General features: G+C 66.0%; 156 protein-coding genes, 2 tRNA genes and 1 pseudogene. 95 read left to right on the forward strand and 64 right to left on the reverse strand.

The window, feature by feature from the left end:
* The 7 genes from AC6H42_RS28045 to AC6H42_RS28075 all read left to right on the forward strand — a co-directional run.
* A partial coding sequence (locus AC6H42_RS28045; RefSeq protein ID WP_497549459.1) for a thiamine phosphate synthase occupies window positions 1-333 on the forward strand: 333 nt, incomplete at its 5' end.
* A 45-nt stretch (window positions 334-378) separates the two neighbouring features.
* Entirely contained in the window at window positions 379-1,008 is a 630-nt protein-coding gene (locus tag AC6H42_RS28050) for an ANTAR domain-containing response regulator (RefSeq protein WP_057154435.1), read from the forward strand.
* Window positions 1,009-1,194: 186 nt separating this feature from the next.
* Window positions 1,195-1,629, forward strand: a complete 435-nt coding sequence (locus tag AC6H42_RS28055; protein ID WP_057154436.1) for a response regulator — start codon at window positions 1,195-1,197, stop codon at window positions 1,627-1,629.
* A complete protein-coding gene (locus AC6H42_RS28060; RefSeq protein ID WP_057154437.1) occupies window positions 1,626-2,039 on the forward strand; it encodes a response regulator in 414 nt (137 codons plus the stop codon). The genes AC6H42_RS28055 and AC6H42_RS28060 overlap by 4 nt, the downstream gene beginning before the upstream one ends.
* A gap of 58 nt (window positions 2,040-2,097) precedes the next feature.
* The gene (locus AC6H42_RS28065; RefSeq protein ID WP_497549460.1) at window positions 2,098-3,204 is read left to right on the forward strand and encodes an S-(hydroxymethyl)glutathione dehydrogenase/class III alcohol dehydrogenase; all 1,107 of its coding nucleotides are present in this window, start codon (window positions 2,098-2,100) and stop codon (window positions 3,202-3,204) included.
* A gap of 195 nt (window positions 3,205-3,399) precedes the next feature.
* Complete coding sequence (locus AC6H42_RS28070; protein WP_497549461.1) at window positions 3,400-5,574, forward strand: M56 family metallopeptidase; 2,175 nt, start codon at window positions 3,400-3,402, stop codon at window positions 5,572-5,574.
* Between the two features lie 54 nt (window positions 5,575-5,628).
* Entirely contained in the window at window positions 5,629-7,938 is a 2,310-nt protein-coding gene (locus AC6H42_RS28075) for a UvrD-helicase domain-containing protein (protein WP_057154440.1), read from the forward strand.
* A 19-nt stretch (window positions 7,939-7,957) separates the two neighbouring features.
* Here AC6H42_RS28075 and AC6H42_RS28080 read toward each other — a convergent pair whose 3' ends face one another.
* The 4 genes from AC6H42_RS28080 to AC6H42_RS28095 form a co-directional block, all read right to left on the reverse strand.
* Window positions 7,958-8,815, reverse strand: a complete 858-nt coding sequence (locus AC6H42_RS28080; RefSeq protein ID WP_497549462.1) for a CPBP family intramembrane glutamic endopeptidase — start codon at window positions 8,813-8,815, stop codon at window positions 7,958-7,960.
* Window positions 8,812-9,294, reverse strand: coding sequence for a MarR family winged helix-turn-helix transcriptional regulator (locus AC6H42_RS28085; RefSeq protein WP_497549463.1), 483 nt, complete (start codon window positions 9,292-9,294; stop codon window positions 8,812-8,814). The genes AC6H42_RS28080 and AC6H42_RS28085 overlap by 4 nt, the downstream gene beginning before the upstream one ends.
* A 101-nt stretch (window positions 9,295-9,395) precedes the next feature.
* Window positions 9,396-9,983, reverse strand: a complete 588-nt coding sequence (locus tag AC6H42_RS28090) for a response regulator transcription factor (protein WP_057154443.1) — start codon at window positions 9,981-9,983, stop codon at window positions 9,396-9,398.
* Between the two features lie 19 nt (window positions 9,984-10,002).
* Window positions 10,003-12,012, reverse strand: coding sequence for a sensor histidine kinase (locus AC6H42_RS28095; protein WP_057154444.1), 2,010 nt, complete (start codon window positions 12,010-12,012; stop codon window positions 10,003-10,005).
* A 117-nt stretch (window positions 12,013-12,129) separates the two neighbouring features.
* On the opposite strand from AC6H42_RS28095, the gene AC6H42_RS28100 reads away from it, so the two are divergent.
* The 7 genes from AC6H42_RS28100 to AC6H42_RS28130 all read left to right on the forward strand — a co-directional run bounded on the left by AC6H42_RS28100 (window position 12,130) and on the right by AC6H42_RS28130 (window position 17,805).
* A complete protein-coding gene (locus AC6H42_RS28100; protein WP_057154445.1) occupies window positions 12,130-13,116 on the forward strand; it encodes a TRAP transporter substrate-binding protein in 987 nt (328 codons plus the stop codon).
* An 82-nt stretch (window positions 13,117-13,198) separates the two neighbouring features.
* Complete coding sequence (locus AC6H42_RS28105; protein ID WP_057154446.1) at window positions 13,199-13,771, forward strand: TRAP transporter small permease; 573 nt, start codon at window positions 13,199-13,201, stop codon at window positions 13,769-13,771.
* Window positions 13,768-15,048 carry a TRAP transporter large permease gene (locus AC6H42_RS28110; RefSeq protein WP_057154447.1) on the forward strand — a complete coding sequence of 427 codons (1,281 nt, stop codon included), beginning with the start codon at window positions 13,768-13,770 and terminating at the stop codon, window positions 15,046-15,048. Before AC6H42_RS28105 ends, AC6H42_RS28110 begins: the two co-directional genes overlap by 4 nt.
* A gap of 360 nt (window positions 15,049-15,408) precedes the next feature.
* Complete coding sequence (locus AC6H42_RS28115) at window positions 15,409-15,930, forward strand: methylated-DNA--[protein]-cysteine S-methyltransferase (protein ID WP_497549464.1); 522 nt, start codon at window positions 15,409-15,411, stop codon at window positions 15,928-15,930.
* Complete coding sequence (gene xerD / locus AC6H42_RS28120; protein WP_057154449.1) at window positions 15,906-16,808, forward strand: site-specific tyrosine recombinase XerD; 903 nt, start codon at window positions 15,906-15,908, stop codon at window positions 16,806-16,808. Before AC6H42_RS28115 ends, xerD begins: the two co-directional genes overlap by 25 nt.
* 73 nt (window positions 16,809-16,881) lie before the next feature.
* Window positions 16,882-17,067 (forward strand): hypothetical protein, encoded by a 186-nt coding sequence (locus tag AC6H42_RS28125; protein ID WP_057154450.1) that lies wholly within the window; start codon window positions 16,882-16,884, stop codon window positions 17,065-17,067.
* Between the two features lie 117 nt (window positions 17,068-17,184).
* Complete coding sequence (locus tag AC6H42_RS28130) at window positions 17,185-17,805, forward strand: immunoglobulin domain-containing protein (protein ID WP_057154451.1); 621 nt, start codon at window positions 17,185-17,187, stop codon at window positions 17,803-17,805.
* 15 nt (window positions 17,806-17,820) lie between these two features.
* Here the strand turns inward: AC6H42_RS28130 and AC6H42_RS28135 are convergent, their stop codons facing one another.
* The 3 genes from AC6H42_RS28135 to AC6H42_RS28145 are packed head-to-tail and all read right to left on the reverse strand — an operon-like array spanning window position 17,821 to window position 23,068.
* A complete protein-coding gene (locus AC6H42_RS28135) occupies window positions 17,821-18,645 on the reverse strand; it encodes a hypothetical protein (protein WP_497549465.1) in 825 nt (274 codons plus the stop codon).
* Window positions 18,646-18,658: 13 nt separating this feature from the next.
* On the reverse strand, window positions 18,659-21,787 hold the full coding sequence (locus AC6H42_RS28140) for an efflux RND transporter permease subunit (protein WP_497549466.1): 3,129 nt from the start codon (window positions 21,785-21,787) through the stop codon (window positions 18,659-18,661).
* A 3-nt stretch (window positions 21,788-21,790) separates the two neighbouring features.
* Window positions 21,791-23,068 carry an efflux RND transporter periplasmic adaptor subunit gene (locus AC6H42_RS28145; protein ID WP_497549467.1) on the reverse strand — a complete coding sequence of 426 codons (1,278 nt, stop codon included), beginning with the start codon at window positions 23,066-23,068 and terminating at the stop codon, window positions 21,791-21,793.
* Between the two features lie 153 nt (window positions 23,069-23,221).
* Between AC6H42_RS28145 and AC6H42_RS28150 the strand changes: the two genes are divergently transcribed.
* Complete coding sequence (locus AC6H42_RS28150) at window positions 23,222-25,900, forward strand: sensor domain-containing protein (RefSeq protein ID WP_497549468.1); 2,679 nt, start codon at window positions 23,222-23,224, stop codon at window positions 25,898-25,900.
* Here AC6H42_RS28150 and AC6H42_RS28155 read toward each other — a convergent pair.
* On the reverse strand, window positions 25,887-26,846 hold the full coding sequence (locus AC6H42_RS28155) for an endonuclease/exonuclease/phosphatase family protein (protein WP_497549469.1): 960 nt from the start codon (window positions 26,844-26,846) through the stop codon (window positions 25,887-25,889). The genes AC6H42_RS28150 and AC6H42_RS28155 overlap by 14 nt on opposite strands.
* A 36-nt stretch (window positions 26,847-26,882) precedes the next feature.
* Here AC6H42_RS28155 and ybaK point away from each other — a divergent pair, with 36 nt between their 5' ends.
* The 8 genes from ybaK (at window position 26,883) to AC6H42_RS28195 (ending at window position 33,419) form a co-directional block, all read left to right on the forward strand.
* Window positions 26,883-27,374 carry a Cys-tRNA(Pro) deacylase gene (ybaK, locus tag AC6H42_RS28160; protein ID WP_497549470.1) on the forward strand — a complete coding sequence of 164 codons (492 nt, stop codon included), beginning with the start codon at window positions 26,883-26,885 and terminating at the stop codon, window positions 27,372-27,374.
* 68 nt (window positions 27,375-27,442) lie between these two features.
* On the forward strand, window positions 27,443-28,087 hold the full coding sequence (plsY, locus tag AC6H42_RS28165) for a glycerol-3-phosphate 1-O-acyltransferase PlsY (protein WP_497549471.1): 645 nt from the start codon (window positions 27,443-27,445) through the stop codon (window positions 28,085-28,087).
* Window positions 28,088-28,144: 57 nt separating this feature from the next.
* Complete coding sequence (locus tag AC6H42_RS28170) at window positions 28,145-28,798, forward strand: DsbA family oxidoreductase (protein WP_057154459.1); 654 nt, start codon at window positions 28,145-28,147, stop codon at window positions 28,796-28,798.
* A gap of 103 nt (window positions 28,799-28,901) precedes the next feature.
* A complete protein-coding gene (locus AC6H42_RS28175) occupies window positions 28,902-29,960 on the forward strand; it encodes a diguanylate cyclase (RefSeq protein WP_057154460.1) in 1,059 nt (352 codons plus the stop codon).
* 21 nt (window positions 29,961-29,981) lie between these two features.
* A complete protein-coding gene (locus tag AC6H42_RS28180) occupies window positions 29,982-30,272 on the forward strand; it encodes a DUF427 domain-containing protein (protein ID WP_057154461.1) in 291 nt (96 codons plus the stop codon).
* The gene (locus AC6H42_RS28185; RefSeq protein WP_082551686.1) at window positions 30,272-31,012 is read left to right on the forward strand and encodes an AAA family ATPase; all 741 of its coding nucleotides are present in this window, start codon (window positions 30,272-30,274) and stop codon (window positions 31,010-31,012) included. The genes AC6H42_RS28180 and AC6H42_RS28185 overlap by 1 nt, the downstream gene beginning before the upstream one ends.
* Window positions 31,012-32,238, forward strand: coding sequence for a metal-dependent hydrolase (locus tag AC6H42_RS28190; RefSeq protein WP_157200867.1), 1,227 nt, complete (start codon window positions 31,012-31,014; stop codon window positions 32,236-32,238). Before AC6H42_RS28185 ends, AC6H42_RS28190 begins: the two co-directional genes overlap by 1 nt.
* Before the next feature lie 242 nt (window positions 32,239-32,480).
* Entirely contained in the window at window positions 32,481-33,419 is a 939-nt protein-coding gene (locus tag AC6H42_RS28195) for an ion transporter (protein WP_082551705.1), read from the forward strand.
* Here the strand turns inward: AC6H42_RS28195 and AC6H42_RS28200 are convergent.
* Window positions 33,416-34,267, reverse strand: a complete 852-nt coding sequence (locus AC6H42_RS28200) for an oxidoreductase (protein WP_057154463.1) — start codon at window positions 34,265-34,267, stop codon at window positions 33,416-33,418. The genes AC6H42_RS28195 and AC6H42_RS28200 overlap by 4 nt on opposite strands.
* 129 nt (window positions 34,268-34,396) lie before the next feature.
* Between AC6H42_RS28200 and AC6H42_RS28205 the strand changes: the two genes are divergently transcribed.
* The 5 genes from AC6H42_RS28205 (at window position 34,397) to AC6H42_RS28225 (ending at window position 39,413) form a co-directional block, all read left to right on the forward strand.
* Window positions 34,397-35,317 (forward strand): LysR family transcriptional regulator, encoded by a 921-nt coding sequence (locus AC6H42_RS28205; protein ID WP_057154464.1) that lies wholly within the window; start codon window positions 34,397-34,399, stop codon window positions 35,315-35,317.
* 1 nt (window position 35,318) lies between these two features.
* Window positions 35,319-36,227, forward strand: a complete 909-nt coding sequence (locus tag AC6H42_RS28210; RefSeq protein ID WP_057154465.1) for a LysR family transcriptional regulator — start codon at window positions 35,319-35,321, stop codon at window positions 36,225-36,227.
* 200 nt (window positions 36,228-36,427) lie between these two features.
* A complete protein-coding gene (locus AC6H42_RS28215) occupies window positions 36,428-37,660 on the forward strand; it encodes a CmpA/NrtA family ABC transporter substrate-binding protein (RefSeq protein ID WP_057154466.1) in 1,233 nt (410 codons plus the stop codon).
* Between the two features lie 9 nt (window positions 37,661-37,669).
* A complete protein-coding gene (gene ntrB, locus AC6H42_RS28220) occupies window positions 37,670-38,605 on the forward strand; it encodes a nitrate ABC transporter permease (protein ID WP_057154467.1) in 936 nt (311 codons plus the stop codon).
* Window position 38,606: 1 nt separating this feature from the next.
* Window positions 38,607-39,413: an ABC transporter ATP-binding protein gene (locus tag AC6H42_RS28225; protein ID WP_497549472.1), complete on the forward strand. Its 807-nt coding sequence runs from the start codon at window positions 38,607-38,609 to the stop codon at window positions 39,411-39,413.
* 67 nt (window positions 39,414-39,480) lie between these two features.
* Here AC6H42_RS28225 and tsaD read toward each other — a convergent pair whose 3' ends face one another.
* Entirely contained in the window at window positions 39,481-40,521 is a 1,041-nt protein-coding gene (gene tsaD / locus AC6H42_RS28230; RefSeq protein ID WP_057154470.1) for a tRNA (adenosine(37)-N6)-threonylcarbamoyltransferase complex transferase subunit TsaD, read from the reverse strand.
* Between the two features lie 229 nt (window positions 40,522-40,750).
* On the opposite strand from tsaD, the gene AC6H42_RS28235 reads away from it, so the two are divergent.
* Window positions 40,751-41,047, forward strand: a complete 297-nt coding sequence (locus AC6H42_RS28235; RefSeq protein ID WP_057154472.1) for a Rieske (2Fe-2S) protein — start codon at window positions 40,751-40,753, stop codon at window positions 41,045-41,047.
* A 47-nt stretch (window positions 41,048-41,094) separates the two neighbouring features.
* Here AC6H42_RS28235 and AC6H42_RS28240 read toward each other — a convergent pair whose 3' ends face one another.
* Window positions 41,095-42,153, reverse strand: a complete 1,059-nt coding sequence (locus AC6H42_RS28240) for a 3-deoxy-7-phosphoheptulonate synthase (protein WP_107876522.1) — start codon at window positions 42,151-42,153, stop codon at window positions 41,095-41,097.
* A 128-nt stretch (window positions 42,154-42,281) separates the two neighbouring features.
* On the opposite strand from AC6H42_RS28240, the gene ybiB reads away from it, so the two are divergent.
* The 7 genes from ybiB to AC6H42_RS28275 all read left to right on the forward strand — a co-directional run bounded on the left by ybiB (window position 42,282) and on the right by AC6H42_RS28275 (window position 50,203).
* Window positions 42,282-43,235 (forward strand): DNA-binding protein YbiB, encoded by a 954-nt coding sequence (ybiB, locus tag AC6H42_RS28245; RefSeq protein WP_057154476.1) that lies wholly within the window; start codon window positions 42,282-42,284, stop codon window positions 43,233-43,235.
* 72 nt (window positions 43,236-43,307) lie between these two features.
* Window positions 43,308-44,516, forward strand: coding sequence for a BaiN/RdsA family NAD(P)/FAD-dependent oxidoreductase (locus AC6H42_RS28250; protein WP_057154478.1), 1,209 nt, complete (start codon window positions 43,308-43,310; stop codon window positions 44,514-44,516).
* A gap of 192 nt (window positions 44,517-44,708) precedes the next feature.
* The gene (gene rpsU / locus AC6H42_RS28255) at window positions 44,709-44,921 is read left to right on the forward strand and encodes a 30S ribosomal protein S21 (RefSeq protein ID WP_008451879.1); all 213 of its coding nucleotides are present in this window, start codon (window positions 44,709-44,711) and stop codon (window positions 44,919-44,921) included.
* Window positions 44,922-45,054: 133 nt separating this feature from the next.
* Entirely contained in the window at window positions 45,055-45,504 is a 450-nt protein-coding gene (locus AC6H42_RS28260; protein ID WP_057154480.1) for a GatB/YqeY domain-containing protein, read from the forward strand.
* Window positions 45,505-45,593: 89 nt separating this feature from the next.
* Window positions 45,594-47,390 (forward strand): DNA primase, encoded by a 1,797-nt coding sequence (gene dnaG / locus AC6H42_RS28265; RefSeq protein ID WP_057154482.1) that lies wholly within the window; start codon window positions 45,594-45,596, stop codon window positions 47,388-47,390.
* A gap of 483 nt (window positions 47,391-47,873) precedes the next feature.
* Window positions 47,874-50,066, forward strand: a complete 2,193-nt coding sequence (rpoD, locus tag AC6H42_RS28270) for an RNA polymerase sigma factor RpoD (protein WP_229418119.1) — start codon at window positions 47,874-47,876, stop codon at window positions 50,064-50,066.
* A 58-nt stretch (window positions 50,067-50,124) separates the two neighbouring features.
* Window positions 50,125-50,203, forward strand: a tRNA-Ile gene (locus AC6H42_RS28275).
* 134 nt (window positions 50,204-50,337) lie between these two features.
* On the opposite strand, the gene AC6H42_RS28280 is transcribed toward AC6H42_RS28275, so the two are convergent.
* A complete protein-coding gene (locus tag AC6H42_RS28280) occupies window positions 50,338-50,508 on the reverse strand; it encodes a cold shock domain-containing protein (protein ID WP_497549515.1) in 171 nt (56 codons plus the stop codon).
* 153 nt (window positions 50,509-50,661) lie between these two features.
* On the opposite strand from AC6H42_RS28280, the gene AC6H42_RS28285 reads away from it, so the two are divergent.
* Complete coding sequence (locus AC6H42_RS28285) at window positions 50,662-50,934, forward strand: DUF4242 domain-containing protein (RefSeq protein ID WP_057154486.1); 273 nt, start codon at window positions 50,662-50,664, stop codon at window positions 50,932-50,934.
* Here the strand turns inward: AC6H42_RS28285 and AC6H42_RS28290 are convergent.
* Window positions 50,909-51,889 (reverse strand): alpha/beta fold hydrolase, encoded by a 981-nt coding sequence (locus AC6H42_RS28290; protein ID WP_497549473.1) that lies wholly within the window; start codon window positions 51,887-51,889, stop codon window positions 50,909-50,911. The genes AC6H42_RS28285 and AC6H42_RS28290 overlap by 26 nt on opposite strands.
* Before the next feature lie 207 nt (window positions 51,890-52,096).
* Here AC6H42_RS28290 and AC6H42_RS28295 point away from each other — a divergent pair, with 207 nt between their 5' ends.
* Window positions 52,097-53,098 (forward strand): alpha/beta fold hydrolase, encoded by a 1,002-nt coding sequence (locus AC6H42_RS28295; RefSeq protein ID WP_497549474.1) that lies wholly within the window; start codon window positions 52,097-52,099, stop codon window positions 53,096-53,098.
* Window positions 53,099-53,146: 48 nt separating this feature from the next.
* On the opposite strand, the gene AC6H42_RS28300 is transcribed toward AC6H42_RS28295, so the two are convergent.
* A complete protein-coding gene (locus AC6H42_RS28300) occupies window positions 53,147-53,626 on the reverse strand; it encodes a MarR family winged helix-turn-helix transcriptional regulator (RefSeq protein ID WP_057154491.1) in 480 nt (159 codons plus the stop codon).
* A gap of 26 nt (window positions 53,627-53,652) precedes the next feature.
* On the opposite strand from AC6H42_RS28300, the gene AC6H42_RS28305 reads away from it, so the two are divergent.
* Window positions 53,653-54,387, forward strand: coding sequence for a siderophore-interacting protein (locus tag AC6H42_RS28305; RefSeq protein WP_497549475.1), 735 nt, complete (start codon window positions 53,653-53,655; stop codon window positions 54,385-54,387).
* Here the strand turns inward: AC6H42_RS28305 and AC6H42_RS28310 are convergent.
* Window positions 54,369-55,610 carry an MFS transporter gene (locus AC6H42_RS28310; RefSeq protein WP_057154493.1) on the reverse strand — a complete coding sequence of 414 codons (1,242 nt, stop codon included), beginning with the start codon at window positions 55,608-55,610 and terminating at the stop codon, window positions 54,369-54,371. The genes AC6H42_RS28305 and AC6H42_RS28310 overlap by 19 nt on opposite strands.
* A 103-nt stretch (window positions 55,611-55,713) precedes the next feature.
* On the opposite strand from AC6H42_RS28310, the gene AC6H42_RS28315 reads away from it, so the two are divergent.
* From AC6H42_RS28315 to AC6H42_RS28325, 3 genes are all read left to right on the forward strand, one after another.
* Window positions 55,714-56,175 carry a winged helix-turn-helix transcriptional regulator gene (locus AC6H42_RS28315; RefSeq protein WP_057154495.1) on the forward strand — a complete coding sequence of 154 codons (462 nt, stop codon included), beginning with the start codon at window positions 55,714-55,716 and terminating at the stop codon, window positions 56,173-56,175.
* Entirely contained in the window at window positions 56,172-57,083 is a 912-nt protein-coding gene (locus AC6H42_RS28320; RefSeq protein WP_497549476.1) for a beta propeller repeat protein, read from the forward strand. The genes AC6H42_RS28315 and AC6H42_RS28320 overlap by 4 nt, the downstream gene beginning before the upstream one ends.
* A gap of 64 nt (window positions 57,084-57,147) precedes the next feature.
* Window positions 57,148-57,978, forward strand: a complete 831-nt coding sequence (locus AC6H42_RS28325) for a hypothetical protein (protein ID WP_057154498.1) — start codon at window positions 57,148-57,150, stop codon at window positions 57,976-57,978.
* A gap of 15 nt (window positions 57,979-57,993) precedes the next feature.
* On the opposite strand, the gene AC6H42_RS28330 is transcribed toward AC6H42_RS28325, so the two are convergent.
* Window positions 57,994-58,623, reverse strand: coding sequence for a hypothetical protein (locus AC6H42_RS28330; protein WP_057154500.1), 630 nt, complete (start codon window positions 58,621-58,623; stop codon window positions 57,994-57,996).
* A 107-nt stretch (window positions 58,624-58,730) separates the two neighbouring features.
* Here AC6H42_RS28330 and AC6H42_RS28335 point away from each other — a divergent pair, with 107 nt between their 5' ends.
* On the forward strand, window positions 58,731-59,657 hold the full coding sequence (locus AC6H42_RS28335) for a hypothetical protein (protein ID WP_497549477.1): 927 nt from the start codon (window positions 58,731-58,733) through the stop codon (window positions 59,655-59,657).
* Between the two features lie 12 nt (window positions 59,658-59,669).
* Here the strand turns inward: AC6H42_RS28335 and AC6H42_RS28340 are convergent, their stop codons facing one another.
* The gene (locus AC6H42_RS28340) at window positions 59,670-59,984 is read right to left on the reverse strand and encodes a hypothetical protein (RefSeq protein ID WP_057154504.1); all 315 of its coding nucleotides are present in this window, start codon (window positions 59,982-59,984) and stop codon (window positions 59,670-59,672) included.
* Window positions 59,985-60,078: 94 nt separating this feature from the next.
* Here AC6H42_RS28340 and lpxO point away from each other — a divergent pair, with 94 nt between their 5' ends.
* A complete protein-coding gene (gene lpxO, locus AC6H42_RS28345; protein WP_057154505.1) occupies window positions 60,079-60,978 on the forward strand; it encodes a lipid A hydroxylase LpxO in 900 nt (299 codons plus the stop codon).
* A gap of 8 nt (window positions 60,979-60,986) precedes the next feature.
* Here the strand turns inward: lpxO and AC6H42_RS28350 are convergent, their stop codons facing one another.
* Window positions 60,987-61,316 (reverse strand): hypothetical protein, encoded by a 330-nt coding sequence (locus AC6H42_RS28350; protein WP_497549478.1) that lies wholly within the window; start codon window positions 61,314-61,316, stop codon window positions 60,987-60,989.
* Window positions 61,317-61,452: 136 nt separating this feature from the next.
* Between AC6H42_RS28350 and AC6H42_RS28355 the strand changes: the two genes are divergently transcribed.
* Window positions 61,453-63,171, forward strand: coding sequence for a methyl-accepting chemotaxis protein (locus tag AC6H42_RS28355; protein ID WP_497549479.1), 1,719 nt, complete (start codon window positions 61,453-61,455; stop codon window positions 63,169-63,171).
* A 13-nt stretch (window positions 63,172-63,184) separates the two neighbouring features.
* On the opposite strand, the gene AC6H42_RS28360 is transcribed toward AC6H42_RS28355, so the two are convergent.
* Together AC6H42_RS28360 and AC6H42_RS28365 are read right to left on the reverse strand one after the other, a co-directional pair.
* On the reverse strand, window positions 63,185-63,385 hold the full coding sequence (locus AC6H42_RS28360; RefSeq protein ID WP_057154508.1) for an oxidoreductase-like domain-containing protein: 201 nt from the start codon (window positions 63,383-63,385) through the stop codon (window positions 63,185-63,187).
* Window positions 63,386-63,389: 4 nt separating this feature from the next.
* Complete coding sequence (locus tag AC6H42_RS28365; protein ID WP_497549480.1) at window positions 63,390-66,542, reverse strand: ligand-binding sensor domain-containing diguanylate cyclase; 3,153 nt, start codon at window positions 66,540-66,542, stop codon at window positions 63,390-63,392.
* A 199-nt stretch (window positions 66,543-66,741) separates the two neighbouring features.
* On the opposite strand from AC6H42_RS28365, the gene AC6H42_RS28370 reads away from it, so the two are divergent.
* Genes AC6H42_RS28370 through AC6H42_RS28385 form a run of 4 tightly spaced genes read left to right on the forward strand, consistent with a single transcriptional unit; the run spans window position 66,742 to window position 71,406 of the window.
* Window positions 66,742-68,304 carry a DEAD/DEAH box helicase gene (locus AC6H42_RS28370; RefSeq protein WP_057154509.1) on the forward strand — a complete coding sequence of 521 codons (1,563 nt, stop codon included), beginning with the start codon at window positions 66,742-66,744 and terminating at the stop codon, window positions 68,302-68,304.
* The gene (locus AC6H42_RS28375; RefSeq protein ID WP_057154510.1) at window positions 68,301-69,305 is read left to right on the forward strand and encodes a glycosyltransferase family 2 protein; all 1,005 of its coding nucleotides are present in this window, start codon (window positions 68,301-68,303) and stop codon (window positions 69,303-69,305) included. Before AC6H42_RS28370 ends, AC6H42_RS28375 begins: the two co-directional genes overlap by 4 nt.
* Window positions 69,302-71,011, forward strand: coding sequence for a glycosyltransferase 87 family protein (locus AC6H42_RS28380; RefSeq protein ID WP_057154511.1), 1,710 nt, complete (start codon window positions 69,302-69,304; stop codon window positions 71,009-71,011). The genes AC6H42_RS28375 and AC6H42_RS28380 overlap by 4 nt, the downstream gene beginning before the upstream one ends.
* Window positions 71,008-71,406, forward strand: coding sequence for a GtrA family protein (locus tag AC6H42_RS28385; protein ID WP_057154512.1), 399 nt, complete (start codon window positions 71,008-71,010; stop codon window positions 71,404-71,406). The genes AC6H42_RS28380 and AC6H42_RS28385 overlap by 4 nt, the downstream gene beginning before the upstream one ends.
* Here AC6H42_RS28385 and AC6H42_RS28390 read toward each other — a convergent pair.
* The 13 genes from AC6H42_RS28390 to AC6H42_RS28450 all read right to left on the reverse strand — a co-directional run bounded on the left by AC6H42_RS28390 (window position 71,403) and on the right by AC6H42_RS28450 (window position 89,107).
* Window positions 71,403-72,344 carry a glycosyltransferase family 2 protein gene (locus AC6H42_RS28390; protein ID WP_057154513.1) on the reverse strand — a complete coding sequence of 314 codons (942 nt, stop codon included), beginning with the start codon at window positions 72,342-72,344 and terminating at the stop codon, window positions 71,403-71,405. The two genes, AC6H42_RS28385 and AC6H42_RS28390, sit on opposite strands and share 4 nt — an antisense overlap.
* 2 nt (window positions 72,345-72,346) lie before the next feature.
* Window positions 72,347-74,080, reverse strand: a complete 1,734-nt coding sequence (locus AC6H42_RS28395; RefSeq protein WP_497549481.1) for a DUF6311 domain-containing protein — start codon at window positions 74,078-74,080, stop codon at window positions 72,347-72,349.
* Complete coding sequence (rffA, locus tag AC6H42_RS28400) at window positions 74,077-75,225, reverse strand: dTDP-4-amino-4,6-dideoxygalactose transaminase (protein ID WP_057154515.1); 1,149 nt, start codon at window positions 75,223-75,225, stop codon at window positions 74,077-74,079. The genes AC6H42_RS28395 and rffA overlap by 4 nt, the downstream gene beginning before the upstream one ends.
* Before the next feature lie 10 nt (window positions 75,226-75,235).
* A complete protein-coding gene (locus AC6H42_RS28405) occupies window positions 75,236-75,610 on the reverse strand; it encodes a DMT family transporter (protein ID WP_057154516.1) in 375 nt (124 codons plus the stop codon).
* Window positions 75,607-76,287, reverse strand: coding sequence for a GNAT family N-acetyltransferase (locus tag AC6H42_RS28410; RefSeq protein WP_057154517.1), 681 nt, complete (start codon window positions 76,285-76,287; stop codon window positions 75,607-75,609). Before AC6H42_RS28410 ends, AC6H42_RS28405 begins: the two co-directional genes overlap by 4 nt.
* Entirely contained in the window at window positions 76,280-77,233 is a 954-nt protein-coding gene (locus AC6H42_RS28415; protein WP_082551690.1) for a glycosyltransferase family 2 protein, read from the reverse strand. The genes AC6H42_RS28410 and AC6H42_RS28415 overlap by 8 nt, the downstream gene beginning before the upstream one ends.
* 32 nt (window positions 77,234-77,265) lie before the next feature.
* Window positions 77,266-79,362, reverse strand: a complete 2,097-nt coding sequence (locus tag AC6H42_RS28420; RefSeq protein WP_497549482.1) for a hypothetical protein — start codon at window positions 79,360-79,362, stop codon at window positions 77,266-77,268.
* A gap of 8 nt (window positions 79,363-79,370) precedes the next feature.
* A complete protein-coding gene (locus tag AC6H42_RS28425) occupies window positions 79,371-83,219 on the reverse strand; it encodes a glycosyltransferase (RefSeq protein ID WP_497549483.1) in 3,849 nt (1,282 codons plus the stop codon).
* Complete coding sequence (locus tag AC6H42_RS28430; protein ID WP_082551691.1) at window positions 83,219-84,598, reverse strand: class I SAM-dependent methyltransferase; 1,380 nt, start codon at window positions 84,596-84,598, stop codon at window positions 83,219-83,221. The genes AC6H42_RS28425 and AC6H42_RS28430 overlap by 1 nt, the downstream gene beginning before the upstream one ends.
* On the reverse strand, window positions 84,595-85,815 hold the full coding sequence (locus AC6H42_RS28435; protein ID WP_057154520.1) for an ABC transporter ATP-binding protein: 1,221 nt from the start codon (window positions 85,813-85,815) through the stop codon (window positions 84,595-84,597). Before AC6H42_RS28435 ends, AC6H42_RS28430 begins: the two co-directional genes overlap by 4 nt.
* Window positions 85,815-86,615: an ABC transporter permease gene (locus AC6H42_RS28440; RefSeq protein ID WP_057154521.1), complete on the reverse strand. Its 801-nt coding sequence runs from the start codon at window positions 86,613-86,615 to the stop codon at window positions 85,815-85,817. Before AC6H42_RS28440 ends, AC6H42_RS28435 begins: the two co-directional genes overlap by 1 nt.
* A gap of 201 nt (window positions 86,616-86,816) precedes the next feature.
* Window positions 86,817-87,725, reverse strand: a complete 909-nt coding sequence (locus tag AC6H42_RS28445; RefSeq protein WP_057154522.1) for a YncE family protein — start codon at window positions 87,723-87,725, stop codon at window positions 86,817-86,819.
* On the reverse strand, window positions 87,725-89,107 hold the full coding sequence (locus AC6H42_RS28450; RefSeq protein ID WP_082551692.1) for an ABC transporter ATP-binding protein: 1,383 nt from the start codon (window positions 89,105-89,107) through the stop codon (window positions 87,725-87,727). Before AC6H42_RS28450 ends, AC6H42_RS28445 begins: the two co-directional genes overlap by 1 nt.
* 174 nt (window positions 89,108-89,281) lie before the next feature.
* On the opposite strand from AC6H42_RS28450, the gene AC6H42_RS28455 reads away from it, so the two are divergent.
* Both AC6H42_RS28455 and cysC read left to right on the forward strand, forming a co-directional pair.
* Window positions 89,282-89,548, forward strand: a complete 267-nt coding sequence (locus tag AC6H42_RS28455; RefSeq protein WP_057154523.1) for a hypothetical protein — start codon at window positions 89,282-89,284, stop codon at window positions 89,546-89,548.
* 22 nt (window positions 89,549-89,570) lie between these two features.
* A pseudogene (gene cysC, locus AC6H42_RS28460) lies at window positions 89,571-90,161 on the forward strand (adenylyl-sulfate kinase); the annotation flags it as partial.
* 22 nt (window positions 90,162-90,183) lie between these two features.
* Here the strand turns inward: cysC and AC6H42_RS28465 are convergent.
* The 4 genes from AC6H42_RS28465 to AC6H42_RS28480 are packed head-to-tail and all read right to left on the reverse strand — an operon-like array spanning window position 90,184 to window position 94,453.
* Window positions 90,184-90,963, reverse strand: a complete 780-nt coding sequence (locus tag AC6H42_RS28465) for a Crp/Fnr family transcriptional regulator (protein ID WP_057154525.1) — start codon at window positions 90,961-90,963, stop codon at window positions 90,184-90,186.
* Window positions 90,964-90,981: 18 nt separating this feature from the next.
* Window positions 90,982-91,308 carry a VanZ family protein gene (locus AC6H42_RS28470; protein ID WP_057154526.1) on the reverse strand — a complete coding sequence of 109 codons (327 nt, stop codon included), beginning with the start codon at window positions 91,306-91,308 and terminating at the stop codon, window positions 90,982-90,984.
* A gap of 59 nt (window positions 91,309-91,367) precedes the next feature.
* Window positions 91,368-92,681, reverse strand: coding sequence for a tetratricopeptide repeat protein (locus AC6H42_RS28475; protein ID WP_057154527.1), 1,314 nt, complete (start codon window positions 92,679-92,681; stop codon window positions 91,368-91,370).
* Window positions 92,678-94,453, reverse strand: coding sequence for a CHASE2 domain-containing protein (locus AC6H42_RS28480; protein WP_229418121.1), 1,776 nt, complete (start codon window positions 94,451-94,453; stop codon window positions 92,678-92,680). The genes AC6H42_RS28475 and AC6H42_RS28480 overlap by 4 nt, the downstream gene beginning before the upstream one ends.
* Before the next feature lie 329 nt (window positions 94,454-94,782).
* Between AC6H42_RS28480 and AC6H42_RS28485 the strand changes: the two genes are divergently transcribed.
* From AC6H42_RS28485 to AC6H42_RS28510, 6 genes are all read left to right on the forward strand, one after another.
* On the forward strand, window positions 94,783-96,126 hold the full coding sequence (locus AC6H42_RS28485; RefSeq protein ID WP_057154528.1) for a FecR family protein: 1,344 nt from the start codon (window positions 94,783-94,785) through the stop codon (window positions 96,124-96,126).
* 400 nt (window positions 96,127-96,526) lie between these two features.
* The gene (locus AC6H42_RS28490) at window positions 96,527-100,786 is read left to right on the forward strand and encodes a DUF4214 domain-containing protein (RefSeq protein ID WP_497549484.1); all 4,260 of its coding nucleotides are present in this window, start codon (window positions 96,527-96,529) and stop codon (window positions 100,784-100,786) included.
* 183 nt (window positions 100,787-100,969) lie between these two features.
* Window positions 100,970-102,484 (forward strand): class I SAM-dependent methyltransferase, encoded by a 1,515-nt coding sequence (locus tag AC6H42_RS28495; protein WP_057154530.1) that lies wholly within the window; start codon window positions 100,970-100,972, stop codon window positions 102,482-102,484.
* 270 nt (window positions 102,485-102,754) lie between these two features.
* Entirely contained in the window at window positions 102,755-104,587 is a 1,833-nt protein-coding gene (locus AC6H42_RS28500) for a type I secretion system permease/ATPase (RefSeq protein WP_497549485.1), read from the forward strand.
* A gap of 3 nt (window positions 104,588-104,590) precedes the next feature.
* Window positions 104,591-105,949, forward strand: coding sequence for an HlyD family type I secretion periplasmic adaptor subunit (locus AC6H42_RS28505; protein ID WP_057154532.1), 1,359 nt, complete (start codon window positions 104,591-104,593; stop codon window positions 105,947-105,949).
* A gap of 24 nt (window positions 105,950-105,973) precedes the next feature.
* Window positions 105,974-107,308, forward strand: coding sequence for a TolC family outer membrane protein (locus AC6H42_RS28510; RefSeq protein ID WP_057154533.1), 1,335 nt, complete (start codon window positions 105,974-105,976; stop codon window positions 107,306-107,308).
* 72 nt (window positions 107,309-107,380) lie between these two features.
* Here AC6H42_RS28510 and AC6H42_RS28515 read toward each other — a convergent pair whose 3' ends face one another.
* Entirely contained in the window at window positions 107,381-108,274 is an 894-nt protein-coding gene (locus tag AC6H42_RS28515) for a sulfurtransferase (RefSeq protein WP_057154534.1), read from the reverse strand.
* 139 nt (window positions 108,275-108,413) lie between these two features.
* On the opposite strand from AC6H42_RS28515, the gene AC6H42_RS28520 reads away from it, so the two are divergent.
* From AC6H42_RS28520 to AC6H42_RS28535, 4 genes are all read left to right on the forward strand, one after another.
* Entirely contained in the window at window positions 108,414-108,506 is a 93-nt protein-coding gene (locus AC6H42_RS28520) for a TA system antitoxin ParD family protein (RefSeq protein ID WP_229418122.1), read from the forward strand.
* A 29-nt stretch (window positions 108,507-108,535) separates the two neighbouring features.
* Window positions 108,536-108,685: a type II toxin-antitoxin system RelE/ParE family toxin gene (locus AC6H42_RS28525; protein WP_497549486.1), complete on the forward strand. Its 150-nt coding sequence runs from the start codon at window positions 108,536-108,538 to the stop codon at window positions 108,683-108,685.
* Window positions 108,686-108,726: 41 nt separating this feature from the next.
* A complete protein-coding gene (gene dnaE / locus AC6H42_RS28530) occupies window positions 108,727-112,272 on the forward strand; it encodes a DNA polymerase III subunit alpha (RefSeq protein ID WP_497549516.1) in 3,546 nt (1,181 codons plus the stop codon).
* A 113-nt stretch (window positions 112,273-112,385) separates the two neighbouring features.
* Entirely contained in the window at window positions 112,386-113,726 is a 1,341-nt protein-coding gene (locus AC6H42_RS28535) for a DUF4214 domain-containing protein (protein WP_157200869.1), read from the forward strand.
* A 14-nt stretch (window positions 113,727-113,740) separates the two neighbouring features.
* Here AC6H42_RS28535 and AC6H42_RS28540 read toward each other — a convergent pair whose 3' ends face one another.
* Entirely contained in the window at window positions 113,741-113,986 is a 246-nt protein-coding gene (locus AC6H42_RS28540; RefSeq protein ID WP_057154536.1) for a DUF6139 family protein, read from the reverse strand.
* Window positions 113,952-114,944: a DUF535 family protein gene (locus AC6H42_RS28545; protein WP_057154537.1), complete on the reverse strand. Its 993-nt coding sequence runs from the start codon at window positions 114,942-114,944 to the stop codon at window positions 113,952-113,954. The genes AC6H42_RS28540 and AC6H42_RS28545 overlap by 35 nt, the downstream gene beginning before the upstream one ends.
* A 195-nt stretch (window positions 114,945-115,139) precedes the next feature.
* Here AC6H42_RS28545 and AC6H42_RS28550 point away from each other — a divergent pair, with 195 nt between their 5' ends.
* Both AC6H42_RS28550 and AC6H42_RS28555 read left to right on the forward strand, forming a co-directional pair.
* Entirely contained in the window at window positions 115,140-116,726 is a 1,587-nt protein-coding gene (locus tag AC6H42_RS28550) for a sensor histidine kinase (protein WP_057154538.1), read from the forward strand.
* 4 nt (window positions 116,727-116,730) lie between these two features.
* Window positions 116,731-117,333 carry a response regulator transcription factor gene (locus AC6H42_RS28555; protein WP_497549487.1) on the forward strand — a complete coding sequence of 201 codons (603 nt, stop codon included), beginning with the start codon at window positions 116,731-116,733 and terminating at the stop codon, window positions 117,331-117,333.
* A gap of 56 nt (window positions 117,334-117,389) precedes the next feature.
* Here the strand turns inward: AC6H42_RS28555 and AC6H42_RS28560 are convergent, their stop codons facing one another.
* Window positions 117,390-118,343, reverse strand: a complete 954-nt coding sequence (locus tag AC6H42_RS28560; protein ID WP_082551699.1) for a glycosyltransferase family 2 protein — start codon at window positions 118,341-118,343, stop codon at window positions 117,390-117,392.
* A gap of 310 nt (window positions 118,344-118,653) precedes the next feature.
* On the opposite strand from AC6H42_RS28560, the gene AC6H42_RS28565 reads away from it, so the two are divergent.
* From AC6H42_RS28565 to AC6H42_RS28575, 3 genes are all read left to right on the forward strand, one after another.
* Window positions 118,654-119,658 carry an O-antigen ligase family protein gene (locus tag AC6H42_RS28565; RefSeq protein WP_497549488.1) on the forward strand — a complete coding sequence of 335 codons (1,005 nt, stop codon included), beginning with the start codon at window positions 118,654-118,656 and terminating at the stop codon, window positions 119,656-119,658.
* An 11-nt stretch (window positions 119,659-119,669) separates the two neighbouring features.
* Window positions 119,670-120,719, forward strand: coding sequence for a lipopolysaccharide heptosyltransferase II (gene waaF / locus AC6H42_RS28570; RefSeq protein ID WP_057154571.1), 1,050 nt, complete (start codon window positions 119,670-119,672; stop codon window positions 120,717-120,719).
* A 62-nt stretch (window positions 120,720-120,781) separates the two neighbouring features.
* Entirely contained in the window at window positions 120,782-122,314 is a 1,533-nt protein-coding gene (locus AC6H42_RS28575) for a GGDEF domain-containing protein (RefSeq protein ID WP_497549489.1), read from the forward strand.
* Window positions 122,315-122,443: 129 nt separating this feature from the next.
* Here the strand turns inward: AC6H42_RS28575 and rng are convergent, their stop codons facing one another.
* The 8 genes from rng to AC6H42_RS28615 all read right to left on the reverse strand — a co-directional run bounded on the left by rng (window position 122,444) and on the right by AC6H42_RS28615 (window position 129,550).
* Entirely contained in the window at window positions 122,444-123,907 is a 1,464-nt protein-coding gene (gene rng, locus AC6H42_RS28580; protein ID WP_057154542.1) for a ribonuclease G, read from the reverse strand.
* A gap of 43 nt (window positions 123,908-123,950) precedes the next feature.
* Entirely contained in the window at window positions 123,951-124,571 is a 621-nt protein-coding gene (locus AC6H42_RS28585) for a Maf family protein (protein ID WP_057154543.1), read from the reverse strand.
* Between the two features lie 19 nt (window positions 124,572-124,590).
* Window positions 124,591-125,061, reverse strand: a complete 471-nt coding sequence (gene rlmH / locus AC6H42_RS28590; RefSeq protein ID WP_057154544.1) for a 23S rRNA (pseudouridine(1915)-N(3))-methyltransferase RlmH — start codon at window positions 125,059-125,061, stop codon at window positions 124,591-124,593.
* A gap of 9 nt (window positions 125,062-125,070) precedes the next feature.
* On the reverse strand, window positions 125,071-125,805 hold the full coding sequence (rsfS, locus tag AC6H42_RS28595; RefSeq protein WP_057154545.1) for a ribosome silencing factor: 735 nt from the start codon (window positions 125,803-125,805) through the stop codon (window positions 125,071-125,073).
* The gene (locus tag AC6H42_RS28600; RefSeq protein WP_497549517.1) at window positions 125,805-126,467 is read right to left on the reverse strand and encodes a nicotinate-nucleotide adenylyltransferase; all 663 of its coding nucleotides are present in this window, start codon (window positions 126,465-126,467) and stop codon (window positions 125,805-125,807) included. Before AC6H42_RS28600 ends, rsfS begins: the two co-directional genes overlap by 1 nt.
* A 23-nt stretch (window positions 126,468-126,490) precedes the next feature.
* A complete protein-coding gene (hemF, locus tag AC6H42_RS28605; protein ID WP_497549490.1) occupies window positions 126,491-127,402 on the reverse strand; it encodes an oxygen-dependent coproporphyrinogen oxidase in 912 nt (303 codons plus the stop codon).
* A gap of 86 nt (window positions 127,403-127,488) precedes the next feature.
* Window positions 127,489-128,757, reverse strand: coding sequence for a phosphoribosylamine--glycine ligase (gene purD / locus AC6H42_RS28610; RefSeq protein ID WP_057154547.1), 1,269 nt, complete (start codon window positions 128,755-128,757; stop codon window positions 127,489-127,491).
* 67 nt (window positions 128,758-128,824) lie between these two features.
* On the reverse strand, window positions 128,825-129,550 hold the full coding sequence (locus AC6H42_RS28615; protein ID WP_497549491.1) for a YebC/PmpR family DNA-binding transcriptional regulator: 726 nt from the start codon (window positions 129,548-129,550) through the stop codon (window positions 128,825-128,827).
* Between the two features lie 185 nt (window positions 129,551-129,735).
* Between AC6H42_RS28615 and AC6H42_RS28620 the strand changes: the two genes are divergently transcribed.
* The 5 genes from AC6H42_RS28620 to AC6H42_RS28640 all read left to right on the forward strand — a co-directional run bounded on the left by AC6H42_RS28620 (window position 129,736) and on the right by AC6H42_RS28640 (window position 134,970).
* On the forward strand, window positions 129,736-132,240 hold the full coding sequence (locus tag AC6H42_RS28620; RefSeq protein ID WP_497549492.1) for an alkaline phosphatase D family protein: 2,505 nt from the start codon (window positions 129,736-129,738) through the stop codon (window positions 132,238-132,240).
* Window positions 132,241-132,530: 290 nt separating this feature from the next.
* Window positions 132,531-133,448: a DMT family transporter gene (locus AC6H42_RS28625; RefSeq protein WP_497549493.1), complete on the forward strand. Its 918-nt coding sequence runs from the start codon at window positions 132,531-132,533 to the stop codon at window positions 133,446-133,448.
* Window positions 133,449-133,475: 27 nt separating this feature from the next.
* Window positions 133,476-133,865, forward strand: a complete 390-nt coding sequence (locus tag AC6H42_RS28630; protein WP_057154551.1) for a methylglyoxal synthase — start codon at window positions 133,476-133,478, stop codon at window positions 133,863-133,865.
* Window positions 133,862-134,836 carry a quinone oxidoreductase family protein gene (locus AC6H42_RS28635; RefSeq protein ID WP_497549494.1) on the forward strand — a complete coding sequence of 325 codons (975 nt, stop codon included), beginning with the start codon at window positions 133,862-133,864 and terminating at the stop codon, window positions 134,834-134,836. The genes AC6H42_RS28630 and AC6H42_RS28635 overlap by 4 nt, the downstream gene beginning before the upstream one ends.
* 5 nt (window positions 134,837-134,841) lie before the next feature.
* The gene (locus AC6H42_RS28640; RefSeq protein ID WP_267877825.1) at window positions 134,842-134,970 is read left to right on the forward strand and encodes a hypothetical protein; all 129 of its coding nucleotides are present in this window, start codon (window positions 134,842-134,844) and stop codon (window positions 134,968-134,970) included.
* Between the two features lie 2 nt (window positions 134,971-134,972).
* Here the strand turns inward: AC6H42_RS28640 and AC6H42_RS28645 are convergent, their stop codons facing one another.
* Together AC6H42_RS28645 and AC6H42_RS28650 are read right to left on the reverse strand one after the other, a co-directional pair.
* Window positions 134,973-137,747 carry a M16 family metallopeptidase gene (locus AC6H42_RS28645; protein WP_497549495.1) on the reverse strand — a complete coding sequence of 925 codons (2,775 nt, stop codon included), beginning with the start codon at window positions 137,745-137,747 and terminating at the stop codon, window positions 134,973-134,975.
* 128 nt (window positions 137,748-137,875) lie between these two features.
* A complete protein-coding gene (locus tag AC6H42_RS28650) occupies window positions 137,876-138,520 on the reverse strand; it encodes a DUF4136 domain-containing protein (RefSeq protein ID WP_057154573.1) in 645 nt (214 codons plus the stop codon).
* Window positions 138,521-138,727: 207 nt separating this feature from the next.
* Here AC6H42_RS28650 and pepN point away from each other — a divergent pair, with 207 nt between their 5' ends.
* From pepN to AC6H42_RS28670, 4 genes are all read left to right on the forward strand, one after another.
* Window positions 138,728-141,385 carry an aminopeptidase N gene (pepN, locus tag AC6H42_RS28655; RefSeq protein WP_497549496.1) on the forward strand — a complete coding sequence of 886 codons (2,658 nt, stop codon included), beginning with the start codon at window positions 138,728-138,730 and terminating at the stop codon, window positions 141,383-141,385.
* Window positions 141,386-141,417: 32 nt separating this feature from the next.
* Window positions 141,418-142,419 carry a class 1 fructose-bisphosphatase gene (locus AC6H42_RS28660; RefSeq protein WP_057154555.1) on the forward strand — a complete coding sequence of 334 codons (1,002 nt, stop codon included), beginning with the start codon at window positions 141,418-141,420 and terminating at the stop codon, window positions 142,417-142,419.
* Between the two features lie 111 nt (window positions 142,420-142,530).
* A tRNA-Thr gene (locus AC6H42_RS28665) sits at window positions 142,531-142,606 on the forward strand.
* Between the two features lie 177 nt (window positions 142,607-142,783).
* Window positions 142,784-144,001 (forward strand): tyrosine-type recombinase/integrase, encoded by a 1,218-nt coding sequence (locus AC6H42_RS28670; protein WP_497549497.1) that lies wholly within the window; start codon window positions 142,784-142,786, stop codon window positions 143,999-144,001.
* A gap of 95 nt (window positions 144,002-144,096) precedes the next feature.
* On the opposite strand, the gene AC6H42_RS28675 is transcribed toward AC6H42_RS28670, so the two are convergent.
* A complete protein-coding gene (locus tag AC6H42_RS28675) occupies window positions 144,097-144,297 on the reverse strand; it encodes a helix-turn-helix transcriptional regulator (protein WP_497549498.1) in 201 nt (66 codons plus the stop codon).
* Window positions 144,298-144,928: 631 nt separating this feature from the next.
* Here AC6H42_RS28675 and AC6H42_RS28680 point away from each other — a divergent pair.
* The 8 genes from AC6H42_RS28680 (at window position 144,929) to AC6H42_RS28715 (ending at window position 149,510) form a co-directional block, all read left to right on the forward strand.
* A complete protein-coding gene (locus tag AC6H42_RS28680) occupies window positions 144,929-145,429 on the forward strand; it encodes a DMP19 family protein (protein WP_497549499.1) in 501 nt (166 codons plus the stop codon).
* Window positions 145,430-145,585: 156 nt separating this feature from the next.
* Complete coding sequence (locus AC6H42_RS28685) at window positions 145,586-145,969, forward strand: hypothetical protein (RefSeq protein WP_082551702.1); 384 nt, start codon at window positions 145,586-145,588, stop codon at window positions 145,967-145,969.
* 42 nt (window positions 145,970-146,011) lie between these two features.
* The gene (locus AC6H42_RS28690) at window positions 146,012-146,455 is read left to right on the forward strand and encodes a hypothetical protein (RefSeq protein WP_057154558.1); all 444 of its coding nucleotides are present in this window, start codon (window positions 146,012-146,014) and stop codon (window positions 146,453-146,455) included.
* Window positions 146,456-146,552: 97 nt separating this feature from the next.
* Window positions 146,553-146,759: a CPCC family cysteine-rich protein gene (locus AC6H42_RS28695; protein ID WP_082551703.1), complete on the forward strand. Its 207-nt coding sequence runs from the start codon at window positions 146,553-146,555 to the stop codon at window positions 146,757-146,759.
* Between the two features lie 124 nt (window positions 146,760-146,883).
* A complete protein-coding gene (locus tag AC6H42_RS28700; RefSeq protein ID WP_157200870.1) occupies window positions 146,884-147,153 on the forward strand; it encodes a hypothetical protein in 270 nt (89 codons plus the stop codon).
* Window positions 147,154-147,323: 170 nt separating this feature from the next.
* Window positions 147,324-147,686: a hypothetical protein gene (locus tag AC6H42_RS28705; protein ID WP_157200871.1), complete on the forward strand. Its 363-nt coding sequence runs from the start codon at window positions 147,324-147,326 to the stop codon at window positions 147,684-147,686.
* 7 nt (window positions 147,687-147,693) lie between these two features.
* The gene (locus tag AC6H42_RS28710; RefSeq protein ID WP_497549500.1) at window positions 147,694-148,023 is read left to right on the forward strand and encodes a hypothetical protein; all 330 of its coding nucleotides are present in this window, start codon (window positions 147,694-147,696) and stop codon (window positions 148,021-148,023) included.
* A 74-nt stretch (window positions 148,024-148,097) separates the two neighbouring features.
* The gene (locus AC6H42_RS28715; RefSeq protein ID WP_157200873.1) at window positions 148,098-149,510 is read left to right on the forward strand and encodes a hypothetical protein; all 1,413 of its coding nucleotides are present in this window, start codon (window positions 148,098-148,100) and stop codon (window positions 149,508-149,510) included.
* Between the two features lie 208 nt (window positions 149,511-149,718).
* Here AC6H42_RS28715 and AC6H42_RS28720 read toward each other — a convergent pair whose 3' ends face one another.
* The gene (locus AC6H42_RS28720; RefSeq protein ID WP_497549501.1) at window positions 149,719-150,585 is read right to left on the reverse strand and encodes a phage integrase N-terminal domain-containing protein; all 867 of its coding nucleotides are present in this window, start codon (window positions 150,583-150,585) and stop codon (window positions 149,719-149,721) included.
* Between the two features lie 1,273 nt (window positions 150,586-151,858).
* Window positions 151,859-152,638 carry a transporter substrate-binding domain-containing protein gene (locus tag AC6H42_RS28725; protein WP_057154934.1) on the reverse strand — a complete coding sequence of 260 codons (780 nt, stop codon included), beginning with the start codon at window positions 152,636-152,638 and terminating at the stop codon, window positions 151,859-151,861.
* A 253-nt stretch (window positions 152,639-152,891) separates the two neighbouring features.
* Between AC6H42_RS28725 and AC6H42_RS28730 the strand changes: the two genes are divergently transcribed.
* From AC6H42_RS28730 to AC6H42_RS28740, 3 genes are read left to right on the forward strand one after another with little or no spacing between them, the layout of a single operon-like run.
* Window positions 152,892-157,424 carry a CHASE domain-containing protein gene (locus tag AC6H42_RS28730; RefSeq protein ID WP_497549502.1) on the forward strand — a complete coding sequence of 1,511 codons (4,533 nt, stop codon included), beginning with the start codon at window positions 152,892-152,894 and terminating at the stop codon, window positions 157,422-157,424.
* 2 nt (window positions 157,425-157,426) lie between these two features.
* The gene (locus AC6H42_RS28735; protein WP_497549503.1) at window positions 157,427-157,861 is read left to right on the forward strand and encodes a response regulator; all 435 of its coding nucleotides are present in this window, start codon (window positions 157,427-157,429) and stop codon (window positions 157,859-157,861) included.
* A complete protein-coding gene (locus tag AC6H42_RS28740; protein WP_497549504.1) occupies window positions 157,854-158,771 on the forward strand; it encodes a diguanylate cyclase in 918 nt (305 codons plus the stop codon). The genes AC6H42_RS28735 and AC6H42_RS28740 overlap by 8 nt, the downstream gene beginning before the upstream one ends.
* Here AC6H42_RS28740 and AC6H42_RS28745 read toward each other — a convergent pair.
* Both AC6H42_RS28745 and AC6H42_RS28750 read right to left on the reverse strand, forming a co-directional pair.
* Window positions 158,768-159,523, reverse strand: coding sequence for a transporter substrate-binding domain-containing protein (locus tag AC6H42_RS28745; protein ID WP_497549505.1), 756 nt, complete (start codon window positions 159,521-159,523; stop codon window positions 158,768-158,770). The genes AC6H42_RS28740 and AC6H42_RS28745 overlap by 4 nt on opposite strands.
* Window positions 159,524-159,589: 66 nt before the next feature.
* Complete coding sequence (locus AC6H42_RS28750) at window positions 159,590-160,774, reverse strand: diguanylate cyclase domain-containing protein (protein ID WP_497549506.1); 1,185 nt, start codon at window positions 160,772-160,774, stop codon at window positions 159,590-159,592.
* Between the two features lie 88 nt (window positions 160,775-160,862).
* Between AC6H42_RS28750 and AC6H42_RS28755 the strand changes: the two genes are divergently transcribed.
* The 6 genes from AC6H42_RS28755 to AC6H42_RS28780 all read left to right on the forward strand — a co-directional run bounded on the left by AC6H42_RS28755 (window position 160,863) and on the right by AC6H42_RS28780 (window position 167,898).
* Window positions 160,863-161,195, forward strand: coding sequence for an ArsR/SmtB family transcription factor (locus AC6H42_RS28755; protein ID WP_057154939.1), 333 nt, complete (start codon window positions 160,863-160,865; stop codon window positions 161,193-161,195).
* Between the two features lie 8 nt (window positions 161,196-161,203).
* Window positions 161,204-161,461 carry a hypothetical protein gene (locus tag AC6H42_RS28760; RefSeq protein WP_157200900.1) on the forward strand — a complete coding sequence of 86 codons (258 nt, stop codon included), beginning with the start codon at window positions 161,204-161,206 and terminating at the stop codon, window positions 161,459-161,461.
* A 26-nt stretch (window positions 161,462-161,487) separates the two neighbouring features.
* Entirely contained in the window at window positions 161,488-162,234 is a 747-nt protein-coding gene (locus AC6H42_RS28765; protein ID WP_057154941.1) for a DUF4386 domain-containing protein, read from the forward strand.
* Between the two features lie 253 nt (window positions 162,235-162,487).
* Entirely contained in the window at window positions 162,488-165,070 is a 2,583-nt protein-coding gene (locus tag AC6H42_RS28770) for an MXAN_6230/SCO0854 family RING domain-containing protein (RefSeq protein ID WP_497549507.1), read from the forward strand.
* Window positions 165,071-165,190: 120 nt separating this feature from the next.
* A complete protein-coding gene (locus tag AC6H42_RS28775) occupies window positions 165,191-166,918 on the forward strand; it encodes an esterase/lipase family protein (RefSeq protein WP_057154943.1) in 1,728 nt (575 codons plus the stop codon).
* A gap of 113 nt (window positions 166,919-167,031) precedes the next feature.
* Entirely contained in the window at window positions 167,032-167,898 is an 867-nt protein-coding gene (locus AC6H42_RS28780; RefSeq protein WP_057154944.1) for a T6SS immunity protein Tli4 family protein, read from the forward strand.
* Here the strand turns inward: AC6H42_RS28780 and AC6H42_RS28785 are convergent.
* From AC6H42_RS28785 to AC6H42_RS28810, 6 genes are read right to left on the reverse strand one after another with little or no spacing between them, the layout of a single operon-like run.
* On the reverse strand, window positions 167,895-169,817 hold the full coding sequence (locus AC6H42_RS28785; protein WP_497549508.1) for an MFS transporter: 1,923 nt from the start codon (window positions 169,815-169,817) through the stop codon (window positions 167,895-167,897). The genes AC6H42_RS28780 and AC6H42_RS28785 overlap by 4 nt on opposite strands.
* 13 nt (window positions 169,818-169,830) lie before the next feature.
* Window positions 169,831-170,928, reverse strand: coding sequence for an N-acetylglucosamine-6-phosphate deacetylase (locus AC6H42_RS28790; RefSeq protein ID WP_497549509.1), 1,098 nt, complete (start codon window positions 170,926-170,928; stop codon window positions 169,831-169,833).
* A 3-nt stretch (window positions 170,929-170,931) separates the two neighbouring features.
* The gene (locus AC6H42_RS28795; RefSeq protein WP_057154946.1) at window positions 170,932-171,699 is read right to left on the reverse strand and encodes a DeoR family transcriptional regulator; all 768 of its coding nucleotides are present in this window, start codon (window positions 171,697-171,699) and stop codon (window positions 170,932-170,934) included.
* 35 nt (window positions 171,700-171,734) lie between these two features.
* Complete coding sequence (locus AC6H42_RS28800; RefSeq protein ID WP_497549510.1) at window positions 171,735-173,156, reverse strand: D-tagatose-bisphosphate aldolase, class II, non-catalytic subunit; 1,422 nt, start codon at window positions 173,154-173,156, stop codon at window positions 171,735-171,737.
* Complete coding sequence (locus tag AC6H42_RS28805) at window positions 173,153-174,112, reverse strand: ROK family protein (protein ID WP_057154948.1); 960 nt, start codon at window positions 174,110-174,112, stop codon at window positions 173,153-173,155. The genes AC6H42_RS28800 and AC6H42_RS28805 overlap by 4 nt, the downstream gene beginning before the upstream one ends.
* Window positions 174,099-175,235: an AgaS family sugar isomerase gene (locus AC6H42_RS28810; protein WP_497549511.1), complete on the reverse strand. Its 1,137-nt coding sequence runs from the start codon at window positions 175,233-175,235 to the stop codon at window positions 174,099-174,101. The genes AC6H42_RS28805 and AC6H42_RS28810 overlap by 14 nt, the downstream gene beginning before the upstream one ends.
* A 293-nt stretch (window positions 175,236-175,528) precedes the next feature.
* Here AC6H42_RS28810 and AC6H42_RS28815 point away from each other — a divergent pair, with 293 nt between their 5' ends.
* The 3 genes from AC6H42_RS28815 to AC6H42_RS28825 all read left to right on the forward strand — a co-directional run bounded on the left by AC6H42_RS28815 (window position 175,529) and on the right by AC6H42_RS28825 (window position 183,359).
* Entirely contained in the window at window positions 175,529-178,888 is a 3,360-nt protein-coding gene (locus tag AC6H42_RS28815; RefSeq protein WP_057154950.1) for a TIM-barrel domain-containing protein, read from the forward strand.
* A gap of 98 nt (window positions 178,889-178,986) precedes the next feature.
* On the forward strand, window positions 178,987-181,956 hold the full coding sequence (locus AC6H42_RS28820) for a TonB-dependent receptor plug domain-containing protein (protein WP_200953957.1): 2,970 nt from the start codon (window positions 178,987-178,989) through the stop codon (window positions 181,954-181,956).
* 38 nt (window positions 181,957-181,994) lie between these two features.
* Window positions 181,995-183,359, forward strand: coding sequence for a Gfo/Idh/MocA family protein (locus AC6H42_RS28825; protein WP_497549512.1), 1,365 nt, complete (start codon window positions 181,995-181,997; stop codon window positions 183,357-183,359).
* 5 nt (window positions 183,360-183,364) lie between these two features.
* On the opposite strand, the gene AC6H42_RS28830 is transcribed toward AC6H42_RS28825, so the two are convergent.
* Window positions 183,365-183,643: an outer membrane protein gene (locus tag AC6H42_RS28830; protein ID WP_497549513.1), complete on the reverse strand. Its 279-nt coding sequence runs from the start codon at window positions 183,641-183,643 to the stop codon at window positions 183,365-183,367.
* An 84-nt stretch (window positions 183,644-183,727) separates the two neighbouring features.
* Window positions 183,728-183,964: hypothetical protein (locus tag AC6H42_RS28835; RefSeq protein ID WP_497549514.1), on the reverse strand; the 237-nt coding region annotated here is incomplete at its 5' end.

Consider the following 183,964-nt stretch of genomic DNA (forward strand, 5'->3'; position numbering starts at 1 on the left):
TACGGCGACATGCAGCTGGCGCTGGACGCGCAGGACGCCGGCGCCAGCTACGCCGCCTTCGGCGGCTTCTACCCGTCGCGCGTGAAGCAGTACGCCGTCACCACCCAGCCGGCCATCCTGGACGAAGCGCGCCGGCGCATCGGGCTGCCGCGCGTGGTCATCGGCGGCATGACGCCGCACAACGCCGCGCCGCTGGTGGCGCGCGGAGTGCAGATGGTGGCCTGCGTCAGCGGCGTCTACATGGCGCCGGACCCGGCCCGGGCCGTGCGCGATTTCAACGCCTTGTTCACCGCCCAGGCCGGGCACGAAGAAATTCGCTCCAGCGCGGCGTGATCGTTTTATAATCGGTCGCATTATCTTCCGCTCAAGGTTGCGACCATGAATGCACCCACCCCGGCGAAGCGCCTGATACTCATCGTCGACGACGACCAGTTGCTGGCCGCCTTCCTCAGCGAAGTGCTGGGCCATGCCGGCTACGACACGGTGCTGGCCTATTCGGCAGACCAGGCGCTGGCCCAGGTGGCCGAGCGCGAGCCGGACATGGCCCTGCTCGACATCCACATGCCCGGCATGTCCGGCCTGGAACTGGCCAAGCAGCTCAACCGCAACACGTCGGTGCCGTTCATGTTCCTGTCCGGCCGCGGCGACAGCGACGCCGCCAAGCAGGCCGCCGCCTACGGCGCGGTGGGCTTCGTGGTCAAGCCGGTGGACGAGCAGCACCTGATGCCGGCATTCGAAGCCGGCCTGGCGCGGGCCGACGAGATCCGCCAGCTGCGGCGCACCGAACTGAATCTGAACGCCGCGCTGGCCGCCGGGCGCGAAACCAGCCTGGCCGTGGGCCTGCTGATGTGCAAATTCCAGACCGACCGCAACACCGCCTTCGAAGTGCTGCGCGACCATGCCCGTTCCAGCCGCCGCAAGATCAATGAAATCGCCGACCAGTTGCTGACCGCCGAGGAAACATTGAATGGCTTGCATGCTGCTTTTAATACACGGCTGAAAAAATAAGATCTGCTTCTTTTCGGAAATACGCTAAACTACCGCCATAGCCCGGGGTCCTGAACCGCCCCCGCTCGCTTTCCCCATTCAGCGCGCCCTTTCCCTGCCGCTGTATCTGAATTTCGGCCCAGCTCCGCCGACCTTGCATCCTGAATTCAAGCAAACTGCAGCCCATGGCTGCGGGCGGAGAACACCATGAAAGACGATTTGAACACCCTGGACGGCGTCCTGGAAGAGCTGGCGGCCGAGTACCAGGAAGTGCCGCGCGTGCTGCACGTCGACGGCGACGGCGATTCGGCGCTGGTGCTGGCCACGCTGCTGGTGCCGGAAACCGAAGTGCACCACGCGGCCACGCTGGCCGACGCGGTGCGCGCCGTGGAGCAGGCCAGCTTCGCGCTGGTGGTGCTGGACCCCGACTTGCCGGACGGCGACGGCACCGAGCTGCTGCAGCGCCTGCGGCAGCAGCAGGAGAGCACCCCGGTGCTGCTGTACTCGGCGCGCCATCCCGGCCTGCGCACGCAGGCGCACGCCTTCCTGCCCAAGCCCTGGACCTCCCCGCGCCAGCTGTGGCGCACCGTGTCCCACATGCTGGGCATCGAGCCGGTGGCCATGCAGGAGGAGACAACATGAGCGGCGAGCTTAGCAGCATCCTCTACGTGGAGGACGACCCGCACGTGCGCGGGGTGGCCAAGATGGCGCTCGAAGTGATCGGCCATTTCCAGGTGCGCGACTGCGGCTCCGGCAGCAACGCGCTGCTGGTGGCGGCCGATTTCCAGCCCGACCTGATCCTGCTGGACGTGCAGGCGCCGGGCAGCGACGGCGTGGCCACGCTGGCGCAGCTGCGCCGCATGCCGCACCTGTGCTACACCCCGGCCATGTTCGTCACCGGCCTGGTGTCGGCCGCCGACGTGGCGCGCTACGTGGCGGCCGGCGCGGCCGGCATCATTGCCAAGCCGCTCGAGCCGCTGCGGCTGGCCGGCCAGTTGCGCCGCCTGTGGAACGAACGGCGGACGGCGGGGGCGGGCTTGTTGCCGGTGTAATCTTGCATTCCTTGTTATCATGCGGGTTATCCCGTTTAATGAGACACAGGAAACAAGCATGAAAACCAAAGCAGCCGTGGCATGGCAATCCGGCGCTCCGCTGACCATCGAGGAAGTGGAACTGGGCGGCCCGCGCGAGGGTGAAGTGCTGGTGGAGATCAAGGCCACCGGCATTTGCCACACCGATTACTACACCCTGTCCGGCGCCGACCCGGAAGGCATTTTCCCCGCCATTCTCGGCCATGAGGGCGCCGGCGTGGTGGTGGACGTCGGCCCCGGCGTGAAAACGCTGAAGAAGGACGACCACGTCATTCCGCTGTACACGCCGGAATGCCGCCAGTGCAAATTCTGCCTGTCGCAAAAAACCAACCTGTGCCAGTCGATCCGCTCGACCCAGGGGCGCGGCCTGATGCCCGACGCCACCAGCCGTTTCTCCATCGACGGCAAGCCCATTTTCCACTACATGGGCACCTCCACCTTCTCCAACTACATCGTGGTGCCGGAAATCGCGCTGGCCAAGATCCGTTCTGACGCGCCGTTCGACAAGGTCTGCTATATCGGCTGCGGCGTCACCACCGGCGTGGGCGCGGTGCTGTTTACCGCCAAGGTGGAGGCGGGCGCCAATGTGGTGGTGTTCGGCCTGGGCGGCATCGGCCTGAACGTGATCCAGGCTGCCAAGATGGTCGGCGCCGACAAGATCATCGGTGTCGACATCAACCCGGCGCGCGAAGAGATGGCGCGCAAGTTCGGCATGACGCATTTCGTCAACCCGACCAAGGTGGACAACGTGGTGGACGCCATCGTCCAGCTCACCGACGGCGGCGCCGACTACAGCTTCGAATGCATCGGCAACACCACCACCATGCGCCAGGCGCTGGAGTGCTGCCACAAGGGCTGGGGCCAGTCCATCATCATCGGCGTGGCGGCGGCCGGGCAGGAGATTTCCACCCGTCCGTTCCAGCTGGTCACCGGCCGGGTGTGGAAGGGTTCCGCCTTCGGCGGCGCGCGCGGCCGCACCGATGTGCCGAAGATTGTCGACTGGTACATGGAAGGCAAGCTCAACATCGATGACCTGATCACCCACAAGCTCAAGCTGGAAGACATCAACCAGGGCTTCGACCTGATGAAGTCCGGCGAATCGATCCGTTCCGTGGTCGAATTCTAAGCGCCGCAGTTTCCCCGCCATTCCGCCGCCTGCACCGCGCAGGCGGCATTCTGTCGCAAATCCCCCGCACCGCCGCGCACTACGCGCTACCTTGATGCTCCGCCCCGCCACCTGCGCGGCTGGAAGTAGAAAAAAAATTCTAGACAGTGCGTTCTAGATCATTTAATCTACATTGCATATTTCAAGGAGTCTTTCATGGCCGAGTTGCTGTCCCTGCTGATGCCCGCCATAGGCTGGTCGCTGCTTCATTTCGTCTGGCAGGGCCTGCTGATCGGCTGGGCGGCGTCGCTGGCCCTGCAACTGTTGCGCAACGCCCGCCCGCAGGCGCGCTACGCGGTAGCGTGCGCCGCCTTGCTGCTGTGCGCCGCGCTGCCACTGGCCGGCATCGTCTGGCGCGTGCTGGACGCGGCCGGCGCCGCGCCCGCCGCAGACCCTGCCGTGCTGCTGATGGCCGGCTCCGGCGCGTTGGGCGGCGCCGCCGTGGCGATGCCAGTGCTGATGGAGGACGGCTGGCTGATCTCCTGGCAATACATGCTGCAGCGGCAGCTGCCCTGGCTGGTGCTGCTGTGGGCCAGCGGCGCCGCGTTCATGACCTTGCGCTTGTCGCTCGGCCTGATGTGGGTGCGCGAGCGCACCCTGGAAGCGCGGCAGGCGCCCAACCTCCAATGGCAGCAGCGCCTGGACCGCCTGGCGCTGCGCCTCGGCCTGAACCGCCCGGTGCGCCTGGCGGTGGCCGAACACCTGGACTCGCCCATGACGGCCGGCTGCTGGAAGCCGGTGGTGCTGGTGCCGGCGTCCTTGCTCACCGGCATGCCGGCCGGCCTGCTGGAAGCGCTGCTGGCGCACGAACTGGCCCACATCAAGCGCCACGACTACTTGGTCAACCTGGTCCAGAGCGCCATCGAGATTTTGTTGTTTTACCACCCGAGCGTGTGGATGCTGTCCCGGCACATCCGCGACGAGCGGGAGCAGATTGCAGATGATTTAGCCGCAAGCACGCTCGGCGAACCGCGGCGCCTGGCCCTTGCACTGTCCGAACTGGACCGCTTCCAGTTCGCCACCCCCCAGCCTGCGCTGGGGGCTCAAGGAGGAAACCTCATGTCCCGTATTAAACGCCTGGTCCGCCCAGACAGCCAGCCGCTGAGCTGGAAGATTGCCGCGCCCCTGTTCGGCCTGTGCACCGCCTGCGCCGTGCTGTACGCCCACGCCGCGCCGCAGCCGCCGGCCGTGCCGCCGGCGCCGGCCCTCGATGCGCCGGCCGTCCCGGCCGTGCCCGCCGTCCCGGCCAGGATGGTGCCTGTTCCGCCGCCCGTCCTGGCCATGCTGGACCCGCCGGCCGCCGCCAAGCCGCAGGTGCCGGCCGCGCCCGAAGCGCGTCCGGCGCCTGCGCCTGCACCTGCACCTGCACCTGCGCCGGCTCCCGCGCCTGCAGCCCGTCCGGCGCCGGCTCCTGCGCCTGCCCCGGCGCCAGCGCCTGCCCCGGCCGCCGTAGCCGCCCCCGCTGCGCCGGCCGCCCCCGCAGCCGCAGCGGCGCCGCCAGCGCCCATGCTGTCCGGCGAGCCTTCGGCGCGTGCGCCGGGACGCGTCCGCATGAACTTCGGACGCCTGACCATGAACGACAAGGCCAAGGATGCCTACGGCATCAAGCGTGGCGACGGCTATACCGCGATCTACTCCGGCCGTGGCGACATGGCGGAATTGAGCCGGCTGGAGGACGCCGTGAAGGGTGACTTCATCTGGTACCGCGACGGCAACCAGGCCTGGCTGATCAAGGATCCCGCCTTGCTGGCCAAGGCCAGCGCCGCCTGGGCGCCGGCCGATGCGCTGAACCTGCAAATGAAGGAGCACAACAAAGCCATGGAGCAGCACAACAAAGCCATGGAAGCGCTGAGCGAGAAGATGCGCGCCGCGTCCGAGCAGTCCGAGCGCGCCGGGCGCGGCGTGCAGCACGACAAGATCGAGCAGGTCGCGCGGCAGCAGGAAGCCGTGGCACGCAAGATGGAAGCCGTGGCGCGCAGAATGGAGCGCAGCCGCGACGCCGGTGCTGCCGGCGCCGATCGTGAAACGCTGCAGCGTGAAATGGACGCGCTGACAACGCAAATGGAGCCGTTCAAGCAGCAAATGAAGGAACTCACCGCCGAATTTGCGAAAGCGCACGCCGAGATGGCCGCCAGAAAAGCGCCCATGCAAGCACTGAGCGCGCAAATGCGCGAAGCCAGCAAGCCGATGCGGGAGCTGGGCCAGAAGATGGGGGAGCTGGGCCGCGAGCAGGGCCGCCTGAGCCGCGAGGCCGACGAGGCCGTCCGCGCCATGATCCAGGAAGCCGTGCGCAGCGGCCGTGCCGAGGCCGTGCCGGCGCCCAAGGGCTGATTGGATATCCAGTGTTTTATACCGGGGCGCAGCCTGCCCCGGTATAATCACGGGATGCAAAATCTCCTCCACAACCTCAATCCCGAGCAACTTGCCGCCGTCACGCTGCCGGCCCAGAGCGCGCTGATCCTGGCCGGCGCCGGCTCCGGCAAGACCCGCGTCCTGACCACCCGCATCGCCTGGCTGATCCAGACCGGCCAGGTCTCGCCGGCCGGCATCCTGGCGGTAACGTTCACCAACAAGGCCGCGAAGGAGATGCTGACGCGTCTGTCGGCAATGTTGCCGATCAATACACGCGGCATGTGGATCGGCACTTTCCACGGCCTGTGCAACCGCCTGCTGCGCACGCACTACCGCGACGCGGCGCTGCCGCAGACCTTCCAGATCCTCGATTCGCAGGACCAGCTGTCGGCCATCAAGCGCCTGCTGAAAGCCTTCAACATCGACGACGAGAAATTCCCCGCCAAGTCGGTGATGTACTTCATCAACAGCGCCAAGGACGCCGGCCTGCGCGCCGCCGACGTGGAAGCCTACGACGCCAACGAACGCAAGATGGTGGAGCTGTACGGCCTGTACGACGACCAGTGCCAGCGCGAAGGGGTGGTGGATTTTGCCGAACTGCTGCTGCGCAGCTACGAGCTGCTGAGCCGCAACCAGCCGCTGCGCGAGCATTACCAGCAGCGTTTCAAGCACATCCTGGTTGACGAATTCCAGGATACCAACGACCTGCAGTACAAATGGCTGAAGCTGTTGTCCGGCCAGGGGCAGAGCCAGGGCAGCAGCGCGCTGTTCGCGGTGGGCGACGACGACCAGAGCATCTACGCCTTCCGCGGCGCCAACGTGGGCAATATGCGCGCCTTCGAGCAGGAGTTCAACGTCAAGAACCTGATCAAGCTGGAGCAGAACTACCGCTCGCACGGCCACATCCTGGATGCGGCCAATATGCTGATCGCCAACAACAGCAAGCGCCTGGGCAAGAACCTGCGCACCGACGCCGGGCACGGCGAACCGGTGCGCGTATACGAAGCCAGTTCGGACCTGCAGGAAGCGCAGTGGATCATCGAGGAGACCAAGAGCCTGATCGGCGAAGGCGCCTCGCGCAGCGAGATCGCGGTGCTGTACCGCTCCAACGCGCAGTCGCGCGTGATCGAGCACGCGCTGTTCTCTGCCGGCATTCCGTACCACGTGTACGGCGGCCTGCGCTACTTCCAGCGCGCCGAGGTCAAGCACGCCATCGCCTACCTGCAGCTGATGGACAATCCGCACAACGACTCGGCCTTCCTGCGCGTGGTGAACTTCCCCACGCGCGGCATCGGCGTGCGCACCATCGAGAACCTGCAGGGCGCGGCGCAGCAGTACGGCATCTCGCTGTACGCGGCGGTGCCCTATATGACGGGCAAGGCCGGCACTTCGCTGGCCGGCTTCGTCAAGATGATCGAAGGCATGCGCTTTGAAACGCAGCAGATGGCGCTGCCCGAACTGGTGCGCGTGGTATTGGAGGGCAGTACCCTGCTGACCCACTACGCCACCGAGAAAGAGGGCGCGGACCGCATCGAGAACTTGGAGCAGATGGTCAGCGCGGCCACGCAGTTTGTGTCAGAAGAAGGCTACGGCCAGGGTGCGCCCGCACACCTGGGCCCGCGCGCGGACGCGCAGGCCGGCGCACCCATCGTCAATGAAGACGGTATCGAGATCCTGGACGCGGACGCGCCGCTGGCCACCGTCATGTCGCCGCTGTCGGCCTTCCTGTCGCACGCTTCGCTGGAGGCGGGCGACAACCAGGCGCAAGCCGGGCAGGATGCGCTGCAGATGATGACGGTGCACTCGGCCAAGGGGCTGGAATTCGACAACGTCTTCATCACGGGCCTGGAAGAGGGCCTGTTCCCGCACGAAAGCAGCTCGAAGGAGGACGGCGGCGTGGAAGAGGAACGGCGCCTGATGTACGTGGCCATCACGCGCGCGCGCAAGCGCCTGTACATGTGCTTCTCGCAGACCCGCATGCTGCACGGCCAGACCCGCTACAACATGAAGTCGCGCTTCTTCGACGAGCTGCCGGAAGAGTCCCTGAAATGGCTGTCGCCGAAGGTGCAGTCGCACTGGTTCGCCAACAAGAAATCCGCGTGGGACGAGGCGCCGCTGAACCTGGGCAGCGACAACGCGCTGGCCCAGCGCATGGCGCAGAAGTCGGGCGGCGGCAGCGGCTGGCGCATCGGCGAATCCGTCTCGCACGGCAAGTTCGGCGAAGGCGTGATCGTCAACATCGAAGGCAGCGGCGCCAATTGCCGCGCGCAGATCAATTTCGGCAGCTTCGGCATGAAGGTGCTCGACCTGAGCGTGGCCAAGCTGGAGCGGCTGGGCCGGTAGGCCGCCGCAAGCTTGCGGATCAGGCCACCGTGCCGGCGGCCGGCTGGCGCGCCAGCAGTACGGTAACGGCAACGACGGCCAGCAGCGTGACGGCCGACGCCTCCAGGCCGTAGCTGCCGCCGCTGAGCCATTCCGGCCCGTTCAGGCGGCCGATGATCCAGCCTTTGGCTGCGCCGCCGGACACCGGCAGCGAGAACACGGTGCCGGTGATGAAGTTCCAGGCGAAGTGCAGGCCGGCGGCCAGCCACAGGCGGCCCGTCTTCAGGTAGGCGGCGCCGAACATCACGCCGGCGGCCACGGTGATCACCAGGCCGAGCGCGCTGACGCCGTCGTTCGGGAAATGCGCCAGCGCGAAGACGAACGACGACATTGCCAGTGCCCAGCGCGTGCCCAGGGCGTTTTGCAGGATGCGCAGCAGCATGGCGCGGAACAGCAGTTCTTCAAACACGGCCACCAGCACCAGTTCGGCCACCGGCTTGAAGAGGGCGGGCCAGCCATTGTTGCCCACCACCTGGAAGGCGCCGGCCGCCGCCAGCGCGCCTATCACCCCCAGCGACAGGGCCGTCCCCCAGGCGATGCCGGTGGCGGTCTCGCGCGCGGCGCCGGCCAGGGCCAGTTCGTCCGGCACGCGCTTTTCGATTTTCGCCACGTAGAGGCGGTAGCCCAGCACGCACAGCGCGGCGGCCAGCAACTGCGGCCACGCCACGCGCATGGATTTTTCCAGCGCCACATGCGCAAACACCAGCACCGCCGCCACCGGCAGCACCATGGCCAGCGTGGCCAGCAGGATGCGGGTCAGCGGCCAGCGCGCGACGCGCGCGCCAAGGCCGGCGGACGGTGCGGGGGAAGTTGGAACAGCGTGCTGCGTAGCGTTCATGATGCCTCCTGGTGGCCGGCTTGTTTTTCGGGGCCGCTTTCGGTGTCCGCGTTGCGGGCGGCGCGGATGCGCGCGCCGAACGGTTGCCGCTCCAGCGCAGCGATGGCGTGGGCCAGCGTTTCCGACAGCGGGTAGGGCAGGTCGGCGTCCAGGCTGCGCGCCGCCGCCGCCGTGGCTTGCCAGCACTGCTGCAGCTGCGGCAGCAGCGCCTGGCCTTGCGCGCTCAGGCTGATCATCTTCTGGCGGCCGTCGAGCGCACCGGGCTCGGATGCGATCAGCCCGGCCTTGAGCATCAGCGCGATGGTCTGGGTGGCGGCCGGCTGCGTGATGCCGGCCGCTTCCGCGATCTGGCCGATGGTGCGCGGCTCGCCCTGCATCAGCGCGCGCATCACCGGCGTGTAGCGCGGCCGGTAAGCCAGCCCCGCTTCCTCGTAGGCGGCGCCTACCGCCCCGTCCAGCAGGTCGATCAGATGGCGCAATTGGGTTCCAAGTCCAGGTTTCATGGGGAAATAATATCAGCAGTTATATAAGTGGTAAAGTAATTTTTCGGCAAGGCAGGCGGGCGCCGCTGCGGCGCGAATTATTTCAGCAGGCCGGCCAGTTCGACAGCGGTCTTGACCTGCATCTTGTCGAAGATGTGGGCGCGGTGGACTTCCACCGTGCGCATGCTGATGCCGAGCTGATCGGCCACTACCTTGTTCATCTTGCCGGCCAGGATCAGGTCCAGCACTTCGCGCTCGCGCGTGGACAGCGTGGCCAGGCGCGCGTGCACGGCGGCCGAGGCGCTTGCCTGGCGCGAGTTGGCCAGGCCTTCCTGCACCCGGTCCATCAGCTGGTTGTCGTTGAAGGGCTTTTCGAAAAAGTCGAAGGCGCCGCGCTTGAGGGTGTCGACCGCCATCGGCACGTCGCCGTGGCCGGTCAGGAAGATCACCGGCAGGCGCTGCGTCAGGCCGCGCGCGGCCAGCTGGTCGAACACGGCCACGCCGCTGATGTCGGGCATGCGCACGTCCAGCAGCACGCAGTCGCCCTGCGGGTCGAAGGCGGCGCGCTCGGTCCACTCCAGGAAGTCGGCCGCGCTGGCGTAAGCGGTGGCGGCGATGGCGCGCGACGAGGCCAGCCAGGAAAGCGAGTCGCGCACTACGGCTTCGTCGTCCACGATATGCAGCATAGTTAAGTCCCCTGTTGTTTTAATGCGCGCCGGCGGCCGGCAGCGTGAATGCGAAAATGGTGCCACCGGCCGGGTTGGCCTTGTGCACCAGCGTGCCGCCATGGAATTCTATCGCGGTGCGGCAAATGCTCAAACCCATGCCCATGCCTTCGGCCTTGGTGGAGAAGAAGGGCGCAAACAGGCGCTCGGCCACGTCGTCCGGGATGCCGTGGCCCTGGTCGATCACTTCCACCATCACCTGCGCGGCCGCCGCGTCGTGGCTGGCGCGCACGCGCAGCAGGCGGCGCTCGGGCGGCACCTGGGCCATGGCTTCGATGCCGTTGCGGGTCAGGTTCAGCAGCACCTGTTCTATCATGACGCGGTCGGCCAGCACCAGCGGCAGCGCGGCCGGGATATCGGCCTGCAGCGCGACATAGCTCTGCCGCGCCTGTAGTTCGATCAGCGCTTCGATGCCGTCCAGCAGTGACTGGACCGCCACTTCGCGCCGCTCCGGCGCGCGCTTCTTCACGAACTGGTGCACGCTGCGGATGATCTGGCCGGCACGCTGGGCCTGCGCACCGGCCTGCTGCAAGGCCGGCCGCAGCAGGCCGCCGTCGAGCGGCTGGCCGGTGTCCTCGGCGCGCTGCATCACGTTCAGGGCGCCGGTGGTGTAGCTGGAAATGGCCGCCAGCGGCTGGTTCAGCTCGTGCGCCAGCATCGAGGCCAGCTCGCCCATGGTGGCCAGGCGCGCGCTGGTCTGCAGCTTCTGTTCCTGCTGCCGGTTCAGCTCTTCAATGCGCTTGCGGTCCGAAATGTCCAGGATGGAGCCCATCCAGCCGGTCTGCTTGCCGTTGTTGTCGACCAGCGGCGCCTCGAAAATCAGCACCGGCACCCGCTCGCCTGTGGCGCGCTGGAAAATGGTTTCGAACTGCGGCGTGACGTTGCCGGCCAGTACTTCGGCGAAGCGGTGCTGGTATTCGCTCATCACTTCCGGCGCCCAGTAGGGCATAGGCGGCAGCTTGCCGATCAGCTCTTCCGGCGGGTAGCCGACGATCTGGCAGAACGCCGGGTTGACGTAGGTGACGCGGCCTTCCAGGTCGCGCGCGCGCAAGCCGGTCACCAGCGAATTTTCCATCGCGGTGCGGAAGGTCATCTGCTGGCGCAGCGCGCCCTCGGCGGCCAGGCGGCGCGAGATGTGGCCCCACAGCGCGAGCAGGCTCCACAGCAAGGCCAGCGACAGCACGATCACCGAGCCGACCAGCAGGTTGGGCAGCAGGCGCGGCTCGCTCTTGACGCTGTCGGTCAGCAGCGTCACCGAGGTGCCGGGCAGGTCCAGCGCGCGCTTGTGGGTGTAGACGCCGTGGCCGGCGCCGGCGGCCGAGCGGCGCGCCAGCACCTTGTCGTCGCGGTCGAGCAGGGTGATCTGGTTGTCCTGGGCGAACCACCACGGCACCAGCTCGTCGAGCACGGTGGCCAGCGAATAGTGCGCCACCAGCGTGCCGAGGTAGCGCTCGCCACTGTATACAGGGTAGTGGTAGTCCAGGCCGGGCTTGCTGGCGCCGGGCAGGAGCTCGGGCTGGCTGTAGATGGGCTTGCGGGCCAGGCGCGCGTGCTCGGCGGCGGCGCGCGAGTGCGGACCGAGGCCGGACTGGGCCGAGGGCGCCGTGGCCGGATCGCTGGTGGCGGCCACCGAGCCGTCCGGCAGCACCCACATCACGCGGCGGATTTCGTGTCCTGTTTGCAACAGTTGTACCAATCGCGCATGCAATTGTTTCGGGCTCAGATGGCCGGCGGCGATCTCGCCGCTCAGCGTGCGCATGGCCTCTTCGTGGCGTCCCAGCTGGAAGCGGATGGTCTGCTCCACCCACAAGGTGTCGGCAATCAGCTGTTCCTGGCGCTCGCTGCTTTCCATCTGGCGCGCCTGCCACGGCAGCCAGATCAGCACGGCCAGGAAGAACAGCACCAGCACCACCGGCAGCAGCCAGCGCACCGGGTTGGTGAAGTGCGGACGCGGCGGGCGGTCGGTGGCGGAGGTCATGGGGCGGAGCATCAGACTTTCATGTGTCGCCAGCTATTGTGGTTTTCCACAGTTGCCGTGTATCGTACGAATGTTACAAACTGATATGGCACCCATAATAATGTACTTTAACCCCTCGGGAGACCCCACATGAAACTGAAAGCCACCCTGGCCGCGCTATGCGCCGTCGCCAGCTTCAGCGCCTTCGCGCAAGCCCCTATCGTCATCAAGTTCAGCCACGTGGTGGCCACCGACACGCCGAAGGGCCAGGCCGCCGAGCGCTTCAAGCAACTGGCGGAAAAAGCCACCAATGGCCGTGTGAAGGTCGAGCTGTACCCGAACAGCCAGCTGTACAAGGACAAGGAAGAACTGGAAGCGCTGCAGCTGGGCGCGGTGCAGATGCTGGCGCCGTCGCTGGCCAAGTTCGGCCCGCTGGGCGTGAAGGAATTCGAAGCGTTCGACCTGCCGTACATCTTCCCCACCAAGACCGCGCTGTACAACGTGACCGAAGGCCCGATCGGCAAGGGCTTGCTGAAGAAACTGGAAAGCAAGGGCATCACCGGCCTGGCGTACTGGGACAACGGCTTCAAGGTGATGTCGGCCAACAAGCCGCTGCGCACCCCGGCCGACTTCAAGGGCCTGAAAATGCGCATTCAGTCGTCCAAGGTGCTGGACGCGCAGATGCGCACGCTGGGCGCCAACCCGCAGGTGCTGGCCTTCTCCGAGGTCTACCAGGCGCTGCAGACCGGCGTGGTGGACGGCACCGAGAATCCGCCGTCGAATATGTACACCCAGAAGATGCATGAAGTGCAGAAGCACGTGACCGTGTCCAACCATGGCTACCTGGGCTATGCCGTGATCGTCAACAAGAAGTTCTGGGACGGCCTGCCGGCCGACATCCGCACCTCGCTGGAAACCGCGATGCGCGACGCCACCACCTTCGAGAAAGCCATCGCCCAGCGCGATAACGACCTGGCCATGGAAGCGATCAAGAAGGCCGGCAAGACGGAAATCTACACCCTGAGCGCCAAGGAACAAGCTGAATGGCGCAAGGTGCTGCTGCCGGTCCAGAAGGACATGGAAGGCCGCATCGGCAAGGATCTGATCCAGGCCATCAACAAAGAAGCTGCCAAGTAACAGCACCCAGCGGCTCTGAGCGGGGCGGCGTTCTGCCGCCGCCGCTTTCCCCTATCTCGCTTTCTCTGGAAAGATCTCGACCATGAAATTCCTGGACCACCTGGAAGAATGGCTGATCGCGACCCTGATGGGTCTGGCCACTTTCATCATTTTCGTGGCGGTGGTGCACCGCTACCTGTCAGGGCTGCCGATTCCCGGCCTGCAAGACGCCCTGATTCAAATCAACACCAGCTGGGCGCAAGAGCTGTGCATCTACATGTTCGTGTGGATGGCCAAGTTCGGCGCCGCCTACGGCGTGCGGACCGGCATCCACGTCGGCGTGGACGTCATCATCAACCGCATGAGCACGCCGTGGCGCAACAAGTTCGTCATCTTCGGCCTGCTGGCCGGCGCGCTGTTTACCGGCATCGTCGGCACCCTGGGCGCCACCTTCGTGTGGGAAATCGGCCACACCGAACAGACCTCGGCCGACCTGGAAGTGCCGATGTGGCTGGTCTACCTGGCCGTGCCGCTGGGTTCCTACCTGATGTGCTTCCGCTTCCTGCAGGTGATGGTGGCCTTCGTGCGCACCGGCGAACTGCCGAAACACGACCACTCGCACGTCGAGGGCCTGGAAGACGAATTGAAGGCTGAAGAAAAAGGAGCCAAAGCATGAACGCCATGATTATCTTCGTGCTGCTGCTGGCGCTGATGCTGACCGGCATGCCGATCTCCATCTCGCTCGGCCTGACAGTACTGACCTTCCTGTTCACCATGACCGAGGTGCCGATCGAATCGGTGGCGCTCAAGCTGTTTACCGGCATCGAGAAGTTCGAGATCATGGCCATCCCGTTCTTCATCCTGGCGGGCAATTTCCTCACCCACGGGGGCGTGGCGCGGCGCATGATCAACTTCGCCACTTCCATGGTGGGCCACTGGCACGGCGGCCTGGCGCTGGCCGGCGTGCTGGCCTGCGCGCTGTTCGCGGCCGTGTCCGGCTCTTCGCCAGCCACCGTGGTGGCGATCGGCTCCATCATCCTGCCGGCCATGGTGCGCCAGGGTTACCCGAAGGGCTTCGGCGCCGGCGTCATCACCACCTCGGGCGCGCTGGGCATCCTGATCCCGCCGTCGATCGTGATGGTGATGTACTCGGTCACCACCAATACCTCGGTGGGCAAGCTGTTCATGGCCGGCGTGGTGCCGGGCATCATGCTGGCCTTCCTGCTGGGCGTGACCACCTGGTTCCTGGCCCGCAAGCACAACTACCCGCGCATGCCGAAAGCCGGCTGGGGCGAACGCTGGGCCACCTTCCGCAAGAGCGCCTGGGGCTTGCTGCTGATCGTCATCGTGATGGGCGGCATCTACAGCGGCGCGTTCACGCCGACCGAGGCGGCCGCCATGGCAGCCGTGTACGCCTTCTTCATTGCCGTGTTCGTCTACAAGGACTTGAAGCTCAAGCAAGTGGGCAAGGTGCTGCTGGATTCGGCGGCGATGTCGGCCATGCTGCTCTACATCATCACCAACGCCGTGCTGTTCTCCTTCCTGATGACCAGCGAAAACATTCCGCAGCAAATGGCGGAGTGGATCACCGGCCAGGGCCTGGGCGTGATCAGCTTCCTGCTGGTGGTCAACATCCTGCTGCTGCTGGCCGGTAACGTGATGGAACCGTCGTCGATCGTGCTGATCATGGCGCCCATCCTGTTCCCGGTGGCCATGAAGCTGGGCATCGATCCTGTGCACTTCGGCATCCTGATCGTTGTCAACATGGAAGTGGGCATGTGCCACCCGCCGGTCGGCCTGAACCTGTATGTGGCGTCGGGAATCACCAAAATGGGGATTACCGAACTGACCGTGGCGGTGTGGCCGTGGCTGCTCACCATGCTCGGTTTCCTGGTGGTGGTAACCTACGTACCACAAATTTCGCTGTGGTTGCCTAACTTGATTTACTCCTAAACTAAAAATTTTCTTGGCTCAAAAAAATGAGCAAAAAGCGAAGTGGATCAGTTATGATTGCTTCGCTCCAGAGGCAAACAAAACAAATAACGATATCTGCCCTGGTAGCAAGAACATGAGGTTTAGTGGGGAGAGTAAGTAAAATAACGGCCTTGAATGCCGCATATACATTGAGGAGACACACGGTTCACAGTATGTCGTTGGAAGATCGCCGAAGGCCGCCACAAGTGTGCTACGTCGACGCCAAACGGCCGGTTCCGTGCAAGCAGGATTGAAAGCGCACTGTTGCAGTGCGCTTTTTTTTTGCCTGCCCCATTTTGGTGGTGTAGTATTGATGCAACATTGTGCCCGACAACTGTGATGAATAAACAACAGAGTAGCCATCTTTTCAATGCCATCGTCGCCACCCCGTTCGGCGCGATGGGCATCCGCACCGGCGGCGCGCTGGTGACCGAACTGGTCTACCTGCCGCCGGACTACGCCGAGAAGGAGGCGCAGGACGCGGTGGCCGCGCTGGCGGCCGAGCAGATCCTGCGCTACTGCGCCGACGCCGACTTCCAGTTCACCTTGCCGCTGGCCAAGGTCGGCAGCGAGTTCCAGCGCCGCGTGTGGGCCGCCATCGGCAGCATTCCGCGCGGCCAGGTGCGCACTTACGGCGAACTGGCCAAATTCCTGGAATCGGCACCGCGCGCCATCGGCCAGGCTTGCGGCCAGAACTGGTTCCCGCTGGCCGTGCCGTGCCACCGCGTGACCGGCGCCAACGGCCTGGGCGGCTTCGCCCACCACGACGACGCCAACGGCTTCCACCTGAACGTCAAGCGCTGGCTGCTGGCGCACGAAGGACACAGCGAGTACGCATGGCAGCAGACAACCTTGCTTTGATCGACGATTTCTGCGACGCGCTGTGGCTGGAGGACGGCCTGGCGAAGAATTCGCTGGACGCCTACCGGCGCGACCTGAAGGCGTTCGCGCACTGGCTGGCGGTGGCGCGCCCGGCCGTGGCCGGCCTGCACGGGGTGGCCACGCACGACATCGACGCCTATTTCAGCGCGCGCCACGAGGACACCAAGGCCAGCACATCCAACCGCCGCCTGTCGGTGCTGAAACGCTATTACCAGTATGCGCTGCGGCAGAAACTGGTGGCGGCCGATCCGTGCCTGAAGCTGGCCTCCGCCAAGCAGGCGCAGCGCTTCGTGCACACGCTCAGCGAGGCGCAGGTGGAAGCGCTGCTGGCCGCGCCCGACGTGCGCACGCCGCTGGGACTGCGCGAGCGCACCATGCTGGAGCTGATGTATGCCAGCGGCCTGCGGGTGTCCGAACTGGTGGCGCTGAAGACGTTCGAGCTAAGCCTGAACGACGGCGTGCTGCGCATCACCGGCAAGGGCGCCAAGACGCGCCTGGTGCCGTTTGGCGGCCAGGCGCGCCAGTGGATAGAGCGCTACATGCACGAGGCGCGCTGGGCCATCCTGGACGGCCAGCAGGACGATGCGCTGTTCGTGACCGCGCGCGGCGGGCCGATGACGCGCCAGATGTTCTGGGTCATCATCAAGAAGCATGCGCAAAAGGCCGGCATCACCTCGCCGCTGTCGCCGCACACCCTGCGCCACGCTTTCGCCACCCACCTGCTGAACCACGGCGCGGACCTGCGCGTGGTGCAGCTGCTGCTGGGCCACTCGGACATCTCCACCACGCAGATTTACACCCATGTGGCGCGCGAGCGCCTGAAGCATTTGCATGCGCAACATCATCCCCGAGGCTGAAAAATTTGCGTCGGCCGCAACTGCGTCATAATGTAGCTGGACGAACACCGTTCGCAACATAGAGAGGTGGCAAATGGCTAAGACAAATTTCCAGTATGAAAAGCGCCAACGAGAGCTGGAGAAGAAGAAAAAGGCCGAGGAGAAGGCGAGGCGCAAGCTGGAAGCAAAGAGCAGGCCTGACGGTGAGCAGGGTAGCGAACAGGATGGCGACGACAGCGCCGGCGACAGCTCCGGGGAAGCGCCCCCCGCACAGGAATGAAGCGGCCGCGCCGTTACGTTTGGTAACAACTTATTGCATAATTTTACACAAGACCGTGTCTGCCCGGCATGGTTGCGGTCCTATACTCTCGCTGACTTTACTCTGCGGGAACTGTATATGAAGAAGAATCTGCTGCAACTGACGGCCTGTGCAATGGCCGCTGCCTTGACCATGTCCCTGGGCGCCTGTGGCGGCGGTGGCGGCGACGGCGAACCCGCGGTGACGGACACGCAGATCGCCATCACCACCCAGCCGGTCGCCGTGACCGTCGTGGCCGGCCAGGAAGCGAGCTTCAGCGTGGTGGCAACGGGCGGCAAGCTGAGCTACCAGTGGCGCAAGGACGGCGTGGCCGTGCCCGGCGTCACCGCCAGCAAATTTACCTTCAGCCCTGCCTATGCCACCCATGCGGGCAGCTACGACGTGGTGGTGACCAACAGCCTCGGCAGCGTGACCAGCACTGCAGCCGTGCTGACAGTGGGCCTGTTGCCGGCCATTACCACCCAGCCGGTGGCGCTGACCGTGGCGGCCGGAAAACCGGCCACCTTCACCGTGGCCGCCTCCGGCACGCCGACGCTGACTTACCAGTGGCGCAAGGCCGGCACCAACATCACGGGCGCCACCGCGGCCAGCTACACCATCGCCAGTGTGGCCAGCGCCGACGCTGCCAGCTACGACGTGGTGATCACCAATACCTACGGCAGCGCCACCAGCGCGGCCGCCGTGCTGACCGTCAACTGACGCCGGCGAGGCGGCTCAGGCCGCCGGCTCATCGGCGTACTGGATGTCGATCAGGGCGTCGTGCGGGTAGGCTTTGTTGCCCAGCGGCGGCGTATAGCTGTTGCCGTCGCTGCTCACCTTCAACGGCACGCGCTGGTCGCCGTAGGTCAGCGTGGCGCTGGCAATGCGGCGCGCTGCCGCCGTGGACAGCTGTATCTTTTCGTGGCTGCACCAGTCGGTGGTCAGCAGCAGCGTGTTGATCACGCCGGTAAAGAAGAATCCAATCTCCTCCTTGGCCGTAGCCACCAGCACCTTGCATTCCAGCCGCAGGTCGCCCAGCCGGCGCATGCCTTCCGGCACGCCCACGCTGTGGATGTCCGGCCGCCAGCGGTAGCTGCCTTTGGGCTTGTTCAGCAACAGATCCGCGTTTTCCTTCCTGGCTTCGTCGCTGCGCGGCAGCGAGAAAGTATGATCGGCCGCGACCGCCAGCGGAATCGAGATGGTGTCGCCGGCAATGCGCATGGCGAGATTTTCCATGTCGGCGGCCTGCGCCGCACTGCGCGGGCGCAGCTTGAAGCGCACTTCCGGCGCGGTGGGCGCCAGTTCGTGGTAGTCGTCGAAGGCGTCCAGCCCGGCGGCCATCACGCGGTAGGTCTTCAGCTCCGGGTTGCGGATGCCGTTGACCACCACGGCGTTCTTGTCCCTGGCCGGTTCGGCCGCAGGCTCGGCGGCGGGTTCGGCAGCAGTCACGGCCACCGCTGCGGCCACCGGTTCCGACGCCGGCGCCGGCTGCGCCAGCAGCGGCAGCGGGGCGGCCAGGGCGGCCAGGGCGGCCAGGGTCACGGATCTTCTTCCAGTCATATCGCTCCAGGGGTCAGGCGGCATCCGCCGTTTTGGTTTGTTCAGCCACGGCTGCCACCGTGGCCGCTTCCTTGCGGCCGCCCAGCCAGCGCGCGCAGCGCTTGCCCAGCGTGTCCAGGTAGGTGTAGGCCACCGGCACCACCACCAGCGTCAGCAGGGTGGAGGTGATGACGCCGCCGATCACGGCGCGGCCCATGGGCGCCTGCGTTTCGCCGCCGTCGCCCAGGCCTATGGCCATCGGCAACATGCCGAAGATCATCGCCAGGGTGGTCATCATGATGGGGCGCAGGCGCACCTGGCCGGCTTGCATGATGGCTGCGCGCTGGCCCAGGCCTTCCTGCTGGCCGTGGTTGGTAAAGTCCACCAGCAAAATCGCGTTCTTGGTCACCAGGCCCATCAGCATGATGAAACCGATCACCGAGAAGATGTTCAAGGTGCTGCCGGTAATGAGCAGCGCCAGCAGCACGCCGATCAGCGACAGCGGCAGCGACGTCATGATGGCCACCGGCTGCAGGAAGCTGCCGAACTGCGAAGCCAGCACCAGGTAGATGAAGATCACCGCCACGCCCAGCGCCGTCATGGCGCCGCTCATGGTTTCGGCCATCTCCTGCGCGTTGCCGGCCACGTCGAAGCGTACCCCGGCCGGCAGCACGATGGTCTTCATGGCCTTTTGCACGTCGGCGTCCACGTCGCCGCCGGGACGGCCTTCCACGCCGGCGTACACCGCCACCCGGCGCTGCAGTGCCTGGCGCTTCAGTACCTGCGGGCTGGACGAGGGGATGAATTCCACCACCTGGCGCAGCGGCACCATGCGCGGCGTGCCGTCGGCGTTGGTTTTGCTGGACGCGATCGACAGGTCGGCCAGGTCCATCACGCGCTGGCGGCCCGACTTCGGCAGCTGCACGTTGACTTCGTAGTTCTGGCCGTCCGAGGCCAGCCAGTGGCTGACCTTCTCGCCGGCCACGAAGGGCCGCAAGGCGGCGCCGATCTGCTGCACCGACAGGCCCAGGTCGCTGGCCAGTTCCTGGTTGATCTTGATCATGGTGGACGGGTTGGCGCCCTCCTGGCTGTATTCCAGGTCGGCCACGCCCTTGATCTTGCGCATCTTGTCCATCAGCTCGCGCGCCACGGCGTCCAGCTTGGCCTCGTCGGTGCCCAGGATGGCGATGAAGATCGGCTTCTGGCCCACCGACAGCTGGATGCCGGCAATCGGCGCCAGCCGTTCGCGGATGGCTTTTTCCAGCGCCTTCTGCGAGCGGCGGTGGGTCTTCTTCACGTCCGTCAGCTTCAGGTTCACCTCGGCCGAGTTGCGGCCGTCGCGCGTGCCCACGTTGGACAGGATGCTGTCGATTTCCTTGAACGGCGCCAGCGCCGCTTCCACCTGCTTGACCTTGTCGTTGGTGTATTCCAGGCTGGAGCCGACCGGGGTCTTGAAGCGCATGTTGACCCAGCCCTCATCGGTTTCCGGGAACATCTCGCCGCCTATCATCGGCACCAGCAGCAGGCTGCCAGCGAAGATGGCGGCGGTCACCGCCAGCGTGGTCTTGCGCCAGTCCAGCGCCACCGCCAGCACCTTGCCGTACACCACGTGCAGGCTGTCCACGCCGCGCTCGACGAAGTCCATGAAGCGGCCCAGCCACGGCAGGTACTTGAAGCGGTCCTGCTCCGGATCCGGCCATACCGACGACAGCATCGGGTCCAGCGTGAAGGAGACGAACAGCGACACCAGCACGGCCACCGCCACGGTGATGCCGAACTGCAGGAAGAAGCGGCCGATGATGCCGTCCATGAAGGCCACCGGGATGAACACGGCCACGATGGCGAAGGTGGTGGCCATGACGGCCAGGCCGATCTCGTTGGTGCCGTCCTCGGCCGCCTGGTGGTGGTCCTTGCCCATGCCGAAGTGGCGCACGATGTTTTCGCGCACCACGATGGCGTCGTCGATCAGCAGGCCGATGCACAGCGACAGCGCCATCAAGGTCAGGAAGTTCAAGGTGAAGCCGAAGGCCTGCATGGCGATGAAGCTGGCCATGACGGAGATGGGCAGGGTCAGGCCGGTGATGATGGTCGAGCGCCAGGACTTCAGGAAGAAGAACACGATCACCATGGTCAGCACGGCGCCTTCGATGATGGTGCGCTTCACGTTGTCGAGCTGGCTTTGCACGCGCTCGGACTGCGAATCGAGGATGTGCAGCCGGATCCCGGCCGGCAGCGTCTGCTGCAGCGCCTCGGCGGCCTTGCGCACGCCTTCGCCCACCACCACCACATTGGCGTCCTGCACCTTGGTCACTTCCAGCGAGATGCCGGGCTTGCCGTCGATGCGCGAATACGATTGCGCCTCTTCCTCGCCGTCGACCACGCTGGCCACCTGGTCCAGGTAGACCGGGCCGTTGGCGCGGCGCGCCACGATGATCTTGTTGAACTCGCGCGCGTCCTTGATCTTGCCTTCCACCCGCACCAGCTGTTCGGTGACGGACTGGCTGATGTTGCCGGCAGGCAGATTGGCGTTGGTGGTCTGGATCGCGCGGATCACCTCGTCCACGCCGATGCCCTGCGCCGTCATCTCGTTGGGCTTCAGGCTGATCAGCACCTGGCGCTTGGTGGTGCCCAGCACGCGCACCTGGCCCACGCCGGCCACGTTCTGGAAGCGCTTGGTGATGATCTGGTCGGTCATGGTGGACAGCTCGCGCAGGCTGTGCTTGTCCGAGCTGAGCGACAGCGTCACCACCGGGCGCTCATTGTCGCCTTCCTCGCGCGCGATGAAGGGGTCCTTGGCTTCCTTGGGGAAGCGCGGACGCACCAGCGCCACCTTGTCGCGCAGTTCCTGCATCGCGCGGTCCATATTGGTGGACAGCTGGAATTCCAGGTAGATGCCGGCCCGGCCTTCCCACGAGTTGGCGCGGATGGTCTTCACGCCGCTGACGGTGTTGACGATGTCTTCCACCGGCCGCGTGATGTCGTTCTCCACCGCTTCCGGCGAAGCGCCCGGGTATTCGATCTCGATGGCGGCGAACGGCAGCTGCACATTGGGCATGGATTCCACGCCCAGGCGCTGGTAGGCGAACAGGCCCAGCACCATCAGCGCCACCATGACCATGGTGGCGAACACCGGATTTTTAATGCTGACTTTGGTGATCCACATGGCTCAGCTCCGCTGGCCCGGCACGCTGGCCTTGGCCGTGGCGGACGCCGCCGGGGCGGCGGCCGGCGCGGCCAGCTTGACCCGGGCGCCCGGTTTCACCGCGTCCAGCTTGGCCACGATCACCTGCGCCCCCGGCTGCAGGCCCGCGGTCACTTCGGCGTAGCCGGTGTCCTCGTTGCGCAGGCCCAGCGTCACCGGCTGCGCCACCACCTTGCCCTGGTCCACCTTGTACACCACCTGGCGGCCGCCGTCGCTGCGCAGCGCGTCCACCGGCACCAGCGGCATGACGGCCGAGCGCTCGGTGACGATATTGCCCTTGGCGAACATGCCGCCCAGCAGGGCGCCGTCCTTGTTCGGCACCGAAATGTAGACCAGCATGGCGCGCGAGCCCGGCTCGGCGGTCGGATTGATGCGCGCCACCTTGCCGTGGAATTCGCGCGGCTGGCCATTGACTGTGAAGCCATCGACCCGGAAGGCCACTTCCTGGCCCGCTTTCACGCGCGGGATCTCCGAGGTCGGCACTTGCGCCTCCAGGGTCAGCTCGTCCAGGTTGACGATGGTGTAGACGGGCATGTCAGGCGCGACTTTCTCGCCCGCCTGCACATGGCGTTTGGAAACGACCCCACTCATCGGCGCGCGGATCACGCTGTCGTTCAGCGCAATGCGGGCCATGTCCACCATGGCGCTGGCCGATTTCACGTTGGCCCGCGCCAGTTCCACGCCGTTGGCGGTGGTGTCGTAGGAAGTCGAGGAAATGTAGTTTTGCTTGAGCAGGGCCTGGCTGTTGGCGTGGTTGCGGCTGGCCAGGGCCAGCTTGGCCTGCGCCTCGTCCAGCACGGCTTGCTGCTGCGTCAGGCGGGCCTGCAGGTCGGCCTGGTCCAGCCGCGCCAGCAGCTGGCCCCGGGTCACCGCCATGCCTTCGCGCACCGTGGTTTCCCGCACTTCGCCCGAGACCTTGGCCTTGATGGTGGCCTGGCTGATGGGGGCCAGCGATCCGGACAGTGGCAGGCTGAGCGACAGCGCGCGCGCATCGATGGCGGCCACGTCGGCGGCGGCCAGCTCGTACACGTCCGGGCCCTTGGGTTTCTTGTCGGCGGCGCTGTCGGCCGCTGCCGTTGCCGCCGGCGCCTGGCTGCGCGATTGCATGACGCTCCAGCCGCCGCCGGCCACGGCCAGCACGATCAGGGCCACCGCCGGCGCGCGCCAGCGTTTGCCCGCCTGCTGGGCGGGTTTGGCGGCGTGGTCTGGCTGGGAGGGCAGGGGCAAGGTCTCTATTTTCATGTTGTTTCTCTGGGAGGCCATTTTTGGATGTTGCCACTGTAGGGAATTTCAAGAGGCCGCACCACGCCGGTGCGACAAAGCGGTGAAAAGAGCGGCTGAACTGCAAAAAGGCGGGATGGAAGGTGCCGCACGGTATCGTCGCAGGGCGCACCTTTGACGCAGCGCAATGCCTGCGTCACGGACCGGGTGAAGATGGATGGAACGCCCCCAGCGGGCACAACCCGCAGCGAGGCCAATGTGGAGCCGCAAGCACCGAACAACGCGCCGGCCCCGGCCGTGCCTGAGCCGGCCAGGCCCGGTCCGCCCTCCAGTCCGCCCTCCAGTCCGCCCTCCAGTCCCCCGGCCGGGGCTCCTGCCGGTGGCGCGGCCGCCGGTCCGGCCCATCCCGCGGCCGCGGCCGCCGGCGCGGTCCCGGTGCCGGACGCGCTGGAACTGATTTCCCGCCTGATCGACACCGTGGAGCCGTCCCAGCTGGTGGCCGTGCATTGCATCGACGATGCGGGCAATGTGGTGTTCTGGAACAACAGCTGCGCCGAGTTGTACGGCATTCCGGCCGAGGGCGCGCTGGGCCGGCCGCTGGCCAGGCTGCTCAGCTACGAGCGCGCGGACCAGCGCGCGCAGGCGCTGGCGGACGCCTGGCGCAGCGGACGCACCAAGCCGGCGCGGGACTGGCAGGTCAGCACGGCCGGCGGACGCCGGCTGTGGGTCAGTTCCACCCTGTTTCCGGTGGCGCAGGACGGCGTGGTGCGGCAATTGTTCTGCGTGGACGCCGACATCACCGCGCGCCGCCTGGAGGACGAGGCGCTGCGCGCGGCCGGTGTCAATTTCCTGCAGATGTACATGCGTTCGAGCGACGCCATCCTGATGCTGCAGGGCGAGCGCATCACCGACCTGAACCCGGCCGCGCTGGCGCTGTTCAAGTGCCGCAACCGGGAGGACATCGTGGGCCGGCGCCTGCGCGACTTTTCCAAGCAGCAGCCGTCGCCGGCCGGCACGCCGCCGCTGCCCGGCATGGAGGACTACGGCCACAGCGACGGCAGCCTGCGCTACGACTGGCGCTTCGTCAACTGCAGCGGCGAGGCGTTCTGGGCCGAAGTGCTGATGACCTCGATTTCCCTGGACCACGGCTACCTGTTCTACGTGGTGGTGCGCGACATCGGCGCCCGCAAGCAGGCCGAGCGCACGCTGCACCTGGCGGCCCAGGTGTTCGAGAACTGCCGCGACGCCATCGTGCTGACCGACCGCCACCGCGCCATCATCGCCATCAACCGCTCGTTTACGCTGATTACCGGTTATGCGGCCGAGGACATGCTGGGGCGGCCGCTGCGCTTTCACCACGGCGGCGTGGCGCCGGACGACTTCCAGCGCCAGGTGTGGCAGGAAATGGACGCCACCGGCCACTGGCAGGGCGAAGTGAGCTGCCGCCGCAAGAGCGGCGAACTGTTCCCCGGCTGGCTGTCGCTGACCACCATCCGCGACAGCGCCGACCAGGTCAGCAACTACATGGGCATGCTGTCCGATATCACCGACCGCAAGCGCAGCGAAGACCACACGCGCCACCTGGCCGAGCACGATTACCTGACCGACCTGCCGAACCGGGTGCTGCTGCTGGACCGGCTCAGCCTGGCGCTGGCGTCGGCGCGCCGCAACCACACCATGCTGGCCATCCTGTTCATCGACCTGGACCGCTTCAAGGACGTCAACGATACGCTGGGCCACCAGGTGGGCGACGAGCTGCTCAAGGAGATCGCCGCGCGGCTGGTGAAGTGCGTGCGCGGCGCCGACACCGTGAGCCGCCAGGGAGGCGACGAATTTCTCATCATCCTGGCCGACATCGGCGGCGTGGACCAGGCCGCGCACGTGGCCGGCAGCGTACTGAGCGCCATCGGCCAGCCCTTCCAGCTGGGGCCGCACGCGCTGCACGTGTCCGGCTCGATCGGCATCAGCCTCTACCCCAACGACGGCGACGGCATCGAGCAATTGATCAACAACGCGGACGTGGCCATGTACCACGCCAAGGAGAGCGGGCGCAACGGCTTCCAGTTCTTCAACGCCGAGATGCACGCCCAGATCGCCGAGCGCGTGCAGATGGAAAACGGCTTGCGCCAGGCGCTGCGCACGCAGCAGTTCGAACTGGCCTTCCACGCCGAGCTGGACATCGCCAGCGGGGCGCCGGTGGGGGTCGAAGCGCTGCTGCGCTGGCGCCACCCCGAGCTGGGCCTGCTGCGCCCGGAGCGCTTCATGTCGGCCGCGGAGGACGCCGGCTTGATGATCCCCATCGGCAACTGGGTGCTGCAGCAGGCTTGCCGCAGCGCGCAGCGCTGGCGCCAGGCGGGGTTCAGCCTGGTGGTGGCGGTCAACCTGTCGGCGGCGCAGTTCGCGCAGAAGGGCCTGCTGGCCAGCGTGCGCGACGCGCTGGCGGCGTCCGGCCTGGACCCGTCCTGCCTGGAACTGGAGCTGACCGAGGCCATCATCATGAAGGGCGGCAACGCCGCGCAGGACACGCTGCAGGCGCTGCACGGCCTGGGCGTGCGCTTGACGATAGACGACTTCGGCACCGGCTATTCGCGGCTGGGCTATCTGAAGGACTATCCGGTGGACAAGCTGAAGATCGACCGGTCCTTCGTCCATACGCTGGACGGCAACACGGCAGTCATCACCGCCATCGTGGCCATGGCGCGCAGCCTGGACATGGTGGCCATCGCGGAAGGGGTGGAAACGCGCGAGCAGCTCAACTTCCTGCGCAGCGTGGGCTGCCACCAGTACCAGGGCTACCTGGCCGACGCGCAAGTGCGGGCCAGCGCGCTGGGGCCGCTGCTTACTTCAGCCTGAGCCGCACCAGCACCTGGCCGTGGTCCGAGGTCTCGGGCCGCTGCTGGCTCAGGTGGTCGTTCATGTACGCCACGTCGTACACCGCGCCGATGGCGCGCGGCGAATCCGGGTGGAATTCCTCCGACACCAGCACATGGTCGATGGTGCTGTAATGCCCCTCGTGCACGGTGGTGTAGCCCACTTGCCGCAAATGGTCCTGGCGCAGCTGGATCTGGGCGCAGTCGAACATGCGCCCGCGCAGCGCTTCGCCCGGTTCGCAGGACGGGTTAGCGCCCAGCACGATGGTGGTGGTGACGGCGTCGGCCGTGTCGTTGAAGTCGCCCATGACGATGCACGGGCGCTTGCCGTCCTTCATCACCTTGCTCAGCAGCACACGCAGCGCCACCGCCTCGGTGCCGCGCCACACCAGCGAGCGCAGGTTGGCCAGTGCGAAGTGCAGCGGGTCCTCGCCGCAGTCGTCGCGCCGGTAGTCGGGGCGGCGCGACTTCAGGTGCACCACCACCACGTCCACCACGGTCTCGTTGCTCAGCACCACCTGCGCGTGCAGCGGCGCGCGCGCGAAGCGGTCGGCATCGGGATTGCCGGAGTCGGACACCACGCCTTGCGGAAACTCGGCGTACACCGCGGGCGGCCCCGCCAGCGGCAGGCGCGACACCAGCGCCACGTTGGGCGTCAGGCGGGTGGCGTGCGGGTCCGGGTCGAAGCCGGCGTGGATGGCGTCCTGGTACTTGCGGGTGCGCGACAGCACGTCGCGCAGCGCGGCCTGCGAAAAGATCTCCTGGAAAGCGACCACGTCGGCGTCGAGCTGGTCCAGCTGCTGCGCGGTCCACGCCGCCTTGGCCTCGTATTCCTGTTCAGAAAGCGGCGGCAGGTTATCGTACAATTGAGCGCCCGGCGGGGCGAGATTGCAGACATTAAACGTCGCGAAGCGAATTTCTTCCCGCATAACGAAACTCCTATTGAACGGTTAGCGTATCACGGCATGGCCAAAAAAGAGCATATTTCGGAAACCCCGGCGACCCAGATGCTGCGCAAGCACAAGGTGGCGTTCTCCGAACACCCTTATGACTACCAGGAACACGGCGGCACCACGGTGTCGGCGCGCGAGCTTGGCGTGGACGAGCACGCCGTCGTCAAGACGCTGGTGATGCAGGACGAAGCGGCCAGGCCCCTGATCGTGCTGATGCATGGCGACTGCAAGGTGTCGACCAAGAACCTGGCGCGCGGCATCGGCTGCAAGTCGGTCGAGCCGTGCAAGCCGGAGGTGGCGCAGCGCCATTCCGGCTACCTGGTGGGCGGCACCTCGCCGTTCGGCACCAAGAAAGCCTTGCCGGTCTATGTGGAGGAATCCATCCTGGCGCTGGAGACGATTTACATCAATGGCGGACGGCGCGGCTACCTGGTCGGCATCCGGCCGCAGGTGCTGCTGGACTTGATCGCGGCCAGACCCGTGCATTGCGCACTGGCTGACTGACGGCCGCTTGTTGTATAGTCGTCAGCCGCGCCGCAGTGGCCGGCGAAAATAGAACAAGAAGGATAGCTATGAATACAGCACTGATGACAGTGGCGATGGCCGTGGGCGCCTACCTGCTGGGCTCGATCTCGTTTGCCGTGGTGGCGAGCAGACTGTTCGGCATTGCCGATCCGCGCACCTACGGTTCCAAGAACCCGGGGGCGACCAACGTGTTGCGCAGCGGTAACAAAAAAGCCGCCATTGCCACCCTGATCGGCGACGCCGCCAAGGGCTGGCTGGCGGTATGGCTGGCGGTGCGCTACCAGGAACAGCTGGGCGTGGGCGACGTCGCCATCGCGCTGGTGGCCATTGCCGTGTTCCTGGGCCACTTGTGGCCGGTCTTCTTCCGCTTCGTGGGCGGCAAGGGCGTGGCGACCGCCGCCGGCGTGCTGCTGGGCCTGAATGTCTGGCTGGGCCTGGCGACCCTGGCCACCTGGCTGGTGGTCGCTTATGCCTTCCGCTACTCGTCGCTGGCCGCGCTGGCCGCCGCCGTGTTCGCGCCGTTCTACTATGGCTTGCTGTTCGGCATCGACGCCATTTTGCTGGCGGTCGCGGCCATGAGCATGCTGCTGCTGTTCCGCCACAGCGCCAACATCTCCAACCTGATGGCCGGCAAGGAAAGCCGCATCGGCAGCAAGAGCGCCGGCGCGGCCAAGGCGGCGAAAAAGAAGTAAGCGTTGAAATAGGCCGTGGCGGCCCCATCTTGCAGGGATTCACTCTGCGAGGCCGCCATGACCACCCCCATCAAAATCGATTTCGTTTCCGACGTTTCCTGCCCCTGGTGCGCCGTGGGCCTGAACGCGCTGGAAACCGCGCTGAAGAACATCGGCGCCGAGGCGGCCCCCGCGCTGCACTTCCAGCCCTTCGAACTGAACCCCAACATGGGGCCGCAAGGGCAGGACATCACCGAACACATCACCCAGAAATACGGCGCCACGCCGGAGCAGCAGGAACAGTCGCGCGCCATGATACGCCAGCGCGGCGCCGAGGTCGGCTTCGACTTTGCGATGGGCAAGCGCAGCCGCATCTATAACACCTTCGACGCGCACCGCCTGCTGCACTGGGCCGGCGAGCAGGGCGGGGGCAAGCAGCGCGCGCTGAAGCACGCCCTGTTTACCGCCTACTTCACCGAAGGCGAAGACCCGAGCGCGCACGCGGTGCTGCAGGCGGCCGCCGTCAAGGCCGGGCTGGATGCGCAAGGCGCGGCGGCCGTGCTGGCCTCGGACCGCTACGCTGCGGACGTGCGCGCCGCCGAGCAGTTCTACCAGGGCCAGGGCATCAGCTCGGTGCCGGCCGTCATCATCAACGACCGCCACCTGATCTCGGGCGGCCAGCCGGCCGAGCTGTTCGAGCGCGCGCTGCGCCAGATCATGGCCGGCGGCTGAGCCCTGCCGATTTGCTGCCGGCGCGGGCTTGCGCTAAACTTGTCTATGTAGCACCGAAGCTTATACACTAGACAAGCGCAACGACGCTACGAAGGGAAGGTTCATGCTGGCTGCAGAGAATATACATCCGTTGGGCGCCCATCCGTTCAGCTGCGCAATCCCGCCGGACGACAGCCGCCGCGTGGCGGCGCTGCAGCGCTACCACGCGCTGCACATGCCGGGCTGCGAAGAACTCGCCTTCCTCGCCGAGCTTGCCGCGCAGCTGTGCGGCGTGCCTTACGCCCAGGTCACCCTGGTGGACGCCGAGCATGCCTGGATCCTGGCCGCCAGCGGCATGCCCACCGATACGCTGCCGCGCGGGCAAAGCTATTGCTCGCTGGCCGTGCTGGGGCAGCAGGCCACTGAAATCGAAGACCTGAGCGCCGACCCGCGCACTGCCCGCATGCCGCTGACGCAGGCAGCGCCCCGTCTGCGCATGTACAGCAGCGCCGCGCTCATCACGCCGGACGGCTACGCCATCGGCGCCCTGAGCGTGATGGACGTCAAGCCGGGCCGGCTGGACCACGCCCAGGCGCGCAGCCTGCGCCGCCTGGCCGCCCAGGCCATGGCGCTGCTGGAGGCGCGCGCCGCCCGCTGCGCGCTGCAGGCGGCCCAGGCCCAGCTGGCAGAGCTGGCCACCACCGATGAACTGACCGGCCTGCACAACCGGCGCGCGCTGCTGGGCAAGCTGAGTTTCGAAGTGGCGCGCACGCGCCGCTTCCGCACCCCGCTGTCGGCGCTGCTGATCGACCTGGATGGCTTCAAGGCCGTCAATGAACGCCATGGGCACGAGGCGGGCGACCTGGTGTTGGCCAATGTTGGCCGCCTGGTGCGCGAAAACGTGCGCGTCATCGACCTGGCCGGGCGCTACGGCGGCCAGGAAATCTGCGTGCTGCTGCCGAACACGCCGAAGGAGGGCGCGCTCAAGCTCGCCGACAACCTGCGCGGCAAGATCGCCGCGCAGATCCACCGCGAAGCCGGGCGCCTGCTGCCGGTCACGGCCAGTATCGGCGTCGGCTCGTTCAACCACATGGACATCAACGACGGCGACAGCCTGCTGCGCGCGGCCGAACAGGCGCTGGCACGCGCCAAGGCCAACGGGCGCGACCGGGTGGAAAGCTGATTCAGTTCACAGGAGGCAGCCATGCCTAAAGCAATCTGGAACGGCGAAGTGATCGCCGAAGCGAACGACGACGAAGTGCAGATCGTCGAGAACAACGTCTATTTCCCGATCGGGAAAGTGAACGAAGAGTACCTGCAGGACAGCGTGCACACCACCACCTGCCCGTGGAAAGGCACGGCCAACTACTACCACCTGGTGGTGGACGGCAAGGTCAACGAGGACGCCGCCTGGTTCTACCGCCACCCGTCCGACAAGGCGCAGCACATCAAGGACCACATCGCCTTCTGGCACGGCGTCGAGGTGCAGCGCTAGTGCGCGGACTGCAAGCCAAGCCCTACCTGCAAAGCGTCAGCGCCGCGTACGGGCCCGGCGTCGACCTGGCGCTGTTCCCCTACTGCGTGCCGGCCGTGCGCGAGCTGCGCGAACTGGCATTCCACGCCGACGTCACCTTCTTCGTCGGCGAGAACGGCAGCGGCAAATCGACACTGCTGGAAGCGCTGGCGCTGGCGCTGGGCTTCGGCATCGAAGGCGGCACCATCCACAACACCCTGCTCAACACCGCGCGCGCCGGCTCCACGCTGCAGGACCAGCTCAGGCTCTCGCGCAGTTTCCGCCGCCCGCGCGACGGCTACTTCCTGCGCGCCGAGAGCTTCTACAACGTCGCCACCTACATCGACGACATGCCCGGTGCCACCGGCTACGGTAACCGCAAACTGCACTCGCGCTCGCACGGCGAAGCGTTCATGACCGTCTTGCTGGAAAAATTCCGGGGACAGGGGCTGTACCTGCTGGACGAGCCGGAAGCGGCGCTGTCGCCCAATCGCCAGCTGGCCGCGCTGTCGGCCATCCACCAGCTGGTGCAGCAAGCGTCGCAGTTCATCATCGTCACCCACTCGCCTATCCTGCTGGCCTACCCGAACGCGAAGATCTACTGCTTCGACGCCAGCGGCATCACCGAGATGGCGTACGAGGACACCGAACACTACGCCGTCACGCGCGATTTCCTCAACCACTACCCGCGCCGCCTCGAGCAGCTTTTCGCAGAAGATTAATGGACAACATCACCCACACCGTCGTCGGCCTGGGCGTCGGCGAACTGGTGCAGCGCAGCCTGCCCGCCGAGCCGGACGAGGCGGGCCAGCGCACCCGCCACCGCCTCTTGCTCACCGCGTGCGCCGCGGCCAGCAATTTTCCCGATCTGGACCTGTTGCTGACCAAGCTGCTGCCCGATCCGCTCGGCTACCTGCTGCACCATCGCGGCCACACCCACACCCTGCTGTACGAAGTGCCGCAGGCGCTGCTGCTGGTGGCGCTGCTGTGGCTGCTTTGGCCGAACGCGCGCGCGCTGCTGCGGCGCAGCCATCAGGCCCGCGCCGGGCTGGCGGCGGCGGTGGTGCTCGGCTTCCTGCTGCACATCGGCATGGACTTCCTCAACTCCTACGGCGTGCACCCGTTTTACCCGTTCGACGGGCGCTGGTTCTACGGCGACATGATCTTCATAGTCGAACCCGTGTTCTGGGTCGCGTTCGGCGTGCCGCTGATCATGGCGGTGGGCTGGCCGTGGCTGCGCTGGCTGCTGCTGGCGGGGCTGGCTGGCGTGCTGTGCTATTTCACTGCGCGCGGCTTCCTGGGCGCGGTCTCGCTGGCCGGCCTGCTGGCGCTGGGCGCCGGGCTGGCCGTGCTGAAGGCCGCGCGGCGCCGCAGCCGGCGCGCCATGGCGCTGGCGCTGCTGCTGTGCGCCGGCTTTGTCGCCGCGCAAGGCGTGGCCAGCACGGTCGGGCGCCAGCGGGTGCTGGCAGCGCTGCAGGCAGCCGATCCGCAATCGCGCATTCACGACGTGGCCATGACCGCCTTCCCGGCGCAGCCGCTGTGCTGGGTCTTCGTATCGATCGAAGCCGACGCAGCGGCCGACCGCTACCGCCTGCGGCGCGGGCTGATCAGCCTGGCGCCGGACTGGCTGCCGCCGCAGCAATGCCCGTCCGGCCTGCTCGACCCGCCGCCGCACAGCGCCGCCGTGCCCGGCATCGACCTGTACGGCCAGGTAAGCGGCAGCCTGGCCGGCCTGCGCGCCCAGAACGGCGGCAACTGCTGGCTGGCGGCCTGGCTGCGCTTCGCGCGCATGCCCGCCATCGTGGACGGCGTCGCCACCGACATGCGCTTCGCCACCACCCCGCGCGGCAACTTCACCGCGCTCGACCTGGCCGCCACTGCCGGCCGCGCCTGTCCCGCCGACATCCCCGCCTGGACCCCGCCCCGCGCCGGCCTGCTCGCCCCCTGACCCATCACCCGCCCGGCAGCCTGAGCCGCATTTTGCCAAAACCAGGGGTCTGACCCCGATTTTAGGCAAAATGCGGCTCAGCTTGCTTTAGCTATGTGGGGCGGTGAAATGACGGGGAAATTGATGGCGCAAAACGGTGGGGGTTCGTCATTTTAGGCAAGCGGCGGCTCTCGCGGCTGTGGTGTGCTTCCAGATGAGTGGGGGCGCGGTATCATGGCCGGATTCCATGCCTGTACTTGACCATGACCCCGACTGAATCGCCGCCCCATGCCGCGCCGGCGCCCGTGAGCGCATCCACCGATCCCCTGCAGCACTACGGCAAGCCGGCCGGCGGCTGGCGCGCGCGCCTGTACGCGGTGATCTTCGAGTCGGATACCTACGCCGGACGCCTGTTCGACCTGGCGCTGATCGGCGCCATCGTGCTGAGCGTGGCGGTAGTGGTGCTGTCGAGCATGGCGCCGGTGGCGCGGAAGCACGGCACGCTGCTGACATGGGCGGAGTGGTTCTTCACGGCGCTGTTTACCGTGGAATACATCGGCCGCCTGCTGTGCGTGCAGCGCCCGCTGCGCTATGCGCGCAGCTTCTTCGGCGTTATCGACCTGCTGGCCGTGCTGCCCAGCTATGCGTCGCTGCTGGTGCCGGGCGCGCATGTGCTGCTCGATATCCGCATCCTGCGCCTGCTGCGCATGTTCCGCATCTTCAAGCTCACCCTGTACATCCAGGAGTACGGCATGCTGGGCCGCGCGCTGATGGCGAGCCGGCGCAAGATCCTGGTGTTCCTGTCGGTGGTGATGATGGTGGTGCTGCTGCTGGGCACGGTGATGTTCCTGGTGGAGGGGCCGCGGCACGGCTATACCAGCATTCCCACCGCTGTCTATTGGGCCATCAGCACCGTCACCACGGTCGGCTTCGGCGACCTGGTGCCGAAGACCGACCTGGGCCGCGCGGTGGCGTCGCTGATGATGCTGCTGGGCTGGGGCATCCTGGCGGTGCCGACCGGCATCATCAGCTCGGAGATCGCCTACCAGCGCAGTACCGGCTACGCGCCGCTGCGGCGCTGCCCGGCTTGCCGCGCCGAAGGCCACGAGGTGCTGGCGCGCTTCTGCAAGGATTGCGGCAGCGCGCTGCCCGTCACGCCGGTCGCCCCGGTCCCGCCACCCCAGCCGGCCCCGCCGCCTTAGGCGGCTTGCTGCTGCACGTCGTCGTGGTCGGTCGACAGCGACAGGCCGATCCATGCGCCCAGCTCCTGCTCGACGAAACGGTTCTTCTCGCGCACCATGCGCACCGTGTCGCTGCCCAGCAGCAGGCGCACCGGCGGCTGCGCCGTGTCGGCCAGCTGCAGCACGGCCAGCGACAGCTTGCGCGGGTCGCCCGGCTGCTTCAGGCTGATGCTGGCGGCCAGCGTGCGCATGGCGCCCACGGTGGCGGCATAGTCGCCCAGCTGCGCGCCGGTGGATACCAGCGAGTTCCCCTCCAGGAACCCGGTGCGGAAGTAGCCCGGCTCGACCACGGTGACGTGGATGCCCAGCGGCCGTACTTCCTCGGCCAGCGCTTCGCTGATGCCTTCCACCGCGAACTTGGTGGAGCCGTACACGCCCCAGCCCGCCGCCGCCGTGTAGCCGCCCACGGACGACATATTGATCACATGGCCGCTGCCTTGCCTGCGCATCTGCGGCAGCACGGCGCGGGTGACGTTGAGCAGGCCGAACACGTTGGTGTCGTACAGCGCGCGCACTTCCTCGGCGCTGGCTTCCTCGACCGCGCCCAGCAGGCCGTAGCCGGCGTTGTTGACCAGCACGTCGATGCGGCCGAAACGCTCCACGGCGGCGCGCGCGGCCAGCACGGCGGCCGCTTCCTGCGTCACGTCCAGGCGCACGGCCAGCAGATTGGGCTGTTCGCCCAGCGCGTCGATGACGGATTGCGGATTGCGGGCGGTGGCGACCACGCTGTCGCCGCGCGCCAGCGCGTCTTTGGCCATCAGGACGCCGAAGCCGCGGGATGCACCGGTAATGAACCATACTTTGGACATGCTGTTCTCCTTGAGAGGGGTGGGGTGTTAATGCAAGCCAGTTTATGCGGGCAGCTCTGCTACACTAGATAGCGTAAAGGCGTTTGATTTTCACGCTTTGGTTGTAAATAAAATGGAACACAGGAGCGCATGGATAAATCCCGCGTCATCACCCTTTTCATCGGCGTTGTCCGCGCAGGCAGCTTCAGCCAGGCGGCGGCCGAGGTGGGGCTGTCGCCGCAGGCGGTCAGCAAGGCGGTGCGGCAGCTGGAGGACAACCTGGGCGTGCGCCTGTTCCACCGCACCACGCGCAGCCTGAGTTTGACGGAGGAGGGCCAGCGCCTGTTCGAGCTGGCCAATCCCGGCCTGCGCCTGCTGGACGAGGCGCTGGAGCAGGTGCGCAACAGCCGGCAGGACATGGACGGCATGATCCGCGTGGCCGCGCCCACGTCCTTCGGCAGCCACCTGCTGATCCCGCTGGTGCGCGACTTCCAGGCGCTGCACCCCGGCGTGCGCTTCGACTTGCTGCTGGAAGACCATTTCACCGACCTGATCGAAGCCAAGATCGACGTCGGCTTCCGGGGCGGCAACCCGCCCGAGCGCAACCTGATCTCGCGCCGCATCGGCGAGCTGGCGCTGCTGGTGTGCGCGGCGCCGGCCTACATTGCCCGCTACGGCGCGCCGCAGAGCGTGGACGACCTGCTGGCGCACCGCTGCACCGGCTTCCGCCAGCCCAACACGGGCCGGCTGATGCCGTGGGAACTGCACGGCGAGGGCGGCACGATCTACAAGGACATCCCCGCCGTGACCAGCTTCAACACCGCCGAAGCCGAAGCCGAAGCGGTGCTGGCCGGCATGGCGATCGGCCAGCTGGCCGGTTACATGGCCGCGCAGCACCTGGCCGCTGGCACGCTGGTGCACCTGCTGCCGTCCACCACGGTGACCAGCGGCGCTATCTATATGTATTACCAGCAGCGCACCCAGATGCCGCAGCGCGTGCGGCTGTTCATCGATTTCGCTTCGGAACGGGCCCCCGGCCTGTTCCCGAAGATCAAACTGCTAAAGAGCTGATATGGACCGTTTGCATGTGATGGGGGTGTTCGTCGCCGTCGGCGAGGAGCAGAGCTTTGCCGGCGGGGCGCGCCGGCTGGGGATGTCGCCGCCGGCTGTCACGCGCGCCATCGCCACGCTGGAGGAGCGCCTCGGCGTGCGCCTGCTGGACCGCAGCACGCGCCATGTGCGCGTCACCGAGGCCGGCCAGCGCTACCTGGACGACGCGCGCCGCATCATCGCCGAGGTGGACGAGGCCGACGAGGCGGCCGCCGGCAGCAACGCCGCGCCGCGCGGCCACTTGTCGGTGACGGCGCCGGTGCTGTTCGGCCGCCAGTACATCACGCCCGGCATCGTCGAGTACCTGCGCCGCTATCCGGGCATGGAGGTCAGCGCCATGTTCGTCGACCGCGTCACCAATATGATGGAGGAGGGTATCGACGTGGCGGTGCGCATCGGCGAGCTGCCCGACTCCAGCTTGCGCGCCGTCACCGTGGGCCAGGTGCGGCGCGTGATCTGCGCCTCGCCCGCCTACCTGGCCGAACACGGCACGCCGTCCAGCCCCGAGGCGCTGGCGCAACACGTCATCGTGATGTCGTCCGGTTCCAGCACACCGCCGGACTGGCGCTTCGCCAACGCCGGCCGCAGCCAGTCGCTGCGCTTCAAGCCGCGCCTGGTGGTCAACAGCAACGACGCGGCCATCGAGGCGGTGCGGCGCGGCTTCGGCATTACCCGCCTGCTGTCCTACCAGGCCGAGGCGCTGCTGGCGTCCGGCGAGCTGACTTTGTTGCTGGAACAGTATGCCACGCCCGGCGTGCCGGTAAGCATCGTGCACCGCGACAGCCGCCAGGGCTCGGCCCGCATCCGCAGTTTTGTCGACCTGATGGCCGGGCGCCTGCGCGCCGAACCCATTTTGGTGCCCTCCGCCTAGCGCTCCGCCGCGCGTGCCGTGTTGCGGTGCGCCTGCTTTTGGTGCGCCGCACAATGTCGGTGCCGAAAATACATTTCTTTCCCCGCCAAGCGGCATAAAGCCCCGTATTTGCGCGTTCCGTGGCCTGGCACAGCTATTGCAAAGCTAGTTGCAGGGCAGGCGTCCGCCTGCCGCAGTTCACAAACTAGCATGGGGATAAGATGGACAGCAAAATCAGCTTGACTCGCCGCAGCCTGTTGAAAGCCGGCGCCGCCACCGCACTCTCCGGCCTTGCCACGCAAGGCGTCTGGGCCGCCGGCTCGGACAAGCCTGAAAAGGAAGAGGTCAAAGTCGGTTTCATCCCGCTCACCGACTGCGCGTCGGTGGTGATGGCGTCCGTGCTGGGCTTCGACAAGAAGTACGGCATCAAGATCGTGCCGAGCAAGGAATCGTCCTGGCCCGGCGTGCGTGACAAGCTGGTCAACGGCGAGCTGGATGCGGCGCACGTGCTGTACGGCCTGGTCTACGGCGTGCACCTGGGCGCGGGCGGCCCCAAAAAAGACATGGCCGTGCTGATGAACCTGAACCACAACGGCCAGGCCATCACGCTGTCCAAAAAGGTGGCCGACAAGGGCGGCGTGGACGGTCCCTCGCTGGCCGCGCTGATGAAGAAAGACCCGCGCGAGTACTCCTTCGCGCAGACCTTCCCCACCGGTACCCACGCCATGTGGCTGTACTACTGGCTGGCCAGCTACGGCATCAATCCGATGAAGGACGCCAAGGTGATCACGGTGCCGCCGCCGCAGATGGTGGCCAATATGCGCATCGGGAACATGGACGGCTTCTGCGTGGGCGAGCCTTGGAACCACCGCGCCATCGTGGACGGCATCGGCATCACCGCCACCACCACCCAGGAGATCTGGCGCGACCACCCGGAAAAGGTGCTGGGCACCAGCGCCGAGTGGGTGAAGAAGTATCCCAATACCGCGCGCGCACTGACCGCCGCCATCCTCGACGCCAGCCGCTGGATCGACGCGTCGCTGTCGAACAAGATGAAGATGGCTGAAACCATCGCCGACAAGTCCTATGTGAACACCTCGGTGGACGTGATCAACCAGCGCATCCTGGGACGCTACCAGAATGGCCTGGGCAAGACCTGGGACGACCCGAACTCGATGAAGTTCTACAACGACGGCTCGGTGAACTTCCCCTACCTGTCGGACGGCATGTGGTTCCTTACGCAGCAAAAGCGCTGGGGCCTGCTCAAGGCCGAGCCGGACTACCTGGCCGTGGCCACGCAGATCAACCAGATCGACGTGTACAAGGACGCTGCCGCCATGGCCAAAGTGGCGGTGCCGAAAGCGCCGCTGCGCAGCGTCAAGCTGATCGACGGCACCACCTGGGACGGCAAGAATCCGAAGGCCTACGCCGATTCATTCAAGATCAAAGCATAAGGAGCAGCCATGAGCGCAGTCCTGCACAATATCGCCGCCGCACCAGCCACAGCCGCCGCAGTGCCTGCGGCCATAGCCGCAGCAGCCAATGACGAGGCGCCGCCCAAGCCGGCGCGCAGCGAGCGCATCGCCGCCAAGGGCATCAAGCTGGAATCGGGCAGCGCGCGCCTGCGGCCCTTCGTGATGAAGTATCTGCCGCCCGTGATCGGCCTGGCGCTGCTGGTGCTGGCGTGGCAGATCCTGGCCGCCAAGAACAGCAGCTTCCCCACGCCCTGGGCCACCTGGGAGGAGGCGGTCAAGCTGTTCTCGGACCCGTTCTACCGCAAGGGGCCGAACGACCAGGGCATAGGCTGGAACGTGCTCGCGTCGCTGCAGCGGGTGGGCATCGGCTTCGGCCTGGCCGCGCTGGTGGGCATCCCGCTTGGCTTCATCATCGGCCGCTTCAAGTTCATGTACGGCATGTTCAGCCCCATCATCAGCTTGCTGAAACCGGTGTCGCCGCTGGCCTGGCTGCCGATCGGCCTGCTGGTTTTCAAGGCCGCCGATCCGGCCGCCATCTGGTCGATCTTTATTTGCTCGATCTGGCCGATGATCATCAACACCGCCGTCGGCGTGCAGCGCGTGCCGCAGGACTACATGAACGTGGCGCGGGTGCTGAGCCTGTCGGAATGGAAGATCGTCACCAAGATCCTGCTGCCGTCCGTCCTGCCCTACATGCTGACCGGCGTGCGGCTGGCCATCGGTACCGCGTGGCTGGTGATCGTCGCGGCCGAAATGCTGACCGGCGGCGTGGGCATCGGCTTCTGGGTCTGGGACGAATGGAACAACCTGAACGTGCCGCACATCCTGATCGCCATCGGCGTGATCGGCATAGTCGGACTGTTGCTGGAATGGGCGCTGGTGTCGCTGGCCCAAGCCTTCACCTACGAACAAGTGGAGAACTGATATGAGCGCGAACAAATTCATCGACATCAGCAACGCCGAGATGGTGTTCAACACCAAGAAGGGCCAGTTCCATGCGCTGGCCAATGTGAACCTGGCGGTGCAGCAGGGCGAATTCATCACGCTGATCGGCCACTCCGGCTGCGGCAAGTCCACCCTGCTCAACCTGATCGCGGGCCTGACCACCGCCACCGGCGGCGTCCTGCTGTGCAACGGCCGCGAGATCGCCGGGCCGTCGCCGGAGCGCGCGGTGGTGTTCCAGAACCATTCGCTGCTGCCGTGGCTGACCTGCTACGAGAACGTCTACCTGGCGGTGGAGCGCGTCTTCAGCGCCAGGGAGAACAGCAAGCAGCTGCAGGAGCGCACCTGGGCCGCGCTGGCGCTGGTGGGCCTGACGGCGGCGGCGGGCAAGCGTCCCCATGAAATTTCGGGCGGCATGAAGCAGCGCGTCGGCATTGCCCGCGCGCTGGCGATGGAGCCCAAAGTGCTGCTGATGGATGAACCGTTCGGTGCGCTGGACGCGCTCACGCGCGCCCACCTGCAGGACGAGCTGCTGCGCATCGTGGCGGCCACCGGTTCAACGGTGGTGATGGTGACCCACGACGTGGACGAGGCGGTGCTGCTGTCGGACCGCATCGTGATGATGACCAACGGCCCTGCGGCGACCATCGGCGACATCGTGCAGGTGCGCCTGGCGCGCCCGCGCGAGCGCCTGGCGCTGGCGCAGGACCCGCTCTACATCGACTACCGCACCAGCGTGCTGGAGTTCCTGTACCACCGCCAGGGACGGCCGGCGCAGAAGGCCGCCTGAGCGCTGCGGCGGGTTGCGGCGTGCCGCCTGGCCCGCCCTGCGTCGGCCAATGCGCGCGGCGCCGTTCTCAAACAACCTTCAGCTCATCCAGCGGCCAGCGCGGGCGCACGTTGAAGGCGTAGTCCTTCTGCGCCGCGTCCGGGTTGATCATCAGGCGCATGGCGCCGGCAAAGGCGATCATGGCGCCGTTGTCGGTGCAGAACTCCAGCTCCGGATAGTAGACCTTGAACTTCTTCTTGGCCGCCGCCGCGTTCAGCGACGCGCGCAGCTGCGCGTTGGCGCCCACGCCGCCGGCGATCACCAGCCGCTTCAGGCCGGTGTGCTTGAGCGCCGACACGCACTTGGCCGTCAGCACCTCCACGATGGCGTCGACAAAGCCGCGCGCGATGTCGGCCTTGTCCTGCTCGCAGATGTTGGCGATCACTTTTTCTTCGTGGTTCTTCACCACCGTCAGCACCGCCGTCTTCAGGCCGGAGAAGCTGAAGTTGAAATCCTTGGTGTGCATCATCGGGCGCGGCAGCTTGTAGGCTGTGGGGTCGCCGAACTCGGCCAGGCGCGAAATGGCCGGGCCGCCCGGATAGCCCAGGCCCAGCAGCTTGGCCGACTTGTCGAACGCTTCGCCGGCCGCGTCGTCCAGCGTCTCGCCCAGCAGGGTGTACTGGCCCACGCCGTCTACCCGCATCAGCTGCGTGTGGCCGCCCGACACCAGCAGCGCGATGAAGGGGAACGCCGGCGGCTGCGAGGCCAGCAGCGGCGACAGCAAATGGCCCTCCAGGTGGTGCACGCCCAGCACCGGCTTGTCCAGCGCCATGCCCAGGCTGCAGGCGATCGACGAGCCCACCAGCAGCGCGCCGGCCAGGCCGGGCCCTTGCGTGTAGGCGATGGCGTCGATGTCGGCCAGCTGCTTGCCGGCGCCCGTCAGCGACTGCTCCAGCAGCGGGATGGCGCGCCGGATATGGTCGCGCGAGGCCAGCTCGGGCACCACGCCGCCGTACTCCTCGTGCATGGCGACCTGGGAATACAGGGCATGGGAAAGCAGGCCGCGCTCGGTGTCATACAGCGCCAGGCCGGTTTCGTCACAGGAAGATTCAACGCCGAGAACGATCATTGGAACAGTGCAAAGTGAAAGGGGAATCCGCCATTGTAATGGAAAGCGCGCCCGGCCCGCACCAAAGGGGCCCGCGCCGCACCGCCGCAGGGCGCACGGCCAAGCAGCCTGAGCCGCATTCCCGCACCTTCGGGGTCAGACCCCGAAGGTGCGGGAATGCGGCTCAGCTTGCCAAGGCTGGCATCGGTCTTGCTTCATCGGAAACATGCAACCCGAAGGAGCCTGAACCATGGCTGAGTATTGGAAACTGATCTGCAAGCTGAAAGACATCCCGCCGCAGGGCATGCGCCTGGTGCCGCGCGGGCTGGCGTGGCAGGAGCTGCCCGGCGTGGCGGTGATACGCACGCTGGACGACCAGGTCTTCGCCATCCTCGACGGCGGCGCGCGCCATTACGCCGTCAAGCTGGAGGAGGGCAAGATTTTCCTGGACCTGAATGAACTGAACGCCCCGGCCAGCCGTGCGGAAGCGGCGTTGGCGGGGGCGTTCGGGGTTGCCCCGCACGTGGGGGCGAATTCCTGGACCTAGGGCGGGTGGGGCGGGTTGGCGGCCAAGCCGCGTCACCCGCCGCCCCGTCACGGACGCTTCAGCAGCTCCGCGTGCGCCTTGCGCAGCATGTCGGCCGTGGTGTCCCAGTCGATGCAGCCGTCGGTCACCGAGCAGCCGTACTTCAGCTCGCTCAGGTCGGCCGGGATCTTCTGGTTGCCGGCCACGATGTTCGACTCGATCATCACGCCCACCAGCGACTGGTTGCCGTGCGTGATCTGGTTGACCACGTCCGTCATCACCAGCGGCTGCAGTTCCGGTTTCTTGTAGCTGTTGGCGTGCGAGCAGTCCACCACCACGTTGGCCGGCAGCTTGGCCTTGGCCAGCGCCTGCTCGGCAATCGCCACCGACACCGAATCGTAGTTCGGGCGGCCGTCGCCGCCGCGCAGCACCACGTGGCCGTAGGCGTTGCCGCGGGTGCGCACGATGGACACATTGCCTTCGCTGTTAATGCCGAGGAAGGCGTGCGGATTGGCGGCCGACAAAATCGCATTGATGGCGATGCCGATGTCGCCGTCGGTGCCGTTCTTGAAGCCGACCGGGGTCGACAGGCCGGACGACATTTCGCGGTGCGTCTGCGACTCGGTGGTGCGGGCGCCGATCGCGGTCCACGCGATCAGGTCGCCCAGGTACTGCGGAGAGATCGGGTCGAGCGCCTCCGTCGCGGTCGGCAGGCCCAGTTCGCACACGTCCAGCAGGAACTGGCGCGCCTTTTCCATGCCCACGTCCACGCGGAAGGAGTCGTCCATGTCCGGATCGTTGATATAGCCCTTCCAGCCGGTGGTGGTGCGCGGCTTCTCGAAATACACGCGCATGACCAGCAGCATGGTGTCGGCCACTTCGGCCTGCAGCGCCTTGAGGCGGCGCGCATAGTCCAGGCCCGCCACCGGGTCGTGGATGGAGCAGGGGCCGACCACGACAAACAGGCGCTTGTCCTTGCGGTCCAGGATGGCGCGCAGGTCGGCGCGGCCCTGCATCACGGTGGCCGACGCGGCGTCGGTCAGCGGCAGTTTCGCGTGCAGCGCCGTCGGGGTCGGCATGGACGCGAAGTTGGTAACGTTTACGTTTTCGATATCTGGCGAGATCATGATTCGGTGCCTCAACTCTGTATTTTGATCAGGGGGACCTGTAAGTGTAGCCGAAATGCAGGATCGCTGCGGGCCGGCGCTGCATTGCAGCAATCGCGCCGCGGCAAGCCTTGGTGTAAGCTTCCCGCATGAGCACACATCCCACTCCCTACCCGGCCGCGCATTTCATCAAGGAAATCGGACGCGGCAAAAAAGGGGCGCGCAGCATGACGCGCGCCGACGCCAACGAACTGTATCAAGCCATCCTGGACGGACGCGTGTCCGACCTGGAACTGGGCGGCATCCTGCTGGCCATGCGTATCAAGGGCGAATCGGTGGACGAGATCGCCGGTTTCCTGGACGCGGCCGAAGCCTCGTTCACGCCGCTGCGGGCGCCGGCCGGCGCCTGTGCGCCGGTGCTGATCCCCACCTACAACGGCGCCCGCAAGATGGCCAACCTGACCCCGCTGCTGGCGCTGCTGCTGGCGCGCGACGGCGTGCCGGTGCTGGTGCACGGCGTGGCGCACGACCTGGGCCGCGTGGCCACGGCCGAGGTGTTCGCCGAACTGGGCATCCACGCCGCGCGCGGCCACGCCGAAGCCGAGGCGGCGCTGGCGGCCGGCAAGGTGGCCTTCATCACCATCGACGCGCTGGCGCCCAAGCTGGCCCATATGCTGTCGCTGCGCCGCATCCTGGGCGTGCGCAACTCCACCCACACGCTGGTGAAGATGATGCAGCCGTTCGCCGGACCGGCGCTGCGGCTGGTGTCCTACACCCACCCCGAGTACCTGGAAATGCTGGGCGAATACTTCAGCACGGCGGCCGCCCCCGCCCGCGGCGACGCCTTCCTGATGCGCGGCACGGAAGGCGAGACCGTGGCCAACGCCAACAAGGGCCAGCGCATCGACTGGTTCCACGGCGGCGAGCGCACCGTGCTGGTGGAAAAGCAGCTCACGGCCGAGCAGGAAGTGGTGCTGCCCGAAGACAAGAGCGCGGCCGCCACCGCCGCCTGGATCGCTGCCGTGCTGCGCGGCGACATCGCCGTGCCGGCCTCCATCGCCGAGCAGGTGGCGCAGTGCGCCAGGGTGGCGCGCAGCCTGTGACGGCAGGCGCCCCCGCCGGTGCCGTCCCCGTCAGGGTACAATGGCCGGTTTTGAAGCGGAATCGGAGCAGTTATGGCGAAATTTGATGTGGCAGTGATCGGCGCGGGCGCGGCGGGAATGATGTGCGCGGCCGAGGCCGCCAAACGCGGGCGCCGCGTGGTGCTGATCGACCATGCCGCCAAGCTGGCCGAGAAAATCCGCATTTCCGGCGGCGGGCGCTGCAATTTCACCAATATCAACGCCGGCCCGGCCAATTTCCTGTCCGAGAACCCGCACTTCTGCAAAAGCGCGCTGTCGCGCTACACCCCGTCCGACTTCGTGGCGCTGGTCAGGAAGTACCGCATCGCCTTCCACGAGAAGCACCGCGGCCAGCTGTTCTGCGACGACTCGGCCGAGCGCATCATCGACATGCTGAAGGCCGAATGCGCGGCCGGCGACGTGCACTGGCGCATGCCCTCCAAGGTCGGCAGCGTCGAACAGCTGGACGACGGCAGCTTTTTCCTCGTCACCGACACCGGCGACATCGAATGCGACAGCGTGGTGATCGCCACCGGCGGCCTGTCGATTCCGAAGATCGGCGCCTCCGCCTTCGGCTACCAGGTCGCCGAGCAGTTCGGCCTGCGCATGGTGGCGCCGCGCCCGGCGCTGGTGCCGCTGACCTTCGACGCCGACACCTGGGCGCCGTTCGCCCCGCTGTCCGGCATCTCGCTGGAAGTGGACGTGGAGACCGGCACGCTGAAGGGCCGCAATCCGGACGGCGCCCGTTTCCGCGAAGACTTGCTGTTTACCCACCGCGGCCTGTCCGGCCCGGCCATCCTGCAGATCTCCAGTTTCTGGCAGCCGGGCGCGCCCATTGTCATCAACCTGCTGCCGGAAATGGACGTGGCCCAGGCGCTGATCGAGGGCAAGCAGACCGTCAAGAAGCAGCTCGGCAACGTGCTGGCGCAATGGCTGCCGGCCCGCCTGGCCGAAGGCTTGCTGCAGCTGCACGGCCTGGCCGGCGACACCCGCCTGGCCGACATGCAGGACGCCACGCTGCGCAAGCTCGGCGCGGCCATCAACCACTGGACCATCACCCCCAACGGGTCCGAAGGCTACCGCAAGGCCGAGGTGACCCGGGGCGGGGTGGATACGCGCGAACTGTCGCAGCAGACCATGATGGCCACCCGGGTGCCGGGCCTGTACTTCATCGGCGAAGCGGTGGACGTGACCGGGTGGCTGGGCGGCTACAATTTCCAGTGGGCCTGGGCTTCGGGTGTGGCGGCCGGCCAGGCAGTCTGATATCATTGCATTCCCGGCGTGTGCTTTCCGCCCGGAGTCAGATGTTGGCAGGACGAAAAGGTTGCTCAAAAACAGACAGTTTCCATGTGAAACTGGCCTGGCGAGCCGGTTTTCCGTCCAAAGGTCTTCCCAATTTGGCCGAATACTGCTAATATCTTTATCTTCCTAAAATCTAACGGTTTGAATTTTTACATGACCACTATCCGCCTTAAAGAAAACGAGCCGTTCGAAGTCGCCATGCGTCGCTTCAAGCGCACCATCGAAAAAACCGGCCTGCTGACCGAACTGCGCGCACGCGAGTTCTACGAGAAGCCAACCGCAGAGCGCAAGCGCAAGCTGGCAGCTGCCGTGAAGCGTCACTACAAGCGCATCCGCAGCCAGCAACTGCCTAAGAAACTGTTCTAAGACTGATTCTTCAGGATAGCCCGGCAGTACGGCGTCGCGCCGCGGGGTGTCCTGTCCAGTCGCATACCCGCTCCGGTTCGCCGCAGCGGGTTTTCGCATTTTTGCGCCACATTTTTCCCTGTGAGGAACGAGCATGAGCTTAAAACAACAGATTTCCGATGACATGAAAGCCGCCATGCGCGCCAAGGAAGCCGGCAAGCTGGCCACCATCCGCCTGATGCTGGCCGAGATCAAGCGCAAGGAAGTGGACGAGCAGATCGACGTGACGGACGAGCAGGTGGTGGCCATCATCGACAAGATGGTCAAGCAGCGCAAGGACTCGATCACCCAGTTCGAAGCCGGCGGCCGCCAGGACCTGGCCGACATTGAAAAAGCCGAGCTGGTGGTGCTGCTGGCCTACAAGCCGGCCGGCCTGTCGGACGAGGTGGTGGCTGCCGAAGTGGCTGCCGCCGTGGCCGCTTCCGGCGCCGCCGGTCCGCAGGACATGGGCAAGGTCATGGCCATCCTCAAGCCCAAGCTGGCCGGCAAGGCCGACATGGCCGTGGTGTCGGGCCTGATCAAAAAAGCGCTGACCCCAGCCTAAGCGTTTCCGGCCGCCGCGCCGCTTGATCCGCATCAAGCCGGATCCGGGCGCGGCGGTATAGCCTCTGATGTAGAACAAGACTGATCGCCGTGATACCTCAATCCTTTATCTCCGATCTATTGAACCGCGTCGACATCGTGGACGTGGTCGGGCGCTATGTGCAGCTCAAGAAGGGCGGCGCCAACTACATGGGCCTGTGCCCCTTCCATAACGAAAAATCCCCCAGTTTCACGGTCAGCCCGACCAAGCAGTTCTACCACTGCTTCGGCTGCGGCGCGCACGGCACCTCGATCGGCTTCATGATCGAATATTCCGGCATGGGCTTCGTCGACGCCGTCAAGGAGCTGGCGCAGAACTGCGGCATGGTGGTGCCCGAGCAGGACGACAAGATCCCGCCGGCCCAGCGCGCCCAGATGCAGGCCCAGAGCATGGCGCTGTCCGAAGCCATGAGCCGCGCGGCCGACTACTACAAGTCCCAGCTGCGCTCGGCGCCCAACGCCATCGGCTACCTGAAAAGCCGCGGCCTGACCGGCGAGATCGCGGCCCGCTTCGCGCTCGGCTTCGCCCCCAACGGCTGGGACAACCTGCGGACCGTGTTCCCCGACTACGAGGCGCTGGCCCTGGTCGAGGCCGGCCTGGTGATCGACCGCGTCGACGAGGAAGGCAACCACCGCAAGCGCTACGACCGTTTCCGCGAGCGCGTGATGTTCCCCATCCGCAACACCAAGGGCCAGGTGATCGCCTTCGGCGGCCGCATCATGGAGCAGGGCGAACCGAAGTACTTGAATTCTCCCGAAACGCCTTTATTTTCCAAGGGTCACGAGCTGTACGGCCTGTTCGAAGCGCGCCAGGCCATCCGCGACGCGGGCTACGTGCTGGTGACGGAGGGCTATATGGATGTGGTGGCGCTGGCGCAAATGGGCTTCCCGCAGTCGGTGGCGACCCTGGGCACGGCTTGCACCAGCACCCATGTGCAGAAATTGTTGCGTCAAACTGACACGGTGATCTTCAGTTTCGACGGCGACAAGGCCGGCCGCCGCGCCGCCCAGCGCGCGCTGGAAGCCTGCCTGCCGCATGTGTCGGACAACAAGACCATCAAGTTCCTGTTCCTGCCGGCCGAGCACGACCCGGACAGCTATATCCGCGAATATGGCGCCCCGGCCTTCGAGCAGCAGGTGCACGAAGCCATGCCGCTGTCGCAGTTCCTGCTGCGGGTGGTGTCGGCCGAGCATGACCTGGGCGAGCCGGAAGGGCGCGCCCGCGTGCAGTTCGAGGCCAAGCCGCTGCTGCAGGCCATGACGCCGTCGGCGCTGCGCCTGCAGATCGTGCGCGGCCTGGCGACCATGACGCAGAGCAGCCCGGGCGAGATCGAGCAGCTGTATGAATTGAGCAAGCCGGTGGCCGAAGTGCGCAAGGCGCCGCAGCGCAGCAGCCGGCCGCAGCCGGTGGGCCTGGAGCTGCAGATCGTGCGGCACCTGGTGGCGCATCCGCCGCTGGCCTTCACGATAGACGAGGCCGGCCTGGCCGCCTTCGCCAACTTCGGCGACGAGTCGGCCGAGCGGCTGTACCAGCTGATCGCGGCCGCCATCGCGCTGGGGCCGCAAGGCAGCTTCGCGGCGCTGGCGCAGCATTTGAAGGAGCAGGGCAGCGAGTACGACGGCATCATCAGCGAGATTGCCGCCGAGCCGGAATCGGATTTCGAGGCCATCAAGACGTATCTGAGCAGCGCCATCCGCCAGATCCGCCGCGACGCGCTGAAGGCCGAGCTGGCACAGTTGTTCGCATCGAACTTGTCGTCCAGCGAAATTGGTGTACGCTACCGTGAAATTACTGCCATGCAAGATCAATTGGCGCGGGAGGATGAAGCGGCGCTGTCGGCCCGCTAGCGCGCCCGGCTTCCCCTATGAGCGCACGCCCGGGGGGCTCTGGAAATTGTAAAGTGGCGTGCTATAATAAAACGCTAAGTATTCAGTGCTTAGCTTTGGTGTTTCAGTTTGGAATTCTGTTTGTTTTCAGTAAGTTAGGCTCTTGATCGGTGCGGCGCTGGGATGATGCGCGCCACATCGGCGGCCGGGGCCGGAGTTTGGCCGGATGGCGCTATATGCAACCGCTCAGGTGCAGCGCCTGCCACCGGACATTCGTGGATCTAGCCCCCTTGCGCTGTCTACAGTAGAATTTCTGCCGAGCACGGTCCCGGGTTTGGACCGGCAGCGGCGGTTTCCTGTTTGCGCAGGGAGCCAGAAGGTGTAAGTATTCGTAGCATTGTTGCAAGAACTTTATCCTAACCCGTAAAGCAAGTCGTTGTGTAATCGAAAGCGCCTGTGCCAACAAAGAAACCTGAATCCAAAGCGGCTGTAAAGCCGAGCCAAGTGACCGCCAAGGCCGCCAAAACGGCCGACAAACCGGAGACGCGTGTTACCAGCACGCCGCCGGCGGTCAGCCAGACCACGGATGCCGCCACCCTGGCTGCCATCGACACTTCCGGCTACGTGCTGCCTTCCGTGAAGGTGCCGGGCCGTCGCGGCCGCAAGCCGAAGGAATTCCAGCCCGAAAACGACGAAGTCGCCGCGCTGAATGCGGTCGAGCGCGCCGAATTGAAAGCGGTCGACAAGGCCAAGGCCAAGGACCGCAAGGCCAAGGAAAAGGCGCTGCTGAAGGACGCCTTCTCGTCCGACACGGAAGCGACCGAGGAAGAGCTCGAGCGCCGCCGCCAGAAACTCAAGACCCTGATCAAGTTCGGCAAGGAACGCGGTTTCCTCACCTACGCCGAGATCAACGACCACCTGCCCGAGAACATCGTCGATCCGGAAGCGATCGAAGGCATCATCGGCACCTTCAACGACATGGGCATCGCCGTCTACGAGCACGCGCCGGACGCCGAGACGCTGCTGCTGTCGGACAACGTGGCCACCATCGCCAGCGACGACGAAGCCGAGGCGGCCGCCGAAGCGGCGCTGTCCACGGTAGACTCCGACTTCGGCCGCACCACCGACCCGGTGCGCATGTATATGCGCGAGATGGGCTCGGTCGAGCTGCTCACGCGCGAAGGCGAAATCGAGATCGCCAAGCGCATCGAGGACGGCCTGAAAGACATGATCCAGGCCATTTCCGCCTGCCCGGTGACGATCGCCGAGATCATCGCCGCCTCCGACCGCATCCGTAACGACGAGATCAAGATCGACGAGATCGTCGACGGCCTGGTTGACGAGAGCGAAGGCGAGCCGGCGCCGGCCGCCGCCGCCTCGGAGGAAGAGGACGAGGACGAGGAAGAAGAAGCCGAGGAAGAAGAGGAAGAGGAAGAAGCCGCCAGCCCGTCGGGCGCGGCCGGCTACTCGGCCGAACAGCTGGAGCAGATGAAGCAGGCTGCGCTGGAAAAGTTCGACATGATCTCGCAGCAGTTCGACAAGATGCGCCGCGCCTTCGAGAAGGACGGCTACAACTCGAAAGCCTACGTCAAGGCGCAGGAAGCGATCTCCTTCGAGCTGCTGGGCATCCGCTTCACCGCCAAGGTGGTGGAAAAGCTGTGCGACACCCTGCGCGGCCAGGTGGACGAAGTGCGCCACATCGAGAAGCAGATCCTGGACGTGGCGGTGAACAAGTGCGGCATGCCGCGCGCCCACTTCATCAAGGTCTTCCCGGGCAATGAAACCAACCTGGAATGGGTGGACGGCGAAGTGTCCGCGGGGCATGCCTACAGCGCCATCCTGGGCCGCAACATCCCCACCATCAAGGAACTGCAGCAGCGCCTGATCGACTTGCAGGCGCGCGTGGTGCTGCCGCTGCCGGACCTGCGCAACATCAACCGCCAGATGGCGGCCGGCGAAATGAAAGCGCGCAAGGCCAAGCGCGAAATGACCGAGGCCAACCTGCGCCTGGTCATTTCCATCGCCAAGAAGTACACCAACCGCGGCCTGCAGTTCCTCGACCTGATCCAGGAAGGCAACATCGGCCTGATGAAGGCGGTCGACAAGTTCGAATACCGCCGCGGCTACAAGTTCTCGACCTACGCCACGTGGTGGATCCGGCAGGCCATCACGCGCTCGATCGCCGACCAGGCGCGCACCATCCGCATCCCGGTGCACATGATCGAGACCATCAACAAGATGAACCGCATCTCGCGCCAGATCCTGCAGGAAACGGGCGCCGAGCCCGATCCGGCCACGCTGGCCATCAAGATGGAAATGCCGGAAGACAAGATCCGCAAGATCATGAAGATCGCGAAAGAACCGATCTCCATGGAAACGCCGATCGGCGACGACGACGATTCCCATCTGGGCGACTTCATCGAGGACAACAACACCCTGGCCCCGTCCGACGCGGCGCTGCACGCGTCCATGCGCGGCGTGGTCAAGGATGTGCTGGACTCGCTGACGCCGCGCGAAGCGAAGGTGCTGCGCATGCGTTTCGGCATTGAAATGTCGACCGACCATACCTTGGAAGAAGTCGGCAAGCAGTTCGACGTGACGCGCGAGCGCATCCGCCAGATCGAAGCGAAAGCGCTGCGCAAGCTGCGCCATCCCTCGCGCTCCGACAAGCTGAAAAGCTTCTTGGAAGGCAACTAGGCACTTGACGACAGCCCGCGCAGCGCCTATGCTGCCGGGTCGTTGTAGTATCAGTTTCGGGCCCTTAGCTCATGCTTGGTTAGAGCAGAGGACTCATAATCCTTTGGTGCGCGGTTCGACTCCGCGAGGGCCTACCAATTAAGAACGCCAACCCTGCGGGGTTGGCTTTTTTTATTCCTGAGCCTGGTGCTCCGACCCTGACAGACGTATGAAAGCCCGCGCGGCGGGCTTGCTGATTCAAGACGCATGACTTCACCGATCACCCCGGCAATCAGCCGGGTATCATCGGAGGCCTGCGCCCCGCGCTATCGGCCCGGTGCCGCAGGCACATTATCTTGAAGCCGGTCGACTGGATGCCGCCGAAATGGGCGTACAGGTCAGCGCCGGCTGCGTCCGGCATGATGAGGCCGAAGCCTTTGGCATCGTTGAACCATTTAACGATACGGTTTGTTGAATGCTGATGATGCTTCCTTCAATTAATTTCCGATCCTGCCTGCCGGAATTGCCGCCGCCAGCTGATTGACATTTCCCTGCTTTGGGATAGGCTGAGATGGTCTCTGCTGCATTCCGATTGCCAATCAAGAGGAGTGACGAAATGCCTAAATATGTCATCGAACGCGAAATTCCCGGGGCTGGCAAGCTCACCAGGCCGGAACTGAAGGCAATTTCCGAGAAGTCCTGCAACGTGCTGGGCGAACTGGGTCCGACCATACAGTGGGTCCACAGCTATGTGACCGACGACAAGATCTACTGCATCTACAACGCACCCAACGAGGAGATGGTGCGCGAGCATGCGAAACGCGGCGGCTTTCCTGCCAACAGCGTCGCGCAAGTGCGGGAAATCATCGACCCGACGACGGCTGAATAGCGGCGTCCGCCGGCGCGGCGCCCAGCTTGCGCATGAAGGCGCCCGTCAGCTTGGCCACCTCGTCCAGCCTGGTGTCCATCACGAAGTGCCCGCCATCGAGAATGTGTACTTCCGCCGACGGATTGTCGCGGCGGAAGGCGTGCGCGCCGGGTACGGTGAAGGCCAGGTCGTGCTTGCCCCACACGACCAGCGTCGGCAGCTGGCGCTGTTTCAGCCACGCCTGCCAGGCCGGATAGGCAGCCAGGTTGCTCTGGTAGTCGAAGATCAGGTCGGCCTGGATTCTGGCCTGGCCGGGCCGGTTCAGGTAGGCGTACTCGTCCATCCACAAGTCCGGGTCGTAAGCCTCCACATTCGGGTCGTCGCCGATGTGGCGCGCGCGCGTGGCCGCCACTGACTGGTGCACGGCGATCACGTCCTTCTCGTAGGCTGCGCGGTCGGCCCAGAACGGCTTGCGCTTGGCCCACATCGCGCCCAGTCCTTCTTCATACACATTCCCGTTCTGGAACACCAGGCCCTGGATCGCGGCGGGGCGGGCCATGGCCATGCGCATGCCGACCGGGGCGCCGTAGTCCTGCATCAGCAGCACGTAGCGGGTGGCGCCCACCGCGTCGGTGAACCTCTGCATCACCGCCGCCAGGTGCGCGAATGTGTAGGCGAAGCTGGCCGGGTCGGGCGCGTCGCTGTTGCCGAAGCCGGGGTAGTCCGGTGCGATCAGATGGTACTGGTCTCCCAGCTTGCGCAGCAGGCCGTCGTACATGCGCGATGAGCTGGGTACGCCGTGCAGCAGCACGATGGTGGGCTTGCTGGCGTCGCCGGCCTCGCGGTAGGCAATGTTGACGCCGTCCACGGCAACCGTGCGGTAGGCCACCGGCGCGGCTTGCGCGGCGGCGGGGGTGATGGTGGCGCCAAATGCCAGTGCTGCCGCCGCCAGCGCGGCGCCTGAAGAATTGTTCATGTCGGTCTCCGGGTTAAGTGGTGCGGCCACTGTAGCGGCGGTGCGCGCGGCCAGCCAGATGGCGCGGCGCAATGGATAGTTTCGCGGCGCGGAATTGCGGTCAGCGTAACAGTGAGTTGCGCTGCGCCTGATTCCCGGCCGGTGCCGGCCTTCCTAGAATGGGCTCACATTCTTCCGAATGCCAACCAACCGAAAAGGATACCAATTATGCGCACCGCTCAATTCCTCCGCCAGGCCGCAGCAATGATGACCGTGGCGCTGGCGGTTCATGCAGCCTACGCCGCGCCGGCCGGCCAAGCGGCTGCATCCGCCCATGCCGCCAATGTCGCCAGCACGGCCGCCGTCAGCTACCGCACCGTGAAGGTGGACGGCGTGAATGTGTTCTACCGCGAAGCCGGCCCCAAGGACGCGCCCACCATCCTGCTGCTGCACGGCTTCCCCACCTCGTCGCAGATGTTCCGCAACCTGATCCCGCTGCTGGCCGACCGCTACCACGTGATCGCGCCCGACTATCCCGGCTACGGCCAGAGCGAGATGCCGCCGATGGACAAGTTCACCTACAGCTTCGACAACCTGGCGCGCGTGGTGGACAAGTTCACCGAGGCCGTCGGCGTGAGCAAATATGCGCTGTACGTGCAGGACTACGGCGCGCCGGTCGGTTTCCGCCTGGCGGCGGCGCACCCGGAGCGGGTGAGCGCCATCGTGGTCCAGAACGGCAACGCCTACAACGAGGGCATCGACAATGAATTCTGGGTGCCGGCGAAGGCGTACTGGGCCGACAAGTCCGAGGCCAACGGCGCCAAGCTGCGTCCGCTGTTCGAGATCGGTGCGACCAAGTGGCAATACACGGAAGGCGTGCGCGACGTGCAGCACATCAGCCCGGACGCGTGGACGGTGGACCAGGCCTATATGGACCGTCCCGGCAATAAGGACATTCAGCTGGAAATGTTCTACAGCTACGGCACCAACCCCGGCCACTATCCGGCATGGCAGGCCTACTTCCGCAAGCATCAGCCGCCGATGCTGATCGTGTGGGGCAAGAACGACAAGATTTTCCCGCCCGCCGGCGCCCATCCGTATCTGCGCGACCTGCCGAAGGCCGAGCTGCACCTGCTCAACACCGGCCACTTCGCACTGGAGGAGGACAGCGCCGAAATCGGCAAGCTGATGCGGAACTTCCTGCAGCGGCATGTGAAAGCGGCCAAATAGCCCGCAGCCCGGGCGCTGCCGGCAGGCGCGGCCAGCCTTGGTCCAGGTTCAGTCCTGGTTCAGGTTCAGTTTCACCTGCTGCAGCAATGCCAGCAGCGCTTGCTGCTGCTGCGCGCTCATGCCGCGCACGGCCAGCGCATTGAGGATTTCCGCTTCGCGCTGGGCCGCCTGCTGGATGGCGCGGCCGGCGTCGGTCAGGGACAGGCGGGTGTTGCGGCGGTCGGCGGCATCGGCTTCGCCCTGCAGCAGGCCGCGCTCGCGCAGCGCCGTGATCAGGCGCGCCAGCTGCGCCTTGTCGCGGCCGCTATGGCGCGACAGGTCGCTCTGGGTGGCGCCCGGGTGGTGCCCGAAATAGCCCAGCACTTTCGCTTCCATATGGGTCAGCTCGTGCTGGCCGTCGCGCAGGGCCTGGAATTGCCGGCTCTTGTACTGGTGCATGATGGTGTGCACCAGCTCCAATACGGCCTCCTGCTGCTGCTCGCGGCAATGGTTGACATTGTCATTTGATTCGGGGATGATGGGTGACATTGTCAATCAATTGGAAAAGTAAAGACATGAGTATAGACTCTCCCGTCAGCCGTGTGCAGCGCGTGCGCCACGAGCTCAAGATCCGCCAGGCCGAGGTGGTCAGCGTGCGCAGCATCGGCAGCCATTTCCGCGCCATCACCTTCGGCGGCCCCGCACTACAGGATTTCCACAGCGCGTCCTTCGACGACCATGTCAAATTCATTCTCGGCGACGGCCCGGACGCCGCCAAGCGCGACTACACGCCGCGCAGCTTCGACCCGGTGGCGGGCGAGCTGGTGATCGAGTTCGCGCTGCACGGCGACGGCCCGTGCGCGGCGTGGGCGGCGCAAGCCGCGCCTGGCCAGCAGGTCATAATCGGCGGGCCGCGCGGTTCGCTGATCATCCCGGTGGACTACGCATGGCATTTGCTGGTAGGCGACGAAACCGGCTTGCCCGCGATCGCGCGGCGCCTGGAAGAGTTGCCGCGCGGCGCGCGCGCCACGGTCATCGTGAAGGTCGGGGATGCGGCCGACCGCCGCGCGTTCGCCGGCGAAGCGGCGCCCGACGTGCGCTGGGTCGACAGCGACGCCCAATTACTGGCCGCCGTGCAGGCGTGGCCGCTGCCGGCCGGCGACGGCTACGCCTGGTGCGCGGGCGAGGCGGCCACCATGGCGGCCGTACGGCACGAGCTGGTGGGCGTCAAGGGCCTGGGCAAGCACGCCATCCGCGCCGCGGCGTACTGGAAGCGCGGCGGCTGCGGCTATCACGACAACCTGGAGTAGGCCGGGCAGGCTTGCGGGCTGCTGCGCAGGGTCAGCGCCCAGAACAGCAGCGCCGCCAGGCTCACGCCGGCGCCCAGCGCGCACACGCCCAGCCAGCCGGCCGACGCGTACACGCGCGTGGAAGCCAGCGCGCCCAGCCCGCTGCCGGCGGCGTAGAACATCATGTAGCAGGCCACCACGCGGCTGTGCGCTTGCGGGTGGCGGCTGAAGATCATGCTCTGGTTGGTCACGTGGATGGCTTGTCCCGCCAGGTCGAGCACCATGATGCCGGCCACCAGCGCCCACAGCGACTGTCCGGTAAATGCCAGCGGCAGCCAGGCGGCCGCCAGCAAGGCCAGCGCCGCGCCGCTGGTGCGCTGGCCAAGGCCGCGATCGGCCAGGCTGCCGGTGCGCGCGGCAGCCAGCGCGCCCAGCACGCCAACCAGCCCGAAGGCGCCGATGGCCGTGTGCGACAGCGCATGCGGCGGGGCGCTCAGCGGCAGCACCAGCGCGGTCCAGAAGATGCTGAGCGCGCCGAACATCAGCATGGCGATCATGCCGCGCACCTGCAGCGTGCGGTCGGTAAGCAGCATGGCCAGCATGGAGCGCAGCAGTTGCAGATAGCGCGGCGCCATGCCGCCTGCCGGGCCGGCTTCGCCGGGCGATGGCGGGGCGGCCGCCGCTGCGGTCTGCAGGGGCAGGGCGCGCCACAGGATGGCCCCGAGCAGCAGCGCCAGCAGGGCCGAACCGCAGTAGACCGCGCGCCAGCCGGCCAGGTCGGCCAGCAGGCCGGCCACGGTGCGCGCGCTCAGCAGTCCGATCAGCACGCCGGCCTGCACGGTGCCAACGATGCGCCCGCGTTTCGCAGGCGCGGCGGTGGCGGCAGCGTAGGCGATCAGGCCCTGCGTCATCGCGGTGCCCAGCAGGCCCACGGCCAGCATGCCGCACAGCAACAGCGGTGTGGCCGGCGCCAGGCCCACGGCCAGCAGGGCCGCGCTCAGCAGGCCCAATTGCACCAGCATCAGGCGGCGCCGGTCCAGCAAATCCCCCAAGGGCACGACAAACAGCAGCGCCAGCGCGGATCCCAGCTGGGTGGCCGCGATCACCATGCCCAGCGCGGCATGCGCGATGCCGAATTCAAGCGCCAGCGCGTCCAGCAGCGGCTGCGCGTAGTAGACATTGGCGACGCTGACGCCGCAGGAAACAGCGAGCAGCAGCGTCATCAGCCGCGAACAAGTGGGCATGGGTTTCTCCAAACTGGTTTCAAATTAAAACTAGTTTCGAGTGTAAGCAATCCAGTATTAAAATGCAACCACATTAAGCCGTGGAAAATCAGGAGGGCAAGAGATGGCCAAGCGGAAAACGCTGAAACAGGACGCATGCCCGGTGGCGCGCGGACTGGATGTGGTGGGCGACCTGTGGTCGCTGCTGATCGTGCGCGACGCGTTCGACGGCGTGCGCCGTTTCAGCGCGTTCCAGAAGAACCTGGGCGTGGCCCGCAACATCCTGTCGGACCGGCTGCACAAGCTGGTCGGGCACGGCATCCTGGCGGTGTCGCCGGCCTCGGACGGCACGGCGTATGGCGAATACGTGCTGACCGCCAAGGGCCAGGCCCTGTTCCCGCTGCTGGTCAGTCTGCGCCAGTGGAGCGAGCAGTTCCTGTACCGCGCGGGCGAGCCTCATTCCACGCTGGTGCGCCAGGATACCGGCCAGCCGGTGCCTAAGCTGCGCCTGGTGGATGACACGGGCCGCGCGCTGGCGCCGGCCGATACCGTGGTGCGCAAGCTGCCGTCCGGGGAGGCTGCATGAAACCGGCATCCATGCTGTGCTGCGCCGTGCTGACCCACTGCGCCACTGCCGCCGCTGTCACGGCAGCGTTCGATTACCGCATCGGCGCCACCGGTTTTACCGAAGATGAGCACGGCATCCTGATCCACGCGCACGAGCCGCTCAAGCTGGAAGTGCGGCCCGGCGGCCGGGTCTGGCCGCCGCTGGTGGTCGACGACGGCGGCCGCATCTACGCGGGCGGGACCGTGATCGACGCGCTCAGCGGCCGCGTGCTGCAAACGGCCGGCAAGGGCGTGATCGCGCTGCCTTATGGCGTGCAGGTGGCGCCGGAGGCGGGCGGATTCCGTTTCCGCCGCAGCGCCGCACCGGGGCGCGACTGCCTGCTGCCGCTGCGCAAGCTCAACGCGGGCGGCGGCAAGCCGGCGCTGCAGGCCATGAAGGACGCCAACGTGGCGTTCGCGTCGTCGCCGCGTGGCGTGGTGGGCCTGGCCACGCACTTCGGCGCCGACGGCAAGGTCTCCGGCTACACCGCCAGCCTGATCGACGCCGCGTCCTGCAAGGTGGCGCACAGCACGCCGCTGGGCAACCCGGATCTGCTGGTGGAGCTGGCGGCATCCAAGTCGGGCGGCTGGTGGATCACCGGCTCGGTCGAGCAGACGCTGCTGCGCTCGGCCGACGGCCGCAGCTGGCGCAAGGTGCCGCTGCCGGCGCAGCTGTCCTCGCTGGTGAGCAGCTATGCGGTCAACGACAGGGAAATCTGGCTGGCCGCCGCGCAGGCCGGGGACGGCGACGACAAACCCTATATGCTGACCTACTCCGGCGACGGCGGCGCCAGCTGGGCCAGCCTGCGGCGCGACGATCCCTTGCTGGGCCGGTTGCCGCCGGCGTGGCTGGAGGGCCAGCGCCGGCGCGCAAGCGGCGGCGACTAGCAAGCGCCGTCTTTTGCGGCGTTTGAGTAATCTGCGGTTGAGACGGTTCTTTTTCGGGTGGATCATGGACGATCAGCAGATGCGGCAGACGGACGGCACGGCGGAGAGGTCGACGGGCGCGGCAGGCGGGACCGATCCGGCGCAGGCCGCCGGGCCGGCCGGCCTGGCGGGAATGGCTGGCCTGGCGGGGCTGGCGGGCGGCGCAGCCGACGCGCGCCGGGCCCGGTTGAGGACGCTGGGCTTGTGGTGCGCGCTGGTGCTGGCGGCGGTGGCGCTGGCTGGCGCCAGCTCGCTGATGTGGCGCAGCTTGCAGGCGGACCAGGCAATTGCCTTGGTGGCGCGCTCCGCCATGCCGGCGCGGGCCGAGCCGGCGCTGGCGCCGCTGCCGGAAGTGGCAAGCGCGCAGGACGTGGCGGTCGCGCTCGCCGCGCCCGCGCCGCAAGCCGTGCCGCCAGGTGAGCCTGCACGCCCCGCCTCGGCAACCGTTACTGGTGCCGCCACCGCCGCCACCGCTGCCACTGTTGCTATCGCCGCTGCCGGGCAGCCGGCCGCGGCTGCGCCGCAAGCAGGCGCCAGCCTTCCCGCTCCGCAGGCGCGGGCTGCGCTGGCCAGGCAGGGCAAGCAGGCGCAGCTTCCCGTCAAACGCGCGGCGGTGCGGGCGAAAGGCGGGGCGGCTGGCAAGGCTGCGCCGTTGCGCCGCATCAAGGCCGCCGCACCGGCGCGCAAACCGGTGACGGCCGGCGTCCAGCGCAGGTTGGCACAGTGCAAGGAAAGGGCGGGAGACGCCGCCGCCGCGTGTTTTGCCCGCGCCTGCCGCAGCTACGCGCGCAACGCAGCGATCTGCCTCAACGACGAACCGGCACGCCGCCGCCAGCTGGCCGACCGGCGGCAGTAGGCGACGGCTGGTGTTTTACCGGGCCGCTTCGGCAGCGCTCACGTCGTGCATTGCCACCACCAGGTCGGCAACGGTCAGCAGCGGCTTGAGCGGGAAACCATCCTCCAGGGCCACCAGCAGGCGGTCGGATGGCTGCTCGGGGCGCGCGGGCAGGAAAGCGAACTGGGGAAAGCGGGTCTCGCCGTGCCGCGCGATGTCGTGCAGGGTACGCGGCGCCGCGCGCAGCAAGCCGTTGCGCACATGGCGCTGGCGTTCCTCGCTGCGTTCCTTGAGTAGCGTGCTCAGGCGCGTTACTTCCTTGCGCAGGCGCTCCGCTTCGGCATGCTGGCGCTGCAGTTCCGCATCGCTCAGTTCTTCTTCCCATTGCGACAGTTTGAGCTGGCCGCGCTTGTGCAGGGCTTGCCGCTGCAAATCGATGTCGAGCGAGCTCAGGTGCTGCTGGTGGCTTTCCAGGTCTTGCACTTCCCGGGTGTCGCCGCTGGCGCGCAGCCATTTGTCGCCGAAGTCGAACACCAGGCCGTCATAGTAGAAGTACATCGGCAGCGGGTGCGGCGAGGACATCAGCAGCACCTGCTGTGCAGTCATGTTCCAGCGCTCGGCCAGTTCAGTCAGGGTGAGGGTGGTTTGCGGGGCATATAAGTTCATGCGCGCAGTATACGGGCATTTGCGGCGATCCGCCCGGATCACGGCGAGCCAGGTGTGGTAGAGTCCTGTTCGCTTTTTTCTTGCTACCTCCGGACTATTTCACACCTATGAAGATGCAGACTACGCCGCGCCTCGAGCCCACCTTCGGCGACGCGCCGCCCGTGGCTGCGGCGCCCGAAGCCGCCGAACCTGTCTGGCTTGAGGCCGGCGAATCCCATACCGAACCGCAGATGGCGCCCCCCGCCGGCGCCGCCGCTGCGCCTGCGGCCGCCGATGCCGCTCCCGCCGCCGCGGCGCGCCGTGCGCTGCCGGTGAAGACGATGGCATTGGGCGGCGCCGCCGCCGCTGGCCTGATCGCGGCGATCGTGTGGATCGGCAACACGGCGCAAGAGCAGCGCCACCGGCCGCCCGAACCGAAGGCCTTGGCGGCGCCTGCGGGCATGAGCGCCAAGGCATTGCCGGCGCCCGAAGTGCAAGCCATTGCTGCGCCCCGGGAGGTACCGTCGGCCTTCGTGGCGCCGTCCGAACCGCAGCATCCCGTGCCGGCGCCGCCGATGCCGGCCGGCGCCGGGGCAGCCGTGCCTGCCGCTGCGCCCGCCGCTGCGCCCGCAGCCATGCCGGCCGCCGCACACGGCACGACCGCCAGCGGCACTATCACCGCCGCCGGGGGCGTCGCGGCCGCCGCCACTGCCTTCGCGGGTCCGGCCGCCGCCCCGGCCCGTGCTGCTGCGCCGCCGGTCCGCACCGTCGCTCCCGTCCAGCTGCCGGCGGCGCCGGCGCCTGCCCAGCCGAAAGCTGTTGCCCGGGCGGCGGCCAAGGCCGCAACCGCCAAGCAGGCGAAGCCGCCCGCCAAGGCAGCCAAGGCAACCAAGACCGCCAAGGCCGGCGCCGTGCGCGAACCACGCAAACAGGCAGCGGCCAAACCGGTGCGCAAGGTGGCACCGGCCGCCAAGCCGCGTTGCGAAGCGGCCAACCGCAACACGGCGCGCTGCCGCGCCATCAGCAAGGCGGCCAAGAGCAGCCAGGCAAAGTAGCCGGGTAAGGGGTCAGGCCCCGCGCCTGGCGTGGCGGCGGCTTGCCAGCCAGTCCGCGCCGCCGTTGTCGAGGGCGGCGGCAATGACTGCGGGCGGCAGGCTGTACACCGTGGCCCAGGTGGCGCGGCCGTCGCCGGTGTTGGCGGGAAAGCTGCTGGCCTCGATCGGCCAGTGATACTTGCGCTTGAGCGCCTTGATGATGGCCGCCAGCGAGGTGCGGCCCTGCAATGGTTCGGCGCCGGTCTGGTCGCTGTTCGACAACAGCACCGCCAGCACGGCCGCCCGCGCACTCAGCGGACCGGGGAATTTGGGAGTTTTACTTGCCATGAGAGCATTGTAGCCTGAAGCATACGTCCTACGAAGATTCGGCAAAAGCGGCTGTTTGACGATATCATGACGGATTGCGTACGCTGGAGGCGCCATGAAATTGGCTCTGGTTTCATTCTATTTATTAGCAATCTTTCACATTCATTTCCGGGGCAAGGTGCGCCTGCCGTTCATGCGCCAGCTGTTCGACCATTCGTCGTTCATGGCGCCGATCAATCTGTTCATGCATGTGTTTTCCAAGGTGCCGTCCAAGCCCTACCTGGCGCTGGACCAGTTCAAGGAACTAGAGCCGCTGCAGCAGAACTGGCAGATCATCCGCGCCGAGGCGGAGAACCTGCTGGCGCTGAAGAAGATCAAGGCTGCCGAGCAGAACAATGACGCCGGTTTCAATTCCTTCTTCAAGAACGGCTGGAAGCGCTTTTACCTGAAATGGTACGACGCCAGCCATCCGTCCGCCGAACAGCTGTGCCCGCAGACTTATGCGCTGCTGAAGGGCATTCCCAGCGTGAAGGCGGCCATGTTCGCCGAGCTGCCGCCGGGCGGCAAGCTGAACCCGCACCGCGACCCGTTTGCCGGCTCGCTGCGCTACCACCTGGGCCTGGCCACGCCGAACGACGACCGCTGCTTCATCGACGTGGACGGCGAACGCCACAGCTGGCGCGACGGCCAGGGCGTGATGTTCGACGAGACCTATATCCACTGGGCCATCAACGGCAGCGAGAGCGACCGCATCATCCTGTTCTGCGACGTCGAGCGCCCGATGCGCTACCGCTGGGCGCAGGCGGTCAACCGCTGGCTGGGCCGCACCATGATGACGGCCGCCGCCTCGCCCAACGAGCAGGGCGACCAGACCGGCCTGGTAAGCAAGCTGTTCAAGGTGTCCTATGTGGCCGGCCAGTACCGCCGCCGCTACAAGGCCTGGAACAAGACCGCCTACAAGGCCACCAAGTTCGGCCTGATCATCGCGCTGGCCGCCGCCATCATCTTGCTGTAATCGTTGGCCTACTTGCTGGCCGGCAGGCGCTGGCTGGCTTCTTCCCTGGTCAGTATCCACACGTTCAGGATCTGGCCGTCGCTATCTTCCTGGTAGTTCACCACCAGGTTCTCGCCGCGCAGGCTGGCCGGCATTTCTATCGTGTTGTCCTGGTTGAAGATGCGCGCCGCCGGCGACAGCGTGCGCGTCTTGCCGTCGATGATGATGGACGGGTGCCAGGCCGGCGTCATCTTGCCGCGCTTGGCGTTGGGCGGGAAGGGGCGGCCGTCCGCCTGGGCCAGCAAAGGCAGCAGCAGGGGTACGGTCAATAGCAGGGTCAAGCTGCGGCGTCGCCACATGATGCGGGTCCGGTGAGGGAAAACGCCAGCTTACCGCATCTCTGTTGTGCTGCGTAAATCCGTTGCGTGGCGCGCGGACGCCGTTGCGCCATCGGACTATACTGGCTTCCGGACGATGCGCCTACAGGGAGATGCCATGAAATGGTTTTACAACCTCAAGATCGCCACCAAACTGATCGTGTCTTTCGGCGCCGTGCAAGTGCTGGCGCTGATACTGGGCTTGAACGCCATTGCGGCCATGGGCCGCATCAACCAGGCGTCGGATGCGCTGGCGCAGAACTGGATGCCCAGCGTGCAGGCCGTGATGTCGCTGCGCATCGACGTGGGCGATTTCCGCCGCTGGCAGTTGCTGCACATCCTGAGCAGCGAGCCAGGTTTTTACGACACCTACGAAAAACGCATGAGCGATACGCTGGCGGTGTTCCAGGCCGATAGCGAGCGCTATCAAAAACTCATTTCCAGCCCGCAGGAGAAAGCCCAGTACGATGCCTTCCTGAGCCAGTGGCAGCAATTCGTCGGCGACAGCGGCAAGCTGGTGGACGCGTCGCGCAAGGGACTGAAAGACGAGGCGCGCGCGCTGGCCACCGGCGCCGGGGCGCAGACCATCACCAGCCTCAATGAACAGCTCAACAAGCTGGTCAAGCTCAACGTGGACGGCGGTGGCCAGGCCAGCGGCGCTGCCACCGCCACCTACGACCAGGCGCGCCTGGCCATCGGCTTGCTGCTGCTGGCCACGGTGGTGCTGGGCATGCTGCTGGCGATGTGGGTGGCGCGCATCGTGGCGCGTCCGCTGCAGGAGGCCGTGACGGTGGCCAGGCAGGTGGCCGACGGCGACCTGACCAGGGAAATCGACGTCAAGAGCCGTTGCGAAACCGGGCAGCTGATGGCGGCGCTGAAGGACATGACGGCCAGCCTGCAAGCGCTGGTGGCGCAAGTGCGCAGCGGCACCGACACCATCGCCACCGCGTCCAGCCAGATCGCGTCCGGCAACCAGGACTTGTCCTCGCGCACCGAGCAGCAGGCCAGCTCGCTGGAAGAGACCGCCTCGTCGATGGAAGAGCTCACCTCCACCGTCAAGCAGAACGCGGACAACGCGCGCCAGGCCAACCAGCTGGCGCAGTCGGCCTCCGGCATCGCCGTCAAGGGCGGCGACGTGGTGGGGCAGGTGGTGGGCACCATGGCGTCGATCAATGAATCGTCGCGCAAGATCGTCGACATCATCGCGGTGATCGACGGCATCGCCTTCCAGACCAACATCCTGGCATTGAACGCCGCCGTGGAAGCGGCGCGCGCGGGCGAGCAGGGCCGCGGCTTTGCCGTGGTGGCAAGCGAGGTGCGCAACCTGGCGCAGCGCTCGGCGGCGGCGGCCAAGGACATCAAGACCCTGATCGGCGATTCGGTGGAGAAGGTGGACGCCGGCTCGCGCCTGGTGGACCAGGCTGGCGCGACGATGGATGAAATCGTGGCCAGCATTGCGCGCGTGACGGACATCATGACCGAGATCACGGCGGCCAGCCAGGAGCAGAGCAGCGGCATCGAGCAGGTCAACACCGCCATCGTGCAGATGGACCAGGTAACGCAGCAGAACGCGGCGCTGGTGGAGCAGGCCGCCGCCGCGGCGGAGGCCATGATGGACCAGGCGGCGCACTTGAGCCAGGTGGTCAGCGTCTTCAAGCTGAACGCGTCGGCCATGGCCGGCGCCGGCGCGCCGCCGGCGCGCAAGGCGCACGCGGCGCCGGCGCCAGCCGTCAAGGCGGCCCCGGCCAAGGCCTTGCCGCCGGCGCGCGCGGCCGGCAAGCCGCAAGCCGCGCGCCTGGCGGCCAGGCCGGCGGCGGACGAATGGGAAGAGTTCTAGCCCGCCAGCGCCGTTACGGATGCCGCTCTTGCCAGGCTTTCAGGTCGGCGCGGTACTGGTCCAGCGCGTCCTGGTAGATGTCGTCCACGCAATAGGCGCAGCCGCTGTGGCAGCAGTCGCCCGGTTCGGGCGGGACAGGGGGCTCGGGGCGCGGGTCGGGCTGGGGGGGCTGCGGGGCTTGTTGCTCCGGGGGCGCTGTGTTGCGATTGTTCATGTCGTTATTCCGCGCCGAGTGCCAGCAGCGCCTGGTTGCGTCCTTTTTCCTTGGCGCGGTACATGGCCTGGTCTGCCAGTTGCACCAATGCTTCGGCCGTGTTCTCGTCGTTCGGCGCCAGTACCGCCACGCCGATGCTGATGGTGACCACGCCGAACGGCGAGTCTTCGTGCGGTATCGCCAGCTTGGCCAGCTCGGCGCAGATGTCCTGCGCCACGCCGAAGGCGTCGGCGGCGTTGGTGGCGGCCGCCAGCAGCGCGAATTCCTCGCCGCCGTAGCGCGCCACCAGGTCGGTGCTGCGGCGTCCGTGCTTGGTGATCAGCTCGGCCACCGTGCGCAGGCAGGTGTCGCCGGCCAGGTGGCCGTAGCGGTCATTGTATTTCTTGAAGTGGTCCACGTCCATCAGCGACAGGGCCACCGTCTGCCCGGTGCGCGAGGCGCGCCGCCATTCGGCCGCCAGCGCCTCGTCGAAGCCGCGCCGGTTGCGCACCCCGGTCAGGCCGTCGGTGGTGCTGAGCGCGGCCAGCTTGCGGTTCGACTCCTCCAGCGCCGCGGTGCGCGCCGTCACCAGCGCGGCCAGCTCGGCCTGGCGCCGCGTCAGGCGCCGGATGCGCCAGCGGTGCGTGGCCAGCAGCCCGCCCAGCACCAGCAGGCCCATTGCCGCGCGGAACCACCAGCGCTGCCAGAACGGCGGCGTGATGATGATGGTCATGCTGGCCGGCTCGGCCGTCCACAGGCCGCGGTGGTTGGCGGCCCGCACGCGGAAGGTGTAGGTGCCAGGGTTCAGGTTGGTGTAGCTGGCGTTGCGGTGGCCGGCGTCGGTCAGCACCCAGTCGCGGTCGAAGCCGTCGAGCTGGTAGGCGTAGCGGTTCTGGCCCGGGTCGGTGTAGTGCAGCGCCGCGAACTCGATCGAGAACACCGAGGCCTGGGCCGACAGCGTCAGCACGCGCGGCGCCGTCACCGCGCCCTGCAGCTCGGCCCCTTCGCTGCGCTGGCCTTCGGCCAGCGAGCGGTTGAACACGGTGATGTCGGTGACGGCCACTTGCGGCGCCACCGTCTCGGTGCGCACCGCGCGCGGCGACACCGCCGTCATGCCATGCACGCCGCCGAAGTACAGCGTGCCGTCGCTGCCGGCGGCCGACGAGTTGGTGGTGTAGCCGTCGGTCAGGCCGTCGGCCGGGCTGTAGCGTTCGACCGCGCCGCTGGCCGGGTCCAGCCGGTACAGGCCGGCAATCGTGCTGGCCCAGATCTTGCCGTCCTGGTCGCTGCGGATGGCCAGCACCTTGCCCGCGCCCACCGCCGCCGCGTAGGGCTTGACGGTGAAGGCGCCGTTCGCGCCCAGCGTCACCAGGTCCAGGCCCTTGGCGGTGCCGACCCAGATGCGGCCGGCCGCGTCCTCGTGCAGGCTGGACACATTGTCGTCGGACAGCGAGGCCGGCGCATTGCCGTTGGCCCCTTCGGCGCCGTCGGGCGCATGGCGCAGGTGGCGGAACTTGCCGCTGGCCGGGTCCAGCAGGTCCAGCCCGCCGCCATTCCATTCCGAGCCGGCCCATACGCGGCCGGCGCGGTCTTCCAGCACCGCCGAAGTGCCGTTCACGCTGCGGCTGGCCGCATTGGCCGGGTCGTTGGAATAGATGTGGAAGCGGTCCTGCACGCTGTCGTAGCGTATCAGGCTGTTGCCGGTGGCCAGCCACAGCACGCCGTGCCGGCCGGGCGCGATGGCGTTGATGTAGTCGCTGGCCGTGTTGCCGAAGCGGATTACCTTGAACTGCCCGTCCGGCCCCAGGCGGTTCAGGCCGTTGGCCGTGCCGGCCCACAGCGGGCCGGGCTTGCCGGCGCCGTCCTGGCCTATGTCCTGGTACAGGCTGTAGACGATGTCGTGGCTCAGGCTGCCGGGTTTGCCTTCCTCGCTGCGGTAGCTGGCCAGCACCGTGCCGCTGGCCGGGTCGTACAGGCTCAGCCCGAGATTGGCCGCCAGCCACACCTTGCCGTGCGGCGCCGCCGCCAGCGCCAGCAGCGCGTTGGTGGACAGCTTGCCTTGGTCCAGGCGGTGCGGCACGTGGCGCCGGAAGCCGCTGCTGTTCAGGTTGGCCAGGCTGATGCCGTCGGTAAAGGAGGCCACCCACAGCATGCCGCCGCGGTCCTGCAGCATGGCGCGCAGATTGTTGCCCGGCAGCGAATACGGGTCGTTGGACTGGTGCTGGTACTGGTCGAAGCTGGCCGCCTCGGGGTTCCAGCGCAGCAGGCCGGCCGACAGCGTGGTGGCCCACAGCGTGTGCTGGCGGTCGATGTAGAAGCTGGTGATGCGGCTGGCCGGGCTGGCGGCGGGGCGGCGCGGCGCCCACGGCTGGCCGGCCAGCTGGCTCAGCACGCCGGCTTCCGTGCCCAGCCACAGGGTGCCGTCGCGGTCGAACTGCATCGCGCGCACGATGTTGCTGCGGCTGTCCGGGCGCGCGTCGCTGTCGATACGGTAGTGGCGAAAGCTGCTGGCGCCGGGCGCCAGGTAGTCCACGCCGCCGGGCCAGGTGCCGGCCCACAGGCCGCCGTTCCGGTCCAGCGCCAGTGCGTTCAGGTCGTTGCTGGCCAGGCTGTCCGGCTTGGCGGGGTCGTGCGCGTAGACCGTGAACTTGCCGCTGTCCGGATCGAAGTGCTGCAGGCCGCCCCAGGTACCGATCCACATGCCGTTCTTGCCGTCGGAAATGATGTTCTTGACGATCAGCCGGTTGACCGGGCCGGACGGCGGCGCGAACACGGTGAAATCGTTGCTGTCCGGGTTGTAGCGCGCCAGGCCGTTGGTGGTGCCGGCCCACAGCCGGCCGCGCTTGTCCTCGAAGATGGCGGCCACCCGGTCATGCGGCAGGCTGCGCGGGTTGTTGCGCGCGTGCGCGAACTTGACGGCGCGGTAGCCGTCGTAGCGGTACAGGCCGTTGCTGTGGGTGCCGATCCAGACGAAGCCCTGGCGGTCCTGCAGCAGCGCGAGCATGGACGGCTCGTCGTTGTCGAGCGGCCCCAGCTTCTTGAAGCGCAGCGACGGCGGCGCCGCCAGCACCAGGCCGCACAGGCACAGCAGCAGCGCGGCCAGCAGCAGCGCGGCCAGCGGTTGCGGCCAGTGCGGCCGGCGCGGCAGGAAGGGAAGGGGGGAAGTGGGGGTTGCCATCCTTGCCATTATACATTTCATTCATGTAACAGAATTACCGGAAGTTGGCAATTCGGCGCGGTTTCCGTGTACAGTGGCGGAAAATTAGGGTATCGTGTAGGCCGCTGAATTTGTATCCTGTATCCGCGCAAGCTGGCCCCGCCCTGCTGTCCTCCCGCCTCGCCGCTTTTCGCGGATTTTGTTGTTTATTGAAAAATTTATGTCCGACACCGAGAACATTTCCACGCCAGAAGCCGTCCCCGCCCCTGCCGCCGCTGCCACCGCCGCCGTGGTTGACGCCGCCGCCGCCGAGCAGGTCCGCTTTGCCGACTTCGGCCTGTCGCCCGACATTCTGCGCGCGCTGACCGCGCAAGGCTACGTCCATCCGACCCCGATCCAGGCCCAGGCCATCCCCGTGGTGCTGCAGGGGCGCGACGTGATGGGCGCGGCGCAGACCGGCACCGGCAAGACCGCCGGTTTCTCGCTGCCCATCATCCAGCTGCTGCTGGCGCACGCCAACAGCTCCATGTCGCCGGCGCGCCACCCGGTGCGCGCGCTGATCCTGACCCCGACCCGCGAACTGGCGGTGCAGGTGGCCGAGAACGTGGCCGCCTACTGCAAGTTCACCCCGCTGCGCTCCTGCGTGGTGTTCGGCGGCATGGACATGAAGGGCCAGACCGTGGCCCTGAAGGCCGGCGTCGAGATCGTCATCGCCACCCCGGGCCGCCTGCTGGACCACATCGAGCAGAAGAACATTTCGCTCGGCCAGGTGCAGATGCTGGTCATGGACGAAGCCGACCGCATGCTCGACATGGGCTTCCTGCCCGACCTGCAGCGCATCATCAACCTGCTGCCCAAGCAGCGCCAGAACCTGATGTTCTCGGCCACCTTCTCGGGCGAGATCAAGAAGCTGGCCAACAGCTTCCTGAAGGACCCGCAGCTGATCGAAGTGGCGCGCAGCAACGCCACCGCCGAGCGCGTCACGCAGGTGGTGTACAAGGTCAGCGAAGAGCACAAGCGCGACGTGGTGGCCCACATCCTGCGCCAGCGCGAGCTGAAGCAGGTGATCGTGTTCTCCAACACCAAGATCGGCGCCTCGCGCCTGTCGCGCAGCCTGGAACAGGAGGGCATGAAAGCCACCGCCATCCACGGCGACAAGACGCAGCAGGAACGCATGGCCGCGCTGGAGTCGTTCAAGAAGGGCGAGATCGACGTGCTGGTGGCCACCGACGTGGCGGCGCGCGGCCTGGATATTTCCGACCTGCCTTGCGTGATCAACTACGACCTGCCGTACAACGCGGAAGACTATGTGCACCGCATCGGCCGCACCGGCCGCGCCGGCGCCTCGGGCGACGCCATCTCGATCTATTCCGAGAAGGACGAGCGCCTGCTGGTGGACATTGAAAAACTGATCAAGCAGACCATCAAGCGCGGCGAGCTGGAAGGCTTCGCGCCGTCGTCCTCGCGCGGCGAGCGCGACGACCGGCACGGCGAGCGCCGCCACGGCAGCCGCCGTCCGGAAGGCGAAGGCCGTTCCGGGGCGGGCAACGCCGCGGCCGGCGCGCCGTCCGGCAGCTACGGCGGCGGCGCGGGCGCACGCCCCGAGCGCAGCCGCTCCCCGTCGGGCTACGGCGGTGCGCCGCGCCGCGAGAAGATCGACCCGTGGTTCCTCAAGCCTTACGAGCCGGCCAAGAGCACGGCCCCGGCCCCCGCGCCGCTGCCGCAATCGAGCAAGCCGAAACAGAAAGTGGCGGCACTGCTGGGAGGCCTGCGCAAGCCGTGAGCGTCCTGAATCACCAGCGCATTGCGGTCCTGCTGCCATGCTATAACGAGGCGCTGACCGTGGCCGCCATCGTGCGCGACTTCAACGCCTGCCTGCCGGGCGCGCCGGTCTACGTGTTCGACAACAACTCCACCGACGATACCGTGGCCGTGGCGCGCGCCGCCGGCGCCGTGGTGCGCACGGTGACCCAGCAGGGCAAGGGCAATGTGATCCGCCGCATGTTCGCCGACATCGACGCCGACGTCTACATCATGGTCGACGGCGACGACACCTACGACGCCAGCGTGGCGCCGCAGCTGGCCGCCCGCCTGGTCGACGAGGGGCTGGACATGCTGGTCGGCACCCGCGTCACCGAGGAGCAGCAGGCCTACCGCTTCGGCCACCGCTTCGGCAACCGCCTGCTGACGGGCTGCGTGGCCGCCGTGTTCGGCAGCACCTTCACCGACATGCTGTCGGGCTACCGCGTGTTCTCGCGCCGCTATGTCAAGTCCTTCGCCGCGCACGCGGCCGGCTTTGAAACGGAAACCGAACTGACCGTGCACGCGCTGGAACTGCGCATGCCGGTGGCCGAGGTGGAAACGGTGTACAAGTCGCGGCCCGAAGGCTCGGTGAGCAAGCTCAATACCTACCGCGACGGCGCGCGCATCCTGTGGATGATCATCAAGCTGTTCAAGAACGAACGGCCGCTGCTGTTCTTCGCCGCCGGCGCCGTGGCCAGCCTGCTGCTCTCGCTGGGGCTGGCCGTGCCGCTGTTTGACACCTATATGCACACCGGCCTGGTGCCGCGCCTGCCCACCGCCGTGCTGTGCGTGGGGCTGGCCTTGCTGGGCGCCATGCTGCTGACCTGCGGCATGGTGCTCGACACCGTCACCCGCGGCCGCATCGAGCAGAAGCGCTTCGCCTACCTGCAGGTTGCGGCGCCCGCCGCGCGCCTGGACGCCGCCAGGAGCGGCGCGGCAAGCGATACCTGCGAGACCGGCGGCGTGCGCAACGCCGCATGAGGCTGGCCGCCGCCGCCGACCGCTGGACGCTCTACCTGGACGGTGCGAAAGCGCAGTCCGCCGCGCGGCTGCTGCCGCTGCTGTACGGCCTGGTGGCCCTGGCCTACGGCCAGGACGCCAACTGGGACCTGGGCAATTACCACTGGTACGCGCCGTTCGCCCTGCTCAACGGCAAGATCGGCTACGACCTGGCGCCCGGCCAGTGGCAAGGCTATTTCAATCCCACGCTGGATCTGCTGTACTACGGCCTGAACCAGCTGCTGCCGGCGCCGGCGGCCGGCTTCGCCATGGGCGCGCTGCACGGCGTCAACGCGCTGCTGCTGCTGGCCATCGCGCGCGTGCTGCTGCCGGCAGGCCAGCCGCGCGCGCGTGCCGCCGCGTTGCTGCTGGCGCTGGCAGGCTGCCTGCAGCCGGCTTTCATGGCCGGGGTCGGCAACACCATGGGCGACAACATGACCACCCTGACCGTGCTGGGCGCGCTGCTGTTGCTGCTGCGCGGCTGGCCCGGCTTGCTGGCGGGGGGGCGGCGCGGCGCCGCCACGGCCGTGCTGGCCGGCCTGCTGGCCGGCCTGGGCACCGGCCTCAAGCTCACCAACGCGGTGTACGCGCTGGCGCTGTGCCTGGCCATGCTGGGGCTGGCCATGCCGTTCCGGCTGCGGGTGCGCACCGCCTTCGTGTTCGGCGCCGGCGTGCTGGCCGGCATCGGCATCGCCGCCGGCCACTGGTACTGGCGCATGTGGAGCGTGTTCGGCAATCCCTTGTTCCCGCAGTTCAACGACCTGTTCCGGGCGCCGCTGGCCGCGCCGATCGGCATCGGCGACACCGGCTGGATCCCCAAGGGGCTGGCGGAAAAGCTGCTGTGGCCTTTCATCTTCACCTTGCAGCCCAAGCGCACCATCGAGATCTTCATCGTGCCGCTGGTCTGGCCCATGCTCTACCTGGCCTTCGGCTGGCTGGCGCTGGCGCTGCTGCGCCGCGCTACCGCCCTGGTTCCGCTGGCGCCCGCGCCGCCGCTGGCGCCGCGCGTGCGCTACACGCTGCTGTTCATGGCGCTGGCCTACCTGGTCTGGCTGAACCTGTTCGGCATCTACCGCTACCTGACGCCGCTGGAAGTGCTGGCGCCGCTGGCGCTGTGGCTGATCGTGCAGCACTTGAGCGCGCACTGGGCCGCGGCGCCGCGCGCGCGCGCCGCGCGGCTGGCGGCCGGCGCGCTGCTGCTGGCCGCCGTGGCGGGCCAGGTACATGGCGGTTGGGGCCATGCGCGCTGGACCCTGGCCGGGATCGACGCCACCGTGCCCGCGTTTGCCGCGCCGCGCCAGAACCTGGTGCTGACCGTGCACGGCAATCCGCCCATGGGCTGGCTGGTGCCATTCTTCCCGCCCGAGCTGGCCTTCGTGGCGCTGGGCGGCGGCTTTCCCGAGTCGCCCGCCTACGTGGCGCGCATGGAGGCCATGATGGCCGCGCGCAGCGGCCCCTTCTACGTGATGATGACGGCCGCCGCGCCGCAGCGCACCGCGCGCGCCGCCGCCGCGGCCGCCGAGCGCGACACGGCCGTGCTGGCCGACGCCCGGCAACTGCTGGCGCGCTACCGCCTGCGCTATGAACCGTCCAGCTGCACCGTGTATCCGGCCGCGCTGGGCCGCAACCGCCACGCCTACCGGCTATGCCGGGTCGAACGGCTGGCGCAACAAGAGGAGAACCAATGACAGCCACTATCGCAACCCGGGTCCAGCTGCTGCGCTTCGCGGTGGCCGGCGTGGCCGGGCTGGTGGTCGATGTGGCGGTGCTGTACGCGGCGCTGGCGCTCGGCTGCAATTTCTACGCCGGCCGCGTGCTGTCCTTCCTGGCGGCGGTGTACGCCACCTGGCGCATCAACCGCCGCTACACCTTCCAGCCGGGCGGCGGCAGCCTGTGGGGGGAATGGTGGCGCTACCTGTCGGCCATGCTGGCCGGCGGCGCCGTCAACTACCTGGCCTCGGCGGCCGTGGTGGCGCTGGCGCCGCCCTGGCCGCTGACGCCGGCGCTGGCGGTGGCCGCCGGCTCGCTGGCCGGCATGGGCTTGAATTTCATCAGCGCCAAGTGGCTGGTGTTCCGCCGTTAATCCTTGGCGCCGCCGTGCGATTCGCGCACCAGGTACACCGGCCGCCGCTTGACCTCGTGGTAGATGCGGCCGATATATTCGCCCAGCACGCCGATGCCGATCAGCTGCACGCCGCCGATGAACATCACGCTCACCATCAGCGAGGCGTAGCCCGGCACGTCGATGCCGAACAGCATGGTCTTGACGGTGATCAGCAGCGCGTACAGTAGCGCGAACACGGACGCGCCCAGGCCGACGTAGGTCCAGATCTTCAGCGGCGCCGTGCTGAAGCTGGTGATGCCTTCCAGCGCCAGGTTCCACAATTTCCAGAAGTTAAAGCTCGACACGCCGGCGCCGCGCGGGCCGTGGTCGTACGGGATGGTCACGGTGCGGAAGCCGACCCAGGCGAACAGGCCCTTCATGAAGCGGTGGTTTTCCGGCAGCTTGCGCAGCGCCTCCACCACCGCCTTGTCCATCAGGCGGAAGTCGCCCACGTTGGCCGGCACCTGGATGTTGGAAATCTTGTTGTGGAAGCGGTAGAACTGCACCGCGGTCAGCTTTTGCAGGGCGCCGTCGGTGACCCGGTCGGTGCGCTGGGCCAGCACCACCTCGGCGCCTTTTTCCCACTGCGCCAGCATGTCGGCGATCAGCTCGGGCGGGTGCTGCAGGTCGGAGTCGATCGGCACCACGGCGTCGCCCATGGCGCGGTCCAGCCCGGCGGTCAGCGCGGCTTCCTTGCCGAAGTTGCGCGACAGGTCGACCACGTGCACGCGCGGATAGCGCCGGTGCGCCTCCAGCAGCTCGTTCCAGGTGTTGTCGCGGCTGCCGTCGTTGACAGCGATCACCTCGAAATCATACTGCGGCAGCGCCGCCGCCACGTCGTTGACGCGGCGAAAGAACTCGGACACATTGCCCGATTCGTTGTAGAACGGGGCGACCAGCGAGACGACTTTTTTCATTGCTATTTCTCCAGAGTGGCCGGCGCCGGGCGTTTGCACAGCCAGGCGAAATCGGCCTCGATACAGGTGGCGGCGGCCGGGCCGCCCATCAATTGCTCCGCCTCGGCGCGCTGCGCGAAATCGTCCTTGAAGAAGACGAAGCCGGTCGCTTGCGTGCCATGGGTGGCGATTTCTGCGGCGTAATTATCGCAGGGCCGCTTGACCCGCGCCACATAGCCGGTGGACACCGTCATGTGCTGCTTGACCGCGTACAGCATGGTCGGCAGGTGGGTCAGCGTGGGCGAGGCCTTGCTGCAGCCGAACGGCGGATAGACCTGCAGCGCGCGGGTGGACGGGCCGAAGAAGCCGCGCCACACCGGCTGCGTGATGCGCTCGGTCACGCCCAGCGCCACCGTGTCGCGCACCAGGCGCTGGTGCGGACCCAGGTCCCAGATGTGCAGCACCAGCAGCGCGGCCAGCAGCGCGGCGGCGCGGCGCGGCGCCTGGTAGCGCCACAGCGTGATGACGGTAAAGGCGGTGAGCGCGTAGCCGACCGGCCAGAAGAAGCGGCCCGAGCTGCGCATGACCGAGGTCAGCTTGGCGGTCCAGGCCGGCAGGTCCAGGTGGAACAGTTCGCTCTTGCCGAGGTAGACGATGTTCGACAGCGCGTACAGCGTCATGAACAGCAGCACCCAGGCCAGCGCGCGGTGGCGCTGCCAGAAGCCGGGGTCGATGCGCGCGCGCAGGCGCAGCGCATAGATGGCCGCGCCGATCACGAACAGGCCCAGGTAGGCGAAGCCCTCGCCCTGGCCGTCGTGCGCGTACATGGCCGGGAATTTCAGCGTGCGGCCGCCGGCCAGCGGCGACAGCAGGTTCATCGAGTAGTAGCCGAAGCCCCACTCGCCGCCGCCGGCGCCGCCGCCCAGCGGCAGCATGGTGAGCGGCAGGCTGGCCGCCAGCAGCACGGCCGGCGCGGCGGCAACCATCAGGGTGCGGCGCGGAGCGCGCACCACGTCGCGCGCCAGGTCGGCCGCGAACAGCAGGCACAGCATGCAGAACAGATACAGGTTGATGTAGAACGCCGCCAGCAGCAGCGGGGTCCAGGCGCCGACGGACACGTGGCCCAGGCGGCTGCCGCGCAGGTAGGCAGCCAGGCCGAACAGCAGCAGCCAGTGCGACATCAGGCTGATGTGGTGGATACGGATCGCCAGCGGCGCGAACAGCGCCAGCAGCACCGTCATGGCCAGCAGCGGCATCCAGGCGCGCAGGCGCGCCTCGCGGCACAGCCACCAGGCGCCCACGCCCTGCAGCAGGTAGCACAGCCCGACCCAGGCCGCGAACGGGTTGCGGAACGGCGTGTCCGGGCCGTGCTGCCACAGCTTGAGCAGCACCGCGTACAGCGGCACGGCGTCCAGGAAGGTGACCAGCGTGCCCTGCGGCGCGTTGATCGATTCCAGGCGCAGCAGCGGCCAGTGCCACGGCTCGCGCACGAAGGCGTTGAAGCCGGCCAGGTACTGGCCGATGTCGTTGTCCTGCAGCTGCCAGAACTGGGTAAGGCCGCGCATGAACGGGGTCGAGAACAGCCAGTGCGCGATGGCCAGCGACAGCAGCGCGGCCAGCAGCATGGCGAACGGGCCGGACGGGCTGGTCAGCAGCGCCAGCCAGCGCGGCCGGGCGGTGCTGCCGCTGTGGCTGTTTTTACTGCTTTCACCGGCGGCGGCCGGCGCGCCGGCGGCCAGGCGCAGTCGCTGCGTCATCGCTGCGCCGGGTGCTGCCGCAGCGCCGCCTCCAGGGCCGCCACCACGCGTGGCAGTTGTGCGTCCAGGCCGACCCACAGCGGCAGGCGCAGCAGGGTTTCGGACAGGCGGTCGGTGTTCTGCAGCACGCCGTGCGCGCGGCTGAACTTGAGGCCGGCCGGCGCGCTGTGCAGCGGCACGTAGTGGAACACCGGATTGACGCCCTGCGCCTTCATGGCGTCGATCACGGCGCTGCGCTGGGCCAGCGAGTCGAGCAGGATGTAGTACATATGGGCGTTGTGCACGCAGCCTTCCGGGACCACCGGGCGGCGCAGCTGGCCGGCCGCTTCCAGCGGCGCCAGCGCGGCGTGGTAGCGGTTCCACAGGTCCATGCGGCGGCCGTTGATCGATTCGGCTTCCTCCATCTGGGCCCACAGGAAGGCCGCGATGACCTCGCCCGGCAGGTAGGACGAGCCGACGTCGACCCAGGTGTACTTGTCCACCTGGCCGCGGAAGAACTGGCTGCGGTTGGTGCCTTTTTCACGGATGATCTCGGCCCGCTCGGCCAGCGCCGGGTCGTTTACCAGCAGCGCGCCGCCTTCGCCGGCAATGATGTTCTTGGTCTCGTGGAAGGAGTAGGCGCCCATGTGGCCGATGCTGCCCAGCGGGCGGCCCTTGTAGGTCGACAGGATGCCCTGCGCCGCATCCTCCACCACGATCAGCTTGTGGCGGCGCGCGATGTCCATGATGGTGTCCATCTCGCAGGCCACGCCGGCGTAGTGCACCGGCAGGATGACCTTGGTGCGCGCGGTGATGGCGGCCTCGATCTTGGTCTCGTCGATGTTCAGCGTGTCCGGGCGGATGTCGACGAACACCGGCACCGCGCCGCGCAGCACGAAGGCGTTGGCGGTGGTGACGAAGGTATAGGACGGCATGATCACTTCGTCGCCCGGGCCGACCTCGGCCAGCAGCGCCGACATTTCCAGCGCGGCGGTGCAGGAGTGGGTCAGCAGCGCGCGGCGGGTGCCGGTGCTGCGTTCCAGCCAGCCGTGGCACAGCTTGGTGAACTGGCCGTCGCCGGACAGGTGGCCGTTGGTGTGGGCCTGGGCGATGTGCCACAGTTCGCGGCCGGTCATGAAGGGCTTGTTGAATGGAATGCTTTGCATAGTGTTCTCCTTATCCTTGGGCGGCAACCACGGTGCCGATGCAGATCAGCGCCACGCCGGCCATGCGGACCGGCGACATCGGTTCATTGAACAGCCAGGCGCTCAGGCCCAGCACGATGACGAAATTCAGGCTCATGAAAGGGTAGGCGTGGCTCAGCTGGAACTTGGTCATGGCGCCCATCCAGGAAATCGAGGCCAGGAAGGCGGCCGCGAAGGCGCTGATGATCCACGGGTTGAGCAGCAGCTTGATCATGAACATCAGCTTGTCGCCGCCGGCGGCCGGCATGGCGCCGGCCTGGCTGACCTGCATCTTGATGGCGATCTGGCCGTAGACGGTGAGCGCGATGGTCAGCGCGATGTAGAAGTAGTTGGTCAGTGAGCTCATGGCACGATCCGGTGGTAAATGTCTTGCGGGTGTTGGAAAGAAAAACCGAGCGAGGCGTACAGGTTCAGCACGGCCAGGTTGGCGGCCGAGATCGAGCTGCGCACTTCCGGCTGGCCGGCCTGGAACAGGGCTTCGGCGGCCTGGTGCCACCAGTGCTTGGCCAGGCCCTGGCCGCGGCACTCGGGCGCCACCGCGTGCAGCACCAGGGTGGCGCCATGGTAGCCGATGAAGCCGGACAGCGCGCCGTCGCGGTACAGGCCGTACACGGTGCCGGCCGCCAGCAGCTGGCGCAGCCAGTTATCGTAGCGCAGGTCGGCGCCGGCGCGCGGCAGCGCGTAGTCGCGGTGGAAGCGGCCGTGCTCGAAGGCGCCGTGGCAGATGGCCAGGGTGCGCTGCGGCTCCGGCGCCAGGGCGATGTGCAGGGTCGGCAGGCCGGCGCGCGGCGCCGGGGCGCGCAGCTGGGCCGGCGTGGCGCGCGTGCCCAGCAGCGTGTCGCAGTAGTGGAAGCCGTGCTGCTCCAGCAGCGCCTTGTCGGCCAGCGGGTCGACCTTGATGGTTTGCAGGCCGGGCGTGGCGTCGGCCAGGCGCAGCGCCTCGGGCGTGCAGGCGGCCAGCTCCCAGGCCGGCATGCCGAAGGCGGCCGCGTCGTAGGGCGCCGGCGCCAGCAGCTCAGTCATGGCGCGCCTCGGCGTTGGGCGTGGCGCGGCGCACGATGTACAGCGGGCGCTTCTTCGCTTCGTCGAAGGACTTGCCGACGTAGATGCCGATGATGCCCAGGATGCCGATGATCAGGCCGCCGATGAAGTAGAGCGACACCATCAGGCTGGCCCAGCCGGGAATGGCGGTGCCCTGGAACAGCGCCCGGCCCAGGATGAAGCCGCCGAAGCCGAACGACACGGCGGCCATGCTCAGGCCCAGCGTGGCGGCCATGCGCAGCGGCTTGTCCGAGTAGGCGATGATGGTGTCCGAGGCCAGCTTCCACAGCTTGCGGAAGGTGTAGGTGGAGCTGCCGTCGAAGCGCTCGGCGTGCTGCACCTGGATGCCGGTGGTGGGGAAACCCATCCACTGCACGTGGCCGCCGAAGAAGCGCAGTTGCTCGCGCATGCGCACGAAATTCTTCACCACCTGGCGCGACATGATGCGGAAGTTGCCGCTGTCGCCGTCGAACTTGATGTCGGCCAGGTAGCTGAACAGGCGATAGAACAGCCACGAGGTGGCGCGCTTGAGCCACGGGTCCTGGCGCGGGCCGCGCAGGGCCAGCACCACGTCGTAGCCTTCCTGGGCCTTGGCGTACAGGCGCGGGATTTCCTCCGGCGCGTCCTGCAGGTCGCAGTCCATCACCACCACCCAGTCGCCCCGGCAATGGTCCATGCCGGCCGTGATGCCGTAGTGCTGGCCGAAGTTGCGGCTGAACTGCAGGCCCACCACGCGCGGGTCGGCGGCGGCCAGGCGTTCGATCACATCCCACGACTTGTCCGGGCCGCAGTCTTCCACCAGCACGATTTCAAAGCGCGGGCTGACGGTTTCCAGCGCCGCGCGCAGGCGGCGGTACAGCTCGTCGAGCATGGTTTCGGCGCGGTACACCGGGATGACCACCGAGATCAGCGGCGTTTCTGCTTGCATGTTGAGTTCCTTCATAGTCCTGTGCCCGCCCGTCACTTGGTGGGAAGCGGCACGCGGCGCGGGTCGAGCGCCAGCAGCGCAGTGCCGCTGGTGGCCAGGCGCGCCACGCCGTTGCTGTGGATGCGCAGTTCAAGGTCGGGCGCGGGCCCGGACAGCCTGAACGGCAGCTTGATGTTGTGCGCGCCCGCCTGGCTGATGGGGGCGCTGGCCAGCACCACGCTGCCGCCGGCGGCCGCCACTTCGACCCGGCCCGCCTGCACGCCGGCGGCGGCGCCCGAGTCCAGCTCGAAGGTGGCCACGTAGTTGCCGGGATTGCTGTTGCGGCGCACGCCGTAAGTGAGCCAGCCCGTTTCGCCCGGCTGCGCCAGCAGGCGCGCACCGGCCGGGTCGAACTGGCCGATATGGTGGCCGGTGGCGGCGCTGGCCGGGAAGCGCAGCGGCACCGGCTGCGCGTAGTCCCACAGCGGCAGGCGCGACGCGATATTGAACGGATACACCAGCACCTGGCGCTCGTTGTACTGCAGGCGGCGCTCCGGCTCGCCCAGCAGCTGCGCCATGCGCGGCCAGTCGATGGCCTTCATCTGTTCCGGCGTCAGCAGCAGGAAGGTCGGGCCGCTCCAGTAGCTGGCCTGGTACCAGCGGTCCGAGGACAGGTGGCGCACCGGTTGCGGCAGGCCGTCGCTGACGGCGATCTGGCGCAGCCGCACGCGCTGCCTGCCCAGCAGGGTGGTGTTGCCGGCCACCCAGAATTCGCCGTAGCCGTACTGCAGGCCGTGGCTGACCAGGAAGTCGCTCAGGTGGGAATCGCTGCGCGGCGCCTGCGCGCGCTTGAACAGCTTGCCCGGGCCGGGCGCGTTCTGCACGCGGTAGGCTTGTACCGCGCTCAGCGCCAGCACGGACAGGGCGGCCACGCCGGCCAGGCGCGGCGCGCTGCGCCAGCTGCACTCGTCCACGGCGATCCCGCCCAGCAGCATGATCAGGCACAGCAGCGCGGGCACCAGGTAGCGCACCGAAGCCTGCGGGTCGGCCATGTCGGGCAGCGAGGTGGCCAGCATCATGAACAGCGGCACGGCGGCCGAGGCCAGCGTGAAGACACCGAAGAACAGGCGGCCGCGGTGGCGCGGCGCGTGTGCGCGCAGCGAGCGGCGCAGCGCCCACGGCAGCAGCGCCAGCACGGTGGCGGCGGCGGCCAGGCGCAAGGCGGCCCAGACGCCGGCCGCGTTGATCACCGGCTTGCCGGCCGGCGGCTTGCCGCCCAGTACGCTGAGCAGCCCTTCCAGCGTGCCGGCCAGGTTGCGCCCCATCTCGTCGAAGCGCAGCCAGGTGGCCGGCGCCAGGCCGCTGTTGCCGACCAGGTTCATGTAGTGGTTGTGCAGCAGGGTGCCGGTCACCAGCGCCGCCGCCAGCAGCGCCAGCAGCAGGGTGTTCTGGCGCTGCGGCGACACGCCGGCGGTGCTGAACACGTGCGCCTCGGGGCGGCTGGGCTGCAGGCGCATGGCCAGCGTGGCCAGCGCCAGCGGCAGGCCGTAGTACACCAGCGCGCGCTGCGGGTTGGACCAGAACAGCAGCAGCAACAGCAGGCCGGCGCCGGCGCCCCAGCCCCAGCGCGCCGCGCCGCGCGCGTTCAGGAAGCGCCACGAGGCGCAGCACAGCAGGCAAACCTGGGCGAACAACAGGCCGTAGGCGGCCTGGCCGTACAGGTTTTCGGCCATGACCACCGACATGCCGCCGCTGAACACCGCCAGCAGCAGCAGGCGCGCCATGCGCGACTGGCCCAGCAGGGCGCCGCTCCACCACACGCAGCCCAGCACCAGCACGGCGGTCACCAGGCTGGAGACGGCGTGCAGCGCGTAGGAGTTGGGCAGCACGTACAGCAGCGGCACGATGACGGTGTGGGTAAACAGCAGCCACAAGTCGCCGTTGGCGTAGTTCCAGGCGCGCGGGATCCACTGCCCGGTGTCGTGGATTTCCTGCGCCAGCAGGTTCATCACGGCCGAGTCGGAATTGGTCACCACGCGGTAGTCGAGCACCACGTAGTGCAGCAGCAGCAGCAGGTTCACCAGCAGCAGCAGGGGCAGCAGCACACGCTGCAGGGCCAGCCGGGCCGTGGCGGGGGAAAGTCTGATCATCGTCTTGTTCATGAAGCGGAAGTGGGGCCGGGCCAGCTGCGCTGCGCGGCGCTGTCGCCAACAGGCGTGGTGCGTGCTTCGCGCAGGCCTAGCACGCCCAGCAGGCGCTGCGCGTTGTCGCTCCAGGTCATCCACGGCATGCCGGCCGAGGGCGGGGCATTGCCGGCCGCGTCCAGCGCCAGCCATTGCTGCACGGCGTCGGCCAGCGCGGCCGGTTCCAGACCGCTGAAGTAATGCGCGTGCGTGCCGGCCACCTCGCGGAATACCGGCAGGTCGCGCGCGATCAGCGGCAGCGCGGCGTGGGCCGCCTCGATCAGCGGCAGGCCGAAGCCTTCGCCTTCGCTGGCCGCCAGCAGGCAGTCGCAGTGCTGGTACAGCGCCTGCAGATAAGTGTCGTCTATGCCCTTGAGCCAGAACAGGCGCTGGTCGCGCTGCGGATGGCTGTCCAGGCGGCGCACGATTTCAGGGATGGTGCGGCGCGCATGGTCCGGCAGCGGACGCCAGCCCTCGTTGCCGACGATGACCAGGTTGGCCTGTACGCCGCGCTGCCACAGCAGCTCGAACGCGGCCAGCACCTGCAGGTGGCCCTTGCGCGGCTCGATGGTGCCCACCATGAGGAAGGTGGGCTGGCCGGCCAGCCGGGCGAGCAGAGGGTACGCGGCCGCCGGTGCGGCCGCTGCGGCGCCGGTGGCCTGCTCCAGGTCGGCGCCCAGGTGCAGCGGCGCCAGCAGCAGCGGCGGTCCGCTGCGCGCCGGCGCGTGCTGCGCCAGCCAGTCGGCCATCTCGTCGGCCACGGCGGCCGAGATGCACACCAGGCGGTCGGCCTCGGCGGCGATGGCCGCCAGCCAGGCGCTGTGGTGCAGCGCCGCGCCTTCCGGGAAGAACTGCGGCTGCAGTGCCGGCAGCAGGTCGTACAGCACGAAGTTGACGGCCACGCCGCGCCGGCGCCAGTCGGCGAACAGGCCGGCGCGCGCCGCCTGCAGCACCGCGCCGGGCGCGAAGTCGGCGCCGTAGTAGCAGTCGCCCTGGCGCACGTCTGCCGGGCCGTCCGCCACGCCGGCGCTGTCCATGCCCAGCAGCGCGTGGGTGTAGCGGCGCGCGTAGCGGCAGTGCCACACGCCGCCCTCGTCGCTCAGGTAGACCGGTTCGACCCGCAAGCCGGGCACGCGCAGGCGCAGTAGCTCGATCAGCTGGCCGCGCACCACGCGTTCGATGCCGGTGCGCAGGTCGTGCCCGGCAATGGTGCTCACGTCCACCAGCAGCTGGCGCGGCGCCAGCGGGTCCGGCGCGCGCGCGATGGCGTTGGCCAGCTGCTGGAGCAGCGCCTCGTCCTGTTCCAGGCCGGGCAGCGCGGCCAGTGCGGCCAGCAGCGCCCCGCGTCCGCCGCGTTCGGCCTCGGCCACCCCGGCCAGCGCCTGCGCGTATTGCGCGGCGCAGTACTGCGGGCTGTGGCGGGTGTGCAGCAGGCTGGCCGCTGCCTGGCCCAGCGCGGCGCGCAGCGCGGCGTCGCCGTGCAGGGTCTGCAGCGCGTCGCGCAGGTCTTGCGGCGCGAAGGCGTCGGCCAGCTTGAGCACCGCCTGGTCCGGCAGCGCGGCCATGGAGCCGTTGGCGTTGACGATGGTGGGCAGGCCGTAGTTCATGCAATCCAGCACGGCGGCCGAGGTCTCGCCGCGCGACACCGAGCGCAGCTGGACGGCGGCGTCGGCGGCCTGCAGGTACTGGTGGTACACCGCGTCGTCGGTCCAGCCGGCGATGCGGATGCGCGGCCCGGCCTTGGCGATCAGCGCCGCCAGTTCCACGCCGTAGTCGCCGCCATGGTTGGCGCCCACCAGCACCAGCACGCAGCGCGGGTCGGCGTGCAGGGTGGAGGCGATCCAGGCTTGCACCAGTTCGCGCGCCAGCTTGGTCGGTGCGATGAAGCCGAAGCTGCACACCACGAAAGCGTCCTGCGCCAGGCCCAGCGCGCGGCGGGCGCCGGCCCGGTCCTGCTGCTGCGGCGCGGCGCGCGGCAGCGGCACCACGCTCCAGTTGTCGGCGGCATGGCGGCCATACCATTCGCGCGCCAGCGTCTGCGCGTGCTCGGAATGCACGATCACGCCGGTGGCGCCTTGCAGCACCGCCAGGTTGCACGGATAGTCGTACTTGGCCGCCTCGGCGCCGTCCGGCAGCTGCGCCTGTTGCAGCGCCGTGTAGCCGTGGCTGTGCGCCAGCGCGCCGAACCAGGCGTGCGGCATGGCGCCGGTCATCTGTTCGTAGGCCAGCACGCTGCTGAGGAAGAAGTCGTGCAGCACCACCACGCCCGGATGGCGTTCCAGCAGGCCGAACATGTGGCTGTGGAAGGGGCTGTTGCCGAACTGGTAGAGGATGTGCTCGTAGCGCTGCGCGTTGCGGTCGAACCATGCCACGCTGCGCTGCGGCAGCGCCGCCAGTTCCGGCGCCAGGTTGACCGCGTCCTGGTGCAGCACCAGCTCGATGTCGAACCAGGCGCTCAGCGCCGGCAGCAGCTGGGCCGCGTAGTCGGCGATGCCGGTGCGTTCCGGCGGCAGCGGCGAGACGAAGGCCAGCGTCGGCCGGCGCGCCGGCGGCGTGGGCGCGGCTGTCTGCGCCGCCGTGTTCTGCGATGCCTCGGCCAGCATGGATGCGTGGCGGGCTTCCAGCGCGCGCAGCGCGCGCTGCGCGCTGGCGTCCCACGAGAAGCGCGCCGCCTGCCGGCTGCCGTGCTCGCGCAGCCGTTGCCGCAGCGCCGGGTCTTCCAGCACGGCGGCCATGCGCGCGGCGATGGCGGCCGGCTGGCCGGCGTCGAACAGCGCTTCGGCGTTGCCGATCACTTCGGGAATGCTGGTGTTGTCGGCGCCGATCACCAGTGCGCCGCAGGCCATCGCTTCCAGCGCGGGCAGGCCGAAGCCTTCGTGCAGGGAAGGGAAGATGAACAGCGCGGCGCTGCGGTACAGGTCGATCAGTTCCTCATCGCTGACGTAGCCGGTCAGCAGCAGCTCGTCCTCGGCCAGGCCGCAGGCGCGTGCGTGGCGCAGCAGCTGGTCGCGGTCGTGCGCGCCCATCTTGCTGGCGATGAGCAGCTGGTGGCGCGCGCGCAGTGCCGGCGCGAGCAGGCTGAAGGCGGTGATCAGGCCGTCGATGTTCTTGCGCGCGTCGAAGCCGCCGGGCGCGTACATCAGCACCTCGCGCGTGATGCCGAAGCGCGCCCGCAGCGCGGCCAGCGCTTCCGGGCCCACCGTGCCGGGCGTGAACATGGGATCGACCGCCGTGGAAATCGACACCACGCGCTGCGGCGCCAGTTGCAGCGCTTCGACGGCTTCCTGGCGCGAGTAGTCGGAAATGGCCAGCAGCAGGCCGGCGCGGCGCAGCGACTCGACCTTGCGGAAGTAGTAGTCGCGCTGGGCCGGGGTCGGCAGGTAGGCGGCCGGGTTCAGCAGCGGGATCAGGTCGTACAGCACCACTGCCGTGATGGCGGCGCCGTCCAGCGCGCCCACCGAGGTGACGCTGTCGTCCACATAGCCTTCGAACAGGCTGGTCAGCAGGACCGCGTCCGGCTTCAGCCGTGCCAGCGCGTGCTCGCGCACCAGCTCGCTGGCCCGCGCGCGCAGCGCGTGCTGCGGCGCCATGGCCGCCACCGGCGCGGCCGCGTCGAACACGCAGATGCGCTCGGGCGGCACCAGGCCGGCGAAAGCCTGCCGCAGCGGGGCGATCGATTCGTGCAGCGCGCCGTTGAGCAGCAGCCACAGCTCGTGTTCGCCGGCGTTGCGCGCCATGCCCAGCGCCAGCGCCAGCGAATAGCGGCCCACGCCGCGAAACCGGCTTTCCGATTGGGCTCCCTGTAGATCGATGACGATGCGCATCAGTGTTTCCTCGCCGCTAGCGCCTGTTTGAGTTGTTGGTAAGCTTGCTGAGCGCGCGGCGGCAGTTCGCCGGCCGGCAGCTGGGCCGCCGGCGGTGCGGCCGGCGGCGGCGCTTCGTAGGCCACGCGCTGCAGCCGCGCGCGCAGCGCCGGCAGGTGGCGCAGCAGGTTCATGGCCAGGCGTTTCAGCGCGGGCCGGCGCATCACGGCGCGCATGGCGCGCAGCAGCGGGCCGTGCGCGCGGCGCCGCAGGCCGCTGCCGACGCGTCCTTCGCGCAGCGCGCCGCGTACCCGGCGGGCCTGGTGGCCGGCCCAGCGTAGCGGCGCCGTCACGCGCCACGAGCTGCTGCCGAGCAGGGCGATGATGCGTTCTTCATTGTGCGCGCTGCGCGCGGCCAGCTGCCCCAGGCGCGCGGCCAGGTCATGGTGGGCGTGCTGCCACTCGGCGTCGCGCGCCTGCGCGGCCGCCTGCGCCGCCGCCAGCTCGCCCGCCAGCGCCTGCTGCTGCAGCGCGGTGCGCTGGATGGCGCCGGAAGCGGCGTCCAGTTGCGCCAGCAGCGAGGCGGTGGCGGCATCCTGGTTGCCGCGCAGCGCCTGCAGCGCTTCGCCGATGCGCGCCAGGTGCGCCGCCAGTTGCGTGTCGTGGCGCTGCGCCAGCATGGCCAGCGTGGCGCCGTAGGGACGGTCGAAGGCCGCCTCGAACGGCGCCAGCACCGCGTCGGCGGCGCTTTTCTGCGCCACCACCGCGTAGTCCGGGCTGACGCCTTCCAGCACCGTCAGCAAGTCCACCGGCGCGTCCGTGTGCACGCGGGCTTCCTCCTGCAGGCGCACGATCTTGCGGCGGCTGAAGCCGGCGAACTCCACCGCGAAATCGAGCAACTGCGGCGGCAGCGGGCGTTCGTGCGAGGGGTCCAGGTAGAAACTGCTGGCGCCGACGGTCAGGTTTTCCGGGTTCGGCGTTTCCAGCACCAGCAGCCCGCCCGGCATCAGCGCGCGCTGGGCCTCCACGAGAATCTCCTGCACCAGCGCGAACGGCAGGTGCTCGACCAGGTGGAAAGCCGATACCAGCGCCAGGCTGTTGTCCGGCCGGGCGCGCAGGCTGGCCAGCGCGTCGGCTTGCTCGACGGCCAGGCCGCGCTCGTGGCAGGCCGCCAGCATGCCGGCGTCCAGGTCCACGCCGCGCGCGGCGATGCCTTGTTCGGCCAGCAGCTCCAGCCATTCGCCGCGTCCGCAGCCCAGGTCCAGCGCCGGCGCCGCTTGCGCGCGCGCCAGCGCCGCCAGCGGCTGCAGGAAGCCGCCGTACGCCGCCAGGCGCTGCTTGATGGTGTCGCGCGAGCCGCGGTAGCGGTCTTCGAAGGCGCGGTAGAAGTTTCCACTCATTGCAGGATCTCCACGCGGGGTTCGAGCCAGCTCGAGCCGATAAATTCCCTGCGGTTCATATTCGTCACGATAAACAGCGCGGCCAGGTCGCGCCATTCGTAGTTGTGGGCCAGATGGGTTTCATTGGCTGTCAGCGCCGTGGTCACCGAATAGCTGCCCGGGCCCAGGTTGAGCGGGAAATGGAAGCGGTATTCCAGGGTCTGGCCCGGCACCAGGTCCAGCACCGGCATGCCCAGGTGGTGGGTGTTGGTGCCGAACACTTCGTGGCCGAGGCGGTCCTTGATCATGTAGCCGAGCACCAGGCGCGGCACCGGGGCGTGCACCGCCACGCGCACGCACAATTGCGCCGGCACGCCGACATTGAACAGCTCCTGCACCTGGTCCTGCTCGTTGCGCAAGGTCACGTCGAGCACGTGGGCCTCGCCCGTGCCGGAGGTGGTTTGCACGCGGCCTTCGGGAGCGGCCAACTGCTGCACCCGGCTGCCGTCGCGTTCGGCCAGCAGCGCGTTGTAGTAGTCCATCACTTCCTCGGGCGTGCCCTGGCGCGCCAGGCGGCCGCCGTCGAGCAGGATGGCGCGGTCGCAGATGGACTGCATGGCGGCGCGGTCGTGGCTGACGATCAGGAGCGTGGTGCCGAGCCGGCGGAATTCGCGGATGCGCTCGAAGCTCTTGTGCTGGAAATAGGCGTCGCCGACCGACAGCGCCTCGTCGACGATCAGCACGTCGGGCCGGCGCGCGGTGGCCACGCTGAAGGCCAGCCGCATCTGCATGCCGGACGAGTACACCCGCACCGGCTGGTCCATATAGTCGCCGATGCCGGCGAAGGCCTCGATCTCTGGCATCAGCGCGGTGATTTCGGGCACCGTCATGCCCAGCAGCTGGCCGGCCATGAAGGTGTTCTGGCGGCCGGTGAAGTCGGGATGGAAGCCCATGCCCAGTTCCAGCAGCGCCGCCACCCGGCCGGAGATGGTCACGCTGCCGGTGGTGGGCGTGACGGTGCCGGTGATCAGCTTGAGCAGCGTGCTCTTGCCGGCGCCGTTGACGCCGACGATGCCTACCGCTTCGCCCGGCGCCAGCGCGAAGCTGACGCCCTGGATGACCCACTTCTCGCGGTGGCGCGCGCCGCGGAACGGCAGCAGCCATTCGGCCAGGCGGCCCCAGCGGCTGTGGTACTGCTTGTAGGCTTTGCCCAGCTGATGGACGTGCAGACTGCTCATTACAGTTCGTCCACCATCTCGGCGGCGCGTTTGCGGAACAGCTGCAGTCCCAGCGCGCAGCTGAGCACGGCCAGCACCGTGATCGGCAGCAGGCTGTTCCAGTGCGGCGCCTGGCCGTTGACCAGCACGGTCTGGTAGGCCGAGATCACGCCGGCCATCGGGTTCCAGCCCACCAGGTCGCGCACCGGCTCGGGCAGCGCCGACAGCGGATAGACGATGGGGGTGAACCAGAACCAGAATTGCAGCACGATGGTAAACAGCTGGCCCACGTCGCGGAAGAACACATTGAGTACGCCCAGTATCATGCCCAGGCCGATGGCAAACAGCACCTGCAGCAGCAGCACCGGCACGATGGCCAGGAAGATCCAGCCGGGGAAGTTGCCCGACACGGCCAGGAACAGCACGAACAGGCCGAAGATGATGCCGAAGTTGATCAGCGCGTTGAGCACCACGATGAGCGGCAGGCACAGGCGCGGGAACTGCAGCTTCTTGATCAGGTTGGCGTGCTCCAGGAACACCGACTGGCTGCGGCTGGTGATCTCGGCGAACAGGCCCCAGGTCAGCACGCCGGCGCACAGGTAGATGCTGTAGGCGAACGGCGTGGCCACGCCGGGCAGGCGGCTGCCCATCACTTGCGAGAAGATCACCGTGTAGACCACGATCATGGCCAGCGGGTTGAGCACGGTCCAGGCGGCGCCGAGCAGGGAGTTGCGGTACTTGCTTTGGAATTCGCGCTTGATGCTGCCGGCCACGAAGCCGCGATAGCGCCACACTGCATTAAACATGGCGAAAGAAATCATGCGTGCGGTCCGGAGACGAAAATGGTGGCGGGGCTGTATGGGTTCATGGCATCAGGAAGGTGGCGCGGCTGGCGCACATATTTGCCGCACAGATAATGCTGGCAGTATAACATGTGCTCCCCGCAATAGTTGCCAGTGTGGCAATCCAATTGTGTTTCCAGTTGTAAGGCGTACAGCCAGGGCCGGCAGCGAAACCGCCTGTCAGCGGCGCGGGAAGCGCAGCGCTTCGGGCGCCGGCGCGGACGGCGCACCGAACGCGCGCGCCAGCGCCTGCCAGCCGCGCTGCAGCGGGCCCGGCTGCGCCAGCGCGAAGCCGGGCGGCAGGCGCATCACGTCCAGCACCAGGCCTTCGTCGTCGAGCGCCAGCTCGTGGCGGCGCTGCCACTGGCGGTCCGTCAGCAGCAGGGCGCCGGCGTTGAAGTCGCGCGCCTTGCGTTCGCTGAGGGTGGAGATGCCGATGCAGCGGCTGTCGGCGTCGAACGCCACGCCGCGCGGGAAACCGCCGGTCTCCAGCGTGAAGCCGTCCTGGCCCATGACGCGGCTCTCGGCCGAGGAGCAGGTGTACAGCTGGCCCTGTTCACGCCAGATGTTGTGGCTGCAGTTGCCCAGCACATGGCGCTGCACCAGCTCGCGCGTGTCCAGCGAGAACGCCAGCAGGTCGCTGGCGCCGCGGTTGTGCGCCAGAATCCACACCAGGCCGTCCTCGAACATGAAGGAGTTGAAGTGGTGCACGTCGCCCTGGCCCTCGGTGGCCAGCGGGTACCACTGTTCCCAGTTGGCGCCGTCGTAGATGGCGATCATGTCGTCGTGCGAGGCAGTGGCCCACAGCTTGCCGCCGTGCCAGGCGATTTCGTGCAGGTCGCGCAGCGGGAAGGGCGCCTGCAGCGAACCGCAGTAGCGCAGGCCGCGGTCGAACATCAGGATCTCGCCGCGCTCGTCGGCGGACGGCACCTCGGACGAGACCAGGCGCCGGCGCGCCGCCACGTAGATGCGGTCGCCGTGGCAGGCCAGGCCGTAGTAAAGGCCGCGCCCGCTGTCGATGCGGTGCGCATGGCCGGTGTCGGTGTCGATCAGCAGCAGCGATTGCGAGGTGGTGACTAATACATCCATCAGCGAAGGTCTCCCGGGGCTGCGCCCTCGGCGGTGGCGGGCGCGCTGCGTTGCAGTTCGCAGATCGGATCCAGGTTGCACATGCCGCTCCAGACGATGGCGTCCAGGTTGCGCAGCACGGTGAAGGCGCTGGCATCCTGCACGCGCGCCAGCGTCTGGCGGAAGTCGCCGTCGCCGGCGCCGCCCTCGGCCACGCCGGACGTGATGGTGTACTCGCCCGGCGCCAGGCTGGCCTTGAAGGCGAATTCGGCGCGCACGCGCTCGCCGGCCACCACCGGGCCGATGCGCTGCCGCATGCAGTAGGTGTTGGTCATGAACACGGCTTCGCCGCGCGCGTTGCGGATCTGGAAGCCGATGTGGGGATCGTCGTAGGCCTGGCAGAACAGCACGTCGACCCGCACGGTGGCGGCGCGGTCGCTGATCACGGTGCCGGCCTGCTGTTCGTCCACGTACAGTCCGACCGCTTCGATGATCGCCTCGCCGCTGGCGAACGAGCCCACGGTCTGCACGGCGGCGGACGGTGCGGCGGCGGGTGCCGCGTCGGCCGGCGCTGCGGCCTGTGCGGCGGCCGGTTCAGGCGAGGGAGCGGAAGTGGGGGCGGGGGCGGGCGCAGTGGCGGGCGCGGCGGTGGGCCGCGCAGCCGTCCCTTCGCGCTGCTGCAGCACGTGCGCGTTGTACAGGTCGATCACTTCGCGCGGCGTGCTGTCGAGCGCGATGCGGCCGTCGCGGATCAGGATGGCGCGGTTGCACAGCGAGTACACGGCGCCCATGGCGTGCGACACGAACAGCAAGGTGGTGCCGGCCTGGCAATAGGAGCGGATGCGTTCGAAGCACTTCTGCTGGAAGAACACGTCCCCCACCGCCAGCGCCTCGTCGATGATGAGGATGCCGGGGCGCACCGCGGTGGCCACGGCAAACGCCAGCCTGACCTGCATGCCGCTGGAATAGACGCGCACCGGCTGGTCGATATAGTCGCCGATGTCGGCGAACGCTTCGATCTCCGGCATCAGCGCGGTCACTTCCTCCACCGACAGGCCGATCAGCTGGCCGGCCATGAGGGCGTTCTGGCGTCCCGTGAAGTCGGGATGGAAGCCCATGCCCAGTTCCAGCAGGGCGGCCACGCGGCCGCCGGTCTGCACCGCGCCCGTGGTGGGCTGGGCGGTGCCGGTGATGAGCTTGAGCAGGGTGCTCTTGCCGGCGCCGTTGACACCGATCAGGCCGACCGCCTCGCCCTGGGCGATGTTGAAATTGATGTCGCGGAGGACCCACTTCAGATGGTGGCGCGGCTTGCGGAAAGGCGTGATCCACTCGATCAGGCGCGACCAGCGGGTCGGGTACTGTTTGTAGGCTTTGCCTAACTGACTGACGTGTATGCTGCCCATGTATGATTAATCCTGGCCACGGCGCCCACAGCGGCCGGGCGCACGCAGGCAAAGCGCGAGAGTATAACACGGCCACTGTTGCCCGGATTACGCTTGCCCGGCGGCTGCGGCCGCTGGTATCATACGTGCCCACTTCACGCCCCACTTCACGGCCCGCACGGCCCTAGGAAACCGATGGTTAAAGCACAGGTACTGGTCCGCTTCAACACCCGCAACGACAACGACAATCCGCTGCCGTGGCGGGTGCTCACCGTGCAGGGCGTGCAGGACGGCGTACTGCAGCTGGGGCAGCAATTTGCTTCCGAGGTGCGCTTTACCAGTCCGGTGGTGACCACCGAAGACCAGATCGGCCCGGGCGTCTTCAAATGGCACATTTCCGCTTCCGGATTCCTGAGCTGGAACGGCGACGTCTGCCTGGTGACCGACCAACCGCCCGCCTGAGGCCACGATAGCCATGAGCACCAACGTCGTCTGGCAGAACTACGCGATCGACCGCGCCGGGCGCGCCGAGCGCATGGGGCAGCGTCCCTGCATGCTGTGGTTCACCGGCCTGAGCGGCTCGGGCAAGACCACCATCGCCGGCCTGGTCGAGCGCGGCCTGGCCGAACGCGGCTGCCATACCTATCTGCTGGACGGCGACAATGTGCGCCACGGCCTGTGCAGCGACCTGGGCTTCAGCGCGGCCGACCGTGCCGAGAATATCCGCCGGGTGGGCGAGGTGGGCCGCCTGATGACCGATGCCGGCCTGATCGTGCTGAGCGCCTTTATTTCGCCGTTCCGCGCCGAGCGCGCGCTGGTGCGCAAGCTGATGGCGCCGGGCGAGTTCATTGAAGTGTTCATCGACACCCCGCTGCAGGAATGCGAGCGGCGCGACCCCAAGGGGCTGTACAAGAAGGCGCGCGCCGGGCAGATCCGCCTGTTTACCGGCCTGGACTCGCCCTACGAGCAGCCGGAATCCCCCGAACTGCGGCTCGACACCCTGGCCGCCAGCGCCGAAGCCTGCGCGGCCGAGGTCATCGCTTACCTGGACCGGCACCAGCTGCTGCCAGCCTGACCTTGCCGGCCTGACTGCCAGCCTAGCCCTGCACCAGCTTGCGCAGCGCCTCGGGATCGACAATGATCAGGCGGTGCGTCCCCTTCTTGATAATGCCCTGCTGCGTCAGCGTGAGCAGCGTGCGCGTCACCGTTTCGCGGCTGGTGTTGATCATGTTGGCGATGTCCTGGTGGGTGGGCAGGTTTTCCACCACTTCCAGTTCATCCTCCGGGCTCTTCTGCTTGAGCAGGTCGAGGAAGGTGTAAATGCGCTTGGCGGTGTTGTGGATGCTGAGCAGGGCGCGGAATTCCGAGTCGCGCTGCACCTTGGCCGCCAGGAAGCGCAGCATGTGGTTGGCCACGGTGGGCGAGTGCGAGAACAGGTGCAGCGCTGTATTGCGTGGAAGCAATGCGACCAGTACCGGCGACAGCGCCACCACCGAGGCCGAGCGCATGGAGCCGTTGATGACGGCGATTTCACCGAAGAAGTCGCCCGGCGCCAGCATGCGCAGGCCGATCGCGCGGCCGTCCTCGGTGATGTCGATCACCTGCAGCTGGCCGGTCAGCAGGAACAGCAGGCTGTCGCCGCTGGCGCCTTTTTGCAGCACCACGTCGCGCTTGGCGTACTGGCGCACCCGCATGTCGGCCTTGACCCGGTCCATTTCCTCGTCGGTCAGGTTGGCCAGCAGCGGAATGTTGCGCAGGTGGACCTGGATATTGAGCTTGCCCACCACGCGCGGCGTGGGCACGCTGCCTTCGGCGGCAGGCGCATTGGCGATCGCAAGGGTGGTTGCGCCGGGGGCGGCGCCAGGTTTGCTTGTCATCCCGCACATTCCATTCAGTTATTGGCCCAGCAGAAACGGCGCGCACGCCGCCGCCGCGGCAATGCCGGCGGCGTTGGCGGCGAGGTCCAGCCAGCTGAATTTGCGGCCGGGCACCAGATTTTGCAAGACTTCAATCAGCCAGCCGCCCACCAGCAGTCCGGCCATCCAATACGCCATCTCGGTCCAGTTGACGGCAATCCGCGCCGCCAGCAGCGTGAGCAGCAGAAAGGCGCCGAAATGCAGCAGTTTATCGTTGGGCAGCACCGGCAGCCAGCCTGCCGGCAGCAGGCAGCCGATGGAGACGCCGGCCAGAGCCACCGCAAAAAAAATCAATTCCCAAGCCATGGCTTATTCAGTATCCAGTGTAATGTGAGTGGCCGCCGCGCGGCGGCCCGCCGGCACGGTCAGAAGTGGTCCCAGCGCCAGTTCAGCTGGATCGAGCGGCTGTTGTACTGGAACAGCGAAATGTTCTCGCGGTTGCGTATGCCGCGCCATTCCAGCTGCAGGCTGTGGCGGCCTTGCAGCGGCAGCGTGACCGTCGCGCTCAGCTGCGTCGTATCCTGGTGCCGGATGTCGTCGATGACATTGGGCGCATACGCCTCGTCGCCGCGCCAATGCTGGCGGCTCAGGCTGAACTGCCCTTTCAGGCGGCTCCCCAGTGGCCCGTACAGCAAGCCGCTAGTATACCAGCCTTTGCGGTCACCGCCGAGCCGGCCTTCTTCGCCATGGTCGTGGTTGATGCCGGCCGTGATCACCCCCTGCCAGCGCATGCCGCGCGTACTGAGCATGGTGCCCAGCTCGGCGGTGGTGCCGTCGTTGGCGACCCGGGTAGGGTAGGTGGTGCGCACCAGGCCCACGTTGGTCGACCAGTCCAGCCAGGACGGCAGCGGCACCGGCGGATAGGTGCGCAGCTGCAACTGGCTCTGGCGCTGGTAGTAGCGTCCGCCCAGCTCGAGCCAGCCGACCGCCGCCGTGGCGCGGCCTTGCCAGTTTGATAACTGCCAAGACTGGTCCACGCCCACCAGCACCGAGCTGGTGTCCTGGTCGCGCACGCTGGCGTGCCGGCGCAGGCGCACCTGGCCGAAGCCGACCGTGGAGCGGTGGCCGATCGGGCGGCTGATTTCCCCGTTCAGCTGGGTGTAGCGGTCCGCCTTGGGCAGGAAGTCCTTGTCCAGTTCGGCCGGCCTGCCGTCGCTGCCGGTGCCGAAGAAGCGGCTGCTGGCGCCCTGGTTGACGTTGTTGTCATAGCCCAGGGACGCCGACAGCGCGTATTGGGTGCGGAAGCCGGGCGCGGCGCAGCCCTGCGCGCGGTGCTGCGAAATCATGTCCATGATGCCGGGCGGCGGCGCGAAACGGGTGGTGATCTCGTCGAACAGGCGCTCGGCGTCGGCGGCCCGGCCCAGTTCGCACTGGCTGATTGCCAGGTCCAGCCAGGCCCCGGCGTGCTCCGGTTCGCTTTGCAGGAAGCGCGTCAGCAATTCGGCCGCTTCTTCGGTGCGGTTCTCGGCGATCGCGCGCAGCGCGCGCAGGTACAGGTCGTCGTTCGGCGCCGTGGCCTCGGGCGCCTGCGCAGCGGCCGCAGCGGAGGCGGCCGCCGGCACCGGGCTGCCCAGCGGCTCGGCGGCGCAGGCCGGCCCCGCCAGCGCCAGGGTCAGCATCGCCAGTGCGCCGGCCAGCGCGCCCGGCAGGGTGCGCAAGGTGCAATCGCGCACGGTCATGCGGGCACCTGCACTGTGTACAATTTGACGGGTTTTTCTTTACCGCGTAACAATTGCTCTCCAAGTAAGGTAAAGCTGTGGCGCCTGGCGCGGGCGACCGTTCCTTCGCCCACAATGATATCGTGGGGGAAGTCGCGCGCGGCCTGTTCCAGCCGCGAAGCGGTGTTCACGCTGTCGCCCACGGCAGTGTAAATGCTGCGGAAGGCGGTGCCGTAGTCGCCCGCCATGGCGGTGCCGCTTTCTATGCCGATGCGCACCCGCAGCGGTTTCTGGCCATTGCGCTCCAGGCGCGCGCTCATCTGCCGCACCTCGCCCACGATGCGCAGCGCCGCGTCCAGGGCCAGGTCGGCGTGTTCCGGGTTGGGCAGCGGCGCGCCCCAGAAGGCCACCAGGCCGTCGCCCGTGTATTTGTCCAGCGTGCCGCGCTGCTCCAGCACCGGCCGGGTCAGGCAATCGAGGAAGGTGGTCGTCAGCCAGGCCGCCTGCTCCACCGGCAGCGATTCGACCTGCGTGGTATAGCCTTCCATGTCGGCGATCAGCGTGGTCACTTCCACCTGTTTCGGCGTCAGCGGGTCCAGGTTCTCGCTGCGCAGCAGCTCATCCACCACCTCGCCGGCGACGTACTGGCGCAGCGTGCTCAGCAATTGGCGCGACTTGCGCTGCGCCAGCTGCCACTGGAACGGCACGGCCACCACCATCAGCAGCGCGATCGACAGCAGCGGGCCGGCGGTGGAGAAGGCCGGGTCATGCAGGCTGACGGGAAACGCCAGCGCCAGCCAGGCCAGCGAGCTGCCTGCCAGCAGCAGCATATTGCCGGCGGCCGACAGGCGCGGCAGGGTGTAGCTGACCAGCAGGGTTACGCCCAGGCAGAACAGCAGCGCCAGGGCGCGTCCCGGCCATGGCGCCGGCGCGGTGCCGGCCTGCATGTCCAGCAGGCCGTCCAGCACGGCGGCGTGCACCATCAGGCCGGCGGTGGATGAACCCAGCGGGGTGGAAATACGGTCGCCGATGCTCAGCGCGGACGAACCCACCAGCACCAGCTTGCCGGCCACGTCGGCGTCGCTCAGTTTATCTTCCAGTACATCGGCCGCTTCGGCGCCGGTGAAGGCGCTCCAGTCGCTGTGGAAGGGCACCCGCAACATGCCTTCGGGCAGGCCGTCCGGCGCCGGGCGGCCGCTGCAGCAGTCGAGCAGGGCGCGCGCCAGCGTGGGGTAGCGCCGGCCTTCGAACCAGGTATACATGGGCACGCGGCGCAAGGTGCCGTCCGCGTCCGGGCGGATGCCGATATTGCCAACATGGGTCGCACCTGCCAGTCCCTCGTGGTTTGCAATGTAGCCATGTGCCGGCACCGCGCCGCCCTGCGGCCCGGCAACGCCGCCGGCCAGCCGCCCCACCCGCAGCGGCGCCGGCTGCAGCGTGAAGTCGAACAGCTGCGGCACCACCAGCGGCGCATGTGCCGCCAGCACGGCAAGGCGCGCGTCGCCGCCCGCGTCGGCTGGCTTTTCCTGCAGGATATCGAGCGCCACGCCGCGCGCGCCTTGCGCCAGCAGTTTTTCCACCACTGTTGCCAACAGGTCGCGTTTCCATGGCCAGGGATGGCGCACCAGGCTGCTCTCGCCGATATCGACCACCAGGATGCGGTGATCCTTGGCCTCGGCGGGGCGCAGGGCGATATAACGGTCGCGCAGCCACTCGTCGGCAAAGCGGATGCTGCCGGTGGCCGGCCCCCATTGCGACCAGACAGTCAGCAGCAGTGCCGCGACGGCAATCACGGTGCGCTGCAGCGGTGCGGAGGAAATGGGAATGCGCAAAATAGAATGGATGCCGCCGCCCGGTCGAATGGCATGGGCGCACATGGGAATTTAATAACCATCTAGTATAGCGCCTGGCGGCAGCGCCGACTATTGTTAGACGTAAAGTTAGATGTAAATTCTCCCGGCCGCCGGCCCTTGAAATATTGGTTGGCAAGCAATAAACACCGAAAGGACGTAACAATCTGTTGCAGTATGGGGCTGCACGGCCGCTTATTTGCTAGCATGTGACCAGCATCACATACATTCCGTACGGAACGGCGAGAATGTCAGTGTCGAGGAGAATAATTATGTTGCGTGCATCTTTCATCATGTTGGGACTGAGCTGTGGCCTGCTGGCCGCCGCGCCGTCGGCGTTTGCCGCCGAGGCGGGCAAGGTCGTGTTTGTCACCGGTTCGGCCCAGCTTGCCGGACGTGCTGCCGCGCTCGACGCCGCAGTGCAGGAGGGCGACGAACTCAGTACCGGCGCCGACGGTTATGTCTATGTCAAAACCATCGACAGCGGCTTCCTGATCCTGCGCCCCAACAGCAAGGCCCGCATCGCGGCCTACAAGGTGGACGCGAACAACCCCGGCAACACCCGGGTCAAACTCGAATTGCTCAATGGCGTAGCGCGCAGCATTTCCGGCGATGCCGTGAAAAAGGCACGCCAGAATTTCCGTTTTAATACCCCGGTGGCAGCTATCGGCGTGCGCGGCACCGACTTCATCGTCTATACCGACCAGGAAACTTCGCGCGTAGCGGTGGTTTCCGGCGGCGTGGTGATGAGCGGCTTTGCCGGCGCCTGCGGTCCGGAAGGCGGCGGCCCTTGCGAGGGCGACGCCAGCCGCGAGCTGTTTGCCGGCCAGGCCGGCGCGCTGCTGCAGGTGCGCCGTGGTGAAAACGTGCCGCAACTGCTGCGCAGCCCGGCGCTGTCGCCCGACCAGAACGCGCCGCCGCGCGGCGACGAGCCGGTCGGCAAAGTGGCCGCGCCGCTGCCGGCGGTTGTGGAGCTGAACCTGGATGCCAAGAAGGCCACCAATCCGCTGCTGCGCCCGCCTTCCACGGAAAACGTGCTGCCGCCGCCAGTGAAACAGGACGAGGGCAACACGGTGGTGGATAACGGCGGCGTCGCGCCGACCACGCCGGTCGATCAGCCGCGCGTGCCCACCATTGCCTGGGGCCGCTATCAGGCGCTGGCCGGCCTGGCCCCGGACCCGGCCGTCAAGGCGGAGTTGAATGACAAGAAGTACGCCGGCAGCTCGGCCATCGGCTCCTACGTCATCAAGCGCCTGGCGAACCAGGAATACGTGATGCCGCGCGAAGGCACGGCATCGTTCGTGCTGCAGGGCGGCGAAGCCTTCCTGACCGCCGGCGCGCTGACCGAAAAAGCCAAGGTCGACAGTGGTTCGCTGCACCTCGATTTCGCGCAAAGCGCGTTCACCACCAGCCTCGCATTGAGCGGCGATAAGCTGAAGACCAATATCACCGCTTTCGGCGATATAACCCAGAAGGGTGAACTGAGTAATAGCCTCTTGTCGCCCACCACGGTGCGCGGTTATGTCGGCGGCGCCAAGCAGGACGAGGCGGCCTATATATTCAAGAGTATCGGCGTGGGGATGACTGCAGAGGGTGGCGTCAGCTGGAAACGCTAGCGTTGAGAATGAATCGGCGGTCCCCGGCAGGGGGCCGTATTTAAAAGCCTCCATTAACTCAAGGAGGCTTTTTTATTGTCCGGAGTATTGCGCCGGTTTACCCATTCGGCTGCGGCGGAATAGCCGATTTGCACAGCGATTGATTGCTGCTTATTTTTTGTGCAGCGCTGCCTTTAAATCGGGCAGCACACGCATAAAACTCGATGAGTTGTGAGAAATTTTTCAATATTTGTAAAAAAAATGCGACAAGTGGGCTTCAGATGTGATGGCCGTCACAACATGGCTTTCTCCCTGTGGCATTATGGCGATGTTCTGCAAATAGGCTTGTGCCATGGCTACTCCAGCCCTGGCACGGGGTGCGGAAATTCTAGTTTGAAATATCTTAACTAAAGGAAATATCATGGCTGCAGCAGCAGAATACGTCCAAGTAGCACAACAAATTTACGTAGCTTACTTCGGTCGTCCGGCCGACCTGTTCGGTCTGAACAACATGATCGCCAATCTGGCCGCGTCGAATGCTCCTACGACCATCGCCGGCCTGAAAGATGCATACAAGACTAACGGTACCGTTAAGTCCATCATCGACAACTTCGGTTCGAGCCCAGAATCGCAAGCCCTGTACGCAGGTGCTGACGATGCAGCGTTCATCACCGCTATCTACCAGAACGTTCTGAACCGCGATCCACTGATCGGCGGCCTGACCTTCTGGGTAACCGCGCTGGCACGCAAAGACATGACCCGCGCTGAAGCCGCGACCCAGATCATGGCTGCTGCAGTTAAAGAAGGCGGCAACGCTGCTGACGCTGCAATCGTCAACAACAAGATCGAAGTTGCTAAGAACTTCACCGCAGCTATCGACACCGCTGCTGAAGTAAACGGCTACAAAGGCGCCGTCGCTGCTGCACAAGCACGCGAACTGCTGCACAATGTAAACGGCGACACCGTACCAGCTGACTACCAGGCTACCGTGGAAGCCACCCTGGCTGCCATCGCCAACGGCACCGGCTCGTCGGTCGCTCTGACCAACGGCACCGACACCCTGACCGCCAACATCTTCAACGCCGGCCTGGTATACACCCCAAGCGGCGACGACCGCATCAACTCGCTGCAGAGCGAAGACGTGCTGACCGGTAAAGACGTAAGCGCCACCGCGAACAACATCCTGAACGCGACCCTGGGCAACGCAAACGACAACGGCGCCAAGTCGATCACCGCTACGCTGAAAAACATCCAGACCATCAACCTGGACATCACCGGCAACACCAACACTCTGGACGTTCGTTTCGCTGACAGCCTGAAAACCCTGGCTATCAACAAGCTGACCCTGGAAGCAGCCGACACCGTCAACATCAAGAACATCGGCCAGCCAGCCGCTAACCTGTCCGTCAAGAACAGCGCAGCTGTTGACGGCACCGTGAACTTCGACTACGTTGACGGCGTTCTGGCTGCTAAAAACGCCGCTGGTACCGCTGCTGGCGGCGACACCGGCAATGTGACCGTTGAAAACGTTGCTCTGGCTAAACTGCACATCGGTAACAATCTCAGCACCGAAGGTTTCGAAACCATCAACCTGCTGTCGCAAGGCACCAACACGATCAAAGATCTGAACGTTGTTGATGCGGAAACCGTTGTCATCACCGGTGCTGGTTCCCTGAACCTGATCAACAATACCACTGGCGCTGGCGGCGAGTTCACTAAAGTGAACGCTGGCGGCATCACCATCGGCGACGGCATCGGCGTGCGTACCATCGACGCTACCGCTTACGCAGGCAACACCAACATCAACATCAGCACCGCTGTTGGCGGCCATAACGACCCAGGCAATTCGGGCAAGGTCTTCCACTCGGAAGTTAAACTGGGCGCCGGCGACGACACCCTGTGGACCACCAGCGCTGTTACCAGCACCACCGTGGCTGGCGTGGTTCTGTCCGACGTCATCGACGGCGGCGCAGGTCACGACACCCTGCGTACTTTCTCGGCTAGCATTACCAAGAACGCCAAGATCACCAACGTTGAAGCCCTGGAACTGCGCGGCGCGACCTCGTCGGCCTACATCAGCGCCTTCGACGCAAACCTGACCTCGGCTCTGCTGCGCAATGAAGTGGGCGGCGCTGCCCAGACCTTCTCGCTGCACAACACCACCAAGACCCTGGCTGAGAACGGCAACATCGTTCTGCGTCACGGCATCGGTGCTGCCGCTCTGAACGATGTAGTAAGCGTCAACCTGGCCGACGCCAGCGCTGCATCCGACACCGTCGTGCTGACCGTACAGAACGACCTGAACACCGGCACCAAGTTCGATTACACCCTGAATGCACAGAGCCAACTGCGCGCTGACGTGCTGGCTGGTACCGCAACCGCCACCGCTGCTCAACTGGCTGCAACCAAGGTAGAAAACGTCACCGTCAACGACAACGACACCGAAACCAACGTTCTGACCCTGACCCGCGCTGCTGACCACACCGGTACGTTCAAACTGACCGGCGGCACCGCTGGCCTGGACTACACCGTTGCCAGCACCCTGGTAGCCAAGACCGTTGACGCAGCTACCCAGCTGAGCAACCTGCGTCTGACCGTTGGCACCGCCGACCAGACCATCAACCTGGGCGTTGGTAGCGACATCCTGACCTTCGCAACCCTGGACAGCTTCAACGGTTCCGACACCATCACCGACGCTGGCGGCGTAGACACCGTGCGCGCTGCATTCAGCAAAGACGTGACCGGCACCCCAAGCCTGACCGGTATCGAGAAGCTGCATATCGTTGCAACCGAAAACGTTGCTATCGACATGTCCAAAGCCACCACCGTTACCGAACTGGCTATCCTGTCGGACAAAGCGGTTGACGGCGACGCCGACCTGTCCCCAGTAACCGCTGAGCCGTTTGCAATCGCAGGTGGCCTGGTTTCCGTCAACGACGTGATCACCCTGAAAAACACCGCCCTGTCGACCCTGAACTTCTTCGGCGACAACGAAAGTGTTGATCCAGTTGGCGCTCCAACCGGCTCGCAGGCTCAGATCTTCAACGGTGTAACGCTGGAAAACAACACCGGCGACGCACTGGCTGTATCGATCAACAGCAGCCTGGACGCTGGTATCGGCGCTTCCTCGTACACCCTGGGTCAGTTGACCGCGCACGGCGTGAAAAACATGACCGTTACCGTGGGCAACGAACTGGCAATCGCTGCTGGTGCAACTGCTTCGGCAACCACCACCACGATCAACAACGTGTACGGCAAAAACCTGCAATCGTTCGTGGCAACCGCCAACGGCAACCTGGCACTGGGTACCGTGTCGGGCACCGGTCTGGCCAACACCATGACCACCTTCGACACCACCGCTGTTAAGGGCAACCTGACCGCCAACGTCATCATCCTGGGCGACAACGCTCAAGTGAAACTGGGCAACGGCATCAACACCTTCAGTGCTCTGGGTTCGGCTGGTAAGGGCGTTTCCATCACCTCCGGTAGTGCAAACGACATCCTGACCGGTACCGCTCAGTCCGACACCATCGTGGCTGGCGCAGGTAACGACACCATCAATGCAGACCGCGGCGACAACGTGGTTGACGGCGGTGCAGGTGACGAAACCGTCACCGCTGGCGACGGCAACAACACCGTATCCTTCGGTGCTGGTCACTACGAAACTGCTCTGATCAACGATGACTCCGGCAATGATGGCTCCAAAGCCAACAACAGCTTCTCGCTGTCCGGTACGATTGCTCGCATCCAGATCGACGTGAATGGTGCAGGCGCTCAAGAAGTTGACCTGACTGTTGCAGTTGGTAACGGCTCCGACCTGACCCTGAACTACAACGGCGGCACTCTGCAAGCAAACACCGCTGTTCTGGATGGCCGTCTGGCAGTAGCTGATAACTTGCTGACCACCGGCGTGGCTACCGCCAACTCCGACCTGTTCATCGACACCGCAGCTGGTGGTTCGATTACCACCATGAACGGCGGCGCAGGCAACGACGTGCTGATGGGTCTGGACACCGCTGTTGCTTACACCCTGAACGGTGGCGCAGGCAACGACGCGCTGATCGAAGTGGGCGGCGCAAGCACCCTGACCGGCGGCACCGGCGCTGACCGTTACACCCTGGCTGACACCGCTGGCGCAGCAACCGACACCATCGTGATCGCTGACGGCGAATCGCTGGCTTCGGGCTACGATCAGATCGTTGGCTTCTCGGCTACCGCTGTTACCGGCGACATCCTGGACCTGTCGTCGACCGTTATCGGTACCACCGGCAACCTGACCGCCAATGTTGTTACCTCGACCGGCAGCGGCGTTCTGGTTACCGCCGGCACCTCCGCAACCAACGGTATCGTCACCTTCGGCATCACCGACGTGACGGGCACCGCCGGTGTTGAAACCTCGGCGCTCGTTTCGACGGCTACCGACACCAACCCGGCTGACGCGGTTGGTTACATCTCGCTGTCGCAAGCCCTGTCCTTCCTGGCTCAGCAGCTGAACAACACCGGCGCCACCGTAGGTTTCTACTACGACCTGAATGGCAATGGCGTTGCAGGCGACGCAGGTGACAGCTTCTACGTCTTCCAAGACGGCGCTACCGACACCGTGGTTGAACTGATCGGTGCTCCAGCCGGCATCACCGCAATCGGTGTTGCTCTGGCGGCTAACACCGTCGCAATCGCCTAAGTAGACGACTTATCCGCGGCAATTTGCGCGGATAGCAAAACCGCCCCTTCGGGGGCGGTTTTTTTTTGCCTGCCTCCTGAACTGGCATGCCACGCCCCGCGAGACAAACGGCGCACCAGTCGTTATACTGGTCCGCCGCCGGGCATGACGCTTCCGGCTCCTTATTCAAACGATGGAGAGACTATGCAGGATTGGACGGGTGGATACGTTACGGACATCGAATATACGTCCGGTTTTTATCGTGAACTGGCGCCTGCCAGCATGAACTTTGCCGCGCTGCTGCGCGGCTATGCCGCACCAGTTGCGACGCAGGCGTACAACTGGCTGGAGATAGGCTGTGGCAACGGCCTGTCAGCCAATGCCCTGGCTGCGGCCAATCCGCAGAGCAGTTTCCACGCCTTCGACTTCAATCCCGTGCATATCCAGAACGCCCAGCGCGTGGCGCGGGACGCCAAACTTGCCAATGTGCATTTTTACGAAGACAGTTTCGAGCAGGCCCTGCATCGCGATTTGCCGGCCATGGACTACATTGTTCTGCACGGTATCTACTCCTGGGTCAACGCGGAAAACCGTGCTCACATTGTCAATCTGATTCGCAAGTTCCTGAAGCCGGGTGGCGTGGTCTATATTTCCTACAATTGTCTGCCAGGTTGGAGCAGCAAGGCGCCGCTGCGCCGGCTGATGACCGAGTACGCAGCTCGCCGCGGAGGGCCGGTGCTGGAGCGGGTGGCCGCCGCGCGCAGCTTCGTGCACAGCATGAAGGAAGCCGGTGTGCGCTATTACGCCGCCAACCCGGCAGCGGTGGCGCTGGCCGACAGCCTGCAAACCCAGGACGTGAATTACCTGGCGCACGAGTATATGAATGCTGACTGGGACCTTTTCTATCACAGCGACGTCGTCAAGGACCTGTCCGCTGCCAAGCTGACTTACGCCGCCTCGGCTACTGCGATTGAAAACCTGAACGAAGCGAGCCTGACGCCCAGCGTGGCCAAGCTTGTCGAGGCCGAAGCCGACCCTGTGCTGAAGGAATTGCTGCGCGACTTTGGCATGAACCAGCAGTTCCGCCGCGACTTGTTTATCCGCGGTGCGCGTCGTATGGCTACGGCGGAATTCGCCAAGGTTGCAGGTGCCATCAAGCTTTGCCTGTCGCGCAGCCGTGACGAATGCAAGCGCACGGTCAACTTGCCTGTGGGCGAGGTAACGCTGGCCGCCAAGATCTACGACCCGATTCTGGACGCATTGATGGCGGGGCCGAAGACGCTGAAAGAACTCTCTGAGCAATGCGACCTGCCGTTCCAGGCTTGTCTGCAGGCGGCAACCATCCTCACGTCGCTGAACTATCTGCAGCTGATGCAGGCGCCGGTGGAAGGCGCGCTGCAAAGTTGCATGGCATTCAATGTGGCGGCCCTGAATCGCGCCGTGGCTGGCGAGGAGCTGTCCGTGCTTGCCGCCGCCAGCCTGGGCACCGCAGTCGGTGTCAGCGCTACGGACCAGTATATGTTGCATGCCTACCTGTCAAAAGCTGAAGATCCGGCTGCGCATTTGCTGAAGATCTTGAAAACGCTGAACCGCCACTTGATTCATGAGGGAAAAGTGGTAGAGGGTGACGAGGCCACGCTGGCCCAGTTGCGTGAATCGTACGCCAAGTTCTCTTCTAAAGTCCTCCCTTTCTATCTCATCTGCGGCATCATTCACTGATACGCGTGCTCGCGGCGCCTGCCAAGCAGGCGTCGCCTTCCCATTATTTGCTCCTTCCTCCCTGGCATCGCCGGTTTGTGTATCCAGACGTAAAAATTTGTGATGAGGATCACATATTTTGATGGATTTGAGCGATAATGTGTCTTCCGCTGGAAGCTTAGCTCCCGGCGTTCGTCCCGACCGTTGTAAAAAAATATGCAATCGTTGCCCTGTGAACAGGCAATGGTTGCCGTTGTAGGCCGCGTCCTTACTCTGCATGCAAGCCACCCAATGAAAATTAAAAACACCCAACCGCTGAACGAAATCGAGCAGGCACTGTCCGGTTTCAAAAGAACGTTCCTCACCGTCGGCGGCTTTAGCGCCATCACCAATTTGCTGATGCTGGTTCCCTCGCTGTACATGCTGCAGGTCTACGACCGCGTGCTGGGCAGCCGCAACGAGATCACGCTGCTCATGCTCACGATCATGATGCTGGGCGCCTATCTGCTGATGTGCGGCCTCGAGCTGATCCGCAGCTTCGTGCTGGTCCGCGTGGGCGCCAAGTTCGACATGAACCTGAACAAGCGCGTGTATACCGCCGCGTTCGAGCAGAACCTGAAGAAGGCCGGCGGCAGCGCCGGCCAGGCGCTGAACGACCTGACCAGCATCCGCCAGTTCCTGACCGGCAACGCGCTGTTCGCCTTCTTCGACGCGCCATGGTTCCCGGTTTACCTGATCGTCATCTTCCTGTTCGAGCCCGCGCTGGGCTGGTTCGCGCTGGGCGGCACGCTGCTGCTGATCTTCCTGGCCTACATGAACGAGCGCGTGTCGCGCCAGCCGCTGAGCGACGCCAACAGCATGGCGATTGCCTCGGCCAACCTGGCCACCAACAACCTGCGCAACGCCGAAGTCATCGAATCGATGGGCATGCTGCCGAACCTGCTGAACCGCTGGTTCGGCCTGCACGGCAAGTTCCTGCACCTGCAAGCCGAGGCAAGCGAGAAGGCCGGCGTGGTCGGTTCCATCACCAAGTTCGTGCAAGTGTCGCTGCAGTCGCTGGTGCTGGGCTTTGGCGCATTGCTGGTGCTGGAAGGCAAAATCACGGCCGGTATGATGATCGCCGCGTCCATCCTGGTGGGCCGCGCCATGGCGCCGGTGCAACAGGTGATCGCGGTCTGGAAGACCTGGAGCAGCACCCGCAGCGCGTACAACCGCCTGCTGACCTTGCTGGAACAGAATCCGGCCCGTCCGGCCGGCATGGAACTGCCTGCACCGAAGGGCGCCATCACGCTGGAAGGCGTGACTGCCGGTCCTCCGGGCACCCAGTCGCCGGTGCTGAAGAACGTCACGTTCGGCATTGCGCCGGGCGACGTGCTGGGCGTGGTTGGTCCGAGCGGTTCGGGCAAGTCCACGCTGGCGCGCCTGCTGGTCGGCATCTGGCCGTCCGCGCTGGGCAAGGTGCGTCTTGACGGCGCCGACATCTTCCAGTGGAACAAAGCCGAACTGGGCCCGCACCTGGGCTACTTGCCGCAGGATATTGAACTGTTCGCCGGCACCGTGAGCGAGAACATTGCGCGTTTCGGCGAGGTGGATGCCGAACAGGTGGTGCAGGCGGCCAAGCGCGCCGGCGTGCACGACATGATCCTGCGCCTGCCGAAAGGCTACGATACCGCGCTGGGCGATGCCGGCGCCGGCCTGTCCGGCGGCCAGAAACAGCGCCTGGGCCTGGCCCGCGCCATGTATGGCGATCCTTCGCTGCTGGTGCTTGATGAACCGAATTCCAACCTGGATGACGTGGGCGAGGCCGCCCTGGTCAATGCGGTCAACGACTTGCGCCAGCGCGGCAAAACCATAGTGCTGATCACGCACCGTACCAACATCATTGGCATCACCAACAAGCTGCTTTTCCTGCGTGACGGCGTCGTGGATATGTTCGGCCCGACCCAGCAGGTGCTGCAAGCGCTGCAGCAGAACGCACAGAAGCAATTGCAGGCGGCGCAGGCTGCCAAGGCGGGCCAGCCCGCGCAGGCTGCGCCAGCCGCCCCGGCCGCCCCGGCGGCCCCTGCTGCTGCGGCAGCCCCGGCAGCGGCAGGGCCGCAGACTGCAACTACCGTACAGGAATAAGACATGAAATTAATCGAGAAGAAAGACTTGGCGAGCGATGTCATTACCCATGACGTGTCGCCGTTGACGGTCCACACCGATCCCCGCGCGTACGCGCGCCTTGGCTGGATCGTCGTGCTGGTTGGCTTTGTAGGTTTCCTGGTGTGGGGCTTCCTGGCGCCGCTGGACAAGGGCGTGCCGATGACGGGCACCGTGGCGCGTGAATCGAGCCGCAAGCAGGTGCAGCACCAGGCCGGCGGCACCATCGAGAAGATCCTCGTGCATGACGGCGAACGCGTCAAGGCCGGCCAGGTGCTGGTGAAGATGAACGAAGTCCAGACCAAGTCGGTCGCCGACATCACCTTGGCGCAGTATCTGAGTTCGAAGGCCACCGAGACCCGCCTGCTCGCCGAGCGCGACGGCAAGTCCAAGCTGACGCTGGCGCCGGAACTGGACGCGTACAAGAACGACCCGCGCCTGCTGGAAAACCTGGCGCTGCAAAACCAGCTGTTTACTTCGCGCCAGCTGTCGCTGCAGAACGAACTGGCGGCCATCGAGGAATCGATCGCCGGCGCCAAGGCGCAGCGCGACGGCTTGCAAGAGTCGAAGGAGAGCAAGAAACAGCAGCTGGTGTTCCTCAAGGAGCAGCTGGACAATATGCGCGAACTGGGCAAGGACGGTTACGTCGCACGCTCGCGCGTTCTGGACTTGGAACGTACTTACGCCCAGCTCAACGGTGCCATTTCCGAAGACATCGGCAATATCGCCCGCGCCCAGCGCCAGATGGCCGAGTTGACGCTGCGCCGCGCCATGCGCCAGCAGGATTTCCAAAAGGAAGTGCGCTCCCAGCTGTCCGACGTGCAGCGCGAAGGCGATGCGCTCGGCGCGCGCCTGAACAGCCAGCAGTTCGACCTGGCCAACGTCAGCGTCAAGGCGCCGGTCGATGGCCTGGTGGTGGGCATGAACGTGTTTACCGAAGGCGGCGTGGTCGCCCCCGGTTTCCGGATGATGGATATCGTGCCGGTAAACGACGGGCTGATCGTCGATGGCCAGTTGCCGGTGAACCTGGTGGACCGCGTACACAAAGGCTTGCCGGTGGAGCTGATGTTCTCGGCCTTCAACGCCAACACCACGCCGCACATCCCCGGCGTTGTCGACACCATCTCGGCTGACCGCCTGGTGGAAGACCGCACCGGCAATCCGTACTACAAGGTGCGCGTGAAAGTGACCGCCGAAGGCATGAAGCTGATCGCCGACAAGAAGCTCGACATCCAGGCCGGTATGCCGGTTGAAGTGTTCGTGAAGACCGGCGAGCGTTCGATGATGAGCTACCTGTTCAAGCCGGTTGTTGACCGCGCGAAAACGTCGATGTCGGAGGAATAAGCTTTGGCTCACACTCAACCACGTATGAAGTTGCTGGCCCGGGCGGTTTGCGTTGCGGCGCTGGCCTTTGCCGGCAATGCCTCGGCGCTGGGCCTGATCCAGGCTTACCAGGCCGCGCTGCAGAACGATCCGACCTATCGCGGCGCCTTCTTCGACAGCGAAGCGGGCAAGGAAGCGCGCATCCAGGGCCGGGCTGGGCTGCTGCCGCAGGTGGGTGCCAACTTCAACCTGAGCCAGAACCGCGCGGATACGTTAACCCAGTCGACCAACATCCTGGGCCAGCCGACCACCTCGCTCACGCATCCGAAATACACCAGCCGCGTGGAAAGCGTGTCGCTGCGCCAGGGCGTGCTCAATCTGGAGGCGATCGCGCGCTACAAACAGACCGTGGCGCAGTCCAGCTTCGCGGCCGCGCGCTTCGACGCGCAGACCCAGGAGATGATCCTGCGCGTGACCGGCGCCTACTTCGACGTGCTGTTTGGCGACGAGCAAGTGGCGCTGGCCACCGCCGAGCGCGATATGTACACCGAGCAGCGCCAGGTCAACGACCGCCTGTTCAAGCAAGGCGAGGGCACCCGCACCGACATGCTGGAAACCCAGGCACGCCTGGATGTGTCGGAGGCCCGCCTGATCGAAGCGATCGACAGCCGCAATGCGGCGCGCGAAACGCTCGCCAAGCTGATCGGCGACGGCACCAGCAGCCTGGACCCGATGGCGCCGGACTTCCGCATCATGCCGGCGCCGGAGCGCCTGGACGAACTGCGCAAGCTGGCGCTGGCCAACAATCCCGACATCCAGGCCTTGCAGTACTCGGTCGAGGCCTCGCGGCAGGAGATCAACCGGGCCCGTTCGGGCCACGCGCCCCGGGTCGACTTTGTCGCCTCGTACAGCAAGAACGACGCCGAGACCATCAACACCTACAACCAGGATTCGACGGTGCGCAGCATCGGCGTGCAGGTGAACATTCCCTTGTACCAGGGCGGGCAGGTCAATTCCGCTTCGCGCCAGGCCGTGGCCAATTACGAGAAGGCCAAGAGCGACTTGCAGGCGCGTGTCGACAAACTCAACGTGGACCTGGGCAAGGACTATGCCTTGACCCTGAGCGGCGCGGCCAAGATCCTGGCGCTGTCCAAGGCGGTCGAGTCGAGCAAGCTGCTGGTGCAGGCCACCGAGCAAAGCATCAAGGGCGGCGTGCGCATCAACCTGGACTTGCTGAACGCGCGCCAGCAGATGTACACCAGCCAGCGCGACCTGGCGCAGGCCCGCTACAGCTACCTGCTGGCGTCGATGCGCCTGCGCAGCGCGGTCGGTTCGCTGAGCGTGGACGACGTGAAGGAAGTGGCGGGTTACTTCCGCTAAGCGCGCCACAGCGCCTAACCGCACACAAAAACGGCCGCATCAGCGGCCGTTTCCTTTTGCTTCAGGCTGGCCTCAGGCCGCCTGTTCCTTGCCGTAGCAATGCGGGCAGGATTCGCCGTACACATACTGCTCCGACAGCTGTTCGCGCGGCGTGACCACGGCGCGGCAGGCGAAGCACTGGGTGGTTTCCACCGCTTCCAGCTGCGGATTGAGCGCGGTGCGGTAGTCGAATACGAAGCAGTCGCCCGTGTAGTGCGCGCCGCCCACTTCCTCGAAGTACTTCAGGATGCCGCCTTCGAGCTGGTACACATTGTCGTAGCCGATGTTCTGCATGTGGATGGCGGCCTTTTCGCAGCGGATGCCGCCGGTGCAGAAGGTGACCACGGTCTTGCCGTCGAAGTCGGCCTTGTGCGCGGCGATCACTTCCGGGAACTCGGTGAATTTCTTGATGCGGTAGTCCACCGTGTCGGTGAAGGTGCCCACGTCCACTTCGAAGTCGTTGCGGGTGTCGACCATCACCACCGGCTTGCCGGCGTCGTCGTGGCCCTGGTCCAGCCAGCGCTTCAGCGTGTGCGCCTCCACGAACGGCGCGCGGCCTTCCTCCGGCTTGATCAGCGGCATGCGCATGGTGATGATCTCTTTCTTGATCTTCACCAGCATGCGCTTGTGCGACTGCTCGCTCGACAGGCTTTCCTTCACTTCCAGGTCCGCCAGGCGGGCGTCGCTGCGCACCCAGGCCAGATACTGGTCGATGTCGGCGCGCAGGCCGGACAGGAACATATTGATGCCTTCCGGCGTGAGCAGGATGGTGCCTTTCAGGCTCAGCCGGGCGCACTCGGCCTGGTACTGCGGGCGCAGCTCTTCCAGGTTGTCGAGCGTGATGAATTTATAGGCAGCGATGTTGACATACGGGGTCGCCGTTGCTGCGCCGGCTGCTGCGGGCGCGCTGGAGGTGTGAGCTTGCATGGTGCGATTTTCAGGAAAATGCGGAACAGCCGCTATTATAAGCTGTTCACGCTGGCTGGCCGCCAAAACGCCGGTCTTGCTGTCAGGTATTGCTCGATTCCGGTCAGATTCGGCGAAGCGGCACGATGCTGTACTGTCAATGCGTATCAATCAGGATCTCTACGGACAGGCCAGGCAGGATGCCGCTGCCGAGCATCGCACGATCGCCGGGCAGATCGAATTTTGGGCCTGAAGAAGGGCGATCTTGCCCGATAGCGCGTCTTGAAATTCCACGGCGGTGGACAACTTTACCTGCCGGGATATGCGCCGGATCAGGGCATACAGCAGATCTATCTGGAGGCGCTTGGCCGGCACGAGAATTTTTATCGCGATATGAAGCGCTGGGCCAGCCGGGCCGCCCGGGCGCGGTAGAATAGCGCCTCATTGGAACACTGGCGAGCAGCAGCATGAACATGATGGTAATCGAACAAGATGGCGGCGCCGTAGCCGCTGCGCCTCAACCGCAGGGTCCGGCTTTTGTGCACCTGCGCGTGCACTCGGAGTACTCCATCGTCGATGGCCTGGTGCGCATCGATGACCTGATCGCCACCGCCGCCAAGGACAAGCAGGCGGCGCTCGCGGTCACCGACCTGGGCAACCTGTTCGGCATGGTCAAGTTCTACAAGTCCGCGCGCGGCAAGGGCATCAAGCCGGTCATCGGCTGCGAAGTGTGGATCACCAATGACGACAACCGCGAAAAGCCCTCGCGCCTGCTGCTGCTGGCAAAAAACCGCATGGGCTACCTGCAGCTGTGCGAACTGCTGTCGACCGCCTGGCTCACCAACCAGTACAAGGGCCGCGCCGAGATCCGCACCGAATGGCTGGCGGAGCGCGCCAGCAAGACCTACGAGCTGCTGCCCAACGAACGCACCGACAACGGCCTGATCGCGCTGTCCGGCGCGCAGTACGGCGACATCGGCGCGGCCATCGACAACGGCAACCTGGAGCTGGCCGAGCGCCAGGCGCGCAAGTGGGCCGCCATCTTCCCCGGCCACTTCTACGTCGAGATCCAGCGCGCCGGCCAGGCCAACCAGGAGGCGCAGGTGCGCCATTCGGTGGCGCTGGCGGCCAAGCTGGGCCTGCCGGTGGTGGCTACGCACCCGGTGCAGTTCATGTCGCCGGACGAGTTCATCGCGCACGAGGCGCGCATCTGTATCGCCGACGGCGAAATGATCGCCAACGCCAAGCGCGTCAAGCGCTACAACGAGCAAATGCGTTTCCTGACGCAGGCCGAAATGGGCGCGCTGTTCGCCGACCTGCCTGCCGCGCTGCAAAATTCGGTGGAAATCGCCAAGCGCTGCAACGTCACGCTTACCTTGGGCAAGCCGCAGCTGCCGAACTTCCCGACCCCGCCCGGCATGACCATCGACGAGTTCCTGGTGGCCGAATCGAAGAAAGGCCTGGAAGCGCGCCTGGAGCACCTGTATCCGGACCCGGTCAAGCGCGAGGCCGAGCGCCCGCGCTACGAGGCGCGCCTGAAGTTCGAGACCGACACCATCTGCAACATGAAGTTCCCCGGCTACTTCCTGATCGTGGCCGAGTTTATCCAGTGGGCCAAGGAAAACGGCGTGCCGGTGGGGCCGGGCCGGGGTTCGGGCGCCGGCTCGCTGGTGGCGTACGCGCTGCTGATTACCGACCTGGACCCGCTGAAGTACAACCTGCTGTTCGAGCGTTTCCTGAACCCCGAACGCGTATCGATGCCCGACTTCGATATTGACTTCTGCCAGGAAGGCCGCGACCGCGTGATCCAGCACGTGAAGGACTTGTACGGCCACCACGCGGTGTCGCAGATCGCCACCTTCGGTACCATGGCGGCCAAGGGCGCTATCCGCGACGTGGGCCGCGTGATGGACTTCGGCTATATGTTCTGCGACGGCGTGTCCAAGCTGATCCCGTTCAAGCCGGGCAAGCCGGTCTCGATTGCCGAGGCGATCGAGGAAGAACCGATGCTGAAGGAGCGCCAGCAGAACGAGGAGGAGGTGCGCCAGCTGCTGGACCTGGCGCAGCAGGTGGAGGGCATCACCCGCAACATCGGCATGCACGCCGGCGGCGTGCTGATCGCCCCCGGCAAGCTGACCGACTTCTGCCCGCTGTACACCCAGGGCGGCGACGGCGGCGTGGTGTCGCAGTACGACAAGGACGACGTGGAGGCCGTGGGCCTGGTGAAGTTCGACTTTTTGGGCTTGACCACGCTGACCATCCTGGACCGCGCGGTGAACTACATCAAGGATCTCGATCCGGCCATGGCGGACTTCGACCTGGCCAAGCTGCCGCTGAACGACCGCCCGTCCTACGAGCTGCTGACCAAGGCCAAGACGGTCGCCGTATTCCAGCTTGAGTCGCGCGGCATGCAGGGCATGCTGAAGGACGCCCGTCCCGACCGTTTCGAGGACATCATCGCGCTGGTGGCGCTGTACCGTCCGGGCCCGATGGACCTGATCCCCGACTTCTGCAAACGGAAACACGGCGAACGCTTCGACTATCCCGATCCGCGCACCGAGTCCATCTTGTCCGAAACCTACGGCATCATGGTGTACCAGGAGCAGGTGATGCAGATGGCGCAGATCGTCGGCGGCTACTCGCTGGGCGGCGCCGACATGCTGCGCCGCGCGATGGGTAAGAAAAAAGCCGAAGAGATGGCCGAGCACCGCGAGATCTTCCGCGCCGGCGCCGCCAAGGATGGCTTGAGCGCCGAAAAGGCCGACGAGATCTTCGACTTGATGGAAAAGTTCGCGGGCTACGGCTTCAACAAGTCGCACGCCGCCGCCTACGCGCTGCTGTCCTACCACACGGCCTACCTGAAGGCGCACCATCCGGCCGCGTTCATGGCAGCCAACATGTCGCTGGCCATGGACGACACCGAGAAGGTGAAGATCCTGGTCGAGGACTCGATCGACATCTGCGGCCTGACCGTGCTGCCGCCGGACATCAACAAGTCGGCCTACCGCTTCCGTCCGGACGGCGAAGCGCCTTCGGTCACCGGCAAAAAAGTCACGCAGATCCGCTACGGCCTGGGCGGCGTGAAGGGCGCCGGCCAGAACGCCATCGAAGCCATCATTGCCGCGCGCGAGTCGGGCGGGCCGTTCGTCAGCCTGTTCGACTTCTGCAAGCGGGTCGACAAGAAGCAGATCAACCGCCGCACCATCGAAGCGCTGATCCGTTCGGGCGCGTTCGACTGCCTGGGCGTGGACCGCGCCGTGCTGCTGGCCTCCGTCACCTTCGCCATGGAGTGCGCGGACCAGGAGGCCAAGGCAGCCAACCAGGTGTCGCTGTTCGGCGGCGACGATTCCGACCTGGTGGCGCCGCCCGAGTACGTGAAGGCCGCGCCGTTCACCGACCGCCAGAAGCTGGCCGAGGAAAAGATCGCGCTGGGCTTCTATCTGTCCGGCCACATGTATGACTCCTACGCGCAGGAGGCGCGCCGCTTCTCGCGCACCAAGCTGTCCGACCTGGAGCCGTCGCGCGAGCCGCGCATGATGAGCGGCGTGATCACCGGCATGCGCCCGCAGATGACGCAGCGCGGCAAGCTGTGGATCGTCACGCTGGACGACAAGACCGCCGTGGTGGAGGTGACCGTGTACAGCGAGGTGTTCGACGAGAACAAGCGCATGTTCAAGGACGACGAATTCCTGGCCGTGGTGGGCAAGGTGTCGGAAGACCGCTTCTCGGGCGGCCTGCGCATCTCGGCCGAGAAGGTGTACGACATCATTGCCGCGCGCAGCCAGTTCGGCCAGCAGTTCGGCTGGACCATGCCGACCACGGTGGCGCCGGCCAAGCTGCAGGAAGTGCTGGCGCCGCACCGCGACGTCAACGGCCTGCCGGTGGCCATGCGCGTCAAGCCGCAGGGCGTGGACTGCGTGGTGCAGCTGGGCGAGGAGTGGCGCGTGGCGCCGTCGGATGCGCTCAAGCTGTCGTTGGAGCAGGTGCTGGGCGCGCGCGAAGTGGCGGTGGAGTACTAGCATTGAGCTCGTTTGGCATGCCGGGTGTAAATCACAGTATTAAGTAATTTACAATTGACAAGGTCATGGCCCCGGGAAATACTGTGGGCCAGATCAATTCATTCCCTTCCACCATGGCAACTGTTAACGAAGCAACCAAGGCCCCGCTGACTGGCTACAACCATATCGACGCCCTGCTCGATAACGGGCCCGGCTGGAACTATGTGATGCCGTCCGCCGGCAACGTCATCAGTTACACCTTCTCCACTGCGAGCGGCATGCAGACAGGCAATAACAGCCTGCGCGGCGCGCCGTCCGCCTTCTCCTTTGCCCAGCAGGCCGCCACGCGCGACACGCTGGCCTACGTCAGCCAGGTGACCGGCATCCGCTTCCAGGAAACCGGCGTCGGCAGCGACGCCCAGGTCCATTTCAGCAATGCCGACCTCACCGAGCCGCAGTATTCCGGCCTGTGCAGCTGGAACGTGGAATATTCCTATATGCCCGACAACCAGCTGGCCGACTTCAAGCCGGGCGCCTATATCTACCTCGACAATGTGCAATGGGGCAGCCAGAACGCCAGCCTGAACGGCGGCCCGGGCGGCGAGACGCTGTTGCATGAGATCGGCCACATGCTGGGCCTGAAGCATCCGTTCGAGGGCGCCATCCAGCTGCCGTCGGATACCGACAGCACGGCCTACACGCTGATGTCCTACACCGACGCCGGCGGACCGTATACGACGTACAGTCCGTACGACCTGGCGGCCTTGAACTGGCTGTATGGCGGCGATGGCCTGGGCGGCGCGCTGGGCATCAACTCGGTGCGCGGCGGGCGTTATCTGACCGGCACCGCCGGCAACGATACGCTGACGGCCGGCGGGGCCAATGACAGGCTGGAAGGGGGCGGCGGCAACGACGTGCTGAACGGCGGCGCCGGCATCGACAGCGCCTATTTCGCCGGCGGCAGGGCGGGCCACAGCGTGGCCGTGGCCAACGGCGTGGTGACGGTGACGGACCTGCAGGGCAGCGGCGGCAGCGACACGCTGAGCGGCGTGGAGCGGTTGAACTTTGGCGGCGCGTCCTACGCGGTCGATATCGCCGGCAACGGCGGCAAGGCCTACCGCATCTACCAGGCGGCGTTCGACCGCGCGCCCGATTCGGTGGGCCTGGGCTTCTGGCTGAAGGCGCTGGACGACGGCGTAACGCTGCGCCAGGTGGCGAACGATTTCATCGGCAGTCCCGAGTTCGGCAAGCTGTACGGCACCAACGTGAGCAATTTCGACTTCATCACGCGGCTGTACAGCAACATCCTGCACCGCACGCCGGACCAGAGCGGCTTTAACTTCTGGCTCGACGCGCTGAACGGCAATGTGACCACCCGGGACGCCATCCTGGCCGATTTCAGCGAGAGCCCGGAAAACCAGGCCCAGGTGATCGGCGCCATCCAGAACGGCTTCGAGTACACGCCTTACGGCTAAGCGCAGGGCTGAGCTTAGCCCTGCGGCGGCCTGGCGTCTTTCACGCTGGTGATGGCATAGCCCTTGGCGCCGATTTGCTGGTGCGGCCGCTCGATGTGGAAATCGGGCAGGGCATCGGCCCCGTCGTCCACTTCCAGCGCCAGGCTGGCGGCCTGCCAGTCGGTGTTGATGGCTTCCTGGGGAATCGGCTTGCCTTCCGGCACAGCCAGGTAGGAAAACAGGCCGTCATGTTCCGCTCGTCGGTAGATATCCAATCGCATTGCATCCTCCCGGGGTGGTAACCAGCTCGATCGCCAGTTCTGTTGCCAGCACACTTGCCGGCTCGCTGGCCGGCGCTCGTGCTGCGATTCTACCGCGCTCGCGTGGGATCGGCGCGCCGCGCTGCGCAAAGTTTTCCACCACGGCGTCGGCCACGCCGGCCAGCAGCTCGTGGCGCTTGCGCGCCTCCGAGCGCTTCTTGGACGCAATTTCATCCAGCAGCGGCGCCTGCAGCGGGCCGCAGGCCAGCGCGTAGTCGCCGTCGGCGCGCCGCTGCGCGCCCATTTCCAGCCAGAAGGCGTTGTAGTCGGCGTGCACGCGTCCCTTGCGGATTTGCTTGAGCACGGCGCGGTTGTCATTGCCCACCAGCAGCACCTGGCTGCAGCCATAGGCATAGCCGAGCTGCTGCACCAGCCGCAGCAGCAGTTGTTTCGGGCGCAGGCCGTGCAGGTCGCGCGTGGCGGCGCGCGCCAGCTCCAGGCCGGCGCCGCACTGCGGCCCTTGCAGGCAGCCCACGCCCACGCTGGCCGCGCTGGACTGCGATCCGTCGGCCAGGAAGGAGAACGCCACCGAATACACCAGGGTGGCGCCGCAGCGCAACTGCAGCACCAGTTCGCCCTCGCGCTCCATCGGCACGATGGCGCGCAGGTCCACCTGGTAGGCGGCGCCGGACTTGCCTTCGAAGCTGGCCAGCACCAGCGGGCCGCGCACGGCGTGCGCCACGGTGTCGGCCAAGCCGTGCTGCAGCACGAAGCGGTAGTGGGAAGCCAGCGCCGCCAGCCGCTGCGGGCGGTCCAGGCGGCTGCTCAGGTAGGGCCGGTAAATCTTGTGCAGCAGGCGCGGCTGCAAATGCGCCAGTTCGCGCAGCGCGCCATGTGAATTGAGCAGCTGCAGCCAGCCGCGCGTGAGCAGCGGATGGGCCAGCGCGCGCGCCTGCAGCTTGACGGCGGCGCATGCCATTGAGGGAAGGGATTTCCGTTCCAGCCCGGCGCGGAGGGTGATAGCCTGCATGTTGTTCGGTGCTCCAATTGGGTAGTGCGGGAGTGATAAAGGCGGCGTGGGCTGGGCCGTAGGAAACAGTGCGTTACAATCAGAAATATTAGCCGTGGCATAGCACACTGACAATTGGCGGATCAGCTTAGGGGGAACACTTACATGGCGCAGCGCGGGGCGGGATGGGCAAGCTGGCACGGGCTGGTGTTTCTGGCTTTGTACCTGCTGCTGGATTGGCTGACCTATGTCGACCCTTTGTACGGCCTGAACATCACGCCCTGGAATCCGGACCCGGCGCTGGGCCTGGTGTACTGGCTGCGCTACGGAAAAAAAGCCGCGCTGCCGTGGTTCGCGGCCTTGCTGCTGGGTGACGTCTGGCTGCGCGGCATGCCGGCCGGGGCGCTGCATACCTTGCTGGGCGCGCTCAGCCTGACGCTGGGCTACGGCTTGATCGGCGAAGGCTTGCGGCGCAATTTCAGCACCAGCGCCATGTTCGACAACCGCGACCGGCTGCTGACCTGGCTGGCGGCGGTGGCGGCCGGCACCCTGCTCAACGCGGTGGCCTATGTGGCGCTGCTGTCGTCGGCCGGCTTGATCCCGGCCGGGCAGGGCGCGCTGGCGGTGTGGCGCTTTGCCATCGGCGACGTGGTAGGCGTGATGGTGTCGATGCCGCTGATCTGGATGCTGGCCGGCGAGGACAGCCGCTCGCGGCTGCGGGCCGCGGCGTGGCGCTGGGAAACCCTGGGCTATCTGCTGCTGGCCATCTGCATGCTCACGGCCGTGTTCGGCCACATCGCGCGCGCCGAGTTCAAGCATTTCTATCTGCTGTTCCTGCCGGTGATCTGGGCCGCCGCCCGCCAGGGCGTGTACGGCGCCGCGCTGATCGTGTTCACGCTGCAGCTGGCCATCGTCACGCTGGTGCGCTGGACCAACACGGTCGACCTCGAGGTGGCCGAGCTGCAATTGCTGGACGCGGTGCTGGCGCTGGTGGCCTTTTTCATCGGCATCGTGGTCGACGAGCGGCGCCAGGTGGCCGACGAGCTGAAACACACGCTGCGGCTGGCGGCGGCCGGCGAAATGGCGGCCGCGCTGGCGCACGAGCTGAACCAGCCGATGACGGCGCTGTCAGCCTACGGCAAGGCCTGCGAGCACCTGCTGGAGCGGGGCGAGACGGGCGAACTGCTGAAGGGCGCCATCCAGCGCATGGTGATCGAATCGGGCCGCGCGGCCGAAGTGGTGCGGCGCCTGCGCGACTTTTTCCGCACCGGCGCGCTGCGCCTGGAGCCGGTGCCCGCCAGCACGCTGCTGGCGGCCATCACGCAGCAGTTTTTCAGCCAGTGCCGCGAGCAGGGCGTGGAACTGGCGGTGGCGCAGGCGCCGCCGGTGACGGTGCTGGCGGACCGCATCCAGGTGGAACTGGTGCTGCGCAACCTGCTGGCCAACGCGCTCGATTCGGTGGCCGCCTGTCCGCCGGGCCAGCGCCGCATCACCTTGTCGGCGCGCGCGCTGGACGGCGCGCGGCTGCGCATCACGGTCGAGGACAGCGGCGCCGGGGTGTCCGAGGCGCTGGCGCGGCGCCTGTTCGAGCCTTTCGTGTCGACCAAGTCCAGCGGCCTGGGCCTGGGGCTGGTGCTGAGCCGCGCCATCATCGAAGCGCATGGCGGAAAACTGTGGGCCGAAGTGGCCGGCCACGGCATATTCCGCTTTATACTTCCGGCGCTGGAACTGGAAGGCGAATCTGGAGAATAGTGGCATGGACCTGACTGTATTTATTGTCGATGACGATCCCGCCGTGCGCGACGCGCTGGGCCTGTTGCTTGGCGTGCGCGGCTACCGCACCGCCGTGTTCGCCAGCGGCGAAGCCTTGCTGCAGGCCTGGCGGCCGGAGTGGGCCGGCTGCCTGGTGATCGACATCCGCATGGGCGGCATGGACGGCCTGGCGCTGCAGCAGCGCCTGGCGCAGCTGGGCAACCGCATCCCCATCGTCATCGTCACCGGCCATGCCGACGTGGCGCTGGCGCGCGCCGCCTTCAAGGCGCGCGCGCTGGATTTCCTGGAGAAGCCGTTCGACGACGCCAAGCTGGTGGCCGCCATCGACGAAGCGTTTTCGTCCGAGGCGCGCCAGCGCAGCCAGACCCGCGCGCGCGAAGACCACCGCGCGCTGCTGCGCGAACTGACGCCGCGCGAGCGCGAAGTGATGCAGCTGGTGGTGCTGGGGCGGCATAACCGCGAGATCGCGCCGGCGCTGGGCATCAGCGTGCGCACGGTGGAAGTGCACAAGGCGCGGCTGATGGGCAAGCTGGGCGTGGGCAATGTGGCCGACCTGGTGCGCATCGCGCTGCAGGACGACGCGTAGCGGCGGTGTAGCGGGGGGCGGTGCAGCGGCGGCGCGGCGAACGCGGCTTGGCAGGCTCAGGAATTGCTGGCTGCGGCCAGGTTGGTGGGGGCGTTGGTGGGCAAGGTGTCGTTGGCCGGCGCGGCCGGGCGCTGCGTGCCGCTGGGCGTGGCGGCCGGCGCGCCAGCCGGCGCCGGGACCGGCGACACCGCCGGCGGCTGGCGCAGGCCTTGCACCGCGCGCACCGTCTTGTCGGCCGCGCGCTGCAGCACGATGTGGCGGTTGCGGTCTTCCAGGCTGCGCTCGTTTTCCTTGTGCCACAGGTGGTAGACCTCGGTGGCGAACGCGCCTTCCTTGCGCATCACGCCGGCGTTGAACAGGCGCACCACCAGGTCGGAATCCTCGTGGCCCCAGCCCTGGAAGCTCTCGTCGAATCCATTGACGGTATCGAGGTCGCTGCGCCACACGCCCAGGTTGCAGCTCTTGATGCGGCGCCAGCTGAAGCGGCGGCTTTCGCGGCCCACATCGGGCAGGGTCAGCACGGTTTGCAGGAATTTGTTCAGGTCGCCGGTCAGGCGCAGTTTCAGCTTGTCCCACAAGGTCAGGCCGCGCAGGTTGATGCGCTCGGCCAGCAGGCGCAAGGTGTAGCCGGGGCTGAGCAGCACGCGGCTGCCGGTCACCAGGTAGCCCGGCTTGGCCAGCTTGCGGTGCTGGCTGATGAAGCTCGGCTGCGGCATGCAGTCGCCGTCCAGGAACACGATGTAGTCGCCGCTGGCGGCCAGGATGCCCTGGTTGCGCGCGCGCGCGGCGCGGAAACCCTTGTCGGGCTGCCATACATGCAGCAGCGGCACCGGCGAACGGCGCTTCAGATTCTCCACGCACTGGCGCGTGTTGTGGGTGGAGCCGTCATCAGCGATAATGATTTCGAATTGATTATCGTCCTGGCAGAAGCAGGCCTCCAGCACTGCCGCCAGGGCGTCGGGCCGGTTGTAGGTCGTGATGATGACAGAAATTTTTGACGCTTGTTGCATGAAGTGGATGCTGCCTGTGCTGATTTTGCAAGAATAAGCTCACAAAACATTAATGAATAAATCTTTTACAAAAAAAAACATTCTGCAAGACAACGCACTATCTTATCTCATCCACAGTCTGATTTTCCTGCTGCCCGCCTTGACGCTCATCACGCGATGGGGCGTCAGCGCCATCGGGTTTGCCTTCCTGCTGGCCGGTTTGTACTGCTGGCGCACTGCGAAACCCGGCTTTTTGCGTCATCTTACTGAGGTTCGTCTCGTTTTAACAGCGTTTGCTGCCAGTTTCGCCTTTGCCCTGGCGGGTCTATTGTTGCATCCCGACATACAATTGCGCGCACTGGAGAAACCGGCGCGCATTTTCTTTTGCGTTACCGTACTGCTGGCTGTGCTGGCGTGCCGTCCGCGCCGCAAGGCGCTGTGGTGGGGCCTGATCGCCGGCACCATGGGCGGCGCCGTGTTCATTTGCTACCAGCGCTGGGGCCTGGGTATCTCGCGCCCGGGCGGCCTTATTAATTCTATAACATTTGGCGATATTCAGCTCTGCATGGGCATGATGTGCCTGGCTGCGGTGCTCGACTTCAAGGGCCGGCAGGCGGCATGGCCGGCGCTGGGCGCGCTGGCCGGCCTGCTCGGCTCGGTGGCCACCGGCACCCGGGGCGGCTGGATCGCGGTGCTGTTCGCCATCTTGCTGTTCATCAAGTACGGCCATTTCCTGCGCAGCCGCGCTTCCAAGCTGCTGGCGGCGCTGGTGCTGCTGCTGCTGGTGAGCACTTACTTCGTTGAGCAGACCGGTACCCGCGAGCGGGTCCAGCAGGGTGTGCAGGATGTGACCTCCTACTTCGACGGCGGCCGTGAAGACACCAATGTCGGCATCCGCCTGGAGCTATGGAAGGGCGGGCTGGCGCTGGCTGCGCAGCATCCGTGGCGCATTTCCAGCACCAAGGAGATCCAGGCCGAGTTGGCGCGCGACGTGGCCGCCGGCCGTTTGCAGCCTTTCGTGCTGCAAGCCGAGCACTTCCACAGCGACATGGTGCACGTGCTGGTGTACGGCGGCATCCCGGGGCTGCTGGTCTATTTGTTCAGCATGCTGGCGCCGTTCCTGTTCTTCCTGCGCATCTTGCGCACCCATGAGTCGGCCAGCCCGGCCGTCACCGCCCCTGCGCTGGCCGGCCTGCTGCTGGTGATCGGCTACTTCAGCTTCGGCCTGACCGAAGTCATTTTCTGGTCCATACTGAGCACCATGTTCTATGTACAGATGCTGTTCCTGCTGATGGGCTTTTGCCTGAACGCGCAGGACGAGGGACATGCGCGATGAGCGCCGTGCCGATGCCGCGCACCCTGGTCATTTCGCCCAACTGGATCGGCGACGCCGTGATGGCGCAGCCGCTGCTGGCGCTGCTGCGCGCGGCCCATCCGGAGCGTCCCATCGACGTGCTGGCGCCGCCTTCGGTGGCGCCGGTGTGGCGCCAGATGGCCGAGGTGGACCAGGTGCTGGAAACCCCGTTCCGCCACGGCCCGCTGCAACTGCGCGAACGCTGGCGCTATGCGCGCCAGCTGAGCAAGCGCGGCTACGCGGCCGCCTACGTGCTGCCCAACACGCTCAAATACGCGCTGATCCCGTGGCTGGCCGGCATCCGGCAGCGGGTCGGCTACAAGGGCGAAAGCCGTTACGGCCTGATCAACGTGATGCACTTCGACGACGTGCCGCCGCGCCCCATGGTGCCGTTCTACGCGGCGCTGGCGCGCGCGCCGCAGGCGCCGCTGCAGCCGGTGCCGCGGCCGGTGCTGCAGGTGAGCGCCGAGCAGATCGCCGCCGCCTGCGCGCGCGCCGGGCTGGACCCGCAGCGCCCGCTGGTCGCGTTCGCGCCCGGCGCCGAATTCGGCTCGGCCAAGCGCTGGCCCGCCACCCATTTCGCCGGCCTGGCGCAAGCCATTGCGGCGGCGCACCCTCAGGCGCAGATCGCCTTGCTGGGCTCGCCGAAGGACAAGGAAGCGTGCACCCAGCTGGCCGACGCCGCTGTGGCCGCAGCGGCCGCGCAGGGCGTGCCGGCGCCGGCGCTGTTCAACCTGGCCGGCGCCACCAGCCTGGCCGAGGCGGTGGCGCTGATCGCCCACGCCGGCGCCGTGGTCAGCAACGACTCCGGCCTGCTGCACATCGCCTCCGCGCTGAACCGGCCGGTGATCGCCATCTACGGGCCCACCGATCCCGGCCACGCGCCGCCGTTTGCCGACGTGGCCGCGTCCATCTCGCTGCGGCTGGCGTGCGCGCCCTGCAAGCAGCGCGAATGCCCGCTGGGCCACCACGACTGCATGCAAAAGATCGCCCCGCAACAGGTGTGGCAGACCTTGCAGCCGATGCTGGCGGCTCATCCGTGAGTGCGGTATAAAGACAGTTGCCGCCGGCCGGCTGCGGCCCGGCGGGCGTCCATAGGATGGCTATGCTGAAGCGGCTTCCGATTACTTTCTGGGCCACCGTGTTCGTCGCCGTGGTCTGCCTGTCTTTGCTGGCGATCGACGGCTGGCGCAGCCTGAACGCGCGCGGCGAGCTGCTGGCCGCCTCCGAGCGCGCCACCGCCAACCTGGCGCGTTCGATGGCGCAGCACGCGGACGACACCATCACCGCCGCCGACACCGTGCTGCTCGACATCGTCGAGCGGATCGAAAGCGACGGCGGGCTGGCGCCCGACGCGGTCAGCCAGCAGCGATTGCACCGGCTGATGGTGGCGCAAGTGGCGCGCCTGCCGCAGCTGAACGGCCTGTTCGTGTACGACGACGCCGGACGCTGGGTGGTCAATTCGCGCCCGGTGATGAACCTGGCCTACAACAACGCCGACCGCGAGTACTTCGAATACCACCGCACCCACAGCGACAGCGGCCCGCACATCGGCGTGCCGGTGGTGAGCCGCTCCACCGGCAAGTGGATAGTGCCGGTGTCGCGCCGCCTGAAGCGCCCGGACGGCAGCTTCGCCGGCGTGGCGCTGGCCACCATCGAGCTCGACTACTTCGACCGCTTCTACCGCAGCCTGGACGTGGGGCAGCGCGGCGCGGTGGCGCTGCTGCACAAGGAAGGGACCATGCTGGTGCGCCGGCCGTTCGACGAAAACCGGGTCGGGGTGAGCATCGTCAACACGCCCATCTACCGCCAGTTCAGCGCCTCGCGCCAGGATGGCGGCGGCTCCTTCCGCTCCACCCAGGACGGCGAACTGCGCCTGAACAGCTACCGTGTGCTGGAGCGCTATCCGCTGTTCGTGACGGCGGCCCTGTCGCGCGACGAAGTGCTGGAAGGCTGGCGGCGCGACACCCTGCTGCACTCGTTCGGCGTGCTGCTGCTGGCCCTGCTGCTAGGGCTGTTTGGCAAGCGCCTGATCCAGCAGATGGAGCTGCGCCTGCAGGCCGAGCAGGAACTGCTGCAGGCGCGCGACGCGCTCGAAAGCCTGAACCGCACGCTGGAAAAGCTGGCGCTGCAGGACGGACTGACCGGGCTGGCCAACCGGCGCCAGTTCGACGTCACCCTGGGCAAGGAGTTCGCCCGCGCCGGGCGCGACGGCAGCGAGCTGGCCTTTATCATGCTGGACGTGGATTGCTTCAAGCAGTACAACGACCTGTACGGCCACAGCGCCGGCGACGACTGCCTGCGCGCGATCAGCAAAACCATCCGCGCGCAGACCCCGAAGCGGCCGGGCGACCTGGCCGCACGCTACGGCGGCGAAGAGGTGGGGGTGCTGCTGCCGCAGACCGGCGTGGCCGGCGCGCAGGCGGTGGCCGAGCGCATCCGCAAGGCCATCGAGGAGCTGCGCATCCCGCACGCGGGCGGCCCGGCCGGGGTGGTCACCGTCAGCGCCGGCGTGGCCGCGCTGGTGCCGCAGCCGGGCAGCGGCCCGTCCGCCGCCACCGCGCTGGTGGAAGCGGCCGACCAGGCCCTGTACGCCGCCAAGGCAGCCGGCCGCAACCGTGTGCACTGCGCGGCCTGATTTGTTGGGAAACTTTGCCCCGGCCGTATCGGCATAAGGTGCTGAACGCCGCCGGCACGGCCAGGGTGCCAGCGGGGATGCAGTTAAACAGGGAGCGCGCGTTGATCGTGAATTTCCAGTAGCTGTAATTCACATCAAAATCACGTCGTACTGTTCCTGGTGGTAGGAGTTCTCCACCTGCAGCGAGATTTTCTTGCCGATGAAGTCGCCCAGCATGGCCAAGTGCTGGGATTCCTCTTCCAGGAACAGGTCCACCACCTCCTGCGAGGCGAGGATGCGGAATTCGCGCGGGTTGAACTGCTTGGCTTCGCGCAGCAGTTCGCGCAGGATTTCGTAGCAGATGGTGCGCGAGGTCTTGACCTGGCCCTTGCCGGCGCAGGCCGGGCAGGGCTCGCACAGGATGTGGGCCAGCGATTCGCGGGTGCGCTTGCGCGTCATCTCCACCAGCCCCAGCGCCGAGAAGCCGCTCACCGATACCTTGGTGCGGTCGCGCGCCAGCGTCTTTTTCAGCTCCAGCAGCACCGCCGCGCGGTGCTCGGCGTTTTCCATGTCGATGAAGTCGAGGATGATGATGCCGCCCAGGTTGCGCAGCCGCAGCTGGCGCGCGATCGCGTGCGCCGCTTCCAGGTTGGTCTTGAAGATGGTGTCGGCGAAGTTGCGCCCGCCCACGAAGCCGCCGGTGTTGACGTCGATGGTGGTCATGGCCTCGGTCTGGTCGACGATCAGGTAGCCGCCGGACTTGAGGTCCACGCGCCGGCCCAGCGCGCGCAGGATCTCTTCCTCCACGCCGTACAGGTCGAACAGCGGACGCTCGCCGGTGTAGTGCTGCAGGCGCGGCAGCACGCTGGGGGTATAGGTCTTGCCGAAGTCGGTCAGCGCGATGTAGTTCTCGCGCGAGTCCACCTGGATGGTGGCGGTTTCGTCGTGCACGAAGTCGCGCAGCACGCGCTGGGCCAGGCTCAAGTCCTGGTGCAGCAGGCTGGTGGCGGGCAGGGTGCGCGCACCGTGCGTGATGGCGCCCCAGGTCTTGCGCAGGTAGTCGACGTCGGCCGCCAGGTCGGAGTCGGACGCGTCCTCGGCCTGGGTACGCACGATGTAACCGCCTTTTTCCTCGGCCGGCAGCAGCGCCTGCAGGCGCGTGCGCAGCGATTCGCGCTCGCTTTCCTTCTCGATCTTCTGCGACACGCCAATGTGGTTGTCCTGCGGCAGATACACCAGCATGCGGCCGGCGATCGAAATCTGCGTCGACAGGCGCGCACCCTTGGTGCCGATCGGGTCCTTGATCACCTGCACCGTCAGCACCTGGCCGTCGAACAGGATCTTCTCGATCGGGGTGGGGGCGGCGTTCTGGCCGTCGTGCGGGCGGGCTTCCCAGATGTCGGCCACGTGCAGGAAGGCGGCCCGTTCCAGGCCGATGTCGATGAAGGCGGACTGCATGCCCGGCAGCACCCGCACCACCTTGCCCGAATAGACGTTGCCGGCCAGGCCGCGCGTCAGGGTGCGCTCGATGTGCAGTTCCTGCACGGCGCCCTGCAGTATCAGGGCGACCCGGGTCTCTTGCGGGGTGATGTTGATGAGGATGTCTTCGTTCATGTGGTGCTGCCGCTGTTGTGTTGAACAAAGATCATACACGCCCTCAGGGCAACGGCAAACCTGCCTGGCGCAGCAATTGCGCCGTTTCGTACAGCGGCAGGCCCATGATGCCCGAATGGCTGCCTTCGATATGCTCGACAAACAGCGAGGCCAGGCCCTGGATGCCGTAGCCGCCGGCCTTGTCGTAGGGTTCCTGGGTGGCGCAATAGGCCTGGATGGAGGCGGGCGAGAGCTGGCCGAAGCGCACGTCGGACACTTGCGTGACCTGCAGCGCCAGGCCGTTGTGGTGCACCGCGATGGCGGTCATCACCTGGTGGGTGCGGCCCGACAGCTGCTCCAGCATGGCCACCGCTTCGGCATTGCTGGCCGGCTTACCGAGGATGGCGCCGTCCACCGTGACGGTGGTGTCGGCCGCCAGCACCGGGCGCGACACCAGGTGGCGGCGCTGCACCAGGTTCCACGCGAAGGCCGCCTTTTCAGCCGCCACGCGGCCCACGTAGTCGTAGGCCTGTTCGCCCGGCAGCACCTCTTCGGTGACGTCGGCGCCGCGCGGGCCGTCGCTGCGCAGCAGCAGCAGTTCGAAATCGACGCCGATCTGGCGCAGCAACTCGCGCCGGCGCGGACTCTTGGAGGCCAGGTAGATCTTCTTGTCGACCGGTTTCATAGTTGATGCCTTCACCGTTCTAGACGCGATGATAAGGGTGGTTCTGCGTGATGGTCCACGCGCGGTACAACTGCTCGGCCAGCATCACGCGCACCATCCCGTGCGGCAGCGTCATGCTGGAGATGCGGATCAGGCCTTCGGCTTTGGCCTTCAGGGCCGGGTCCAGCCCGTCGGCGCCGCCGATCAGGAAGGCCGTGTCGCGCCCGTCCTGCTGCCACAGTTCCAGCTGCTGGGACAGGCCGACGCTGGTCAAGTCCTTGCCGCGCTCGTCGAGCGCGATGATGCGCACCGACTTGGGCAGCGCCGCCTCGATGCGCTCGCGTTCCAGCGCCATCGCGGTGGCGGCGGTCTTGCTGCCGGAGCGCTCCACCGGCTTGATTTCCTTGAGCACGATGCGCAGCTCGGGCGGCATGCGCTTGGTGTACTCGGCGAAGCCGGACTCGATCCAGGCCGGCATCTTGTGGCCGACCGCGGCAATAATCAGCTGCACTGAACCACCTTACTCGGCAGCGGCTTTTTTCAGGCGCTTGATGACCGTCTTGGCCGGCGCTTCGGCGGCCGCCTTCAGCTTGGAGGCGACCTTGGCCTTCTCTTCGCGGTTGGCCTTGGTCGACGCGGTCAGCGACTTGGTGGCGCCCACTTTGATCTTCTTGCCTTCCGGGATGGACGGATCGATCGCCGGGGCGGCGGCCTTCTTGCGTGGCTTTTTGGCCACGGCGTCGTCGGCGGCTGCCGCTTTCGGCTTGGCCTTGGTCACGCCGGGCTTGCGCGCGGCAGGGGCCTTCTTCTCGATGACCGGCTCGGCGGCCTTCTCGGTCTTGCCGGCGGCCAGGTGGCCGGACACTTTCTTCGGCGCGGCAGCTTCGGCGCCTTCGGTGGTGGACTTGCGCTTGGCCGCGCCCAGTTTCACCGGCTTGTCGCCCCAGATCTCTTCCAGGCGGTAGTAAGCGCGGATCGGCGCCTGCATGATGTGGACGATCATGTCGCCCAGGTCGACCAGCACCCATTCACCGGTGTCCTCGCCTTCCATGCCGATGACGTCGCCGCCGGCGGCCTTCACCTTGTCGCGCACCGAAGCGGCCAGCGCCTTGGTCTGGCGGTTCGAGGTGCCGGACACGATGGCGATGCGGTCGAACAGGCTGGTCAGGTGGGTGGTGTCGAACAGCGCGATTTCCTGGCCTTTGACATCTTCCAGGGCGTCCACGACGAGGGTTTGCAGTTTTTTAATATCCATTATTCTTTGTAAAGATTATGTTGTTCAATATAGTCTAGCACCACCGGCGGAATAAGTAAGGCTGGCGAGACTCGCCCATTTCCGCGTTGTAATGCCGCACGAATGCCGGTGGCTGATATATCCAGCGCCAAATCGGGCGCCATGCACGTCAGTCCAGACGGCGATTTTCCTATTTGCTCCGGCGCAGCCGCGCGCCGGGCGAATTCTTGTGCCACTGCCGGGGGCAGGGCGTCCAGCCGGAAGCCGGGGCGGGCCGCCACGCACAGGTGGGCCAGCCCGAACAGCGCCTGCCAGTCATGCCAGGTGTCCAGCCGCTGCAGCTGGTCGGCGCCCATCAGAAAAGCGATGGAGGCCTGCGGCCCCAGTTCGGCGCGCAGCCCGCGCAGCGTGTCCACCGTGTAGGTCGGCCGGCCGCGTTCCAGCTCGCGCCGGTCCACCGTCACCGGAAAGGGCTGGCCGGCGAAGGCCAGTTCCACCATCTCGGCGCGCTGTGCCGGCGTGGCCTTGAGCGCCGCCTTCTGCCACGGCAGCGCCGGCATGACGATCAGCTCGTCGGCCTGCAGCAAGCGCATGAAATGCGCCGCCAGCGCAACATGGCCTTCATGTACCGGATCGAATGTGCCTCCCAGCAGGGCGATGCGGCGGGCCGGGAAGGGCTGCATGGCCTCAGGCACGCGCTTGTGCACTACGCCAGCCAGTCGCGGTGCGGCAGGAAGTCGGTGTACAGCGCCGCTTCCGGCGAACCGGGCTCGGGATGCCAGTCGTAGCGCCATTTCACGATCGGCGGCATCGACATCAGGATGGCTTCGGTGCGCCCGCCGGACTGCAGGCCGAACAGCGTGCCGCGGTCGAAGACGAGGTTGAATTCGACGTAGCGGCCGCGCCGGTAAGCCTGGAAGTCGCGCTCGCGGTCACCGTATGGGGTGTCCTTGCGGCGCTCCAGCAGCGGCAGGTAGGCGGCCAGGAAAGCGTCGCCCACGCTGCGCACCATGGCGAAGCTCTGCTCGAAACCGGCGGCGTTGAAGTCATCGAAGAAGATGCCGCCCACGCCGCGCGCTTCCTTGCGGTGTTTCAGGTAAAAATACTCGTCGCACCAGCGCTTGAAGCGCGGGTGCAGGTCATCGCCATAAGGCGCCAGGGCGCCGGCGCAGGTCTGGTGGAAATGGCGCGCGTCCTCCTCGAAGCCGTAGTACGGCGTCAGGTCCATGCCGCCGCCGAACCACCATACCGGCGTGCCGTCGGCCGCGCTGGTGCTGAAAAAGCGCACATTCATGTGCACCGTGGGCGCGTACGGATTGCGCGGATGCAGCACCAGCGACACGCCGGTGGCCTCCCACGCGCGTCCGCCCAGTTCCGGGCGCGCCGCAGCGGCGGACGGCGGCAGGGCCGCCCCCATCACGTGCGAGAAATTGCAGCCGCCGCGTTCCAGCACATTGCCCTCTTCCACCAGGCGCGAAATGCCGCCGCCGCCTTCCGGGCGGTCCCACGCGTCGCGCAGGAAGGGCACGCCGTCCAGCTGCTCCAGCGCCTGCACGATGCGGTTCTGCAGGTCGAGCAGGTAATCCTTGACGGCGGCAGGGGAGGGCGAAGACGACATCGTGCGGTGGGGAAAAAGTGGAAGGGGAGGATTGTACCATCCCGGGAGGGGCCGGGGTCAGACCCGCTGGGCCTGGCCCCGGAATTTCAGTGCTTCAGGCCACGCCAGCCGATGTCGCTGCGGTACTGCATGCCGTCGAAGTGGATCTTGTCGACCGCCTCGTAGGCCTGCTTCTGCGCCATCTTGATGCTGTCGCCCAGGCCCACCACGCACAACACGCGGCCGCCGTTGGTCACCAGCTTGCCGTCCACATGCACGGTGCCGGCGTGGAAGGTGACCGATTCCGGCGTTTCGGCCGGGATGCCGTCGATGATGTCGCCCTTGACCGGGCTGTCCGGGTAGCCGGCGGCGGCCAGCACCACGCCCACGGCGGTGCGGCGGTCCCATTCCAGTTCCACCGCGTCCAGCGTGCCGTTGACGGCATGTTCCATCACCGTCAGCAGGTCCGTCTTCAGGCGCGACATGATGGGTTGCGTTTCAGGGTCGCCCATGCGGCAGTTGAATTCCAGCGTCTTCGGGTTGCCGGCCGCGTCTATCATCAGGCCGGCGTACAGGAAGCCGGTGAACGGGATGCCGTCCTTGTGCATGCCGGCGATGGTCGGGTTGATGATCTCGCGCATCACGCGCGCATGCATGGCCGGGGTCACGATCGGGGCCGGCGAGTACGCGCCCATGCCGCCGGTGTTCGGACCCTGGTCGGCGTCCTGCAGGCGCTTGTGGTCCTGCGAGGTGGCCAGCGGCAGGATGTTCTTGCCGTCGCACATGACGATGAAGGACGCTTCCTCGCCGGCCAGGAATTCCTCGATCACGATGCGCGCGCCGGCGTCGCCGAAGCGGTTATCGGCCAGCATGTGGTCCACCGCCTGGTGCGCTTCTTCCAGCGACATGGCCACCACCACGCCCTTGCCGGCAGCCAGGCCGTCGGCCTTGATGACGATGGGCGCGCCCTTGGCGTCGATGTAGGCGTGGGCCTGTTTCACGTCCGAGAAGGTCTGGTATTCTGCGGTGGGGATGCCGTGGCGCTGCATGAAGGCCTTGGCGAAGTCCTTCGACGATTCCAGCTGGGCCGCTTCGCGGGTCGGGCCGAACACCTTCAGGCCGCGCGCGCGGAACAGGTTGACGATGCCGCCGGCCAGCGGGGTTTCCGGGCCGACCACCGTCAGCGCGATGTGCTCGTTCTCGCAGAACGCGGCCAGCTCGTGCAGGTCGGTGATGCCGATGTTCTGCAGGCGCCCGTCGAGCGCAGTGCCGCCGTTGCCGGGGGCGACGTACACCATCTGTACGCGTTCCGATTGGGCCAGTTTCCAGGCCAGGGCGTGTTCGCGGCCGCCAGAGCCGACTACCAAAATTTTCATAGGACCGTTCCGAATGTAAAACTGGGGAGCGGCCCTGCGGCCGCCGTGAAATACGGGGAGGCCGCGATCAGTCTTCGATCAGGGCGTTGGAATAGACTTCCTGCACATCGTCCAGGTTTTCCAGCGCGTCGAGCAGCTTTTGCATCTTGGCCGCGTCATCGCCGGTAAACACGGTCTCGGTGGCCGGTTTCATGATGATCTCGGCCACTTCGGCCTTGAAGCCGGCCGCTTCCAGCGCGTCCTTGACGGCGGAGAAATCGTGCGGGCCGCAGATGACTTCGAAGCCGCCTTCCTCGTCGGCGACCACGTCCTCGGCGCCCGCTTCCAGCGCCGCTTCCATCAGCTTGTCCTCGTCCACGCCGGGCGCGAACAGGAACTGGCCGCAATGCTTGAACATGAAGGCCACCGAGCCCTCGGTGCCCATGTTGCCGCCGTATTTGTTGAAGGCGTGGCGCACTTCGGCCACGGTGCGCACGCGGTTGTCCGTCATGCAGTCGACGATGATGGCAGCGCCGCCGATGCCGTAGCCCTCGTAGCGCACTTCCTCGTAGTTGGCGCCGTCCTCGCCGCCGGTGCCGCGCGTGATGGCGCGCTGCACGTTGTCCTTGGGCATATTGGCGTCGGCCGCCTTGTCCACCGCCAGGCGCAGGCGCGGGTTGGTGGCGATCTCGCCGCCGCCCATGCGCGCCGCCACGGTGATCTCCTTGATCAGGCGCGTCCAGATTTTGCCGCGTTTCGCGTCCGTTGCAGCCTTTTTATGCTTGATATTGGCCCATTTGCTGTGTCCAGCCATGTTCAATCTTCCTTCGACGGTATGCCAGTGAGGCCGGTATTTTAGCATAAGGTCACTTTTCACCCGCCGCCGACGTGACCTTTGTGGCTCGCCGGGTCACCTAATTTAGGCCCCCGCTGTCACCGCCGTGAAATAAGTTTTTGCTAAGCTTTCCGTCCAAACTATATTTTGTAGGCGGAAACAAAATGGATAGACGGCAGTTCTTGAAATTCGGCGGCTTCATCACCGTATCGGCAGCCACCGGCGGCCTGGCAGGCTGCGGCAGCGGCGAGTATGTCGAGCCCGGCCTGCCGCCCGCCACCGGCAGCAGCTGGAAATTCCCGCAAAGCGTGGCCTCCGGCGATCCGCGCGCCGACAGCATCCTGTTGTGGACCCGCGTGGTGGCGTCCGCGCTCGACCCGGTGGCCACGGTGGCCGCCGGCGAGGACGTGGTGCTGCGCCTGCTGGTGAGCAGCGAGGACAACAGCAAAGCCATCGGCACGCCCGCCGCGCTGGCCGGCAGCCTGCTGGTCAACATCAAGGTGGCCGCCCAGGCGCAGTACGACAACACCATCCGCCACAAGCTCACCGGCCTGCAGCCCAACACCACCTACTACTACCAGTTCGCCGCCGGCGAGGTGCGCTCCAACGTGGCGCGCTTCAAGACCGCCCCGGCGGCCGGCGCCAGCGTGGCGCAGCTGCAGTTCGCCTACCTCACCTGCCAGGACTGGAGCATCAACCACTGGGGCGCGCTGGGCCACATCGCCGCCAACGAAACCCTCGACTTCATCATCCACCTGGGCGACTACATCTACGAGACCGTGGGCGAGAGCTTCCAGGTCGGCTCGGTGGAAACCCGGCACGACGCGCTCAAGCTGCCCGACGGCACCTACAAGAGCGGCAGCAGCGGCGCCAAGTACGCCAGTTCGCTGGCCGACTACCGCTACCTGTACAAGAAATACCGCACCGACACCCGGCTGCAGGCGGTGCACGAGCGCTTCGCCTTCATCGCCATCTGGGACGACCACGAATTCTCGGACGACGGCTGGCAGGACACGCAAACTTACGACAGCCAGACCGGCGCGCTGGACGTGCACGCGCCGCAGCGGCGCCGCAACGCCAACCAGGCCTGGTTCGAATACATGCCGGCCGACGTCAGCCTGGACATGAGCGGCACCGGCTTCCAGAACATCCAGATCTACCGCGACTTCCAGTTCGGTACCCTGATGCAGCTGGTGATGACCGACCAGCGCCTGTACCGCGCCGACCACGCCATCCCTGAATCGAGCCCCAATCCCGCCACCGGCGCGCCGCTGGGCAGCGTGGGCACGCGCTACATGGTGGCGCAGGACATCTACAACGGCGCCGAAGCGGCCAAGATCGCCGCCGCCGGCAAAGCCGGCAGCGACCCGCTGACCCTGGTAAGCATGCTCGGCAACACCCAGCGCGCCTGGTGGATGGACAAGATGAAGTCCGCCAGCGCCACCTGGAAGCTGTGGGGCAACGAAGTGTCGCTGCTGCGCATGGGCCTGAGCGGCACCGACGCCATCGCCACCCTGCTGGCGCTTGGCGCCGTCACCCCGCTGGCCGGCTCCATCGGCAGCACCGCGCCGCTGGCCGGCGGCAGCGTGCCGCTGGCCTCCGCCATCGTGGCCGCCACCACCGCAGGCGCCGCGCCGGCGCAAGCGCAGGCCGGCGCCAGCGCCATCGCCACGGCGGCCGCAGCCGGCAAGGACACCAGCGCCCAGATCGGCGCTGCGGCCGCCGCCGGCCTGGGCGCCGGCGCCGCCAGCGTGGCTGTCGCCGCGTTCGGCGCCGCCAGCAATGCCCTGGCAGCCGGCGGCACGTCCGCCGCAGCCGCCGCGGCAGCAGCGCAATTCATCGCCTTTGGCTGGATCAAGCCCGACATCATCGCCAAGAAAGTCGAATCGCCCTACGTGACCTCGTCCGGCAAGCAAGCCGCGCTGGCGCCATACTTCCGCCGCTTCCTGCTCAACTGCGACCAATGGGACGGCTACAACGGCGAGCGCAAAGCGCTGATGGCGCATTTGAAGGCCAACAGCGTGGCCAACGTGGTCGCGCTGACCGGCGACATCCACTCCTTCTTCGCCGGCGCCGTGCACGACGACTACGACGCGGCGGGCGGCGGCACGCCGGTGATGGTGGACCTGGTATCGGCTGGCATCAGCTCCGACTCCTTCTTCACCTACCTGAAGGACGCCGCCGCCAGCCTGGGCGACCTGGCCACCCTGGTCTCGTACCCGTTAAGCTTGCCGGTGCCGGGTTTGGGGAGTGTCGGCATCAGCGTCAACCTGCTCGACTACACCATGGGCAAAGCCGCCCCGACGCTTGACAGCCTGCTCGACCAAGTGCGCGTGCAACTGCGTGGCGCGCTGGCGCGCAGCCTGCCCGAAGCGCAGCTGGACGCGACGGTGGCGGCGCTGCTGGCCGGCCTCAAAGCCGACAGCGGCTTCGTCGGCCAGCTACTGCCGCTGGCCCAGCAGCTCGCCGGGCTAGGCAACAATCCCTGGCTCAAGCACCTCAACACCGACGCCCAAGGCTACACGGTGGTCACGCTTACGCCCGGCAAGCTGGTCGCCCAGTTCAAGCAAGTGAACAAGCTCGTCGGCGCCGCCGCCCCCGCCACCGTGATCGCCCGCACCACCACCGCCACCGTCACCGCCGGTGCTCCTACTGTCACCATCAGCTAACTCCCACACAGCCTGAGCCGCATTTCCCCCCACTCGGGGTCAGACCCCGAAGTCTCAAAAATGCGGCTCAGCTCGCTTTCCGGGACCGGCGTCATAGGGCGGACTTAGAACAGGCGTGCGGCCGGACGCAGTGAGGCTTGTCGGTGAGCATGCTTCGGCGTGCCATGCGGCCATTTTTGCGCTGGCAGCCTGAGCCGCACTGACCCCACATCGGGGTCTGACCCCGATGTTGGGGGATGCGGCTCAGGCTGCTGTCAGCGGGATTCGGGCTTTGGCTTTACAATCGCAAGATGGATAAAAGCGCAATTGCCCCGGCTCAGCCTTCTTTGCACCGGTCCGCCTATCTGGGCGGACTTGCTATCGCCGTCGGCGGGGCGGTGCTGTTTTCTACCAAGGCGGTGGTGGCAAAGCTGCTGTACCGTTACCAGATCGATGCGGTGACGCTGATTGCGTTCCGCATGATTTTCTCGCTGCCCGTGTTCGCCGCCGTGGCGCTGTGGAAGATGCGCACCGAGGCGCCGCTGTCCAAGGCGGACCGCTGGCGCGTGGTCGGCCTCGGACTGATCGGCTATTACCTGTCGAGCTTCCTGGATTTTCTCGGCCTGCAGTACATCTCCGTCGGCCTGGAACGCCTGATCCTGTTCCTGACGCCGACCTTCGTCCTCATCATTTCCACGCTGTTTCTCAAGCAGCACATCAGCCGCAAGCAGTGGCTGGCGCTGGCGCTGTCCTACGCCGGCATCGTGCTGGTGTTCCTGCACGACCTGAAGGGCGGCGGGCCGAACGTGGCGCTGGGCTCCATGCTGGTGCTGGGCTCGGCCAGCTCCTATGCGCTGTATCTGCTGTTCTCGGGCGAGATGGTCAAGCGCCTGGGCTCGCTGCGCCTGGTGGCGTACGCCATGTGCGTGTCCAGCGTGGCCTGCATCGCGCAGTTCTTCGTCCTGCGCCCGGCTGCGCTGCTGATCCAGCCGGCGCCGGTGTACTGGCTGTCGCTGGTGAACGGCATCTTCTGCACCGTGCTGCCGGTTTTCATGACCATGATCGCGGTGCAGCGCATCGGCGCCGGCACGGCCTCGCAGGCTGGCATGATAGGCCCGGTCTCCACCTTGTTCCTCGGCGCGCTGATCCTCGGCGAGCCGGTCACCGATTGGCAGCTGGGCGGCACCGCGCTGGTGCTGGCCGGGATATATTTGCTGTCGAAAAAGTAGCCCTTCAACCCAACGATGGATGCCCTTATGAAACCCCGCATTGCCCTGATCGCCCACGACAAGAAAAAAGACGACATGATTAAGCTGGCCGGCGAGTATGTCGATTTCCTCAAGACCTGCACCCTGACCGCCACCGGCACCACCGGCGGCCGCCTGGTCAACGAGCTGGGCCTGACGGTGGACCGCAAGCACTCCGGCCCCTTCGGCGGCGACTTGCAGATCGGCTCCATGCTGGTGGAGGGCGGCATCGACGCGGTGATCTTCCTGCGCGATCCGATGACTCCGCAGCCGCACGAACCGGACATCAACGCGCTGGTCCGTTCGTGCGACGTGCACAATGTGGCGTGCGCCACCAATGTGACGACGGCGCACCTGGTCCTGTCCCAACTGCAGCTGCAAGCGAAGGAGACCCCATGAGCAAAGCGATACGCATGACCCGCACCGGCGGGCCGGAAGTGATGGAGTATGTGGACGTGGAGGTTGGCGCACCCGCCCCCGGCGAGGCCACCGTGCGCCACGAGGCCATCGGCGTCAATTTCATCGATGTGTATTTCCGCACCGGCCTGTATCCGCAGCCGCTGCCGGCCGGCCTGGGCATGGAGGGCGCGGGCGTGGTGGAGGCGGTGGGCGAGGGCGTGACGGAGGTGAAGCCGGGCGACCGCGTGGTCTACGCCGGCCGCCCGAACGGCGCCTATGCGCAGGTGCGCAACATGCCGGCCGCGCAGCTGGTGGTGCTGCCCGATAAGATCGATTTCGAAACCGGCGCGGCCATGATGCTGCAGGGCTTGACGGTGCAGTATCTGCTCCACCGCACGGTGGCGCTGAAGGCCGGCGACACGGTGCTGTTTCACGCCGCGGCCGGCGGCGTGGGCCTGATCGCGTGCCAGTGGGCCAAGGTGCTGGGCGTGAACCTGATCGGCACCGTGGGCTCCGATGAGAAGGCGGCGCTGGCCATCGAGAACGGCGCGGCGCACGTCATCAACTACAACGCCGGGAACTTCACCGAGAAGGTGCGCGAGATCACCGGCGGCAAGGGCGTGTCGGTGGTGTACGACTCGATCGGCAAGGACACCTTCTTCGGTTCGCTCGACTGCCTGGCGCCGCTGGGCACCATGGTCAGCTTCGGCAACGCGTCCGGCCCGGTGCCGCCGTTCAGCCTGAACGAGCTGCAGTCGCGCGGCTCGCTGTTCGTCACGCGGCCCACGCTGATGTCGTACGCGGCCAAGCGCGAGGACCTGGAGGCGATGGCGAACTCGCTGTTCGGCGTGGTCGGCAGCGGCGAGGTGAAGATTGCCGTCAAGCAGCGCTATAATCTGGCCGATGTGGCGCAAGCCCACATCGACCTGGAGTCGCGCAAGACCACCGGCTCCTCCATCCTGCTGCCATGAGCGATATGAATCAAGAAGACCACACCAGCGACGACGACGGCAACCCTAAATTCGGGCGCCTGCTCGCCGTGCTGGTGGGCGCGGTGCTGGTGGTGGTGGCGGTTACCTTCGCCTCCGAGGCTTACTTCAGTTAGCCTTATTTGACGGGCGCGCCGTCGGCGTTCAGCACGCTGACTTCGCCCCAGTTCAGCGAACGCACCCCGGCCTCGATCTTGCGCAGGTCGCCAATCACGATCCACACCACTTCATCCGGCTTGATGAACTTGGCCGCCGCCTTGGCCAGCTGCTGTTCGTCGAGCGCGCGGGTGCGGCTGGCGTAGGTGCTCCAGTGGTCGTCCGGCAGGCCCAGGTTCAGGGTGGACAGCGCGGCATTCTCCAGCGACTGGATGGTTTCGAACCGGCCCGCCAGGCGCGCGGTGACGGTGCGCATGATGCTGGTGTACTCCTCGCCCGTGATGGGGCGCGCGCCGGCGATGTCCTTGATCTCCTTGGCCACTTCCAGCATGGCTTCCCTGGTCTTGTCGGTCTGCACCGGCGCCACCACGAAGAAGGGACGCTGGCCGCGCGTGGCCGGGATCTGGCTGCTGGTGCCGTAGCTCCAGTGCTTGTCCAGGCGCAGGTTGCGGTTCAGGCGCGCGGTGGCCATGCCGCCGAAGTTGGTCATCACCGGCTCCAGGGCCAGGTCTTCGGCCTGGCCCTGCGGCAGCGACATGTGCGCGGCCATGATGGTCGATTGCGGCGCGTCCGGTTTGTCGATCAGGAAGATGCGCTTGCCCTGCGTGGCCGGCGCGGCCACCAGCGGCTTGGCCGGCGCCTTGCCCGCCTGCCATTTGCCGAACGAGGCTTCCAGCAGCGGTTTTACTTGCGCCAGCGTGGTGTCGCCGGTGACCACGATGGTGGCGCTGCCCGGCTTGAACCAGCCGGCGTGCCATTGCACCAGGTCTTCGCGGCTGATGCCGTTCACGCTCTGCTCGGAGCCGGACTGCGTGCGGCCATAGGCACTGTCTGCGCCGTACAGCACGGCCGGCATCACGCGCTGCGCCAGCACCGTGGGCTGGGCCTTTTCCTGCCCGATCTGCGCCAGGCGGCGCTGCTTGGCCAGCGCAACCTGGTCGGCCGGGAAGGACGGCGTGAGTGCCGCGTCGGCCAGCAGCTGCAGCGACGGCGCCAGGTTGGCGGTGGTGGACTGCAGGCGCGTGATCGACTGGTCCAGCGTGGTGCTGGTGGTGAGGCGGGTGCCCAGCGTTTCCAGCGCGTCCGACAGCTGGAAGGCGTTGTGCTTGCGGGTGCCCTTGTCCAGCAGGTCCAGCGTCAGCGAGGCCAGGCCGGCCTTGTCCTTGCTGTCCGATGCGGCGCCCGCGTCGATCGCCAGCGCGACGTTGACGATGGGCGCGGAGTGGCGCTCCATCAGCATCACGTTCACGCCGTTGGACAAGGTGGCGCGCTGGATGGCCGGGAACTTCACGTCCGGCGCGGCGCCCAGCGCCGGCAGCAGCTTGCGGTTCAGGTCCGACTTGGCTGCCGACAGCTTGGCGAATGGCTTGACCGTCATGGTGTAGTGGTTGGCGCGCAGCCACTGGTTGGCGCTGGCTTTCACGTCGGCCGGCGTGGCTTTGGCCATGATCTCCAGCTGGGCCAGGTGCGCGTCCGGCGTACCGCCGAAGGTCTGGTTCTCGGCCAGCAGGTTGGCGCGGCTGCCGATGCGTTCCATTTCGCGCGAGAAGTCGGCCAGGGTGCTGCTGCGCACGCGCGCCAGTTCCTCGGCGGTCGGGCCCTTGTCGAGCAGTTCCTTCATCACCGCATCGATTTCGCGTTCCACCTCGGCCTGGTCCGCGCCCGGCTTGAGCGTGGCGATGATCTGGAAGGTGCCGGCGATTTCGCCGCCGCGCGCAAAAGCGCTCACGCTGGTGGCCAGGCCCTTGTCATACACCAGGCGCTTGACCAGGCGCGAGCTCTTGGTGCTGGCCGCTACTTCGGCCAGCAGGCCGAGGTGCTGCTGCTGCGGGTCTTTCCACGCCGGCGCGTGCCAGGCGCGGTAGATGCGTACCTGCGGCACCTGGTCTTCCATCTCGTCGCGGATGTTGCGGTCCAGCGTGGGGATCCAGGTCTCGGTACGCGGCAGCGCCGGACCGGGCGCGATGCCGTCGAAGTACTTCTTCACCAGCTCCAGCGCGCGCTCGGGCGTGATGTCGCCGGCCAGCGTGATGACGGCGTTGTTCGGGCCGTAGTAGGTCTTGTACCATTCCTTGATGTCCTCCAGCGACGCAGCGTTCAGGTCGTCCATGCTGCCGATGGTGGTCCAGGAATAGGGATGGGAATACGGGTACATCTTGGCCGGCTGCTCCACGCGCACGCGGCCGTACGGCTGGTTTTCACCCTGGCGCTTTTCGTTCTGCACCACGCCGCGCTCGCGCTCGAGCATCTCTTTCGAAATGTAGTTGGCCAGGAAGCCCATGCGGTCCGCTTCCAGGTACAGCGTGCGTTCCAGCGCGGACACCGGCACGTCCTCGAAGAAGTTGGTGCGGTCGGTGTTGGTGGTGCCGTTGCGGTTGCTGGCGCCCAGGTCGTCCATCGCCTCGCGGAAGCCGTGCGGGTAGTTTTCGGAGCCGTTGAAGAAGAAGTGCTCGAACAGGTGCGCAAAGCCGGTCTTGCCGCGCTTCTCGTTGCGCGAACCAACGTGGTACCACATGTTGACGGCCACCACGGGCACGTTGTGGTCTTCGTGCACGATCAGCGTGAGCCCGTTTTGCAGCACGAACTTCTTGTAGTTCAGCGTGTAGGGCTTGAGGTCGATGGCCGGTGCAGCGGTGGCGGCCTTGGCGGCGCTGGCTGGCTTGGCCGCTTCAGCGGCGGCGGAGGGGAGGGTTTGCGCAAAGCAGAGCGCCAGCGCGAGCGCCAGTTTGGTCTTCATTCTTCACCTGTTGTAGTTTTAAATAAAAACATGCGCGATCGGGGTCGCCGTCGCGCATGCTGTATTTATTCTAACAAGGTGGTTTCAGGCGGCAAGCGGAGATTTGTAGCCGCCTGATACAAACGGGATCACTTCAACTCCAGCTCCACTTGCCGCACCTGGCCGTTCTGCGCCGGGAAGCCGGTGAAGGCGCTTTGCACCAGCGCCGGCATGATGAGCGGCGTCGATTGCTTGCGGCTGGTGTTTTGCACCGTCACGTCATACAGCTTCTGGCCGGTGACGGTGTTGATCGCCACGCGCAGCTGGCGCTCGTAATTGTGGCGGATGGTTTCGCGCATTTCCATCGGACCGTAGAAGAACGGGTCGTAGAACGGGCTGTAACCTGCCCAGCGCGAATAGCCCCAGTATGGACGGTAGAAGCCACGGCCGTAATAGCCGCGGCCGAAGTAGGGGCCGGTCCAGAACGGGTCATATGCCTCCACCACGCGGGTGGGACGGTCGACGGTGCTGACGAACACGCCCACTTTGAGCTTGGCGCTGCTGCCGTCGGCAGCCTGGGTGAAGCCCAGCTTGCCCAGCTCCTGGCCCACCATGGCCTGGTAGGTGCGCAGTTCCAGCGTGTCGTCCGGGCTGCGCGGCTGGTCGAACACATAGGATTTGTCCTGCAAGTCCGCCGGCCAGGCCTGGAAGGTGGTGACGTCGCTACGGATGGTGGTGGCGCAACCGCTCAGCAGCAAACTGGCCGCCGCCACCAGAATGGCTAAAGATTTCATGGTCTTGCTCTCCTGCAATAAAAAACCAAACAATGGTCGCTTCATATAGTGTACGGCGGCAGCGAAAGTTGCGCTTAACTATTACAGAATGTTACGGCGCCCGGAACAGGAGCAACAAGCGGCGGAAAAGAAACGGCGGGAAAGCGCGCGTCCTCCAGCCCGGTGTTGGTAAAATAGCTTTTTCCCCTAGTCCGATCGAATTCCCCCATGCGCACCGACAGCCCACAGACGATCTTCCGTAAAGACTATACCCCTCCCAGCTACCTGGTGCACACCGTGGAACTGGGCTTCGACCTGGACCCGGCCCGCACCATCGTGGCCAACCGTGTCAGGCTGAGCCGCAACCCGGCCAGCAAGAGCAAGGATATTGTCCTGCACGGCGAGGAAATCGATCTGGTGGCGCTGCGCATGAACGGCAAGACCCTGCAGCCGGGCCAGTACCTGCTGGGTTCCCATTCGCTGACCATCCCGAAAGCGCCGGCCGAGGTCACGCTGGAAATCGAAACCCTGTGCGCGCCGGAGCTGAACACCACGCTGTCCGGCCTGTACGTGTCGAACGGCAGCTTCTACACCCAGTGCGAAGCCGAAGGCTTCCGCCGCATCACCTACTTCCCGGACCGCCCGGACGTGATGGCCAAGTACACCGTGATGCTGCGCGCCGACAAGCAGCGCTACCCGGTGCTGCTGTCCAACGGCAACCTGCTGGAGCAGGGCGACCTGGACGACGTCCGCCACTACGCCAAGTGGGAAGACCCGTTCAAAAAACCGTCCTACCTGTTCGCGCTGGTGGCCGCGCGCCTGGTGTGCCAGGAAGAGACCTACACGCTGAAATCCGGCCGCGAAGTGCTGCTGCAGGTGTGGGTGGAAGAGGGCAACCTGGACAAGACCGACTACGCCATGCAGTCGCTGAAGAACTCCATCCGCTGGGACGAGGAGCGCTTTGGCCTGGAGCTGGACCTGGACCGCTTCATGATCGTCGCCGTGGGCGACTTCAACATGGGCGCCATGGAAAACAAGGGCCTGAACATTTTCAACACCAAGTTCGTGCTGGCCAATTCGCGCGTGGCCACCGACATCGACTACGCCGGCATCGAAGCCGTGGTGGGCCACGAGTACTTCCACAACTGGACCGGCAACCGCGTGACCTGCCGCGACTGGTTCCAGCTGTCGCTCAAGGAAGGCCTGACGGTGTTCCGCGACCAGGAATTCTCCGCCGACATGATAGGCACGGCCAGCGGCCGCGCCGTCACCCGCATCGACCAGGTGCGCACCTTGCGCCAGGCGCAGTTCCCGGAAGACGCCGGCCCGATGGCGCACCCTGTGCGTCCGGATTCCTTCGTCGAGATCAACAACTTCTACACCGTCACCGTGTACGAAAAAGGCGCCGAAGTGGTGCGCATGTACCAGACCTTGCTGGGCCGCGAAGGCTTCCGCAAGGGCATGGACCTGTACTTCGAGCGCCATGACGGCCAGGCCGTGCAATGCGACGACTTCCGCGCCGCCATGGCCGACGCCAACGGCCGCGACCTGAGCCAGTTCGAGCGCTGGTACAGTCAGGCCGGCACCCCCATCGTGACCGCCAGCACGCGCTACGACGCGGACGCGCAGACCTACGACATCACGCTGAGCCAGCGCTGCCCGGACACCCCGGGCCAGACCGCCAAGCTGCCTTTCCACATTCCGGTGGCCGTGGGCCTGCTGGACGCGGAAGGCAATGACATGGCGGTAGCGCTGGACGGCGAGATGGTGGGCGCCAAGGCGGGCGGAACCACGGCCGTGCTGGAACTGAAGGAAGCCGAGCAGACCTTCCGCTTCACCAATGTGCGCGAAGAGCCGGTGCCGTCCATCCTGCGCGATTTCTCCGCGCCCATCGTGCTGGAATACCCGTACACGGACGCCGAACTGCTGCACCTGTTCCGCTATGACAGCGACGCCGTGAACCGCTGGGAAGCCGGCCAGCGCCTGGGCATGGAGCGCCTGCTCAAGCTGACGGCGGCCGTGGCCGCCGGCGCCACGCTGGAACTGGACGCCACCTTCATCGAAGCGCAGCGCGCCATCCTGGTGGACGAGTCGCTGGACGCGGCCTTCCGCGAACTGGCGCTGGTGCTGCCGTCCGAAACCATCATCGCCGAGCAGATGGACGTGGTGGATCCGCACGCCATCCACGCCGCGCGCCAGTTCATGCGCCGCACCATCGCGCGCGAACTCGCGCCTGAGCTGCTGGCGCAATACCAGGCCAACCAGACACCCGGCCCCTACAGCCCGGACGCGCAATCGGCCGGCAAGCGCGGCCTGAAAAACCTGGCGCTGGCCTATCTGCTGATCGATCCCGGCACCGCCGAACTGAAGCTCGCGCAGCAGCAGTTCGAGCAAGCCACCAACATGACCGACCGCGCCGCCGCGCTGGTCGCGCTGATCCACAGCGGCGAGGACGCGCGCAGCTATCTGCAAAGCTTCTACAAGGACTTCTCCAACGAAGCGCTGGTGGTGGACAAGTGGTTCGCCATGCAGGCCGCCGCCCCCAACACCGACGTGGCGGCAGTGCGCAAGCTGATGCAGCACCCGGCCTTCACCCTGAAGAACCCGAACCGCGCGCGCAGCCTGATCTTCAGCTTCTGTAACGCCAACCCTTCGCAGTTCCACGCCAGGGACGGCAGCGCCTACGAATTCTGGGCCGAGCACGTGATCGCGCTGGACGCGCTGAATCCGCAAGTGGCCGCCCGCCTGGCGCGCAGCATGGACCGCTGGCGCCGTTACGCGCCGTCGCTGCAGGAGCAGATGCGCCGTGCGCTGGAACAGGTCGCGCGCGCCACGCCGCTGTCGAACGACGTGATGGAAGTCGTCAGCAAAGCACTCGCCAACTAATTTTTGAATCTGCAAACACCACAAGGAAAACGATGAAACGCATCAGCCTGACCCAGTACCTGGTCGAAGAACAGCGCCTCCACAACACCATCCCGGCCGAACTGCGCCTGCTGATCGAAGTGGTGGCGCGCTCCTGCAAAACCATCTCGCACAGCGTCGGCAAGGGCGCGCTGGGCGACGTGCTGGGCGCGCTGGAAACCGAGAACGTGCAGGGCGAAGTGCAGAAGAAGCTGGACGTGATCTCCAACGAGATCCTGCTGGAAGCGAATGAGTGGGGCGGCCACCTGGCGGCCATGGCGTCGGAAGAAATGGAAACCATTCACCCGATTCCGAACCGCTACCCGATGGGCGAATACCTGCTGGTGTTCGACCCGCTGGACGGCTCTTCCAACATCGACGTGAACGTCTCCATCGGCACCATCTTCTCGGTGCTGAAAGCGCCGGAAGGCATGGTCACGCCGTCCGAGCAGGACTTCCTGCAGCCGGGCGCGCAGCAGGTGGCGGCCGGCTACGCCGTCTACGGCCCGCAGACGCAGCTGGTGCTGACCACCGGCCACGGCGTGAACTGCTTCACGCTGGACCGCGAAATGGGTTCCTGGGTGCTGACCCAGCGCGGCATGCAGATTCCGCCCACCACCAAGGAATTCGCCATCAACATGTCGAACTCGCGCCACTGGCACGCCCCGGTGCAGCGCTATGTGAACGAGCTGCTGGCCGGCGACACCGGTCCGCGCGCCAAGAACTTCAACATGCGCTGGATCGCATCCATGGTGGCCGACGTGCACCGCATCCTGAACCGCGGCGGCATCTTCATGTACCCTGCCGACATGCGCGACACTTCGATGCCCGGCAAGCTGCGCCTGATGTACGAAGCGAACCCGATGGCCTTCATCGTGGAGCAGGCAGGCGGCGCGGCCACCGACGGCAAGCAGCGCATCATGGATATCCAGCCGCACAAGCTGCACCAGCGCGTGCCGGTGTTCCTGGGCTCGCGCGACGAAGTGGCGGTGGTGACCGGCTACCACGCCGAGTGATTTATCGCTTAAAACGAAAAAGCACTAGCGCATCTGGACGGTTTATTGTTAGAATGCGAGCCTCTTTCGCCGTAGCCGGTACGCACCGCTACAGGCGCTAGGTAAGGTTTCGCCGCTGTAGCTCAGTCGGTAGAGCAGCGCATTCGTAATGCGAAGGTCACCAGTTCGATTCCGGTCAGCGGCACCAGTAGTTAGTATTAAGCAGCACCAAGAAGTATCAAAAACCCGCCTCTCTCATAGGGAGCGCGGGTTTTTTGTTGTCTCCGACGGTCTGGCGGCGTAGCATGAAAGCTCAAGGAAATACCGGCAGTTTTGACGGTATCTCCGGCCAGCGCGGAAACGAGATACCGTCAAGGAGGCAGCCATGGCGCTCACCGATACTTTCATCCGGAAGGCCAAACCCAGCAGCGCGGCGGGCGACAAGCACGCCGATGGCGGCGGCATGTATTTGCTGGTGAAGGACAGTGGCAAGTACTGGCGCATGGACTACCGCTTCCTCGGCAAACGCAAGACACTGGCGCTGGGCGTCTACCCGGCAGTGTCGCTGGCAAGCGCCCGCAAACGGCGCGACGAGGCCCGCACCTTGCTGGCCGAGGGCATAGACCCGAGTCAGGCCAAGCAGGAAGGCAAGTACGCCAGGACCGCCGCCGCCGCACAAACCTTTGAAGTGGTTGCCAATCAGTGGCTTCTGAAAGTCGCGCCTAGCCGTACAGCCAGCACGCAAGACAAGATCAAGGGCTGGCTCGACAAGAATGTCTTCCCCGTTATCGGCAGCAAGCCGATTGCCGCTATCAAGCCTCGCGACGTGCTGGCCGCCGTGCAAAAAATGGAAGCGCGAGGCGCCGTGGAGTCCGCCCACCGGGTCAAACAAGTCTGCGGCCAGATCTTCCGGTTCGCGGTGGCGCTCGACCTGGTGGAGCGCGATATCACCGCCGACTTGCGTGGCGCCCTCGCGCCGACGGTGAAAGGAAATTTCGCTGCGATCACGGAGCCGAAGCAGGTAGGGGCGCTGATGCGCGCCATTTACGACTACCACGGCTTTCCAGCGGCCGTGGCAGCGCTCAAACTGGCACCGTTGGTGTTTGTGCGTCCTGGTGAACTGAGGGCCGCAGAGTGGGCGGAAATCGATCTGGACGCGGCAGAGTGGCGGATACCTGCGGCCAAGATGAAAATGAAGGTCGAGCACCTTGTTCCGCTCAGCACTCAGGCAGTGGACATATTGCGCGCACTGCACCCCATCACCGGCGACGGGCAGTATGTCTTCCCCAGCCTGCGCAGCAAAGCCTGCATGAGCGAGAACACAATCAACGCGGCCTTGCGCTATATGGGTTACGGCAAAGAGGTCATGACCGGGCATGGCTTCCGCGCCATGGCGAGAACCATCCTCGATGAAGTGCTCGGCGAGCGCCCTGACCTGATCGAGCACCAGCTTGCCCACACAGTGCGTGATCCATTGGGGCGCGCGTACAACCGCACCTCGCATCTGCCCGCCAGGCGCGAAATGATGCAGCGGTGGGCGGACTATCTGGATAAGCTGCGGGTTGGTGCCGAGGTGGTATCACTTCACGGCACCGGACGATAGGAACCGGTAAGCGAAATGGGGCCGGCCAGCCTTGCCGTCCGGCCCCGTTTCGCTTCCTTGCGATGGATAAGACCCAGGAAAGCTGTCAGAAACGATCAGGCGATGTTGCGGCTGGCGTTAATGCAGCGCTCCTGCCATTGCGCGATTTCAGCCGCATCCCAGGCCACTGACTTCGGCCCGATCGGAATTGGCGCTGGCAGAACGCCATCCTTCACTTTCCGCCAGACAGTGGCGCGAGACCATCCGGTGGCTTCGATCACCGCAGGCAGGCGCAGGAATTTTCTGGGTGTGGTCATAGCGTGCTCCTTCACTTTGTGCGCATTAAAGGGGATGGGAAGTTGTGCCGACTGCGGGGGACAGTCCGTGGCGCTTCGATGAAGAGGCTCTTTGTTCGCGCCAAGGGCTAGGGGCTGCGAGGGCAAGCAGAGCTAATCGACTTAAAAATTTGCTGTGGGGCTCAGCGCGGTTCGCCTGTGCAACTGCGCTGGATGTCCGCACAATCTGAATGTTCAACCAGGGTGACGCTTGAAGGCTTGCCCACTTCTGCAGGGCCAGCTGCTGCCACTGCAATGTAGACGGCGTGGTAGCAGGTGTCAAACGGCGTGCACCGTATTTCCACGAACGGGCATCTCGCGCTTCTGGGTATCTGTGAACTTATGCAAGCCGTAGCTTGCTTCGAACGAACAATGGTGGCATGTGAGAATGTGTGAGTTTTTCCAATTAGCAACCTGATATGCTGCACCATTGGCCGTACCATTGGCTGCATCCGGCCAATATCGGACACTCAGATAACTCGCCGCCGCCCTTACCAATTCCAGAAATCAGATGAAAATTCCATGCTCGAGTTGCCAAGCTTTAATCATGACGGAGACCGCCGCGCGAACTGGCGGGCTGTGCATGCCTTGCAAGTCCGGGACACGCGCGGATATGGAAGCGTCCAAACTCGCTGCGAAGAGAGAGCGCGAACTTGATGCGACCGACCCATTTCGCATTTATTGGCGTGAGCTAGTTGATAGGGTGCACGGGCCATCTGCTGGCTACAGTGAATTGTCAGACTCGGAATGGCAATACTGGGCTGTCGGATGCGTAAGCGGCGAAGTTTACAACGGTGGCTTCCATCAGTATTTTCACAACAGTTCCGGAGCCACCTATTCGGCTGCGCTGGACGGTTTCAAAGCCATGGGTGCTTTGAAAAGTCTGCTTCTGCTGCAGAAAGCAAAGCAGATGATTTTCGGATTCGGGGATGTACCAGAAGACTCTTGTGCCCGGCGAACGATGCTTGTCGCTGCCGAGAGCGATTCGCTTTGGCAGCGATTGGACGAACTTGATAAGCAATTCTGGGAAGACCCGGACAATCTGGCCGTGCTAAGCGAGCAATTTGCTATTAGCTGTAATCTTGTAAAGCTCGCCGGTAGCAATGTGACCTGAACATAGCTGCGAAAGGCGGCTTCTTTGCGGCCGCGACGGAGCTGACCATCTTCAACTCGCCGTCGAGTACAATCGACAGAGTTCGGCCAGAAGCAGCCGTTCGCCCTACGGCTACAACCGGCCAGAAGCAGACGCAGCCATAAAAGGAACGAAGTAATGGATTGGGCACCGATTTCAGAAGTTGACTTATGGGACCTAGTGAGTAAGGCAGAGGCAAGGATGTCGCCCCAGCTTTTTCGCCTGTGGCAGGCAATCAAAATAACTCCGCAGAAATGGAGTGAACAATCGTTCGGAAAAGCAGGCGGTGGATTTTGGGTTGTGGCTCTAGTTGGAAAGAATGTCATCTGGTACAACGATATTGAAGAGGGATTTAATCGCTCCTCATATCGACACCTCGGCGAGATTGCTGCATATTTCTGCAACCAAGATGAGTTGGAGGTCGCTGTTCAAGATGTACTGACGCTCATCGAAACCGGAATCGACTTCACTCCACGCCGTAGCGCGCCCGTTGCTGGAGTCTATCCGCCGCATAGCGGCTAACGGCCACAAGCGGACCTTTCCATGTACGTGAGAATTGAACCAATGAGACCTGTATTCGATACATCTCCTTATTTATGGGCTGACGACGGCTCTCTCCGGGACGTCTACATCCAACAGATGGGGTCAAAGCAGTGGGAACGGTTCGATTCACTGGTCCGCAAGTATGAGCTTTCATACAGCTTTGATGGTGACCACGCCCAGTTCCCAGGAAGCCAAGCTCTTTTTGCTAATCGAGAGGGCAGTCATCTGCTGTCGGTGATGCTCGGCCAAGTAAGCGTCAATTGCCATTTCTTCGTTGACTGGCAGCTCGAGCTTGATATATCACCGCGAGAAATTTCTGGGCCTATTGAGCATGACGCTGTTCTCGACTTCGTGGAACAGCTGTCAGAAGAATTAGAGCTGTCTGCGGACATTACACCGGAAAATAGCGAGACCACGCCATTCATGACGTATTCACCTACAACCCATTCTTGGACGCTACACTAATGCTTAAGGATGGCTGGCAGTTTCCGGCCATTAGCGGACAGCTTTTACCGTCGCTAGCGCAGTACTACCTCGTAGCCTTTTCATATGGAACAAGTTTATGCACGATACATTTCTTCCGTGTCCCTGTTGTGGCTCCAAGGTAATCGACGAACCGGGAGCATATGAAATCTGTGAGATATGTCATTGGGAAGATGACCCGGTACAGTCAAGCAATCCGGCCTATGCTGGTGGAGCAAACAAAGGTAGCCTGCTGGATGCGCGCTCTGCTTGGGCCAAGCAGAACTTAAACAATGTGATTGATTGAAGTTTCGGTTTTTGAACTGCTGCGCTCGGCCAGAAACGCGTTCGGCCCGTATACTGTGGTTCGAAGACTAGAATCCCGAAAAGCGCCTACCACCTTTTTCACAGAACTTCTTACAAACCGCCACATGTCTAATCCAACATTAGTTGCAAGAATCGCAGGTGGACTAGAGGATGTTCAGTTAGGAAAGATTGCTGCCTCTACGTTTGCCGAAATCGTTCGAAACAATGGACGTGCTCTGGAGGCGATGCCGTATGACCTTATCAAAGAAATGGAGAACCTCGCTCATGATTTCGATATTGCGCAATGGTATGACGAGGACGGTTGTTTGCCAGAGCTGGAGTCAGTTCTAGTTCGAACGCAAGCATGGCTCGCCATGCTGCCGCAGGATGCCTGACGCTACAGATAACAACCGCAAAAGCTCCTCGGTGGGGCCGCTTCAGTCTGCTCGTGACAATTCGTGTATTTTGCACATGAGCATGATGCTATCCTGACTGGTGCCGGCCGAGTTCGGCCAGGACCGGCCGCTCAACCTTGCGCCAAGTTTTATAGAAAAGAGATTTCGCAATGCCGTTGAATCATCCAGGAGAAGTTGAGCATTACGCATTTTTCAGCGCGCACTTGGGCCCACGATTTCAGTCGGCGGGTTTGCGAATACAGTTCCATTACAACCAAGAGCCAGGGATACATTTCATTGTCCAGCCGCCAGAAGAGTACGCTGATGCGATTATGAAGGGCCTGAGTCACGGGCTTACTCGTTACTTCCCGAATTTTCCAGATTCTGGCAGTGTGTGGGTTAAAGAAGTTACCGTGCATGATGTAGATTCGTCTCAGGCAGCTTTTTATCGCGTAGGTCTACTGGTCATGAGTCAAGCGTTTGCTTTGGTGGAAATCGCCGAATCAGGTGCACGGATGACGGGCGTGGTTTAGAGATGAGTTGGCTCATTTCGGCCAGGAGTTGCTGGTATGCATCGGCGGTTTTGTTAAGGAAGACATGAAACAGGTTTTACCCTATATTCAAATTGGGATGCACAATGATGAGCATGTCGTCGTCGTTGTGGGCGATTATGAGTTGTCTGATTTCGTTGAGGACTATCTCGGTGACGCCTGCGACTTGCCTTACGATTACCGGACTACGGCCGAACGGCAAGGCGGCGAAATAATCACCTTACACTTCCCTACGTCTGCTCGATTGCAGGAAATAGAGGACAGCCTTAGAAAGCTATCTGCAAGCGAGGTTGAAGATATCTACCGCCTCAGCAATTAGACGAGGCCGACAAGTACCGGCCAGCTACAGGCATTTGATATAAACCTATTGGCGCAGCTCGCGCCGTACCTTAGATGAAAATTTTTCGTTTCTTGTTCGGTCAAAAGAATGAACCAATTGCTTCCACCGAAAGCCATGCAGAACATCGATATCCGCCTGATCGATATGTTGCTGGACGAATTCAAGAAGCTAGATCCGCTAATAATGTTGAAGAATTGCGGACGCTGGCACGTGATTACTCCGGATATGTTCGTGAAGCAGCGATAGCACGGTGCGTTGAGCTAGCTTTGCCGGAGCTATTCGCGCTTGTTGCTGAACGTTTAAATGATTGGGTACCTCAAGTACGTCACTTGGCGCGGAAGGCCCTGGTGACGATGCTCCCCTTTGTACCTTCAAGTCAGGTTCTGTCAACGCTTCCAGCAATTCTACTGGTGCACAGCTCGGGTAGGGATGAATACTCGAGGTGGCTCAATGCTTTCGAAATGGCGGTGACGGAAACAATTCCGGTTGAAGAACTCATTTCGAATGCGGAAGGTAAGAGTATCAAAACAGCACGGGCGTGCATTCACCTGCTCAAGAGGCACAGTTTGTTGGGTACCGTCGAGCTATTCGACTTAATCCTAAGACGCAATGACGATATAGTTCTTGCCAATCTCGCGATGCAATACTGCGCGGAACTGCCGAGAGATGAACAACTTGCCCAATACAAGGCCGCTAGCCGCTCGCACTTCGGTTCTGTTCGCACTATTGCCCTTAAAAAGGTATTGGAAGAAAGTGGTGTCAATGGCCGCCAGTTTGCGAATGCGGCTTTAGACGATCCTCAATCATCCGTCCGTTTTGTGGCGGTGAGTTTTCTTCGTTCTCAGGGAATAGACGTAAGAGCGCGATATCACGAGTTACTCGATACGAAAAATTTAAAGGCGCGAAAACTGAGGATTCTAGTGACTGCGCTTGCCAGCCTTCAAAATGTCGCTGACATACCGCTCATCCAATCGTTTTGCACGAGCTCAGACATATCAGTTCGGCGGGCGGCATTCAATTCTTGGCACAAATTGGCTCCTCAAGCTAAGGACGAAATCGCTCTATGCGCTTTGCAGGACACCGCTCGTGGAGTTCGGAGGTTTTCCTATCAACTCGTTTGCAGATATGGCGCGTACATTCCATTTTCAAGAATCGAAGAAATTCTTTCGCGTTTCGGGGACCTGCAAATGTTACTGATGTTTGCCGAGCGTGAAAAGTGGAGATGGATCGAATGCATCTTGAAATTTAGCCGAGACCTGAATAAGGAAGAATCAGATGCGCTTGGCCTTGGAGAATCGTTGGGGCGATGGTTCGTGTTTTCAGTTCGATCCTTTGAACGTCCCAGTGAGGAGCAAGCCCGGTTTCTTACATCTCCCACCGCGTTAGCCAATTTACACAGGTTGATGCCAAATGGACGTCAGCGGATAGATTTAATCGGCGAAGAAATCAAGGCATTTTATCATTGAATGGCCTTTTTCTGACCGTGCCTAAATCTCTAGTCGCCTCCCAATATTGTCCTCGAGTGATGGTCAAGCAAATGATCCGCCACTTACGAAGTTCCGCAAGGTGGCGACCGGCGGCTTTGGGGCGCAAACAGACTGTCGTTTAATCTGTTACCGCTAGTACGCAAGGTCGGGCCAGCATTGCCCAAAAAGGCCTGCTTCAAGTCATAGGTCATCTACCTAAATAAATCGAAGTGACCTGTTCGCGGAAATGGCCCATCTCCGCCGACAACTGCAGCCGCACAGCGTGATCGACCGACTTGTTGGCCGCATCCAGCTGTTTGGACGTGAGCCCGCCGCTCGCGGGACAAGGCCAGCCGGTCAACTCGGCGTAGCGCCGCTGGGCATACTCATGCCGCAGCCCATGCACGCCATGGACGCCCGCCTTGTCGCATTGCGCCCGGAAGCGGTTCAACTGATCCCGATAGCGCATCTGCGCCGGAATCAGGCTGCCTTTCCCCGCGAGTGTCTTGGCCGCATCCAGCACGGCACGCTGCTGCGCAGTCGTGATCGGCACCTCCCGATACTTGCCGCCTTTGGTCCAGCTATCCTGCAACCGCAAGAAGCTGCCGCAATCGGCCCAGGCAGGCTTGATCTTGATGCTTTCCTCGCGCCGCAATCCGAACGTGGCCTGCAACTGCAAGGACATCCGGGTATAGGGATCGGTCACGCGGGCGAGCATGTCGGCATCGAGCACCTTGGCCTTCGACACATTGGTGACAAACACCCGCTCGGCGATGCCATACGCGTCGTTGGTGCGCGCAATGATGTTGTCCTTGCCGATCTTCTCGGCCCACCAGCGCAGGGCGCTCATGCGGTTCTTGAGCGTCCCGGTGCCGATGCCATCCTGCTTCCATTTATCGAGCAGCGCCGCCACATGCTTCGGTTTCAGGCTGTCCACACTCATATGCCGGAAGCCCCGTTCCGCCAGGTCGTTCGCGCACAGGTTCAACAAGCGCTCGCGGTCGGCCTGCGTCGCAAAGCTGCCATCCCGGTTGCGGTGACAAAGCTGTTTGAGCTGGTAGTTCAAGTCGCGCATGGCAAAGTTCCTCCTTCCGATCATTGGGTTTCTACATCAATGCCGCGTGGTGTAGGTTGGTCAGGTAAGTGTTTCTGGCCACCCGTACTGCCGCAGCAGGACAAGTTGAACTAGGGCCTCGGGACACCACTCCCGTGTATGCGGTTGCCGATACTGCTTGCCTGCGCCGCATGCGCTTGTGGCACCGCTGCGCGGTCCCGGAGGGAACTGCCGCAGCGGGGACCAATCACCCAGGGTCCATGGAGTGCACCTCGTGCACGGATCAAACTCAAACAACCAAGCCCGAAGCGGGCTGAGGGAATCGCAAGGCTTGCTTGCGATGGAGGCGCTTGGCCTCGTCACTGAACACCATCACGCGGAAGTAAGCCGCTTGCCGCCTGAGGCTATGCCGTCGGCGGCGCGTCGTCACTGGCAGCACGCCGCCAGTAACGACGCGCATGCTCGCATCCGTGACAACCACCTTTGGTGACGTCGTATCGCACGGTGTGCGATGGTCGCGGCGATTCGGAAGCGCCTGCAATGCAGGGCTTTGTAGCGGCCCGCTGCCACGGGGAGCTGGCGGGCCAATCCAGACAAGGAGCTTGCCCTTGCCATGCGCGCCGTTTGGCGCTGATCGGGAGCGTATGCTTCCCGGATTCTGTGGCGTGAAGTTCAGGCCACGGTGCCGTGCAATGACGGCTTACTTTGCTGGATAACGTGGACGCGCTTGGCGTCCGGTATGGAGGCGGGTAACGACCGCAACGCCCATGATTTGCATGGGACCACGCTCGACAGCGTGGGGGTGGGAGGAATCCCACCACTTGAGAAACTTCATTCTAAGCCGGGCGGCGGCGTTTGCAAGGGATTCGCCGTGGGCGCTGTCCGAAAACACCAATCGCGGAGCGCCTGAAGATGTGGCGGTATCTTTGGCGGTACTTTTCGAAAAATGGCGGAAATCCCCCTCTGCAGTGCGGTTCCGGTCAGCGCACCAGTAGGAAGAAAAAGGGTTGTATGCGCGAGCATGCAGCCCTTTTTTCTTTTTAAATTGGCGGCTTTATGCCAGCATCGGGCATGAGCACAATCTACCATTTCAGTTTCTGCAAGGACTGGCGCACGGCGCCGCTGGCGTTCTGGGTCCATGCGCCGGTTAAGGGAATGGAACAGCAGTGTTATCCGCCTTTTCCCAGCCGATTTCCACTAGCAGACAGGGGCTGAGCCCATCCGATCCGCTTGATCCAGTACCTTTTCATCGTGCTAGCTTCAACAGCCAGGGCCAGCTGAGTTGGCGCGTGGCTTACCGATAGGATTGCAGTATTTTTTCCAGTATCCCGCCTTGCAATAGCCGCTGCTGGGCCAGTTGCAACTGCGCCAACGTCACGCTGCTGTAGTGGGTTCGTGCGCAGTACAGCGAGAAACGGCTCACCGCCAGCGGCGCCAGCGCCAGCCTGGCCAGGCGCGGATCGTGCAGCTTCAGGTAGGCGAAATCGAGTGTGCGCATGACGGAGACGTCGGTGCGCCCGGCCAACTGCTTGGCCAGTAGCGCCGCCTCGGACGGCGCATCGTCGCGCCACGCGCTGCCGGCGTCGAACAGCGGCGCCAGCTTGCGATACTGGTAGCCGTGCACGGTGCCGATGCGCTTGCCGTGCAGGTCGGCCATGCGCTGCACGGGCGCTGCGTCCGCATTGCCGATTATGCGCTCTTCCACTTCCATGAAAGCCTGAGGCCACTCGTACTGGGCGGCGAGTTCGGCCGGCAGCCATTCCGGGCTGACGAAGCAGCGCAAATCCACCTGGCGGTTGGCCACGGCCTGGTCCTGCCGCTTGCGCGGCAATACCAGGTTCACCGGCGTGCGCCCCAGTTCAGCCGCCAGCGCATCCTGCCATTTCTTGATGATGCCTGGCCCCAGGGCGCTGCGTTGCCCCGCCGTGCCCGTGCGGGGCTGCGCCAGCGGCATGCCGTGGCCATCGACCACCAGGAAGCGCAACGGCGGCAGCGGCGGCGCGGCGTGCAGGGGCGCGACTGCCAGCAGCAGTAGCGGGCTGCGCCATAAGAAGGCGGGAATGGCTTTCATCATTTCATTCTATGCCAGCGGTGAGCGCCGGACTTATTTCCTTTTGCTTAGCCAGACTATATGACAGGCCATGTACCTTTCGGCCTGCCGTTGCTGTAGGCCAGAATCATGAATGCGGCCCCGGCCCGCACATTAATGTACCGCGCGCATGTGTTCCTTTTTTGCTATTTGGCATCAATTCCAGCAGCGGCGGTGATAAGCTGGCGCTACCCACTGGAGGATGAGCTTGAAGCGGATGCCCTTTTCATCTTTGCTGATGATCAACATTGCCTTGGCGCTGGCCTATTACGTCGCCGCGCGCCTGGGGCTGCTGCTGGCTTTCGCCTCGACCAACGTGTCGCCTGTGTGGCCACCCTCCGGCATCGCCTTCGCCGCCTTGCTGCTGCTGGGTTTTCGCTATTGGCCGGGCATCCTGCTGGGAGCATTCGCGGCCAATTTCGTCGAGTTCGCCGTCAATGGCACCTTGAGCGGCGTGCCGGCGTTTGCCGCGTCGCTGTCCATCGCTGCGGGCAATACGCTGGAAGCGCTGTGCGGAACGTGGCTGCTCCGCCGCTTCGTGGGGCCGGGGCCGCTGCTCGACGAGCCGAAGCGCGTCTATGCTTTCGTGGCCGCCGCCGCCGTCATGTCGCTGGTCGGCGCCTCGGCGGGCATGGCCAGCTTGCTGGTGTCCGGCGTGGTCCCGCTGCAAGCGCTGCGGCAGGTGGGGCTGATCTGGTGGCTGGGCGACGCGGCCGGCATCCTGGTGGTCACGCCGTTTATCCTGGCGTGGTCGCGGTGTCCCTGGGCTGGGCGCTGGAACGCGCGGGTGGTGATTGTGACCGGCGCCGGGCTGCTGGTGCTGGGACTGGCCTTGCACCTGCTGTTCGGCCGCCACTATGACGCGGTGCAATCGCACCGGGCGCTGGCCCTGCTGCTGTTGCCCACGGTAGGCTGGGCCAGTTTCCGTTACGGCATGCGCGGCGTGACCTTGCTGCTGTTGCTGCTGAACGGCGCCGCCGTGGTCGGCACCACCCAGGGCCTGGGCCCCTTCAGCACCGGCGCCCTGAACGATGCGCTCTCGTCGCTCGAGGTGTTCATCGCCCTGAGCTGCATGGTGGGCATGGTGCTGGCGTCGGACCGGGAAGCGCACTTGCGGCGCCCCGGGCAGGCCCGCGAGGCACTGCGGCGGGCGAACCTGCTGTACTTGTTCCACTGGTCGGTGCTGTTCGTGTGCCTGGCGCTGACGATTCTGGTGTGGCACTCGGTGGCGAACGGCACCGAACAGCGCGCCAGGGACCTGTTCCAGGCCAAGGTGGAGGATATCCGGCGCCGCGTTTCGGAGCGCATGGAAACCTATACCCAGGTGCTTACCGGCGGCAAGGCCTTGTTCCATGCGTCCAGCGCGATCAGCCGCCACGACTGGCACGAGTATGTTTCCAGCCTGGACGTCGGCACAAAGTATCCCGGTATCCAGGTGCTGGGTGTGGCCGAGCGCGTCACGGACCGGGAGCAGATCGCGCGCAGGATGGCGGCCCAGGGGCTGGCCGGCTACCGGGTGTGGCCGGAAGGCGAGCGCGACAGCTATGTCCCCGTCGCCTTCCCGGAACCGCTGGATGCGGTGAACGCGCGCGCGCTGGGCTTCGACCTGCAGTCCGAACCCGTGCGGCGGGCCGCGCTGGAGCGGGCGGTCGAGAGCGGCGCGCTGGCCACCAGTGGCCGCGTGACCCTGGTGCAGGCGGCACGCAAGACGCCGCGCGCCAGCTTCCTGATTTTCGTTCCCATCTTCCGCAACGGCGCGCCGATCGCCACGCCGGAGCAACGCCGCCAGGCCATCGAGCGCTTCGTGTACGCGGCCTTCCAGATGGACGACTTGATGCGCGGCGTGTTTCCCAGTCCGGTGCCCAAGGTGGCGCTGGAAGTGTTCGATGGCCAATCGACCTCGCCGGAGGCCAGGATCTACTCCGACGCGGCTGGCCCGGGGCAACAGCCGGCTTATCTGCATCCCTACTCGGGCGTGGTCAGCGTCGGCGTGGGCGATGCCACGTGGACGCTGCGGGTGACCTCGCGGCCCGAGTTCGAGTCCGAAATCGACCACGACAAGGCATTGATCGTGCTGGTGGCGGGCATGATGATCAGCCTGCTCTTCTTCAGCGTGGTGCGCGCATTGACCGCCAACCGGGAGGAGGCGATCCAGCGCGCGCTGGCCATTACCAGCGAGCTGCGCCAGTCCGAACGCAAGTTCGGCACCCTGGTCGAGTCGGCGATCGCCTTTTCCATTATTTCCACCGACCTGGACGGCGTGATCCAGGTCTTCAGCGTCGGCGCCGAACGCATGCTCGGCTATGACGCTGAAGACATGGTGGGACGGCAGACCCCGGCGCTGATCCATGTTCCGGAGGAGATTGCGCGGCGCGGCGCGGAGCTGGGCCGGGAACTCGGCCGCAGCGTCAGCGGCTTCGCCGTGTTTGCCGAGCCTGCGCTGCTGGGGCGGGAGGAGAGCCAAGAGTGGACCTACGTGCGGCGCGATGGCAGCACCTTGCCGGTCCGGCTGACCGTGACGCCGATCCGCGACGAGCACGGCGCCGTGACCGGCTTCCTGGGCATCGCCAAAGACATCACCGCGCAAAAACAGACCGAACAGGACTTGCGCGCGGCCAAGCAGCGGGCCGACGCGGCCAGCGAGGCCAAGAGCCAGTTTGTCGCCAATATGAGCCATGAGCTGCGCACGCCGCTGAACGCGGTGCTCGGCCTGGCCGAGCTGCTCAAACGGACCGAATTGAGCACCGAGCAGCACCGCGACCTGGACCTGATCCGGCAGTCGGGCAACACCCTGCTCGGGATCCTGAACGACATCCTCGATTTTTCCAAGGTCGAGGCCGGCAAGATGGAATTGTCGGTGGCGCCCTTCAATCTGGACGCGCTGCTGGCGGCGGTGGCCGTGGTGATGGGCGTCAACGCCGGCAGCGCCGACGTGGAGCTGCTGATCGACGCCGACCCGGCGCTGCCGGCCATGCTGCTGGGCGACGCGCTGCGCCTGCAGCAGGTGCTGGTGAACCTGACCGGCAACGCCATCAAGTTCACCGCGCACGGCAGCGTCGCGCTGCGGGTGCGCGGCACGGTCTCTGCGGCGGGGCTGGCCGCGCTGCGCTTCGAAGTGCACGACACCGGCATCGGCATGTCGCCCGAGCAGCTGGGCCGGCTGTTCTCGGCGTTCACCCAGGCGGACTCGTCGATGACGCGGCGTTTTGGCGGCACCGGCCTGGGCCTGGCCATTTCGCGCCGACTGGTGGAAGCGATGGGCGGCGAGATCGCGGTGGAGAGCCGCGAAGGCGCCGGCAGCGTGTTTACCGTGACGCTAACGCTGCCGGTGGCCGGCCAGGAGGAGGCCGTTCCGGCGCAGGCCGGGGAGCCCGGCGCCGCCGTGCCGGCGGTGCGCCTGTTCGCCGCCAATGCCGCCTCGCACGCGGCGCTGGCGCATGCGGTGCAGCGCCTGGGCTGGCGCGTCCATGCGGCGGACCTCGCCGAAGCGGACGCGCCGGCCGCAGGGATAGTGCTGCTGGACGGGCGGGACTGCGCGGGCGGCGGCGCGGAGGCCATCCTGCGGCGTTTGCGCGGCGGGCCGCCGGCCATCGTCATCGCCTTGTTGAGTTGCCACGAGCGCGCCCGCCTCGAGCCCGGCCTGGCTGCGCTGGGCGCCGATCTGTGCCTCGACAAGCCGGTCACGGCGGCCAGCCTGGAGGCGGGCGTGCGCAGCGTCACGCTGCGGCGCCGGCAGGGAAGCGCGGCGCGCAGCGCGCCGGCGCCGGCCGCACCGGCGCCGCTGAGCGGCAGGGTGCTGCTGGTGGAGGACAATGAGCTCAATCAATACATCGCCAAGGCCATGCTGTCGGCGCTCGGCCTGACCGTCGAAGTGGCCGGCAACGGCCAACTGGCGCTGGACGTGCTGCGGGTGCGGCCGGACGATTTCGCGCTGGTGCTGATGGACGTGCAGATGCCGGTGATGGACGGCTTTGCCGCCGCCAGCGCCATCCGGCAGCAGCTGGCGCTCAGCCTGCCGGTGGTGGCCATGACGGCCGGGGTCATGGAAAGCGAGCGCAACCGCTGTGTCGCCGCCGGCATGGATGATTTCATCGGCAAGCCTGTCGTGGCGGCCCAACTGCGCGACGTGCTGCAGCGCCACCTGCCCGCCGCCGCACCCGCCGTGCCGGCGCCGGTGCCGGCCGGGTCCAAGGTGTTCGACATCGGCGCCTTGCTGGGCGCCATCTCCGGCTATCCCGGCCACATGCAGACCATCACGCAGCTGGTCCGCGCCTTTGTCGATGGCGGCGCCGCCCCGATCGACAGCGCCCGGCAAGCGTGGCAATCCGGCCACGGCGAGACGGCCGCGCGGACCCTGCATGCGGCGCGCGGCGGGGTTGGCACGCTGGGAGCGCAGCGCTTTGCCGCCGCCAGCCTGGCGCTGGAAGAGGCGCTGGCGCAAGGCGACGCGGCGCGCATCGACAGCCTGTTCGCACTGGCCGCCGCCGAGTTCGAGGCGGCGCTGGCGGCGGCCGGCGCGTGGCTGGCCCAGCAGGCGGCCGATCCCGGCGAGACAGCCGGGGCGGTCTCGCCGCAGGCGCTGGATTTGTTCCGGAAGCAGCTCGCTGAGTACAATGTAGCGGCGGTGTCCCATTACGACCAGATCCACCAGGCCTTGCTGCAGGAACTGGGCGCTGAACGTGCGGCCGCCTTGCGCGGGGCCATGGACCGGCTGGACTTTGAAGCGGCCCTGGCCGTGCTGGCGTCGTGCGACATGAGCGCGGAGGGATGAGGATGGAGACAAGCAAACCCGCCAGGGTGCTGATCATCGATGACAACGAGCTGACCCGCACCGTGTTGCGCATGATCATCCAGGGCAACGGCTACGACGTGGTCGGCGAAGCGTCCCTGGCGGAAGCCGGCTTGGAGCGGGCGCTGCAGCTCAAGCCGGACATCGTCTGCCTGGATATCCAGATGCCGGATCGGGACGGCCTGGAAGTGCTGGCGTCGCTGGTGGCGCGCTTGCCCGGCATCGGCGTGCTGATGGTGAGCGGCCAAAACCAGCAAGGCTCGGTGCACGCGGCGCTGGCGCGCGGGGCGCTGGGCTTCATCGTCAAGCCGTTCAACAGCGGCACGGTGCTGGACGCGCTGAGCGCGGCGCAGAACGCCATGCAGCAAGGGCGCACGCGGCGCTACGACGCACTGCAAGGGAAGGAAGAGCATGACTGAGCGATCGGCAGGACGCGAGCTGATCCTGATTATCGACGATACGGTCGAGATGGTGAGGCTGTTGAGCGCCATGTTGCAGGGCGAAGGCGATATCGTGTTCGCCTTGAGCGGCGAGGCCGGCCTGCGGCTGGCGCGCGAGCGGCGCCCGGCGCTGGTGCTGCTGGATGTGCACATGGCCGGCATGGATGGCTACGAAGTGTGTCAGCAGCTCAAGGCCGACCAGGCCGGCGCGGAAACGGCGGTCATCTTCGTCACCGCCAACCACAGCATGGAATGCGAGGTCCGGGCCCTGGAAGCGGGGGGCGCGGACTTCGTCACCAAGCCGCTGAATCCGCCCGTGGTGCTGGCGCGCGTGCGCACCCAGTTGCGCTTGTGGCGGCAGCGGCGGGCGCTGGCCGAGCTGGCTGGGCGCGACGGCCTGACCGGCTTGTACAACCGCCGCCATTTCGATACCCATGCGGAGGCCGAATTCGCGCGCCACCAGCGCCACGGCCTGGCGCTGGGACTGCTGATGATCGATATCGATCATTTCAAGGCATACAACGATCAGAACGGCCATCAGGCAGGCGACGCCGCCCTGATCGCCGTGGCGGGGGCGTTGCAGCAGTGCGCGCGGCGCGCCGGCCACTTTGTGGCCCGCTACGGCGGCGAGGAGTTCGTGGCGCTGTTGCCGCTGGGCGATGCGGCCGGGGTGGCCGGCTGCGGCGAGTCGCTGCGGCAAGCGGTCGAGCAGCTGGCCCTGCCGCACGCGGCCTCCGCGGCGGGCGTGGTGACCATCAGCGCAGGCGGCGCCGCCTGCGTGCCGCAGCCCGGCACGACCCTGGCCGGCCTGGTCGCGGCGGCGGACGCGGCGCTGTACCAGGCGAAGCAGGCCGGACGCAACTGCGTGGTGCTGGCCGAGCGCCGCTAGCGATGGCCGCTTTCTTCGCTGCGGTCGTCCGCGAGCGCGGCGGCGACATGGCGCGCGATGGCGCCGCTGGATTTCATTTTCGACAGGACGCCCGCCAGGCGCGGCGCCAGCATCGCGTGCCGCTGGTGCAGATAGATGTAGACCGGCGTGTCCTGCACCAGACCCGCGTTGTAAATGCCGCCGTAGCGATGGTGCAGCCGGGCCAGCTGCCGCTGTCCGAACTCTTCCAGGTCGACGAAGATGTCGGTCTGGCCCAGCGCCACGTTCTGCAGCCCGATCTGGCTGTCGACCACCGAGGAAATCTGCTGCGGCGGCAGCACCTGCTCGAGGCGCGCCTTGAAGGTGAGGTAGCCGCTGCGGTATTCCACCCGGTAGGCCGTGCCTTTCAGGCTATCCCAGCCGGTGACCTTCAGCCCGGGGAGGCGGGTGAAGGCGGCCACCCGGAACGAGAGCAGGGCTTCTTCCACCCGCACCAGGTTCGGGTGGCTGTCGGCGTAGGCGTAGGCCCGTCCGACTTCGCCGTCGATCTTGCCGGCGTTGGCCTCGATGGTGCCGCGCAGCGGCGGAAACATGCGCACTTCCGCGCTCATGCCCAGTTGTTGGAAGGCGTCCGCGCAGATCAGCGACAGCACCCCGGGCGCAAAGCTGGCTTCCTTGGGGAAAGGGTGGGCCAGCACGATGGTGTCGCCCGCACTGGCCCCGCTGCCGAAGAACAGGCTCGCGCACAACGTCAACAAGACGGCGGATCTCACGATCGCTCCTGGTGGGAAATGGGGATGCAGACCTTGCCTCCATTCTACTCCGTAGCGGAATGCTAGTTACGTGGCCGCAGCCTGCCTGCCCTCATCAGCCTGGATTCCCTTATACATCTCGCAACCGCTCTTGCCGTTGCGCTTCACGTGGTACATGGCCTGGTCGGCACACTGGATCAGCTCGGAGAGGCTGTTGCCGTGCTGGGGATACAGGCCGATGCCTATGCTGGCGCCCAGCCTGTGGCTTTGCCCGTTGACCTGCACCGGCAGGGTGAGCTGGGCCAGCAGTTTCCTGGCGATCTCCGCCGCCTGCCCCTCGCTGTCCAGCTGGGTGGCGATGACGACGAACTCGTCGCCGCCCACGCGCGCGCAGATGTCGGTGCTGCGGGTGTTGCCCTTGAGGCGGGCCGCCACGGTTTTCAGCACTTCGTCCCCCGCCGCGTGGCCGGCCGTGTCGTTGATGGGCTTGAAGTTGTCCAGGTCGATGTAGAACACGCCGACCACCTGGTGCGGACGGGTGGCGAGCACCAGGGCCTGGTCGAACAGGGTGTTCATGTAGCGCTTGTTGTTGAGCCCTGTCAGCGGGTCGAGGAAGGCCAGGTCGAGCGCCTTGGCCTCGGCCTCGAGCAGGCGCGCCTGGAACTGCGCCAGGACCGCGGCCAGCAGCGACAGGTATTGCACCAGCACCAGCACCGTTCCCAGCACAAAGCCGTTCCGGAACCAGCTGGGGAACAAATACAGTATCAGCGGCGCGGCCAGCCAGTGCGCGGCCAGGGCGATGCAGGCGGCCGCCGTGATGGCCAGCGGCAGACCGGGGAACTCGGCGCGTTTTTTCAAGATGAAGCGGGCCATGCAGAGCATGAAGCCGGCATTGACCAGCGCATAGCCGAGCGTGCGCGCCCAGGCGGGAAAGTCGGCGCCCAGCGCGAGGAACAGCCAGGCTTCGGCCGCCAGCGCGGCGGTCCAGAACCAGCGCATGCCGGCGTCCAGGTTCAGGAAGCGCACCAGTCCCGTCATCAGGAAAGGCTTTTCCAGCACGTTGAACACCACGTACACGGCGATGGCCAGGCGCTGGTCCGCCATGGCCAGCAGCACGAACAGGCTCAAACGGGCCATCAGCGCGCAGGAGATGGAAATGGCCCACCAGCCGGCCCCGGAATTGGTGCGGGGCACGCGGCTGATCCAGAGAAACAGCAGGATAAAGATGAAGTAGGTGGTGCTGCCGAATGTATGCACGATTTCGTACGACATCGCCGGTCCCTCCCGATGACTTGCATAACTGAATCTTACCTCATTGAATTTGCTTGACCTTATGTCATGTGTCAGATATTGTTGACAGGTGAGCGCAAACAAACATCCCCTTGAAGGCGACCGGCTGCTGGCGGTATTGGCGGCCTTGGCCAACCCGCACCGGCTGCGCATCATCGCGGCGCTGGTGGCGGGCGGGCGCAACTATGTCAGCCAGCTGGCGCGCGAGCTCGGCATCAGCCGGCCCTTGCTGCATCTGCATCTGCAGAAGCTGGAAGACGCCGGCCTGGTGGTGAGCCAGATGGAAGTGTCGAAGGATGGCAAGGCGCTCAACTATTTTGAGCCCAGCAGCTTTTGCATCGAGCTGTCGCCCGCGTCCATCGCGGAGATGGCCAAAACGCTCCAAGTCCACAACGAACAGTAGGGGTTGCCATGTCTGAAAGCATATACCTGTTGACGATCTGCCTGCCGCTGGGCGCGGCCGTGATCATCTTCGGCATGAAGTATTTCTCGGCGGCGTTCGCCGCCCGTGCCCGCGCCGACAGCGACGCGGCCTACAGCGCGCTGGCCGAGAAGGCGGTGCAGGCGCAGGCGGCCCAGCAAGCCGCCCTGGCCGCCATGCAGGCGGAAGTGGCCAAGCTGTCTTCCAGCCTGGCGTCGGTGGAAAAAATCCTCAAGCAAGTCGAATAATCCGCAGTCTCTCACCGGGAGCAGATATGGACGGCAGTAATCCGATACACCCGCCGCGCGCAGCGCTGCAAACCTATGCGCGGCTGGGCGGCCTGTTGTACCTGGTTATCATCGTCATCGGCTTGCTGGGCGAGACCTTCATCCGGGGCACGCTGGTGGTGGGCGGCGATCCGGCCGCCACCGTGCGCCGCATCCAGGCATCGGAATGGCTGTGGCGGCTGGGCGTGGCGGGGCAGATTGTGCTGCTGGTGTGCGCGGTGGCGCTGACATGGATCTTCTACGTGCTGCTGCGGCCCGTGAGCAAGAATCTGAGCCTGCTGCTGGTGCTGTTCGCCATCACCTCGCTGGCGGTGGAAAGCGTGAGCGCGCTGCAGCTGCAGGCCATGCTCGATACGCTGGCGATGGCGAAATACCTGAAGCCGGAGGACTTGCACCAGTTGCACACGCTGGCCTACCTGACGGTGGTGTCGCACGCCCAGGCATTCGGGCTGGCGCTGGTCTTTTTCGGCGTCGAAATCCTGATCGTCGGCTACCTGATCCGGAAGTCCGGCTTCATCCCCAAGAGCATCGGCGTGCTGATGCAGGTGGCCGGCGCCTGCTACCTGATCAACAGCTTCAGCATGGTGCTCAGCCCAGCGCTGGCCAGCCTGCTGTTCCCGGCCATCCTGCTGCCCGCGCTGGTGGGGGAGGGCGCGTTCTGCCTGTGGCTGCTGATCAGGGGCGCGGCGCCTCAATTCAGTTTGGTCAGCGAGGCTTCGCGCGAACTGCCGTAAAACGAGGCAGGAGGATGCGCGAAGAAACGATCCATCTTTCAGCACGCGACCAGGGAATCTTTGCGCGCGCCTTGATAGAACCATGTCCCAGGTCCGGCAGCACTTTGCAAAGGGCGCTTGCTTGCCCGACTGGGTGTAAAAAGTTTGAAACGCCGTGCGGGATCGGTTACGATGCCAGCAGAGAAGGCTTAGGCCGGACTTCCTTCTACCTCCGATTCAGTCTGGCCGCTTCCCTTCTCCACTTTTTCGCACGATGACAAGCGGCTACTCCGCAACCGATTCCTTACTGCTGCGGCGGCATGCCCAGGTCTGCGTTTCCCCGGGGACGGCGAGCGTTCCGGACTCTTGTCTGGAAGCGTTCGAAGTCAATCTGGCCGGGGCTGGATACGCCGTCTCTTCATCGCTGCGGGAGCGTTTGCGCACGCGCACGCCTCAGGAGCTGGGCGCGCTGCAAGCGCATCTGTTTGAGGTCCTGCTGGCCAAGGTGGGCGGCCAGCACAAGCACGTGCCGCTGTTCCGGCATTTTCCCGACGGCGTGCCGGACGACACTTTCGACCTGTGGTGCCGCAAGGTCTTGAGCCACTTCATGCAGGCGGAAGGCCAGCCTTGCCTGCACTGCGGCCAGACCAGCACGACGCACGTGCTCAATCCGTGCCGCCACGTGGTGTGCGACGCCTGCTTCGACGGCAGTAACTATTCGGCTTGCCCGGTATGCGAGCAGCATGTCGACACGTCATCCCCCTTTTTCAAGCCGGCGCCGGAGCGGACCGGATCAGGTGCGCCCGCCATCCTGGCACTGCTTACGCTGGGCGAGTCGCTGGAGGCATCCGCGCGGGAGCTGTTCCTGTCCCTGTGCGTACGCAAGCAAGTCCTGTCGCCGGTGGATAAGGATGACTTCACCGCGCTGGTCCGGGACAGGGGGGCAGCAGTCCTGGACTGGCTGCCCGCCGAGATCCCGGTGCGTGAAAATGTGGCCACGTTGTTCGGCGAGCTGCTGAAACGGATGCCGGCCGAACCCGTCCTGGCTGCGGCGCGACGCTACTTCAGCAGCGCCACCGACGTCGCGCGCCTGATCGCTGCCTACTCGGATGCGGATGTGGCGCTGCAAGGCCAGACCGTGTACCGCGCGCGCAAGACCGCCGAATTGCGCGGCATGGCGAAGTACAAGCATATGTTTTCCGCCTGGTCTCACTGGGGCCAGCAGCAGTCGATACAACTGCCGGTGCTGGTCAAGCGCTTCAAGGTGGCAAAGCTGGGCCGCCCGCTGCGCCGCGCCTTGCTGGCCTGCCTGGAGAGCATGAACCCGGATGCCTTGACCGAAGACATGCTGCGCCACCGTTCGTACTGGGTCTGGTTGGGGGAGTTCTTGCATCCGCATGAGTACCGCGCGCGTTTCCCCAACACGGCGCGGGCCTTCGAGGTGGTGCGCAAGAAGGCTCCTGATGGAACCCGGCCGGCGCCGTTCCAGGGCTACTATTCGAAGCTTGAAAGCGCCGCCCTGCGGCAAGACGCAGGAGGCATGACCGCCTTGCTGGCGCAGCGTCCCGGCGAGCTGGCGCGCCGCTTCGACCATGCGTTGCGGGTGGCGGGCAGCGACGCCGGTGCGGTCGATCGCCTGCTGGCGGAGCTATCGGCCGCCGCGCCGCGCCTGGCGACCCCGGTGCTGCTGACGCTGTGTGCCTTGCTGCCTACCCGCGCGGTGGCCGGCAGGACGCGCGTCTACTGGCCGAAAGGGAAAGTCAGCAAGGGCGTGTTCGCGCCGGATGAGCGGCCGGCATTGCCTGCATGGGCAATTGAGCGCGCGCTGGCCGTGCTGGAAAGCGAGCTGCTGCGCCGCTTCGCCGGGAAGGAGCGCTTTCCTGTGTTCCTGATCGATACCCGCCTGAAGGACGTCATGGTTCCCTTCAACGAGCGCACGGCGAGCCGCTCGGCGATCCAGATGCCCAGGGGATCGGCCATGGAAGTGGCCCTGGCGGGCACCATGCGGTTGTTCCTGCACTGGTGCGAGCCGCAGTCGGGAGGCAGCGTCACGGACCTCGATCTCTCGGTGGCGTTCTATGACAAGGACTGGCGGTTCTGCGGAACCTGCTCGTACTACCAGCTGAAGTTCGATTCCGCCAGCGGCGGGGAGATCGCGCGCAGCGCCGGCGACCTGCGCAGCGCGCCTTATCCCGGCGGCGCCACCGAGTTCATCGACATCGACTGCGGGCGCGCGCAGGCGGACGGGATCCGCTATGCGGTGGCCGTGTTGAACAACTATGCCGGCATGCCGTTCGAGCAACTGGAGCATGCCTACGCAGGATTGATGCAGCTTGACGATCCCCATGGCGCGCACTTCGATGCGAGGGCGGTCAAGCTGAAATTCGATCTGCAGGGCGAGAACGGCATCTTCATGCCGCTGGTGCTGGATTTGTCCGCCCGGCGGATGCACTGGCTGGACGTTTATTCGAAAGGCGAACTGGCTTTCAACAATGCCGACAGCTCGAATGCCGCCATCACCGCCATTTGTCCTACGCTGATCGGGTACTTTGCCAGCGGTATCCGGCCCTCGCTCTACCAGCTCGTGCTGCTGCACGCCGCTGCCCGCGCGGACCGCGTCGTGCTGCGGGGAGAGCAGGATGCCGTCTTTGAACGGCGCGGCGGCGAGGACGGCATGGCTTTCCTCAAGCGGCTGCGGTCAGGGGCCGGAGCGCCTTGCGCGGCCTTGCCGGACGACCGGCCGGTCTGCGCAGCCCTGCTCGAGGGCGACATAGCACTGCCGGCGGGCAGCCAGGCCTATATACTCCAACCCGGCATTAGCGCCGGCACCCTGTCGCCGGCCGATTTCCTGTCCTGAGCCCGGTGCGCACGCTAGCTCAGCCGCGCGGCACAATTTTTTTGAATCGCGTAAATTATGTAGAATTAAACAACTATGCGAGCGGGGCGTTAATAGCATGATGAAAGTGAGACGGGACTGATGGCCAGCGTGCCTGATGAAATCGAGCGCGGCCAGCAATCGATACCGGATGCCAAGGGCATGCCGACATTTACTTGGCAGACCACCAGCTCCCTGCTGGCGGACGCGGTCAAGCTCACCATGCCGCCGTCGCACATTTTGCCCATCATCTTTGTGCCGGGCATCATGGGCTCCAACCTGTCCAGCACCGACGGCGACGAGGTCTGGGTGCTGAACAAGACCGCCGGCGCGCCGCTCGGCCTGGCGCTGATGTGGGCCAAGCGCGGTTCGGGCACGCGCCAGAAAGTGCTGCACCCGAAACGCACCCAGGTCTACCGCGAAGGCGCGGTGCCCAAGAAGGGCGTCGGCACCATCCGCGACAAGGCGCATTTCATCCAGCGCGGCTGGGGCGAGGTGTCCGAAGCCAGCTATCACAAGTTCCTGCTGTGGCTGGAGCAGAAGATGAACGCCGAAGGCTACGACCCGGCCTACTGGGACGACTTCTCCTATACCTCCGTGAGCGCCACGCCCAAGCCGGGCGAGAAGCCGCCGCCGCGCAAGCTGCCGCCCGGGATCACGATGGACATGAGCGGCCTGCCGCGCGTGGCCGAGGACGACCACTTTACTACGCCCATCCTGTCGGACGACCTGCTCAAGCGCGCCAAGTGCCGTTTCCCGGTGTACGCCTGCGGCTACAACTGGCTGGCCTCAAATACCGAGGCGGCCGACGCGCTGAAGGAACGCATCGCCGCAGTCATCGCCGAGAACAACAAGGGCGCGTACAAGTGCGAGCAGGTGATCCTGGTGACGCACTCCATGGGCGGCCTGGTGGCGCGCTGCTGCGCGCAGCTGGACGGCATGGCGGGCAAGATCGCCGGCATCGTGCACGGCGTGATGCCGGCGGTGGGGGCGGCGGTGGCGTACCGGCGCTGCAAGGTCGGCATGCGCGAGGAAAGCTTCGCTGCGGGCCTGGTGATCGGCTCCAACGGGCGCGAGGTGACGGCGGTGTTCGCGCAGGCGCCGGGCGCGCTGCAGCTGCTGCCTTCCATCGAATACGGCCCGCACTGGCTGAACATCAAGGACGACAAGGGCCACCCGGCCGAACCGCTGCCCAAGGCCGATCCGTACGCGGAAATCTACCTGGAGCGCTCCGCGTGGTGGGGCCTGGTGCGCGAGGAATGGCTGTCGCCCAAGGACGGCCTGGCGATCAAGTGGAACGAGTTCGCCAAGAACGTCAAGCTGGCCAAGGCCTTCCACGACGAGCTGGCGGGCCAGTACCATGCGCAGACCTATGTGTTCTACGGCGGGAAAGTGGGCAATGGCGATGGCTTCGACAGCTTCGAGAAGATACACTGGAACATGAAGCGCGGCATGTCGCCGGGCGGCAAGGCGCCGGACCTGGCCGGCGCCCTCGAGTACGGCCACGACAAGGTGCGCACCGACGGCAGCAACAAGCTTTACATGGGCGGCCAGACGGAATACATGCCGGACTATTCGGGCTACGGCGCCGGCGGCCATGTGTATGAAACCAGTTTCTACGAGATCTCCTGCGGCATGCAGGACGGCCACGGCGACGGCACGGTGCCGGCCAGTTCCGGCAAGGCGCCGCGCAAGTCGGGCGGCGGCAATATCAAGCAGCAGTTCAGGCTGAGCGGGTTTGAGCACGAGCCGGCCTACGGCGACGCCATCGCGCAAAAGGTTACGCACTACGCGATCACCAAGATCGCGGCTATCGCAAAGCTGGCATGAAGAAAATACTTATATCGGGCATGGCCGTCCTGCTGGCGGCGTGCCCTTTGGTGGAGGCTAAACCCGTGGCTATCAGCAAGGAAACCCGTGCCGTGTGCATGGGAAGGCATCAAATGGAACTGCCCAAGGATTTCGAGCAGGCGATGGGATCGTCGTCGATCTTCACGCCGCCGGGCTTGACGGATGCGGGCGCGCCGATCGACGTGAAGGTGAAGGCTGCCGCAGTCGATGCGGCCGAGTTCCAGCGCCAGGTTGAGCTGCGCCGCGGCGCATTGCTGGCGGCGCAGCGCAAGGCCACCAATGTGCTGAAGGAGGTCATCCGCGTCAGCAAGGAAGCCACCATCTTCCGCGTGATGGAAATCGACGACGCGTACAACGACGAGCTGCATCTGCTGCGCGACGGCGTCTACATCGTGGCGTCCACCGATTCGTACGAGAACAGCTACCAGAAGGCCGAGGCGCGGCTGCTGGAGTTTGCCGGCCATGTGGAAAAGGCGGGCGATGGGCCGAACGCGCCGAAAGGCTTTTGCCTGGGGCCGGTGGTGGTAAACGGACGCTATGCGGGCGAGTACGGCAAGCTGAGTTTCCGCAGCAAGGCGGCGCCGGATGTGCAGGTGTCGGTGGTGGTGGATACCTATGCGCCCGATGAAAGCAAGTCGCTGCTGCAGCGCGTGAGCGGAGGCGATTCGCTGCTCACCCGCATGGGCGCGCACCCCAAGGTGTTGCGCAAGGGCGAGCTGCAGGTAGCCGGCATGAACGCGCAGGAGTGGCTGGCGTGGATACAGCCGGAGGACGACAGCGCGCGCAAGCAGTACAGCTTCGCGCTGGAGACGCGCCGGCCCGCGCCGGGGCCGCTTCAGCCTTCGCTGCACCTGGAATTCGACGCGGGCAAGCGCGGCGAGAGCGGCTTGAGCCAGGAGCAGGCGGTGGCGCTGTGGGACAGCGTCAGCCGCAGCATCCGCCCGCGCGCGGGGAACTAGGCGGAGCGCCTGCGGTCGAAGTGCGCTTCGATCGCCTCCAGGGTTTTCCCTTTCGTTTCCGGCAGCAGGAAGGCGGCGGTCAGGAAGTACAGCACCGCGCAACCGGCGCCGTAGAAGAACATGGTGGCGTAGCCGTGCTGGCCCACGGTGGGCAGGAATACGGCCGCAATCACCGTCGATACGAACTGGTTGATCAGCAGGGCGATGCTCATGCCGTTTGAGCGTATGCGCGTGGGCATCAGTTCGGACAGCGCCAGCCAAACGCAGACGCCGGGGCCGACCGCGAAGCTGGCCACGAACAGGAAGATGGCCAGCGCCACCTGCCAGCCGTGCGAGACGGGCGGCACTTGCGCCAGGTAAGCCTTGTCGATGCGCAGCGGTGCGTTCACGGCGTCGGCCGGGTTGGCGAAGGGATTCAGGTGCAGGCGGCGGAAGAAGGCGCCGATAACGCTGTCCGGCTGCACCGTATCGCCGCGCGTCATGCGCAGTTCCAGCAAGGCCGGGTCGTCGCTGCGGCGCGTCTGCACGTTGGTGAACGGGCCATAGGCATAAGCGACCACCAGCTGCTGTGCAACGCCGCCCGGCTGGGCCGCGCCGTCTTTCTCCGCGCCGCCCAGCGCGCGCAAGGTGGCGCCGTCGAGGCGCAGCGCGAGGCTGTCGTCATGAATGCGGGTTTCGACGGCGGCGCGCACGTCTTGCTGGCCGGATTCGGCGCTGCGGAACAGCAGGCCGGCCGCCAGCAGGGCGACCACGATGCCGCCGCTGCCCAGCATCAGCAGGAACTTGCGGCCTTTGCGGTCCACCAGGACCACCGCGACCACGGTCATCACCGCGTTCACCACCTTCAGGCCCACGTCGGCCATGTTGGCGGTGGCGCCGGGCAGGCCGGCCTGGTTCAGGATGTTGACCACGTAGGCCAGGATGGAGTTGATGCCGGTGGCTTGCGTCAGCGCGAGCACCAGGCAGGCCAGCAGGAAGGGCAGCAGGTAGCGGCGGCTGAGCAGCGGATCGCTGGCGGAGGCGGCGTTGGCCGGCGCCGCCCATGCGCCTGCGCTGCCGCCGCCGGCACCGGCGCGCGCATCTGCATTGGACGCGGCGGCGGGATCGGTAGCCGGTGCGGCCTGGGCTTGCAGGATGTCGCGCAGCTCGGCTTGCGCTTCGGCGGCGGGACGGGTGCGCAGCAGGGAGGCCAGCGCCGCCTCGGCGCGGCCACGGCGGGCCAGCCAGCGCGGCGACTCGGCCAGCAGCAGCGCACCGGCGGTGAAGACCAGGCCCGGCAACAGGCACATCCAGAAAATGCTGCGCCACGCATTGTCCTTGGCTGCGAACACGGTGGCGGCGCGCTGCGCTTCCGGCAGCGCCTGCGCTGCGGCGGTAACAGCATCCACCGAATGGGCTTGCGCCAGGCCGATCACGGCGGCGGCCACCAGGCCTATCGTCAGCAGCAGCTGGAACAGCGCGGCGCCCCGTCCGCGCTGGGAGGCGTGCAGGCACTCGGCCAGGAAGAGCGGCACCACCACGCCGATCAGGCCGCCGCTGACGCCTTGCAGCAGGCGGCCCAGCAGCAGCGGCGTGTAGCCGTCCGCCAGCGCGATCAGCGGAATGCTGAGCGTGAACAGCAGGCCGGACAAGGCCATGGCCCAGCGCCGGCCGATCAGGTCCGCCAGCGCGCCCGCGAACAGCGAGGACAGCACGGAACCGAGCAGCACCGCGGCCACGATGAAACTGAGCTGCTGCGCGCTGAGCTTCCACGCCAGCGAGGCGGTCGACTCGAGGTAGGGCAGCGCACCGGCGATGATGCCGATATCGATCCCGTACAGCAGGCCTCCCATGCCGGCGATGAACAGCATGAAGCGTTTGGCGCGCGTCGGGGACGCGGATTCCGCGGATGCGGTTGCGGCTTGCTGGGCGATGGACATCGTGGCTCCGTGACTAGTTTGGGGAAAGGTCGATGGCTTCGCCTTCGACGTAGACGGCAACCGGCCGCAGCTCGGCGTCGAGCACCACCATGTCGGCCCAGGCGCCGGGCGCCAGGCGTCCGCGCTGGATTTCGCCGAGATAGTCGGCGGGGTAGAGCGACAGGCGGTGGGAGGCGTCGGCCAGATCGAGGCCGAGGCCGACGAAGTTGCGCAGCGCCTGGTCCATGGTCAGTACGCTGCCCGCCAGCGAGCCGGTGGCCAGGCGCACGCAGCCCAGGCACTTGAACACGCGCTGCGTGCCCAGCGCATACTCGCCGTCCGGCATGCCGGTGGCGCTGGTGGCGTCGGTCACGCCGTACAGGCGCGGAATGGTGCGCAGGGCGCTGCGCAGTGCGCCGGCGCTCACGTGCATCAGGTCAGGTATCACTTCGGCGTATTCGGCATGCGCCAGCGCGGCGCCCACCATGCCGGGGTTGTAGTGGTCCATGCCGGTCATGCCGTTGAACAAGTGCGTGAAGCCGGAAACACCCGCGTTCAGGGCGGCCACGCCGTCCTCATACGTGCCGGCGCTGTGGCCGATCTGCACGCGGATGCCCATGGCCTTCAGTTGCGGTATCAGTTGCAGGTGGCCGTCAACTTCCGGCGCCAGCGTCAGCACGCGGATCGGTGCGACGGCGTTCAGGCTGCGCACCAGCCCCATGCTGGCCACCATTACGTCCGGCGGCTGCGCACCCAGGCGATGGAGGTTGAGGAAGGGGCCTTCGAGGTGCACGCCGAGCATGCGCGCGCCGCCCGTGGGACGTGCGGCGATCACGCCGGCCAGCCCGGCCAGTGCACGCCGTATCGACGGTTCCTTGGCGGTGAGCGTGGTGCCCAGCAGCGAGGTAGTGCCGTGGCGGGCATGGGTGCGCGCTACGGTGGCGCCGGCGTCGCCGCCCTGCATGATGTCGACGCCGGAGGCGCCGTGCACGTGCAGGTCGACGAAACCGGGCAGTATGGTCAAACCATTCTGGCCTGCGGCAGGATCTTCCTGTATTTGCTGGATGCGCTGGCCGAAGCCGATGCTGCCTGTGATCCAACCTGTGGGGGTAAGTATTCTGCCGTGTAGCACGCTCTATTCCGCTATAAGTAATTCGATGCCAAGCTCGCGCAGCCCCTGGCTGTACTCGGGGCTGATGCTGGCGTCGGTGATGACGGTATGGACCTGGTTCAGCTGCACGATGCGGTGCAGGCTGACGCGGCCAAACTTGGAGGCGTCCGTGAGGACGATGACTTTTTTCGCGCGCTCCACCATTTTCTGGTTCAGGCTCGCTTCCGCTTCGTGGTGCGTGGTCACGCCGAACTGCAGGTCGAAGCCGTCCACGCCAAGGAACAGCTTGTCGAAGCTGTAGGCCTGCAGGCAGGCTTCAGCCTGCGCGCCCTGGATCGACAGCGACTGCTTGCGCAGCAGGCCGCCGGTCATGATCAGGTCCACGCCCGGCGCGCTGGCCAGTTCCCATGCGATGTTCAGGCCATTGGTCAGCACCGTCACGTCCTGCGCTTCGTGCAGGTGGCGCGCCAGCGAGATGGTGGTCGTGCCGGAATCGATGATGATGTTCTCGCCCGGCTGGACCAGCGTCGCAGCCAGTGCGCCGATGCGGTCCTTCTGCTGCTGGTTGAGCGCATCCTTCTGGTGGATGGTCTGTTCCGAGACCGCCGTGCGGGTCAGGATGGCGCCGCCGTGGCTGCGCGTGGCCACACCCTGGTTTTCCAGTGCGCTCAGGTCGCTGCGGATGGTTACCGCGGACACGCCGAACTGCTCCACCAGCGGCGTCACCTGGACGGAGCCGTGTTGGGTCAGCATTTGCAGGATGGATGCGCGGCGTTGGCTGGTATTTCGCATGGTGGCGTCTCGGTCGACTTTAAAAAACGTCGAGCTTACCAGATCGATGCGGGGCCGGTGGAGGCCTCGGCCGCCGCAGTTGCCATTGCTGCCGTCGCCGCTGCGGCGGGATCGGCAACGGCATCGGCCGCGTTGCGGTTGCAGGCGCGCGCATACTGCGCCAGCAGGCGGCCGATCTTGTGCTGCACCAGCGCGCCGGCGCCGGTGGCCAGCTGGCCTTGCAGCACCTCCAGGTACTGCTCCGGCAGATGCTGGCTGAGCAGGGATAATGGAATCTCCAGCGCGTCCAGGTTGGCGAACAGCTTGTCCACGGCGGCCAGCACTGGCGCTTCGCCCCAGTAGTAGCGGCAACGGTCGCTCAGCCCGTAGCGGCGCAGCAGGCGCTGCTCGGCGCTGCTGCCCGGATAGTGCTTGCTCCAGTGGCGCGGCTGCGCCAGCATCACCTCGTCCAGCACCTGCATCAGGCGCGAGCACTGGCCGGCCGGCACCAGTTCTTCTTCGATGCGGCACAGCGACAGCATGGCTTCGCGCAGCGCGAACGTGGCGGCGGGGCCGACCTTCAGGATGGCGAAGTGGTCGCGCACCATCTGGTGCAGCGCCGTCTCGCGCTGGTAGTCGGTGGAGTGGGCTTCGAACACGAGGCCCGGCTGGTCTGCCACGAAGTCCGACAGCGCCGCCGCTTGTCCGGCGTTGTAGTGCTGGATGTGGCTGTGGTCGAAGTCCACGCCCGGCTGCACCACCATGGCCACCACGCGGCGCCAGGCCGCGTGCAGGCCGGCGTCCAGGAAGGCTTTGCGGTGCACGTCCAGCGTGCGCGCCGCCGCTGCGGGCGAAGTGACTTGGCCTGCTTTGGCCAGCTCCGCTTCGCCGCCGGGGATGGGCACTTCGGTGCCGATCACGTATACCGGCGGCGGCAGGCCTGCCTGTCCGGCGGCCGCCTCGGCAATGATGGCCAGGCGCACCGAGCGCGCGGCGATGGTGTCGTCGCTGAGGATGGCCGGGTCGTCGGCGCAGCGCATGCTGCAGTCGAGGTGAATCTTGTGGAAGCCGGCTGCGGCGTAGGCCGCGATCAGCGTGTCCGCGTTCTGCATCGCTGTGGCGGCGTCCAGGTGCTGCCAGGCGTTGGGGCCGAGGTGGTCGCCGCCCAGCACCAGCATCTCCAGCGGGAAGCCTTCCTCGCGCGCCATGGTCTTCACGTGGTCGTGGAACACGGCAGGCGTCATGCCGGTGTAGCCGCCGAACTGGTCCACCTGGTTGGAGGTCGCCTCCACCAGCAGCAGCGTGCCGTAGGCTGCCGCCACCTTCATGGCGGCGCGCAGCACCAGCGGGTGGCTGCAGCAAACGCTGTACAAGCCGGCCGCCGCGCCGCGCCGGTGGGCGGCAATGACTTGCTGGATGGGGGAGGAGGGTGCAGGAGCGGTCATGGTATTCACGCAGTCGGTTGATGATGAAGTCATTGCTTGGCCAAAGTCTGTTTAGCCAGCAGGGCCGCGCCGCGCGCGCCGCCGGCGTCGCCGAAGCGGGGCGGCAGGATGGGCGGCACCTGCACGCCGGCGAACAGGTGGCGCCGCATGGCCGCTGGCAGGCGTTCGTACAGGTGCGCCAGCTGCGACAGGCCGCCGCCCAGCACGATGGCGTGCGGGTCGAGCGTGATCACCAGCGTGGCCAGCGCGTGGCCCAGCAGGTCAAGGTGTACGGCCAGCGTATGCTCGGCAATCTTGTCGCCGGCCCGGGCGCGCGCGGCGATCGCCAGTGGCGGATCGCCCACGCCGTCGCTGCCGCCGCCGAAGTGGGCGTGCAGCCTGCTCATGCCGGGGCCGGACACGTAGCGTTCCATGCAGCCGCTGCGCCCGCACGGGCAGTCGAGGATGGGCACGGCGTGCTGGATCAGAAGCGGCGCCGGCACGGGCCAGTGGCCCCATTCGCCAGCGATACCGTTCATGCCGCGCAGCAGGCGGCCTTGCACACAGTAGCCGCCGCCCGCGCCGGTGCCGATGATGGCGCCGAACATGCTGGGCAGGCCCTGCGCCGCGCCGCCCTGCGCTTCGGACAGGGCGAAGCACTGGCAGTCGTTGCCGATGGCGATGGGGCGCTGCAAGGCATCCTGCAGGGCCGACACTACCAGGCGCCCGTTCAGCGCCGGCACGTTGGAGCTGACCTGGCGGCCGGTGGCGCTGTCGATAATGCCGGGCAGGCCGATGCCTGCGGGGGCGCGCATGCCCAGCGCCGCGTCGCCGCGCTCAAGCAGCGCGGTCATGGCATGCACGAAGGCGTCGAAGTCGGTGCCCGGCGTGGCGATGCGTTCGCGGTGGACTTCGGCCAGGCCGGAGTCGCCGTCCTTGAAGGCTACCAGCTCGATCTTGCTGCCGCCGATATCGATGCCGTGGTAGCCGCGCTGTTCAGAAGTCGTCATGGCGGTAAATGGTGACGCCCTGGACGACACGGTTGACCGTGCCGCCGGTGAATGGATTGTCGGGACGCAGTTGCAGCAGCGTCGACTGGTGCAGCGCGTATTGCTGCGCCATCAGCAGCCACAGTGGCGCCAGCCAGGAGTCGGGCCAAGCCGGGGTGTCGACGCCGATATGCGCACCGGTTCCCACCGTCAGGCAGCGGCCCGCCACTTTTTCGCGCTGCAGCTCTTGCAGCAAGTCCTGTTCATACTTGCGCGCCAGCGGCTTGGCGCTGCGGAACATTACCACCAGCGTGTCTTCGTTCAGCATGGCTTTCGGGCCATGGCGGAAGCCGAGCGGGCTGTTGGCGACAGCCAGCACGCGGCCGCCCGTCAGTTCCAGGATCTTCAGTGCGGCTTCCTTCGCCAGCGCTTCCAGCGGACCGCTGCCGAGGTAGACCACGCGCGACACCGGCTGCGCGCCCAGTGTGGCCAGCGGCGCGGCCCAGTCGCGCAGCGCTTCGTCTGCCAGCGCGGCCAGTTGCCCGATGCGTTCCAGCTGCGGTTCGCGGCCCAGCACGGACAAGGCGGCCAGCAGCATGCAGGTAAAGCTGCTGGTCATGGCGAAGCCGCGGTCGCAGCTGGCGGTGGGCATCAGCAGGTTGCACACGGAGGGATCGTCCGCGCCTTGTTTGGCCAGGTGGCCGTCCGCATTGCAGGTGATGTTCAGGAAGCGCGCGCCGGGCACCAGGTCGCGCAGCAGGCTCACGGCCGCCGTGCTTTCAGGGCTGTTGCCGCTGCGCGCGAAGGAAACCAGCAGCGTCGGTGCGTCCGTTTCCAGGTACAGCTCCGGGTGCGTGAGCAGGCTGGTGGTGGCGACGGCGCGCACTTGCGCAGGCCATGCGGCGTTCAATTCGTCGGCGATGATTTCGCCCGCATAGGCGGAGCTGCCGGCGCCGGTGAGGATGACGCGCTGGCGCGGATCGCTCAGGCAGTCGCCCAGGAAGGCCGCCACGCGCGCCTGTTCGGCGGCCAGGCCGGCGGCCAGTTCGCGCCACATGGCCGGCTGGTGGGCGATCTCTTCGGCGGTGTCGAGGCCGCCAATGTCACGCCAGTCTTGAGGAGCACGCTGCAGTAGGGTAGTCATCGAAAGAAAGAATAGGTTGGAGTCGTAGAAATCATAAGGTGAAAATTTCGAACTGTCAAATACGAAAGATAAAAGAAAGTTGTAACGCCGGGTAACGTCGCGTTTCGCGCGGTTCCTGTGTCTGTTTTACTACGAAATCGAAAGTGTGTAGCGCAATAACACTGCAATACGAAAGAAAATGATGCGATTGTTTGGCGATTTCTGCCATTTTTTCGTGTTTTCGCTTTCTTTTTGTTGACCTTGTTTGTTTTTGTTCCTAAAGTGGTCGTATCAGACATATAAAAACTTTCGATATGAAACGTCTTTCGCCTGTTCTTCCTTTGATCTGCCTGGTGGCCTGCGCACCAGCGATGGCCGCGCCGGTCGGCAACCTGCGCAGCATTGCTGCTGGCGACGGCCAGCAGTGGAACCTGGTCACCGATACCGGTGCCGTAGTACAGCTTAGCCTGCCGCGCGCGGACGTGGTGCGCATCTGGGCCGGACCGAAAGGCACGGGGCTGACCGGCGCCGGCGACAAGGCCGCCGCCATCGTGGTGGCCGCCCCGGCTGCGCAGGTCAGGCACAGCGTGAGCGAGCAGCCCGGCCATATCCTGATCAGCACAGACGCGCTGTCCCTGCGCATCGACCGCAAGCCGCTGCGCTTCACCCTGTACCGCGCCGGCGACAGCGTGCCGCTGTGGAGCGAAGTGCAGCCGCTGGAGCTGGGCGCGAAACAGGCGGTGCAAACCCTGTCGACTGATAAGACCGAACGCTTTTTCGGCGGCGGCCAGCAGAACGGCCGCTACGAATTCAAGGGCAAGCAGTTGCAGGTGTCCTATTCGGGCGGCTGGGAAGAGGGCGACCGGCCCAGCCCTGCGCCTTTCCTCATGAGTTCACGCGGCTGGGGCGTGCTGCGCAACACCTGGTCGGACGGCAGCTACGATTTGCGCCAGAACGAGCAGATCTCGCTGGAGCACGCGGAAGGGCGCTTCGACGCCTATTACTTCGTGGGCAAGAACGTGCGTGACGTGCTGTCGCGCTATACCGAATGGACCGGCCGCGCACGCATGCTGCCGCGCTGGGCGCTGGAATACGGCGACGCCGACTGCTACAACGACGGCGACAACGTGAAGAAGCCGGGCACCGTGCCGAAGGACTGGTCGGACGGCCCCACCGGCAAGACGCCGGACGTGGTGGAGTCGGTGGCGCGGCGCTACCGCGAGCACGACATGCCGGGCGGCTGGATCCTGCCGAACGACGGCTACGGCTGCGGCTACACCCATCTGCCGGAGACGGTGCAGGGGCTGGCCAAGTATGGCTTCCGCACCGGCTTGTGGACCGAAAACGGCGTGGAGAAAATGGCGTGGGAAGTCGGCACCGCCGGCAGCCGCGCGCAGAAGCTGGACGTGGCGTGGACCGGCAAGGGCTACCAGTTTTCGCTGGACGCCAACAAGTCGGCCTACGACGGCATCCTGAACCACTCCGACGGCCGCCCATTCATCTGGACCGTGATGGGCTGGGCCGGCACGCAGCGCTACGCGGTTACCTGGACCGGCGACCAGAGCGCAAGCTGGGACTACATCCGCTGGCATATCCCGACACTGATCGGCTCCGGCCTGTCCGGCCAGGCCTATGCCACCGGCGACGTGGACGCGATCTTCGGCGGCAGCCCGGAGACCTACACGCGCGACCTGCAGTGGAAGGCGTTTACGCCGGTGCTGATGGGGATGTCCGGCTGGGCGGCGGCGGAACGCAAGCATCCATGGTGGTTCGGCGAGCCGTACCGCAGCATCAACCGCCGCTACCTCAAGCTCAAGCTGCGCCTTACGCCGTATATGTACACGCTGATGCGCGAGGCCGAGCAAAGCGGCGCGCCGCTGGTGCGGGGGCTGATGTGGGACAACGCGACCGATCCGGCGGCCTACACCGAAGCTTACAAGTACCAGTATCTGCTGGGACGCGACCTGCTGGTGGCGCCGGTGTACCGCAGCCAGGCGGTGAGCGCGGGCTGGCGCAAAGCCATCCATCTGCCGCAAGGGCAGTGGTTCGACTACTGGGACGGCCGCCAGGCCACGGCCGGCGCGGGCGGGCGCGATATCGATCTGCAGGTAACGCTGGACAAGCTGCCGGTGTTCGTCCGCGCCGGCGCCATCCTGCCGATGTATCCCGAAGTGCTGTTCGACGGCGAGAAGCCGAAAGACCAGCTGACGCTGGACTTGTACCCGCAAGGCGAGTCGTCGTTCACGCTGTATGAGGACGACGGCAACAGCCGCAAATACCAGGAGGGCGCGTTCAGCGAGCAGGAAATCCGCATGCAGGCACCAGCCGGTGCGCCAGGCGGCGTGCGCGTCGAGGTTGGCGCCGTCAAGGGCAGCTACGCGGGGCAGGAAGCGCGCCGCAGCTATGCGCTGCGCATCCTGGCGCGGCAGAAGCCGGCCGGCGTGCAGATTGCCGCCGGCGCCGCATCCGCGCCGGCGCGGGCATTGGCTGCGCTGGCGGACCGCGCCGCGTTCGAGGCCGCTGCCGAGGGCTGGTACTTCGACGCTGCCGACCGCCTTGGCACGCTGCACGTCAAGACTGCCAAGCAGGACATCCGCCAGCCGCTGGTCTTCAGCGTGCAGGCAACAAGCGCCGCAGCGGATACGACCCTGCTGGCCCAGGCCGACGACGACTTCCCGGCTGCGCCAGCCACCGGCCGCGCGCTGACGGCGGACACCATGATGGTGCTCAACCGCCCTGCGGAAGAGAGCGGCCATCCAATGGAGAACGCGTTCGACGGCAAGCCCGAAACCTGGTTCCGCACGCCGCGCAGCCCGGCCATGCATGGCGGCCCGCACGAATGGGTGATCGGCTTCACCGAGCGCCGCCTGGTCGACGGCATCGAACTGGCGCCGCGCACCGGCGAGCACTGGAAGCACGGCCAGATCCGCGACTATGAAATCTACATTGGCGACAACAACGGCGACTGGGGCGCGCCCATCAAGCGCGGCCAGCTGAAACTTCAGCAGGGCGTGCAAGCTATCAGCTTCCCTCCCGCAGCCGGCCGTCTGTTGCGCTTCCGCGTGCTCAGCACCCAGAACCCCGAGGGCGATGCTGCGGCAAGCACCGATCCCATGGTGACCGCCGTGCAGCCGGGCGCTGCAGCGCCGGCGCGCGCCTTCAATGCCGCCGTGCCGAGCGAAGTGTCGCCCATCACGCTGTCCGAGTTCCGCGTGATGGAACACCAGCTGCCGGACGGCCCGGAACTGCAGCGCTACCTGTCCGACCTGGCGCTGCCGAAAAGCGTCGGCCGCGACAAGCCTGCAAGCAAGACGAACGACATGCGCATGAACGGCCTGTGGTTCCGCAAGGGCCTCGGCGTCGGCCCGTCCAGCCGCATCGACCTGCAACTGAACGGCAACTGGAAACTGTTGCGCGCCGACCTGGGCGTGGACGACAGCTGCCGCAGCGCTGGCGGCCTGCAGTTCCAGGTCTGGAGCGGCGAGCGCCTGCTGTACGACAGTGGCCTGGTCAATGCCCCGGCGGTGGTCAAGCCGGAGATCGATGTACGCGGCCTGGGCCAGATCAGCCTGCGCACCCTGGGCGCGCGCGGCAGCAAGCCGGCGCAGGTGTGCGGCAACTGGGCCAACGCCGTCTTGCTCGGCACCGAGGGCGCCACCGTCCAGCCGCGCTGACTGCAACCCATCTTTACCAAGAAACGAGCCCCTCTCCGGACCGGGGAGGGAGTCTTGCAGCCTCACGATAACAAACCACTTATAAAAGGGAGAGAACCATGCAATTGAAAAAAATGATGGCCGCGATGGTGGCGGTGGGACTGGCTTCTTCGGCGATTGCAGCCGACGAGGCGGAAGACAAGGCCGGCAAGGCCGAAAAAATTACACGGGTTGAAGTCACCGGCTCCAGCCTGAAACGCATCAACGCCGAAACCGCGTCGCCGGTGCAGGTGATCGACGCCAAGCAGATCGAAAACATGGGGGCGCGCACCTTGCTGCAGGTGCTGGACAACCTGCCGGCGGCGCGTCCCGCCCAGCAGGATTTCCGCTCCATGTTCACCGGCTCCGACGGCGGCTCGCAGGCCAATCTGCGCGGCCTCGGCGCGCAAGGCACGCTGGTGCTGCTGAACGGCCGCCGCCTGTCCTTCTACGGCGCGCCGGCCGGTTTCCAGACCATGTTCGTCAATATCGACGCCATCCCCGCCGCCGCCATCGAGCGCATGGAAGTGCTGACCGACGGCGCATCGGCAGTCTACGGCTCGGACGCGGTGGCCGGCGTGATCAACGTCATCACCAAGAAAAACTACCAGGGCCTGGAAGCGCGCGCCAATGCCGACTTCTCGCCGGACGTGAAGTCCTACGGCGAGCGCCAGGCCAGCCTGATCTACGGCCAGGGCGACCTGAACACCGACGGCTACAACGTCTACGGCTCGGTGAACGTCTACCAGCGCGACCGCATCTCGCTGGCCGACACCTACCTGAAGCGCCCCGACTACTTCTACGTCAACAATCCCACCTTCGTACCCAATTTCCGCATCGGCACCGGCAGCGAGCCTGGCGTGATGAACCCGGGCACCTTCTTCGTGTTCGACAAGGCCAACAACAACGCCCGTACCCAGCGCGCGGTCAACGGCTGCACCAACACGCTGACGGAAGCCTCCGGCACCCGCTGCATCTGGAACAACCTGCCTTACGCGCTGGACACCGGCCCCACCTCGGACCGCGCCACCGCCTTCGTCAGCGGCCGCGTGAAGCTGGGCGGCGACCTGGAAGGCTTTGCGGAGGCGGCCTACACCCACATCAAGCTGCGCGGCGAGAATGGCCCGCGCAGCTTCAACAGCGGCAGCACCAACAACTGGTTCGCGCGCAACACCGGCACCAAGCTCAACACCTTCGCCTACCCCTACCTGAGCCCAACCAACAGCTACCTGCAAGGCAAGCTGGGCGCCGACATGGCGGCCAAGATGGGCGGCGCCGCCGGCCTGAATTACCTGATGCAGGATGCGCCCGGCCACTTCGGCCAGAAAAACGAGGACGCCAACTACCGCGCCTTGGCCGGCCTGCGCGGCAGCATCGGCGGCGGCTGGGACTTCGAGACCGCGCTGAGCGTGGCCGGCAGCCACTCCACGCTGTACCAGACCATCAACGTCAACACCAAGGGCTTTGAAAAGGCCTTCGGCCCGTTCACCAAAGACCCGCTGACCGGCCGCACCTACATTTCCGATAACCCGGCCTACAAGTTCGGCCAGATTAACGAAGCCAACGCCGCGCTGCTGCGCGAAGCCTATCCAACCTTCGACATCCAGTCCTGGACCAAGCTGATCACCTGGGACGGCAAGGTGGAAGGCACGCTGTTCAAGCTGGGCGAACGCGAGGTGCGCGCCGCTTTCGGCGCCAGCCTGATGCGCGAGAGCTTCCTCACCCCAGGCAACGCGGATGCGGCCAATGGCCTCATCACGCAGCAGGGCGGCTCGTGGTTCGACGGCGCCCGCACCGTCGGCGCGGTGTTCGGCGAAGTCGTGGTGCCGGTCACCGACAAGCTGGAACTGAATGCCGCCGCGCGCCTGGACAAGTACCCCAACTTCTCGGCCAACCTGGCGCCCAAGCTGGGCGTGCAATGGCGCGCGCGGCCCGAGCTGCTGCTGCGCGGTACCTACTCTGAAGGTTTCCGTGCGCCCAACCTGGCCGAATCCGGCACCGGCGGCGTGTTCGCGCAAGTGGGCGGCATCCGCGACACGGTGCGCTGCGACGAGACCAACGCCATCGCGCGCATGCTGATGAAATCCGTCACGCCGACCGATGTCGACCTGGGCAAGACCCTGCTGAACTCGAACTGCTCCACCACGGTGGGCGGCCTGACCCCACCCAACCCGGAGCTGCGCCCCGAAAAGGCGAAGATCTCGACCCTGGGCATGGTGCTGCAGCCGGCCAAGGACGTGAGCATTTCGGTGGACTACTGGTTCGTCTATCGCCGCAACGAGATCGTGCGCCAGGACTTCAACGAGCTGTTCACCCAGCTGGTGGAAAAGCACGGCCCGACCCTGGCAGGAACCGACCAGGCGATCCGCAGCGAGCTGACTGACGCCGACCGTGGCAACATGGCGGCCGTGGCGGCCATGTGCGCCAACCCCGCCAACGCGGCGTCCTGCTCTGGCGGCATCCCGCGCTACTCGGTGGGCAACCTGGGCGGCTTGATCAACTCCTATTCGAACCGCGGCCGCACGCTGATCGACGGCGTGGACATCGACGCGCGCACCCGCTTCTCGCTGGGCGACATGGGCAAACTGGGCACCGGCATCTCGGCCACCATCCGCAAGCGCGAAACGGTCAGCAGCGACAACGGCGAAGGCTTCAACGGCAACAGCGTGGGCTACTACGATTCGCCGCGCTTCCGTGCCACCGTGAACGCCGACTGGAGCTACCGCAACTTCGTCACCAGCGTGTTCGTCAACTACTCGGGCAAAACCAAGTGGGCCTACGGCCCATGGGACGAGGACAACGCACCGGGCAAGTGCACCGCCGCGTCGGTGGCGCTGCCTGAAACGCTGTGCGACGGCGCGCCGTCATACACCACGGTGAACCTGGCGCTGAGCTGGAAACCGGTGAAGAACCTGGACCTGGGCCTGAACATCAAGAATGTGCTGGACAAGAAACCCTACTACGACCCGAACGGCTGGGAAGGCTACAACCACAGCCAGAACCTGTTCGGCCGCCAGTTCGCCGTTTCGGCCAGCTACAAATTCTGGTGACCCGCTACAATCAACGCATAACATTCGAGGCTGAACAGATGGATAAGAAACTGGACCGACGACATTTCCTCACCGCCGGCGCCGCGCTGGCGGGCAGCCTGCTGCTGCCGCGCGCGTTCGCGGCGGGCGGCGGTGACAAGCAGCGCATCGCCATGATAGGCACCGGCATGCGCGGACAGGTGCTGCTCAAGGAACTGCTGCGCCGCGACGACGTGGACGTGGTGGCGCTGTGCGACATCGACCCGGTGATGCTGGGCCGCGCGTTGAAGCAGGTGGAAAAGGAAGGCAAGGCCAAGCCGGCCACCTTCGGCGAAGACCGCGACCCGCAAGCCTACCGCCGCCTGCTTGATGGCGGCAAGGCGGGCAAGCTCGATGGCGTCATCATCGCCACGCCTTGGGAATGGCATGCGGAGATGTCCATCGCCGCCATGCAGGCCAAGGTGGCGGTGGGCTGCGAAGTGGTGGCCGGCGTGACCCTGCAGGACCACTGGGATGTGCTGAACACCCAGCTCAAGACCGGTACGCCCTACATGCTGCTGGAGAACGTGTGCTACCGGCGCGACGTGATGGCGGTGCTGCAGATGGTGCGCGCCGGCCTGTTCGGCGAGCTGGTGCACCTGCAGGGCGGCTACCAGCACGACCTGCGCGCGGTGAAGTTCAACAATGGCGACCCGGCGAAGCCTTACGGCAGCGGTCTGGAATACGGCGCCAAGGGCTTCTCCGAAGCGCGCTGGCGCACCGAGCACTCGGTGCAGCGCAACGGCGAGCTGTATCCAAGCCACGGCATCGGTCCGTGCGCGATGTACACCAACATCAACCGGGGTAACCGCTTCACGCGCATCAACGCCTTCGCCAGCAAGGCGCGCGGGCTGCACGACTATATCGTCAAGCAACCGGGCGGCGCGCAGCACCCAAGCGCGAAGACGAAATTCAAACTGGGCGACATCGTGACCACCACGCTGGCCTGCGAGAACGGCGAGACGATCCTGCTGCAGCACGACACATCGCTGCCGCGCCCGTACTCGCTGGGCTTCCGGGTGCAGGGCACGGACGGGCTATGGATGGATATCAACCACTCGATCCATATCGAAGGCAAGAGCAAGCCGCACCAGTGGGAGGACTTCCAGGCCTACCAGGAGAAGTACGACCATCCGCTGTGGCGCAAGTACGCGTCGCGCGCGGAAGGGGCGGGCCATGGCGGCATGGACTTCTTCGTGATCCACGATTTCGTCGAAGCGCTGAAGGCGAAGGCGCCGATGCCGATCGATATCTATGACGCGGTGGCGTGGAGCGCCATCACGCCGCTGTCCGAGATGTCCATCGCGCAGAACTTCCAGACGCTGGACTTCCCGGACTTCACCAACGGCCTGTGGAAAACCCGCAAGCCCATCTTTGCGCTGTAAGCGGCTCAGAACGCGTAGGCATAGCCGACGCCAAGGGCGCCGAAGCGTTCGCGCCGGTAGGTGACGGATGGTTCGGCGCCGCGGCTGGCACCGGGCAGGCTGAGGTAGGTGTACTGCAGGCCGACGCGGTGCTGCTGCGCGACGCGGTAGGCCAGTCCGGCGCGCAGCTGCCATCCCCACCCGCTTTCCTTGGCGGGGCCGAAGCAGCTGCAGCCGCCGGTAAAGCCCAGTTCCGGCAAGTCGACCTTGGCCCAGCCGGCGCCGGCGCCGATGAAGCTGCCCAAGCCGCCGCCCAGCGTGTCGGTGCGGTAGATGTTGGCGAACAGCAGATCATAATGGCCGCGGCCACTGGCCTGCTGTTCCAGTCCTTACAGGGCCAGGCGCGTGAAGCGCAGCTGGCCCCGTGCATATTCGGCTTCGTAGCGCAGGTGCCCGCGCTCGCGTCCCGCCACCAGGCCTGCATGGCTGCCGCGGCGCAGAGTGGCTTCTCCTTCGAATGCGGTGCCGGCGCCGAGGTCGACGCTGGGCCGCCAGCCGTCCGGATTGTTGCGCCCCGCGTGCGCGCCGATGTAATAGCCGGGCGCCTCTGCGGCCGCCGCCTCGGC

This window comes from Massilia sp. NBRC 108631 (assembly GCF_059704565.1).

What these genes read in the sequence shown, in the direction of transcription:
- AC6H42_RS28050 (WP_057154435.1), top strand. Translation starts at nt 379, where the DNA reads ATGAATGCACCCACCCCGGCGAAGCGCCTGATACTCATCGTCGACGAC.
- AC6H42_RS28055 (WP_057154436.1), top strand. Translation starts at nt 1,195, where the DNA reads ATGAAAGACGATTTGAACACCCTGGACGGCGTCCTGGAAGAGCTGGCG.
- AC6H42_RS28060 (WP_057154437.1), top strand. Translation starts at nt 1,626, where the DNA reads ATGAGCGGCGAGCTTAGCAGCATCCTCTACGTGGAGGACGACCCGCAC.
- AC6H42_RS28065 (WP_497549460.1), top strand. Translation starts at nt 2,098, where the DNA reads ATGAAAACCAAAGCAGCCGTGGCATGGCAATCCGGCGCTCCGCTGACC.
- AC6H42_RS28070 (WP_497549461.1), top strand. Translation starts at nt 3,400, where the DNA reads ATGGCCGAGTTGCTGTCCCTGCTGATGCCCGCCATAGGCTGGTCGCTG.
- AC6H42_RS28075 (WP_057154440.1), top strand. Translation starts at nt 5,629, where the DNA reads ATGCAAAATCTCCTCCACAACCTCAATCCCGAGCAACTTGCCGCCGTC.
- AC6H42_RS28080 (WP_497549462.1), bottom strand. Translation starts at nt 8,815, where the DNA reads ATGAACGCTACGCAGCACGCTGTTCCAACTTCCCCCGCACCGTCCGCC.
- AC6H42_RS28090 (WP_057154443.1), bottom strand. Translation starts at nt 9,983, where the DNA reads ATGCTGCATATCGTGGACGACGAAGCCGTAGTGCGCGACTCGCTTTCC.
- AC6H42_RS28095 (WP_057154444.1), bottom strand. Translation starts at nt 12,012, where the DNA reads ATGCTCCGCCCCATGACCTCCGCCACCGACCGCCCGCCGCGTCCGCAC.
- AC6H42_RS28100 (WP_057154445.1), top strand. Translation starts at nt 12,130, where the DNA reads ATGAAACTGAAAGCCACCCTGGCCGCGCTATGCGCCGTCGCCAGCTTC.
- AC6H42_RS28105 (WP_057154446.1), top strand. Translation starts at nt 13,199, where the DNA reads ATGAAATTCCTGGACCACCTGGAAGAATGGCTGATCGCGACCCTGATG.
- AC6H42_RS28110 (WP_057154447.1), top strand. Translation starts at nt 13,768, where the DNA reads ATGAACGCCATGATTATCTTCGTGCTGCTGCTGGCGCTGATGCTGACC.
- AC6H42_RS28115 (WP_497549464.1), top strand. Translation starts at nt 15,409, where the DNA reads ATGAATAAACAACAGAGTAGCCATCTTTTCAATGCCATCGTCGCCACC.
- xerD (WP_057154449.1), top strand. Translation starts at nt 15,906, where the DNA reads ATGGCAGCAGACAACCTTGCTTTGATCGACGATTTCTGCGACGCGCTG.
- AC6H42_RS28125 (WP_057154450.1), top strand. Translation starts at nt 16,882, where the DNA reads ATGGCTAAGACAAATTTCCAGTATGAAAAGCGCCAACGAGAGCTGGAG.
- AC6H42_RS28130 (WP_057154451.1), top strand. Translation starts at nt 17,185, where the DNA reads ATGAAGAAGAATCTGCTGCAACTGACGGCCTGTGCAATGGCCGCTGCC.
- AC6H42_RS28135 (WP_497549465.1), bottom strand. Translation starts at nt 18,645, where the DNA reads ATGACTGGAAGAAGATCCGTGACCCTGGCCGCCCTGGCCGCCCTGGCC.
- AC6H42_RS28140 (WP_497549466.1), bottom strand. Translation starts at nt 21,787, where the DNA reads ATGTGGATCACCAAAGTCAGCATTAAAAATCCGGTGTTCGCCACCATG.
- AC6H42_RS28145 (WP_497549467.1), bottom strand. Translation starts at nt 23,068, where the DNA reads ATGAAAATAGAGACCTTGCCCCTGCCCTCCCAGCCAGACCACGCCGCC.
- AC6H42_RS28155 (WP_497549469.1), bottom strand. Translation starts at nt 26,846, where the DNA reads ATGCGGGAAGAAATTCGCTTCGCGACGTTTAATGTCTGCAATCTCGCC.
- ybaK (WP_497549470.1), top strand. Translation starts at nt 26,883, where the DNA reads ATGGCCAAAAAAGAGCATATTTCGGAAACCCCGGCGACCCAGATGCTG.
- plsY (WP_497549471.1), top strand. Translation starts at nt 27,443, where the DNA reads ATGAATACAGCACTGATGACAGTGGCGATGGCCGTGGGCGCCTACCTG.
- AC6H42_RS28170 (WP_057154459.1), top strand. Translation starts at nt 28,145, where the DNA reads ATGACCACCCCCATCAAAATCGATTTCGTTTCCGACGTTTCCTGCCCC.
- AC6H42_RS28175 (WP_057154460.1), top strand. Translation starts at nt 28,902, where the DNA reads ATGCTGGCTGCAGAGAATATACATCCGTTGGGCGCCCATCCGTTCAGC.
- AC6H42_RS28180 (WP_057154461.1), top strand. Translation starts at nt 29,982, where the DNA reads ATGCCTAAAGCAATCTGGAACGGCGAAGTGATCGCCGAAGCGAACGAC.
- AC6H42_RS28190 (WP_157200867.1), top strand. Translation starts at nt 31,012, where the DNA reads ATGGACAACATCACCCACACCGTCGTCGGCCTGGGCGTCGGCGAACTG.
- AC6H42_RS28195 (WP_082551705.1), top strand. Translation starts at nt 32,481, where the DNA reads ATGACCCCGACTGAATCGCCGCCCCATGCCGCGCCGGCGCCCGTGAGC.
- AC6H42_RS28200 (WP_057154463.1), bottom strand. Translation starts at nt 34,267, where the DNA reads ATGTCCAAAGTATGGTTCATTACCGGTGCATCCCGCGGCTTCGGCGTC.
- AC6H42_RS28205 (WP_057154464.1), top strand. Translation starts at nt 34,397, where the DNA reads ATGGATAAATCCCGCGTCATCACCCTTTTCATCGGCGTTGTCCGCGCA.
- AC6H42_RS28210 (WP_057154465.1), top strand. Translation starts at nt 35,319, where the DNA reads ATGGACCGTTTGCATGTGATGGGGGTGTTCGTCGCCGTCGGCGAGGAG.
- AC6H42_RS28215 (WP_057154466.1), top strand. Translation starts at nt 36,428, where the DNA reads ATGGACAGCAAAATCAGCTTGACTCGCCGCAGCCTGTTGAAAGCCGGC.
- ntrB (WP_057154467.1), top strand. Translation starts at nt 37,670, where the DNA reads ATGAGCGCAGTCCTGCACAATATCGCCGCCGCACCAGCCACAGCCGCC.
- AC6H42_RS28225 (WP_497549472.1), top strand. Translation starts at nt 38,607, where the DNA reads ATGAGCGCGAACAAATTCATCGACATCAGCAACGCCGAGATGGTGTTC.
- tsaD (WP_057154470.1), bottom strand. Translation starts at nt 40,521, where the DNA reads ATGATCGTTCTCGGCGTTGAATCTTCCTGTGACGAAACCGGCCTGGCG.
- AC6H42_RS28235 (WP_057154472.1), top strand. Translation starts at nt 40,751, where the DNA reads ATGGCTGAGTATTGGAAACTGATCTGCAAGCTGAAAGACATCCCGCCG.
- AC6H42_RS28240 (WP_107876522.1), bottom strand. Translation starts at nt 42,153, where the DNA reads ATGATCTCGCCAGATATCGAAAACGTAAACGTTACCAACTTCGCGTCC.
- ybiB (WP_057154476.1), top strand. Translation starts at nt 42,282, where the DNA reads ATGAGCACACATCCCACTCCCTACCCGGCCGCGCATTTCATCAAGGAA.
- AC6H42_RS28250 (WP_057154478.1), top strand. Translation starts at nt 43,308, where the DNA reads ATGGCGAAATTTGATGTGGCAGTGATCGGCGCGGGCGCGGCGGGAATG.
- rpsU (WP_008451879.1), top strand. Translation starts at nt 44,709, where the DNA reads ATGACCACTATCCGCCTTAAAGAAAACGAGCCGTTCGAAGTCGCCATG.
- AC6H42_RS28260 (WP_057154480.1), top strand. Translation starts at nt 45,055, where the DNA reads ATGAGCTTAAAACAACAGATTTCCGATGACATGAAAGCCGCCATGCGC.
- AC6H42_RS28285 (WP_057154486.1), top strand. Translation starts at nt 50,662, where the DNA reads ATGCCTAAATATGTCATCGAACGCGAAATTCCCGGGGCTGGCAAGCTC.
- AC6H42_RS28290 (WP_497549473.1), bottom strand. Translation starts at nt 51,889, where the DNA reads ATGAACAATTCTTCAGGCGCCGCGCTGGCGGCGGCAGCACTGGCATTT.
- AC6H42_RS28295 (WP_497549474.1), top strand. Translation starts at nt 52,097, where the DNA reads ATGCGCACCGCTCAATTCCTCCGCCAGGCCGCAGCAATGATGACCGTG.
- AC6H42_RS28300 (WP_057154491.1), bottom strand. Translation starts at nt 53,626, where the DNA reads ATGTCACCCATCATCCCCGAATCAAATGACAATGTCAACCATTGCCGC.
- AC6H42_RS28305 (WP_497549475.1), top strand. Translation starts at nt 53,653, where the DNA reads ATGAGTATAGACTCTCCCGTCAGCCGTGTGCAGCGCGTGCGCCACGAG.
- AC6H42_RS28310 (WP_057154493.1), bottom strand. Translation starts at nt 55,610, where the DNA reads ATGCCCACTTGTTCGCGGCTGATGACGCTGCTGCTCGCTGTTTCCTGC.
- AC6H42_RS28315 (WP_057154495.1), top strand. Translation starts at nt 55,714, where the DNA reads ATGGCCAAGCGGAAAACGCTGAAACAGGACGCATGCCCGGTGGCGCGC.
- AC6H42_RS28320 (WP_497549476.1), top strand. Translation starts at nt 56,172, where the DNA reads ATGAAACCGGCATCCATGCTGTGCTGCGCCGTGCTGACCCACTGCGCC.
- AC6H42_RS28325 (WP_057154498.1), top strand. Translation starts at nt 57,148, where the DNA reads ATGGACGATCAGCAGATGCGGCAGACGGACGGCACGGCGGAGAGGTCG.
- AC6H42_RS28330 (WP_057154500.1), bottom strand. Translation starts at nt 58,623, where the DNA reads ATGAACTTATATGCCCCGCAAACCACCCTCACCCTGACTGAACTGGCC.
- AC6H42_RS28335 (WP_497549477.1), top strand. Translation starts at nt 58,731, where the DNA reads ATGAAGATGCAGACTACGCCGCGCCTCGAGCCCACCTTCGGCGACGCG.
- AC6H42_RS28340 (WP_057154504.1), bottom strand. Translation starts at nt 59,984, where the DNA reads ATGGCAAGTAAAACTCCCAAATTCCCCGGTCCGCTGAGTGCGCGGGCG.
- lpxO (WP_057154505.1), top strand. Translation starts at nt 60,079, where the DNA reads ATGAAATTGGCTCTGGTTTCATTCTATTTATTAGCAATCTTTCACATT.
- AC6H42_RS28350 (WP_497549478.1), bottom strand. Translation starts at nt 61,316, where the DNA reads ATGTGGCGACGCCGCAGCTTGACCCTGCTATTGACCGTACCCCTGCTG.
- AC6H42_RS28355 (WP_497549479.1), top strand. Translation starts at nt 61,453, where the DNA reads ATGAAATGGTTTTACAACCTCAAGATCGCCACCAAACTGATCGTGTCT.
- AC6H42_RS28360 (WP_057154508.1), bottom strand. Translation starts at nt 63,385, where the DNA reads ATGAACAATCGCAACACAGCGCCCCCGGAGCAACAAGCCCCGCAGCCC.
- AC6H42_RS28365 (WP_497549480.1), bottom strand. Translation starts at nt 66,542, where the DNA reads ATGGCAACCCCCACTTCCCCCCTTCCCTTCCTGCCGCGCCGGCCGCAC.
- AC6H42_RS28370 (WP_057154509.1), top strand. Translation starts at nt 66,742, where the DNA reads ATGTCCGACACCGAGAACATTTCCACGCCAGAAGCCGTCCCCGCCCCT.
- AC6H42_RS28380 (WP_057154511.1), top strand. Translation starts at nt 69,302, where the DNA reads ATGAGGCTGGCCGCCGCCGCCGACCGCTGGACGCTCTACCTGGACGGT.
- AC6H42_RS28385 (WP_057154512.1), top strand. Translation starts at nt 71,008, where the DNA reads ATGACAGCCACTATCGCAACCCGGGTCCAGCTGCTGCGCTTCGCGGTG.
- AC6H42_RS28390 (WP_057154513.1), bottom strand. Translation starts at nt 72,344, where the DNA reads ATGAAAAAAGTCGTCTCGCTGGTCGCCCCGTTCTACAACGAATCGGGC.
- AC6H42_RS28395 (WP_497549481.1), bottom strand. Translation starts at nt 74,080, where the DNA reads ATGACGCAGCGACTGCGCCTGGCCGCCGGCGCGCCGGCCGCCGCCGGT.
- rffA (WP_057154515.1), bottom strand. Translation starts at nt 75,225, where the DNA reads ATGCAAAGCATTCCATTCAACAAGCCCTTCATGACCGGCCGCGAACTG.
- AC6H42_RS28405 (WP_057154516.1), bottom strand. Translation starts at nt 75,610, where the DNA reads ATGAGCTCACTGACCAACTACTTCTACATCGCGCTGACCATCGCGCTC.
- AC6H42_RS28410 (WP_057154517.1), bottom strand. Translation starts at nt 76,287, where the DNA reads ATGACTGAGCTGCTGGCGCCGGCGCCCTACGACGCGGCCGCCTTCGGC.
- AC6H42_RS28415 (WP_082551690.1), bottom strand. Translation starts at nt 77,233, where the DNA reads ATGCAAGCAGAAACGCCGCTGATCTCGGTGGTCATCCCGGTGTACCGC.
- AC6H42_RS28420 (WP_497549482.1), bottom strand. Translation starts at nt 79,362, where the DNA reads ATGATCAGACTTTCCCCCGCCACGGCCCGGCTGGCCCTGCAGCGTGTG.
- AC6H42_RS28425 (WP_497549483.1), bottom strand. Translation starts at nt 83,219, where the DNA reads ATGCGCATCGTCATCGATCTACAGGGAGCCCAATCGGAAAGCCGGTTT.
- AC6H42_RS28430 (WP_082551691.1), bottom strand. Translation starts at nt 84,598, where the DNA reads ATGAGTGGAAACTTCTACCGCGCCTTCGAAGACCGCTACCGCGGCTCG.
- AC6H42_RS28435 (WP_057154520.1), bottom strand. Translation starts at nt 85,815, where the DNA reads ATGAGCAGTCTGCACGTCCATCAGCTGGGCAAAGCCTACAAGCAGTAC.
- AC6H42_RS28440 (WP_057154521.1), bottom strand. Translation starts at nt 86,615, where the DNA reads ATGATTTCTTTCGCCATGTTTAATGCAGTGTGGCGCTATCGCGGCTTC.
- AC6H42_RS28445 (WP_057154522.1), bottom strand. Translation starts at nt 87,725, where the DNA reads ATGGATGTATTAGTCACCACCTCGCAATCGCTGCTGCTGATCGACACC.
- AC6H42_RS28450 (WP_082551692.1), bottom strand. Translation starts at nt 89,107, where the DNA reads ATGGGCAGCATACACGTCAGTCAGTTAGGCAAAGCCTACAAACAGTAC.
- AC6H42_RS28455 (WP_057154523.1), top strand. Translation starts at nt 89,282, where the DNA reads ATGGTTAAAGCACAGGTACTGGTCCGCTTCAACACCCGCAACGACAAC.
- AC6H42_RS28465 (WP_057154525.1), bottom strand. Translation starts at nt 90,963, where the DNA reads ATGACAAGCAAACCTGGCGCCGCCCCCGGCGCAACCACCCTTGCGATC.
- AC6H42_RS28470 (WP_057154526.1), bottom strand. Translation starts at nt 91,308, where the DNA reads ATGGCTTGGGAATTGATTTTTTTTGCGGTGGCTCTGGCCGGCGTCTCC.
- AC6H42_RS28475 (WP_057154527.1), bottom strand. Translation starts at nt 92,681, where the DNA reads ATGACCGTGCGCGATTGCACCTTGCGCACCCTGCCGGGCGCGCTGGCC.
- AC6H42_RS28485 (WP_057154528.1), top strand. Translation starts at nt 94,783, where the DNA reads ATGTTGCGTGCATCTTTCATCATGTTGGGACTGAGCTGTGGCCTGCTG.
- AC6H42_RS28490 (WP_497549484.1), top strand. Translation starts at nt 96,527, where the DNA reads ATGGCTGCAGCAGCAGAATACGTCCAAGTAGCACAACAAATTTACGTA.
- AC6H42_RS28495 (WP_057154530.1), top strand. Translation starts at nt 100,970, where the DNA reads ATGCAGGATTGGACGGGTGGATACGTTACGGACATCGAATATACGTCC.
- AC6H42_RS28500 (WP_497549485.1), top strand. Translation starts at nt 102,755, where the DNA reads ATGAAAATTAAAAACACCCAACCGCTGAACGAAATCGAGCAGGCACTG.
- AC6H42_RS28505 (WP_057154532.1), top strand. Translation starts at nt 104,591, where the DNA reads ATGAAATTAATCGAGAAGAAAGACTTGGCGAGCGATGTCATTACCCAT.
- AC6H42_RS28510 (WP_057154533.1), top strand. Translation starts at nt 105,974, where the DNA reads ATGAAGTTGCTGGCCCGGGCGGTTTGCGTTGCGGCGCTGGCCTTTGCC.
- AC6H42_RS28515 (WP_057154534.1), bottom strand. Translation starts at nt 108,274, where the DNA reads ATGCAAGCTCACACCTCCAGCGCGCCCGCAGCAGCCGGCGCAGCAACG.
- AC6H42_RS28520 (WP_229418122.1), top strand. Translation starts at nt 108,414, where the DNA reads ATGCGTATCAATCAGGATCTCTACGGACAGGCCAGGCAGGATGCCGCT.
- dnaE (WP_497549516.1), top strand. Translation starts at nt 108,727, where the DNA reads ATGATGGTAATCGAACAAGATGGCGGCGCCGTAGCCGCTGCGCCTCAA.
- AC6H42_RS28535 (WP_157200869.1), top strand. Translation starts at nt 112,386, where the DNA reads ATGGCAACTGTTAACGAAGCAACCAAGGCCCCGCTGACTGGCTACAAC.
- AC6H42_RS28540 (WP_057154536.1), bottom strand. Translation starts at nt 113,986, where the DNA reads ATGCGATTGGATATCTACCGACGAGCGGAACATGACGGCCTGTTTTCC.
- AC6H42_RS28545 (WP_057154537.1), bottom strand. Translation starts at nt 114,944, where the DNA reads ATGGCATGCGCCGCCGTCAAGCTGCAGGCGCGCGCGCTGGCCCATCCG.
- AC6H42_RS28550 (WP_057154538.1), top strand. Translation starts at nt 115,140, where the DNA reads ATGGCGCAGCGCGGGGCGGGATGGGCAAGCTGGCACGGGCTGGTGTTT.
- AC6H42_RS28555 (WP_497549487.1), top strand. Translation starts at nt 116,731, where the DNA reads ATGGACCTGACTGTATTTATTGTCGATGACGATCCCGCCGTGCGCGAC.
- AC6H42_RS28560 (WP_082551699.1), bottom strand. Translation starts at nt 118,343, where the DNA reads ATGCAACAAGCGTCAAAAATTTCTGTCATCATCACGACCTACAACCGG.
- waaF (WP_057154571.1), top strand. Translation starts at nt 119,670, where the DNA reads ATGCCGCGCACCCTGGTCATTTCGCCCAACTGGATCGGCGACGCCGTG.
- AC6H42_RS28575 (WP_497549489.1), top strand. Translation starts at nt 120,782, where the DNA reads ATGCTGAAGCGGCTTCCGATTACTTTCTGGGCCACCGTGTTCGTCGCC.
- rng (WP_057154542.1), bottom strand. Translation starts at nt 123,907, where the DNA reads ATGAACGAAGACATCCTCATCAACATCACCCCGCAAGAGACCCGGGTC.
- AC6H42_RS28585 (WP_057154543.1), bottom strand. Translation starts at nt 124,571, where the DNA reads ATGAAACCGGTCGACAAGAAGATCTACCTGGCCTCCAAGAGTCCGCGC.
- rsfS (WP_057154545.1), bottom strand. Translation starts at nt 125,805, where the DNA reads ATGGATATTAAAAAACTGCAAACCCTCGTCGTGGACGCCCTGGAAGAT.
- AC6H42_RS28600 (WP_497549517.1), bottom strand. Translation starts at nt 126,467, where the DNA reads ATGCAGCCCTTCCCGGCCCGCCGCATCGCCCTGCTGGGAGGCACATTC.
- hemF (WP_497549490.1), bottom strand. Translation starts at nt 127,402, where the DNA reads ATGTCGTCTTCGCCCTCCCCTGCCGCCGTCAAGGATTACCTGCTCGAC.
- purD (WP_057154547.1), bottom strand. Translation starts at nt 128,757, where the DNA reads ATGAAAATTTTGGTAGTCGGCTCTGGCGGCCGCGAACACGCCCTGGCC.
- AC6H42_RS28615 (WP_497549491.1), bottom strand. Translation starts at nt 129,550, where the DNA reads ATGGCTGGACACAGCAAATGGGCCAATATCAAGCATAAAAAGGCTGCA.
- AC6H42_RS28620 (WP_497549492.1), top strand. Translation starts at nt 129,736, where the DNA reads ATGGATAGACGGCAGTTCTTGAAATTCGGCGGCTTCATCACCGTATCG.
- AC6H42_RS28625 (WP_497549493.1), top strand. Translation starts at nt 132,531, where the DNA reads ATGGATAAAAGCGCAATTGCCCCGGCTCAGCCTTCTTTGCACCGGTCC.
- AC6H42_RS28630 (WP_057154551.1), top strand. Translation starts at nt 133,476, where the DNA reads ATGAAACCCCGCATTGCCCTGATCGCCCACGACAAGAAAAAAGACGAC.
- AC6H42_RS28635 (WP_497549494.1), top strand. Translation starts at nt 133,862, where the DNA reads ATGAGCAAAGCGATACGCATGACCCGCACCGGCGGGCCGGAAGTGATG.
- AC6H42_RS28640 (WP_267877825.1), top strand. Translation starts at nt 134,842, where the DNA reads ATGAATCAAGAAGACCACACCAGCGACGACGACGGCAACCCTAAATTC.
- AC6H42_RS28645 (WP_497549495.1), bottom strand. Translation starts at nt 137,747, where the DNA reads ATGAAGACCAAACTGGCGCTCGCGCTGGCGCTCTGCTTTGCGCAAACC.
- AC6H42_RS28650 (WP_057154573.1), bottom strand. Translation starts at nt 138,520, where the DNA reads ATGAAATCTTTAGCCATTCTGGTGGCGGCGGCCAGTTTGCTGCTGAGC.
- pepN (WP_497549496.1), top strand. Translation starts at nt 138,728, where the DNA reads ATGCGCACCGACAGCCCACAGACGATCTTCCGTAAAGACTATACCCCT.
- AC6H42_RS28660 (WP_057154555.1), top strand. Translation starts at nt 141,418, where the DNA reads ATGAAACGCATCAGCCTGACCCAGTACCTGGTCGAAGAACAGCGCCTC.
- AC6H42_RS28670 (WP_497549497.1), top strand. Translation starts at nt 142,784, where the DNA reads ATGGCGCTCACCGATACTTTCATCCGGAAGGCCAAACCCAGCAGCGCG.
- AC6H42_RS28675 (WP_497549498.1), bottom strand. Translation starts at nt 144,297, where the DNA reads ATGACCACACCCAGAAAATTCCTGCGCCTGCCTGCGGTGATCGAAGCC.
- AC6H42_RS28680 (WP_497549499.1), top strand. Translation starts at nt 144,929, where the DNA reads ATGGAAGCGTCCAAACTCGCTGCGAAGAGAGAGCGCGAACTTGATGCG.
- AC6H42_RS28685 (WP_082551702.1), top strand. Translation starts at nt 145,586, where the DNA reads ATGGATTGGGCACCGATTTCAGAAGTTGACTTATGGGACCTAGTGAGT.
- AC6H42_RS28690 (WP_057154558.1), top strand. Translation starts at nt 146,012, where the DNA reads ATGAGACCTGTATTCGATACATCTCCTTATTTATGGGCTGACGACGGC.
- AC6H42_RS28695 (WP_082551703.1), top strand. Translation starts at nt 146,553, where the DNA reads ATGCACGATACATTTCTTCCGTGTCCCTGTTGTGGCTCCAAGGTAATC.
- AC6H42_RS28700 (WP_157200870.1), top strand. Translation starts at nt 146,884, where the DNA reads ATGTCTAATCCAACATTAGTTGCAAGAATCGCAGGTGGACTAGAGGAT.
- AC6H42_RS28705 (WP_157200871.1), top strand. Translation starts at nt 147,324, where the DNA reads ATGCCGTTGAATCATCCAGGAGAAGTTGAGCATTACGCATTTTTCAGC.
- AC6H42_RS28715 (WP_157200873.1), top strand. Translation starts at nt 148,098, where the DNA reads ATGAAAATTTTTCGTTTCTTGTTCGGTCAAAAGAATGAACCAATTGCT.
- AC6H42_RS28720 (WP_497549501.1), bottom strand. Translation starts at nt 150,585, where the DNA reads ATGCGCGACTTGAACTACCAGCTCAAACAGCTTTGTCACCGCAACCGG.
- AC6H42_RS28725 (WP_057154934.1), bottom strand. Translation starts at nt 152,638, where the DNA reads ATGATGAAAGCCATTCCCGCCTTCTTATGGCGCAGCCCGCTACTGCTG.
- AC6H42_RS28730 (WP_497549502.1), top strand. Translation starts at nt 152,892, where the DNA reads ATGATCAACATTGCCTTGGCGCTGGCCTATTACGTCGCCGCGCGCCTG.
- AC6H42_RS28735 (WP_497549503.1), top strand. Translation starts at nt 157,427, where the DNA reads ATGGAGACAAGCAAACCCGCCAGGGTGCTGATCATCGATGACAACGAG.
- AC6H42_RS28740 (WP_497549504.1), top strand. Translation starts at nt 157,854, where the DNA reads ATGACTGAGCGATCGGCAGGACGCGAGCTGATCCTGATTATCGACGAT.
- AC6H42_RS28750 (WP_497549506.1), bottom strand. Translation starts at nt 160,774, where the DNA reads ATGTCGTACGAAATCGTGCATACATTCGGCAGCACCACCTACTTCATC.
- AC6H42_RS28760 (WP_157200900.1), top strand. Translation starts at nt 161,204, where the DNA reads ATGTCTGAAAGCATATACCTGTTGACGATCTGCCTGCCGCTGGGCGCG.
- AC6H42_RS28765 (WP_057154941.1), top strand. Translation starts at nt 161,488, where the DNA reads ATGGACGGCAGTAATCCGATACACCCGCCGCGCGCAGCGCTGCAAACC.
- AC6H42_RS28770 (WP_497549507.1), top strand. Translation starts at nt 162,488, where the DNA reads ATGACAAGCGGCTACTCCGCAACCGATTCCTTACTGCTGCGGCGGCAT.
- AC6H42_RS28775 (WP_057154943.1), top strand. Translation starts at nt 165,191, where the DNA reads ATGGCCAGCGTGCCTGATGAAATCGAGCGCGGCCAGCAATCGATACCG.
- AC6H42_RS28780 (WP_057154944.1), top strand. Translation starts at nt 167,032, where the DNA reads ATGGAACTGCCCAAGGATTTCGAGCAGGCGATGGGATCGTCGTCGATC.
- AC6H42_RS28785 (WP_497549508.1), bottom strand. Translation starts at nt 169,817, where the DNA reads ATGTCCATCGCCCAGCAAGCCGCAACCGCATCCGCGGAATCCGCGTCC.
- AC6H42_RS28795 (WP_057154946.1), bottom strand. Translation starts at nt 171,699, where the DNA reads ATGCGAAATACCAGCCAACGCCGCGCATCCATCCTGCAAATGCTGACC.
- AC6H42_RS28800 (WP_497549510.1), bottom strand. Translation starts at nt 173,156, where the DNA reads ATGACTTCATCATCAACCGACTGCGTGAATACCATGACCGCTCCTGCA.
- AC6H42_RS28805 (WP_057154948.1), bottom strand. Translation starts at nt 174,112, where the DNA reads ATGACGACTTCTGAACAGCGCGGCTACCACGGCATCGATATCGGCGGC.
- AC6H42_RS28810 (WP_497549511.1), bottom strand. Translation starts at nt 175,235, where the DNA reads ATGACTACCCTACTGCAGCGTGCTCCTCAAGACTGGCGTGACATTGGC.
- AC6H42_RS28815 (WP_057154950.1), top strand. Translation starts at nt 175,529, where the DNA reads ATGAAACGTCTTTCGCCTGTTCTTCCTTTGATCTGCCTGGTGGCCTGC.
- AC6H42_RS28820 (WP_200953957.1), top strand. Translation starts at nt 178,987, where the DNA reads ATGCAATTGAAAAAAATGATGGCCGCGATGGTGGCGGTGGGACTGGCT.
- AC6H42_RS28825 (WP_497549512.1), top strand. Translation starts at nt 181,995, where the DNA reads ATGGATAAGAAACTGGACCGACGACATTTCCTCACCGCCGGCGCCGCG.